Consider the following 229,848-nt stretch of genomic DNA (forward strand, 5'->3'; position numbering starts at 1 on the left):
CTGGACCGCGGCTACGTCGACTTCAGCATCGACTCGACCCAGGTGGCCATCAGCCCCGACAAGCGCGACATGTTCATCACCGCCGGGGTCACCGAGGGCGAGCAGTACACCATCTCGGACGTGAAGGTCAGCGGCGACACCGTGCTGCCGAAAGAGGAAATCGAGAAGCTGGTCATCGTCAAGCCCGAGCAGACCTTCTCGCGGGTGCTGCTGGAACTGACCGCCGACACCATCACCGCCACCCTGGGCAACATCGGCCATGCCTTCGCCCAGGTCAATCCGATTCCGACCGTAGACCGCGAAAAGCGCACCGTGGGCATCAACTTCCAGGTCGTGCCCGGCCCGCGCGTGAACGTGCGCCGCATCGTGTTCAAGGGCAATGCGCGCACTTCCGACGAGGTGCTGCGCCGGGAGATGCGCCAGTTCGAAGGCGCCTGGTACTCGCAGGCGGCCATCGACCGTTCCAAGATTCGCCTGCAGCGGCTGGGCTATTTCGAAACCGTCGATGTCGAAACCCCTGCCGTCCCCGGCACCAACGACCAGGTCGACGTGGTCTACAACGTCAAGGAAACCACCTCCGGCAGCTTCGTGTTCGGCCTGGGCTACTCGCAGCTCTCCGGCCTGACCACTTCGATCCAACTGTCGCAGAACAACTTCCTGGGCGGCGGCAACCGGGTGTCGGTGGAAGCGCAGCGCAGCGACTACCTGCAGCGCTATTCGTTTTCGTTCATGAACCCGTTCTTCACCGACGAGGGCATGTCGCTGGGCTACAACCTGTGGTGGCGCGAGTTCGATTATTCGGACTTCAACACCGCCCAGTATTCCAGCACCAGCGCCGCTGCGCAGGGCGTGCTGGGCCTGCCGATCACCGAAACCGACACGGTGTCGCTGCTGTTCGGCCTCGACAGCAACGAGATCCTGACTTTCCGCGGTTCGACCCCGCAATCGATCATCGACTACATCGACGCCGTCGGCCAGCGCACCTTCCACACCTGGCGTACCGAAGTGGGCTGGGCGCGCGATACCCGCAACCATTTCTTCATGCCCACCGGTGGCCTGTACCAGCGCATCTCGGCCGAAATTGCGCTGCCCGGTTCCACCGTGGAGTACTACAAGCTCAACTACGAGTTTTCCAAGTACTGGAGCCTCAGCCCGGCGCTGGTGCTCAACACCCGTGCCGAACTGGGTTATGGCGACAGCTATGGTTCGGAACAGGTGCGCAATATCTGCCAGGTCAATGGTTCGGATCCGCAGATCCCGATGGCGCTGGCCGCCGCCGAGGGCACGCCATGCGCGCCGGGCTCGAGCCTGGTCAGGACCCTGACCGCTGACGGCCTGCCGTTCTTCGAGAATTTCTATGCCGGCGGCACGCGCTCGGTGCGCGGCTTCCGCGACAACACGCTGGGCCCGCGCTCGGAAGTCATCTCCGGCTTCCGCGGCCAGCCGCTGGGCGGTTCGCTGAAGACCACCGGTTCGGTCGAAATGATCTTCCCGAAGCTGTTCGACAGCCCGGCCGCGCGCGTATCGGCGTTCGTCGATTTCGGCAACGTGTTCGACGGTATCGACAACTTCGAGACCAGCGAACTGCGCGCCTCCGCCGGCGTGGCGCTGTTGTGGCGCGCACCGGTCGGTCCGATCTCGATCAGCTACGCGTTCCCGATCCGCAAGCAGGACCAGGACGAGATCGAGCGCCTGCAGTTCACCTTCGGCGGCGGTTTCTAGGAACCAGTCCACAGCCCCGCTCTGCCCGCTCTCTCGCGGCGGCAACGCTTGCGACAGGCCACTCCGGTGGCCTGTCGCGTTTCCGGCCCACCATGCTGGAGCGAATGGAATCGTCCAGGCGGTACACTAGGGCCTGTCGACCGCACTGCAATAGGCTCCGCCGCCACATGACGGCTACCTCGTTTACCGCCGCCGAACTTGCCGAACGTTTTTCGCTGGCCCTGCACGGGGACGGCGGGGTGCGTATCGGCGGCGTCGCCACGCTGGCGCGCGCAGAAGACGGCCAGCTCGCGTTCCTGGCCAATTCCCGTTACCGCCCGCAACTGGCCGCCAGCCGGGCCAGCGTGGTGGTACTGCGCGAAGCCGACGCAGACGCCGCGCCAGGTACCGTGCTGATCGCCAAGGATCCCTATGCCGCGTTCGCGAAGATCGCGTCGCTGTTCGATGCGCGCCCGGTCCGCGCCGCCGGCGTGCATGCCAGCGCAGCGATCGATCCCAGCGCGCGGGTTGCAGCAGGCGCCCATGTCGGGCCGTTCGTGTCGATCGGCGCCAACAGCGTTGTCGAGGATGGCTGCGTCATCGGCCCTGGCTGCGTCATCGGCGAAGACTGCGTGGTCGGCGCCGGCAGCGAGCTGATCGCGCGCGTCACCCTGGTCAAGCGCGTGCGGCTGGGGCAGCGCGTGCTGATCCATCCCGGTGCGGTGCTGGGCGCGGACGGATTCGGACTGGCGATGGACGGCGGGCGCTGGCTGAAGGTGCCGCAGCTTGGCGGAGTCAGCATCGGCGACGATTGCGAAATCGGCGCCAACACCACCATCGACCGCGGCGCGCTGGAAGACACCGTTCTCGAGGAGGACGTGCGCCTGGACAACCAGATCCAGATCGGCCACAACGTGCATATCGGCGCGCATTCGGCGATGGCCGGCTGCAGCGCCGCGGCCGGCAGCGCAAGAATCGGGCGCTACTGCCTGATTGGCGGCGGCGCCGGCGTGCTGGGACATCTGGAAGTCTGCGACAAGGTGGTCGTCACCGCGATGTCGCTGGTGACCGGCTCGATCACCGAACCCGGCGAGTATTCCTCCGGAACGCCATTGACCGACAACCGTACCTGGCGCAAGAACGCCGCCCGTTTCAAGCAACTCGATACGCTCGCCCGCCGTGTGCTGGCGGCGGACAAGGAATAAACATGACCGAAACCGCAAACCCGACCATCGACTTCGCCGCCATCCAGAAGGTGCTGCCGCACCGCTATCCGTTTCTGCTGGTGGACAAGGTGGTCGAGTTCGAGGCGCACAAGCGCATCGTCGCGCACAAGAACGTCACCATCAACGAGCCGTTCTTCCAGGGCCACTTTCCCGGCCATCCGGTGATGCCGGGCGTGCTGGTGATCGAGGCGCTGGCGCAGGCCGGCGGCGTGCTGACCCAGATTTCGCGCGGGCTGTGCAGCAGCGATCGCCTGTTCTACCTGGTCAAGGTCGACAACGTGCGCTTTTCCCGGATGGTCGTGCCGGGCGACGTGCTGGAACTGCATGTAGGCATCAAGCGCGTGATCCGCAACATGACCCTGTACACCTGCGTGGCCAAGGTGGATGGCAACGAGGTCGCCAGCGCCGAAGTGCTGTGCGCGGAAACGCCGAAGCCGGACGCATGAGCATGGGCCCGGCCATCCACCCCAGCGCGGTCGTCGACCCGGGAGCGAAACTGGGCGCGAATGTGCGTATCGGCGCCCTCAGCTACATCGGGCCGGAAGTCGAGATCGGCGACGGCACGATCATCGGCCCGCATTGCAGCGTTACCGGGCCGACCCGCATCGGCAGCGACAATCGCATCGTCGGCCATGCGGCCATCGGCGGCGACCCGCAGGACAAGAAGTTCAAGGGCGAGCGGGTCGAGCTGGTCATCGGCGATCGCAACCAGATCCGCGAGTTCGTCACCGTCAATCGCGGCACCGGCGGCGGCGGCGGCATCACCCGCGTCGGCAGCGACAACATGCTGCTGGCCTATACGCATGTGGCGCACGACTGCATCGTCGGCAACCACTGCGTGTTCTCCAACAACACCACGCTGGCCGGGCACGTCACGGTCGAGGACTGGGTGATCACCAGCGGCTTCTCCGGCGCGCACCAGTTTTGCCGGATCGGCGCCCATGCCTTCATCGGCATGGGCGTGCTGCTGTCCGGCGATGTGCCGCCATTCACGATGATGGCCGGCGACCCTACGGGGCGTCCGCGCGGCATCAACAGCGAAGGCCTGAAGCGGCGCGGCTTCGATGCCGCGCGCATCAGCGCCATCAAACGCGCCTACCGCACGCTGTACATGGCCGGACTGCCGCTGGCCGAAGCCAAGCAGCAGTTGTCCGAACAGGCGCAGTCCAGCGACGACGTGCGTGCGCTGCTGCAGTTCATCGAAACCGGCGAACGGCCGCTGCAGCGATGAATGCAGGAATCCGGGAAGCGGGAAGCGGCAATGGCCAGGGCGGTTCGCCACAGCCTGCGCCTTTCGCTTCCTCCATTCCCCATGCCCCATTTTCCGCTCCCCTCTCGCGCACGCCACGCATCGCGCTGGCCGCCGGCGAGGCATCCGGCGACGGTCTCGGCGCCGGCCTGATCGCCGAGCTGCGCAAGCGCTACCCCAACGCGGAATTCGCCGGCATCGGCGGCGATGCGATGCGCGCCGCCGGCTGCGATACCTGGTTCGATGCCGGCGAGCTGGCGGTGATGGGGCTGGTCGAAGTGCTGCAGCATCTGCCGCGGCTGCTGAAGCTGCGCAAGGAATTCCGCCAACGGGTGCTGGCGTGGCAACCGGATGTCTTCATCGGCATCGACGCGCCGGATTTCAATCTGGGCGTGGAGCGCTGGCTGAAACAGCGCGGCGTGCGCACCGCGCATTACGTCAGTCCGTCGGTATGGGCATGGCGGGAAAAGCGCGCTCAGAAAATCGGCGCCAGCGCCGACATCGTGCTGTGCCTGTTCCCGATGGAGCCGCCGATCTATATCCGCCACGGCATCGACGCCCGTTTCGTCGGCCATCCGATGGCCGACGAAATCGCGCTGCAGCCGGATCGGCGCGCGGCCCGGCAATCGCTCGGCCTGCCCGAGGACGCCCCGGTGCTGGCGGTATTGCCGGGCAGCCGCCAGGGCGAAATCCAGCGGCTGGCGCCGGCGTTCTTCGAAGCCGCCCGCCAGGTGGCCGGACAGGTACCGCGCCTGCGCCTGGTCATTCCCGCAGCAGACGCCCGCTGCCGCCAGGCGCTGGAAGCGCTGCTTGCCGCCTCCGGACTGCCGGAGGATGGCTACCGGCTTCTGGATGGCCAGGCGCGTGCAGCCATGATCGCCAGCGATGTGGTGATGCTGGCTTCCGGGACCGCCACCCTGGAAGCGATGCTGGCCAAGCGGCCGATGGTGGTCGGCTACCGTATTTCGCCGCTGACCTACCGCATCGTCACCACGCTTGGCTTGCTGAAGACCCGGCGCTATGCGCTGCCGAACGTGCTGGCCGACGCGGATCTAGTGCCGGAGCTGATGCAGGACGATTGCACCGCCGAGCACCTCGCCGGCGAGGTGCTGCGCTGGTTCCAGCACCCGCAGGCGGTGGCCGCGCTGCAGCCGCGCTATCAGGAACTGCACCAGCGTCTGCGCCAGGACGCCTCGGCGCGGGCTGCCGACGCGGTTGCGGACCTGCTGCCGGCGCATCCGCAAATCAAACCGCAATGAAAGCCGATGCGCTGTTCCCGTTTCCGCAGTACCGCCTGATCGCGGGCGTCGACGAGGCCGGCCGCGGGCCTTTGGCCGGGCCGGTGTCGGTGGCGGCGGTGATCCTTGACCCGGAGCGGCCCATCGACGGACTGGACGATTCCAAGAAGCTCAGCGAAGCCAAGCGGGAAGCGCTGTATCCGCTGATAGTCGAGCGCGCACTGGCGTGGCGCATCGAGTTTGTGGATGTGGAGGAAATCGACCGCATCAACATCCTGCAGGCCACGATGGAAGGCATGCGCCGCGCCCTGTGCGCGCTGCGGCCCAGCCCTGAGCTGGCGCGCATCGACGGCAACCGCGCGCCCAAGCGGCTGCCCTGCGCCTTCGAAACGCTGATCGGCGGCGATGCGCTGGACCAGGCCATCATGGCCGCCTCGATACTGGCCAAGGTGGCGCGCGACCGGCACATGCGCCAGTTGCACGCCCGCTGGCCGCAATACGGGTTCGACCACCACAAGGGGTATTCCACGCCGGCGCATCTGGCCGCGCTGACGCAGCACGGCCCCTGCCCGCAGCACCGGCGCAGCTTTGCGCCAGTGCGCTTGGCGCTGACGCCGGCGTAAACCCGGGCAGCGACGGGGCGGCCGCCGCAGCGCGACGGTTCCGCCTGCGCGCCTGCCGCAACCATGCCCATGGTCACGGCGACTTCCCGCAGATGCCCTGCAGCGTTGCGGCGGGCATGCTGTGGAACGTCGCGCTGGCGACGATGTCCATCCCCCGATGCTGTGAGGTGCACGATGTCCGCTTCCCTGTCCCCCAAGAGCGCCGCGCCGCCGGCATTCGGCGCTTCCGCAACGCCGGCCGGCGGCGCCGACGAGCGCTGCCAGTTGCTGCGCAGCCTGCTGGCCGATGCCCAATGGAACTGCGAACCGCCTGTCCGCGAGCGCCTGCATGCGCTGATGGGCCACCTGTCCGTCGCCGCCAGCAGTACGGAAACCGGCCCGTGCGAAAGCGACTGGGCGCTGCTGGCGCATGAACTGGAGCGCTATCTCGACTTCCGCCGGCTACGCCATCTGGAAGCCCGCCTGCGCGGCTGCGGCGATACCGATTTCCGCTTCACCCGCGCCGACTGGCACGCGTCCCGCGTCGCCGAAGCCGCACTGGAAGCCCACCATCGCCGCGTCCGCGACGGCAGCTACGTACCCGAAGCAGTACCGATGTTCCGCATCCATTAGACCCTGTTCGACGTCTGTCGCCTGCAGCCAGGCGGGAGGTGGCGGCGCCCAGCGCGCGCGCCGGTCTGTTCTACCCCCTCCCTTTCGCGCAGCAAAGGGGGAGGGTCGGGGAGGGGTGCTCTTCGCTGTAGAGCGCACCGACGGCGAAAGTCAAAAGCCCCCTTCCCCCGCCCTCCCCTGCGGCGCAAGGGAAAGGGCATAACACGGTAGTACCAGCCGCCGCCGGAGGCGTGGCGATGTCAAGCCTTGCCCCGCCCCACCCCGGCCGTTAACCTGCCGGAACAGCTATCCGAGTCGGCATGTCTCCCCGTTTCGTTCACCTTCACCTGCACACCGAGTTCTCGTTGGCGGATTCGATCATCCGCGTCCCCGAGAAGCCGGATCAGGCCGACCCGAAGAAAGCCAAGCAGCCCAACCTGCTCAGCCGCGCGGTGGAACTGCGGCAGCCGGCGCTGGCGGTGACCGACCGCAACAACCTGTTCGCGCTGGTCAAGTTCTACAAGGCCGCCGAAACCGTCGGCGTCAAACCGATCGCCGGCGCCGATGTCAGCGTCGCCGAAGGCGGAGATGCGCCATGGCCGCTGACCCTGCTGTGCCGCGACAATACCGGCTATCTGTCGCTGTCGCGGCTGCTGACCCGCGCCTGGATGGAAGGCCACCGCACCGATGGCGTCGCCATCGATCCGGAATGGCTGCGCGCCGATCATGAAGGCCTGTTCGCCATCGTCGGCCGCAACAGCTACGCCGGCCGGCTGGCGCTGGGCGGACGCCACGAGCTGGCCGAACAGCACCTGGCCGACTGGCAGCGCATCTTCGGCGAAAACCTGCATCTGGAGTTGACCCGCACCCAGCGCGACGGCGAGGAAGCATTCAACGCCTTCGCGCTGCACGCGTCGGCATCGCGCGGACTGCCGGTCATCGCCAGCAACGACGTGCGCTTCCTGGATCCGTCCGGCTTCGATGCGCACGAAGCGCGCGTGTGCATCTCCTCCGGCCGCGTGCTGGACGACCCCAAGCGCCCGCGCGACTACAGCGCCGAGCAGTACATGAAATCGGCCGAACAGATGGCCGAACTGTTCGCCGACGTGCCCGATGCCATCGACAACACGCTGGCGCTGGCGCAACGCTGCAACATCGAACTGAAGCTGGGCGAATACGCGCTGCCCGCCTACCCGGTACCCAGCAACGAAACGCTGGACAGCTGGATACGCAGCCAGTCGCATGCCGGCCTGGAAGCGCGGCTGGACAAGAACCCGCTGGCGCCTGGGCACACGCGCGAGGACTACCAGAAGCGGCTGGACTTCGAGCTGGACACCATCTGCAAGATGGGGTTTCCCGGCTACTTCCTGATCGTGGCCGACTTCATCCAGTGGGGCAAGAACCATGGCATTCCGATCGGTCCGGGCCGCGGCTCCGGTGCCGGCTCGCTGGTGGCGTGGGCGCTGCAGATCACCGACCTGGACCCGCTGCCTTACGGCCTGCTGTTCGAGCGCTTCCTGAATCCCGAACGCGTGTCGATGCCCGACTTCGACATCGACTTCTGCATGGACCGGCGCGATGAAGTCATCGAGTACGTCGCCGCCAAGTACGGCCGCGACCGCGTCAGCCAGATCATCACCTACGGCACCATGGCGGCCAAGGCGGTGGTGCGCGATACCGGACGCGTGCTGGGCTATCCGTACGGACTGGTCGACGGCGTCGCCAAGCTGATTCCCAACATCCTGGGCGTGTCGCTGAAGGACGCGATGGGCGAAGGCAACAGCGAGGCCGCATCGCAGGAACTGATCGAACGCTACAACAGCGAAGACGATGTCCGCGACCTGATCGATCTGGCGCGGCAGTTGGAAGACCTGACCCGCAACGCCGGCAAGCACGCAGGCGGCGTGGTGATCGCGCCATCGCCGCTGTCGGACTTCTGCCCGCTATACGCCGAACACGACGAAGGCGGCCGCGGCAAATCGCCGGTCACCCAGTTCGACAAGGACGACGTGGAAGCGGTAGGCCTGGTCAAGTTCGACTTCCTGGGCCTGCGCACGCTGACCATCATCGACTGGGCGGTGAAGGCGATCAACCAGCGCCACGCGCGCGCCGGGTTGCCGCCGGTGGACATCGCCGCCATCCCGCTGGACGATGCCAGCGTCTACCGCGACGTGTTCGCCAACGGCAACACCGGATCGGTGTTCCAGTTCGAATCCTCGGGCATGCGCCGCGCGCTGAAGGAAGCCAAGCCTGATCGCTTCGAGGACCTGATCGCGCTGAACGCGTTGTACCGCCCGGGACCGATGGACATGATTCCCTCGTTCGTCGAGCGCAAGCACGGGCGCGAGGAATTCGAGTATCCCGACCCGCGCACCAGGACCATGCTGGAGGAGACCTACGGCATCATGGTCTACCAGGAGCAGGTCATGCAGATGGCGCAGATCGTCGGCGGCTACTCGCTGGGCGGCGCCGACCTGCTGCGCCGCGCGATGGGCAAGAAAGTGCCGGCCGAGATGGCCAAGCACCGCGAGATCTTCCGCGAGGGCGCGGCCAAGGGCGGCGTGGACCAGCGCAAGGCCGACGAAATCTTCGACCTGATGGAGAAGTTCGCCGGCTATGGCTTCAACAAGTCGCACGCCGCCGCCTACTCGCTGGTCGCCTACCAGACCGCCTGGCTGAAGAAGCACTACCCGGCCGAATTCATGGCCGCCACGCTGTCCTCGGACATGGACAAGACCGACAAGGTGGTCGGCTTCCTGGACGAAGCGCGCGGGCTGGGGCTGGACGTGTTGCCGCCGGATGTGAACCATTCGGACTTCATGTTCGTCGCCACCGACGCGCGCACCGTGCGCTACGGCCTGGGCGCGGTGAAAGGCGTAGGCCAGGGCGTGTGCGAGGCCATCGTCGAAGCGCGCCGCAGCGGCGGGGCGGGCCCGGGGCAAGCTGCGTTCGCCGACCTGCTGGACTTCTGCAAGCGCGTGGATTCGTCCAAGCTCAACAAGCGCGCACTCGAGGCATTGATCAACGCTGGCGCGCTCGATGCGCTGGGCAGGAACCGCGCCTCGCTGGCGCTGCAGTTGCCTGAAGTGCTGAAGGCCATCGACCAGCTCAGCAGGAACCGCAACGCCGGTATTGTCGACATGTTCGGTTCCAGCGGCGGCAACGACGACATCCACGTCGAGCTGCAGGAGACGGACGAATGGCCGCTGAGCCAGAAGCTGCATGGCGAGCGCGAAACGCTGGGCCACTACCTCAGCGGCCATCCGATGGATCCGTACCGCGACGACCTGCGCAGCCTGGTCGGCAGCGATCTGGGCGAGCTGGACAGGATCTGGGCCGCGCAACCGGCCGGCGAAAAGAAGGGCTGGCGCCCGGAAGTCACCACGCTGCTGGCCGGCCAGGTCATCGGCGTGCGCCGCAAGGGCGACAGCCAGATGTTCGTGCAACTGGAGGACGGCCGCGGCCGCATCGAGTGCAGCGTGTTCTCCGATGCGCTGGCCGAGTTCGGCGCGCTGCTGACCCGCGACCGCATCCTGATCGTCAAGGGCGGCCTGCGCGAGGACGAATTCAACGGCGGCTTCAGCCTGCGCATCCGCCAGTGCTGGGACTATGCCGCGCTGTGCGCGCAGCACGCGCAGCGGTTGTCGCTGCGGCTGGATCTGCGCGAGCCCGGACTGTGGCAGCGCGTGGACAGCCTGCTGGCCAGCCACCGCCCTGGCGGCACGCCACTGCGGCTGGATCTGGTGCTGCCATCCGGCGGCCGCGCCACCGCCGGCATGCTGGATCTCAATGGCCCGCAGTCGGTACGCGTGGACGCCGAGCTGGTCGACGCGCTGCGCGCGCTGCCCGGCGTGAAAGCGGTCAAGCTCAATCTGGCCAGGCCCTGGGCGCAGTAGCTTTCCGGAGGCCAGGGCCTCAGATCGGGGGCCAGCGGCCGTTGATACTGAAGGTTAGCGCCGCTGAGCAGGAAAGCGCCAGGCTTTTCCCTTCTCCGTTTGGGGTGAAGGCATGCGCGCTGCGCAGGGCCAGGGCCTTCGCATCCAGGCGTTCTCAGCCTTAGCTTCTGACCCCTGGCCTCTGGCCCTGCCGTCCATACCCCACAACACCGCTCGGTATGGTGGCACCGGGTGGGCTAAACTTCCCGCTTTCCGGCCAACGGCCCGCTGATGAATCCGAACTACCTCGATTTCGAACAACCCATCGCCGATCTGGAAGCCAAGATCCAGGAACTGCGCAATGCCAGCACCGGCCCGGCGGTCAATGTCGATGCCGAAGTGCATGCGCTGCAGGACAAGCTGCGGGTGCGCACCGCGCAGATCTTCCGCGATCTGAGCCCTTGGCAGGTTTCCCAGCTCGCCCGGCACCCGGCGCGGCCGTACACGCTGGACTATATCCGCGTGTTCTGCGACGAATTCCAGGAACTGGCCGGCGACCGCGCGTTCTCCGACGACAAGGCCATCGTCGGCGGCCTGGGCCGCATCGACGGCCGCAGCGTGATGATCATCGGCCACCAGAAGGGCCGCGACACCAAGAGCAAGATCGCCCGCAACTTCGGCATGCCGCGCCCTGAGGGTTACCGCAAGGCGCTGCGGCTGATGAAGATGGCCGAGCGCTTCAAGCTGCCGCTGCTGACCTTCATCGACACGCCGGGCGCCTATCCCGGCGTTGGCGCAGAAGAACGCGGCCAGTCCGAAGCCATCGCCCGCAACCTGCTGGAAATGGCCGAACTGAAGATCCCGGTGATCTGCACCGTGATCGGCGAAGGCGGTTCCGGCGGCGCGCTGGCCATTGGCGTCGGCGACCGCACCCTGATGCTGGAATACGGCACGTACTCGGTGATTTCGCCCGAGGGCTGCGCTTCGATCCTGTGGAAGTCGGCCGACAAGGCCAAGGACGCGGCCGAGCAGCTGGGCCTGACCGCCAAGCGCCTGCATGGGCTGGGCCTGGTCGACAAGGTGGTGCGCGAACCGATCGGCGGCGCCCATCGCAATCCGAGGCAGATGGCCACCCGCCTGAAGGCGGTGCTGCTCAACGAACTGGATGCGCTGGAACAGCAGCCGATCGAACAGTTGCTGCAGAAACGCTACCAGCGCCTGCGCGGTTACGGGGCGTACGAGGCGGCCTGAGGCAACAGGATCGCGGGGCGAAGCCGGATGGCTTGGCCCGCATGGAAATGCGCAACGGACTGCGTGAGGGGCAGCGGCTGCGCGTGCGGCCATCCATCAGCGCGCGCTATTGCAAGCGCGCTATCACCTTGCCGGTAATATCCTCGCGCCGGGTCGGATCGAGCAGCCGGCTGTCTTCGCTATTGTCGCGATTGTCCCCCAGCAGGAAATAGTGATCGGCGGGAATCCTGACCGCGTCCATCGCCTGCGAATAGGCCGTGCGAACATTCTCCGCGGCCACATAGGGTTCCTCCAGCGGATGGCCGTCGATATGCACGGTACCGTCGACGATGGCGATGGTTTCGCCGGGCAGGCCGATGATCCGCTGCAACCAGAGCTGGCCTTCGTACTTGGGCACCAGCAGCGTCACAACGTCGCCGCGCTGCGGCTGCCGCTTGACGTAATACCCTGCGCGCGTCACCAGGACCTGTCCCGGGCTGGCGCCCGGCGACATGTTGGAGGCAGGCACACGGTACAGGCCCAGCCCGACGATGCGCTGACGCGGATCGACCGAACGGGCGCCGAAGGGATTGACGATGTAGATCGCCACCATCGTCACCGGTATGACGATCAGCATCGCCACCAGAAATCTGACTATCCATCGCCTCATCCCGCCCATGCGCCCCTTGCCCGCGGTTGTCTAACGACGCGCAAGCATGCACGAACCGAGCCGGTCATGCGACCATGTCGCTGCAGCCAGCATCCGCCCACGAAGAGATAATCGCCGCTCCATGAGTCCCATCGTCCTGCTTTCCATCGTCCTGCAAATCGCCTGCTGCGTGCATGTGGTCCGCACGGGCCGGCCGCTGTACTGGGTGTTCATCCTGCTGCTGTTTTCGTATATCGCGGTGCTGATCTATTTCATTGCCGAGATCCTGCCGGAACTGCGCCACAACCCGGATGCGCGCAAGGCGGTGCGCAGGTTCAAGGACCGTATCGATCCCGAACGCGAAAAGCGCGACGCCAGCCGGCTCCTCAATCTTTCCGACACGCCGGAGAACCGGCGGCGGCTGGCCGCCGAAAGCCTGCGCAGCGGCGACCATGCGCAGGCGGCCGAGCTGTACGGCCAGGCGCTGAAGGGCCTGTACGCCACCGACCCCGATCTGATGCTGGGACTGGCCAAGGCGCAGTTCGGCCTGGGCCAGCCGCGGCAGGCGCGCGAGACGCTGGACGCGCTGATCGCCGCCAATCCCGACTTCCGCTCCAGCGATGGCCACCTGCTGTACGCGCGCGCGGTGGAAGGCGTCGGCGACATCCCGGCGGCGCTGCACGAGTACGAAACCGTGGCCCAGGGCTATCCGGGCGAGGAGGCCCGCGCCCGCTACGCGCTGTTGCTCAAACGCAGTGGAGACGAGTCTCGCGCCGCCGCCATCTTCCGCGAAATCCTGACCCGCTCCGACGCGGCGCCCAAGTACTACCGGCGCGATCAGCGCCAGTGGATCGAACTGGCGCGCCGGGAATTGGCCTCGCTGGGCTGAAACCTACGCGCAACGGCGCAGCTTTCCGTGCCGAAGTTGATCGTGGTCAATGCCGCAGCGCAAGGTCCGCGGCAGGCTGATGCCATCGAATGATGCGTTCCGGCGCAGCGGCGGCGATATCCGCCTTCGCAGGCACCGGATCTTGAGGAGATGGCCATGAATCTGTTGTCGCCGCCGTGGTGGGTATTGCCGCTGATCCTGTTTGCGGTGCCGGTGGGGATATCGCTGGTCTACAACCGCTTCTATCGCCACAGGAACGGCACCAGCCAGCATCTGGTATTGGGCCTTCTGGTCAGCGTCTGCTGGCTGGCCGCAATGATCCTCATCCTGCAGCGCGTCCAGTAGATCGCCCGCGTCGCCGCACGGGTGCCGCTACCCGGATCGCGCGGCAGGCCCTGGCAGCCTGTCGGTTTTTGGGGGTCGAGGCGAAGTCGGTTGCGCGAGGACAGCGAGTGGACTGCCCTGGTCAAGAATCGACGGAGAACAGGACGCGCAAGCGGAGTTGCAGGCCAGCCAGCCAAGTCCGGCAGGCTGCTAGCATGAACGGATGAGCGCGCCCGATCCGACCACCGCCCTGCGCCTGGCATTGCACCGCGAACAGCCGGCGCCGCTGCTGGTCGCCTTCAGCGGCGGCCTGGATTCGTGCACGCTGCTGCATGCGCTGGCGCAGGACGCGCACCAGCGCCGGCATGGCTTGCGCGCGATTCATGTGCACCATGGACTGCACCCGGCTGCGGACGAATGGACCGACCGTTGCCAGGCCTTCTGCCAGGCGTGGGATGTCCCACTGGCCATCGTCCGCGTCCATGTCCAGCGCGAAGGCGAAGGGCTCGAAGCGGCCGCACGCCGGGCCCGTTACCTGGCCTTCGCCCAGGCCCTGGACGAGCGTGAAGTGCTGGTCACCGCGCACCACCTGGACGATCAGGCCGAGACCTTCCTGCTGCGCGCGCTGCGCGCCTCGGGGCCCGAAGGCCTGGCCGCCATCCGGCCGTGGCGGCGCTTTGCCCACGGCTGGCACTGGCGGCCGCTGCTGGAGGTATCGCGGCGGACCCTGGCGGCCTACGCGCAGCAGCAGGCGCTGTCGTGGATCGACGACCCCAGCAACGAGGACATCCGCCACGACCGCAATTTCCTCCGCCACCGCGTCCTGCCGCTGCTGCGGCAACGCTGGCCGCAGGCCGACGCCGCGTTCGCGCGCTGCGCCAGCCTGATGGCCGAAACCGTCGAACTGCTGGAGGATGCGGATGCGCAGGCGCTGGCAACGGTGCGCACCGCCGATCCGCAGGCGCTGTCGGTAGCGGGGCTGGGCGGATTGAGCCGCGTCTGTCGCGCGCGGGTGCTGCGCCGCTGGGTCGGCGAACTGGCGCTGCCTCCCCTGCCGGGCGAAGGCGTCGCGCGAATCGAATCGGACCTGCTGGCCGCAGCTGCCGACAGCGCGGCCGGGTTCGCCTGGAGCGGCGCCGTCGTGCAGCGCTGGCGCGGCCTTCTGCATGCCGGCCGGCAACAGGCCGCGCTGCCCTCGGACTGGCGGACGGATTGGCGCGGCGATGCGCCATTGCCGTTGCCCGGCGGCGGCGCGCTGGAACTGGAAGGAGGCGCCGCCTTCGCGGCGCCGGTGCGGGTCTCGGCCCGGCACGGCGGCGAGCGCATCATGCTGCCCGGCCGCAATCATTCGCATGCGCTGAAGAACGTGCTGCAGGAATTGGGCGTACCGCCGTGGGAACGGCGCCAGCTGCCGCTGCTGTGGGATTCCCAGGGCCGCCTGCTGGCGGCCGGCGACCTGGCCTATTCGGCCGATTTCGACGCCTGGCTGCGCCAGTCCGGCGCGATGCTGCGCTGGCGGCGCGATGGGTGATGCGGGCGTTGCGAAGCCGGCGCGTTGACCTTCTCCGGCCGGGTCCGCACACTTCGCATATGGCCAAGAAAAACGCACCCGACACCTCGACCGTCGCCCATTTCGAACAGTCGCTGGACGAACTGGAAAAACTGGTCGAGAAGATGGAACACGGCGACATGAGCCTGGAAGCGTCGCTGGCCGCCTACGAACGCGGCGTTGGCCTGTACCGCCAGTGCCAGAGCGCGCTGGAGCAGGCCGAGCTGCGGGTCAAGCTGCTGAGCGATCCCGAACATCCCGAGAACGCCGAACCGTTCGCACCGTTGCCCGATGGCAACTGACGACGGTTTCGCCGCCCGTTCCAGCGCCTGGACCGCGCGGGTGGAAGCCGCGCTGCAGCGTGCGCTGCCGGCAGCGCAGTCCGAACCGCAGCGGTTGCATGCGGCCATGCGCCACGCGGTGCTGGCCGGCGGCAAGCGCATGCGTCCGTTGCTGGTGTACGCGACCGGCGCGTTGTTCGACGCCGATGACGCGCTTCTGGATGCGCCGGCGGCCGCGGTCGAGTTGATCCATGCCTACTCGCTGGTGCATGACGATCTGCCGGCGATGGACGATGACGATCTACGCCGCGGCCAGCCCACCGTGCATATCGCTTTCGATGAAGCCACCGCCATCCTGGCCGGCGACGCGCTGCAGACGCGCGCCTTCGAAGTGCTGGCGCAGGCCGGCGCCCCGGCGGCGTTGCGGGTGGAGTGGCTGGCGGCGCTGGCCGCGGCCTCCGGCGCGTCCGGCATGTGCGGTGGACAGGCGCTGGATATCGACGCCACCGGCGCATCGCAGGCACTGGAAGCGTTGCAACGCATGCATGCGCTGAAGACCGGCGCGCTGATCCGCGCGGCGGTGCGCATGGGCGCCATGGCCGGCAATGCGGATACCGATACGCTGTCGCGGCTGGACGGATTCGCCAGCGCGCTGGGCCTGGCCTTCCAGGTCCGCGACGACATCCTCGATGTCGAAGCCAGCTCCGAGCAATTGGGCAAGACCGCCGGCAAGGACGCGGCGCAAGCAAAATCCACCTACCCGGCGCTGCTGGGCATGGCCGGCGCCAAGGCCAAGCTGGATGAGCTGGCCCGGGCCATGCAGGCGGCGCTGGTCCCGTTCGGCCCGCGCGCCGACGCGCTGAAAGCGCTGGGCGAGCTGGCGATCAACCGCTCCCATTGAGAATCCCCTTGCCTGTTGTAGGAGCGACGTCAGTCGCGATGGGGCTTTACCGGTAGAGCCCCATCGCGACTGACGTCGCTCCTACAAGGAAAAGGCTGTCCAAGTTTCCACAGCGGTATCCACTGACGGATGAAACGAAGAAGGCCCGGACTGGGCCGGGCCTTCGATGACGCATGGGACGAGCGGTTACTTGATCAGGCGCAGCGTCAGCGGATAGCGGTAGGCCTCGCCGTTGCTCGCCTTGATGGTGGCGATGATCGTCAGCACCAGCCAGGCGATGCCGACCACGCCGGCCAGCAGGAAGAACAGGAAACCGATCAGCACGATCATCAGGATGGTGCCGACGATGCAGAGAGCCACGATGGCGATCAGCACCGTGATGTTGAAGTTCAACGCTTCCTTGCCCTGATCGTTGACGAAGGGCAGCGTGTCCTTCTTGATGAGCCAGATGATCAAAGGCCCCACCACGCCGCCCAGTCCGCCAGTGAACAATGCCGCCAGCGCGGACAGATGCGCGAACATCGCCCATTGCTTCTCTTCGGCGGTCGGCTCGCCGGATGGCGGCGGCGGCGTGGCGGTCAGATTCTCGAATTCGCTCATCGGTAGTCCCCTTGCAGTGATTGACAATGCCTGGTCCCGGCCCATTACCGGGAGGCGACGCCTAGGATAACGTCAATCGGTCCCGGCAACGGTCATCCCGCCGCGCCCCGCTGGTCCAACTGCCCTGCCGATGACGAGCGCGCCTACGCGGCAAACGACAAGCCTCTACTCCTCGCCCGCCACGATCATCTTCCCGACAAGAATCGAACCGACGCCGATATGCGAACGGGTATCCACGTCGTTGCCGACCGCTTCGATGCGCTGGAACACCTCCTTGAGGTTGCCGGCGATGGTGATGCCATCCACCGGCCAGGCGATGCTGCCGTTCTCGACCCAGAAGCCCGCCGCTCCGCGCGAATAGTCGCCGGTAACCGCATTGACGCCCTGCCCCATCAGTTCGGTGACCAGCAGACCGCGCGACATGCCGCCCAGCAGTTCCGCAAAGCCGCCGGCATTGGCCCTGACCATCAGGTTGTGCACGCCGCCGGCATTGGCGGTGGTCTGCAGGCCCAGCTTGCGCGCCGAATAGCTGCCCAGCAGGTAGCGCTGCAATACGCCGTCGCTGACCAGCGGCGCCGTGCGCGTGGCCACGCCCTCGGCATCGAAAGCGGCCGAGCGCAGGCCCCTGCGCAGCAGCGGCAGTTCGTCGATAGCGAACCAGTCCGGGAACAGCTGCTGGCCGGCCTGATCCAGCAGGAAGCTGGCGCGCCGGTACAGCGCGCCGCCCGACACGGCGCCGAGCAGGTGGCCAATCAGCGAGCGCGCCACTTCGGCGGCGAACAGCACCGGATATTCGCCGGTGGCGGCCGAACGCGGCTGCAGGCGCGCCAGCGTGCGCTCGGCGGCGCGGCGGCCGATCGATTCGGGCGATTCCAGATCCGCGTAGGCCAGGCCGGTGCTGTACCAGCCGTCGCGCTGCATGCCCTCGCCTTGTCCTGCGATCAACGCACAGCCGATCGAATGCTGGGTGCCGCGTTCGCGGCCGATAAAGCCATGCGAGTTGGCGTACACCGACAGGCTTTCGCTGCTGCCCACCGAAGCGCCGTCGGAATTGGCCACGCGCGGATCGGCGCGGCCGGCGGCTTCGCAGGCCAACGCCAGGTCGACTGCCCGGTCGGCGTCCAGCGCCCAGGGATGCCAGAGATCCAGTTCGGGGAACTCGCGCGCCATCAGTTCCGGTTCGGCCAGGCCGGAAGCCTCGTCGTCCTCGGTATAGCGGGCGATCGCGCAAGCCTGTTCGACAGTGGCATCCAGGCTTTCCTCGCGCAGATCGGCGGTGCTGGCGCTGCCCTTGCGCTTGCCGAAGTAGACGGTGACGCCGATGCCGCGGTCGCGGTTGGACTCCACCGTTTCCACCGCACCCATGCGCACGTTGACGTTCAGCCCGGTCTCTTCGCTGCAGCTGACTTCGGCCTGGCTGGCGCCGCATTCCCTGGCGCGTTCCAGCAGGCGCTGCGAAAGCGCGGACAGGCGTTCCAGCCGGGCCTGGCTGTCGTCGTGGGTTTGGACGGTAATGGCGTTCAATGCTTTATCCTTGTTGCTTGCGCGATTCCCTTCGCGATCAGCCGGCCGTCCCCTGGCCGGACTTTCCAATGAGAAGCAGATTCCAAGATGCGCGGACGCGACCCTGAAACCGGAGAATTCCTAGGACCCAGCCGTACCCGGCAACGGCAGGAAGCGCTGGAAGTGCGCAGCCTGGCCGAGCAACTGGTAGCGCTGCCGCCGGCGCAACTGGCGCGGCTGCCGGTCCCGGACGAACTGATGCAGCATATCCGCGATACGCAGAAGGTCACCTCGCATATCGCGCACAAGCGCCAGCTGCAGTTCCTGGCCAAGCAGATGCGCCGGGAAGACGAGCAGACGCTGGAAGCCATTCGCGATGCGCTGGACGAAGGCGGCGAAGCCGCCAAGCGCGAGGCGGCGACCCTGCACCGTACCGAGCAATGGCGCGAGCGCCTGCTGGCCGGCGGCGATGCCGCGCTGGGCGAACTGCTGGACGAATACCCGCAGGCCGACCGCCAGCACCTGCGCCAGCTGATCCGCAATGCCGGCGAAGAACGGCTGAAGAACAAACCCCCGCATGCGTTTCGCGAGCTGTTCCGCGAGCTGCGCGAGCTGCTCCTTGCGGAGCCGCCGGGAATGGAGAATGGAGAATAGGGAATCGTCAGGCCCCCATTTCCGGCCTTTGCCATTCTCCATTCCCGATTCCCTATTCCCGGCCGTCAAGCCTTGGTCCCGCCCACCGTCAGCCCCTCGATCAGCAGCGACGGCTGGCCGACGCCCACCGGCACGCTCTGACCGTCCTTGCCGCAGACGCCGACGCCCTGGTCCAGCGCCAGGTCGTGGCCGATCATCTTCACCTTCTGCATGGTCTCCGGCCCGTTGCCGATCAGCGTCGCGCCCTTGACCGGGGCGGTGACTTTGCCGTCTTCGATCAGATAGGCCTCGGTGGCCGAGAACACGTACTTGCCGCTGGTGATGTCGACCTGGCCGCCGCCGAAATTGACCGCATACAAGCCCTTCTTGACCGAACGGATCATCTCTTCCGGATCGTGCTGGCCGGCCAGCATGTAGGTATTGGTCATGCGCGGCATCGGCAGGTGCGCGAACGACTCGCGGCGGCCGTTGCCGGTGGGCGCCATGCCCATCAGCCGCGCATTGAGCGTGTCCTGCATGTAGCCGACCAGCATGCCGTCTTCGATCAGCGTGGTGCAGTTGCTCGGCGTGCCTTCGTCGTCGATGTTGAGCGAGCCGCGCCGGCCCGGCAGGGTGCCGTCGTCGACGATGGTGACGCCGGGCGAAGCCACCCGCTGGCCCATGCGGCCGGCGTAGGTGCTGGTGCCCTTGCGGTTGAAATCGCCTTCCAGGCCGTGGCCGACCGCTTCGTGCAGCAGCACGCCCGGCCAGCCGGAACCCAGCACCACCGGCATCACCCCGGCCGGCGCATCCACCGCGTCCAGGTTGACCAGCGCCTGGCGCAGCGCTTCGCGCGCCAGCTCCTCGGGTTTGCCGTCGGCGAACAGATGGGTGTACGAATAACGCCCGCCCATGCCGGCGTAGCCGGATTCGCGGCGGCCATTCTGTTCGACGATGACCTGCACGTTGAGCCGCACCAATGGACGCACGTCGGCCGCCAGCACGCCGTCGCTGCGCGCAATCAGCACCGTATCCAGGCCGCCGGACAGGCTGACCGTCACCTGCTGCACGCGCGGGTCGGCCGCGCGCAGGAACCGGTCGACGGCGCGCAGCGCCGCCACCTTGGCATCGTTGCCCATCGCGTCGATGGGATCATCGCCGCTGTACAGCTCACGGCCGCCGCCGCGCACCAGCGCATGCGGCTTGTGCGTGGAGCCATCGCGGGCAATCGCGCGCGCGGACTGCGCCGCCCCCAGCAAGGCCTGCGCGTTGATGTCGTCCGAGTACGCGAAACCGGTCTTCTCGCCCGAAATCGCACGCACGCCAACCCCTTGCTCGATCGAATGCGCGCCATCCTTGACGATACCGTCCTCGACCGTCCAGCTCTCGCGGCGCGTGTGCTGGAAATAGAGATCGCCAAAATCGATGCCCGGCCCAAGCAGGGCGCCAAACGTGCGGTCCAGGCCGCTCTGATCCAGACCGGCGGGCAACAGCAGACGGGTTTCGGCAAGGGCCAGGGATGAAGAAGTCATGAGTTCCTTGATTGGGTCGTACAACGGCAAAGACAAGCCGACGGCGCGGCGGCACAGCAGGGTCGAATCTCGGCGCAGGCGGTCGCTCAGGGCGCGCCGGCATGGTCGGTGCGGCTTGCCTGCGCCGCCCGCGACTGCTCGCGTCCCACCACTTCCACCTTCGGGTCCTTCCAGGGGCCGGTGACACGGTAGGTCTTGGCACCCATCTCGCCCAACGGCTTCCTGAGGACAGCATTGGCCACCGCGCCGACCGCCGCCCCCAGCGGACCGCCGGCGACCGCACCGACGGCAGTCAGCACGTTGGCCGATTTGGGCACGACCTCGATGGTCTGATCGAAGCGTTCGGCACGCAGGTCGGTATCGCCGCGGATGCGGATCTCGGCGGACGGGCCATCAATCACCAGATCCTGGCTGCTGGCCAGGCCGCCATTCAGATTTATCTTGCCTTCGACCCGGTTGAACGCAAAGCCCTTGGCGAAGAAATCGCTGAAATCCAGCATCAACCGTCGCCGTACCTCGGCCACGCTGAGCAGGCCCAGCACCCGGCCGGCGCCCGGTTCGACTTCCAGCAGGTGGCCATCGCGCGCGGCAATCCCGACGCTGCCCTCCAGCGCGCTCAACCGGAATGCGCCCGGGCCGCCGGCCCAGGCCAGCTCGAACGTCGCCTGGCCATGCCCGCCGCCGACGCGGTCGCGATAGCCCAGGTCATTCATCAGCGCGCCGAAATCCTGGCTGTCGATGGTGGCCGCCAGCTGCGTCCTGGCCACCGCGCCGCGACCGGTCCAACTGCCGGAGACGTCGATCCGCTGTTTGGGCGAACGCAACTGCAACTGCTCGATCTGCATGCCGGTGGCCAGCGCGCGCGTGCGCAGGCGCGCATTGCCCAAACGCGCGTCGCCGACCCGCAGGTCTTCCACCTCCAGCGACAACGCGGGAATGCTGGCCGGATCCAGTTCGTCGACCGGCGCCAATGCGGATGCCTCAGGCTCCGCGGTTGCCGCGCCGTTGCTGGCGTTGCGCCAATGCAGCCGCGACAGCTTGCCGGCGATAGGCTGCTGCGCAGCGTCCGGCACCAGCAGCGAACCGGCCAACGCAGGGCCGTCCAGGCTGACCGCCAGCGCGTTGCCGGCAGGCGCGAGTTGCAACCGGGTATCGGCAAACTCCGAACCGATCAGCAGCAGGCGGCTGGCGCTGACATCGACCCGGCGCAAGGCGGGCCCGCCGTCGCCGCTGCCGCCCTTGGCCAATGCGATCCACTCGGCCGCATCCAGCGTGTCGGTGTGTCCGGTGGCGATCAACCCCGACGCCGGCGGCGGCTCGCCTACGCTGGCGCTGCCCAGTACGACGCGAACCCCGGTCTGGTCGCCGTGGCTGCGCGCGCGCAACGCCAGCCGCTCGCCGAAAGCGACATCGATCTGGCCGCTGCCGACCGGCAACGGCGCGGTGACCGTGGTATTGAGCGGGACGGCGACTGGCTTGTTCAACGGCGCCGGCAGCGTCAACGCGGTTCCGACCAGCCCCGAGCGCAATCGCAAGCGGCTGGGAAGCGCGCTTGCAGCGCCCTGTTCGCGCGGAATCGCCACGCCGACGGTCCACTCCGACTGGCCGTGGACATACGGCTTGAGCCAGGCCAGTTCCGCTGCCCGGTCCAGCAACTCGTCGGCGTCCAGCATTGCGGCCAGATCCGCTTCGAATGCCTGTGCCGGATCCTGCACGCCGTTGCCGGCCCGCAACGACAGCACACCGGGCCGCCCCTGGTGGATCACGGCCAAATCGTCGGCGACAAAACCGTCATCGTCATAGCGGGTCTTGCCGTGCATCTGGGTAAAGGCCACATCCCAGCGTTTCTCGGTCAGTTCGGCACCGGCCAGCTCCACCGTGCCGCCAAGTTGACGTTGGCTGCGGCTGTCGCGGTCCAGCGGTTGCAGCAGGTTGAACGTGGCCCGCGCCGGCCCCTTGGCCTGCAGGTTGTCCAGGGTTTCGCCGTAGCGCGCGCGCAGGGGACTCTGTTTCAGCAGGCCCAGGAAAGCGGACGCATCGGCGGCGGCGCTGGCGCTGATCTTCAGCTCGGCGCGCTTGAATTCGGCGATGCCAGCGTCGAAGCGGGCGATATCGACGCCGGCCAGCCGCCCCTGCCCGCCCAGGGTGAAGCCATTGCCGATGAAGGCGACATCGGCATCGACCTGCTCCAGCGCCGGCCAGTCGGGCTGGAACTTGAACTGGCCGTCATGGATCCGCGCCACCGCTTCGAAACGGCCGTTGTTGTCGACGAAAGGCCACTCGTCCAGATCCCCGGACACGATGGCGCGGCCGCCGCGCACCTGCCCGCCCTGCAGCGCTGCATCAAGCCAGTCGACCGCGGCCTTGGGCATGCTGTGGTGAATCCAGAATCCCTTTGCCGCCGGTACCGGCGCGTCTTCCAGTTCTGCGGCCAGGTCGATCCAGGGCCGCGTGCCGTCGCCCTGGAACCACAGGCCACCGCGTACATGCGCACCGTAGTCCTTGCCGCGGATGTCCAGCGACGATGTGGCGATACGCCAACCGGCACCCTCGCGCCAGCCGACCAGCCTGCCGCGCAGATCGACGTCGTGCACCACCCCGAACCCGCTGGGCCAGTCGAAACGCAGTGGCGCCGCCGGATCCAGCTGCAGTTCGAAACCCTGGCCGTCGCCGTGGAACTCGCCGGCCAGCCCGCTCAATCCGGGGGCGTGGCCCACCGGCAGAAAACCCAGTCCGCTCAAACGGCCATGGCCCTGCATGGCGCCGCCGCGGGTACCGGCCAGCACCAGGTCCGATACCTGCGCAGTCGGCCGGGCCTGCGCCAGCCATTGCCGCAGATCCGGGTCGATACGGTCGCTGAGGCCCAACACCGAGAACAATGGTGCCGCGTCGATGCGGTCGGCCAGCAATGCGTACTGGCGGCCGCCGGCCAGCACCAGCCCGTCCAGCACCTGCACTGAAGGCGATCCGCCGATGCGCAGCGTGGGCGCATCGAAACGCCAGCCGCCGGACACCAGCCGCCAGCGCATGCGGCCTTCGATCCGGTCCAGTTGCAACCGCGGCGCCGGCGCGCCGGACAACGCGGCGGTACCCTCCAGTTCCACGTTGCGCAGGTGCGCCTCAATGGTCGCCAGCACCACCCGGTGCCGGCGCAGCTCCGCCCAGCCCTGCAGTTTCCCCTGCCCGCCTTCCAGGCTGACGCCGGCATGGCGCAACAGCGAAGACCATACACCGGCATCGGCCGGCTCCAGCGCCAGGTAGGCGCGGCCGTCGCCGCTGCCGCGCTGGAAATCCAGCGCCGCCAGCAACGGCGCCTCGCCTTCGCGTATCCACGCGCGGGTGCCCGCACGGACGCGGTCGCCATCCACGCGCAGCCGCAGATCGATACGCGGCAATTCGATCTCTTCCGCCAGCGAAGACGCCACCACGCGCAACCGGCCGTCGATGACCTGCAGCTCGCCCAGGCCTTCCAGACTCTTCAGCGGATCGCCGCCAGCCTGCTGTCCAGGCAGCCCGCGCACCGACCAGCCGCCGCTGCCATCGCGCTGCAGCGTCAGCGACAGTCCGCGCAGGCGCAGCTCGGTGAATGAGCGCCCCGGCAGCAACCCGGCATACATCGACACCAGCACTTCCGCCTGGCCGATCCGCACGCCGGCATCGCCCTCGCCAATCCGCAGACCATCCAGCTGCAGCAACGGACCGCGCCGCGTCCACTGGGTCTTGACGTGATCGAACGCCACCGGCCGCCCGGCGCGTTCGCTCAGCCACGCGGCCACGCGGTCCGGGTGGCGTTCGGCCAGCGGCAATACCTGGCTGGCCACGCCCAGCACCAAGGCCATGCACACCAGCGCGATGGCGATGCCATAGGCAATGCCTCGGCGGGCAAGACGCAGACGGCGGTGCATGGGGGTGGGCATCAGCATCGCGCTCCGCGTGCTGCCGGGAATGGGGAAGACCAGCCGTTCGGCTGTTGAAAACGGGGAATCGGGAATCGGGAAAACAAAGGCAACAGCCGGGGCATCGATGTTTCGCTTCTACGATTCCCGATTCCCCACTCCCGATTCCCGGCGTTAGAGCAGCACGACATCGAACTGCTCCTGCAGGTACTGGTCGTCGGCCTGGAACCGGATCGACTTGCCCAGGAATTCCTCCAGCTCGGCCACCGCCGCCGATTCCTCATCGGTGATCCGGCCCACGACCTTGGACGAGGCGATCACCAGCAGGCGCGCGGCCTCGAACTGGCGCACCGCGCGGGTGATTTCGCGGAAGATTTCGTAGGTCACCGTCTCGGCGGTCTTGATGCTGCCGCGCCCGCCGCATTCCGGACACGGCTCGGACAACTGCCGCTCCAGGCTCTCGACCGTACGCTTGCGGGTCATCTCCACCAGGCCCAGCGGCGAGAATTCGTACACCGTGGTCTTGGCGTGATCCTTGGCCAGCGCCTTTTCCAGCGTACGCAGCACCTGGCGGCGGTGCTCGGCATCGTCCATGTCGATGAAGTCGATGATGATGATGCCGCCCAGGTTGCGCAGGCGCAGCTGGCGCGCCACCGACTGCGCCGCTTCCAGGTTGGTGCGGTAGACGGTTTCCTCCAGATTGCGCTGGCCCAGGAACGAACCGGTGTTGACGTCGATGGTCGTCATCGCCTCGGTCTGGTCGATCACCAGGTAGCCGCCGGATTTCAGCGGCACCTGCTTGTCCAGCGCACGGCCGATTTCGTCTTCGACGCCGTACAGATCGAAGATGGGCCGGTCGCCGGTGTACAGCTCGATGCGTTCGGCCAGCACCGGCATGTACTTGGCCACGAACGCCTGCAGCCGCTCGTAGGTCTCGCGCGAATCGACCTTGACCTTTTCCACGTCCTTGCGGATCAGATCGCGCACCGCGCGCAGCGGCAGGCTCAGGTCTTCGTACAGGACGCTGCAGGTGGCCGATTCGCGGCCGCGCTTCTCGACGATGTTCCAGACCCGCGACAGGTAGGCCAGGTCCTCGGCCAGCGCCTCGGCCGGCTGGCCCTCGGCATTGGTACGGATGATGTAGCCGTGGCCGCCATGCTGGGCCGACAGCTCGGTCACCAGCGACTTGAGCCGCAGGCGTTCGGCTTCGTCCTCGATCCGCGCCGACACCCCGACCACCCGGGACTGCGGCAGCAGCACCAGGTAGCGCGAGGGAATGCTGATCTGGGTGGTCAGGCGCGCGCCCTTGCTGCCGATGGGATCCTTGACCACCTGCACCACGATGTCCTGGCCATCGCGCAGCAGATCCATGATCGGCACCGCGGGCGGCACCGGCAGCGGCGGGTCTTCGGTGTCGCCGTTGGCCACCGGCGCAGGACGCACGATGTCGTTGGCATGCAGGAATGCCGCGCGCTCCAGCCCGACTTCGACAAAGGCGGCCTGCATGCCAGGCATCACCCGCTGCACCTTGCCCTTGTAGATGTTGCCGACCACGCCGCGGCGCCAGCCGCGTTCGATGTGCAGCTCCTGCAGCATGCCGTTTTCGATGACCGCCACACGGGTTTCGCGCGGGGTGACGTTGACCAGGATTTCTTCCGACATAAGCGCGTCAAACGTCCGAGGGGGCCGAACTGGAAACCGCACGCGGGCCGGGCCCGCCTGCGCTGGCTGCGGCACTGGCCGCAAACGCCGGGGGCGGCGCGCTGACATCGATGCCGAATTCGCGCAGCAGGCGCGATGTCTCGTACAGCGGCAGCCCCATCACCCCGGAAAAACTGCCGTTCAAGCGGCTGACGAAACGCTCCGCATGGCCCTGGATGCCGTAGGCGCCGGCCTTGCCCATCGCCTCACCGGTGGCCAGGTAGGCCGCGATATCGGTTTCGGACAGCTCGGCGAAGGTGACCTCCGATTCGGACACCGCCTGCGCCTCGCGGCCCGCGCTGACCAGCGACACCGCCGAAACGACCCGGTGGCTGCGCCCGGACAGGCTGCGCAACATGGCCGCGGCGCCGGCCTCGTCGGCCGGCTTGCCATAGACGCGATCATCCAGGATGACTTCGGTATCGGCGCCCAGCACCACCGCGCCGGGCGTGGCCAGCACGGTCAGCAGGCCGGCGCCGGCCTTTTCGCGGGCGACCCGGCGCACGTATTCTTCGGCCGGCTCCCCCGGCTGGCGCTGTTCCGGAATATCGAGATCGAGCAGGCCGAAACGCAGCCCCAGACGGGTCAGCAGTTCGGCGCGGCGGGGGGATTTGGAGGCCAGATAAAGCATCCGCGCAAGAATAACCCGTGACACCTGACTGAACGGCTGTTGTTTCCGATGACGATGCGATAACCCCGGACAGGGTCACAGCGCGTTCATCCTGTCCTGACCAACCTGCTTCCACCTTCAAGGAGAACCCGAATGCGTACCCATTCCATCCGCCCGCTGTTGCTTGCCCTGTCCCTTGCCCTAGGAGCCGTGACCATGACCGCCCATGCCCAGGCCATTCCCGGCTATGCCGTCGCCACCGATGGCACCTTGCTGAACGTTTCGGCGCAGGCGGAAGCCTCGCGGATGCCGGATGTAGCGACCATTTCCGCCGGCGTGGTGACCCAGGCGGTGGACGGCAATGCCGCCATGCGCCAGAACGCCGAGCAGATGGCCAAGGTGGTCGCCGCCATCAAGGCCGCCGGCATCGCCGACAAGGATGTGCAGACCAGCGGCATCAATCTGAATCCGCAGTACCGCTACGCCGAGAACGAGGCGCCGAAGATCACCGGCTACCAGGCCAGCAACACGGTCAGCCTGAAGGTGCGCGACATCGCCAACCTGGGCAAGGTGCTGGATGCGCTGGCGGCGGTGGGCGCCAATCAGATCAACGGCCCCAGCTTCCAGATCGACCAGCCCGATCCGGTCTATGACGAAGCCCGCCTGGCCGCACTGAAAAAGGCCCAGGCTCGCGCCGAGACCTACGCCAAGGCGCTGGGCCTGCGCGTGCGCCGCATCGTCAGCATTTCCGAAGGCGGCGGCGGTGGCTTCCCGCCGGTGCCGATGGTGCAGATGCGCGCCGTGGCAATGGACAAGGCGGAGTCCACCTCGGTCTCGCCGGGCGAAACCACGCTGACCGTCAATCTGGATGTGGTGTTCGAACTGGGCAAGTAAGCGCCGGGAGTCGGGGACCGGGGACCGGGGACCGGGGACCGGGGACCGGGGACCGGGGACCGGGGAAAGGCTCGGTCTCCGGCTCCCTCTTGTCAAACTGACTGGCGTCGAATCTCGACTGCCTTCTCCTTCTTGGAGAAGGTGCCCGAAGAGCCTGTCCGCTACTCCCCCGCCCCCCCTTGCCAACCCCCTCCGGCCGGGTGCAATCTCGGGCTGCGGCGCAATGGAGTTGCAACCCCGCACTCCGCGGCCGTGCGTTGTTCCTTTCACAGTCCTGCTGGAGGTGGATCATGGTTCGCGCACTACCCTTCCGTTCGTCTTCCCGTCCCGACTTCGCCCGCATCCTGGCCATCGCCACCGCCATTGCGGTGCATGTGCTGGCGATGATGCTGTTGCTGATGCCGCTGGCCGGCCCGCAACCGGAAAGAATCACCGCCCCGAGCAAGATTCCGCCGTGGGTGATCCCGGTCGAACCCGTAAAGCCGCCCGATCCCCCCGAACTCGTCCAGCCGAAAAAACCGCTGCCGCCGCAACCAGTGGTCATCCAACGCGTCCAGCCGAAGGAAACACCGCAACCGCCCGTCATCGTCGATCAGGGGCACGTGCGCGCCATCGACATCCCCGCGGTGCAGAGCGAGGGTCCGGTGGGCGATGACGCGGTACCTGATGTCTCACCGATGTTGATGGGCGCACAGTTGCGCTACGCCAAGGCGCCATCGCCGCCCTACCCCATCGATGCCCTGCGCGTCGGCGCCCAGGGCACGGTGATGCTGAAGATCCTGGTCGATACCGACGGCACTCCTGTGGAGGTCAGCATTGAAACCAGCAGCGGCAACAAATCGCTGGATCGCCAGGCCCGCCAGCATGTGTTGAAGCACTGGCGCTTCGAGCCGGCAGTGCGCGATGGCCGGCCGGTGCAGGCCTACGGTCTGGTGCCGATTGCCTTCACGCTGCAATAAGCGCCGTTTCCTGCAAGACCACGGAAGCCCGCCATTGGCGGGCTTCCGCTTTTTGCCGTAGGGCGGGCCTCGGTCCGCCATTGCCATCTTTCGGACCGCCGCATCCACTATCGAAACCGCGCCACAGCGACCGGGATGGCGGCAGGACGCGGCGGCGGGCCCAAGACCCGCCCTGCGCGGCGGTTCGCTCAGGCGCGGTGGTAGGGGTGATTGGCCAGCATTGCCGCGGCCCGGTAGACCTGTTCGGCCACCAGCAACCGCGCCAGCATATGCGGCAAGGTCAGCGGCCCCAGCGACCAGGTTTCGTTGGCCATCGCCAGCACTTCGGCGGCGTGGCCTTCCGGGCCGCCGATCAGGAACGCCAGATCGCGGCCCTGGCCGCGCCAGTGCTCCAACCGCTGCGCCAGCTGTTCGGACGTGTAAGCCCTGCCGGTCACTTCCAGCGCCACTACATGGGCGTTCTTCGGCAACGCGGCCAGCACCCGTCGACCTTCGTCGTCGATGGCGCGCTGCGCATCGCGGCCCTTGCCGCGCAGGCCGGGCTCGATTTCGACCAGTTCCAGCGGCAGCCAGTGCGACAGCCGCTTCTGGTATTCGGCGAACCCCTGCGCCACCCAGCCGGGCGCGCGTTCGCCGGTGGCGATCAGCTTGGCTTTCATCCAGTTCTTCTCTCAAGTGCGGGGGGAACGCCTTTGTGGAATCCGGTGGCCAAGGCAGTGCGGGACACGCCGTAAACACCCGCTGCGCGGGTCCGGCCCGCCATCGCAGATGGCGGGCGTTCGGCTGCGCGCGAAGCCGTGCTTCGCAAACGCTTGCCTCTCCCCTGTGGGCTCTCCCGCGGCATCCATGCCGCGGACGGTCCCGCACCACCCTGGCCACCGGCTTCTGGACACTTGTTCGGCACTCGAAGAACGGCCGTCCGAAGTCGCGACCTGTCATCTGCCCAAAGGCGACGGCCGGCGGGCTGGGGGTGCGGAGAGCAGGCCAGGGGTGAGCCAAGGCGGCTTGCGCGGCACTGCCGCGCGCCTTGGCGAACGCCCGGCGCGCTGCGCCGGGCCGGTTCGGGCCGCGAAGCGGAACGAGCCTGCGGCCCGACCGAGAGCGGGTTATGGCCTTTGGGATGAGATGCGTTGCGCGCCAGCGCCGTTGCAGCAAGGCGGCCGGCGCCGTCCTTGGGTGGTGCCCAAGGCAAGCCGGGCAACGCGGCTGCGGCGGCGCTGGCACGCAACCCGTCGGGAAGGCTGCTGTCGCGGCGCCATGCCGCGTTGCACACCTTGCCCAGGCAACCAGCCTGACCGGCGGCGTGCGCCTTGCCTGCCACCGCGACAGCAGCCTTCGCACTCACCCCAAAGGCCATAACACGCTCTTAAGACACGACGTCGTCAGGAGGGCGGAGCACCCCCAGCCTGACGACCGGCGACTCCCGCCGAAGCCGACATGCCCATAAACGGGAGAAGAACCTTTCATCCGCGCATGATAGCCGCGTCGCAGTTCCGGCCATCGACAGGCAAGAGACATGCCTTTGTCATCTGCCTGTTACACGCGCTTTCTAGCGTCGCAGGCTCCCCCAGCCAGCAGGAGCCGCATGATGCCCGTCTTCGATCCCGCCCGCCGACACCTCCTCAAAGGCAGCGCCGCTGCGATGGCCGCCGGTGCCCTCGGCAGCCTGGGCGCGCTGCAGGCGCGCCAGGCGATGGCCACCCAAAACCCCGACCCGGTCCGGTTGGCGCCGGTGCCCAGCCGCTACGGTCCGTTGGCGCCAGTGGCCGACCGCAGCACCGGGCTGCCGTTGTTGCTGCTGCCGAAAGGTTTCAGCTACCGCTCCTTCGGCTGGAGCGGCGATCGCATGGACGATGGCCAGCCCTGCCCGGATCGCCACGACGGCATGGCGGTGGTCGGCATGCGCCACCCACGCAACCGTCCCGGCCGCGGCCGCGGCGGCAAGCACGGCCCGGAATATGTGCTGATCCGCAACCACGAACGCGGCGCCGGCACGCCTATCCAGGCGCCCGGCATGTACGACAGCGGCGTCGTCAGCAACGGCCTGCAGGCCGCTGGCGGCACCACCACGCTGACCTACCGCGATGGCAGTTGGGGAGCTCTCGAACCCAGCCTGGGCGGCACCCTGGTCAATTGCGCCGGCGGACCGACGCCGTGGGGCACCTGGTTGAGTTGCGAAGAGATCAAGACCGATGCCCGCTCCAGCACCGGCCAACGGCATGGCTATGTGTTCGAGGTGGACCCGGACAGCGAACGCACCAGCGGGCGGCCGCTGATCGGACTGGGCCGTTTCAGCCATGAGGCGGTGGCGGTGGATCCGCGCACCGGCATCGTCTACCTGACCGAGGACGACCGCAACAAGTCCGGCCTGTACCGCTTCATTCCCAACGACCGACGCGGCCGCAACGGCTCGCTGGAGAACGGCGGACGCCTGCAGGCCGCACGCGTGCGCGGCCGCCGCAACGCCGATCTGACCGTGGCCGGCATCGGCGACGAGTACGCGCTGGAATGGGTCGATGTTCCGGACCCGGACCTGGACACCATCGCTGCACCGGCCGGCTTTCCCGACGTTTCCGCCGGCGATACGCTGAGCGGCCCATTCGCGCAGGCCTGGGCCGAGGGCGCGTTGCGGATGAGCCGCGGCGAGGGTATCTGGTACAGCTACGGCAAGATGTTCATCGTCGATACCAGCACCGGCGTGGACAGCCAGGGCCGCAAGGGTCGCGGCAACGGCGCGGTATGGGTGCTGGACCTGTTCACCCAGCGCCTGAAGGCGCTGTTCGTCAGCGGCAACCAGCTGGCCGCGCACAACCCGGACAACCTGACCGTCAGCGCGCGCGGCGGCGTGCTGCTGTGCGAAGACGGCGGCGAGAGCCCGGACGACTACGGCCCCGGTTCGCGCCTGATCGGGCTGACCCGCGCCGGCGAGTCGTTCTACTTCTGCAAGAACAACGTGGCGCTGACCTCGACCCAGATCGGCAACGCCGGCAAGACGGTGGCCGAGGGCGACTACCGCGGCAGCGAGTTCTGCGGCGCCTGCTGGGACCCGCTTTCGCGCACGTTGTTCGTCAACGTGCAGTCGCCGGGCATCACCTTGGCCATCACCGGCCCGTGGGAGCGCGGGCCGCTGTAGCCGCCGCTGCGGGCCGCGGCTCGCCGCAGACGGAAGAACGGCGCCCCTGGGCGCCGTTCTGCTGCGTCAGTCGCCGTCCCGCGACGCTTGGCCGTCGTCCGGCGGCTGGTCGCCGACCGTCCACAGGCGTTCCAGCGCATAGAACTCGCGCACCCGTGGCAGCATGACGTGGACGATCACATCGCCCAGGTCCACCAGCACCCATTCGGCCTCGCGCTCGCCTTCCACGCCCAGCGGCATCACGTCCAGCTTCTTGGCGTATTTGACCACTTCATCGGCGATCGACTTGACGTGGCGGGTGGAAGTGCCCGACGCGATGACCAGGTAGTCGGCAACGCTGGATTTGCCGCGCACATCGATTTCGACGACATCCTTGGCTTTGAGTTCTTCCACCGCCGAATGCACGTTGGCAAGCAGGTCCGGCAAGGCCGGGGGCGGGCTGGGAAGACGGGTCTTGATGACTTGTGCTTGGCTGGACAAAGGTTTGCTGGCTCCGGGAATGCAGCCGAATTATACCGAAACCGGCGCTGGCCCTACCGTGAAGTACAGCCTTCTATCGGCAATGTAGTCCGCCACCGCGGCAGGCACCAGTTCGCGCCAGGCCAGTCCGGCGGCGATGCGGTGACGGATATCGCTGGCCGATTCGGGCTGCAACGGCTGGCGCAGAAGGAAGATGCGGCCTGCCGGCTCGGCTTCCAGCGCCTGCGGCCGCTCGACCCAGCGCGATGCCGTCCATTCGGCCAACGGCGCAGGCAGGCTGCCTTCAATCCGGATGCCCGGGCGGTCGGCGACGACGAAATGCGCCAGTTCGAACAGTTCGCGCCATTCGCGCCAACTTGGCAGGCCGACGAAGCTGTCGGCGCCGACCAGCAACGCCACCGGTACGGCCGCCCCGCGTTCGGCGCGCAGCGCGCGCAAGGTGTCGACGCTGTAGGAACGGCTTTCCGGGTCGCGCGCCGCGCGCTGCAGCTCGCGCCGGTCCACCTGCAGCCCCGCTTCTCCGGCCAGCGCCAGCTCCAGCATCTGCGCGCGCTGCATGGCGTCCGCACCCGGCGGCGGCCGGTGCGGCGGATCCGCGGCCGGCATCAGATTGACCGGGCACCCCAGTTCGTCGCGGGCGGCACGGGCAATGGCCAGGTGGCCGTTGTGAACCGGGTCGAAGGTGCCGCCATAGAAAAGCTGGAGCCGGGAGCGGCCCACGGCGGAGGGCGGAGGGGAAAAGGCAGGAGGAGGTTCAGGCACTTCGGCGTTCCGCCCTGCCGGTTCCGTTGCCGCCATCAGGCGACAAGCAGCCTGACGGCTTTCGCTTCGGCGATCGCCAGCAGCAGGCGCTCCAGCGCCACCCAGCCGTCGCCGTCGGCGCGGCCCTTGGCGATGCGGTCGATGCGCGAGGCCTCGGCGGCGAAGCGTTCCCACTGCTGCGGATCCGGATGCCGCTGCAGCGCACGCTTGAACGGCGCCTGCTTGCTCTCCCAGATGCCCTGGGCCTTCATTTCGCCAGCGAGATTGCCGCCGCGCGCCTGCACCTGGGCCAGCACCGCGGTGCGCAGCAGCTCCTTGGTCACCATCGGCATCAACCCGGCCACCACGTCGCCCTCGGCGCGCAGGCCGGCCAGCATCCGCGACACCAGTTGCCCCTGGCCGGCAAGCATCGCATCGGTCAGGCGGAACACGTCGTAACGCGCCGCGTCGGCCACCAGCGATTCCATCGCCGGCCCATCCAGGCTCTGGCCATCGCTGAGCAGCGCAAGCTTGTCGATTTCCTGCGCGGCCGCCAGCAGGTTGCCTTCGACCCGCTCGGCCAGCCGCTGCACCGCATCGCGTCCGGCGCGCACGCCCCTGGCGCGCAGCCGGCTTTCGATCCACCCGGGCAATTCGTGCGGCTTGATCGCCCAGGCCACCGCAATCGCGCCGATGCGGCCGATAGCGTCGGCCCACTTGCCGTGATGGGCCTTGCTCCACTCGCCGGCGGTAATCAGCAGGATCACGTCCGGTGGCGGATTGGCGCAGAAACTGGCGATGACCTCCGCGCCCTCCTTGCCGGGCTTGCCGGTGGGCAGACGCAGTTCCACCAGGCGCCGGGCGCTGAACAGGCTGGGCGCGTTGAACGCTGCATCCAGTGCGTTCCAGTCGAAATCACGGCCATCGGCATCGAACACTTCCCGTTCGCCGATGCCCTGGGCGCGCGCCTGCGCGCGCACCGCGTCGGCCGCTTCCAGCACGCGCAGGGTTTCCGGGCCGGCAATCAGGTAAACCGGCAGCAGCTCATCCTGCGGTCCGCGCGCGAGCAGCTGTTCCGGCTTGAGTTCCATTACGGCGTTTCGGGTTCGGGCGAATCGGTATCGGACGCTGGTTGCACCGGCGGGCCGGCCCGCACCACCCCATCGACCCGGCGCAGGATCGATTCGGCCATCTCGCGGCGCAGTTCGTCGGCAAGAATCTCGCGCTCGGTGCTGGTACCGGTCACGTTGGAGGGCTGGGACACATAATCGCGCGACAGTTCGACCACCTGCTGCGGCACCAGTTCGGAACCGTCCGCCCGCTGCAGGACGAAGATCGCGGCAAAACGCAACGAGTACTCCTGGGAACGGCCGAACTGATCGATGCTGATCGGGCGATCGCCCCAGCGCTCGGAAACGATGCGCAGCGTGGCCACCTGCTTCTGGCTCTCGTCCGCGATGACCGCGCCGGAGGCCCGCAAACCGGTTGCCACCATATCGGCCAGCGGACTGTAGCGGGTCGAAGAAGTCACCCGCACCGGCCCCAGATCGTCCGGCAACGAGATCTTGCTGCGCAGATGGAAACCGCAGCCCGAAAGGATCAGGGCGGCGGCAGCGAAGGCGAGCAGGCGGGCAGGCGGATGGAATAGGGTCATGGGCGAAGTCTGGACGAGCCCGGCAGGGGCAGCAAGGGGGAAACAGGCCCTAGCCTGCCCGATGCCGCGTGAATGGCGGTTGAGACGCTGCGCCTTTACCCCGCCACGATGTTGACGATCTTGCCCGGCACGATGATGACCTTGCGGATCGTCGCATCCTGCAGGAACTTGGCGGTATTGGGCTCGGCCCTGGCCAGCGATTCGACCAGATCGCGCGGGGCGTCGGCGGCGACCTCGATGGTGCCGCGCAGCTTGCCGTTGACCTGCACCGCCAGGGTCACCGAATCGCGCACCAGCGCCGCCGGATCGGCCTGCGGGAACGGCACATCCTCCAGCAACGTCTCCGGGTGACCCAGCGCCTGCCACAGGGCATGGCTGGTATGCGGCGTGATCGGATTCAGCAACAGCACCATCGCTTCCAGCGCCTGCTGCCGCAGCGCGCGGCCGTTGCCGCTGGCGTCGTCGAACTTGCCCAGCGCGTTGGACAGTTCCATCACCGCGGCGATGGCGGTATTGAAGCTGTGCCGCTTGCCGTAATCGTTGCCGACCTTGTCGATGGTTTCGTGGATCTTGCGGCGCAGCGCCTTCTGCTCCGGCGTCAGCGCGCCCAGGTCGGCAGCCGGCGCGGCGCCATCGGCGGCATGCTTGTGCGCCTGCGTCCACAGCCGGCGCAGGAACCGCGCCATGCCTTCCACGCCGGCCTCGTTCCACTCCAGCGACTGTTCCGGCGGCGCGGCGAACATCGAGAACAGCCGCACCGTGTCGGCGCCGTACTTGTCCACCATGGCCTGCGGGTCGACGCCGTTGTTCTTGGACTTGGCCATCTTCTCGCTGCCGCCAATCTGCACCGGCTGGCCGTCGGCGATCAGGGTCGCGCCGATCGCGCGCCCGCGTTCGTCGCGCTGTACCTCGACATCGGCCGGATTGAACCATTCCCGGCCCCCGGTTGCCGATTCCCGGTAGTACGTGTCGGCAATGACCATGCCCTGGCACAGCAGGTTGACGGCCGGTTCGTTGCTGTCGACCAGGCGCGCGTCGCGCAGCAGCTTGTGATAGAAGCGGAAGTACATCAGGTGCAGGATGGCGTGCTCGATGCCGCCGATGTACTGGTCCACCGGCAGCCAGTGGTTGCCGCGCTTGTCCACCATGTCCCTGGCGCCCGGCGAGGTGTAGCGGGCGTAGTACCAGCTGGATTCCATGAAGGTATCGAAGGTGTCGGTCTCGCGCTCGGCCGCGCCGCCGCATTGTGGGCAGGTGGTCTTGCGCCATTCCGGATCGGCCTTGATCGGCGACTTCACGCCGTCCAGCGTCACGTCCTCCGGCAGCACCACCGGCAGATCCGATTCCGGCACCGGCACCGCGCCGCATTGGCCGCAGTAGATCACCGGGATCGGGCAGCCCCAATAGCGCTGGCGCGAGACGCCCCAGTCGCGCAGGCGGTAGTTGATGCGGCGCTGGCCGCGGCCCTGGCGCTCGAAACGTTCGGCCAGCGCTTCGAAGGCGCCGCGATAGTCCAGGCCGTCGAACTCGCCGGAGTTGACCAGTTCCAGATCCTCGCGGGTCTTGTCGGCGTACCAGTCGCGCCAGGTGCCGGCGTCGTAGCTCCTTTCGTCGTCGTTCTTCGGCGACTTCAACGCGATGACCTGCCGGATCGGCAGCCCGTACTTGTGCGCGAACTCGAAATCGCGCTGGTCGTGCCCGGGCACCGCCATCACCGCGCCGGTTCCGTAGCCCATCAGCACGAAGTTGGCGATCCACACCGGTACGGTTTCGCCGGTGACCGGGTGCACGGCGCGCAGGCCGGTATCGATGCCGCGCTTTTCCTGGGTTTCCAGTTCAGCCTCGGACACCCCGCCATGCCTGAGTTCTTCCAGGAACGCGGCCACCTCCGGACTGGCGGCCGCCGCCTTGTGCGCCAGCGGGTGTTCGCCGGCGATGGACAGGAAGGTTACCCCCATCAACGTGTCCGGACGGGTGGTGAACACGGTCAGCACGTCGCTGGCGCCCTCCACCGCGAACGAGATCTCAAGCCCTTCGGAGCGGCCGATCCAGTTGCGCTGCATGGTCTTGACCGCATCCGGCCAGCCCGGCAGATCGTCCAGCCCGTCCAGCAGTTCCTGCGCGTAGTCGGTGATGCGCAGGAACCATTGCGGAATCTCGCGCTTCTCGACGATGGCGCCCGAGCGCCAGCCGCGGCCATCGATGACCTGTTCGTTGGCCAGCACGGTCTGGTCCACCGGGTCCCAGTTCACCACCGAGTTCTTGCGGTAGGCCAGGCCCTTGCGCAGCAGCCGCACGAACATGCGCTGCTCGTGCACGTAGTAATCCGGATTGCAGGTGGCGAATTCGCGCGACCAGTCGATGGCGTAGCCCAGCGACTTCAGCTGGCTGCGCATGTGTTCGATGTTGGCGTAGGTCCACTTGGCCGGGGCGGTCCGGTTCTTGATCGCCGCGTTCTCGGCCGGCAGGCCGAACGCGTCCCAGCCCATCGGCTGCAGCACGTTCTTGCCGGTCATGCGCTGGTAGCGGCTGATCACATCGCCGATGGTGTAGTTGCGCACGTGGCCCATGTGCAGCGCGCCGGACGGATACGGCAGCATCGACAGGCAGAAGAACTTGGGCTTGTCGGAGCGCTCGTCGACCTCGAACGCGCGCTTGTCGTCCCAGTAGCTCTGGGCGGCGGCTTCAACGGACTTCGGGTCGTAGGAAACGGGTTCGGCGGCAACGGACATGGCGGAGGCTGGCGGGACTGCGGCGGCAAAGCATGCAAGGGTACCGCAGCGCACAAATCCCCGCCATTGCAACGGCTAAGATGGGCCATTCCCGCTGGAGTCCGCCATGTCCCGAGCCACCCTTGCCGCCCTGCTGTCCGTTCTTGCCCTGCCGGCCGCCGCCGCCGAACCGGTGGCGCTGCACTGCGGCAAGCTGTTCGATGCGCGCAGCGGCCGGGTGCTGGGACCGCATACGGTCGTGGTCCGCGATGGCCGCATCGACCAATTGATCAGCGGCGGCCACGCCGATGTCGTCGGATTGGCCGCGGTGGATCTGCGCAACCGCACTTGTCTGCCGGGCTGGACCGATCTGCATGTGCACCTGGGCGGCGAATCCAGCCCGCAGAGCTATTCGGAAGGTTTCCGGCTGGATCCGATCGACTTTGCCTATCGCTCGGTCGGCTATGCCGAAAGGACCCTGCTGGCCGGCTTCACCAGCGTGCGCGATCTGGGCGGCGAGGTCAGTCCGCACCTGCGCGATGCGGTCAACCAGGGCCTGGTGAAGGGACCGCGCATCTTTGCCGCCGGCAAATCCATCGCCACCACCGGCGGCCACGCCGACCCCACCAACGGCTGGAACGACCAGCTTTCGCACCTGATCGGCCCGCCCGGCCCCACCGAGGGCGTGGTCAATTCCGTCGATGAAGCGCGCCAGGCCGTGCGCCAGCGCTACAAGGACGGCAGCGACGTCATCAAGATCACCGCTACCGGCGGCGTGCTGAGCTACGCCAAGTCAGGCGATGCGCCGCAGTTCACCGTCGACGAGGTCAAGGCGATCGTCGATACCGCCAACGATTACGGTTACAAGGTCGCCGCCCACGCGCACGGCACCGAGGGCATGAAGCGCGCCATCCTGGGAGGGGTGACCAGCATCGAACACGGCACCTACATGACCGACGAGGTCATGCGGCTGATGAAGCAGCACGGCACCTGGTACGTGCCGACGATTTCGGCCGGGCGCTTCGTCGCCGAAAAGGCGAAGATCGACGGCTATTTCCCGGAAGTCGTGCGCCCCAAGGCCGCCCGCATCGGCGCGCAGATCCAGGACACCGCCGCCAAGGCCTACCGCAACGGGGTGAAGATCGCCTTCGGCACCGACATGGGCGTGGGCCCGCACGGCGACAACGCGCGCGAGTTCATCTACATGGTCGAGGCCGGCATCCCGGCGGCCACCGCACTGCAATCGGCGACGGTTCTTGCCGCCGAGGTGCTGGGCGTGGACGACCAGGGCGCGATCGAAACCGGCAAGCGCGCCGACATCATCGCCATGCCTGGCGATCCGGTGGCGGACATCAATGCTGTCTTGAATGTCGATTTCGTGATGAAGGACGGCGAAATATTCAGGCAACCCTAGGGGCTGTTGCCGTTTCCCGAGCAGGCCGGGTCAATCAGGCCGCAGCCGCCAGCCCGCCCAGCACAGCCAGGCCAGCCAAAGGCCGAACGCCAACCGCTGGGCCACGCCGGCGGGCAGCAGTTCCACTGCAAACAGCACCACCGCCAGCATTGCCAGCGCCGCCGCCAGGCTGAAACCGGCAAAGGGTCGCCAGTCCGGCCGGCGCCAACCGCTGATGGCCAGCAGCAGCGCACCCGGGATAAACGCCACCCACCACAGCATCCACGCGGTGGCGTGATAGCGGCTGGCCGCGCTGTTGAGATCATCGGCCTCCAGCGGCAGCAGGCCCAACGCGATGAAGCCCAGCGCGGACAGGAAGGCCAGTTGCGTCCCGACCCGGACCGACCAGCCGGCATCGGCAGGCAGACGATGGCGCAGCCCGATTGCAACGGTGCCGGCCAACATGCCCGGCAACACGAACGCCAGCAGGTTGAACGCCAGCGCATGCGGGAATCCCTTCGCACCCAGCAGCGCCACCGGGTGCAGCGACTGCGAATATCCGGCCAGCGCGGCGCCGAAGCCGGCCACCGCAGCCGCACACAGCGCGGTGGCCGCTATCCCCGCATAGGGCAATGCCCGCATCAACCGGTTTTCCATCCAAGCGCATCCGTATTTGGCGACGCGCACGATACCAGAGCGCGCCGTTGGGCCTGTTGGGACGTAACCGCATGCATGAACGTACCTGCTTGAACGGGCTCGCTTGAACCGGACCACCTGAGGCACCATTAAGAGCAGCAACCTTTGAAGAGCAGCCCCATGAGCGATTTGCCCCACGTTTTCGATGCCACCACCGAAACCTTCGAAGCCGAAGTGCTGCAGAAATCGCTGCAGGTGCCGGTGCTGGTGGATTTCTGGGCGACCTGGTGCGGTCCCTGCAAGACGCTGGGCCCGATCCTGGAAAAGCTGGCCGGCGAATACAACGGTGCCTTCCTGCTGGCCAAGGTCGATGTGGACAAGGAACAGCAGATTGCCGCCGCCTTCCAGATCCGTTCGGTGCCGACCGTCTTCCTGGTCAAGGGCGGCCAGTTGGTGGATGGCTTCCCCGGCGCGCTGCCGGAAGGGCAGTTGCGCGAGTTCCTGAAGCAGCACGGCATCGAGCCGGCGCAAGCGGCGGAGCCGGAAGCCATCGAGGCCGCTCCGCTCGACCCGCATGCCGAGGTGCTGGCGCTGCGCAATGCGATCGATGCCGAACCCGACAAGCCGGAACTGAAGCTGGACCTGGCGTTGGCGCTGCTGAAGATCGGCGCCAACGGCGAAGCCGAACAGCTGATCGACGCGTTGCCGGCCAATCTTGCCACCGACGAGCGCAGCCTGCGTGCGCGTGCGCGGCTGGATTTCGCTTCATCGCTGAAGGACGCGCCTGCGGCCGAAGTCCTGCAATCGGCCGTGGACGCGAACCCGGACGATCTGCAGGCACGCCATCTGCTGGGCGTGCACCGGCTGGTGGCCGGGGATTCGCAAGCCGCGCTCGAGCAGTTCCTGGAAATGCTGCGCCGCGACCGCGACTATGGGGACGGACTGCCGAAGAAGACCCTGATCGATGCGTTCCGGGTGATCGAGGACGAGGCCCTGGTCGGCCAGTACCGCCGCAAGATGGCGGCGCTGCTGTTCTGATAGCCTGCCTGGCCCGCGTGCGGGCATCGCCCACCTTTTGTCGTCCTGCATGAAACCTTCCACGCTGCGTCATCTGTTCAATTTCTGGCCGCCATTCCTGTTCAGCGGCGTTCATGTCACCGAAATCGCCGACGACTGGCGCTTTGCGCGGGTCGAGCTGCGCATGCGCCCGTGGAACCGCAACTATGTCGGCACCCATTTCGGCGGCAGCCTGTTCGCGATGACCGATCCGTTCTGGATGATCATGGCCAAGGAGCGCTTGGGCCGCGACTACTACGTCTGGGACAAGACCGGCGAAATCGAATTCGTCAAACCCGCCATGGGCACGGTGCATGCCGAATTCCGCCTGGACGATGTGGTCCTGGACGAAATCCGCGCCGCCGCCGCCAATGGCCAAAAGCACCTGCGCTGGATGCCAGTGGACGTGTTCAATGCGCAGAACGAAGTGGTCGCCAGGGTACGCAAGCAGATCTACGTTCGGCTGAAGCCGGAAGCGCGCGGCAAAGCCCAAGGCTGACCGACTACGGCAGCCGCGACCCCGGCAGCGGCAGCGGCAGACGCAGGCTGGCGCCCGCCGGCCCGTCCGCGATTGGTTTGGCGTAGGCCGCACTCGTCAACTCCGGGCTCCCGGCGTCCATCAGCAACTCGCGGCCTGCGCTGCGCAACGACTGCGGCAAGCCCGAGAGAGCCGTCCGCTCCATGCGTTCGCCAGCATCCTGCCGCCTTAGCCATAGCAACGCGGTAGCCATCCGGAGGCGCGCATTGGCATCCTGCAGACGGCGAGCGTACTCCTGCAAATCCGGTCCACCGATATCGGCCAGAATGCAGCCGGCGAGGTTGCTGACGCAGGCCAGCGACCAGCGCGAAGGCGGCGGCGTGGAATCGTGCAACGGCAGATCGGCGGCCAACTGCGACCGCGCCGCTTCCCCGCAGTACCAGGCAAATCGCGGCGCCATCCGCGCCGCGGTCTTGCCGCTATCGTAGAACATGCGTGCGGCCTTGCTGGTCTCAAGACTTCCATCGGGCTCGATGGCTTCATATGCGCTCAATCCCGCCAGCACATAGCGGCCCTCGCCCAGCATCATCCGGCAGATGTCATCCTGCAGCGCAGTCATCGGCGCGAACGCCTCCCCGCATACGGCCGGCAGAGGATGCTGGCGCGGGAGTTCGGCCAGCATGTCGGCGAACAGGCTTACGTTTCCTTCCAGCATGGCCGAACCGATCATGCTGCCGATCAGGGAGTGGCTGCCGGAAATCAACCGGCGCGCGGTGCCGGTGTCGGCACATACGCCGGCAAGCGCGGCTTCGCGATCGCCGCTGACGAACGTATACGCATGACCGGTCAGCGAGCGCGACAGCGACTGATAGGGCGGAAACGGCATGTCCGGGCGCGGCGGGAACGGATTGCGAAAATGCGCATACGCGGAAAGCTCCGCCGCATTGGCCAGCAGCGCGGCGTGACGCTGCAGCAACGCTGCATACGCCGGCATCGCGTCGCGCACCTGCGCCAGGCAGCCGGTCGCGCGCCAGCGGCACCACTCCGGATCCCCCGCTGCCGCGTTCTCCAGTGCCGGATAGCGCTGCGCTGCGATGCCCGCAAAGTAGACGTTCGATTCCTTGGCGGCGGCACCGGGCAGCGGAATCCGGGAAAAGCGCTCGATATCCTGGCGCAGAATCTGATTGCGCTCGGCCGCCGGTACCCGGTACGGCAGCGACCACAACGCGGCGAATCCATCCGCGCCTTCGGCCGGCGGAGGCGGATTCTGCAGCAGCGCCAACGCTTGGCGCTCTTGGGCGCTGGGACCTCGCAGCCAGGAAACCGCGTACAGCGCCACGGCCGCCACCAGCACGGCGGCCAGCCCGGCGCCGATACCCTTCAGCACTTTTACCATTGCGTCCGTCTCCGCAACACCGTATTCCCCGCGCAGGATCATAACCGGAAGGCTCGCCGCCGCTACAATGCGCGCCATGCCTCCCGACTCCCCGACCTCCCGCGCTTCGCTGCAGAAGCTGTTCCTGACCGGTCTGCTGACCCTGCTGCCGATCTGGCTGACCTGGGTGGTGGTGAAGTTCGTGTTCGTGCTGCTGTCGGACATCAGCAAGCCGTGGGTGGAACCCATTTCGCAGCAGATCGCCGCTTCGTTTCCGCAATCGCTGGGCTGGTTCAACGGCCTGTGGGTGCAGAACACCATCGCGCTGGCGGCAACGCTGGTGTTCATCCTGGCCGTGGGCGCGCTGACCCGGCGCGTGATCGGACAGCGGCTGCTGGGCTGGTTCGAAGCGCTGATGATGCGCATCCCGCTGGCCAGCACCATCTACACCAGCGCGCGCAAGCTGCTGGATATCCTGCAGACCAAGCCCGGCAGCACCCAGCGGGTGGTGCTGGTGGATTTCCCGCACCGGGAAATGAAATCGGTAGGCCTGGTGACCCGGGTCATCCGCGAGGAAGGCAGCGGCCGCGAACTGGCCGCCGTCTACGTGCCGACCACGCCCAACCCGACCTCCGGTTACCTGGAAATCGTGCCGGTGGAACTGCTGACGCCCACCGACTGGACCGTCGACCAGGCGATGAGCTTCATCATTTCCGGCGGCGCGGTGGCGCCGGAGTCGATGCCGTTCACCCGCGCCGGAGACCGCTGAGCGATGGCGCCGGTCCGCACGCTGGACGATCGCGCGGTCAAACTGTTCATCGCCCTGGCGGCGTTCTTCTGCGTCAACACGGTGCTGGCCGAATTCATCGGGGTCAAGATCTTCGCGCTGGAAGACACCCTGGGCATCGCACCGTTGCAGTGGAACCTGTTCGGCCAGACCGGTTCGCTCAGCTTTACCGTCGGCACGCTGCTGTGGCCGTTCGTGTTCATCCTGACCGACACGGTCAACGAGTTCTTCGGCAAGCGCGGCGTGCGCTACATCTCCTGGATCGCGGTGGCGCTGATCGTCTACGGCTTCGTGTTCGCGTTCCTGGCCATCGCCGCCGCACCGGCCGGCTGGTGGGTGACGGCGGCCGCTGACCAGGGCGTGCCGGATTACCAGGCCGCGTTTGCGGCCATCTTCGGCCAGGGCATGTGGTCGATTGCCGGTTCCATCGTCGCCTTCCTGGTCGGCCAGCTGATCGACGTGGTGGTGTTCCACCGCATCCGCGCGGCCACCGGCGAGCGCTGGGTATGGCTGCGCGCCACCGGCTCCACTGCGGTTTCGCAACTGGTGGACAGCTTCATCGTCATCTACATCGCCTTCGTGCTGGGGCCGCAGCAGTGGCCGACCTCGTTGTTCCTGGCCGTCAGCAGCGTCAACTACGCCTACAAGATGCTGGCGGCGGTGGCGATGATTCCGCTGCTGTACCTGATGCGGCACGGCATCCGCCGCTATCTGGGCGAGGCGCGCGAGCGCCAGCTGCGCGCCGAAGCCGCTGCGGATTGATCTCCGCCTGGAGCGGCCCGGCCTTCCGCGGGCTCTTGCTGGCGGATCGCGGTGGAAGCAAAAAAGCCCGCGCCGGGCGGCGCTCCTGCCTGGCACGCCGAGATCTACCGGGGCGTGACGGGATCATGACTTTCGTCGCTGGCCGCTGGCGCCCGGATGGGCCACGCTCGCGGTTTGCCCTTGCCCGGAGTCCGCCCATGAGCCGTCCCCTGCCCGTCCTGCTGACCCTGGCCATTGCCCTGGCGTTGCCCGTGGCCTCGGCCAGCCTGCCTGCCCGCGCCGCCGATGCCGCCTCCACCCAGGCTCCTGCTTCGACCAAGGCGGCGCAGCTCAACCAGCTGTACGCGCAGTACTGGGAGGAATCGCTGGAGCTCAATCCGTTGCGCGCCACCTTCCAGGGCGATCCCCGCTACAACGATCGGTTGCCGAACTTCCTGTCGGCCGACTACCGCCAACAGTCGCACGAGTTCACCGCCGGCTGGCTGGAGAAGATCGAAGCGGTCGGCGCGGACGGACTGGGCGGGCAGGATCTGCTCAGCTACGAGATTTTCGTCGAAAAGGCCAAACGCGAACTGGAAGGCGAGCGGTTCCCCGGCTGGATGCAGCCGGTCAACCAGTTCTACAACATCGCCAGCACGGTGGTGCAGCTGGGCTCGGGCACCGGCGCGCAGCCGTTCAAGACCGTGCAGGACTACGACAACTGGCGCAAGCGCGCCGCGCGGGTGCCGGTGCTGTTCGACCAGGCCATCGCCAACATGCGCGAAGGCATGCAGGCCGGCGTGGTGCAGCCGCGCGCGCTGATGGAAAAGGTGGTGCCGCAGCTGGATGCGCTGATCAAGCCCAAGGCCGACCAGACGCTGTTCTGGGGCCCGGTGAAGAATCTGCCCGACAGCTTCAGCGACGCCGACAAGCAGCGCATCGACAGCGAATACCGCAGCCTGATCGAAAACGAACTGATGCCGGCCTACCGCCGGCTGCGCCAGTTCATCGTCGACGAATACATGCCCAAGACGCGTGCCACGCCGGGCATGGAAGGGCTGCCCGACGGGGCGGCCTGGTATGCCTACAACGCGCGCCAGAGCACGTCCACCGATCTGAGCCCGGCCGAAATCCACCAGCTTGGCCTGGATGAAGTGGCGCGCATCCATGGCTTGATCCATGGGGTGATGAAGGAAGTCGGCTTCACAGGCTCGCTGCAGGAATTCTTCCAGTTCATGCAGAACGACCCGCGCTTCAGTTTCGAAAGCGAGGAGGCGCTGCTGGCCTACTACCGCGGCCTGGAAGACAGGATCAACCAGCGCGTGCCGGAGCTGTTCTCGCTGATTCCGAAAGCGTCTTTCGAAATCCGCCCGGTCGAAGCGTTCCGCGCGCAATCGGCCGCCGGCGGCTCGTACATGCGCCCCAGCGAGGACGGCAGCCGTCCCGGCATCTTCTACGTCAACACCTATGACCTGCCGACCCGCAAGACCTGGGATGCCGAAGATCTGTACCTGCACGAAGCCATTCCAGGCCATCACTTCCAACTGGCGTTGCAGCAGGAACTGACCGGACTACCGATGTTCCGCCGCTTCGGCAGCGAGATCGCGTTCTCGGAGGGCTGGGGCCTGTACGCCGAATCGCTGGGCAAGGACCTGGGCGTCTACACCGATCCGTACAACTACTTCGGCTATCTGCAGAACGAGCTGTGGCGCGCCATCCGGTTGGTGGTCGATACCGGCCTGCACAGCAAGGGCTGGAGCCGCGAGCAGGTGATCGCCTACATGCTGGAAAACTCGGCCGAAAGCCAGACCCAGGCCACCGCCGAAGCCGAACGCTACATGGCCATCCCCGGCCAGGCGCTGGCCTACAAGATCGGCGAATTGAAGATCAAGCAGGTGCGCGCCCGGGCCGAGCGCGAACTGGGACCGAAGTTCGACATCCGCCAGTTCCATGCCGAAGTGCTGAAGGACGGCTCGGTGCCGCTGGATGTGCTGGAAGCCAAGATCGACCGCTGGATTGCCGAGATGCGCGGCGACTGAGGCGGCAGACCCGTTCCTACAGTTTTCCCACAGAACGGGCCGCAGGATGGGCGCCGCCGCCGGGGGCTACTGGCCCCTGGCGGCGTTCCTCCCCCATCCGAGATAAACAGCGATGAAGAGAATCCTGTCCGGCGCACTGGCTGCGCTGTTCGCTTCCGGCGCGATCGCCGCCGAACCGCATCCCCATTGGGGCTACCAGGGCGAAGACGCTCCGGCGCATTGGGCCGAGCTGGATCCGGGTTTCGAAACCTGCGCCCTGGGCCGCACGCAATCGCCCATCGACATCCGCAACGCGCAACGCGCCGATCTGCCCGAGATCGATTTCGACTACCGCGCAGGTCCGGCCGAGGCGGTGAACAACGGCCACACCGTCCAGGTGAACCTGCCGGACGCTGGCGGCATCGACATCGGCGGCGCGCATTACGCGCTGGTGCAGTTCCATTTCCATACGCCCAGCGAAGAGAAGATCGACGGCGAGAGCTTTCCGATGGAAGCGCATTTCGTGCACAAGGATGCCGAAGGGCATCTGGCGGTGGTCGCGGTGATGCTGAAGCAAGGCAGAAAGAACGCGGCTTTGGAAGAAATCTTCGATGCGTTGCCGGCGGCCGAAGGCGGCAGCCTCGCGCTGGAAAACCTGGACCCGTCCACCCTGTTGCCGAACAGGCAGGGCTACTACGCCTACACGGGTTCGCTGACGACGCCGCCTTGCAGCGAAGGCGTGCGCTGGCAGGTGCTCAAGCAGCCGGTCGAAGTGTCGGAAAGCCAGATCGAGGCCTTCCGCAAGCTGTATCCGATGAACGCGCGCCCGGTGCAGCCGTTGAACGGGCGTGAGGTTCGGCAGAGCCGTTCCTGAGTTCCCGATCGCCGGGATTCGAACGATGGTGGCGACCGGAACCGCTTCTGCGGCAAAGGCCGCCCGGTGTCGGGGTATCGCTGTTCAAGGTATCCCGGCGCAAAGCGCCTTCCCTCTGAGCCAGCCGAACGGCCGGTCAGCCGCTCCCCCAGAATAGCGACCCGTTGCGTGCCGAATCGATGATGTCCCGATGCCGGGACTCTATCGGTTGCCTGCAGCCGTTACCCCAGGTCGGCAATGATCCGGCGCGCGGCATTGTGCCCCGGCGCGCCGGTCACGCCGCCGCCGGGATGGGTGCCGGCGCCGCACAGGTACAGTCCGGGAATCGCGCCGCGGTAATCGGCCTGGCCCAGCATCGGACGCGCGCTGAACAGCTGGTTGAGCGACAGCGCGCCATGGAAGATGTCGCCACCGATCAGGCCGAACGTGCGTTCCAGATCCAGCGGACTCAGCGCCTGCCGCGCAATGACCGAATCGGCGAATCCTGGCGCGAAGCGATCCACCGTGGCGATCATCAGCTCGGCGACTTCGTCGCGGTGATCGTCCCAGGATTTCCCGTCCGCCAGCACCGGCGCCACCTGCTGGCAGAACAGGCTGGCCACATGCTTCCCGGCCGGCGCCAGCGAATCGTCCAGCGTCGACGGGATCAGCATCTCGACGATCGGCTGGCGCGACCAGCCGTGTTCGACCGCGTCGCGGTAGGCGCGATCCATGTAGGCCAGGCTGGGCGCCAGGACGATGCCGGCGGTCAGGTGATCGCCCTCGCCCGGCAACGCGCTGAAGCTGGGCAACCGCTCCAGCGCCACATTCATCCGGAACGTGCCCGAACCGCAGCGCCAGTGCGCCATGCGCTCGCGGGTCGGTGCCGGCACGTCGCGCGCGGCCATCAGTTGCTGGTACAGCAGCCTGGGATTGACGTTGGCCACCACCGCGCGCGCGCGCAAGGTTTCGCCGCTCCCGGTCACCACGCCGACCGCGCGTCCCTGCTCCACCAGTACCTCGCGCACGGCCGCGCCGGTACGGATCTCGGCACCGGCCGCGGCCGCCGACCTGGCCATCGCCTGGGTGATGGCGCCCATGCCGCCGATGGCGTGGCCCCATGCGCCCTTGACGCCGTTGACCTCGCCGAACACATGGTGCAGCAGCACGTAGGCCGAGCCCGGGGTATACGGACTGGCATAGTTGCCGACCACCCCGTCGAAGCCGAACAAGGCCTTGATTGGCGCGCTTTCGAACCAGCGGTCCAGGTATTCGGCCGCCGATACCGTGAACAGATCCAGCAATTCCTGGCGCAGCGTTTCGTCCAGCGCATGCAATCGCCGGCCCAGCCGGCCGGCGCGCAGCAGTTCCGGCAGCGCTTTCCACCAGCCGCCATCGGTCAGGTTGGGCGGCGGCTCCAGGGCCAATGCGCGCAGCACATCGGCAATGGCTTCCAGCCGCGCCTCGTAGGCCGGCAGGCGCTCGGCATCGCGCGCGGAGAACTTCGCCACCTGTGCCTGGGTCTGCCCACCGCCGGTCAGCAGGTACCCGCCGTCGGGCAGCGGCAGGAAGTTGTTGCGCCTGCGCTGGACGATACGCAGGCCATGCGCGGGCAGGTCAAGGTCGGCGATGACCCGCGGCTGCAGCAGCGAGACCGTGTAGGAGGCCACCGAGTTGCGGAACCCCGGGTGGAATTCCTCGGTCACGGCGGCGCCGCCGACGATGTGACGGCGTTCAAGCACGGTAACCTTCAGCCCGGCCCGCGCCAGATAGGCCGCGCAGACCAGCCCGTTGTGCCCTCCGCCAATCAGCAGCGCATCGCAAGTTGGGGATTTCGGGGGCATGGCAGCGGCCTGTGGCAAGGGTTTCCAACTGCCCAGTAAAGGCAAATCGCGGAAAAACGCAATCCCCGACAGTAACCGGCCACCCTGGCCCGGCGCTCACCTATAATTGTGACTTACGCAACATTTACGCTGGGGATGGGGGAAACTTGACCAGAAGGACGGCACATTGGCGCAACCGGCACGCGTGGCTGCTGTTGCTGATCCTGCTGCTTTCCTGCGCCCCTGCAACCGCGCAGGATTGGACCTATCGGGTCCGCCCCGGCGACACCCTGTGGGATCTGAGCGGCGAGTACCTGAAACCGGGCATTCCGTGGCAGCGCCTGCAGGCCTACAACAGCGTCGGCAACCCCTACCAGCTGCCGCCCGGATCCACGCTGCGCTTCCCGCTGGCCTGGCTGCAGATGCAGCCGCTGGAAGCGCGCGTGATTGCGGTCCGCGGCGCCGTTGAACTCTACCCGGGCGGAACCGGCGCTGCGGTGGCGGCCAGCCAGGGCATGCGGCTGGGTATCGGCACCCGGCTGGTGACCGCGGCCGATGCATCGTTGACGCTGGAACTGGCCGATGGCTCGCGCCTGCTGCTGCGCGGCGACAGCGAACTGGTGCTGGACCGGATGAGCCGCTACGGCCGCCGCGGCATGGTCGATACCCGCCTGCGCCTGCAACGCGGGCGAATCACCAACGAAGTGAACCCGCGCAAGGGCGCCGCCAGCTTCATCGTCGACACGCCGACGGCTTCTTCGGCGGTGCGCGGTACCGAATTCCGCATGGATGCCGGTAGCGGGCGCACCAGTACCGAAGTGCTGGATGGCCAGGTGGCGGTCAGCGGCGGGCGGCGCAGCGCCCTGCTCCGGCAGGGCTACGGCGCGGTGCTGACCGCCGGCGACGACGGCGCCATCCGGCCGGTCGCGCTGCTGCCGGCGCCGGCACTGCCGGCATTGCCGGCGCTACAGACCCGTACCCGCCCCGAACTGGACTGGCCGGCGGTTGCCGGTGCGGCGCTGTACCGGGTCCAGGTCACCGATCAGCCGGATTTCGAAACCCTGGTCGCCGACTTCAGCACCCCGCAGCCGCGGGCCGTCCTGCCGGTGCTGGCCGATGGCGACTACCGGCTGCGGGTGCGCGCAGTCGATGCGCATGGCCTGGAGGGACGCGACGCCGTCGCCAGCTTCCGGGTCGACGCGCAACCGGAACCTCCTTTCGCGATGGCGCCGGCAGCCGACGCAGTGGTGCGCGAAACGACGCCGACGCTGCGCTGGACGCGCTCGCGCAATGCGCAGTCCTACCGCTACCAGGTGGCCGCCAGCGACGATTTCGCCCATCCCCTGCTCAGCGGCAGCGATATCGCCGAAACCGCAGCCGTATTGCGCGGGCTGGCTCCCGGACGCTACTACTGGCGCGTGGGCAGCACCGATGCGGCCGGCAAACACGGCCCCTACGGCGATCCGATCGGGTTCGTCCTGCAACCGCTGGCCGGCATCGACGACATCGACCGCGACAGCGGGCAGAACGGCCGCGAGACGACGTTCCGCTGGCAGGCGGGCGAGCCCGGCCAGCGCTATCGTTTCCAGCTTTCGCGCTCGCCGGACTTCAAACGCATGCGCATCGACGAGGTGGTGGAACAGGCGCAGATCACCGTGCCCAGGCTGCGCGCGGGCAACTGGTACCTGCGCGTGCAACCCATTGCCGAAGACGGTTACGAAGGTCCTTTCTCGGCCACCCAGGCGGTGGAAGTACCGTGCCGGGTCTGCCAGGCCATCGTCGGCTCCGGCGCGCTTATGCTGTTGCTGACCCTATGAGCACGCCTTCACCAGCCCCCAAACCCCTGGCCCGCGCGCTGATTGGCGTCGGCGCGGCCGCGCTGGTCACGCTGATTACCTTGTTGGGGCTGACCTACCGCCTGGATGCCTGGCTGTACGACACGATGATTGCCGGCGTGGCCCAGCCGGTGGACGAGCGCGTGCTGAATATCGTCATCGACGAGAAGAGCCTGTCCGAAATCGGCCGCTGGCCATGGTCGCGGCGTACCCATGCGCAGATGATCGACCGGCTGCGCGAAACCGGTGTGCGCGGTGTCGCGCTGAACGTGCTGTTGTCAGAACCGGCCCTGTTCGATCCCGAAGGCGACGCCCTGCTGGCGCGCGCACTGACCCGCAGCGGCAACGTCGTGCTGCCGGTGCTGGCCGAGGCCGCCGAATTCAACGGCACCAGCGTGGAACTGATGCCGATTCCCGAATTCGCCGCGTCCGCCGCGGCTTTGGGGCATGTGGACATGGCGCTGGACGCCGACGGCGTGGCGCGCAGCCATTTCCTGCGCGCCGGGCTGGGTTCGCCGCATTGGCCGTCGCTGGCGCTGGCGCTGTACCAGCTGGAACGGGAACGCAGCACGATGGAGCTGCCGGGCCTGCGCAACCCGCGTCTGGAAGCCGTCTCGCCGCAGCAGTGGGTGCGGGATCATCAGGTGCTGGTGCCGTACGCTTCGCCGCCCAACGGTTTTCGCCATGCCTCCTACAGCGACGTGCTGAACGGACGCATTCCCGATGCGTTGTTGCGCGGCCGCTGGGTGCTCATCGGCGTCACCGCCACCGGCATGAGCAACGAGCTGGCGGTGCCCGGCTACTCGCCGCAGTCCGGACTGAGCGGGCTGGACTATCAGGCCAACGCCTTCAACATGCTGTTGCGCAATACCGCCATCGCGCCGATGACGATGGCCGCGCAGGTGTTGCTGTCGATCGCGCTTGTCGTGCTGCCGCTGCTGCTGTGCAGCCTGCCCGGCCTGCGCCGGCTCTGGCGGCCTACGCTGTTGATGATCGGCATCGTGCCGTTGATCTCGTTCCTGCTGCTGGCGTTGGCGCGCTCCTGGTATCCGCCGACGGCGGCGATGCTGGTGCTGGCGCTGGGCGCTTCGGTCTGGATCTACCGCAGGCTGCGCCGCACGCACCGGCAGGCGCAGTCGGATCCGCTGACGGGCCTGGCCAACCGCAGCAAGTTCGACAGCGCGCTGGAACAGGAACTGCGCACCGCGCGCCGCACCGGCCAGCCGCTGTCGCTGCTGGTGCTGGACATCGACCATTTCAAGCAGTTCAACGACAACAGCGGGCACGCCACCGGCGACGCCATCCTGCGCGCGCTGGCGCGGATATTGCGCAGCCGCGCGCGGCGGCCGCGCGATCTGGTCGCACGCCTGGGCGGCGATGAATTCGCGGTATTGCTGCCGGAAACCTCGGCCCAGGCAGCCGCCACCATCGCCACCACCATCCATGTGGATCTGGCCAACCTTTCCGCCCATGCCCCGGACGCCGATGCGCTGCCGCCATTCAGCGCCAGCATCGGCATCCACACCCGCACCGCCGACGACGAACTGGATGCCGAGGAATTGTTCGGACTGGCGGATACGGCGTTGTACCGGGCCAAGCAGGCCGGCCGCAATCGCAGCGTCAGTCACGCCTGAAATCGCAGCTTCTTAGGTCTTCTCCCACTTCCGGGGATCTCGGCTTCGGCGGGAGTCGCCGGCCGTCAGGCTGGGGGCGCTCCGCCCTCCTGACGACGTCGTGTCTTTACGTCGGGCCGCAGGCTCGTTCCGCTTCGCGGCCCGAACCGGCCCGGCGCAGCGCGCCGGCCGTCGCCTTTGGGCAGATGGCAGATCGGGACTTCGGAAGGCCTTTCTTCGAGCGCCGACCAGGTGTCCAGAAGCCGGTGACCAGGGCGGTGCGGGACCGTACGCGGCATGGATGCCGCGGAAGAGCTTACATGGATGTATTTACGGCGTGTCCCGCACTGCCCTGGTCGCCGGATTCCACATAGACGTTCCCCGCACTTGGGAGAAGAACCTTTTTTTTTCAGAAGCCGGCGGCCAAGATGGCCCGCCACCAAAACAACCGGTTCAGACCGTCAACCGCATGCCCGGCCGCGACAGTTGCACCTCGATACCGTCGCGCTCGCCGATCTCGCCGGCCAGCGCTTCGCGCGCCTTGTCTTCGCCATGCACCAGCACCAGCGGCGGGCGCGCCCGGAAACCGCCATACCAGTCCATCAAACCGCGCTGGTCGGTATGCGCCGACAGTCCGCCAACGGTATGCATCTGCGCGTTGACGCGGTAATCGCGGCCGTGGATGCGCACCCAGCGCGCGCCGTCCACCAGCCGCCGTCCCAATGTGCCCTGCGCCTGGTAGCCGACGAACACCACATGCGTGCTGCGCCGCTGCAGGTTGTGCGCCAGGTGATGCAGGATGCGGCCGCCGCTGGCCATGCCGGAACCGGCAATGACGATAGCGCCGTTCTCGATACGGTTGATCGCCATCGACTCGTCGGTGCTTTCGGTGATGTGCAGGTTGGGAAGGTGGAACGGATCCGGCTTCTGCTCCCACACCTTGCGCGCTTCATCGTCGAACAGATCGTGATGGCGCCCGTACACCTGCACCACCTTGGCCGCCATCGGACTGTCCAGGAAAATGCGCCAGCGATCCAGTTGCCATTGATCCCAGTACCTGGTGAACCAGTACAGCAGTTCCTGGCTGCGCCCGACCGCGAACGCGGGAATCAACACATTGCCGCGGTCGCGCCATGCCTGCTCGAAGATATCGCCCAGTTCATGCACGGTGCCTTCGCGATCGCGATGATTGCGATCCCCGTAGGTGGATTCCATCAGCACCAGATCCGCCTCGCTCACGCGCGCCGCATCGCGCAGGATCGGCGTGCCGGGCGGCCCCAGATCGCCGGAGAACACCAGCTTGCGGCCATCGGCCCATAGTTCGACGATGCACGAGCCAAGGATGTGGCCGGCATCGCGCAGGCACAGTTCCACGCCCGGCAGGATCGGCTGGCGCCGGTCGTAGTCCAGCGTCTGGACCAGACGCATGGCAGGCGCCACATCTTCGACGGCGTACAGCGGCACCGCCACCGGTTCGCCGGCGCGGCGCCGGCGGTTGGCGCGGTCGGCATCGGACTCGGCCAGCGACGCGGAGTCCTCCAGCATCACCGGCATCAGATCGGCACCGGCACGATGGATGAAGATGGGGCCGCGGAAACCGCGCTTGACCAGCAGCGGTACCCGGCCGATGTGATCGATATGGGCGTGGCTGAGAACCAGCGCGTCCAGCGATTCTGGTGCGAACGGGAAATCGTCGAAATTGCGCCGCTCCTGTTCGCGGCTGCCCTGGATCATTCCGCAATCCAGCAGGATGCGCCGTCCGGCCGCAATCACCAGATGCATCGACCCGGTAACCTCGCCGGCAGCGCCGTGGAACTCGACTTCCATCTTCCTCTCCTCAGGGCTGACCGCCGCAGTATGCCTGCGCCGATGCGGGCCGGCCATGATATGGATCAGGGCTTTAGAGCGTGTTATGGCCTTTGGGGTGAGTGCGAAGGCTGCTGTCGCGGAGTCAGGCAAGGCGCGCGCCGCCGGTCAGGCTGGTGGCCTGGCCAAGGCGTGCAACGCGGCATGGCGCCGCGACAGCAGCCTTCCCGAAGGGTTGCGCACCAGCGCCGCCGCAGCCGCGTTGCCCGGCTTGCCTTGGGCACCACCCAAGGACCGCGCCGGCCGCCTTGCTGCAACGGCGCTGGCGCGCAACGCATCTCATCCCAAAGGTCATAACACGCTCTAGCCCGGCAGCATGACCTTCGACACCCCTATTCCCACGGCCCGAAGCGTAAAGTCCGCCCACGCCTTTGAAGCCCGCACGGGCCGGAGTTGAACGTGATCTTCCGCACCCCCCCTAGATTCCAGCAAGAAATTCTCCTGCTGACGCTTGCCGTTTCCGCCGCGCTTGCCGGCTGCTCCAAATCCGACCAGGCCGCACAGCCCGGCGCCGGCGATACCGCCGCACCGGCACTGACCCTGGACGAGAGCAAGCTGCCCGGCGTCAACCGCTTTGCGCTGGACGACCTGGATGCCAGCAAGAACGCCTGTACCGACTTTGCCGGTTATGCCAACAGCAAGTGGCTGGCCGCCAACAGCATTCCCAGCGACCGCACCAGTTGGGGCGCTTTCGAAATGCTGGCCGAACGCTCCACCGCCATCCAGCGCCAACTGGTCGAGCAGGCGGCCGCGCACCCCGGCGCCACCGGGGTGGAAAAGATCGTCGGCGATCTCTGGGCCACCGGCATGGATGAAACCAAGATCAACAGCCAGGGCATTGAACCGATCCGGCCGATGCTGACCGCCATCGACGGCCTGCAGGACAAGGACGCCATCGCCGACTATCTGCGCGACACCGCCGCCAGGGGCCAGAACTTCCTGTTCGGATTCGGCTCGATGCCGGACTTCTCCAACCCGGACGTCAACACCGCCATCGCCGCCCAGGGCGGACTGGGCCTGCCGGACACCAAGTTCTATTTCGACGAAGGCAAGAAGGACATCCGCGACGCTTACGTGGCGCATATCGCCAAGGTGCTGGAGCTGTCCGGCGTCGCCGCCGAAGACGCCGCCAAGCAGGCCGCCGGCGTGATGGCCTTCGAAACCCGCCTGGCCGGCGCCTCCAAGTCGCGCGAGGAGTTCTCGCGCGATGTCGGCCTGTACAACAACATGCTGACCCTGGCCGAAGCCGATGCGCTGACGCCCAACTTCGCCTGGACGCGGTTCTTCGAATCGCAGGGCGTGACCGCGCCGGAGAAGTTCTCGCTGTCGGTGCCTAGCTTCCACCAGGAAGTCAGCAAGATGCTGGCCGATACCGACGCCGCCGTCTGGCGCAGCTATTTGCGTTTCCACACCATCGACGGCGCCTCGCCGTACCTGAGCGACGACTTCGCCAACGAGAACTTCAACTTCTACGCCAAGACCCTGCGCGGGCAGAAGGAAATCAAGCCGCGCTGGAAGCGCGTGCTGGAAACCGTGGAAGGCCAGGCCGGCGAAGCGCTGGGGCAGATGTACGTCAAGGTCGCGTTCTCGCCCGAATCCAAGGCCAAGATGGAAACCCTGGTCGACAACCTGGGCACCGCGCTGAAGGCGCGCATCGAAAACCTGGAATGGATGAGCGATGAGACCAAGCAGAAGGCGCTGGTCAAGCAGGCCGCCTTCACCACCAAGATCGGCTACCCGGACAAGTGGCGCGAATGGACCGGGCTCTCGACCGGCCGCGACAGCTACATCGGCAATGTGCTGGCCGCGCAGGAATTCAACTACAAGTGGGACCTGGGCAAGATCGGCCAGCCGGTCGACAAGACCGAATGGGGCATGCCGCCGCAGATGGTCAACGCCTACTACAACCCGCTGCAGAACGAGATCGTGTTCCCGGCCGCCATCCTGCAGCCGCCGTTCTTCGATCCTGAAGCCACCGACGAGATGAACTACGGCGGCATCGGCGCGGTGATCGGCCACGAGATGACCCACGGTTACGACGATCAGGGCAGCCGCTTCGGGCCTACCGGCAAATTTGAAAACTGGTGGAGCGATGCCGACGCGGCAGGCTTCAAGTCGCGCACCGGCAAGCTGGTGGCGCAGTTCGACGGCTACCGCACCGACGACGGCCAGCAGATCAACGGCAACCACACCCTGGGCGAGAACATCGCCGACCTGGGCGGCCTGGCCACCGCCTACGACGCGATGAAGAAGGCCACCGAAGGCACGCCGGATCCGATGACCGACGGGCTGACCCGCGACCAGCGCTTTTTCCTCAACTGGGCCACCGTGTGGCGCCGCAACTTCACCCCGGAAGAACTGAAGAACCGCATCGCCACCGACGAGCACGCGCCGGCGCAGTTCCGTGCCATCGGTGCCCCGTCCAACCTGCCCGCCTTCGCCGCCGCGTTCAGCTGCAAGGCCGGCGAACCGATGGTGCGCGCCGGCGACAATCAGGTCGTGATCTGGTAACCCGTTGTTGTTCCCGTCGCAGCAAAGGCCCGGCATGTCCGGGCCTTTGCTGTTTTGGCTGCCGGAAGTTCAGGTCTAGCGCGCACCGGAGGCAGCGCATAGGCGTGGGGTAAAGACCAGCCGCGCCGTTCTGGCCGACGCAGGCGGTCAATCAGGAACCGGCCGGATCGCAGGGTGTCCGTTCCCTGCCGCTTTGCGCGTGAAGATCCGATGCCAGTGCAGTGCGCAGGGGGCCACACCAAGGCCTGTCGATGCCGTGGACAGATTGCCCGTCCCCAACGTGCCGGCAGGCTCTGGCCAGGTTGCAACCCTTCCTTTCCAAGGAGTCCTGCCATGAAACCGCCGCTCGTCGCCGTCCTGGCGACCGCACTATGCCTGTCGCTGACCGCCTGCCCATCGCAGCAGCCTGCCGCCAGCACGGCCGACATTCCACAACCACGCCAGGACGCGCCTGCCGCCATCGCCGAGCCGCTGGTGGATCTGGAGCAACTGGCGCAGCGGCTGGTCGCCAATGCCGCGGTCAAGGAAGGCGATACGGTGATGATCAGCGGTCGCGGCCAGGATGCCGTGCTGATGGAAAACATCGCGGTGCAGGTCCGCCGCAAGGGCGCCTTCCCGCTGGTCGCCTACAGCAGCGACCGCCTGAGCAAGCGGTTGTTCTTCGACGTGCCGGAACAGTACGACACGCAGCCGGACGCCTTGGGGCTGGCGTTGGCCAAGGTATTCGATGTCGGCATCACGCTCAACAACGGCACCAGCGAAAATCTGTTCGAGGATGCCGATCCGGGCCGGGTCGCCGCACGCAGCCAGGCCGGCGAAGCGGTCAGCCAGGCCTTCTTCAACAACAACGTACGGATGCTGGAAGTCGGCAACGGGCTCTACCCCACCGCCTGGCGCGCCCAGCGCATGGGCATGCCGGAAGCCGAACTGGCAAGGATGTTCTGGGACGGCGTGAATCTGGACTACAGCGAACTGCAGGCGCGCGGCGCGCAGGTAAAGGCGGCGCTGGCGGCCGGCAACGAGCTGCACATCACCCATCCCAACGGCACCGACTTCAAGGTCAAAGTGAAAGGGCGGCCGGTGATGGTCAGCGACGGCATCCTCTCGGAGGACGACATCAAGCAGGGCGGCGCGGCCGTTGCGGTCTATCTGCCGGCCGGCGAGGTATACACCACCCCGGTGCCGGGCAGCGGCAACGGCCGCATCGTCAGCACCCGCGACTACTTCCGCGGTCAGGCCATCGACAATCTCACCGTGGGCGTGGCCGACGGCAAGGTGACTTCGCTGACCGGTTCCGGCCCTGGATTTGCCGGTATGAAGGCCGAGTACGACGCCGTTGCCGACGAACGCAAGAACCTGTTCGGATTCGTCGACCTGGGCATCAATCCCAACATCAGACTGCCGGCCGGCAGCCTGGTCGGCAACTGGGTGCCCGCCGGTGCCGTCACCGTCGGCGCCGGCAGCAATGTCTGGGCCGGCGGCGACAATTCGGTTGCCTACGGCCTGACGCTGTTCCTGCCCGGCAGCACGGTCACGCTGGACGGCAAGACCATCGTCGAAAATGGCGTCCTCAAGCTATAGCCAGCAAGCTGTCGACCACGGCCCGGACCGGAAAAATCAGGCCGCAAGTCACACTCTGCGCCTGTTCGGTCCGCAGCGTAAAAACAGCCTGGGCCGGCCCCTGGCTGTTTTTGCGCAGGCCGTTCATTGCGGCGCGCGTGCGCTTGCTAGAATCCGGGCTCTTCAACGCTCCGGAACCCGCTGATGCCGTCTCTGCGTAATGCGCTTGGCAAACCCGCCCTTCTTTCCCTGGCCCTGGCCGTCGTCCTGATCGCTCCGGACGCCGTCGCGCAGAAGAAGCGCGCCGCGCGCGCGCCGGCGGTGACGCCGGAATGCAGCGACTTCTACAGCGCCACCAACGCCGACTGGCTGAAGGCGCATCCGGCCATCGCCAGCGGCGCCTCGGTCTCGGTGCTGGGCGAGTTGCGCGAGCGTACGCTGCAACAACAGCGGGATCTGCTGGACGCGGCGATGCGCGCGCCGCAGGGCAATGTGCAGAAGCTGCTGGGCGACTTCTGGGCCAGCGGCCTGGATGAAGCGGCGGTGGAAGCCGACGGCGCCAACCCGATCGCCCCGCTACTGGGCCGCATCAATGCCATCAAGCGCGCCAAGGACGTCGCCCCGGCGATCGCCGCGCTGCACCAGGTCGGCATCCCGGTGGTCTTCAACTTCAGCCCCGATGTCGATCTGCAGCACCTGGACCGCCACATCGGCTATTTCATGCAGGGCGGACTGGGACTGTCCGACCCGGCCTACTACACCAGCGCCGACGCCGAAGCGCGCGACCTGCTTGGCCGCTACCGCGGCTACGTCAAGCAGATCCTCGCCCTGACCGGCACCGCGCAGGACAAGCTGGATGCCGAGTCGCAGCTGGTCATCGATCTGGAAACCCGGCTGGCGCAGGTGTCCAAGCCGCTGGCCGATCTGCGCAGCCCGTTCGCCAACTACGCCCCGGTCGCGACCAAGGACCTGGGCAAGCAATACCGCAACCTGCAGCTGGATGCGTTCCTGAAAGCGCAGGGCGTCAGCGACGACACCGTGTCGATGGCCGACCCGGCGCTGTTCAAGCAGGCCGACAGCCTGATTGCCGGACTCAAGCCGGAACAATGGAAGGCCTATCTGCGCTGGCGCGTCGGCGACGCGATGGCGCCCTACCTGGCGCGCCCCTTCCGCGATGCCGAGTTCGAATTCCGCGGCCGGGTGCTGCGCGGCCAGACCGCGCCGGCGCCGCGCTGGCAGCAGGTGCTGGATGCGATCAACCTGGCGGCCGGGCCCATGCTGGGCCGCGAATACGCGGCGCGTTTCGTGCCTGAGGAGCACAAGCGCCGCGCCGAGCAGATCGCCCAGCAAACCCGCGACGCGCTGGGCCGCGGCATCGAGCGCAACGCCTGGATGAGCGCCACGGCCAAGGCCGAAGCCAAGGCCAAGCTGGAAAAGCTGAAGATCGAAGTCAGCACCCCGCGCCGCGACCTGGATTACAGCGTGCAGCCGATGGGCCGCGGCAGTTTCGGCGGCAACATGCTGATCGCCTCGACCTGGCGCCATCGCGAGGAAATGAAGCGCATCGGCAAGGGCAACGCCGACCGCCGCTGGGATGTGCTGCCGCAGCAGCCTGCGCTGGCCTACGACATCGCCCAGAACCGCCTGATCGTCACCGCCGCCGTGTTGCAGAACGAAGTCTTCGACGCCCGCCAACCGGCGGCGGTCCAGTACGGTTCGTTCGGCGCCCTGGTCGGCCACGAACTCAGCCGCGGTTTCGACAACAAGGGCCGCATGGTCGATGCCAAGGGCGAGCTGCGCGACTGGTGGACCGGCGAAGACATGCGCGCCTGGGAAACGCTGGGCGCCCGCGTGGCGGCCCAATACGACGCTTACGCCTACCCCGAACTGGGCCCGGTCAAGGTCAACGGCAAGCTGACCCAGGACCAGAACATGGCCGACCTGTCCGGCGTGGAACTGGCCTGGGAAGCGTTTGCCACCGCCGACCCGCAGGCCGCAGCCACCGGCAGGCAGGATTTCTACAAGGCCTGGGCGCGCCTGTGGGCGCAACGCCTGTCCAAGACCGATGCCGCGCAGCGGGTCAGCACCGATTCGCATGCGCCTGGGCAATGGCGCGCCAACGGTCCGCTGGTCAACCTGCCCGCGTTTGCCGAGGCATTCAGCTGCAAACCGGGCCAGCCGATGCAGCTCAAGGAAACCGATCAGGTCAAACTCTGGCGCTGAGTTTGGGCCTGGCAAGAAAAAACGGCGCGGTTGTCCGCGCCGTTTTTTTTGGTTCTTCTCTCAAGTGAGGGAGGGTGGCGACCCAGGCAGACGGCTTGTGTGCGTGCTTCGGAAGCAGGCGTCGTCCCGACCGGGGCATGCTCCCCGGCTCGGTCAGCCATCCCTGGCTGACTCGCCGCCGCAAGCCATCCCTGGCCTGCTGTCCGCATACCCCGGTCGGGACGCCACATTGGCGATTCATTGTTGCCGCTTCCATTGCCCGTCACCGAAGCGCCGACGGCCACGTCAGGCGGAGCCGTGTCCTGGTGGCCGGAGGCTGCGCAGAGCGCGCCATGGATGGCGCGCGCCCGAGTCAGGGCAGGAGCCCTGACCGAGGGAAAAGCGGCTCCCGGCCGCCGGGATACGGCGCCCCTCCGAAGCACGCACGAGCGACCCGGTAATGCCTCCCCTCACATTTTTACTTGACCACCCGCATCCGCGGCGGCCCGCGCCGCTTGCCGCCGAACGGCGGCTGGCCGCGCCAGTAGCGGATCAGCAACCAGCCGAACAGCATGCCGCCCAGGTGGGCGAAATGCCCCACGCCCGGCTGCCAGCCGGTCACGCCGAACAGCAACGCCATCGCACCGTAGATGATGACCAGCGTACGCGCGCGAATTTCCACCGGAATCGGGAAGATGATCATGCGCTGATTGGGAAACAGCATGCCGTAGCCCAGCAGCAGTCCGAACACGCCGCCGGAAGCGCCCAGCGACGAATACACCATGCCGCCGCCGGAAAGGATCCACGACGTCACCAGCAACTGGCACAGATTGGCGCCGACCAGGCAGACCAGGTAATAGGTCAGAAAGCGCTTCTCGCCCCAGGTCGCCTCCAGCGGCGAGCCGAAGATCCACAGCGCCAGCATGTTGAACAGCAGATGGCTGAAGTTGCCATGCATGAAGCCGCTGGTCAGCAACTGCCACGGCATGAACGAATATCCTGCCGCGTCATAGCCGGAGAAATTCAGCGGCCACAACGCGAACGGTTCGGTCACCGCCGGCGCCAGGAACATCTGCAGCAGGAACACCGCGACATTGGCGATCAGCAGCGCCTGGGTCACCGGGAGGAGTCTTGGAAACATGGGGTCAGTCCGCTTCGGTAGACCGATAGGATAACCAGAGCGAATGAATAGGGGCAGGAACGAGGAGTGAGGAGTGAGGCGCGGGGCTGCCTTACCCGGCGCCCGGCCCCCACAGCGCTTCGTCCAGGTCCGGTGCGGGTTTGACCCGGCGCACGCGGCCGTTCTCTACCCGCACGCCCTCGGCGCGCAGGCGCTGGGACTGTTCGCGGAAACCGCGCGACCCTTCCGGGAATGCGATGCGGCCGTCGGAACGGAGCACCCGATACCAGGGCAGGTCGGGTTCGTCGTGGTTGCCCAGAACGCGCGCCACCAGCCGCGCCCGGCCAGGCAATCCTGCTCGCTGGGCCACCTCGCCGTAACCGGCCACCTGCCCGCGCGGGATGGCGCGTATCGCGGCCAGGATGCGTTGTTCGGAAGACTTGGCGGTCATTGGGGATTAGCATAGCGGTCCCGATGTACCGGAGCACGTCCATGCAGAACTTCGAGCAAATCCGCGGCCATCTGCATACCGCAGGTTACAAGGTAACCATGCAGGAGCCTTACGTGGCCTGCGTGGAGCTGTCGCTGGGCAACGGCCGCCGCCACCAGCAGATTTTTCTTTCCGAACTGGGCAATGACGACGAACGCAGCTACCTGCGCGCCAGCACGGTCATCGCGCCGATTACCGGCATCGATGCGCGCCGTGCGCTGACGTTCAACTGGCAAAGCAGCGTCGGCTACCTGGCCATCGGCGACCTGGACGGCGTGCCCTACCTGCAGCTATGCGAAAACCGCCCCTATGACGGCCTGACCCCGGCCGAGATAGACCGTCTGGTGCTTGAAATCGGCGGCCTGGGCGACAGCATGGAACGCGCGCTGTCGGCCGAGGGCGATTTGCTGTGAGGCTGGAAATAGGGAACCGGGAATAGAAAATCGTCAAAACGCGCAAGCGGATGTCTTCTGCGCTTTTACGATTCCCGATTTTCCATTCCCTATTCTCGCGTTACGCCCAACCAAGCGCCTCCAGCAGGCGCAACAGGCCATAGGCGATGCCGCCGGCCGCGGGAATGGTCAGGATCCAGGCCCAGATGATGCGTTCCACCACGCTGAATTTCAGCGCGCGCGGATTCTTGGCAAAGCCCACGCCCATGATGGCGGTGGAGATGCTGTGCGTGGTCGAGACCGGCATGCCGAAATGCGCCGCCACGGTCAGGATGGTGGCAGAACTGGTTTCTGCCGCAAAACCGTTGATCGGATGCAGTTTGACCATCTTGTGGCCGAGGGTCTTGATGATCTTCCAACCGCCCGAAGCGGTGCCCAGCGCCATCACGATTGCGCAGGTGATGATGATCCACAGCGCGATGTCCTGCTCGCTGTTGCCCGGATGCAGGAACGCCAGCCAGCCGGGCAGATCGTCCAGCGCTCCGCTGGCTTCTGCGCCGAACAGGGTCAGCGCAATGATGCCCATGGTCTTCTGCGCATCGTTGTGGCCATGCGCGTAACCCATGTAGGCCGCCGACAGAATCTGCGCCTTGCCGAAGAACGTATTGACCCAGCGCGGACGCGCCATCCGCGCCAGTACGCCGCCGGCCCGGCTCATCACGCTGATCAGCGCCCACAGCAGCAGCATCACCGCAATGCCAAGCAGGAAGCCGGCAATCGGCGAGCTGATCATCGGCAGCACCACCTTCCACAGGACACCCTTGTTCTTGGTCCAGTCGCCTACCGTTTCCGACCAGATCAACGCGCCCCAGTCGTTGTGCGCCGCCGCCAGCGCAGCCCCGCAGAGCCCGCCGATCAGCGCATGCGAGGAAGACGACGGCAGTCCCTTCCACCAGGTGATCAGATTCCAGGCGATGCCGCCCAGCAAGGCGCACAGGATCACCTGCGAAGTCACTTCGACCACGTTGGTGTCGACCAGGCCGGAGGCAATGGTCTTGGCCACCGCGGTGCCGGTCAGCGCGCCGATCAGGTTCATGCCCGCGGCCAGCATCACCGCCTGTCCGGGCGACAGCACCTTGGTCGCGACCACGGTGGCGATGGAGTTGGCGGTGTCGTGAAAGCCGTTGATGAACTCGAAGACGAGCGCGGCGAAGATGACGACCAGGACCAGGGTCAGCATGCAGCCGTCCTCAACTGTTCTTGAGCACGATCTGGTAGGCCACCACGCCCGCTTCGCGGCAGCGGTCGATGGCCTTTTCCAGGATCTCGAAGAACTCCTTGAGCAGGAACATCTGCAGGTTGTCCAGGCGCCCGGAATAGATGTCGCGGTAAAGCTCCAGCATCAGCCGGTCGGCCTCGTTCTCCAGCGCGCGCAGCTTCTCGTTCAACGCGGTCATCCGGTCGATGTTCATCTTCTTCAGCTCGTGGACCATGTCCACGACCACCGCCGCCGCCTGCTCCAACATCGCCGCGCGCGGGGCGAAATCGATGCCGTGCAGATGCTGCAGGGCCAGCGAATAGCGGTCGGCGAACTTCTCGACCTGCTTGGGAATCTTGTACAGCGCCGAACCCAGCGACTCGATGTCCTCGCGCTCGATCGGGGTGATGAAGCTGTCCACCAGCGCCTGTCCGATCTTCTCCGAGGCGGTGCGCTCCCGCAGCCGCGCCAGCTTGAAGGCATCCAGCGCCGGCTGGCGGTCGCTTTCCTTCATCATGGCGTGCAGCGCCTGGGTACTGTCGTAGGCGGCCTTGGCGGCCTCATCCAGCAAGGTGTAGAACTGCTGGCCGGAACCGAAAATCGTCTGCAGCGAAAACATCGGGGGCATCCCACCGTCTCGGGGCGGACGGCTTCAGGGTGCGAATTATGACGGTTTTGTGACCGCTGGCGACAGTTCCTTTCCCCTCCGGGCGCCCCCGGGTACGCGGCCGGCCCGGCAAACAGCCCGCTGCTGCACGCCGGCGGGGCGGTTTGCTACACTGCGCCGGCGCCTCCCGGGGCGCACCCTATGGATGACGACTCTCCCGCCCCCGCGCACTGTCGCCTGAGACACGTCCGCACGCCTGCCCTGCCCCCACCTTGCCGGGGTATTTGGCGTGCTTGAACTGTTGCTGGTCCTGGCCCTGATTCTGCTCAACGGCTTCTTCGCCATGTCGGAGATGTCGGTGATGACCGCGCGCAAGAGCCGGCTGCGGCAGATGGCGCAAACCAGTCTGCGCGCCCGCCGCGCGCTGGAACTGGCGGAAAAGCCCGAGAACTTCCTGTCCACCGTACAGATAGGCATCACCCTGATCGGCGTGCTGACCGGCCTGCTGGGCGGCGAGGCGATTGGCCTGCGAATTGCCAATTGGCTGCAGGGAGTGTTTCCTGCGCTGTCGGCAACCTTCGAGTTGATCGGCGAGCCACAACCCTACTCGGTCGCCATCGGTAAAACGCTGGCAGTTGCGCTGATCACATACCTGACGCTGATTTTCGGTGAGCTGGTACCCAAGCGCTTCGCTATCACCCGCTCTGAAGGCATCGCCGGCTATGTCGCCTTGCCGATGGGCGTGCTGGCCAAGGTAGCCGCTCCGGCCGTCACACTGCTATCGGCCAGCACGCGGCTGGTACTGCGTCTGCTGGGCATAGGCAAGGACGAAGGCGGCGCCATCACCGAAGAGGAAATCCGCATGCTGGTGGCAGAAGGCCACGAGCAGGGGGTCATCGACGTCGACGAGCGCAACATGATGAACCGCGTGCTGCGGCTGGGCGATCGCACCGCCGACAGCATGATGACCCCGCGCAAACGCGTGGTCTGGCTGGACGCGGCAGCCAGCTACGAGGAGAACATCGCGATCATGCGCGAATCGCAGTTCTCGCGCTTTCCGGTCTACCGCGGCAGCGATGCCGACGTGATCGGCGTGCTGGAGGTCAAATCGCTGCTGGACCGGTTTGCCGACCCCAACCCGGAAATCTTCCGCTACCTGCGCGAACCGCTGTTCGTTTCCGAATCCACCCACGCGATGAAACTGCTGGAAATCTTCCGCGAGGAACAGCAATCGCTGGCGCTGGTGGTGGACGAATACGGCGAGATTCAGGGACTGGTGACGCTCAGCGATCTGATGGGTGCGGTCATCGGGCGCCTGCAGGCCGCCGAAAACAGCGAGGACACGCCGCTGGTGGTGACCCGCGAGGACGGCTCGCTGCTGGTCGATGGTTCGCTGCCCAACGACGACCTGCGCGAGCTGCTGGGCGGCGCGCAGCTACCCGACGATGAGGAATACAACACCGTCGCCGGGCTGATGATCGAGCGCTTCGGCCGCATTCCGCATGTGGGCGAACACTTCGAATGGGCCGGCTGGCGCTTCGAGGTGGTCGACCTGGATGGCGCCCGTATCGACAAGCTGCTGCTGCAGCGGCTGGCGGAAAAAGAAGGCGATGACGCCGCCGCCTGACTGCGCGCATGACGCTTCGCAGCGGGTTACCAGCATCCGCCAGCTGCTGGACGATTTTGCCCTTGGCGATCCCGATGATGTGCTGCGCCTGGGCGATCTGCTGTCCGGTTTCGGTCCCAGCGCGTTCGGCATGCTGCTGTTGCTCGGGGTGCTGCCGGCGTTCATTCCGATCCCCGGCGTCGGCGGCGCCATCGGCGGGCCGCTGATCATCCTGGTCGGGGTGCAGCTGCTGCTGGGTCTGGGCAGGGTGTGGCTGCCAGGCTTCGTGGCCCGCCGCGGCCCGCATCGCAGCGCATTGATGACCTTCCGCCGGCGCCTGTCGCCGTGGCTTGCGCGGCTAGAGAAGCTGGTGCGTCCGCGCCTGCACACCGTGCTGGATCATCGCCTGGCGCTGTCGTTCACCGGCCTGCTGCTGGTGCTGCTGGGCTTGCTGCTGGCATTGCCGATTCCGCTGACCAACTATCTCTTTGGCGCGCTGCTGCTGATGTTCGCGCTGGCGCTGCTGGAGCGCGACGGCGCGCTGATGCTGGTGGCCTGGGTTTGCGGCGGCAGCGCGGTGGTCGTGTTCGGCTTCCTGTCCGGGCACCTGATCGCCGCGGCAACCCATCTGGCGGCCCGCTGGTTCTAGGTGACCAGTTGGGCGAACTCGGCGGCGGTGACCGGGTAGCCCAGCCAGTAGCCCTGGGCCAGATCGCAGCCGCGCTCGCGCAGGATGTTGAACTGGCCTTCCTTCTCCACCCCCTCGGCCACCACGGTAATGCCCAGCGAATGCGCCATCGCGATGATGGCGGTGGTCAGCGCCAGATCGTCCGGGTCGCGCAGCATGTCGGCGATGAAGCTGCGATCGATCTTGACCCCGTCCACCGGCACCCGGCGCAGATGGCTCAGGCCGGAAAAACCGGTGCCGAAATCATCCAGCCAGACCTTCACGCCGCTGCGGTGCAGGGTGGCCAGCAAAGCGCTGGCGTGGGCCTCGTCGCTGATCACGGCGGTCTCGGTCAGTTCCAGGTGCAGGCGCGAAGCGGCCAGCCCGGTTTCGCGCAGGCACTCGGCCACCATTTCCGGCAGATCCCCGCTGCGCAGCTGGCGCGGCGACACGTTGACCGATACGAACAGCTGATCCAGCGGGTCGCTCCCGATGCTCCAGCGCGCCGCCGCCGCGCACGCAGCGCGCAGTACGCGCGGACCGATCGCCTCGATCAGCCCGCTCTGTTCGGCCACGTCGATGAACACCGAAGGCGCCACCATGCCCATTTCCGGGTGCTGCCAGCGCAGCAGCGCCTCGGCGCCGACGATGCGGCTGTCGGACAGCCGGAACACCGGCTGGTAGACCAGGCTCAACTCGCCGCGTTCCCAGGCGCCGCGCAGTTCCTGTTCCAGCCGCACCCGCCGCTCGACTGCCTGATCCATGGCCCGGCTGTAGAAGCGGTAGCAGTTCTTGCCCGCCACCTTGGCCTGGTACATGGCGATGTCGCCGTTCTTCATCAGCGCGGTGGCGCCGGAAGCGTCTTCGGGAAACAACGTGATACCGATCGAGGTGCCCAGGAATACCTGCCGGTCCTGCACGGCGATCGGCCGCCCCAGTTCGGCCACCAGCCGTTCCGACAGGCGGGTGGCGGCCGCGCGCACGTCGCCGTCCTGGATCAGGATGACGAACTCGTCGCCGCCGAAGCGCGCCAGCAGCGCGTCGTCGCCGCCCATCGCCTCGACCGCATCGCGGATGCGGTTGGCGAACTGCTGCAGCACTTCGTCGCCGGCCTCATGGCCCAGGGTGTCGTTGACGCGCTTGAAATCGTCGATGTCGGCGAACAGCAAGGCCAGCTGCCTGCCCGCCCCGCGCAGCATCATCAGGCGGTGGTCCAGGCTCTCGCGGAACGCCAGCCGGTTGGTCAGGCCGGTCAGCGAGTCGGTGTAGGCCATGCGGCGCACGTCGCGATCATGGCGGGCGATGCTGTCGCTCATGCTGCTGAACGCGCGCACCAGTTCGCCCACCTCGTCCTGCCGTTCGCTGACCATGCGCTCGCTGTTGTAGTCGCCCACTTCGATGGCGTGCGCGGCATTGGCCAGTTGCCGGATCGGCCGCACCAGCGTGCGCTGCACATAGCCGATGATCGCCACGCAGGTCCCCACCAGCGCCAGCAGCAGCAACAGCACCCAGAACAGGTGCCTGGCGTTCAACTCATCCAGGCGCTTTCGCGCGGCGCTCACCGCCTGGTTCTCGTAGCTGCGGACCGAGGCAATCGAGTAACCCACGCGCACGCCGCCAAGGCGCTGGTTGCCGACCAGGATCGGCCCGGAAACATCGACGATCTGCGGCGACCACTGGATGTGCTGCTCGCGTGCCGCAATCGCCTCGTAGGCAAGCGGGTCGGTCATCGCCTGCCCATAGACGGCAATCTCGTCGCTGCCGTCGTGGATGATCCGGCCTTCCGGGTCGTACACCAGCACGTAGCTGACGTCCGGCTCCTTCTGCGCGCTGCGGACGATCCTGCCCACCATGTCCAGATCGAAGTAGTACAGCGGATTGGTGAGCGCATCGGACAGCTGCGCCACCGTGGCCTGGCCATGCCGGCGCAGGCTCTGCTCGACCATTCCGTGCATCGCATCGCGGCCGAGTTCGGCCACCTCCTGCTGCATGACCTTCTGCCGGTGCAGCAACAGCAGCAGCAACGCCAGCACCACCGCCAGCATGACCGCCACCGCCAGCACGAAACGGGCCTGCAGTCCGAAGCGCAGCTTCTTCATTCCAGTTGCTCGCGCACGCGCGCGACTCCTTGCCGCAGGCGATCCAGCGCCCGCTGCGATTCGCGGTCGATGGGAACGAAGCCGGTGGTGCGGAAAAACAGCTGCAGCGCCTCGCGCGCATCGGGATCCGCGGCCGCCTCCAGCAGCACCTCGCGCAGGCGCGCCTCGATCTTCGGGTCCAGGTCGCGGCGCACCATCTCCAGCGCACGCGGGTAGTCCTGGGTCTGGTGGATGACCCGGAAATCGTTGCGAAAGGCCGGCGGCAGCCGGCGCACGTCATCCCAGTCCTGGCTGCTGACCACGCCGGCATCGACCAGCCGCTTGTGCACCCAGACGGCGATGTTCAGCTCGGTGCGCGCAAACACGTAGCCGACCGAGTCCAGCGCGGGGCGGTCCATCGGCGAAAGCAGGATTTCCAGCCGCTGGCCGGCCTCGAGCAGTTCCGCCGCCGGCGCGAAATAGGCGCTGGTGGAAGCGGTGTTCTGGAACGCGACGGTGCGCCCTTCCAGGTCCGCCAGCGTTTCCAGCCCGCTGTCGCGGCGGACGAAAAACACGCCCCGGTAACGGCTGACGCCGCCGCGTTCGGTCAGCAGCAGCGGCCTGGCGCCGGCGCGCTCCTGCAGGCGCATCGCGGTACCTGCGGTTTCCGTGACCCAGTCGACGCGGCCGCGGCGCAGGTAGCTGGTCATCTGCTGGGCGTCGCTGGCCATCAGGATGCGGCCCTCGGTGATGCCGACCTCGCGCATCCGCGGCACCACATAGTCCAGCAGCGGCTTGAGCTGTTCGTAATGGGCCTTGGGATCGTCGCTGATACGGCCCAGCACCAGCACCTGGCCATCATCGCCGGCCCGTGCGGGGGCGATGCTTGCGGGTGTTGTGGCTGCGCCGATCAAAACCAGGGCCAGACCGAACCAGGTTGTACGCAACGATGGGAACCCGCGTAGAGACTGCGGGGAGACTAGCCGAAAACGCGACCTCGGGACAGTGATTCAGTTTTCCCCGGCGCGCGCCAGCCGGGCCATGCGCTGGGCATCGGACAGGATGCCGCGCAACAGCCGCACCTCCTGTTCGTTCAGGTCCGCGCGCAGGAACAACCGCCGCAGCTTGCGCATCGCCGAATCCGGCGCCCGGCCCTTGTGGAAATCCACATCGTCCAGCGTATCGCCCAGCTGCGCGAAGAATCCCTCCAGCTGCGCGTGGCTGGCCGGCCCTTCGCGGCCGGGTCCGGCGGCGGCAGTGGCAGTGGCGGCGGCCGGTGCCAGCGCCAGCAACGCCAGCCGCAGCTCATAGGCCAGCACCTGCACCGCCGCGGCCAGATTCAGCGAGCTGTAGTCCGGGTTGGCCGGGATATGCACCGAGGCATGGCATAGCTGCAGTTCCTCGTTGCTCAGGCCAGTGCGTTCGCGGCCGAACACCAGCGCCACCCCGCCCTCGCCGGCCCTGGCCACGGCCCGCTCCGCGGCCTGGCGCGGCATCAGTTCCTCCAGCGCGACCCGGCGGCTGCGGGCGGTGCAGCCCAGTACGAAGCGGCAATCGGCTACCGCCTCGGCCAGGGTGGCGACCACGGCCGCGTCGGCCAACAGGTCGTCGGCGCCGGCGGCGCGGCGGAAAGCTTCGTCGGACGGATAGTTTTCCGGCGCCACCAGCACCAGCCGGGACAGTCCCATGGTCTTCAGCGCGCGCGCCGCGGCGCCGATGTTGCCGGGGTGCTGGGTGCCCACCAGAACGATGCGGATCCGCCCGGCATGGGCGTCGAAAGGATTTTCGGAGGTCTTCATGGGTGCAAATGGTAAACTGCGCAGGCCGGCCATCGCGCCGCGCTGCTCTTTCCCACCCGTTAGCCCCTTAATCGCCTGTCCGAGGTCCGTAAGCCATGCTCAATCCCGTCGTCACCGTCATGGTCAAGGCCGCTCGGGTGGGTGGCAACGTACTGCTGAGGAACATCAACAAGCTCGACAGCCTCAACGTGGTCCAGAAGGAGCGCATGGACTACGCCAGCGAAGTGGATGCCGATGCCGAGAAGGCCATCGTCAAGGAACTGCGCCGGGCCTACCCGGACTACAGCGTGATTGGCGAAGAAGGCGGCAGCCAGGTGGGCAAGAACGGCCGCTACAGCTGGGTCATCGATCCGCTGGACGGCACCAGCAACTACCTGCGCGGCTTTCCGCACTACTGCGTGTCGCTGGCGCTGGTCGACAACGGCGAGCCGACCGATGCGGTCATCTTCGACCCGTTGCGCAACGAGCTGTTCACCGCCAGCCGCGGCGCCGGGGCCCAGCTCAACGAGCGCCGCATCCGCGTGACCGATCGCAAGGAACTGGCCGGCGCGGTGATCAGCACCGGCTTTCCGCCGCGCGAACGCGCCCGCGCCGGGGCGCAACTCGAATGCGTGCGCGAGCTGCTGGTCCATGCCGAGGATGTGCGCCGGACCGGTTCGGCCGCGCTGGACCTGGCCTATGTGGCCTGCGGCCGTGCGGACGCCTACTTCGAAGCCGGGGTAAAACCCTGGGACATCGCTGCCGGCGTGCTGCTGGTGCGCGAAGCCGGCGGCCGCGTCTGCGACTACCGCGGCGCCAGCATCGCCCGCATGGACGACAAGCTGGCGGTGACCCGCCAGATCGTCGCCGGCAACATCCGCGTCTGCGACGCGGTGCAGAAGACCATCGTCTCCTCCGGCTACGCCGCTACGTTCAACTGAGTCCCCAGTCTGTACGTTCCGAATGCTGTGGGAGCGATGTCAGTCGCGACCGCGCCCCGATAGCCATTCGGTGCCAACAATGAAGAACGCGCCGCAGCGCGCCAGGATGGCGAAGAGGCAGTTTCACCCGCTCTTTCAGCGCGCGTTCGCGACTGACGTCGCTCCTACGTGGAGCTGACATCCAACAAAAAGGCCGCGCGATGCGCGGCCTTTTTGATCGACGTTGACGGCGGGAACCGCTTTACCGATTCCCGGCCTTTGCGGCCTTACGGCCGCCGTGCCAGCGCCTCTTCGTCGCGGGCCTTGGGCATCAGGTCCTGCTTGGTGACGCTCAGGAAGCCTATCGTCAGCAGCGGACAGGCGATGAAGATCGAGGACAGCGTGCCGAATACCGCGCCGACCATCTGGGTCACCGCCAGGCCTTCCAGCGAGCCGCCGCCGTACAGGTACAGCGCCAGCACCGACAGGAAGAACACCAGCGAAGTGATGATGGTGCGCGACAGGGTCTGGTTGATCGAGCGGTTCATCACTTCCAGCGGCGGCACGCGCAGGCTGCGGAAGTTTTCGCGCACGCGGTCGAACACCACGATGGTGTCGTTGATCGAGAAGCCCATCACCGCCAGCAGGCCGGCCAGTACGGTCAGGTCGAACTCGCGCCCGGTCATCGCAATCCAGCCGGCGGCCATCAGCACGTCGAACAGCGTGGTCAGGCTGGCCACCACCGCAAACTTCCACTCGAAGCGGAAGCCGATGTAGATCAGGAAGCCGACCACCACGAAGATGGCCGCATACAGGCCGTTGAGCGCCAGTTCCTCGCCCACCTGCGGACCGACGAACTCGCTGCGCATCACCTGCGCCGGATTGTCGGCGGTGGATGCGGCCGCCCGCACTTCCTGCGCGGTGCGATCGTTGGCCTCGGTCGTCTCCGCGCCTTCTTCGCGCGGCTGCAGCCGCACCAGCAGGTCGCTGCCGCTGCCGAAGCTCTGCACCTGCGCGCTGCCGTAGCCGGCGGCATTGAGCCGCTCGCGCACGCCATCGACCTGGGCCGGCTGGGCGAAGCGCAGTTCCACCACGGTGCCGCCGGTGAAATCCAGCGCGTAATTGAAGCCCTTGACCGCAATCAGGCCGACCACGGCCAGGAACAACGCAGCCGAGATCGTCAGCGTGACCCAGCGCAGACGCATGAAGTCGAAACGGGTGTCGTTGGGGATCAGATGGATCGGGAAAAGTTTCATGGGATGTCAGGCTTCCGTCAGATCGCCAGGGTCTTGAGTTTCTTGCGGCGGCCGTAGATCAGCACGGCGATGGCGCGCGAAACGGTGATCGCGGTGAACATCGAGGCCAGAATGCCGACCATCATCGTGATCGCGAAGCCCTTCAGCGGTCCGGTGCCGAACGCGTACAGCGACAGCCCGGCCAGGATACCGGTCAGGTTGGAGTCGAAGATGGTGCCGGAGGCTTTTTCGTAGCCCTCCACGATCGCCGCCTTGACCGGCATGCCGGCGCGCAGCTCTTCGCGTATGCGTTCGTTGATCAGCACGTTGGCGTCCACCGACAGGCCGATCGACAGGGCCAGCCCGGCGAAGCCCGGCAGCGTCATCGTCGCACCGAACAGAGACAGCACCGCCGCCACGATCACCAGGTTCAACAGCAGCGCGATGCTGGTGATGACCCCGAACATCCGGTAGTACAGCAGGAAGAACACCAGCGTGAACAGGAACGCATAGACGACCGCGGTCACGCCGCGCTCGACGTTTTCCTTGCCCAGGCTGGGGCCGACCACACGCTCTTCGATGAAGTCCATCGGCGCGGCCAGCGAACCGGCGCGCAGCAGCTTGGCCAGGTTGTCGGCTTCGGTCTTCTCCAGGCCGGTGGTCTGGAAGTTCTTGCCGAACACGCCGGCGATGCGGGTCGGCGCCAGCGCTTCCTCGCGCACCTTGACCGTGCGCACTTCCTTGCCGTCCACCATCGTGACCTGCGGAATGCGTTCGATGTACACGACCGACATCAGCTTGCCGACATTGGCGCTGGTGTGCTCGAACATGCGCTGGCCGGCGATGTTGTTCAAGGTCACGTCCACCGCCGGCAAACCGTTCTGATCGGTGCCGACGCGGGCATTGACCATCTCGTCGCCGGAGGCCAGCACGCGCTTGTTCAGCAGCACCGGGCTGCGCCGGCCATTGACCTCGGAGTCGCGCAGGTAATAGACCCTGGCTTCCGGCGGGATGTTGCCGCTGGCGACCGCATCCTCGGCGTTGCCTTCGACGACCGCGCGGAACTCCAGCGTGGCGGTGGCGCCGATCAGGCGCTTGGCCTCGGCGGTGTCCTGCACGCCGGGCAGCTGCACGACCACGCGGTCGTCGCCCTGGCGCTGGATGATGGGTTCGGCCACGCCCAGTTCGTTGACGCGGTTGCGCAGGGTGGCGATGTTCTGCTCGATGGCATCGCCGGAAATCTGCGCCAGTTCGCTGTCGGGCAGACGGATGGTCAGCTGGCTGCCGACCACTTCATAGGTCAGCGTCGATGCGCCGATCATCTGCGCGCTGGCCGAGCCGGACGCGGACAGCGCAGCCGCCAGCGCCTGGCGGGCTTTTTCGCCATCGGCCGCATCGGCCAGGGTCACCTGGATGCTGTTGTCCGCGCGCCGCTCGACCGACTGGTAGCGGATGCGCTGGGTGCGCAGCGTGACCCGGGTATCTTCCACATAGGCATCCACGCGCTTGTCCAGCGCCGCCTTCTGGTCCACCTGCAGCACGAAGTGCACGCCGCCCTGCAGGTCCAGGCCCCTGACCATCGGGCGCGCGCCCAGGTCGGTCAGCCAGGCCGGCACCGTGGACGCCAGGTTCAGCGCGACCACATAGTCCTCGCCCAGCGCCTGGCGCAGGCTGTCGTTGGCGCGGGTCTGCGCATCCAGGTCCGGCAGCCGGACCAGCAGGTTGCCGTTGTCCTGCTCGACCGCCTTGGCGCTCACACCGGCAGTCTGCAACGCGGATTCCACCCGCTGCCGCAACGCGTCATCGACGGCAAAGCCGCGATTGGGCGTGATCTGGACCGAAGGATCCTGCGGATAGATGTTCGGCAACGCGTACAGCGATGCGACCGCTATTACAACCAGGATAAGAAAGTACTTCCAGCGCGGGAATTCGAGCATTGCGGCAACCCGCGCAGATCCGGGACGGATCCGCGCTCAGCAGTGTTTGGAAAGGGAAATCAGGCCGACTTCAGCGTGCCTTTCGGCAGCACGTTGCCTATGGCGGCCTTCTGCACGCGCAGACGCACGCCATCGGCCACTTCCACGGTGATGAAGCTGTCGCCGATATCGGTGACCGTGCCGGCAATGCCGCCGGAGGTGATGACTTCATCGCCCTTGGACAGCTTGTCCAGCATGGCCTTGTGTTCCTTGGCGCGCTTCATCTGCGGACGGATCATCAGGAAATACATGATGGCGATCAGGGCGACCGGCATCACCAGCATGCCCAGGCCGCCACCGGCGGGGGCGGCGCCGGCCGCTTGCGCGTGCGCCGGGGCAATCAGAAAATCGAGCAGATTCATGGATTTATCCATCTCTAGCGGAAAACAGCCGGGAATTATGCCATGCGGACCCGGTCCCCGTCCGGGCAGGATCGCCGGACCGGGACCGGATCGGCAAGCTGGCCGGTGAAAGACCGCCCGATGCCCGAATGGTTCCCGCGACGGTTTGCCGCAGGGCGGGCCGGGGCCCCGCCCTACTCAGACGCTGTTGCGGGCGGCGTAGAAGGCGGTGCGGAATTGGCCAAAGCGTCTCTGTTCGATGGCCGCGCGCATATCCGCCATCAGCTTCTGGTAATACCAGAGGTTGTGCAGCGTACCCAGCATCGGCGCCAGCATCTCGTTGCAGCGGTCCAGATGGCGCAGATACGCACGGCTGTAGCCATTGCGACAGGCGTAGCAACCGCAGCCCGGTTCGATCGGATCCAGATCCAGCTCGTACTTGGCGTTGCGGATGCGCACGGTGCCGGTGGAAGTGAAGTAATGGCCGTTGCGGGCGTTGCGGGTCGGCATCACGCAGTCGAACATGTCGACCCCGCGCGCGACCGCTTCCACCAGGTCCTCCGGCCGCCCCACCCCCATCAGATAGCGCGGCTGGTCGTGCGGCAGCAGCGGATGCACATGCTCCAGCATACGGTTGCGTTCCGCCTCGGGCTCGCCCACGGCCAGGCCGCCGATGGCATAGCCGTCGAAGCCGATTTCGCGCAAACGCGCCGCCGAACGCTCGCGCAGCGATTCGTGCACCCCGCCCTGGACGATGCCGAACAGGGCCGCGTCATTGCCCTCGTGGGCGCGTTTGCTGCGCTCGGCCCAGCGCAGGCTCAGCTCCATCGACTTGCGTGCCACCTCTTCGGTCGCAGGGTACGGCGTGCATTCGTCGAAGATCATGACGATGTCCGAATCCAGCACCCGCTGGATATGCATGCTTTCCTCGGGGCCAAGGAACACCTTGCTGCCGTCGACCGGCGAGGCGAAGGTCACGCCCTGCTCGCCGATCTTGCGCCGGTGCGCCAGCGAGAACACCTGGAAACCGCCCGAATCGGTCAGGATGGGCTTGTCCCAGCGGGCGAAGCCATGCAGACCGCCGTGCTTCTCGATGACCTCCAGGCCGGGCCGCAGGTACAGATGGAAGGTATTGCCCAGGATGATCTCCGCGCCCAGTTCCTTGATGTGCTCGGGCAGGATGCCCTTGACCGAACCGTAGGTGCCGACCGGCATGAACGCGGGCGTCTCGATCGTGCCGCGCGGAAAGGTCAGGCGGCCGCGGCGGGCGACGCCATCGGTGCCGTGCAACTGGAACTGGAGTCGGGACATGGGAACAAATCGGGCGGGCAAGCCGCTATTGTCGCGGATCTCGGCCGCGGGAGCGATGTGGACCGGCCACGCGAACGATGCGGTGCGCCTGCGGCTTACCGCATCCTACCGGATGCGCCGGTTCCAGCATCCGACGAAATGCGCCGGTTCCGGCCAACGTAGGATGCGGTGAGCAAAGCGAACCGCATCGATCGAACCTCCAGGCAGGAGCTAAAGAGTCATCCTGCATTCACCACGCGAACGATGCGGTGCGCCTGCGGCTTACCGCATCCTATTGGCGCGGGAAACGCACCGGCGCAGGGTCGGTCCAGCGCAGCCGCAGTTCCTCACCCGGTGGCGGCATTGCTTCCTCGCCCAGGTCGACTTCGATGATTTCCCCGCCCGCCAAGCGCACCTGCCCGCAGAAACCTGGCCCGCGGAACGCGCCGCTCAGCAGCTGTCCCCGTACCTGCCCCGCAGGATCCAGGCGCAGGTGCTCCGGGCGCAGCAGCACCAGCGCGTCATCGCCCTGGCCCAGCGCGGCAGCGGGCACCAGCATGCCGCGGCCGACGAATCCGGCCACAACGGGATCGATCGGATGCCGGTACAACCGCTCGGCCGTATCCCATTGCAGGATGCGGCCGCGGTCCATCACCCCGATGCGGTCGGCCATCGCGAACGCCTCGGCCTGGTCGTGGGTGACCAGCAACGCGGTGGTGCCGGTGGCCTTGAGCAGTTCGCGCAGTTCCTGCGCCAGCCGTTCGCGGGTGTGGATGTCCAGGTTGGAGAACGGTTCGTCCAACAGCAGCAATCCCGGCCGCGGCGCCAGCGCGCGCGCCAGCGCCACCCGCTGCTGCTGGCCGCCGGAGAGTTCATGCGGATAAGCCTCCGCCGCGCTTTTCAGGCCCACCAGCGCCAGCATTTCGGCAACCCGTACCGCACGCTGGCTGCGGTGCCGGCCGCGCAGGCCGAACGCCACATTGGCGGCCACGCTCAGGTGCGGGAACAACGCATAGTCCTGGAACATCATGCCCACGTTGCGGCGTTCCGGCGGCAGCTGCCGCGCGCTGTCGGCCAACACGGCGCCATCCAGCACCATGCGGCCAGCGCTCACCGGCTCGAAACCGGCGATGGCGCGCAGCACCGTGGTCTTGCCGCAGCCGGACGCGCCCAGCAGGCAGCCAATCTGGCCGGCCGATAACTGCAGCGACAGATCCTCCACCACCATTTTCAGGCCCTGCGCGCCCGGATAGCCGACATGGATACCGTCGAGCCTCAGCGTCCACTCCGTCATCGCATCTCTCCCGCGCGGCCGAACCGCAAGCCGGTACGCGCCAGCAATATCACCGGCAACAGTCCGGCCAGCACGATCAGCAAGGCCGCCACCGCGCCCTCTTCATAGGCGCCGCGGGCGGCATCGGCATACAGCCAGGTCGCCAGCGTCTCGAAACTGATCGGCCGCAGCATCAGGGTCGCCGGCAGTTCCTTCATCGCATCGACGAAAACCAGCAACGCGGCCGCGGCCAGCGACGGCCGCAGCAGCGGCAGGTGGATGCTGCGCAGCATTCCGGCCGACGTGCGCCCCAGGCTGCGCGCCGCCTGATCCAGCGACAGCGGTATCCGCGCCAGCCCGGCATCGGCGCTGCCGGCGGCAATGGCGAGAAAACGCAGCGCATAGGCGATCACCAGCGCCGCCAGCGTCCCCATCAACCACATCTGCGGCGGCGCCCCAAACCCGCGCGCCAGCAGCGACATCCCGCTGTCGAACCAGGCCAGCGGCGTCAGCAGGCCGATCGCCAGCACCGTACCCGGCACCGCATAGCCCATGCTGGCCACGCGCAGGCTGGCCGCTTCCAACCGCTCGCGGCGGCGCGCCTGCGCCAACCGCAACGCCCACGCCACCGCCAGCCCCGCCGCCAGCGTCAGCGCGGTGGCCAATGCCGCCACCAGCAGCGTGTTCCAGAGGCTGGCCAGCAGCTGCCCGGAAACGCCGCCAACGCTGCGCAGCCGGGTCAGGGTTTGCGACAGCAGGTAGACGGTGGGAACCGCGAAACCGATAACGACCGGCACCGCCGCCAGTGCCAGCGCCGCCGCCGCCGGCACGCCGCGCAGGCGCAGCGGCTGCATCGGCCGTGGACGCTGCTGCGCGGCATACCGCTGGCGGCGGCGGCCGCGGCGCTCGATCGCGATCAGCGCAACGACGATGGCCAGCATGCTCAATGCGATCTGCGCCGCGCCCGGCAGATCGCTGCGGGTGATCCAGGTCGTGTAGACCGCAACGGTCAGCGTCTGCACACCCAGGAATTCGGAAGCGCCGATGTCGTTGAGCGTCTCCAGCAACGCCAGCACCACCCCCACCGCGATCGCCGGGCGCGCCAGCGGCAGGGCGACGCGGTGGAACAGCGCAGCCCGGCTGACGCCCAGCGTACGCGCCGCCTCCAGCAGGCTGGCGGCCTGGGTCAGGAACATCGCGCGCGTACTCAGGTAGACGTACGGGTACAGCACAAAGCCCAGCAGCAGAATGCAACCGGTCAGCGAACGCACATCCGGCAGGCGCAGTCCGCGCGGATCGTCGATGCCCAGCACGGCGCGCAGCGCCGACTGCAGCGGTCCCAGCGGATGCAGCAGGTCAAGGTAGGCGTAGGCGACGATATAGGTCGGCACCGCCAGCGGCAGCAGCAGCGCCCAGGCCATCGCGCGGCGCCCGGGGAAATCGTAGGCGGTGACCAGCCAGGCGCTTCCGGTGCCCAGCGCCACCGTCAGCACGCCAACACCGGACAGCAGCAACAACGTATTGCGCGCCGCCGGCGGCAGTACGTGCACGGCGATATGCGACCACAGGCCGGCGCTGCCCTGCGCCGCTTGCCAGGCCAGCGCCAGCAGCGGCAGCGCGGCGGCGGCGGCGGCAAACAACGCCGCCGCCTGCCAGGCGCGGTCGGCACCGATACGCGCGGCGGTCATCGGATAGCGGTCAGAGATCGAAACCGACCCGGTCGACCATCTCGCTTGCCTGGCGGCGATGCCTGGCGACCTCGGTCAACGGCAGCGGGTCGACCTTCATCTCGCCGAAACCGGCCACAATCGGATCCAGCGCCACGCCGGCCTTGACCGGGTACTCGTAGTTGGCCTTGGCGTACAGGCTCTGCGCCTCGTCGGACACCAGGAACTCCAGCAGCTTGACGGCGTTGTCGCGATTCGGCGAGAACTTCGCCACCGCGGCGCCGCTGATGTTGACATGGGTGCCGCCATCGGCCGCCGATGCGAACACCGGCCGGATCACCTTGATCGCATCGCCCCACTGGCGCTGTTCGGAACCTTCCTCGCTGCTCTTCATCCGCCCGACGTAGTAGGCGTTGGCGATGCCGATATCGCAGATGCCGCCCAGGATGTCGCGGGCGACTTCGCGGTCGCCGCCAGCGGCCTTGCGCGCCAGGTTGGCCTTGACCCCGCGCAGCCACTGTTCGGTGGCCCCGGCACCGTTATGGGCGATCATCGCTGCGAACAGGCTGGTGTTGTACGGGTGCTGGCCGGAACGGATGCAGACCCGGCCCTTCCACTCCGGCTTGGCCAGATCCTCATAGGCGAATGACTGCAGCGGCAGATCCTTGCGCGCGTACAGCACGCGGTCGCGCAGCGACAGTGCGAACCATTGCCCATCGGCGCCGCGCAGGTGCTGCGGGATGGCCGCGTCCAGTACCGCCGAATCCACCGGCTGGGTCTGTCCGGCCTCGACCAGTTCCAGCAGGTTGCCGCTGTCCACGGTCATCAGCACATCGGCCGGGGAGCGCTCGCCTTCGGCGCGCAGCCGCTCGGTCAGGCCGTCGCGGACGAACACCGTGTTGACCTTGATTCCGCTCTGGCCCGAGAACGTGTCCAGCAACGGCTGCACCAGGCCCGGCTCGCGGGTGGTGTACAGGGTCACTTCGCCGGCAGCGGCCGTCGCGCCATCAGCCGGCGCAGCGGCCTTGTCGGCCTGCGGTTGACAGGCGGCCAGCAGCAGCGCGCATGCCACCGCCGTGCCGCAGCGGCGGAGGGGATTGGATTTGGAGACGACGGGGAAGGAAAGCATCTGTAACTCCAGGCAAGAAGGGGTGGATCCGGCTCTGGCATGCCTGCAGCAGGTGGCGGGAGCGATGAACGCTCATGATAGGCGTTTGCAATAAAGCGGCCAACCGCGAACCCGGCCCTGGGGCCGCTCAGGCCGGCCGACGCATCGGAAAACGATCCCGGGTGGTGGCGTACAGGCTGCCGCCCATGCGCCCGATCAGGTCGAGCTTTTCCGCATCGACATGGCGCTCATCGGCCAGCACCGCGTCATCCACATGCGCCAGCAGCACTTCGGCAAACAACAGATGGTGGCGCGGCTGCTGCGCCGGGTAGGGCTTGACCTCGGCCAGCCGGCATTCGAATGCGACCGCTGCGGCGGCCACCCGCAGCGGCCGCACGAGCTCGCTGGCCACGCAGGCAATGCCGAAGCGTTCGAACTCGCTGATGCCCGGCGGCAACGAGGCCGAACTGGCGTTCATCGCCCCGGCCTGCGCATGGCTGACCAGTTGGACGACCAACTCGCCGGTTTCGCTGGCATTGACCAGCGTGTCCTTCAGGCCGCCGCCATCGCGCTGGCTGATGCTGATCATCAGGGTTGGCGGCTGATCGCAGACCACCTGGAAGAAGCTGAAAGGCGCCAGATTGTCGATGCCCGCCCGCGAACGCGTGGACACCCAGGCGATCGGGCGCGGGGTCACCGTGGCGGTAAGCCAGCGATAGCCTTCGGCGGGCCCCAGTTCCGCAAAATCCAGGCGCATGCTCAACCCTGCGTGCCGGCCTGCGGGAACAGCAGCATCGCGTCGCCATAGGAGAAGAACCGGTACTTCTGCCGCACCGCATGCGCGTAGGCGGCCAGCACCCGCTCCTTGCCGGCGAATGCCGACACCAGCATCAGCAGCGTGCTTTCCGGCAGATGGAAGTTGGTGACCAGCGCATCGACGCTGCGGATGCGGTAACCGGGGAAGATGAAGATGCGGGTTTCGCCGGCAAAGGGCTTCAGCTCGCCGTCGTGCATGGCCGACTCCAGCGCGCGGACCACGGTCGTGCCCACCGCGACCACGCGGCCGCCGCGCGCGCGCGCGGCGCGGACCTGCTCGATCAACTGCGCGCCCACGTTGAGCCACTCGCTGTGCATCTGGTGCTGGTGGATATCGTCCACCCGCACCGGCTGGAACGTGCCGGCGCCGACATGCAGCGTAACGTGGCCGAACTCGACGCCGCGTTCGCGCAACCGGGCCAGCAACCGATCGTCGAAATGCAGGCCGGCGGTCGGCGCGGCCACTGCGCCCAGTTCGCGTGCGAACACGGTCTGGTAGCGCTCATCGTCGTCGCGGCCCGGTTCTCGCTGGATGTACGGCGGCAGCGGCAGACGGCCGGCCTTCAGCAACCAGCTTTCCAGCGAACCGGGCACCTCGAAGCGAAGCTGGTAGAACTCGCCGTCGCGCCCCAGCACTTCCGCCTCGCCGCCGCCGTCCAGGCGGATGCGGCCGCCAGGCTTGGGAGATTTGCTGGCGCCGATCTGCGCGCGCGCCACGTTGCCGGGCAGCAGGCGCTCGATCAGGATTTCGACGCGGCCGCCGCTTTCCTTGTGCCCGAACACCCGCGCCGGGATGACCCGGGTGTCGTTGAAGATCAGCAGATCGCCCGGCGCCAGCCATTCCGGCAAATCGCGGACGTGGCCGTCGACCAGTGCGGCATCGCCCGGCGGCACCACCAGCAGGCGACTGGCCGAACGCTCGGCCAAGGGAGCCTGGGCGATCAGCGACGGCGGCAATTCGAAATGGAAGTCGGACTTCTTCACGGTGTAGGCCTGGGAACGGCGCGCATTGTACGTGAGCGTGGCCGCGCTAACGCTCGAACTTGGTCGACAACACGATGGACGAGGTGGTCCGCTCCACCCCCTCGATGGCGCCGATGCGGTCGGTCAGCAGATCCATGGCGTCCACCGAGGGCACCACGCCGACCGCGATCAGGTCATAGGCGCCGCTGACCGAATGCAGCAGCCGCAGCTCCGGCATCGCGCGCAGGGCCGCCACGACCGAAGTCATCTGCTTGGGATGGATGGCGATCATGATATGGGCGCGGATATGGCCGCGCTCGAAATCCTCGCGGACCCGCACCGTATAACCGCTGATGACGCCCTCGCGCTCCAGCCGCTCGATGCGGCTCTGCACGGTGGTGCGGGACAGATTGAGCCGGCGGGCGATCTGCGCAGTGGAGGCGCGCGCGTTCTCCCGCAGCAGGGACAGCAGCTGTTCGTCGGTGGCGGAGATCTTCATCGGGGCGGGTCATGTGCGTTGAGGTGGGGCGAAGCCGCCGCATAGCGCGCTCCAGGCCAGCGATTTCGTCGATTCGACGAAAATTAGGATGCTTTTGCGCAAATCATAACTGTCAAACGACGAATTTATCCAGATAATAGGATGATTACCGTTGCTGCCCCGGAGAAAGCGCCCATGGCCCCCATCGAACTGCTTGCCCCCCTGCGCGCCCACAAGGGCAAACGCCTGACCCACGGCCTGGATGACGCCAGCATCGTCCGTTTCGCCAAGTCGCATCCGGATCTGGCCGCGGCGGTGGAAGCGGCGGCCAATGCCCATGCCGAACTGCAGGGCGAGTTCGCCGAACTGTTCGACCTGGACGAAGACGCGCAACTGCGCGCCGTGCAGGGCGGTTTCGTCAATTTCTATGCCGATGACGCCATCAACCCGTATGTCGCCCTCGCCGCCCGCGGCCCCTGGCTGGTGACCGTCAACGGCGCGGTGCTGTACGACGCCGGCGGCTACGGCATGCTCGGGTTCGGCCACACGCCGGCAGCAGTGATGGCGGCGATGGCCAAACCGCAGGTGATGGCCAACATCATGACGCCCAGCCTGTCGCAGCTGCGGTTCGACCGCGCGCTGCGCAAGGAAATCGGCCACACCCGCGGCGGCTGCCCTTACGCCAAGTTCCTGTGCCTGAATTCGGGTTCCGAATCGGTCGGGCTGGGCGCGCGCATCGCCGACATCAACACCAAGCTGCAGACCGATCCGGGCGCGCGCCACGAAGGCCGCGCCATCAAGCGCGTCGTGGTCAAGGGCAGTTTCCACGGCCGTACCGAGCGCCCGGCGCTGTATTCGGATTCCTCGCGCAAGGGCTACCTGCAGCATCTGGCCAGCTACCGCAACGAGGATTCCCTGATCGCCATCGAGCCGTACGACACCGAGGCGCTCAAGCGCGTCTTTGCCGATGCCGAAAGCAAGGGCTGGTTCATCGAAGCGGTGTTCCTGGAGCCGGTGATGGGCGAAGGCGATCCCGGCCGTTCGCTGCCGCCGGCCTTCTATGCCGCCGCGCGCGAACTGACCCGCGCCCACGGCTGCCTGCTGCTGGTCGATTCCATCCAGGCCGGCCTGCGCGCGCATGGCGTTCTGTCCATCGTCGACTATCCCGGCTTCGAAGGCCTGGATGCGCCGGACATGGAAACCTATTCCAAGGCGCTCAACGCCGCGCAATACCCGCTATCGGTGCTGGCGGTCAGCGAACGCGCCGCCGGCCTGTACCGCAAGGGCGTCTATGGCAACACCATGACCAGCAATCCGCGCGCGCTGGACGTGGCCTGCGCCACGCTTGCCCAGTTGACCCCGCAGGTGCGCGAGAACATACGCAAGCGCGGCGCCGAAGCGGTGCAGAAGCTGCGCCGGCTGCAGGACGAGCTCGGCGGCCTGATCACCAATGTGCAGGGCACCGGCCTGTTGTTCTCCTGCGAACTGGCGCCGCAGTTCAAGTGCTACGGCGCCAACTCCACCGAGGAATGGTTGCGCGAACGCGGCCTCAACGTGATCCACGGCGGCGCCAATTCGCTGCGCTTCACGCCGCACTTCGCCATTGATGGCGAAGAGCTGGACCTGCTGGTAAGCATGGTCGGCAAGGCGCTGCGCGAAGGCCCGCGCCTGAGCCAGGCCGCCGCGGCCTGACATCCGTCGAAGCAGGAAAGAGGCGGGCCAAGGCTCGCCTTTTTCCTGCCGTAGGGTGGGGCCCCGGCCCAGCTGTGGGAAACCCATCGCTTGCCGCTGTGGGCCTGCGCCCGCCCTATGGCGTCTGCGATGCGAAGCGCTTCAGCGATTCCCGGATCAACGCCCGCGCTTCGTTCGCATCGCCAAAGCCATCGAGCTGCACCGGATTGCGCCCCTTCGGTAGATCCTTGTAAACACGGAAGAAGGCTTCGATGCGGTCGCGCTCGATTTGCGGCAGATCCGACAGATCGCGGATATCCGCATAGGTCGGGTCGACCTTGTCGGTCGGCACGCCGATGATCTTCTCGTCATGCTCGCCGTCGTCGAGCATGCGCAGCACGCCAATAGGACGGAAGCGGATCAGCACGCCAGGATGCAGCGACTCGCGCGTCAGTACCAACGCATCCAGTGGGTCGCCATCGCCGGCCAGCGTGCGCGGCATGGAGCCGTAGTTGGCCGGATAGGCCACCGGCATCGACTGGAAGCGGTCGACGAAGACCAGTCCGTCCTCGCCGATCTCGTACTTGGTGAAACTGCCGGCGGGGATCTCCACGGCCAGCAGCGCTTCTTCGGGCGCCGCCTTGGGCTGTGCCGCAAGGAACGGATGGCGGATGTGCGGTTCGCGTGCAAGGGCGATGCCCGCGACGGCGAGCAGTACCAGCACGGAGAGGATGGACAGGCGTTGGGACATGGCAGGTTTCCTGGTGGTGCGTTGTAGCGCGGGCGTACTCATTCCCGGCAGCGGTCGGTTCTTCCCTTCAACGTCGGCGCGCGCGCAGTTGCGTTGGTGGTCACTCCGCAGCGCACGAGGGCAACGCCAGCGCTTGGGCGATGTCGCGCCAGTCCAGCGCCACCACGCCTTGATCGTCATGTACGGCGTACAGCACGCCTTCCGGAAAGCTGGCGGACGCGGACTGGTCCAGCCAGATGCCGTCGGTGTTGGCCACCCTGGCGCCGGCCACGGCGCCGGCATGTTCCAGCGTCTTGCGATCGAACAGGTGGAACACCGTGCGGCCCTTGCCCTGCTCGGTGGTCAGCCACCAGCCGGCGCCGCCGGCGCAGGTCTTCAGCATGATGCCTTCGGACTGCGCCCTGAACACGTCGCGGCCAATGGTGCGGCCGGCGTACCTGCCGGCCAGATCGTATACCTTGAGTTCGTTGGCATAGGTTTCGTCCTCCTCGGCGATCAGCAGGCGGTCGTTGGCCGGATCGCCCCAGATCGATTCGACCACGCGCAATGCGCCGTCGGGCGTCGTGTCGCCGAAGCTGCCGGCGACCGTGGCGGAGAATCCTTCGCCGTCGCGCGCCACCGCGTAACGCCACACGCGCTTGTCCAACTGGTTCAACGGCGGCAGGATGTCCTCGCCCTGCGCGTCCTCTCCCGCCATGTAGGCATCGGTGACATAGACCTCGTAGCCATCCCCGGTCCGGTTCACCCACAAGCCGTACGGCTTGCGCAGCTGCTCGGCGCCGAAGGTCAGGACGTGGCCGAAGTCCGGCAGCCGCAACACCTGCACACGATGGTTGTCGCGCTCGACGACGAATACCAGGGCATCCGCCACCGCTATGCCGTTGGGACGCTCGAACTGCCCATCGCCCTTGCCGGTCGTACCGAAACTGCGCAGGGTCTGGCCGGTCTGGCCGTCGTAGACGACCAGCTTGTCGGTGGCCTTGGCGGTGGCGATCAACCAGGTCTTGCCGTCCGGTGCCGTCCACGACGCCGGCGAGTCGATGTTGTCTTCCGGCGTCATCGCCGTCAGGAACGCTTCCTGGACCACCGGAATCTCGCGGGTATCCGGCGGCGCCGGCGTTGCCGCTGGCGACGCCTTCTGGTCGGCGTCGCGCGCATCGGCGGCCGCTGCCGGCTTCTGGCCGGTGCAGCCGGCCGCTACGGCCGCAATCAACAGGACCGACAGGCCCAGGCCACGTGTCTTCATCGCATCGTCTCCTCAAATGAACATGCCGGGCGCAGCTTACATGCGGCTTCGGCGGCGCAACTGCACACCGCCGGCCGAGCCGGCGATGCGCAGGATGTCTTGTCAGAAGCGCAGTTTCACGCCGGCCGTGTAGGTCCGGCCGTACAGCTCGTTCTGCAGCGTGTGGGCGGAAGAACCCTGGTACAGCTCCAGCGGTTCGTCCAGCAGGTTGGAGGCCTCGAAGTAGAAGCCCCACTGATCGCTGACCTTGTAGTCCAGGCTGAAATCCAATTGCGTGTTGTCGGCCACCCAGATATCGAAGTCGCTGTCGGAACTGTCGACGCTGTCGATGTATTCGCTGCGATGCACTGCGGCGATGCGCGTGCTCAGGCCGCCCTTCTCGTAGCCGATGTGGGCGCTGTAGAGACGGTCGGAAGCGTTGGGCAGGGTGAACTTGCGGCCGTTGACCTCGTACTCGGTATCCAGCCAGGTGGCGCTGAAGCCCAGCAGCAGGCCGTTGTCGAAATGCTGCTGCCAGTTCAGTTCGGCCCCGTAGACCTTGGCCTTGTCGCCGTTGACCGGCATGGTGACGTCGAAGCCGTCGAACTCCTCGCTGCCGCGCGTGACGACCTCGACGATGTAGTCGTCGATGTTCTTGTAGAACAGGCCGGCGGAGACGATGCCCGTCTCGCCCAGGTAGCGCTCGATCGACAGATCGAAGTTGCGGGACTTGTACGGATCCAGGCCGGGATTGCCGAGTTCGACTTCTTCCTCGTCGCGGTTGATCCGGGTACGCGGCGAGATGTCGCCGAACGCCGGCCGCGCGATCGTGTGCGTGTAGGCGCCGCGCAGCACCCAGTCGCCCAGGTCATAGCGCAGATGCAGGCCGGGCAGCACGTTGGTGTAGCTGCTGGACACTTCACGGGTGGCGATCGAACCGATGGTTTCTTCATCCTCCAGGTCCACCACGTTGCCGGTGGCTTCGAACTCGGTGCGCTCGACGCGGGCGCCGGCGATGACGCGCAGCTTGTCGAAGTCCATCGTGGCCATCAGGTAGCCGGCCAGGACATCCTCGCTGGCCGTGTAGTCCTCGATCAGCGAGATTTCGGTGTTTGCCGCCACATCCTGCGGCCGCGCCGAGTAGTCGCCCAGGTTGCCGCGCAGGTAGTTCCTCATCGCATCCGAACTGATGCCGTCGCCCATGTTGCCGTGGGTATAGCGTGGCGACCCGGTGGTCCAGCTGCCCAGGTTGATGTCCGGGCCGCGCCGCAGCTCGGCCTCGTCGATGTTGACGTCGCGGTCGCGCCAGCGGCCCAGCAGGCCGGTCTTCCACGTCACCGTATCGCCGGCGAAGGTGAAATTGACGGCAGCACTGTGCTCTTCGTCATCCACCCATATCGGCGAAACGACGAAGCGGTTGAACTCGTAGTTGTCGTTGTCCAGCCAGCCGCCCAGCGGGGAGTCGGTGATGGTGTAGCGGGGGATGGCGTGCGAGGTATCCAGCAGCAGCGCGACATCATCGTCGCCGTCGTACTCGAAGCGCGCCTCCACTTCGTCCAGCACGCGTTCGCGCGTCTTGGTGTAGCCCAGCCTGTAGTCGACGATAGAGCCGGCGCCGAAGCGGTTCTCGCCGCCCGCGCTGACCGTGAAGGTGTCCTCTTCCTTGGTGCGCCAGCGCAGGCGGCGGCTGAAATCGCCCGGATCGATGCCTTCCACCGTGTAGGTGCCGTCGGCGTTGCGGGTGAAATCGCCCTCGCCCACCGGGATGATGCTTCTCTGCCGGCTTTCCGCGTCGGTGAAATCGGTGTACAGCGTGCGCAGGTAGTAGCTGTTGCCCTCGCTGGGGCGCCAGTCCAGATTGAGGTTCACGCCGGTGCGTTCGCGGTTGATGGCGTATTTGCGCTGCTGGATCTCGACCGGAATCAGGTCCTCGGAGATGTCCTCATCCTTGTCGTACTCGACCTCGATGTTGTCCGATTCGTAGTTGCGGTCCTGGTAGCTGAGGCCCAGGGCGACGCCGAAGGTGCCATCGGCAAAGATGTCGCTGTAGTTGAAAGAGGCCTTGGGGCTGGTCTGGCCGCTGAGATTCTGGTGGCTCAGCTCGGCCTTGGCGCGGATGTTGCGGCCATCGCGATCGAACGCCGAGGCCGATTCCACCAGGATGGCGCCGCCGATCGCGTCGCCCGGCATGTCCGGCGTCGGCGCCTTGACCACGGTCAGCCGCTCGGTGGAATCGGAAGGAATCACGTCCAGCGGCGCCGCGCGGCTGGAATCTTCCGGCGTACCGATGGCCACGCCGTCCACGCTGACGCTGTTGAACGCCGCATCCAGGCCGCGCACCACCACGAAACGGCCCTCGCCCTGGTCGCGGGTGACGCTGACGCCCGGCAGGCGCGACAGCGATTCGCCGACGTTCTTGTCCGGGTACTGCCCCATCGAGTCCGATGACACCGTGTCCTGGATGGCATCGGCGCTGCGCTTGAAGTCGATGGCGCGCATCTGCTGCTCCAGCTGCGGACGCACTTCGATGCGGTCGAGCGTGGTGGCGTCGGCGCTGCCGTCGGGCGACGCGGCAGCGGTCTGCGCCCGGATGTCCTGGGCATGACTGGCCACCGCCAGCGCGAGCGCGATGGCGATATGGAGCGGATGTTTGGACGACATGGGGGTTCCGAAATGTGAATACCGGGCGCAGACGATATGTCCGGGATCTTTCAGCACCGTGACAACGCTGGCCGGGACGACGGCGGCAGGCGACCGGCCGCGCATCGATGGCGCGCCGGCAAGCGCCGCTGTGGACGACCTTCATGACGCCTGCCGCCGCTTTCATATTTCGGTCACACTATTGCCTCCCGCATCGCCCAGCCGCGCTCATGAAAACCATCGAAGTCCTTCACCCCCTCGTCCAGCACAAGATCGGCCTGCTGCGCGATGCCGGGCTCAGCACCAAGGGCTTCCGCGAACTGGTGACCGAACTGGGCACGCTGCTGGCCTACGAGGCCACCGCGGATCTGGAAACCGAACCGGCAACGATGCCGGGCTGGGCCGGCGACGTGCAGGTGCGGCGCATCGCCGGCGCCAAGATCACGCTGGTGCCGATCCTGCGCGCGGGCCTGGGCATGCTGCCCGGCGTGCTGGCGCTGATTCCGGCGGCCAAGGTCAGCGTGGTCGGCCTGCAACGCGACGAGGAAACCCTGCAGCCGGTGCCCTATTTCGAAAAATTGACCGGTCGGCTGGACGAGCGCGATGCGCTGATCCTCGACCCGATGCTGGCCACCGGCGGCACCCTGATCGCCACCATCAACATGCTCAAGCGCGCCGGCTGCCGCCGCATCAAGGGCATCTTCCTGGTCGCCGCCCCGGAGGGCCTGGCGGCGCTGGAAGCCGCGCACCCGGATGTGGAGGTCTATACCGCCGCTGTGGACGAACGCCTCAACGAAAAGGGCTACATCCTGCCCGGCCTGGGCGATGCCGGCGACCGCATCTTCGGCACGCGGGTCGGTTGATTTCCGGGCTGTATACAAAGAAGCAGCGTAGTAGCGAACCGCGTTGTGGGAGCGACGTGAGTCGCGATGAAGCTTTGCCGGTTACCTGTCGCGACTCACGTCGCTCCCACAGATGAAATCGAGTGTCACCGGCGCCGGCGATGACATAGCCGTTCCTGAAAGGCGGCAGCCTCCCTGCGTGGCGCGGTCGAAGACCGCTTCATCTCATTGGATTCCGCCGGGTATCCTCACGCAGCCAGCGGTTGCCCCATCGCCCGCGCATGCAACTCCGGCACCTCATGCGCGGTGCCGAACTTTCCCTTCTCGTCGCGCACGACCTGCGCCAGCGCGCAACCGGGGTCGTGGGTGAAGAACAGGTGCACGTTGCGCGCAAGCTTGTCTTCCAGAAAGGCGCGCTTTTCGTCGATCAGCAGTTCGGCATTGCGGTCGTAGCCCATCGTGATGGGCACATGCACCCAGGAGCGGCCAGGGATCAGGTCGGCGCAGAACACCACGCCGCCGTGCGGCTGGCCATCGATGGTTTCCGGACCGACGATCTCGGCCAGCATCAATCCCGGCGTATGGCCGTCGCTGATACTGAAGCGCACGGTCTGGCCCAGCGCGTTGCAGTGTTCGCCTTCGACGATCTCCAACCGCCCGCTGGCCTGCAGCAAGCCCGGCAGTTCCGGGATGAAGGAAGCGCGGTCGCGCGGATGCGGCTTGAGCGCGCGCTGCCAGTGCGCAGCACCGACCACGAAGGTGGCATTGGGAAACAGCAGCTGCGGCGGCTTGCCTTCTGCCCACGGCGCCAACAGCCCGCCGGCGTGATCGAAATGCAGGTGGCTCAGCACCACCACGTCGATGTCCTCGTGGCCGAAACCGGCCGCGCGCAGCGAGTCCAGCAGCACATGACGCTCTTCCTGTACGCCGAAGCGCTCGCGCATCTTGGGATCGAAGAACGCGCCGATGCCGGTTTCGAACAGCACCGTCTTGCCGTTCAACGGACTGGCCAGCAACGCGCGGCAGGCCAGTTCGATACGGTTGTGCGCATCCGGCGGCGACCATTTTTCCCACATCGCGCGCGGCGCGTTGCCGAACATCGCGCCGCCATCGAGCTTCTGCGAGTTTCCGAGTATCGACCAGAGTTTCATGCGCCGATTCTACTCCCGCATGAAGCGTCGGGAAGTGAAGCAGCCCCCTTCATGCCTGCGATGTGGGAGCGCCGTCCCGGCGCTGGCGTCACCTTCCCGCCAGCAAAGCCCGCAGCGCTACCGTTGCCGCTGGTCACTGCTGGCTTTCTGCCGGTAGTTCGACCTTGCCCTGGCCAACCGGATTACGCGGGTCGGCGCCAGCCTCCAGAGTATTGTCCTTGCGGTTCCACAGCACCGTCTGCAGGTTGCCCCACTGGTGGCTGGAAGCGCGCCCGGAAACGCCGTCGGCCGGCAGGTTCAACGTGTGTCCCATCGCCTGCAGCGCCGTCACGGTCTCGTCCGAGAACATGCCGCTCTCGGCGGAAATCACGTCCGGCATCCATTGGTGGTGGAAGCGCGGCAATGCGGCAACCTGCTGCGCGCCCAGGCCGGCGTCGTAGCCCAGCATGCCCAGCAGCACCATCGTGATGATGCGGCTGCCGCCCGGGGTGCCGAGCACGGCAATGCGGTCGTCGGAAATCATGAAGCTGGGCGTCATAGAACTGAGCATGCGCTTGCCCGGCTCGGGCGCGTTGGCCTCGAAGCCCATCACCCCGAACGCATTGGGCGTACCGGGCTTGAGCGCGAAATCGTCCATCTCGTTGTTCAGCAGCACCCCGGTGCCCGGCGGAATCAGCCCCGAACCGAACAGCAGGTTGACCGTCTGCGTCGCGGCCACGCGGTTGCCGTCGGCATCGATAATGGAAAAATGGGTGGTTTCCTCGTCCTCCAGCGGAGTCGGTTCGCCCGAGAGCAGATCGCTGGGAGTGGCCTTGCGCGGATGGATGGTGGCGCGCAGGCCGGCGGCGTAGTCGCGGCTGGCCAGCGTTTTCATCGGGATGTCGACGAAATCCGGATCGCCCAGGTAGAAGGTGCGGTCGCGGAACGCGCGGCGCATCGCTTCCACGGTCAGGTGGGTGCGCTGCGCGTCGTCGAGCTTGGCCAGGTCCCAGGCATCGAGGATCTGCAGCATCTGCGCCAACGCCACGCCACCGGAGGACGGCGGCGGCGCGGTGACGATCCGCCAGTGGTTGTAGGCGAACGTCAGCGGTTCGCGCTCGCGCACGCGGTAGCCGGCCAGTTCGGCGGCGGTCCACTGCCCGCCTTCGGCCTTCACTCCGGCCAGGAGCTTGCGGGCGGTCTCGCCCTTGTAGAAGCCGTCGAAACCTTTCTCCGCCAGCCGCTCCAGCGTGCGCGCCAGATCCGGCTGCTTGAGGATTTCGCCTTCGACCGGCGGATTGCCGTCTGCCAGGAACACCGCGCGGGTGCCGGGGTAGCGTTCCATCACTTCGCGCTTGGCCGCATAGCCGCGCTGCAGCCGCGCATAGATCGGAAACCCTTCGCGGGCGGTGCGGATGGCCGGGCCCAGCGAGGTCTTCAGCGGCAACTTGCCGTAGTTCTGCGCGAGATGCACGAACGCCGCCGGCAGGCCGGGTATGCCCGCGGCCCAGGGGCCGTTTTCGGCGCGGTCGCGGTTGAATTCGCCGTCGGCGGTCAGGTACTTGTCCGGCGTGGCCGCCGCCGGCGCGGTTTCGCGCGCATCGACAAAGATATCCCTGCCGGTCCCGGCATCGTGCAGCAGGAAGAAACCGCCGCCGCCCAGCCCGGAGCTGATCGGCTCGACCACCGACAAGGTAGCCGACACCGCAATGGCGGCGTCGAAGGCGTTGCCACCGGCACGGAGGATCTCAAAACCCGCTTCGGTGGCCAGCGCATGCGCGCTGGCGATGGCGGCGCCGGGAGGTTGCGATGCCGGCTGCGCCCGGCTGCCGTCATCGGCGGCATAGGCGGGCCAGGCACTGGGAACGAAAGCAAAGGCGAGAACGACGGCAAACAGTCGGCGGAATTTCACGGCTTCTCCTGGCAAGACGGAAACGCTGCGGATCAGCCGCCCTGCAAACGCTGCAGCTTGGCCAGCAGATCCTGATGGCTTTCAGGATACGCCGGATCCGGGTCTATGCACTCCACCGGACAGACCACCACGCACTGCGGTTCGTCGAAGTGGCCGACGCATTCGGTGCAGCGCGCCGGATCGATCACGTAGATCGTCTCGCCCATCGAGATGGCCTGGTTGGGGCAGGCCGGCTCGCAGACATCGCAGTTGACGCAGAGTTCGTTGATTTTGAGGGACATCGTCTTTCCGGCGGTAAGGCATTGGATGACCGGCTTCGCTGTTGAGAGTCCTTCGGCAGCGAATCAAGTCAAAGCGCTTCCCGCCTGCGCGGGGATGACCTTTTTTCCGCGGAACGCCACTGGATGACCAGCCTGCGGCTGTTGTGGAGCGCTTCCGGCTTGCGCCGGGATGACCTTTCCGCAAAGGCGTGGCCGCCGGGCGGCCACGCGCGGAAAGGTCACTTGGCTTCGACGAAGACGTATTCGGCGCCGCTGGGCTGCACCGCCACCTGCACGCGGGCATTGTCGGCAACATCGCCGATAAACAGCACGCGCACGCCTTTCAGCGTATCCGGCTCGACGCCTTCGAACGAAGCCACCGCCAGATCGGCTGCCTTGGCGCTGGCCGGGGAGGCGAACGCGATCAGGTTGCCTGCGGTGATGCCGCGGGCCATCGCATTCTTGGACTGCTCCAGCTGGCGGCCGTATTTGGCCTCGAATTCCGGATCCGATTCGGCCGGCAGGTAGTACATGTAGGGCGTGTTGGTGATCGTGCCCATGTTGTTGATGACCACTTCCTGCAGGTAGGTCTTCCAGGCCACATCGTCATCGGTGGTCGGCGCGGTCAGCGGCGCCGCTTCGGCAACCGGTGCTTCCTCCTTCTTGCAGGCGGCGAACGGCAGTGTCAGGCAGGCTGCCAGCAGCAGGCGTGTAGCGATTTTCATGTTTGACTCCCCTCCGGTAAGACGTTGTAGGAATGATCGTGCCACAAAGCGTTCAGGGCGTGTCGTCGGTGGCTCGCCGCCGCGCCCTAGTCACGTTTGCGCTGCCATTGGGCCTGCAGCGCGGCGGCCACCGCCGGCGGCACGAACCCGGAGACATCCCCGCCCAGCCGGGCGATTTCGCGCACCAGCGACGAAGAGATGAAACCGTATTGCTCGGCCGGGGTCAGGAACAGCGTTTCCACTTCGGGAATCAGATGGCGGTTCATGCTGGCCAGCTGGAACTCGTACTCGAAATCCGACACTGCGCGCAGGCCGCGCAGCAGTACGCCGCCGCCGACTTCCTTGACGAAATGCGCCAGCAGGCAGTCGAAACCGCGGACTTCCACATGCTGGTGGTGGGCCACCGCCGCACGGGTCAGCTCCACCCGCTGCGCCAGCGGCAGCGTCGGGCCTTTGCCCGGGCTTTCGGCCACGCCGATGATCACCCGCTCGAACAGCGGCGCCGCGCGGTCGATGAGATCGATATGGCCGTTCGTAACCGGGTCGAACGTGCCGGGATAAACCGCTATACGGGTACGTGCCACGCTCATTCGGGAATAGCCGCAAGGTCGGAAACTTCGCCGTGAAGTGTAGCAGCGCCCTGCCCGGCGGGGGTGCGGTACAGCGCAAACCGCACCTCGCGGGTGCGCCCCTCGCGGTGCAGCGCCCATGCCGCAGGCACCGCAGGCCGCATATCGGCCGGGGATTCCACATAGACCCAGGCCCGCGCAGCCAGCTGCGGGGCCAGCGCGGCCAATGCGCGCTCCCACAGTCCATCGGCAAATGGCGGGTCCAGAAAGGCGATATCGAACGGTGCTGCGCGGTAGCCCGACAACCAGGCAATGCCATCGGCGGCCACCACCTCGGTGCAATCCTGCGCCGACAGGCGCGCGGCGGTTTCGCGCAGCGCCCGCACCAGCGCCGGATCGCGTTCGACCAGCACCGCGTGGGCCGCACCGCGCGACAGCGCTTCCCAGCCCAGCGCACCGGTGCCGGCGAACAGATCCAGCACGTTGGCGCCCGGCAATGCCTGCATCAGCCAGTTGAACAGCGTTTCGCGCACCCGGTCGCTGCTGGGGCGCAGCCCGGGGCTGGCCGGCACCGGCAGCCGGGTTCCGCGCCAGCGCCCGCCGATGATGCGGATCTGCCCGCCCGTGCGGCTCATCGGCACGCCTTCGCCGCGCCGGTATTGGCGCTGGCACGGGTCGGCAACGGGCGGCGGGCTGTCATCATCGGATGCGGCGGCAAAATCGAACGCGGATCATAGACCAGCGCCATGGCCCGGGCGCGATGGAGCCGCCCGTCCGGACGGCCGGGTCCGCAGCCGCTCGCGGTCCATCGCCGCAGCGATCAGCCTGCCGCGCTTGAATCCCGCGCAGCGGGCCTTATCTGGGAAGGCATCCGCCGCCATCCACGGCGCCCTTTGCACTGGAGCGAAATCGATGACCACGGAAACCCAAAAAGAGACGCTGGGCTTTCAGACCGAGGTGAAGCAGCTGCTGCACCTGATGATCCACTCGCTGTATTCGAACAAGGAAATCTTCCTGCGCGAGTTGGTCTCCAACGCCGCCGATGCGGCCGACAAGCTGCGCTTCGAGGCCATCACCCGGCCCGAGCTGCTGGAAGGCGGCGGCGACCTGCGCATCCGGGTCCAGTTCGACAAGGACGCGCGCACCATCACCATCGACGACAACGGCATCGGCATGAGCCGCGATGAGGCCGTCGCCCATCTGGGCACCATCGCCAAGTCCGGCACCGCCGATTTCCTCAAGCACCTGACCGGCGACCAGAAGAAGGACTCGCACCTCATCGGCCAGTTTGGCGTGGGTTTCTACAGCGCCTTCATCGTTGCCGACCAGGTCGACGTGTACAGCCGCCGCGCCGGCCTGCCTGCCGAAGAGGGCGTGCACTGGTCCAGCCGCGGCGAAGGCGAGTTCGAGGTCGCCACCATCGACAAGCCCGAGCGCGGCACCCGCATCGTGCTGCATCTGAAGGAAGGCGAGGAAGGTTTCGCCGATGGTTGGCGCCTGCGCGGCATCGTCAAGAAATACTCCGACCATATCGGCCTGCCGATCGAACTGCCCAAGGAACATTACGGCGAAGACAAGGGCAAGCCTGCGCAGCCGGAATGGGAAACCGTCAACCGCGCCAGCGCGCTGTGGACGCGCCCGCGCAACCAGATCAGCGACGAGGAATACCAGGAGTTCTACAAGCACGTCAGCCATGATGCCGACAATCCGCTGGCCTGGAGCCACAACAAGGTCGAAGGCAAGCTGGAATACACCTCGCTGCTGTTCGTGCCACCGCGCGCGCCGTTCGACCTGTACCACCGCGACGCCGCCAAGGGCCTGAAGCTGTACGTGCAGCGCGTTTTCATCATGGACCAGGCCGACCAGTTCCTGCCGCTGTACCTGCGCTTCATCAAGGGCGTGGTGGATTCGTCGGATCTGTCGTTGAACGTTTCGCGTGAAATCCTGCAGTCCGGGCCCATCATCGACTCGATGAAATCGGCACTGACCAAGCGCTCGCTGGACATGCTGGAGAAACTGGCCAAGGACAAGCCCGAAGACTATGCCAAGTTCTGGAAGACCTTCGGCCAGGTACTGAAGGAAGGCCCGTCCGAGGACTACGGCAACCGCGAGAAGATCGCCGGCCTGCTGCGTTTCGCTTCCACCCATGGCGCCGACGGCGAACAGAACGTGGCGCTGGCCGACTACCTGGGCCGGCTCAAGGAAGGCCAGGACAAGATCTACTACCTGACCGGCGAAAGCCACGCGCAGGTCAAGGACAGCCCGCACCTGGAGGTGTTCCGCAAGAAGGGCATCGAAGTGCTGCTGCTGACCGACCGCATCGACGAGTGGCTGATGAGCTACCTGACCGAGTTCGACGGCAAATCCTTCGTCGACATCGCCCGCGGCGATCTGGATCTGGGCAAGCTAGACTCGGAAGAAGACAAGCAGGCGCAGGAACAGGCGGCCAAGGCCAAGGAGGGGCTGGTCGAGCGGATCAAGACCGCGCTGGGCCAGGACGTCTCCGAGGTGCGGGTGTCGCACCGGCTGACCGACTCGCCGGCGATCCTGGCCATCGGCGCACAGGACATGGGCCTGCAGATGCGGCAGATTCTGGAAGCCAGCGGCCAGAAGGTGCCCGAATCCAAGCCGGTGTTCGAATTCAACCCCACCCACCCGCTGATCGAGAAGCTGGACGCCGAGCAGGACGACAGCCGCTTCGGCGATCTGACCCGGGTGCTGTTCGACCAGGCCGCGCTGGCCGCAGGCGACAGCCTGAAGGATCCGGCCGGCTATGTGCGCCGGCTCAACAAGCTGCTGCTGGAGTTGTCGGCCTGAGGCGGGACTCGGGACTCGGGACTCGGGACTCGGGAAAGGCTCGGCGCCTGCTTCCCCTTTGTAAAGGGAGGATGACCCGCCATTCGGCGGTTGAAAAGCGTTTGAGGGGGATTTGCTGTTGCTCTTCAAAAAGCAACAGCAAAGGCAACTCGCCCGTCGTCTTGGCGCAGCTGCGTTGTACCCGCCATTTGGCTACAGGCATTCCCGCGGCGGGAGCGCCCCGTCAGGCAATCACATCCAGCAGGCGGCCTATGGTGTCGTGGTGACGCTGCAGCACCGCTGCGTTGGCCTGGAACATCTGCCGGGCCCCCAGCGCATCGACCAGGTCGGCCACCGGGGCGGCCGGGTCCTGCCCGGCTGCCACCACCCGCGCGCTGACACCGCCGGCCGCGCTGGCCGCCATCGCCACCCCCTGGCGTTGGTGGTCCGCGGTGGCCAGGTTGGCGACATTGTGCGCGGCGGCCTGCATGCCAACCGCGGCCGCGCGCATGCCTGAGGCGGCAATCGAAGAAGCCGGGGAAAGAACCGTCATCGGATGTCCTGGCTGCGGGCGGGCGGCGATGGCCGGCCGGGCTAGAGCGTGTTATGGCCTTTGGGGTGAGTGCGAAGGCTGCTGTCGCGGCGTCAGGCAAGGCGCACGCCGCCGGTCAGGCTGGCCGCCTGGCCAAGGCGTGCAACGCCGCATGGCGCCGCGACAGCGGCCTTCCCGACGGGTTGCGCGCCAGCGCCGCCGCAGCTGCGTTGCCCGGCTTGCCTTGGGCACCACCCAAGGACGGCGCCGGACGCCTTGCTGCAACGGCGCTGGCGCGCAACGCATCTCATCCCAAAGGCCATAACACGCTCTAGCGACCGGAATCCGCCATCAACGGTGCTATCGGCAGTCGCGGCGCCGACTTGAGCCGCTCACCGGGAAAAAACCGCCCGGTGTTAGCATGTCCCCTCAACTTTTCAGCACTTCCCCATGGTCAGTTTTTTCCGCCGCAAGAAGCCACAGGACAGTTCCAACGAGCCGGCCGCGCGCCGCTACAGCAGCGAGGAACTGGCTGCGGCCTTCCCGCAGCCGGTCGGCAAGCCGCTTCAGCCAGGCTCGCCCCCTCCCAGCGGTCCCGTTCAGCCATCGCCGGAGGCGCCCGCCGCCACGCAAGTCGAAGCCGTCGCCGGGCCTGCACCTGCGGAGCCTGCGCCCGCAACCCCGGTTTCGGCCCCCGCAGCGGCTGCGCCGCCGGTCGCTCCGCCTGCGCCCGCTGCCGCCGCCGGTACGCCCGGCAAAGCCGGCTGGCGCGAGCGCCTGCGCGGCAGCGTGTTCGCGCGCAGTTTCGGCGGCCTGTTCTCGCGCAACCCCAGGCTCGATGACGATCTGCTGGACGAAATCGAAACCGCGCTGCTGACCGCCGACGTCGGCGTGCCGGCCACCACCGCGCTGATCGAGGATCTGCGCAAGCGGATGAAGGCGCGCGAGTTCGCCGACGCCAACGGCTTGCTGGCGGCCCTGCGCGCGGATCTGATCGCTTTGCTGGTGCCGGTGGCGCAGCCGCTGGTCATCGATACCGGCAACCGGCCGTTCGTGCTGCTGACCGTCGGCGTCAACGGCGTCGGCAAGACCACCACCATCGGCAAGCTGGCCCGCCGCTACAAGGACGAAGGCCGCAGCCTGATGCTGGCCGCCGGCGACACCTTTCGCGCCGCCGCGGTGGCGCAGTTGCAGGCCTGGGGCGAACGCAACGGCGTGCCCGTGGTTGCCCAGGGCCAGGATGCCGATGCGGCCTCGGTCGCCTTCGACGCGCTGCAGGCCGCCAAGGCGCGCGGCATCGAACTGCTGATCGCCGACACCGCCGGACGTCTGCACACCCAGACCGGGCTGATGAACGAGCTGGGCAAGATCCGCCGCGTGCTGGGCAAGCTCGACGCCAGCGCACCGCACGAAGTGCTGATGGTCATCGACGGCACCACCGGCCAGAACGCCCTGAGCCAGCTGCGCCAGTTCCACGCCGCGGTCGGGGTGACCGGACTGGTCGTCACCAAGCTGGACGGCACCGCCAAGGGCGGCGTGGTGTTCGCGCTGGCGCGCGAGTTCGGCATTCCCATCCGGTTTGCCGGCATTGGCGAGCGCCCGGAAGACCTGCGCGTGTTCGACGCCGAAGCCTTCGTCGACGCACTGCTGCCCGAATCGCTTGGCGGCTGAGGGTGCGGTTTTGAAATCCCGCCCGTTCAACGGCTCGTTCGACGACCGGGACGCAGGCGGATGCCAATACCCCCTCCCCTGCGAAGGTAGGGGAGGTTTGGGGAGGGGTTGAGTGGCCACCGGCAATCCCACCGCAAGAACAAACACCAAACGCCGCAAGATCGCCCTGCTGGTGCTGCTGGCGCTGCTTCTGTTGGCCGCGTTGGCCACGCGCTGGCTGCTGCAGCCCGAACGGCTGGCGCCGGCCATGTTGAATCTTGTCGGCAACGCGCTGGGCCTGGAAGTCACCGCCAGCGGCGTCGGCGAATACCGGCTGCGCGGCACGCCGCAACTGATCGTTCGCGGCGTCAGCGCGCGCGAACCCGGCGCCGCCACGCCGGTGCTGACCGCCGAGCGCATACTGATCTCGGTACCGTGGTCGACGTTGCGCGCGCGTGGCCGCGAGCTCACCGCCACACGCCTGGAACTGGACGCGCCAGTGCTCGATGTCGCCGCGCTACAGGCCTGGCTGGAAAAGCGCCCGCCGGGCGAAACCCGCATCCCTACACTGACCGACGGGCTGCGCATCATCCGCGGCCGGGTCGATGGGCAAGGCTGGTCGCTGCGCGACCTGTACGTTGAATCGCCACAGCTGTCAGCCAACCAGCCCCTGCGCACGCAACTGCGCGGCGCCTATGCAGGCGGCAACGGATTGCAGGCACCGTTCGAGCTGGCGCTGACGCTGATGCGTCCAGCGCTGCCAACAGCCGTTGGCCTGACCGGGGAAATCGCCCCCGCAGGCGCGAACTGGCGGCTGCCGGCGCGGCTGACACTGTCCGGTCGGCTGCGCGACGACGCAGGCCTGCAACTGCAACATCTCCGGCTGGGCGGCAGCGCCCGCTATGTTTCCGGCGACCGCACGCTACCGTTCGCGCTGGGCGTGGGCGGCGCCCTGCATATGGCTGGCGGACAGCTGCAACTGCAACCGCTGGCGCTGGCCGTGCGCGGCAACGGCATCGTGCCAACACTGGACGCCAGCGGCGAGGTACAGGCCGGGCCGTCGTTGTCGGTCTTCCTGCGCGGGCAACTGGCGCACTGGCCCGATGCCTGGCCGGCACTGCCGCCGCCACTGGGGCGCTCACAATCGCCTTTGCCGTTCGCGCTGGATTATCGCGGCCCCGCCGATCTTTCCGATATCGCGCAACTGCAACTGCAACGCGACGACACGCGCTTCGAGGGCCGCTTCCGCCTGTTCGAAATGCAGTCCTGGATCGAACGTTTCGAACAAGGTTCGCCTTTGCCGCCATTGCGCGGCAGCCTGAGCGCGCCGCGTCTGGAAATCTCCGGCGCGGTGCTGGAAGGCGTGCAAGTGCGGTTCGAAGACCCGACGATTCCGCAACAGGCCGCCATCGAGTGAACGCTGCAGAACACGATCATTTCGCCGAAAAGCTGCTGGCCTGGTTCGATGCCGCCGGCCGCCACGATCTGCCGTGGCTGCACCCGCGCACGCCGTACCGGGTATGGCTGTCGGAAATCATGCTGCAGCAGACCCAGGTGAAAACGGTGATGCCGTATTTCGCCCGCTTTCTCGAACACTTCCCCACCCTGCCGGATCTGGCCGCCGCCTCCACCGACCAGGTGATGGCGCAATGGGCCGGCCTGGGCTACTACGCGCGTGCGCGCAACCTGCATGCGGCCGCGCGCCTGTGCGTGCAGCAGCATGGCGGCGATCTGCCGCGCGATTTCGACGCGCTGGTGGCGTTGCCGGGTATCGGCCGCAGCACCGCCGGCGCGATCCTGGCGCAGGCCTGGGGCGACCGTTTCGCCATCCTGGACGGCAACGTCAAGCGCGTGCTTGCGCGCTACCACGGTGTCGCCGGTTGGCCGGGCGCGCCGGCGGTGGAAAAGCAGCTGTGGCAGCTGGCTGCGCAGCATTTGCCGCAGGCGCGCATGGCCGACTACACCCAGGCGCAGATGGATTTCGGCGCCACCCTGTGCACCCGCCACGATCCGGCCTGCATGCTGTGCGCGCTGCAGGACGACTGCGTGGCGCTGCGCGAAGGCCGGGTCGACGAACTGCCCACCAGCAAACCGGGCAAACCGCTGCCCGAACGCATCGCGCTGATGCTGCTGGCCGAGAACGCGCACGGCGAAGTGCTGCTGCTACGGCGCCCGCCGGTGGGCATCTGGGCCTCGCTGTGGTCGCTACCGCAGGCCGACGATCACGAGCAGGCGCGCCAGTGGTTCGCCGCCCACCTGCAAGGCGACTACGACCAGGCCGAAGCGCTGGCGGAAATCCCGCATGTGTTCAGCCATTACCGGCTGCGCATGCATCCGCTGCGCTGGCGCGCGCTCGCCGCCCGCGATGCCGTGCGCGACAATGACGATCTGCGCTGGGTGGCGCGCGAGCAGTTGCCATCGCTGGGCCTGCCCGCCCCCATCCGCAAGCTCCTTTCCACCGTCATCCCGGCCAATGCCGGGACCCCATGACTTCCACCAGGCTCACACCATGCCCCGAACCGTCTACTGCCAGTACGAGAAGCGCGAAACCGAAGGCCTCGACTTCGTGCCCTACCCCGGCGAACTGGGCCAGCGCGTGTACGCCCATATCGGCAAACCCGCCTGGGCGGCGTGGCTGGCGCATCAGACCATGCTGATCAACGAGAACCGGTTGTCGCCGCGCGACCCCAAGCACCGTGCCTTCCTGGAGGCGGAACTGGAGAAGTTCCTGTTCGGTGGCGGCGCCGAAAAGCCCGCTGGCTACGTGCCGTCCGAGTGACAGAAAAGGGTCTTCTCCCAAGCGAAGAAACGCCTATGTGGAAGCCATTGGCGATAACGGTGCGTGACACGCCGCAAATGCCCGCGCCGCCAAAGCCAGCTGCTTCTGGCCAGGTTATCGGCGTTCGGAAAAACCATCCGAAGTCGCGGACACTCGCCCCCGCCCCTACGACGGCGACTGGTTCCGAATCCGCTACTCTCGAAAACCGGAGATGAGCCAAAAAAATCGACCGGCAAGCATGCCGGTCGAATCTATCCGCATCGCATCCATGCGCCAGGCCTGCCGCGATGGACTCCGTGGCCTTGATCCTGCCGGTTTCGGCGATGACCGGCTGTCAGTTGCCCGCGGCTTCGCGTTCGACCACCTGCGCCTGGCGCAGTTCCTGTTGTGCGGCCTTCACCGCCTTGACGTCCAACGGACGGATGGTCTGGATGCGGCAGGGGATGCGGATGCCAGGCTGGCCGCCGCCGAAGACACGAACGTCGTCGAAGCGTGCCGACACCCGGCCCATGTGGTTGGTCACGCCGATGGCGGTGGCGAAGTCCAGATCGTTGCACGGGCCGCTCAGTTCCAGCAGATAAGCCTGGTTGGGACGGGTCCAGACGACCAGCGCGCTGTCGCCTAGCGGGGTCCAGCCGTTGAGGCTGCCGAAATACTGGAAATCCCGGACCGGTTCGCCGGCATTGGCGCGGTACATGGCCAGGCGCTCGGCATCGGTCTGTCTGGGGTTGCTGGCGCAGGCCGCCAAAGCGGCCATGGCGCAGAGGATAAGCAGGCGTTTCATGATGAGCTCCCTGATTTTGCTGGGGATTTCTGTCCCGGCCACATGATGCACCTGCCGACCGGCCGCGGATGCGGCCAGCGCGCCGCGTGTTCAGCGCACGGCCGGCTTGCCAGCCCGCCGCGCAATCCCGTATCATTCGCGCCCTCGCACCGGCCGTTCTGCCGCACCGCGAAAAACCTGGCCGGGTAGCTCAGTTGGTAGAGCAAGGGATTGAAAATCCCTGTGTCGGGGGTTCGATTCCCTCCCCGGCCACCATTGGAATCAATGCTTTAGATGAAAAGCACCGAAAGGTGCTTTTTTGTTGTCCGGCAGCCTGCGTAGGATGCGGTGAGCAAAGCGAACCGCATCGTTCACGAGTCCCAGAACCAGCGCAGCGTGTCGTTTCCTTGCATCCAAGACGCGAACGATGCGGTGCGTCTACGGCTTACCGCATCCTACGGTTCTGCCACGCCGAGCCTGCCTGGGATGCGGTGAGCAAAGCGAACCGCATCGACCGCGAATCCCAGAGCCGGCGCAGCGTGTCGTTCCCTTGCATCCAAGACGCGAACGATGCGGTGCGCCTGCGGCTTACCGCATCCTACGGTTCTGCCACGCCGGGCCTGCGTAGATCGATGCGGTGAGCAAAGCGAACCGCATCGATCGCGAATCCCAGAGCCGGCGCAGCGTATCGTTTCCTTGCATCCAAGACGCGAACGATGCGGTGCGCCTGCGGCTTACCGCATCCTACGGTTCTCCTCGCCGAGCCTGCGTAGGATGCGGTGAGCAAAGCGAACCGCATCGATCGCGTATCCCAGAACCGGCGCAGCATGTCGTTCCTTGCATCCAAGACGCGAACGATGCGGTGCGCCTGCGGCTTACCGCATCCTACGGTTCTGCCACGCCGGGCCTGCGTAGGATGCGGTGAGCAAAGCGAACCGCATCGTTCACGAGTCCCAGAGCAGATGCGGAGTGTCGTTCCCGTGCATCCAAGACGCGAACGATGCGATGCGCCTGCGGCTTACCGTATCCTACGGTTCTGCCACGCCGGGCCTGCGTAGGATGCGGTGAGCAAAGCGAACCGCATCGATCGCGAATCCCGCAAGCGCAGCGTCGTTTCCTTACGTTTGCGCTGCCCTGCCCTCCGGAACGGCGGCGGTAGAACGCTGCCCCGAGGCGGAGAATGCAATCGGTGCATTCGGTACGGCTATCCGCAGCAATGTGCCGAAGGCGATGTCCGCCAGGGCCTGACCGGCGTTGCCACGGTTGGCGGAGGACTCCGTCGCCAACGTGTGCTGATAGCTATGCGCCCATTCGGCAAGCAGCGCGATGCCCTGGGCGCGCTTGGCGACGGTTTGCGTGCGTATCGAACTTGGCCCCACGTCGGCCAGGATGCTGACCTTCCATTCGGTGCCCATCGGCGAAACGATGGCAAGGCAGTTGCCGATGAAATCCAGTGCGATGGCGGTGGGTTCCCCTTGGCGTGCCGGTGCTATCTCCCGCCAATTGAAACCGTGCGGGAGAGGTTTGTTCTTGCGGGGCATCGGATGCTCCAGTGACTGCTTTCCGATGCGTATTTCAGCCTATCGACCATGAATCTAATGTTTTGCGCAGGCTTCATCTTTTTGACAGCTTGGTCGCGGTTGCATTCACGAACGCGAACATTCACGCGTTTACCTTGCCCATTCGCCATCGATGCGAGCCGCACCAATGATTGGCCCGAATCGGCACCCGGATCCGTCGCGCAACGAGAACCCGGCTTATGCACGGCAGATGAATGCCGCAATGATTATTCCTCTTGCGCCGCTTCCCTGCCCTGCTGGCGGATGATCGCTTCCTGCCGCGCGTCCTCGATGGCGTGGCGGACGCTTTCCACATCCACGCGCGAGGTGTCGGGTACGAACTTTCCGGTCAGTACGGTGTCCGGCTGCAAGGCGCCGGCTTCGTAAAGCGCCCACATTTCCTCGCCGTACCAGGTGTCCAGCAACTCCGGCGCAAAGCGGCCCAGACGCGCGGTCAGCGCGTTGACATCGCGCAACAGCAGGCGCCGGCTGGCATTGTTGCCCGCCGCGCTGACCACCTGCGGGAAGTCGATGATCACCGGCCCCTCGTCGGCCACCAGCACGTTGTACTCGGACAGATCGCCGTGGATCAGTCCGGCGCACAGCATCTTCACCACTTCGCGCACCAGGAAGCGGTGGAAGTCGCGCGCCTGCTGCGCCGACAGCTCCACTTCGCCCAGCCGCGGCGCGGAATGGCCGGCGGCATCGGTCACCAGTTCCATCACCAGCACGCCATGGAAATAACCGAACGGTTCCGGCACGCGCACGCCGGCGTCGCGCAACTGGTACAGCGCATCCACCTCGGCGTTCTTCCAGGCCACTTCCTGCTGCTTGCGGCCGTAGCGGGTGGCCTTGCCGATCGCGCGCGCTTCGCGGCTGCCGCGCACCTTGCGGCCTTCCTGGTACAGCGTGCGCTGCTGGAAGCTGCGCTGCGCCATGTCCTTGTACACCTTGGCGCAGCGCACTTCGCCGCCGCCATGCACCACATAGACCGAGGCTTCCTTGCCGCTTTTCAGCGGGCGCAGCACCCGGTCGATCACGCCGTCGTCGATCAGCGCCTGCAATCCGTTGGGGGTCTTCATGATGTCCTGAGCGGGGGGAATGGTTGCCAGAGGCGCGTTTTACGGCCGTCGCGCCCGGCTATCTTTACACTAGGCGCCCTTCGGCACCGAATTATTTCATGTCCCCGCCCGTCCGCCTTGCCAGAATCGTCGCCGAAATGACCGGCTGCTCCCGCGCCGAAGCCGAGCAGTACATCCAGGGCGGCTGGGTCCGCGTGGATGGACAGACCGAGGAACTGCCGCAGCGGCTGATCGATGGCGAGCGGGTCGACATCGACCCACAGGCGCAGCTGGAGGCCATCGAACCGGCCACGCTGCTGCTGCACAAGCCAGAGGGCACGGCCTGGCAGGACGCCGTGGCGCTGGCGGTGCCTGCCAATCACACCGCCGATGACGCCTCCGGCGTGCGCCCGCTGAAGCGGCATTTGCAGCGGCTGACCCCATTGATGCCGCTGGATGCCGAGGCCAGCGGGCTGATGGTGCTGAGCCAGGATGGCCGCGTGCTGCGCCGGCTGGGCGAGGACTATGCGCACATCGAACAGGAGTTCGTCGTCGAAGTCAGCGGCGCCACCGGGCCGTACACGCTGGGCAGGCTCAGCCACGGCGGCACCTACCAGGGCCGTGAGCTGGCGCCGTGCAAGGTCAGCTGGCAGAACGAGGTGCGGCTGAGGTTTGCGATAAAGAACGTCCAGCCGGGCGAGTTGCAGTACCGCTGCCAGCAGGCAGGGCTGGCCGTGGTGGCGATGCGCCGGTTGCGCATCGGCCGGGTGCCGCTGAGCAGGCTGCCGGTGGGCCAATGGCGCTACCTGCCGGTGGAAGCGCGGTTCTGAGCACGCAACCGGCTCTCTCTGCTGTAGAGCCGCATCAGCCGCGATGGAGCTTTACCGGTAGTTTGTCCCGACCCACGTCGCTTCTACCGCCCAGCCGCCGTTGGCTGCGATTGTCCACAACCGGTGTGGATGGTTGCCGCACAAAGATGTGGATAACCCTTCGCGACGCCCGTGGGACAAAGCTGTCAAGCGGTCTGGCCATAATTTCGCCACATTGATTTGCGCATTGCGATCATCGCCAACTCCTGGCGATATCGCTCGACGCCGCGGCATGCCGCGGCGCGGCTTGATATGGCGATGGTTCCGGCTTAGATTTTCTCTTCTGACAGCGCTGTCAGATTGATGAGTGGTCAGCATACCCCTGTGGGAGGGGGCAAGCAGCATGCGCGTACGCATAGAGGATGTGGCCAAGGCCGCCGGCGTGTCGATGAAGACGGTGTCGCGCGTGCTCAACAACGAGCCGACAGTCAAGGACGAGACCCGCGCCCGCGTGCAGGCCGTGGCCAAGTCGATGAACTACCGGCCCGATCCCTCGGCGCGCAGTCTGGCCGGCCGCAAGTCGTACCTGGTCGCCCTGCTCTATGACAATCCATCGGCCAACTACCTGATGGAAATCCTGATGGGCGTGGTGGAAGCCTGCCAGGAATACCACTATGGCCTGGTCGTGCAGCCGCTGAACTATCACAGCCCGGATTTCCTGCAGAGCGTGGAGTCGCTGGTCACTTTCTCCAAACTGGACGGACTGATCCTGACCCCGCCCATTACCGACAGCGTGGCCCTGCTGGATCGCCTGGATGCGCTGGGCATGCCCTATGCCTGCGTATCGCCGAAGAATCGCGAAGGCGGCATCGGCGTGACCCTGGACGAGCATGACGCGGTCTGCGACATGATCGAACACCTGGCATCGCTGGGACATACCCGCATCGCCCATATCAAGGGCCACCCCGCCCACGGCGCCAGCGAATGGCGGCTGGCCGGCTACCGCAGCGGTCTGCGGCGGGCCGGGCTGCGCTACGAGCCGGAGTTGGTCATCGACGGGGAATTCTCGTTCGATTCCGGTGTCAGCGCCGCCCGCCAGTTGCTGGATCTGGAACGGCCGCCCACCGCCATCTTTGCCGCCAACGACGACATGGCGGCCGGTGCGATGAGCGTGGCGCATTCGCGCGGGCTTTCGATTCCCGGCGATCTGTCGGTCTGCGGCTTCGACAACACGCCGATGTCGCGGCAGATCTTTCCCGCCCTGACCACCGTGCATCAACCCACCCAGGAAATGGGCAGGCTGGCGACGGGGGAACTGCTGAAGACCATCAAGGATCCCGCATCCGGACAGATGCTGCGCATGCCCTACGCGCTGCAGTTGCGGCAATCGACCGGCCCCGCGCCGCGCAGGTAGCGCTGCCGCGTTTTCGCGCGCGAAGCCATGCACTACGGTCGCGGCTTGCATCGTTCCTACAGGCAGCCGGATAGCGCGTAGGGCAGGCCCTGGCCTGAGGTCTCCCCACTTTTTTGAAAGCCAGTCTTACCCGTTGACCCCCATTGGGCTGTTGAAATCACCGAAAGAGGGTTCTTCCTTTCAAGTGTGGGGGGAACATCTATGTGGAATCCGGTGACCAGGGCAGTGCGGGACACGCCGTAAACACCCGCTGTGCGGGGCCGGCCCGCCATCGCAGATGGCGGGCGTTCGGCTACGCGCGAAGCGGTGCTTCGCAAGCGCTTGCCTCACCCCTGTGGGCTCTTCCGCGGCATCCCTGCCGCGGACGGTCCCGCACCGCCCTGACCACCGGATTCTCGGCACTTGGTCGGCGCTCAAAGAAGGGCATTCCGAAGTCGCGAATCTGCCAACTTGCGAAAGGCGACGGCCGGCGGGCTGGGGGTGCGCAGAGCAGGCCACGATGGCCTGCGGCCCGACGTAAAGACACGAGGTCGTCAGGAGGGCGGAGCACCCCCAGCCTGACGGCCGGCGGCTCTTTCCGGAGCCGAACTCGCCGAAACCGAGCGCTTCGGAGTGAGCGAAGAAACCTGAAAAAGGAAGATTCAGAGGGATTTTGCTTTGGGCTGTTATGACGCCAGGTGCCGTGCAAGTCCTCCCCTCACCTCTCTTTCAGATGTTTTAACCGCCCAATGGGGGGTCAAGGGGAGAAGCAAACGCAACGTCAACTGATTGAATCTCTCAAAGAATTTGTGGGGAGACCTCAGGCCCTGGCCCGCCATTGCCATCTTAGAGGCGACTCCACCAATTATCGAAACCACCCCACACCTTGCGGCGGCCAGGCCGGTTGAACGAGACGCACCGGCGGCGGGCAAGCCATGGAGCGGCGGGCCGGGGCCCGCCCTACGCCGTTGAGGCGTCCTTCTCTACCCACGACTCCTACCAGAACACCGTATACAGCGCGGTCAGCACCGCGATGACGGCCAATGCGCCGATGTTGAAGACGCCAGTGGTGCGGAAGCTGACATCGTCGGTGCGGATCAGATCGCTTTCGCGGCGGTTGCGCGACAGCAGCGACACCACGATGCCCAGCGCCAGCGCCGCCAGGAACACCAGGCCGACCCGGTTGATGAACGGCATCGCCGGCAACCCCAGCTTCATCACGATCGACAGCACGAACGAACCGATCGCCGCCGCCAGCGCACCGGCCTCGTTGGAGCGCTTCCAGAACAATCCCAGCAGGAAGATCGCCACGATGCCCGGCGTGAAGAAGCCGGAGAATTCCTGGATGAACTGGAACGCCTGGTCGAAGCTGCCCAGCAGCGGCCGCGCGGTCAGCACTGCCACCGCCATCGCCGCCACCGCGACGATGCGGCCGACGCGCACGATCCGCGCCTGGCTGGCCTGCGGCCGCGCACGGGCGTAGAAGTCCAGCGTGAAGATGGTCGAGATGGAGTTGCTCATCGAGGCCAGCGAAGAAACGATGGCCGCAATCAGCGCCGCGAATACCAGGCCCAGGATGCCGGTGGGCAGCAGGCCCATCATGGTCGGGTAGGCCGCGTCCGGACGCTGCAGATCCGGCGCCAGCATCACCGCGGCCAGGCCCGGCACCACCACGATGACCGGCATCAGCAGTTTGAGGAAGGCGGCGAACAGCACGCCCTTCTGCGCCTCGGCGATGTCCTTGGCCGCCAGCGCTCGCTGGATGATGTACTGGTTGAAGCCCCAGTAGCTGATGTTCATCACCCACATGCCGCCCAGCAGCACGCCCAGCCCCGGCAGATCCTTGTAGAACGGATTGTCCGGCGAAAGGATCATGTGGAAATGCTCCGGCTGTTCCTTCAGCAGGCGGGTGAAGCCGGCGATGATGCCACCGCCATCGGAGATCTGGTTGAGGGTGATGCCCACCAGCAGAAAACCGCCCAGCACCAACAGGCCGACCTGCACCACGTCGGTCAGCGCCACCGCCTTCAGGCCGCCGTAGATCTGGTAGGCCAACGCGAACGCCGCCAGCGCCACCATCGCCGTGATCTGGTCCATGCCGGTCAGCTGCGCGATGGCCAGCGAACCCAGCCACAGGATCGAAGTCAGGTTGACGAAGACGTACAACGCCAGCCAGAACACCGCCATCAGCAGGCGGATACGCGATCCGAAACGCTCCTGCAGGAACTGCGGCATCGTGTAGATGCGGTTGCGCAGGAACACCGGCAGGAAGTACTTGGCCACCAGCAGCAGCGTCAGCGCCGCCATCCACTCGTAGGACGCGATGGCCAGCCCCAGCGCATAGCCGGAGCCGGACATGCCGATGACCTGTTCGGCGGAGATATTGGCGGCGATCAGCGAAGCGCCGATGGCCCACCATGGCAGCGCCCTGCCGGCCAGGAAGTAGTCCCTGGCGTCCTTGCGGTGGCCGGCCTTCTCGCGCGAAACCCATTGCGCCAGGATGAAGATGCCGGCCAGGTAGACCAGCACGATGCCGGTATCGAGTGCGGACAGACCCATAGAACGAATCCTGTTGATGAAGAGGAACAGGCAGCCGGTTCAACGCCGCCAGGATGATGCGGTATTGCGGGTCAGAAGCCGATGGCGCTGCCGCGCCGGGCCAACCGCCGCTGCCGCACGACAGCGGCGGCGGCGGTCGCCGCGACGAAGCGCTTCGGCTTGTCCCCTTGCAGCGTTGGCACCGTTCCGAACGTCGGCAGCACCGGCGTCACTTCACCGGGCACTGCACGATGTGATCGGCTTCGTTCTGCGCGCCCAGTGCCAGCCGCGACAGCGAGATGTCGGCCGCGGCTGCGGTTTCCAGGCGCCACAACCGGTCCAGTTTGGCCACATCCGCACCGGCGGCCGCGAAGCATTTCAGCGGCACTCCCACACGGCTCCATTGGCCGCGCGGCAATGCCGCCAGCGCGTCGCGCAGCGGCACCCGCGCCGCGCAGTTTTCGCCGCAGCCCACGCCCAGCCAGATATCGCCCTCAGGCAGCGCATCGGCCTTCAGCGTCATCACCAGCATCACGTCGCCATTGCTTTCGCGCGACAGGTCGATCGCGGTATCGGTCGCAACCACGGCACTGGCGTTGCCCGCGCCGGACCAGACGAAGCGGCGCGCATCTTCCTGCGCCTGGTGGTCGACGCCGCGCACGGTCAACGTGCCGCCGTCCAGCGCCGCCGGCACCGAGGTCACCTTCTCCGGCTGCCCGTCGCCGGCCTGCAGCGACAGCGACAGCCCCGGAGCCGGTTCGCCGCGCTGGAAATACACGCCACTGGCGGCCTGCTCGCCGGAAACGCCGGATTCTTCCGGCAGCGGCGCCAGATCGCCGTTGTCGGCATAGGTCAGGCCATAGTCGAAGGCGAACAGCGGGTCATAACCCTCCTGACCCACGTTGTTGCGGTACTGGTTGGCCGTGCGCGGCCACGAGAAGCTGAGCTTGCCCTTGAAATCGTGCGCCACGCTGCCATCGGCCTTGCGCAGCAGCACGTCGGCGATGCCTGCGCCTTCCGATCCTGGCAGCCAGGCGGCGACGAAGGCATCGGACGCGTTGATTTCGCGGTTGACCCACAGCGGCCGGCCGCTGATGAACACCGCCACCACCGGAATGCCATCGGCCTTGAGCCGCTTGATCAGTTCCAGATCGCTGTCGTTGCCCGGCTTGTACAGCAGGTGGGCAATATCGCCCTGGAACTCGGCGTACGGATCTTCGCCGAATACCACCACCGCCACGTCGGGCTTCTGCGTGTATTTGCCGTCCACCGCCAGCACCGCCTTGCCGCCGGCGGCCTGCGCCTGCTGCTGGATGCCTTCGAAGATGGTGTCGGCATTGGGGTAGTCGCTGCGCTTGGTGCCGGTGCCCTGCCAGTTCAGCGTCCAGCCGCCGGACTGCTTGCCGACGTCGTTGGCGCCGTCGCCGGCCACCAGAATGGTCTTGCGCGGATCCAGCGGCAGCACGCCGCCCTGGTTCTTCAGCAGCACCAGCGATTCGCGCACCGCCTGCCGCGCCACCGCGCGGTGTTCGGGCGCGCCCAGCAGTTCGAACTTGCCGCCCAGCGCGCGCGCGGAAGGCTTGCCGGCCTCGAACAGGCCCAGCCGGAACTTGACCCGCAGGATGCGCGCCACCGCATCGTCCAGCCGCTCCATCGGAATGGTGCCGGCCTTCACCGCCGCCAGCGTGCTTTCGTAGAAGCCCTTCCAGCTGTCCGGCGCCATCGCCATGTCCAGGCCGGCATTGATCGTGGCCGGACAATCCTCGTTGCTGCAGCCGGTGATCTGTCCGTGGCCGTTCCAGTCGCCAACGATAAAGCCGCCGAACTGCATGCGTCCCTTCAGCACATCGGTCAGCAAGGCGCGGTTGCCGTGCATCTTTTCGCCGTTGAAGCTGTTGAACGAAGCCATCACGCTCTGCGCGCCGGCCGCGACCGCCGGCGGGTAGCCGGCGCCATGGATGCGCGCCAGCTCGGCTTCGCTGATCCGGGTATCGCCCTGGTCCTTGCCGTCGGTGGTGCCGCCGTCGCCCAGAAAATGCTTGACCGAAACGATGACCCGGCTGCTGTCGAGGAAATCCGGATCGCCGACCTTGCCCTGCAGCCCTTCCACCACGGCGCCGGCGAAACTGGCGACCACGTCGGGCGACTCCGAATAGCCTTCGTAGGTGCGGCCCCAGCGATCGTCCTGCGGCACCGCCACGGTGGGCGCGAACGCCCACTCCATGCCGGTGGTGCGGGTCTCGACCGCGGTGATCTGGCCGATGCGGCGCATCAACTCGGGATTGCGGGTCGCGCCCAGGCCGATGTTGTGCGGGAACAGGGTGGCGCCGACGATGTTGCTCTGCCCGTGCACGGCGTCGATGCCGAAGATGATCGGAATGGCCTTGCCGCCGCCGCTGGTGTCCATCGACGCCTCGTAGAACGCATCGGCCAGCGCCAGCCATTCGGCCGGCGAAGCGTCGTACCTGCCGTCGGGGTCGGAATTGCCGCCGGCCAGGATCGAACCGAGCCGGTACTTGCGCACGTCTTCCGGGGTGATGCTGGCGATATCGCCCTGCACCAACTGGCCGACCTTTTCTTCAACGCTCATCTGCGCCAGCAGGTCGGTCACGCGCTTCTCCAGCGCGGGGTCCTGGGCCAACGGCCAGCTCACTTCCGGCCAGGGCGATTGGGTCTTGTCCGCCGAAACGGCAGCGCTGTCATTCTTGCAGGCGGACAGACTCAGCAGCGCCAGCGCCCCAGCAGCGGCAAGCGGCAGCGAGGCGATACGGATGACATGCGCGGAGCGGGTACGGCCAGAGACAGCTTTCAATGCATTTCCTCCCGGGGTCGGGTAATGGGGCAATCGATGGAATTGTCCGCCGACGGCGCAGCGGAAAGGACGTGAAAGTTTCGCAAAATGGCAGCGCTGTCAAGCGAGCGCCCCAACGGTCCGGTCGGCAATGCCGGACCCCGGCCGCAGGGCATTCCGGCGCTTGCCCGGACAGGACATCGGCACGGCCGCAGAAACAAGCAGCCATCGGCCGTCGGCGGAATTGCTGTCCTGCAGCATGAAGCGCCGGCACCGCTGTCGCACCCTGGCCGCAGCGCGCGCTCATGCTGCAGCACACAATGGAAACCCGGCCCGACTGCGCGAGCACCCGCCAGCGCCTGCCTGACACATGCCGGCCGCCATACGCCGTAGTATCCTGCGCTTCCCTGTCGAACGAAGCGGAGAGTGAGCGCATGCGCCGTCATTGGTCTGTGGTGGTAGTGATGGCTGTCGCGGGATTGCTGACCGCCTGCGGCGGCGGCATGGTCAGGCGCGTCTCCGAGCCGGCCGCCAGCATCCAGCAGTTGACCGTCAACGCTGACGGTAGCTGGTCGGTGCTGTTGAGGCTGCAGAACTACAGCAGCATCCCGATGCGCTTCGACACGGTGCAGTTGGACATCGAAGTCGGCGGGCACAGCGCCGGAAAACTGCTGGCTTCGCCGCAGTTGTCGATCGGCCCGGAGTCGGCCGACGCAATCGCGGTGCCGTTCACGCCCACCTCCGAAGGCCGCATCGTCCTGGCCGATGCGCTGGCCGGACGCCGCTCGCTGGCGTACACGCTGGAGGGCAAGGTCGAAGCGGTGCCGGAAGAAGGCAAGACCCGCAGCTTCGATATCGATACCCGCAACACGCTCAGCCCGGTCCCGGGGCTGGATGGCGTACTGCGCTGAGCCTCCCCATCCCGTAAGAGCGCCGTCCCCGGCGCGGACTTTTCTTCTCCATCCAGTCAAGAAAAGCCCGCGCCGGGAACGGCGCTCCTGCCCATCTTGAGAATTGCAGCAATGAGCACCTACAAAGCCCCCCTGACCGACATCCGCTTCGCGCTGTACGACGTGCTGGGCGCCGAAGCCCTGTTCGCGCAGCTCGGTTACACCGACGCCACCCGCGACATTCTCGACGCCGTGCTGGACGAAGCCGCGCGCTTCGCCGAAACCGTACTGGCGCCGCTGAACGGTGTCGGCGATGAAGTCGGCTCCACCTTCGACAAATCCACCGGCGAGGTCACCACGCCGCCGGGTTTCAAGGCCGCCTACGGCCAGTTCGTCGAGGGCGGCTGGACCGGGTTGACCGCGTCGCCGGATTTCGGCGGCCAGGGTCTGCCGCACACGATCGGCGTGCCGCTCAACGAACTGGTCAACGCCGCCAACCTGGCCTGGGGCAATTTCCCGCTGCTCTCGCACGGCGCGGTCGAAGCGCTGAAGCAGCACGGCCAGGACTGGCAGCGCGAAGTGTTCCTGAAGCCGCTGGTCGACGGCCGCTGGACCGGCACCATGTGCCTGACCGAGCCGCACTGCGGCACCGACCTGGGCCTGCTGAAGACCCGCGCCGAACCCAACGAAGACGGCAGCTATGCCATCACCGGCACCAAGATCTTCATCACCGCCGGCGAGCACGACCTGACCGACAACATCGTGCACCTGGTGCTGGCCAGGCTGCCGGACGCACCGGCCGGCGCCAAGGGCATCTCGCTGTTCGTCACCCCCAAGTTCAAGGTGGCGCGCGATGGTTCGGTGGGCGAACGCAACACCCTGCGCTGCGGTTCGATCGAACACAAGATGGGCATCAAGGGTTCGGTCACCTGCGTGATGAACTTCGACGGCGCCCAGGGCTACCTGGTCGGCCAACCGCACAAGGGCCTGCAGGCGATGTTTACGATGATGAACACCGCCCGCCTGGGCGTGGGCCTGCAGGGCATCGGCCTGTCCGAACGCGCCTACCAGAACGCGCTGGCCTATGCCCGCGACCGCCTGCAGACGCGTTCGCTGGCCGGGGCCAAGTTCCCCGACAAACCGGCCGATCCGATCATCGTGCACCCGGATGTGCGGCGCATGCTGCTGACGGTCAAATCGCTGGTCGAAGGCAGTCGCCTGCTGGCGCTGCATGCCGGCACGCTGATCGACGTGGCCAATCATTCGGCCGATGCCGCCGAACGCGAACGGGCCGATACGCTGGTCAGCTTCCTGACCCCCATTTCCAAGGCCTGCCAGACCGAATGGGGCATCGAGAACACCTACCACGCGCTGCAATGCTTCGGCGGCCACGGCTACATCCACGAGCACGGCATGGAACAGCTGGCGCGCGATGCCCGCATCACCACGTTGTACGAAGGCACCACCGGCATCCAGGCGCTGGACCTGATGGGGCGCAAGACCGCCTCCACCCAGGGCGCCGGACTGAAGCTGTTCCTGGCCCAGGTCGAAGCGTTCATCGGGGCGAACGAAAACAATCCGGCAGTGGCCGAGTTCATCGCGCCATTGCGGGAAAAGGCCGCCGAATGGGCCGGGCTGACCCGCAGCATCCTGCAGCGTGCGGCGCAGGATCCCGAGGAAATCGGCGCCGCCAGCCACGACTACCTGTTCTATTCGGGTTACGTGGTGCTGGCCTACTGGTGGGCGCGCAGCGTCGCCGCGGCCGACGCCTCATCGCATGGCGAGGCGTTCAAGCAGGCCAAGCTGGAAACCGCGCGCTTCTACTTCGCCCGCATCCTGCCGCGCACGCTGGCCCACGCCGCCGCCATCGAATCCGGCGCCGCACCGCTGATGGCGATGGCCGCCGAACGCTTCGGCGATTGAAGTTTTACAAAGTCGAGTTCGCCGCTTTGGGGGGACGTATTTCCGAACAACGCTGGCAACTGTCCAGAAGCCTGCGGCCCTGGCGTTACCGGACCGTACGCGGCACGGACGCCGCGTAAGAGCCCTCATCATGGGTGAGGCAAGCGCTTGCGAAGCACGGCTTCGCGCGGCCGAACGCCCGCCATCTGTGATGGCGGGCCGGGCCCGCAAAGCGGGTGTTTACGGCGCGTCCCGCAACGCCGGGGCCGCAGGCTTCCACGCAGACATTCCCGCACTCGGAACAAAAATCTTTCGGGACCTAGGCCGAGGTTTCTACCGAACCTGATCGAAGAGCAGCGGCCAGGCTCTGCTCTGGCGAAGACCGCACCATCCGGACCTTTTCTCCCCCGATGCGGGGCCGCGCTGACATCTGCCTGTACACATTTCTTCAACATTTAGGTATAACCTGTCTCCCCGATGGAGGCAGACACAGCTCAGCTTCACCTGATCGGAACTGGCGTTCCCCGGAACCCGGCCCCAGACGTTTTGCACCCCTCTTCCCGCTCCGCCACGGTCCGGCTGCTTTCGCTGGATGCGCATGGCCGCGTACTGGACTGGATCAACTGGCAGGACGCGACCTGCCTGTATGCCCGCGACGCGGTGGCCTGGACCCTGGGCGAACCGTGCCTGCGCGTGCATGGCGGCACCAGCCGCATCAGCGGCGAGCAAAGCATCATCGAACTGCACCCCATCGTCGCCTCGCGCGGCCATGCGCGGGCGCAGGCGCTCTCGCCCACCCCGACCCTGACCAACACCGCCCTGTTCGCGCGCGATGCCCAACTGTGCCTGTACTGCGGCCGCGAATTCTCGCGCCCCTCACTGACCCGCGACCATGTGCTGCCGCTGTCCAAGGGCGGCCGCGATATCTGGGAAAACGTGGTCACCGCCTGCTTCCAGTGCAATTCGCGCAAGTCCAACCGCACCCCGCAGCAGGCCGGTATGCCGCTGCTGGCGGTGCCCTACCGGCCCAGCTGGATCGAGCACCTGATCCTGTCCAACCGCAACATTCTGGCCGACCAGATGGCCTTCCTGAAGGCACAGTTGCCCAAGCGCTCAAGAGCCGTAAGAGTTGAGGGGTAAAGGGTAAAAGGGGAAAAGCGGCGTCGCTGGGCGCTCGCGGGTTAACCGAACGTGACCCGATCCGGCTTGTCTTCACCCTTCCCCCTTGCCTCTTCACCTCCTTGGCTTGCCCCGCTTCACACAAGGGGGGGAAAATAGCCGGCCAGATGAAATCCAGCCCGATGATCGACGCCGAACGCTATCCCCGCCTGTCCCGCATCCAGATCCCCGCCGACCTGCGCGAGTTCGACGAGTCGGAGCTGCCGGCGATCGCCGAGGAACTGCGTGGCTACCTGATCGAATCGGTCGGCCGCAGCGGCGGCCACTTCGGCGCCGGCCTGGGCGTGATCGAGCTGACCGTGGCCTTGCACTATCTGTACCAGACGCCGGAAGACCGGCTGGTGTGGGACGTGGGCCATCAGTGTTACCCGCACAAGATCCTGACCGGCCGCCGCGAGCGCATCCATACGGTCAAGCAGAAGGACGGCGTGGCGCCTTTCCCCAAGCGCGAGGAAAGCGAGTACGACACCTTCGGCGTGGGCCATTCGTCCACGTCGATCTCCGCCGCGCTGGGCATGGCCATCTCACTGGCGCAGAAAGGCGACGAGCGCAAGGTGGTGGCGGTGATAGGCGACGGCGCCATGACCGCCGGCATGGCCTTCGAGGCGCTCAACCATGCCGGCGGCATGGAGCCTGAGCCCAACCTGCTGGTAATCCTCAACGACAACCAGATGTCGATTTCGGAGAACGTCGGCGGGCTGACCAAGATGCTGGGTCGGATGAGCAGCAGCCGCACGCTCAACGCGCTGCGCGAAGGCGGCAAGAAACTGCTGGGCGACAAGAAAAAGCCGCCGGCGCGCTTCATGCGCCGCTGGGAGGAGCACTGGAAAGGCATGTTCGTGCCGTCCACGCTGTTCGAGCAGATGGGCTTCCATTACACCGGCCCCATCGACGGCCATGACGTGGAAGCGCTGGTCGGCGCGCTGAAGGTGCTCAAGACCCTGAAAGGTCCGCAGCTGCTGCACATCATGACCACCAAGGGCAAAGGCTACGAACTGGCCGAAGGCGACCAGATCGGCTATCACGCCGTGGGGCCGTTCGATCCGGAAAAAGGCCTTGTCAGCAAGTCCGGCACGAAAAAACCCACCTACACCGATATCTTCAGCGACTGGCTGTGCGACATGGCCGCCGCCGATCCCAGCCTGCTGGGCATCACCCCGGCGATGCGCGAAGGCTCGGGCCTGGTGCGCTTCAGCAAGGAATACCCGGAGCGCTATTTCGACGTGGCCATCGCCGAACAGCACGCGGTGACCCTGGCCGCCGGCATGGCCTGCGAAGGCAGCAAGCCGGTGGTGGCGATCTATTCGACCTTCCTGCAGCGCGGCTACGACCAACTGGTTCACGATGTGGCCATCCAGCAACTGGACGTGCTGTTCGCCATCGACCGCGGCGGCGTGGTCGGGCCGGATGGCGCCACCCACGCCGGCAACCTGGACCTGAGCTACCTGCGCTGCGTGCCGCACATGCTGGTTATGGCGCCGGCCGACGAAGACGAATGCCGCAAGCTGCTGAGCACCGGCTTCCGCTACCAGGGGCCTGCCGCGGTGCGCTACCCGCGCGGCACCGGCCCCGGCGCGGCCATCCAGCCGGGCCTGGAAAGCTTGCCGATCGGCAAGGCGGAGCTGCGCCAGCGCGGTACCCGCGTTGCCCTGCTGGCATTCGGCTCCACCGTCGCCGCGGCCGAACAGGTCGGGCGCGAGCTGGGCCTGAGCGTGGTCAACATGCGTTTCGTCAAGCCGCTGGACCGTGAGTTGATCCTGGAGCTGGCGGCAAGCCACCAGGGCTTGGTCACCATCGAGGACAACGTGGTGATGGGCGGCGCCGGTTCCGGCGTGGCCGAACTGCTCAATGCCGAGAATGTGCTGCTGCCGGTGCTGCACCTGGGCCTGCCGGACGAATTCCAGCATCACGCCAGCCGCGAGGATCTACTGGCCGAAGCCGGCATCGATGCCGCCGGCATCCGCGCCTCCGTGTTGAAGCGGTGGCCGCAACTGGCGGCCGCTCCGCTGACCGCGGCAGGCTGAGCGCTGCTGCGGCGGGCCAAGGGCTGAGGTATCCCCGCTTTTTCCGAAGCCAGTCGCCCCCCTGACCAGCCATTGAGCTGTTGAAAGGCGCCGAAGAGGGTTCCTCGTTCAAGTGCGGGAAACGCCTACTTGGAACCCAGTGGCCAGGGCAGTGCAGGACACCCCGTAAACACCCGCTGCGCGGGGCCGGCCCGCCATCGCAGATGGCGGGCGTTCGGCTACGCGCGAAGCGGTGCTTCGCAAGCGCTTGCCTCACCCCTGTGGGCTCTTCCGCGGCATCCATGCCGCGGACGGTCCCGCACCGCCCTGGTCACCGACTTCTGGGTACTTGGCTGGCGCTCGTAGAAAGGCGTTCCGAAGCCGAGCTCCTCCGAAAGTGGGCGAAGAAGAATCTGCAGGGATACCTCAGGCCAAGGCCCGCCCTACGGCGCTTCGACCAGGTAGCCCTTGGCCTGCAGTTGGCCCAGGTAGCCATCGGGTTTCAGAAGTTCGGCAATCGGCAATGTGGCAAAGCTGACCGGGTTGTTCTCCAGCGCCGTTTCCGCCGCGCTCATCCACTGGCTTCGGACTTTCGCAGGCAGGTCGTCGAGGCCGCGCTTTCTGGCGAACTCGGCGCTGGAGAACGCCGCTATGCATGCCGTCTGCTGGTTTTCGTACGGCAGCGCGCGCAGCCCTTCCACGTCGCCAACCGACCACGCGTTGGCGCGCTCCACCATCAGCGGCAGATCGTTCTCGATGCGCTCCAGGGTTGCGCGGAAGCATTCCAGATCGTCGAGCGAAGTCCGCTGGAATTCCTTGATCGTCGCCTTCGGCTGTTCGACCTTGAATTTCACCGTCGGCGAAGCGGTCCTGATGCCATGCCGCTTGACCGCCTTGTCCACCACCGGGCCGACGACTCCTGATTCGCTCAGGCCCGACTTCTTCAATGCCGCTTCGTAAAGCTCGCGCGCGGCGAACATCGGGCGCCATTTTTCCACGCCGGCATCATGGCCCAGGTATCGCGCCTTCAACACGCTCCAGCGCGCGTACAGATCCGCGGGCAGCACGTCCTTGAGCGTCGCCCCGTCCGGGTTCTTGCGCGCTTTCAGCAGCGACGGGATCAGGAACGCGCCGCGCACGATGCCGATATCCGCATCGAACGACACGCCCGGCGGGCGCACCACTTCCTGCGCCTGCGCAAGGATGGCCTCGGTTTCCGAAGACAGCCAGGTCATCTTTCTCGGCAACGGCGACAGCGTGCCCATCACCCACAGTACGTGTTCGCCCTTGGACACTTTCCACAATCCCGGGCCCGGCTGCGAACCGCTGACCACCACCGTGTCCATGTCGACGACCGCTTGCCCGCCGGCTGGCGCAGGTGCCGTGGCGCCAGCCTGCTCCGCGCCGTCGGCGGACGATTGCGCCAATGCCGGAGCGGCAACCAGGCAGAACAAGACACTGAGGGCAAGCAGGCGCATCCGCGGCACTCCATCGAACAGGGCGGACGGATTTGAGCACATACGCAGGCCAACGCCGTGGCCCATCGGTCACGCCGTCAGGCCATCTTCAGCCAACGCGGGCGCCGGCGGCACGGATCTGGTCGGCCACTTCGCTGCGCTCTTCCAGCAGTTGGAAACCCATCCAGACGAATCCCGGCGAAACCGAGCAATCCATCAGCGAATACTCGCCCAGCGAACGCGCGCTCTGCCAGATGCCGGCCGGTACCACCTGGGCCTGCTGGCCTCCGCGCGCCGAGGTGTCCAGCTGGGTACGGCTGAGCGAGCGGGTTTCCGGGTCGAACATCGACAGTTCCAATGGGCTGCCTTCGTGCCAGTCCCAGATTTCGGTCGCATCGACGCGATGCCAGCGGGTGACGATGCCGGCAGGGATCAGGAACTTGATGGCGGTCAGCGTGGGACGCTCGATGCCATTGACTTCCGTGCGTTTGCTGGATTCGAAGATACGACGGAAATAGCCTCCCTCGGGATGCGGGGCCAGTTCGAGCGTACGGATGAGCTCTTCGACGCGAGGATGCATACCGCATCCTATACGCTGCAGCGGACGTTTGTCGCGCCTGCGCGGATTGGCGGTCCCTCGCGCTCCGGGCAGGGCCAGCCCGGCCCATCGGCGCCTTGCGCATGGCCGGAACAATCGGTCCCGTCCATGCCGGAGATATCGGTTACGATTCGCCACGGAGGGATGTCGGCCGCCATGCCGGCCAGGGCACCCTATGAACCGCAGCGATGACGATTTCATCAGTATCCGCGGCGCGCGCTTGCCGCTGCGGGCGCTGCTGGATCCGCGTATCCGCGATGCGGGATTTGTCGCCAGCCTGCGGCGGCGGCTGGAACGCGCAGCGCCATTCCCGCATCTGATACTGCACGGGTTGTTCCACCCGCTGCTGCTGGAGCAGGTATCGACGGAATTCGAACGCGTCCCCGCCGATGGCTGGCGCGCCTATCGAAACCGCCACGAACGGACGTTCCGCGCTTCGCCACTGGCGCTGCCGGGCCCAGCATCCCGTCTGTATTTCGGTCTGGTCAACTCTGCCGAATTCATCCGCTTCCTTTGCCGCGTAACCGGGTCCGACGCGCTGGTTGTCGACCCCGATCTGTTCGGTGGAGGCCTGCATGAAAGCCGCAATGGCGGGCACTTCGGCATCCATCGCGATTTCGACCGCCATCCGCAGACCGGCCTGCGCAACCGGATGGTGCTGCTGACCTATCTGAACAAGGATTGGAACGGCGACTGGGGCGGCGAACTGGAACTATGGGATTCGGAACAGCGCGCCTGCGTGACGCGGGTGGCGCCGGAATTCGGCGTCTCGCTGCTGATGCTGCATGGCCCCACCAGCTATCACGGCCATCCGGCTCCTTTGCGGATGCCTGCGGAGACGGCGCGGCGTTCGCTGGCCAGCTACTTCTACGCCGCGCCGGAGAACAGCGCCGCTGCCGGCGAAACCACCACCGAATTTCTGCAGCCAATGCTGCGCCATGCGTTTACCTGGGGAACCATCCGTCTGCTGCGCCGCTGGACGCCGCCGGCGATTTGGGATGCCGCAAGACGGCTGCGGCGGTCCTGGAACCGTTGAGCGTTTTTTTGTCCGGACTGTTTGCAATCCCGCCATGACCAGCGATTTCCGTTGCGGTCTTCACCCTGGACCCCTGCGCGGGAGCGACGAAACCAGGTCCTTTTCCGATCTCCGGAACAAGAAGAAACTACATCCGCCCCTGGGAACTGGACGCCCTACCCGTCCGCGCAGGCGGATGTCCATTGCCTGCGCGCAGGCATACCCAGAAGAAGACCAGCAGATCTATCGAGTACCGTTTGAGCAGCCGCCGCGGTTCGCGGGACAGGCGGTACAGCCATTCCATCCTCAGTCTGCGTACCCAGACGGGCGCCCGTTTGGCCGTTCCCGACAGGAAATCCAGCAGTGCGCCCACGCCCATCATCACCGGCGCGTCGATCGCATCGCTGTTGTCGAGTATCCACTGTTCCTGCAGTGGATTTCCGAACGCCACCAGCACCACCTCCGCACCACTGGCGTTGATGCGGGCCGCCAGGTCCGGGCCGGCGGCGGCGAACTCGCCATAGCCGTCGCAGGTTCCCACTACCTGATGCCCGAACCGCTCCGCCAGCGCACGCGCCGCCTGTTCGGCGATGCCCGGTTTGCTCCCGAACAGGAAGAACCGCAGTGGCCGCTGGCTGCCGCCGCAAAAGCGCGGAAACAGATCGCTGCCGTTGAGGTTTTCGGCAAACCCCTTGCGATGGATCAGCCGCGCCGCCAGTTCCAGGCCGATGCCGTCGTTGACGATGCATACCGGCGCCGACTGGATGCGCGGTATGAGCGGCCTGCAGCGGACGACGAAATTGGTGTTGGCGAAGAACAACCGCAGCTTTCCGCGCTGGTCGCATGCCTGGTACAGGGCCTGGCAAACCTCCGGTGCGGAAGCGGAAACGATGTCGAATCCGCCCAGGTTGATCGTGTTTGCGCCCGCTATCGCAGTCGGCATGATGCCACTCCCGGCGCCTGCAAAGTCGCGCCCATCACCATAGCTCATAAGGAAACGCAGCCATCAAACCCCGCTGCAGGCGATGCAGTTCGAAGTCGCCGTTGCCGCCCTTCTGCAGGCATTCCTCCACCGAACTGCCGGAATGCCATTGCATGCGGCCGGTGCCGTGGTAGTAATCGTCGTACTTGAACTGGTTCTCGCCGTTGCCGCTGTCTAGGTAGACCGCCGGCACCCCGTAGGCCTCGGCCAGGATGATGCCGTGCAGCGAGCTGGAGACCACCAGCCTGGCCGCCAGCAACCGGCGGACGAAATCCACCGGCTTGCAGGTCGGCAGCACCAGTTGTTCGCGATAACGGTCGAACTTGCCGGCGGGCTCGTTGAAATGCGGCACCACGACAAAATCGCGGACCGGCGCAGTGTCCAGCAGGGCCGCAGGAAAGAACAGCGGCATCAGCAAGGCCGGGTCGCCATAGACGGGCGGCGCCTCGATGCCTTTCCCGGCCAGAAACCGGCGCGTCAGCGGCCCGCGCACCGCGCGCACGTCCAGGTGCCGGAACGCATGCCGTTGCTCCGGAATCTTGCCGTTGATGCCGCTGCCCCACACCGTTTCTCCATCCCTGGCGTTGTGCAGCACCGACCCCACCGCGAACAGACGATGATTGCGATCGCGTTTTTCGCGCAGGGCAAGATCCCGCAGCGACAGCATCGACGATACGATCACTTTCGAAAGGTAATCGCCAACATTCACCGAACCGTCGGCAGGCTCCCACCAATAGAGGCAGCGGCGCTCGGTTCTTGCCAGCCATGCATCAAGCAACATCGGCACTCTCGTTCTCCTGTTGTGTGTGGGGCCGCCGCTCGTCCGCCGCAGCGGCGCACCGTCGCCGGCCATCCGGTTCACAGCCGCGTATCGGCATAGGCTTCGGGATGCAGCACGCGATCGACGGTGTCGGACCAGTCCAGGCACTGCCGAAAACGTATCCGCGGCGCGCGCAATGCCGCGTCGATGGCGGCGACAATCGACTGCGCGTCGCCGGGCGTATAGCCGAAACGGGAGCGGTATCCGCCGACGACCGCATTCGGGCATACCGCCGGCAACGCGAAGTAGTCGTATTGCAGCAGCTTCAGCGAACTGTCGGCCAGATACACCGGCACATCTTCCGAGGCATAGGGCGCAATGCCGAAGCTGGCGTGCTTGATGTAGGGGATGGTCTGACGGTGCGGCATTTCCCCGTAGACGATCACGTTGTCGCCATAGCCCGGCATTCGCCCCCTGCCCGAGCCGATCACATGGAAGGTGACCTGCGGAAACGCCCGGCTGGCGCAGACGAAGAAATCCGGGTCGAACAGCATCGAACCCACCGCCACCGCATGCACGCCTTCGCCATAGGGCGAAGGATCGCCCAGCGTGGCCAGCTCCGGATCCACGCCATGGCCAACCCGATAGACATTGCCGCGGCTGGGAATGCCGTCGGCCATCGCCGAAGACACCAGCACCACGGCATCCAGTTCGCCGGCCACCCGGGCGAAGGTGTCCTTGACGTGCTGGGCGACGTTGATCGTGTCCAGGCCATCGGAAGCGCGATAGATCAGCCGCGCGTGCGGATTCAATTGCCTGGCCAGGGCGATGAACTCGACCGCCAGTCCGCTTTCGAAGATCACCACATCCGCTTCCCGAATCCATTGGCGCAGGACCGCTGGCGGAAAGGCCGCATAGGCGCGGAACAGCAGCCCCTCCAGCGGCCGCAGCCAGCCACGCCGCGTATTGAACGGATGCAGCGGCGTCTTCCACAGAAAACATTCCACTCCGTTGATCGATTCGATGCGATTGGCCTTGCCGTCCAGCGACAGGCGTATGTCGCCGGTCCTGCGCGACAGCCAGCTGTAGCGCAACGAGAAGAACCGAGTGGGACCGCGCCTGGCCAGTTCGTCGGCGATGAAGTGGATATTGGCCCGCCGCGGCGTGCGGTAGTCGTGCGCCGAAAGCACCAGGTATTTTTTTGCCGGACCGGTTTGGCCGCCTTCAGTGGCGGCCGCGACAGACGCTTGCGCTGGCATGGACAGGCTCATCGGCACTTCTCCAAAGGGTGGATGCGAAAACGGCTGCGAACGCGCGGCTCAGTACGCCATTCGTGCCGCGGCCAGGTGGACCGGCGCGGCCTCATGCCGGCCTCAGCAGGTGCCGGCTTCCCAGGATGTCCGCCACATCGCGGCGGAATCCCGGCCATAGCAGGCAGACCAGCGCCAGCATCGCTGCGGCAGCGCCGCCCCCGGCAAGCAGCCGCAGCGCGGACGCGTGGCCGGCCGTCAGTTCGCACACCAGCCAGGCCGCCGCCGCGCACAGCGCATAGCCGGCAATCGCGCGCGCACCATTGCCGAACATGCGGCCCGCGGGCGCATCGGACAGCCTGCCGATCCACCACAGCACCGATGGCCACAGCAGCGCCGTGCCTACCGCATACCCGGTGGCCACACCCAACACGCCCCAGTAGGAACCGGCCACGATGCACGCAATCAGAAAACTGCGGCTGACGATGGCGTAGCGCAGCTGCGCGCCGGTCAGGCCTTTGGACAGGAACACCCAGTAGGCGGCATACGCGGCCATCTGGAACGTCGCACCGATGGCCAGAATCCTGAAAACAGGGATGGCCGGCTGCCACTGCTTTCCCAGCACCAGCAGAATCAACGGTTCGGCCAGCGCGCAACCGATTGCGAACAGCGCCACCATGAAGTGCACCATCACCGTCTGGCCGCGCAACAGGAACGCGTTGTAGCGCAACGGCTCCCCGCGCAACCGGGACAGCGTGGGCAACGCCACCGAGGTGGCCGGCGCGTTGAGCTGGTTCAGCGGCATCGTCACCAGCGCGAACGCGCGATTGAACTGGCCCAGCGCCACCGACCCTAGCCGCTGGCCGATGATCACCTGGCCAATGTTGTTGCTGGCATAGGCCAGCAACTGCGTGGCCATCAGCGCCCAGCCGAAGTTCAGCAGGCCTCCCATCTGCGCGCCGCGATGCGGCAATCCGGGCAGCCAGCGCGTGGCCACGGCCATCAGCAGCAGGATCACGATGCCCTGCACCAGTTGCTGGATCACCAACGCCCAGTAACCGGCCCCCGCCAGCGCAGCGGCCACCGCAACCGCCAGACCGGCCACCTGCCCGATCACGTCCGCAGAAGCCAGGCGCCCGAAACGCATGTCGCGATTCAGATGCGCGCGGAACTGGGTGGTGATGCCATTGAACACGAAGGTCAGCGCCAGCACCTGGGTGATGACGCGCAACTCCGGCTCCTTGTACAGCGCGGCAATGGCGCCTGCGCCCAGGTATACCGCCAGCCCCAGCGCGCTGCCGAACAGCGTGTTGAGCCAGAACAGATTGTCGCGCTGCTCGCGGCTGAGCAGCGGTGCCTGCACCGCGGCGGTGGAAAGACCGAAGTCGCGGACGATCTCGCCAACGCCGACGATCGCCATCACCATCGCCACCAGTCCGTAGTCGCGCGGCGACAGCAACCGTGCCAGCAACACGATGCCGCCGAACTGCACGGCGACCTTGGCCAGCTGTGCGCCCATGGTGACCGCGGCGCCGCTGGCCGCCCTGGCGGCCAGCGAGCGCTCGACCGGCGGCGGAAGCTTTTCTTCTCCCATCGCTCAGCCTTCCTTGGCCGCGCGCAGCGCCGCTGCGTAGGCTTCATGGTGCTGCCTGCCCAGCTTGTCCCAATCGCGTGCGGAAAGATCCGGCGGCGCGACGGCGCCGCGATGGCGGATGCTGGCCAGCGTTTCGGCCAGCACCCGCGCATCCAGTTCGTCGCGATACAGGAACACCCAGCCCGGACCGACTTCGTCGGCGATCGCCGCATTGGCCTGGTTCCACGGCGCCAGTACCGGCCTGGCCAGCGACAACGCCAACAGCAGCGTGCCCGAGTTGTGCATCTGCCGGTACGGCAGCACGATCAGTTCTGCCTGGCCGATTTCGCTGGCCAGTTCGGCATCTTCGACATAGCGCAGCGTGGCGCTGATGCGGTTGTCGCTGCGGCAGGCCTGGCGCACTTCCTCGGCGATGCCATCGGTAGCCGGATTGCCGACGATGTGCAGGCTCACTTCCGCATCGGCGACATTCGCCATGGTCGCCAGCAGCGTCTCCACGCCCTTGTAGGGCCGCAGCAACCCGAAATGCAGCAACCTGCCGCGCACCGGTTGCGACGCCGGCATCGACGCGAACCAGTCCCGGTAGTGGCCATGCAGGATGGTGACGGTCATCGGCGGGCGCGGCTCGGTGGTGGCGTTGATGCGTATCCACACCGTGGTCAGCCTGTCCAGCCATGCCAGCAACGCGCGCTCGCGCCGGCTGCTGCCTTCGTGCGGCTGCAGGTTGTGCAGCGTCCGTACCACCGGCGTCCTGGTCGCCCACAGCTTCAGCAACAACAGAAGGGCGCCAAGTTGCTTGAACGCGGTGCCCAGCCGGCTGCGGTGCCTGACCAGGTATTCGGGCCAATGCACATGGAAAACGTCGTAGCCGGAGAACAGCGCACGCAGCATCGAGAAATACTCCACCCGCAGTCCCGGAGGCAGCGAAGCCAGCAACTGGATCAGGTAGGGATTGGTGGTCCTGGAGGGCAGACCGGAAGACTGCAGCACCGTAATCCCTGCCGGGGGCGGCTGCGGAAGCGATGAAGCGCTCATGCGGCAACCGTCCCTGCCGGTGCCAGCGCTGCGCGATACTCGTCCTGATAGCAGCGCACCACCCGCTCCCAGTCGTAGCCTTCTGCATAGGCCATTGCCGCGCTGCGGCGCGCATGGAAGCCAGCCTGGTCGATATCCGCCAGCCGGCGCAGCGCCTGCGCCGCCGCTTCCGGCCGCCCTGGCTGGACCAGCGCGCCGATCCCGGATTCGTCGATCAGCTTGGCGAACGGCGGAATATCGCTGAGCAGCGGAACCAGTCCCGCGCTCATCGCCTCTATCGGCGCAATGCCGAAACCCTCGTGGCGGGACAGGCAGAGGAAGTACTGCGCGCCGCTCAGCAGGTTCGCCAGTTGCGTCTGCGACGGCGACTGTTCGACGCGCACCTGCGCCTGCAACCCGCGTGCGGCGATGGCGGCCCGCAGTGCCTCGCGATCCAGATCGTAGGGGCGCCCGGCAACGATCAGGCGCCACTCGGGGTCCATCGCCAACAGGTGCTGGAACAGGTCCAGCATCTCCGGGAGCCCCTTGTTGACCGACCAGCGGCCGAAATAGATGGCGGTCTTCCCCGGCGCCCTGCCGCCCAGATCGGCGAACTTGGTCGTGTCCACGCCGTTCTGGATCACCTTCAGCCGCTCGCCGGCGACGATGGCGGAAAACAGCTGGCCGTCATTCTCGCTGGTGGCGATGATGCGGCGATAGGCCAGCGACGATGCGCGGGTAATGCTTCTGAACCACAGTTGCTTCAGCCGCGATGCGTAGGCGGTATGGAAGAAGCCGCCATGGGTCGAGGCCACCATCGGCACGCCATGCAGCGCCCGCGTCGCGGCCAGGTAATCGAAGAAGAAGTCGATGCCATGCACATGCACCAGATCGGCGCCGCGGACGGCCGCAACCACCGACGGCGTCAGCGGATAGCGCGTTGAGCCCGAGTAGCGCAGGCGCCGGACCGGGATGCCGTAGTGGATTTCCGACTCCGGCAGTTCGCCCTCGCCGCCGTTGAACAGCCGGTTCAATGTCACCACCTCGACGCGATCGTCGCCGGCTTGCAGGTGGCGGCGGGCGATGTTCAACACCACTTCCTCCATGCCGCCGACGGAGGGATGGAACTGGCGCACGACATGCACGACCTTCATCGCCACCGCTCCGCTGCGCCAGACACGTTCACCGTTGCCCGCCTCATTTCCGTTTCCCGTATTGCGGGCGCCGGGCGCCAATGGCCCAGGGCGCCAGGTTCATGAAGATCCACCGCAACGGCAGGCTCAGGCACAGCGCCACTGCGGTCACCAGCAGCGCCCAGCCCAGGCCCGGCCGGGCTCCGTCGGCGAACCATCCGGCCAGCGATGCGACGCCGGAAAGCACGAAGAACACCAGGATGTGCGTGCACAGGATCAGCAGCGTATTGCGGCCTATCCACTGCACCGCAGGCCAGCGCTGGATCAGCCGCGCGCCACACAGCGTCGCGGCGATGCCCAACCCGCTGGCCACGAAGAACTTCCAGCGCGATGCGCCGAATTCGAGCTGATTGATGTCGACCCGCCCGTTGCCCAGGGCCAGCCAAAGCCAGGGCACGGCCAATGCCAGCGCGAGCAGCAGGTTGGCCCACGGCGATTGCGGCAACCGCAACGCGCCTGCCGCCGCGGCGCCGGCGGCAAAGAAGAACAGCGAGACCGGCAGGACATCCAGCGCGAACGGCAGCCGGATGCCGTTGCCCGGAAACAGGCCAATCCATACCCACGCCAGCGCCAGGCTGACCAGCGCGATCACGCCGGCACGCCAGTGGCGGCGCCAGCCGATATAGGCGGCCGTGGTGACAAACAGCGCCAGCAGGAACCAGATGGCAGGATGCACGTACAGCCTTGGCCCAATCCCGGTCAGCAATCCGTCCAGCGGCTCCCACCACGGCTGGCTGCCCCAGCGCAGCGCCTTCTCGCCGACGTTGCGGGTCAGCAGCCAGTAGCCGTAGCCCAGCAGGAAGAAGCACAGGTAAGGCAGCAGCAGCGTCCGCGCCAGCCGCAACAGCGACTGGCCATAGCTGCGCGCGCTGCCATGCGCCTCCAGCACCCAGCCCGACAGGAAGAAGAACAGCGGCACATGGAAGCTGTAGGCCAGCACGGTATAGGTTTGCGGCACGCCCTTGGCATGCCCCAGCACCACCATGACGATCGCCACCGCCTTGGCCGCGTCGATGCGCGCATCGCGGCTCGACGCCGCAGGCGCCGCTTCGTCGGCGCCAGCAGAGACCGCCGGCCAGCGCATCGCCGGCACGCCGCTCATGCCGTCCCAGGGCGCGACGGCCCCAATGGCAGCCGGCGCCGGTCGCCGGCGGCCACCACGGTGGCGTCCAGCGCCGCCCGGAACGCCGGTTGCTGCCACAGGTATCCGCATACGAACCACCACAGCGCCGCGGTCTTCACCGAAAAATAGCCGTTGGACACCAGCAGGCTCAGCGAGAACGCAAACATGAAAAGGTTCTTGAACGCCTGCCCGTCGCTGCTGCGCAACATCAACAGGAAGGAGTACGCCAGCAGGAACGCCAGCACCACCACGATCGACTGCGAGGCGATGAAATAGGCGATGCCGCTGTCGAAATAGCGGTAGGCAGACCCCGGCTCCAATCCGAACCACTCCGCCGGCGACAGGTTCCGCATCGAATCGACGGTGAAGAAGATGCGGCCGATCATCGTGTCCTCGTAATGATCCACGCGCATCGCTTCGACCAGCAGCCAGCCGGCCAGCAGCACAACGAAGAAAATGACGAACGAAAGCCGCTGATCGATACGCCGCAACAGCGGCGCCAACAGCAGCATCATCAGGCAGGTGCCGCTGGCGAGCCGGCTGTCGGAGGCGCCGAGCAGGAACACGATCAGCAGGAACGAGAACGCCAGCCTCTTCCAGGAAAAGCCTTGCCAGAACGCCAGCACTGCGGCGCAGAAGAAAATGATGAAGTTGCCCATGGTGATGGGCTCGACGAAGATCGAGGAAGCCCGCGCAAGGTCGGTCCCCGGCAGCCAGTTGCGTTCGCCCGGCCGGGTGGCGCTGATGTAGAGATTGCTGTCCTCGTTCCAGAACCCTTCCTCGGTGGCGCCGCGGGTATTGACGAAATAGCTCTTGGGATTGACCACGTCGCCATAGCTCTGCGGCGCGGCAATCTCGAAAACCGCCACGATGGCGACCACCGCCGCCAGCCTCAGCACCAGCGCAGGCAGCGAGCCGCGGTAGGCGGCGCCCAGGACCAGAAAGGCAAACGGGATGATGGCGTCGCGAGCGAACTTGGGATCGATCTGCCAGGTCACTATGAACCGCGCCAGGCTGACCAGCACTATCAGTCCGATCCCGGTCAGTACGATGGCCGTCTTCTGCCTGTCCAGCGACCAGATGCCAAGCCCGAAGCAGGCGGTATAGATCAGCAGTTCGGCCAGGTAGGCCATGCCGGGGCCAACCGCGAACACCTGCGCATTGAGCACGGCCAACAGGAAGTTGTAGCCAACGCCGACCAGCAGCACCAGCTCGATGAGCAGCTTGTGGCAGCGTCCGGCATTGGTCACAGGCGGATCCTCCCGGCGGCGCGACCGGTTCCGGTACGGCCGGCCGCGTCCGGAGCCGTCGCCTTGCGTTGGCAAGCCCGCTGCGGCATGCCGCCCATGGCTGCCATGGCCGTACGGATCGGAGGCATCGCCGGCATCAATAGGCCGTCTTCTGGCCGAGCACCTTCACCGAAGTGAGCGCGAGGATCTTCAGATCCAGCCATAGCGACCAGCGACGGATGTAATCCAGGTCGTACTGCACGCGCTTTTTCATGTCGCGCAGCTCCGGGGTTTCGCCGCGGAAACCGTTGACCTGCGCCCAGCCGGTGATGCCAGGCTTGACGTAGTGGCGCTGCATGTAGCGATTGATCAGATTCTGGTAGTGGCTGTTGTGCTGCACCGCATGCGGACGCGGGCCGACCACCGACATGCTGCCGCCAAGCACGTTGAACAGCTGCGGCAGCTCGTCCAGGCTGGTCCTGCGCAGGAAAGCGCCGAAGCGGGTGACCCGCGGGTCGCCGCGCGTGGCCTGACTCAGGTGAGGCCCCTGTTCCTGGTGCACCCGCATCGAGCGGAACTTGAGCATCTGGAATTCGCGCCCGCCCAGGCCATGGCGCTTCTGCCGGAACAGCACCGGTCCCGGCGAACTCAGCTTCACTCCGATGGCGATGGCGATCATCAGCGGCGCCAGCAGCGTCAGCGCCAGCAGCGCCACCAGTTTGTCCATCACCGCCTTGGCGACGACGTGATAATGATCCCGGTCCACTCCGCCCTGGCGAAGATTGATCATCGGTACGTTTCCGATCTGTTCGCCGGACTGGTTGAGCGTGCCGAAGTCGAACAGGTCCGGCACCAGCTTGACCTTGATGGGAACGGTATCCAGCGCCGCCAGCAGCGACTTGATGCGTTCCCGTTCGCCGAGCGGAAGCGAGATCCATACCTGCTCGATGGACTCGTCGTTGGACAGGAAATCGGCCATCTGCTCGGGTTCGCCCAGGCAGGGCAGGTTTTCCGAATAGTCGCCCAGCACCATGTCGTAGCGCGTGCGGAAATAGCCGACGATCTGCATGCCCACCCACGGATTCCGCCGCAGATAGTGATGCAGCTTCACCACCGGCGGCCGCAAGCCGACAACCACGACGCGCTGCACGTCCACGCCGCGGCTGCGCAACCGGTTGAGCAGGTTGCGCACCAGCGTGCGCGACAACGCCAACGCGGCGAATCCGCCCAGGTACCAGTAGCCAAGCCAGAGCCGGGAGATATCCTGCCCCAGTTGCACGATCAGCGCATGCGCCGAGAACAGGACGAAAACGCCGCTCCAGGCCAGTGCCAGAACGCCGAACTCGCGCCCCAGGGTTCTTCCGCGCCAGCTGCGGTACAGCGGGAAAAGGCTGAAACAGATGATCGCGTACAGCAACGCGGTGCCGATGGCGACGCGGTAACCCGATGCGGGCAACCAGGTTTCGAAGCGCAGCCGGTAGGCAATCAGGCCGGCGGCCACCACGATCGCCAGGTCGGAGATGCGTAGCAGCACGTCGGCGGCGGCGGAGTATTTCGACAACAACCGCGGCGACGAAGTCACGTTGGTGGTACTGCTCAAGTCGGCCAATAGCATGTTCTTGTTCCTATCCAAATCCGGAGGACAGGAGTGCGGGGGAACACCCATACCTGCCGGATCTCGATATCGTCTGCCGCGACCGCCGCAATGCCCTCCAGCATCGACCCCAGGTCAACAGCAGTTCGTTTACCGCAACTACTAGAAGAGAGTGAACCTACATGCTTGAAGTCTCTTTATCTGAAGTTCTGCTGCATTGCAACAATCGCATACAAAGCACAATCCGGCCAGAGAGCCAGGTCTAAGTTTCGAATCGTTTTCCGGACTGAACTGGCATTTTTCGGGATGAACTCCTCTTCTTTCACGAGATTTTCATCACATCGACTACCAACAAAATCGCAGGTGGCGCTGCGGCAATTCCAGAGAAACCGGTCACGCCGATGGACGCCGGGGTTCGCGCAGGAAATAGCGCACCAATGCGACCACGAGCCCAAAGAACACACCGAACACGGCCGCCAACGCCAGGTTCAGCGCGAGCCGCGGCGAGTGCGGCCGGCCAGACACATCGGCGGTATCGACAATGGTGACGTTGTTGCTGCCGACATCGCCGACCACGCCGATCTCCTTGAATCGCTGCAGCAGTCCGTCGTAGAGCTGGCGGTTGGTGTCGACTTCGCGCTTGAGCATGTTGTAGCGGATGCTGCGGTTCTGCAGGTCCAGCTCTTCGCTCTTGAGGCGATCGATGCTCGACACGATCAGTTCCTCCTGCAATCGCGCGGTCTCGTATTCCTTGCGGATCGCTTCGCGGATGTTCGCCACTTCAGCGGCTATCTGCCGTTGCCGCTCGAAGATCTGGCTGTTGAGCCGCTGCATCTCCGGATAGTCGGGTTTGAAGGTAGGCAGCTTCTGCTGGTATTCCGAGGCCAGCTTGGCCTGTTCCGTGCGCAGGTTCTGCACCAGCGGACTGGACAGCACCTGCGGCAATCCCAGGCCATCGCCGGTCCTGGCCAACCGCCATCCTGCTTCGGCCTGGATGCGCGCCTGCTGCGCCGAGGCCAGCAGCGCATTCAGTTCGCTTAGATTCTGCGCCGGCAGCGAAGGCAGCCCTTCGCCGAGCGAGACGATCCTTTCCTCGCCGGAAAATTCCACCAGCTGCTTTTCGGACTGTTCGACGCGTCCGCGGATTTCGGCCAGACGTTCGGACAGGTACTTGACCGCAAAACTGGAAGCATCCACCCGCCGTTCAAGATTGCTGGCGATGAACGCCTTGGCATAGGCGTTGGCCACCTTGGCCGAAAGTTCCGGATCGGCCGAGGCGTAGTGAACCCTGACCAGACGCGACGACCGCACCGGCTCGATTTCCAGTCCTGCCAGCACCGGCGCAGTCAGCGCAAGTTCCACCGCTTCCTGCACGGTCGGCGAGCCGTCCGGACCGTCCGCGTTCCGCTTCGCGCGGCTGGCGGCCTTGTCGGCGATGTCCTTGAAGGCCGGATGCCTGGCCAGCTCCGCCTCCCTGATCACGCGACGGGCGAGCGAACGGCTCTGCAGCAATTCGTACTGGGTCTGATAGAAATCGCGATCGTTCGGCGATTCGGTGGGCATCAGCCCTTCCAGATTGACGACCTTCATCGCGTCGCGTTCGATCTGCAAGGTTGTGGTTGCTCGGAACGTCGGGGTGATCAGCAAGGTCGCCAGCAGCGCCAATCCCACCGCCAGCAGGGTAATACCAATCACAATCCACCACTGGCCGCGGATCGCGTACCAGTAGTCGTACAGGCCGGGCTGTGCCGCATGGTCGCCATGCGGCGCGGTTCCAGGTTCGCGGGAGTAGGTCGTGCTCATCGATATGCCCGCCAGACCATCACAAATGGGGTGAGCTCGAGCATGGTCCGCAGCAGCACGCGGGCATCGGAACGATAGACCACCACGATGTCGCCGCCATAGATATCAGGGTCGGGCATTCTGCCGCGCTCGATTTCCACCAGATCGAACCGGGCCACCATGCGTTGGCCCTGCACGCTGCGGAAGACGACGACATTGCGCCGGCTGGCGACGCTGCTGACCCCGCGGCCCAGCGCCAGCGCCTGCTGCAGGGTCAGGTGCGAACCCGCCATCGGATAGATGCCGGGCTGGTCGACCGCGCCGCTGACGGTCACCTTCTGGCTGGTGAACTCCTGGATCAGGATCGAAACCTGCGGGTCCTGCAGATAGCGTTCCCCGTAACGCGCAGCGACCGCCTGCTGCAGTTCGTTGAGGCTCATTCCGGCCGCCTGCACCACGCCGATCAGCGGCAGCGATATCCGTCCCTCGTTGTCGACACGCACCTCCCGCTCCAGATCTTCGACCTGGAAGACCTTCACCAGCAGCAGATCGCCCGGTCCAATCCGGTATTCGGGGCGGCCGAGCGCTTCGCCCAACGGGTCGGCGGGGGGAAGCTCACGCGCGGGGGGAGCGCCGCTGCAACTGGCCAGCAACAACAGAGACAACGCAAACGTCACGCAAAGCGACGGGATCCTGCGGATAGGCATGTGGGGTGGTTACATCCGGGTCATTGGTGGGGGGACCGCTGCCGGTGAGGGGCAGGTCGAAACCATCGCGACCAGCTACGCACCATGGCGGCATTACAGTGACACGAAGTGCAATTCGAGAATGCGTCAGCGGGATGGTGTTTTTACTCAAATTTTCCCTAACCGCTCCTGAAATATCACAATCGAACGCATCCAAACGATGCAGTTGCAATCGGCAACAACTTTGAAAGGAGACATCAGTGCGAAGGACGCGTGAAGTCGCGGTTCGCACCACTTCGGTGAAAGCATCGGGCGCAATTGCGATTACCGTGCGCGAACAGGCATTCGCCGGCGCCATCCAGGCAACGCGTTGCGCTTTTGATTCGTCGTCATGATGTCAGCCCGTACGCGACAGGCCCGTGACGGCGCCATTGGGCGTACGCGTCGGAGGCATCGCCTTGGCCGTTGCCGACCGCAGGCCGTCGCTGCACGACGGCGAGACGGCGACGGTCATACGAACGGCCACGACAAGAAACGGACAAGACCCGCCGTACAGCGGACATCGCTGCCGCGGGCCACGAGTTGCTGCCAGGAAATATCGACTACCGGAATGCGATCGCGGTCCGACGCAAGTCCGCCAATGACCGCGGCGGTTATGCCCTGCAGGCAGAGGCCATGCGGGCTGCGATTCGCGATTGGTCGGGACGGCCGGATTTGAACCGACGACCCTCTGCCCCCCAGGCAGATGCGCTACCAGGCTGCGCTACGCCCCGAACGATGCGAATCCCCCGTCATTGCGACGGGGCGTGAATTATAGCCGCAATATCGCGGCTGTCCCAGCGCTTTGGCCGCCGGCCATGGATCTGCCGCGCTTACCGCCCTGTCCCGCCCCGGGGACGGCGCTCAGCGCCGCAGCAGGTGCAGGATTTCTTCCAGCTCCATCCGCACCTGCCTGACGATCTGGTTGCTCAGCGCCGACTCCTGCCGGGCGCCTTCGCCCTCCAGCCGCAGCCGGGCGCCGCCGATGGTGTAGCCCTGTTCGTACAGCAGGCTGCGGATCTGGCGCACCATCAGCACGTCATGGCGCTGGTAGTAGCGGCGGTTGCCGCGGCGCTTGACCGGTTCCAGGCTTGGAAACTCGGTCTCCCAGTAGCGCAGCACATGCGGCTTGACGTCGCACAGTTCGCTGACTTCACCGATGGTGAAGTAGCGCTTCGCCGGAATCGGCGGTAGTTCTCGGTTACTGCCCGGATCCAGCATAGGCTTCCACGCGCTCCTTGAGTTTCTGCCCCGGACGGAACGTCACCACGGTGCGCGCCGAAATCGGGATTTCCTCGCCGGTCTTGGGGTTACGGCCGGGACGCTGGTTCTTGCGGCGCAGGTCGAAGTTGCCGAAACCGGACAGCTTGACCTGCCGGCCCTGCTCCAGCGCATCGCGCAGCACGTCGAAATACGCGTCCACGAATTCCTTGGCTTCGCGCTTGTTCAATCCGACTTCGTCGAACAGGCGCTCGGCCATTTCCGCCTTCGTCAATGCCATCGGTCAATCGTCCCCGTGTCTCTTCCAGTCGATCACTGCCCAGCGCAGCCCGTGGAGCCGTTCATCCGCGAATCCTTGCGCCATGTTCCCGGCCGATGGCGGCAACCGCCTCGGACACCACCGTTTCCACGTCGCGGTCGGTCAGAGTGCGTGAGTTGTCCTGCAAAATCAAGCCTATAGCAAGACTCTTTTGACCCGATTCGACTCCCTGCCCCACATACCGGTCGAACAGCAGCAGATCCCGCAGCAGCGGGCCTGCGGCGGCGCGGACGGTCGCGGCAATCGCGGCCCAGGGCACGTCGTCGGCGACGACGAACGCGAGATCCCGGCGGACGGACGGGAAGCGGGACAGCTCGGCCGCGCGCGGGACGGCGCGCGCCAGCAGCGGCCCCAGGTCCGCTTCGAACGCAAAGACATCGCCGTCCAGATCCAGCGCGCGCGCCAGCCGCGGATGCAGCTGGCCGATCCAGCCGATGCGCTGCCCGCCGCGATAGATGTCGGCAGAGCGGCCCGGGTGCGCGAACGGCAGTTGCGATGGCCGGTACTCCAGCACCGCACCCGCAGCCGCGGCCAGGCTGTCCAGGTCGCCCTTCAGATCATGGAAGTCGACCTTGCGCGACGGCTCGCCCCATTGTTCTGCGTGGGCCTCGCCGCAGGCCGTGGCCGCCAGGCGCAGCGTCTCCTCCGGCGCATTTGCCCGGTCCCCGGCCCCCAGTCCCTGGTCCTTGCTCGCAAATACGTTGCCCAGCTCGAACAGCCGCACGCGCCCCGCCTGGCGCGCGACATTGCGCTGCAGTGCCGACACCAGCCCCGGCAGCAGCCGCGTGCGCATCACGCCCAGTTCGGCGCTGAGCGGGTTGGCCAGCGGCACCGCGCCTTCATCTGCGCCCCACAACTGCAGCAGCGCGCTTTCGACAAAGGCGTAGTTGACCGTTTCCAGATAGTCGCGCGCCGCCAGTTGCCGGCGCACGGTGGCGGCATCGATCTGGCCTTCGCTGGGCGCCGCGATGCGGGTGGCGCCGCCGGGCAGCGTGGTCGGGATGCGATCGTAGCCATGGATACGGGCCAGTTCCTCGATCAGATCCTCCTCGATGGCGATGTCGAAGCGACGGCTTGGCGCGGTCACGTTCCAGCCATCGGCAGTGGCGACCACCTGCATACCCAGGGCGCGCAGGATGCGTTCGATGTCGGCGTCGGCAATCTCGATGCCCAGCACCCGCGCGATGCGCGCGCGGCGCAGCTCGATGGCAACCGGCTTGGGCAGATGTTCCGGCAACACGGCTTCGATCACCGGCCCGGGCGAGCCGCCGGCCAGTTCGACGATCAGCCGGGTGGCCACTTCGATCGCCTGCACCGGCAATTGCGGGTCCACGCCGCGTTCGAAGCGGTGGCCGGCATCGGTATGCAGGCCCAGCTTGCGGCCGCGGCCGATGATCGCCGATGGAATCCAGTGCGCGGCTTCCAGGAATACATTGCGCGTCGCATCGGTCACCCGGGTGTCGAAGCCCCCCATGATGCCGCCCAGCGCGACCGCGCGACCGCCAGGACCGCCCTGGCTGCTGTCGGATACCACCAGGAAATCCTCGCTGAGCGACACCATGCGGCCATCGAGCAGCTTGGTTGTCTCACCGTCGCGCGCGTGCCGCACCACGATGGGACCTTCCAGCAGATCGCGATCGAAGGCATGCATCGGCTGGCCGAGTTCCAGCATCACGTACTGCGTCACATCGACCAGGAAGCTGATCGGGCGAACGCCGCTACGGCGCAGACGCTCGGCCATCCACACCGGCGTAGCCACGCTGGCGTTCACGCCTTCGATCACGCGCCCGGCGAAGCGCGGCACTTTGGCACCGGCGTCCAGCTCGACCGCCAGCGTGCTGTCGGTCAGCGCCGGCATCGGAGTGGCGTCGAAGGCCACCACCGCGCTGGCGCAGGCGGCAGCGACATCGTAGGCGATGCCGCGCACGCCGAAACAGTCGGCACGGTTGGGGGTCAACTTGATCTCGATGCTGGCGTCCGGCAGGCCAAGGTAGTCGGCGACGGGCGCACCGATCGGCGCATCGTCGGGCAGTTCCAGCAGGCCGGATGCATCGGCGTCGATGCCCAGCTCCTTGGCCGAGCACAGCATGCCGTTGGATTCCACGCCGCGCAGCTTGGCCGCCTTGATGGCGATACCGCCGACATTGGCGCCCACCAGGGCCAGCGGCGCCACCAGGCCCGCACGCGCATTGGGCGCGCCACAGACGATCTGCAGCGATTGGCCCTGCCCGGCATCGACCTGGCAGATCTGCAGGCGATCGGCTTCGGGATGCCTGACGCAATCGACGATACGCGCGACCACCACATTGGCCAGCTCATCGCCCAGCGCAACGACCTCTTCCACTTCCAGGCCGATGGCGGTCAGCATCGCCGCCAGTTCGTCGCGGGAGGCCTGGGTGGGAACGTGACTGCGCAGCCAGTTTTCGCTGAATTTCATTCTGAAATTCCGTGATTCGTGATTCGTGATTGGGGATTCGTCAACAATGCTCGTCTGTCGGGATCCGGGCCGTTTCGGTGCCGCTTCCGCGAATCACCAATCCCGAATCCCGTGGCTCAGGCAAACTGCCTGAGGAACCGCACATCGTTGTCGAAGAACGCGCGTAGATCGTTGACGCCGTAGCGCAGCATCGCAAAGCGCTCCACGCCCATGCCGAAGGCAAAGCCGGTATAGCGCTCGGGATCGATGCCGCAGTTGCGCAGCACGTTGGGATGGACCATGCCGCAACCCAGCACCTCCAGCCAGCGGGTGCTGCCATCCGGCTGCTGCCAGGCGATGTCGACCTCGGCGCCAGGTTCCACGAACGGGAAGTAGCTGGGACGGAAACGCATCTGGAAATCGCGCTCGAAGAAGGCGCGCACGAATTCGGCCAGCGTGCCCTTCAGGTCGGCCAGCGTGGAATGCTCATCCACCAGCAGGCCTTCGACCTGGTGGAACATCGGCGAGTGGGTCTGATCGCTGTCGCTGCGGTACACCTTGCCGGCGGCGATCATCCGCAGCGGCGGCTGATGCGAGTCCATGTAGCGCACCTGCACGCCGGAGGTATGCGTGCGCAGCAAACGGCCGTCGCCAAAGTAGAACGTATCGTGCATCGCACGCGCCGGGTGGTGCGGCGGGAAGTTCAGCGCTTCGAAGTTGTGCCAATCGTCCTCGATTTCCGGACCGTCGGCCAGCTCGTAGCCCAGACGGCCGAAGATGTCGGCGATGCGCTCAAGCGTGCGGCTGATCGGGTGCAGTCCGCCGCGGCCGCCATTGCGCCCCGGAAGGGTGACGTCGATGGTTTCGCCGGACAGGCGCGCGTCCAGCGCAGCGTCTTCCAGCAATGTCTTGCGCGCCGACAGCGCTTCGGCGATGGCATCGCGGGCGCGGTTGATCGCCTCGCCCGCGGCCTTGCGCTGGTCGCCCGACAATGTACCCAGCTGTTTCAGCTGCGCGGTGATGCTGCCGTGCTTGCCCAGCAGCGCCACGCGCAGGTGCTCCAGCGCATCGGGCGTCTGCGCCGAGGCGATATCGGCCAACGCTTGCGTGGAAAGAGATTCGATTTCGCTCATGGACGGTCAGACCTTGAAAGCAACTTCTGTGGGAGCGACGCAAGTCGCGATGGCGCCCCGATTGCCGGTCAGGGTACGCGATGAAGAACGCGCCGCAGCGCGCCCGTATGGTGAACGGCAGGCTGCAATCGCTATCCGGTTCGCAACCCCAAACCGTCGTTCCCACAGAAAAATATAGTCAAGCCACAAAAAACAATGGGGAAGGACTTGCGCCCTTCCCCACGTGTTCGGCGATGGACTGCCGGTACTGCTTTACGGTGGAGATCGCTGGCTTACGCCGCGAGTGCGCCCTTGGCCTTTTCCGCCAGGGCCGCAAAACCGGTCGCGTCATGCACGGCGATATCCGCCAGCACCTTGCGGTCCAGGGTGATGCCAGCCTTCAGCAGACCGTTCATGAAACGGCTGTAGCTCAGGCCATTGATGCGGGCCGCCGCATTGATGCGGGTGATCCACAGCGAACGGAAATTGCGCTTCTTCTGCTTGCGGCCGATGTAGGCGTACTGACCGGCCTTGATGACCGCCTGCTTGGCGACGCGGAACACCTTGCGGCGGGCGTTGTAATAGCCCTTGGCCAGGTGCAGGACTTTCTTGTGACGGCGGCGTGCGGTAACGCCACGTTTGACTCGTGCCATGACTCAGGTCCTCAGAGGTAAGGAAGCATACGGTTCAGACGGCCGCTGTCCTCGGCGCGAATGATATTCGTCGCACGCAGGCCGCGCTTCCGCTTGGTCGCTTTCTTGGTGAGGATATGGCTACGGTTGGCGTGGCCAGCCTTGAATTTGCCGGAAGCGGTCTTCCGGAAACGCTTGGCCGCCGCCCGGTGGGTCTTGATCTTGGGCATTGCGATGTCCTTGGGAGTTTTATGTCACTGACCTGGGCGGCAGCCTCACCCGATTAAAGGTGGCCACGCTTTCCATCCATGCCCATGCCGGCTTGTAAGTCGTTGAATCCAGAGAGGAAACCCCGACGGGTCCATCGGCTGCGAACAGCCTCCCGGCGTACCGGGCCGCACATTATGCCCGGGACTGGATTCCCTTGCAAATCAGGGGGTTTGGGGCCAGGGATACAGGATTCTTGGCTACGGCAGAAATGCCCCTTGTAGGAGCGACGTAAGTCGCGATGAGGCCTTACCGGTAGAGCCTCATCGCGACTTACGTCGCTCCTACAAGAAAGAGAATCCTTTGAACGGCAAGAGCGCCTTGCGGCGCCCCCTCACCCTTTGCCCTCTCCCGCAAACGGGAGAGGGGAACGGTTGGCGTCAGCGGCCTGCGGCCGCTGACATCATTTCTTTTTGGGGGCGATCATCATGACCATCTGGCGGCCTTCCAGGCGCGGGCGCGACTCGATGACGATCTCGTCGCCCAGCTCGGCCTCGATGCGCGCGGCCATTTCGCGACCCAGTTCCTGGTGGCTCATTTCGCGGCCGCGGAAACGGATGTTGACCTTGACCTTGTCGCCCTCTTCCAGGAAGCGGCGGATGTTGCGCATCTTGATCTGGTAGTCGCCTTCGTCGGTGACCGGCCGGAACTTGAGTTCCTTGATCTCGACCTGCTTCTGCTTCTTCTTGGCGGCGTTGGCCTTCTTCTGCGCCTCGAACTTGAACTTGCCGTAATCCATGATGCGGCAGACCGGCGGATCGGCCTGCGGCTGGATTTCGACCAGGTCCATGCCCGACTCTTCGGCCAATGCCAAAGCTTCGTCGCGCGAAAGCACGCCGACCATTTCGCCATCGGCGCCGATCACGCGTACGCGGGGCACGCGGATTTCCTGGTTCTTGCGATTTTGCTTGTTGTCAGGGGTACTGATGTTGCAGTCTCCTAGGGGAATCGTGCCGGCCCACCCGGGCCGGGACTTGCCTACGCGGCGTGCTCGTTCTGCAAACGTTCGACGAAGGCGGCGACGGACATTGTGCCCAAATCTTCGCCCGAGCGTGTGCGGACGGCAACGGCGCCGTTTTCCTTCTCGCGATCTCCGACCACCAGCAGGTACGGCACCCTCTGCAGCGTGTGCTGGCGGATCTTAAGGCCGATTTTCTCGTTCCGCAAATCGGCGGCGACCCGGAGGCCTTGATTTGCAAGGGATTTCCGGACCTCGGCCACATAATCGGCCTGGGCATCGGTGATGTTCATCACCACCGCCTGGACCGGGGCCAGCCAGGCCGGGAATGCACCAGCATGGTGCTCAATCAGGATGCCGATGAACCGCTCCATCGAGCCCACAATGGCACGGTGCAGCATGACCGGGTGCCGGCGCTGGCTGTGCTCGTCCACGTATTCGGCGCCCAACCGGCCCGGCATCATGAAATCGACCTGCATCGTGCCCAACTGCCAGGTCCGCCCGATGGCGTCCTTGAGGTGGTACTCGATCTTGGGGCCGTAGAAGGCACCCTCGCCCGGCAGCTCCTGCCACTCCACCCCGCAGCTGCGCAGGGCCGAGCGCAGCGCGGCCTCGGCCTTGTCCCAGGTGGCGTCATCGCCCAGGCGCTTGTCCGGGCGCAGTGCGATCTTGATCTGTATGTCGTCGAAGCCGAACGCCGCATAGACCGCCAGCGCCTGCCGGTGGAACGCGGTCACTTCGGCCTCCACCTGGTCCTCGGTGCAGAAGATGTGGCCATCGTCCTGGGTGAAGCCGCGCACGCGCAGGATGCCGTGCAACGCGCCGGAGGGCTCGTTGCGGTGGCAGGAGCCGAGTTCGCCGTAACGGATCGGCAGGTCGCGATAGCTGTGCAGGCCCTGGTTGAACACCTGCACATGGCCCGGGCAGTTCATCGGCTTGACCGCGTAGGTGCGCTTTTCCGATTCGGTAAAGAACATGTTTTCCTGGTAGTTGTCCCAGTGGCCGGACTTCTGCCACAGCGACACGTCCAGGATCTGCGGGCAGCGCACCTCGCCATAGCCGCTGTCGCGGTAGACCTTGCGCATGTACTGCTCGACCACCTGCCAGATGGCCCAGCCCTTGGGGTGCCAGAACACCAGGCCCGGCGCCTCCTCCTGCAGGTGGAACAGTTCCTGCTGCTTGCCGATGCGGCGGTGGTCGCGCTTTTCGGCTTCCTCGATGCGCTGGATATAGGCATCGAGCTGCTTCTTGTCGGCCCAGGCGGTGCCGTAGATGCGCTGCAGCTGCTCGTTCTTGGCGTCGCCGCGCCAGTACGCGCCGGAAATGCGGGTCAGCTTGAACGCCTTCAGGAAGCGCGTGTTGGGCACGTGCGGGCCGCGGCACATGTCCACGTATTCCTGGTGGTAGTACAGGCCCATCGCCTGGATGTCGCCGGCCATGTCTTCGATCAGGCGCAGCTTGTAGTCCTCGCCGCGGGCCTTGAACACCTCGACGACCTCGGCGCGCGGGGTCATCTTCTTGATCACGTCGTAGTCCTGCGCGATCAGCTGCTGCATCCGCGCCTCGATCGCGGCCAGGTCTTCCGGCGTGAACGGACGCTCGCTGTAGATGTCGTAATAGAAGCCTTCGGCGATGACCGGGCCGATCACCATCTTGGCTTCCGGATACAGCTGCTTGACCGCGTGGCCGACCAGATGCGCGCAGGAATGGCGGATGATTTCCAGCCCTTCCTCGTCCTTGGCGGTGATGATGCGCAGGCTGGCGTCTTGGTCGATGAGGTCGCTGGCATCGACCAGCACGCCGTCCACCGCACCGGCGATGGTCGCCTTGGCCAGGCCGGCGCCGATGGACTGGGCCACCTGCATGACGCTGACGGGGTTTTCGAATTCGCGGCGGCTGCCGTCGGGAAGCGTAATCGTGATCATGGGGATCTGTCGGGTCTTCAGTACCGCCAGCCGAAGCCGGCGCTCTACATTGGGAAGTCCGCACGTGAATATGCGGGCTCTTTGCCCGGGGACGGGCGAAAAAAAAGCACCACGAAGGCGCCTGCGGATGCGGGGGCTTCGGGCAGATCAGCGATGGGCGATGGTAGTGCTCATGTCGCACGCTCGGCCGGCGTTTCCGCGGGCCACCTGACTCGGGGCGTTGGAGAGCGGCATGGTAAATCAAAAACGCGCGCTGGTGTCGCCCGCCGTGTACGGAGAAGGGGGCCAGACCTCGGTTGCCTGGCCCGGCGTTCGAGCCAGCGGCAGATCGCGGCCGACCTGGCGCTTTTCACCATTCAGGGCACGCGTCCCCCCGACGGCCGGCGCCCAGGCGCCGCCATCTGGCCGGGATAAACGCCCGGCTCCCGCCCACCGGGACACAGGCCGCTTCAATCCCCGGCGTCCGGGTCCAGTTCGGCAGCCCAGGCCAATGCGGCATCGGCTTGCCCGGGGTCGAACGCCCGCACCTCGGTCTTGGGTAGGAACTTGCCGGAAAACTCGGAAACCTTGCCCAGCCAACCCTTGTCGGTCACGACCGCGGCGCGGGCGAAACGCGAGTATTCGCCGAATTTGTCCAGCGCATAGCGCAGGTCCTTTCCCACAGCCTCTGCCGACAACCCGGTCATGCCGGTCATATCGCTGAGGATGGCGATGCGCGGATATTCCGCCAGCCGGGCCTCGATCTCGGCGATGCAGCGGTCATAGTCTTCGCCGGTCAACTTGCCGGAGAAACGAAAAGCGGCCACGTAAGGCGGTGCGGCTATCAAATCGATCATGAACATGCTCCGCTGCGTTGGCATTTTGAGACTAATCCGGCCGATGTTGCATTCGCGTCAAACGTGGATGGGCACGCATATACGAGTCGACCTGGCATCGGCGCGCGCCGCGCCAGCACTCCGAGCAGGCGCGGATGCCCTGCCCCTCACGGTCGCTTGATGGCAGTAAGCTCATGCTGATGCTGACGGTTACGCGCCATCAGATCCCGTCTTCCCGGCGCATTGCGCATCCATCATCGCCATGGAGCGAACCATGCCAGCACAAAGCCAGATGCAGCATCCCCGCCCCGGCCAGATCCCGAACCCGGTGCACGACCCTGTTCCGGACAAGCCTGTCGACCCTGTCCCCGACCAGCCAGTCGATCCGACGCCGGATAAACCGGTAGATCCCCAGCCCGACCGGCCTGTCGACCCGACACCGGACAGGCCTATCGACCCGGTACCGGACCACCCTACCGATCCGGTGCGTTTCCCCGATGAGGATCCCGACGGCGAACGGAGCCAGTAGCCGGAACCATTCCCCATCCCCATGGTTCTGCCGCGGCCGGGTCAGCCGTCCGTGGTCCGGCCGCCGGATGCGGCTCAGTAGAACCGGATACCCGGCCTGAGCAGAAGCTGGAACACCGCCAGCAGCGCCAGCACCGCAATCAGCGGATAAACCAGGGATCCAACGCGCGAACCGGCCGCAACCGTGGTAGTCGTACGCCAGGCACCGGCCTGTATCCAGGCGATTCCGATGACGGTCACCAGCACCGGCAGCAGCACGACTTCTACCGGTTCGCGGGGAATGCGGAACGGGATGATCAGCGCGACCGCCATCAGGGCCGGCAGGGTTGCGGTCTGAAAGACGAAACGGTTGCGCGCACGCGGGCTGGCTATCTGCGCGGAATTTTCGGCCACGCCAAGCAAGCGCTGGCCCAGCCACAACGCAAACGGCGGGATAACGGCCAGCGCCAGCAGCGCTGCAGCGTTCTTGGCGCCCGCGCCCAGGCGCAGATACTCCATCGCCATACCGACATCGCTGCCGGTGCTGAGGGCGCCGATCACCACCTGCGGCAAGGCCATGAACAAGCCGCTGTACGCCATCCAGAACAGGAACAACCCGCCCGCCGTCGACCGCGTGCCGGTCCGGCGCGACAGCAACAGCGCGCAGCAGGCACCGGTCAGGGCGGTCGCCAATGCGCCCGTGCCCTGGAACAGGCTGGCCAGCGGATGCTCGCCTTGCCAGCCGTGATTGTTGTGGAACAGCGTCGGTTGCAGTCCCGGCGTCAACGCCTTGGGCAGCACCAGGAAAAGCTCCTGGATAAAGAACGTCAGGTTGAACGCCAGCGTGTACAGCAATGCGGACAGCAGGATCAGCTTCCCGTTCCACGGCAAGACGGGCGCGGATGCCGCGCCGGCCGGCGTCCGGCGAGCGTTGAACAACCCCGCGCTCCAGACCAGCAGCGGGGCCGCAACGAGAAGCAGTGCGGAGGCGATCAGTAGCAAGTGTCGGCCTTGGCGGCGTCAGATTTCCTGAGCGTCATTCTGCCAGCCCGCAAGGCCGGTGAAAACGGACCGGCCGGCCGTATACGACCGTTGCTGGGCGAATCACGAGCCGCTACAGCTGCATCAGAAACCGGCAATTCGTCCGCCACCTACCGGCAGCGCTGCCTCCGCTGGCGCCGAGCCACGATACGATCGCCTGCAAACCGTCGTAGAACGCCATGGACCTGGACCCGCGCCCCCTCATCCACCTGCTGCTGCATGCGCTGGTGCCGTTGGCCATCGCGCGCCTCTTCTTCGGCAAGCGCTGGAAGACGGCGTGGCTGTGGCTGTTGGCCGGCTGGCTGATCGACATCGATCACCTGTGGGCCGATCCCATCTACGTTGCGGACCGATGCAGCATCGGCTTTCACCCGCTGCACCGCGCACCGGCCATCGCGGTCTACGCACTGCTGTTGTTGCCGCGACGGACACGGGTACTGGCGATCGGGCTGCTGACCCACATCGGACTGGACGCGCTGGACTGCGTCTGGATGCGCAGTTGTTAGGTCGCACCCGCGCTGGCCGTCACTACCATCCAGGACACGCCAAACCGGTCGGCGACCATGCCGAAACTGGATGCGAAGAAAGTCGCACTCAGCGGCTGCTGCACCTCGCCCCCCTCCGCCAGCGCATCGAATGCCTGCCGGGCCTGCGTGTCGTCGGCAACGGTCAACGACAGCGAGACGCCCTTGAACTCGGGCTTTCCGCTGCAGAAACCATCCGACATCATCACCTGGGTCTGGCCGATCTGCAGGCAGGCGTGCATCACCTTGTCCGCCGGCGGCGTCACCCCGCCCGCACATTGCGCCTCGCCTTCCGGGCTTTCGCCGAAGCGCATCAGCATCACCACTTCGGCCCCCAGGGCCTGGCGGTAGAACTCGATGGCTTGGTCGCAGCGTCCGTCGAAAAACAGATAGGGTTGGATATGCATGCGATGTCCTCGTAATGATGGGCGGGCACCGGCGCCCATGCCGGTCCTCCCTCGCACGACGAAGCGGAGACACCCGGATCGACACTGCTCAGGCGATGATTTCCACCCCGTCGCCGACGCGCACCATGCCGCCTGAACGCGGGATCAGGTTCTGGCCGAAGGTCACGCCGTCGCCGCTGCGGCGGTAACCTATCAATGTCTTCAACGGTTCGCCATCGGGATCGCGTTCGCCGCGCTCGGGATCCACGGTGGTGAACACGCAGCGCGTGCAGGGCTTGGCTACGTCGAACGCGACGCCGCCGATGCGGATGCGCTTCCAGCCATCCTCGGCATGCGCAGGCACGCCGTCCACCACCAGATTGGGCCGGAACCGCAGCATCGACACCGGCCTGGCCAGACGGGCGTTCAGGCCATCCAGCGCGGCGCGGGAGATCAGCAGCAGGGGAAATCCGTCGGCGAAACTCACCTCATCGCCGGGTTGCGAGTGCGGGTCGGTCATCACGCGACTGACGCCGGCATCCATATGCACCAGCCGTGCCGGCCGTTGCAGGAACTCGCTCAGCCAGGCATCGGCCGCGGCAGCCGCCGGCCGCGCCGCCACCTGGCTCTTCCAGACGCTGACCGGCAGCGTCGCATCCGCATCCGGAAATGCCACCTGCAACGACGGCATACCAGGGGCGTCCAGTACCAGCCCCTCCGCACCGGGCTGCGCCCGCACCAGCGTCAATCGCGGCAATTGACGGCCGGTCAGGAAGCGGCCGTCGGCATCCACCACCATCCAGCGCCGGTCATCGCGCAGGCCGCGCGGCTCGACCTCGGCCGATGCCACCTCAAGCGGAGCGATGGATTTGATGGGATAGAGATAGAGGTTGGAGAGGTACATAGACAATCGCGCGCCGCATCGGGACACGCATGGTAGTGCATGCCGCCCGGCCTGCATCGCGGACTTCAGACCGCGTCATGGAAGATCACCCCCAACGCGTGGCGATGCCCGGAGCGCAGGCAGCTGACTCCGTGACGGAGGTTGACCCGGTATACCCCACGCGTGCCCTGCACCGGCCGGTGGCGCACCGCGAACACCACGGCATCGCCCTGCCGCAACGGCACCACTTCCGGGCGCGACTGCATGCGCGGGCGCTGTTCGGTCATTACGAACTCGCCACCGCTGAAATCGCTCCCCGGTTGCGACAACAGGACAGCCATCTGCAACGGGAATACGTGTTCGCCATACAGGTCCTGATGCAGGCAGTTGTAGTCGCCGGCGCCATAGCGAAGGAGCAGCGGCGTCGGCCGCAGCTGTCCCGCGCGATGGCAGCGGGCCAGGAAGTCGGCGTGCCGCTGCGGATAACGGATATCGATGCCCATGGCCGCGTTCCAGCCATCGGCTATGCCCGCCAGGTGCGGATACACGGCGGTGCGCAGCGCCTGTACCGGATCCGGTAACGGATAGCGGAAATAGCGGTACTCGCCGCGCCCGAAACCATGGCGCGCCATGACCACGCGGCTGCGGTACAGCGTGTCGTCGTCGTAGGCGGCTACCAGCGCCCGGCACTGGGCCGCAGACAGGAGCGCCGGAACCACGGCATTTCCGCGCGCATCCAGATCCTGCGCGATACCGGCCCAGTCCAGCGCATCGATACGCGCTGCCCCAGGGGTCTGCATGTTCATGATTCGCTCCTGTCCTTTCATCGCCGCGCCGCACAGCGTGCCCGCAGGGCGCGGCGGCGGATATCCGCTTCTTGCGATGGTCCGCTGCGCGGGACGGAGATGCGGTGCCTGGGCTGGCGGCAGGAATCCGCACCATTTTCTTCCGGCTTGTCGATTCCGGCCCCGCCCGTTCGTCGTAAAGGAACGAGCGCCCGTTTCGGGCACCGTCAACCCCAACCCCTTCAATGGGATATCAGGAGATATCAGATGGCCTACCTCGATGGATGCGTGATTGCCGTACCCACCGCCAACAAGCAGAAATTCATGGAACACGCCAAGGCAGTCGACGCGCTGTTCCTGGAATTCGGCGCCAACCGCGTGGTCGAATGCTGGGGCGACGACGTGCAGCCCGGCAAGCAGACCGACTTCCTGCGTGCCGTGCAGGCGACAGACCAGGAAACCGTGGTGTTCTCATGGATCGAATGGCCGGACAAGGCCACCCGCGACGCCGGCATGGAAAAGATGATGAACGACCCGCGCATGAGTCCCGAGGTCAACCCGATGCCGTTCGACGGCAAGCGCATGATCTTCGGCGGCTTCGTGCCGGTGCTGGAACTCGGATCCTGAGAACGGATTCCGCCGGGGCGGGTTGCCGGAGCCCGCCCCGGTTCTGATGGCGACTCAATCCGGATTTGAGTGCAGAATCATGGGCCCTGCCTTCTGGAGTCCGCCCCGATGTTCACCGGTGGATGCCGTTGCGGAGCGGTCCGTTACCGCATCAGTGCCGACCCGGTCGCCACGCGTATGTGCTGGTGCCGCGATTGCCAGTACTGGGCAGCCGGCAACGCCACGATCAATCTCATCGTTCGCCGCGATGCGCTGCAGGTGGACGGTTTGCCTTCGTCCTACGACAGCCTGGCCGACAGCGGCCACCATATGCGGCGTTCGTTCTGTGGCCGGTGCGGCAGCGCGCTGTTCAGCCAGGCGCAGGAAAACGCCGACTTCCTGGTCGTCCGCGCCGGCAGTCTGGATCAGCCCGACCAGTTCGCGCCCCAGTCGGTGATTTGGACCGACTCGGCGCCGGCATGGGCGGTTATAGATGCTTCGCTACCCGCGTTTCCGAGACAGCCTGGCTGAGGTTGCACCGCACGGGCCTGGCCTGCATGAAGCGCGAGCGCGCTTTCGCCTGCGACCTGTCGATTTCCGCCCTTCCCGGCCGTCGTAGATACCGAGACTGTCCTCAGCCAACGAGATCCGAACATGCCTACCGGTAATACCGTCCGACTCCACCGCGTCCTCCGCGCCACGCCCGAGCGCATCTACCGTGCCTTCCTCGATGGTGACGCCATGGCCAAGTGGCTGCCGCCGCATGGCTTCACCTGCAAGGTCCACCATCTGGATGCCACCATCGGCGGCACCTACAAGATGTCGTTCACCAATTTCTCCACCGGCCAGACCCACGCCTTCGGCGGCAAGTACGTGGAGCTGACGCCGCATGAACGCATCCGCTACACCGATGCCTTCGATGATCCCAACCTGCCCGGCGAAATGCAGACCACCGTGACGCTGAAACAGGTCTCCTGCGGCACCGAGTTGCACATCGTGCAGGAAGGCCTGCCGGAGGTCATTCCGGTCGAGCAGTGCTATCTCGGCTGGCAGGAATCGCTGAGCTTGCTGGCGCTGCTGGTGGAAGCCGACATTCCGGATGAAGGCTGACAGGCATCTTCGACTCCCGACGTAGGATGCGGTGAGCAAAGCGAACCGCATCGCTCGCGAAACCCCATCAGACCAGGGAGCCACTTTCCCCGGCGACGCGAAGCTCCAAGAGACCAGGGAACCCCGTTCCTCCGTTGACGCGAACGATGCGGTGCGCCTGCGGCTTGCCGCATCCTACGAACTGACAGGTATCGTCGACTCCCGACGTAGGATGCGGTGAGCAAAGCGAACCGCATCGCTCGTGAAACCACAACAGACCAGGGGCCACTTTCCCCGGCGACGCGAAGCCCCAAGAGACCAGGGAACCTCGTTCCTCCGTCGACGCGAACGATGCGGTGCGCCTGCGGCTTACCGCATCCTACGAACTGACAGGTATCGTCGACTCCCGACGTAGGATGCGGTGAGCAAAGCGAACCGCATCGTTCGTGAAACCACAACAGACCAGGGGGCCACTTTCCCCGGCGACGCGAAGCCGCAAGAGACCAGGGAACCTCGTTCCTCCGTTGACGCGAACGATGCGGTGCGCCTGCGGCTTACCGCATCCTACGAGGCTTACGGCGGCGTCAACCACCGCTTGCGGCCTCCGAACAGGCGCGTAAAATCGGCCGAAGCGAACCGAATCGTTCGCGCAATGGAGGTCAAGGAATGACCGAATACCGCCGCCCCCGCACACCCGGCGCTACCTGGTTCTTCACCGTCAATCTCGCCGAACGCCGCGGCAATACCCGGTTGGTCGCGCATGTGGACGCACTCAGGCGCTCATTCGCCCTCGTGCGCAGCCGCCATCCGTTCCACATTGAAGCCATCGTCATCCTTCCCGACCATCTGCACTGTCTCTGGCGCCTGCCCGACGGCGACGCCGACAACGCGACACGCTGGGGCCTGATCAAAGCAGGCTTTTCCCGGGCAATACCGCGGAACGAACGCATCAACGCCAGCCGGCTATCAAGAGGCGAGCGCGGAATCTGGCAACGGAGATTCTGGGAACATCAGATTCGCGATGAAACCGATTACGCCGCGCATGTGGACTACATCCACTACAACCCTGTCAAACACGGCCACGCCGACACCGCAGCCGAGTGGCCGTACTCCTCGTTCCATGCCTTCGTGGCGAAAGGGTTGTACCCGCTCGACTGGGCCAGCCGGCCCGGAACTCCATTCGTACGCGAATAACCGTAGGATGCGGTGAGCAACGCGAACCGCATCGCTCGCGAAACCCCATCAGACCACGGAACCACTTTCCTCGGCGACGCGAAGCCCCAAACGACCAGGGAACCATCTTCCCTCGGGCGGCGCGAACGATGCGGTGCGCCTGCGGCTTACCGCATCCTACGAACTCGATTGGGCCAGCCGGCCCGGAACTCCGTTCGCACGCGAATAACCGTAGGATGCGGTGAGCAACGCGAACCGCATCGCTCGCGAAACCCCAACAGACCACGGACCACCCGGGCGACGCAAAGCCCCAAGAGACCAGGGGAACCCCCTCCCCCCCGGCGACGCGAACGATGCGGTGCGTCTGCGGCTTATCGCATCCCACGGATGACCGTCGCGAGGGGCGATGCGGCACACCTGGGGGCGTACCGCATCCTTGGTCGCCTACACCTGCGCGGTCTTCCACCTGCCGCGCGAGAACAGCCACAAGGTGAACAGTCCCACCGAGGTTTCGGAAACGAATACCCCCCAGAACACACCCGAGTGCTGCCAACCCGCGGTAATGGCCAGCGCATACGACAACGGGATCTGCAGCAACCAGAAGAACACCACATTGATCTTGGTTGGCGTGACCGTGTCGCCAGCGCCATTGAAGGCCTGCACCGCCACCATCCACCAGCCGTAGACAAAGTAGGAATACGACAGGATCCGCAACCAGCTGCCGCCAATGTCTATCACCGTGGGGTCGTCGGTGAAGATGGCGATCAGGCGGTCGTGCAACAGGAAGAACACGACCGATATCGCCACCGTGAACACCATGTTGTACCAGCCTATCCGCCATACCGACGCCTCGGCGCGGCCGGGCTCCTTGGCGCCCAGGTTCTGCCCGACCAGCGTGGCCGCGGCGTTGGACATGCCCCAGGCCGGCATCAGCGTGAACATCATGATGCGGATGGCGATCGTCGCACCGGCCACCGCCTCGCTGCCGATGCTGGCCAGGATGCGCATCAGGAAGATCCACGAAGTCATCGCCACGATCATCTGGCCGATGCCGCCCAGCGACGTGCGCACGATGTTCCACAGGATCGCTCCGTGCCATCCCAGTTGCGAAGCCGCCACGCGGATGTGCTTGCCGCCGCGGAACAGGATCCACAGCTGCATCAGCACGCCGGCGCCGCGGCCGATGTTGGTGGCGATAGCGGCGCCTTCGATGCCCATTGCCGGAATCGGTCCGAAACCGAAAATCAGGATCGGATCCAGCACGATATTCAGTCCATTGGCCACCCACAGCACGCGCATGGCGATGGCCGCATCGCCGGCGCCACGATAGATCGCATTGATCACGAACAGCAGCATGATCACTGCATTGCCGCCCAGCATCCATTGCATGTAGCGGTAGCCGTGCTCCAGGCTCCACGCGTCCGCGCCCATCAGCCGCAACAAGTCCTGGGCGAAGACGATGCCCGCGACCGCGAACGGCAGCGACGTCAGCAACGCCAGGTAGATGGCCTGCACCGCCGTGATCGCAGCCTCCTCGCGCTTGTGCTCGCCGACGCGCCTGGCGACCACCGCGGTCACCGCCATCGCCAGCCCCATCGCAATCGAGTACAGCAGGAACAGATAGCTCTCGGTCAGGCCCACCGTCGCCACCGCCGACGAGCCCAGCTTGCCGACGAAATAGATATCCACCACCGCGAAGGTGGATTCCAGCACCAGCTCCAGCACCATCGGCACCGCAAGCAGGAACACTGCCTTGCGCAGCGGGATCTTCGTGTAGTCGGCACCGGTACCGCGGATTGCGTCGCGCAGTTCGCTCCAGACGGAGCGGGTCGGAGCGTTCTCGGCGAGCACCGCGGCATCCTGCTCGGCTACGGCATCGGGTTGCGGTTCGGTACTCATGCGCGCATGCCTCCCTGGTTCGCAAAAACGGCGATGGTAGCCGCCCCATGCGGCTCGACCAACGGCCAAAAGTCATCGGTGCAAAGCGTGCTGATCCGGATGTACCCGATAGACGCGCCACCATCGATGTCGAACATGGCTCCTCCTTCCGTATGGGCGGTTGCAGGGCCGCTGCCTGCTTCATTCTTAACGACGAACCGAGCGGCCGGGAATCGACATGCCTCAAACGCCACGGGGCCACCCGACCCACCAATACCATCATTCCGTTGCAGCGCCAATGACCGCAACCGGCAACATCGCACCCGCCCCTGCCTCGGCCCGATGCGCTTGACGGCCGTGCGAAACCTGCCCCAATCGCTGGCAGCGTCCGCACCATGTCGATTCCGGCGCCTTTGCTTCGTCGTCAAGACAAACACCACGTTCCCCAACCCAGGAGTTGCCACCATGCGCTTGTCCCGTCTGCCCGCCCTGCTCGCTCTTGCCCTCGCTGCCACCGCCGTTTCGGCGGCCGAAACGGTCTATGTGCTCGACCCGGGGCATACCTTCCCCAGTTTCGAGGCCGACCATATGGGCATGTCCACCTGGCGCGGCAAGTTCAACCGCAGTCGCGGCGAGGTGCGGCTGGATCGTGAGCGCGGCACCGGTCAGGTGGAGGTCGCCATCGACGCGCGCAGCATCAACTTCGGCCTGGACGCGCTGAATGAATGGGCGGTCGGCGATCAGTTCCTCGATACCGCCAGATACCCGGAGGCCACCTATCGCGGCAAGCTCACCGATTTTCGCGACGGCGCGCCGACCCGGGCGGAAGGCGAGCTCACGCTGCATGGCGTAACCCGGCCGCTGACGCTGACCATCGACCGCTTCAAGTGCCAGCCGCATCCGCTGCACAAGCGTGACTGGTGCGGCGCCGACGCCCACGCCACGTTCGACCGCAGCCAGTTCGGCCTGGACGCCGGCAGGGACTATGGCTTCGATATGAACATCACCCTGCGTATCCAGGTGGAAGCCGACATCAAGACCGATGAGGCCGCGCCCTAGGTTTGCGCAAGCCCGGTAGGACGGGACCGCCGAAGGCGATTCCGCCGGACGGCTTCCCGGCCCAGATACGCGTTCGGCAAAATCCGTTATGCGGGTTCCGGCTTACCCAAACTCAATCCAGTCACAAGAAGGCCGCAATGACAAAACAATCGGTAAGGAAGATCGAAATCGAGAATGCGAAGAGCCCGGGGCGCACCCAGCGGGTCGATGCTGACAAATACGAAGCCATGAAAGCGGTGGTGCTGGCCGTATTGCCGCAGGCAACTCCCGGCCTTACGGTTGCCGAAACCAAGGCAAGCCTGTTGCCGCACCTGTCGGAAACCTTGTTTCCCGGAGGCGCCAAGGCCGGATGGTGGCTGAAGGCCGTTCAACTCGACCTCGAAGCCAAAGGCATCATCGCCAGGGAACAGACCAAGCCGCTGCGATTGATCCGGCTCGGATAGCGCATGCGGCAGTTGCCGCGGCAACGGCTGGCACGCTAGGCCGGCCGCGTCGGCGAAGCTGTGGCGCCGTTTCCCTGCCGGCGCCACCAGCACGTTGTCGATTACGCTTGCGCTGATTCGTCGTATTGATGAAAGCCGCCGATGGCGCCACGCCATTCATCCACAACCCACGAGGAACCCGATGAAAATCACCGTCCAAACCCAAGTACGCTCCAATATCGATGCCGTCTGGTCCGCCTACAGCAATCCGGACGACATAACCCAGTGGAACAGCGCCTCCGACGACTGGCATACGCCGCACTGCCGCGTCGATCTGCGCGAGGGCGGAACTTTCAGCACGCGCATGGAGGCAAAGGACGGCAGCATGGGCTTCGACTTCGAAGGCACTTATACCCGCGTGGTGCCGCAGCAACTGATCGAATACCGCATGAGCGATGGCCGCGAGGTCGCTGTGCATTTCGAGGATGGGGCCGACGGCGTTTTGGTCCGCGTGGTTTTCGATGCCGAAACCGAAAACTCTCCCGAGATACAGCAGCAGGGCTGGCAATCCATCCTCGACAGCTTCGGACGCTACGTCGGAACCAGCCACGGCGCGGGCTAAGCTGCTCCATTGCGCATCCGGTGCAACGGGCGAGCTTAGACGGCGCTCGTTGCCTGCAGCGTTTGCGCGCGGCCCGTTGCACCGCCAGCCATGACGCGTGGGATCAGGCAACCAGCCGCCGGTGCGTTCACCCGTCCGTTGCCCGGGCCGGGTTAGCGGGTACTATCGGATTCCACTATCACCGCAGTGCCATAGCAGAGGACTTCGGTCAGTCCGGACATCAACTCGGTGGCGTCGTAGCGCACGCCGATGATGGCATTGGCGCCCAGCGCGCGCGCATGGGCCAGCATGTCGCGGTAGGTTTCCATGCGTGCCTGTTCGCACAGTTCGGTGTAGATGGTGATATTTCCGCCGAACAGCGTCTGCAGGCCGCCCAGCAGGTTGCCGAAGATCGAGCGCGAACGCACGGTGATGCCGCGCACGATGCCCAGGCTGCGCACCACCCGGCAAGCCGGCAGTTCCATGGCGGTGGTGACCATGCTGTCGCCAAGCAATAGCGCGCGCGCAAGGCCCGCTGGCGAGGAATTGTAGGGATCGGCCATCGATCTTGCTGTCCTGCGGGAAAATGCCCGGACCATCTTACGGTTTCCTTGCGACGGGTATCGCCCCGCCTGCCGGTGGTTGCGCGAGTCGGTACGGCTTGGGACCGGCTCTGCCGTCAGTCCGGGGCCGCCAGGTGGACCCGCTGGCGACATCGAGGGAAGCGATAAACGGCCCCGCCACTACCGGCTGGATCGGCGAGCCGTAGGATCCAGGCATGCAGGCCAGGGATGGCGCCCCTTCATGGCGAACGGCATGGCCACAGCCGGGCGGCGCCAGCTGTGGCAGACTTCGGCCATGAACCGACCGAACTCGCCGATATCCGCCGCCCGCCTGCTGGGTGCCCTGCTCTGTCTGATGGCGCCAGGCGCTGCACAAGCTGCTGAACCTGCACGCGTGCTGATTTTCAGCAAGACCGCCGAATTCCGCCACGATTCGATACCGGTCGCGGTTGCTGCACTGCAGCGGCTGGCCGCGCAGGAATCATTGGCGGTCGATCGCGGCGAAGACGCATCGGCATTCACCGCAGCCAACCTTTCGCGCTACCGCGCGGTGGTATTCGCCAATACCACCGGCGATGTGCTGGACGAGCCGCAACAGAAGGCGCTGGAGGAATTCGTCGGCAACGGCGGCGGCTTCATGGGCGTGCATTCGGCCGCCGACACCGAGAAGGAATGGCCCTGGTATGGCGGCCTGGTCGGAGCATGGTTCCACAGTCATCCGCCGGGCTTGCAGACTACCCGGGTCGTCTTCGAATCCGGGGCTGCAGATGCCCCCTCCGACTGGACCGTCACCGACGAGATCTACAACTACCGCAGCAATCCGCGCGAGCAGGTGACGGTGCTGGCTACCGTCGACGAAGACGATTACGAAGGCGGCACGATGGGCGAGGATCATCCGATCGCCTGGTGCCACGCCTATTCCGGCGGCCGCGCGTGGTACACGGGCCTGGGCCACGATGCGGCAATGTACGAGGACACCGTATTTCAGGCCCAGTTGCGCCGTGGGCTGCGCTATGCGGCCGGATTGGCGCCGGAATGCTGAAACTCCCGCGAATTCGGCACGCGATGTCCTGACAGCAGAACGCCCGGCATGGCCGGGCGTTCTGACTGGATCCCCCCGGGCTGAACGATTACTGGATGCTCGGGTCCAACGTGCGCAGGGCATCGGCCAGATTGGTATGGCCGGTGCCGTCGATATCTTCCTTGCTGTAGGAACGGCCGGGCAAGGCGTTGCAACGGCCCTTGTCGCCGCGGCGGGTAATGCGGCTACCGGTTTCGCGCACGCAATGCGTATCGCTGATGCGCTTGGCCTTGTCTTCGGCGATGGCGTCTTCGGTGGCGACCGGCTCGGCGGCGGTGGCCGGCGCCGGCTGCGCGATTGCGGCCGGCTCGGCAGCAGGCGTCTGTGCGCTGACGGCAAAAACCGCGGCGCACAACACGGAAAGCAGGGACAGCGGAACAAGGCGTTTCATGGCGATTCCTCGGCATCGGTGAGGGATGGCCAAGATATACGCCGATTCGCGACAGCCGGCAGCCCCGGGCGGTTCCGGCGTTTAAAGCGTGTTATGGCTCAGAACGCGCGTGCGGCCCCCAACGGGCCCTACGGCCGTCAGGCCGGCGGGCAATCGGCGCGCCGGCCCTGGCGGAAGGCCTGCACCGCCGCCGCATCGGCCGGCTCGGGGCGGATGCCGTCGTCGAAGATGACATACCAGCTGCCGTCGCCGCCGCGCTGCCAGACCGAGCCGAAGCGACCCAGCCGGGCAGCCCCGGTCTTGGGATCCTGGTACAGCGCCGGTCCGCTGGAATAGGCGGTTTCGCCATCTCCGCCGATGGTCACCACCGATGGATACCAGTCCAGGCTCAGCGCGCTGCCGTCGATGATGCCGGCCCATTCTTCGGCAATGGCGGCGCGTCCGAGCGTCGGCTTGCCGCTGACGCCGAAGGCCGCCTGCGGATGCAGGTGTGCCGCAAAAGCGGCGGCATCGTGGTCCAGCACCGATTGCGCAAAGCTGAGTTCGCGCGCCCAGACCTGGCAACGGGCGTCGGGGGACGGCGTTTGCGCCCGCTCCGCCGCCAGCGATGGAACCGGGGCCGCAGCCACCGCCAACAGTAAGGCCATGCACCAAAGTCGCAACGGCGATGTCATGCGGATTTCTCCGAATTCTGCCAAGCTTTCATGATTCCATTCCTTTTTCATCGCCTATGCACCTGCCAATGGTCAGGGGCGCCTGGCTGGCCGTACTGCTGCTGTTGAGCGCCTGCGCCAGCGCCCCGCCCCGCCCTGCCGACGACGCCACACCCTTGCTGCTGATCTCGCTGGATGGCGTGCGCGCCGAATATCTGCAACGCGGCCTGACTCCCCATCTGGACCGCATCGCCCGCGAAGGCGTCCACGCCGAATGGATGGCGCCGTCCTACCCGTCGCTGACCTTTCCCAACCATTACACACTGGTAACCGGATTGCGCCCGGACCGCCACGGCATCATCAACAACACGATGTGGGACAAGGACCTGGGCGATTTCACGCTCAGCAACCGCGAGGCGGTCGGCGATGGGCGCTGGTGGAGCGGCGAACCGATCTGGGTGGCGGCGGAAAAGGCCGGCATGCGCACTGCGACGATGTTCTGGCCCGGTTCGGAAGCGGCCGTGCAAGGCGTGCGGCCGTGGCAATGGCGTCCGTTCGACAAGGATCTGCCGATGCAGCGGCGCGTGGATCAGGTGCTGGACTGGCTGGCATTGCCGCCGTCCGAGCGCCCGCGTCTGGTGACGCTGTACTTCGAACATGTCGATACCGCCGGCCACGACGACGGCCCGGATTCGGCTCGCGTCAATCAGACGCTGCGCGACGTGGACGCGGCACTTGGCCGGCTGCTGTCGGGCCTGCAGGCACGCGGGCAACTGGACCGCGTCAATCTGATCGTGGTGTCCGATCACGGCATGGCGGCGACTTCGCCGCAGCGCGCCATCGCGGTGGAAGACATGGTGTCGCCGGACGACGCCGTCGTCGTCACTACCGGACAGGTGGCCGGTTTTGCGCCCAAGCCGGGACGCGAAACCAGCGCGGAGCGGCAATTGCTGCGCGACCACGGCCATGCGCAATGCTGGCGCAAACGGGAACTGCCGGCGCGCTGGCGCTACGGCAGTCATCCGCGCATTCCCGCCATCGTCTGCCAGGCCGATGAAGGCTGGCTGCTGGTCAAGCGCGCTTCGCTGCGTCGCTGGATCGACATGGGCTGGCAAGGCGGCGGCTCGCACGGCTACGACCCGGCGTTGCCATCGATGCGGGCGATCTTCCTTGCGCGCGGCCCGGCCTTCCGCAGCGGCATCAGCGTGCCGGGTTTCGACAATGTCGATGTCTACCCGTTGCTGACGCGATTGCTGGGAATCGAAGCGGCGCCCAACGACGGCAATCCGCAGACCCTGCTACCGGTCCTGAACGACGCTTCCGCACGCGATCATTGATGTCCGAAAACGGTGAGTCGGGCCCGCGCTGCGGTGTTAGCCTGCTCCCATGCTGCCTGCTCCCGCCCTTGACCCGCTGGATCTCCGCGTCTGCGAGCAGGCGCGGCTGAGCCGCGATGCGCGCTTCGACGGACTGTTCTTCATCGCCGTCACCAGCACCCGCATCTATTGCCGGCCGGTATGCCCGGCACCGTCGCCCAAGCCGTCCAACATCGTCTACTACCGCAATGCCGCCGCGGCCGAAGCCGCCGGTTTCCGGCCATGCCTGCGCTGCCGTCCCGAACTCTCGCCCGCCGACGGCAGTTGGCGGCGCGGCGATGCGGCGGTGGCGCGCGCATTGAAATTGATCGAAGCCGGCGCACTGGCCGAATCATCGCTGGCCGAACTGGCCGGAAAAGTCGGTCTGGGCGAACGCCAGTTGCGGCGTTTGTTCAGCGACAAACTGGGTGCCACCCCTATCGGCGTGCATGGCACGCGCCGGCTATTGTTCGCCAAGCAATTGCTGACCGAGACCGATCTGCCGATCACCCAGGTGGCATTGGCCGCGGGTTTCGGCAGCCTGACCCGCTTCAACACCACCTTCCGCGACGAATACCGGATGGCGCCGCGCGATTTGCGCAAGCGCGAAGGCGCGGGCGCGACGGCGAGCGGAACGCTGACGCTGCGCCTGGGCTACCGGCCGCCCTATGATTTTGCGGCGATGCTGGATTTCTTGCGCGGACGCGCGTTGCCCGGCGTGGAAGCGGTGGACGAAAACGGCTACGCACGCGTCATCGGTACGGCCTCCGCACCGGGCTGGCTGCGGGTCAACGCATCGCCGTCCAGCGCAAAAACCGGCGAACATGCGCTGAAGCTGCAATTGCATGGCGCATTGCCGGCCGATTTGCTGGCCATCGTGCACCGGCTGCGGCGGATGTTCGATCTGGATGCCGATCCGCAGGCCATAGCGAAGGCGTTGTCGGTCGACCCGCGGCTGCGGCCGCTGCTGAAGAAGCGGCCCGGATTGCGCCTTCCCAGCGGCTGGGATGGCTTTGAGATCGCGGTGCGCGCGATTATCGGCCAGCAGGTCAGCGTAGCCGCTGCGCGCACATTGACCGCGCGGCTGGCGCAACGCTTCGGCACGGCATTGCCGACGCCGTTTTCAGCGGATCTGGTGCATCTGTTTCCAACGCCGGAAGCGTTGGCCGATGCGGATCTGACCGCGATAGGACTGACCCGCGCGCGCGCGGCAACGGTGAACACGGTGGCGCGTGCGCTGCTGGACGGCCGCGTGGATTTTCGCGCCGAGCGCACGCTGGAAGATCTGGTCTCGCGCTGGGTCGCCCTGCCCGGTATCGGCCCATGGACCGCCAACTACATCGCACTGCGCGCCACCGGGCATCCGGATGCGTTTCCGGCCGACGATCTGGTGCTGCAGAAAGCGGTACCGACAGACGGGGGCCGGATGACCGCCAAAGCGCTGACTGCGCGCGCCGAAAGCTGGCGGCCCTGGCGCGCCTACGCAGTCATCCAGTTGTGGCGCGACAGCATGCCGGCGGCAAAAGCCCCAGCGAAAACCCCCGTGGGAGCGACGTGAGTCGCTCCCACAAAGAATGAAATGCCTGGACCGAGCCCCGGAGACCTCGCCATGATCTTCCACCAACGCATCGACAGCCCAGTCGGCCCGCTGCTGCTGGCCGCCGACGACGAAGGCCTGCGCCTGATCGAATTCCATTCGCCGCGCCATCCGATGGCGCAACTCGACCAATGGCAGCAAGGCGATCATCCGCTGCTGCAGGCCGCGCATGCGCAACTGCAAGAATACTTCGCCGGCGAGCGCCAGGATTTCGATCTGCCGCTGGCGCCGCAGGGCACCGATTTCCAGCGGAAGGTCTGGCATATGCTGGCGTCGATTCCGTACGGCCAGACCATCAGCTACGCGCAGTTGGCGCAGTGGGTCGGCAAGCCGACCGCAACCCGCGCGGTCGGCGCCGCCAACGGCCGCAATCCGTTGCCCATCGTGCTGCCCTGCCATCGCGTCATCGGCGCCGACGGCAGCCTGACCGGCTTCGGCGGCGGCCTGCCGACCAAGCACTACCTGCTGAAGCTGGAAGGCGCCTTGCCGGCCGACGATCTGTTCGGCTGATGCGGATTCTTCCTTGCGGGAGCAACGTAAGTCGCGATGAGCCTTCATGGGGAAGCTCCATCGCGACTTGCATCGCTCCTGCAGGCGATATCAGGTGCCGTCCAACAACGCCTGCAATGTCTGCCGATAGCGCGCGGCAATCGCATCGCGGTCGCGATGGCGCCCCTCGGCCACGACCTGCCGGCCGGCGACGAACGCATCGCGCACCAGCGGCCGGTTGCCGCTGAAGATCCAGCGGTCGATGCGGTCGCCGTCGCCGGCACCGGCGAATGCCGGTGCCTCGTCGTCCAGCCGCAGATAGTCGTCGTCACAGGCGACGAATCCGGTCGCCTGCGCAGGACTGGCGTACACGCCCTGCAACAGGGTTTCGCCAACGCTGCTGGAAGTTGCACCGACGGCGATGTTGCGATGGTGGCTGACCAGTCGCTGGCCGTATTCCAGCCAGCGCAGTTCTTCCACCGGCGACACCGAAATATGCGAATCCGAGCCGATACCCCAGCCGCCACCGGCGGCCAGATAATCTCGCAGCGGAAACAGGCCATCGCCCAGGTTGGCTTCGGTGGTCGGGCAGATCGCCACGGTGGCGCCGCTGGCGGCAATCCCGCGGGTTTCCTCTGCTGTCAGATGTGTCGCATGCACCAATGTCCAGCGGCGGTCGACGTCGAAATGATCCAGCAGCCATTGCACCGGCCGTGCGCCGCGGAGCGCCAGGCTGTCCTGGATCTCGCCGATCTGTTCGGCAATATGGATATGCAACGGAAATTCCGCCGGCAATGCGGCCAGCACTTCGCGCATGGCCGCTTCCGGCACCGCGCGCAGGCTGTGGAAGGCGCAACCCAGCCGCAGGCCATCGTCCTGTTCGGATTTCAGTCCATCCAGCAGGCGCAGGAAGCCTTCCACATCATGGCCGAAGCGGCGCTGGCGTTCGGACAGTGCGCGGCCGTCGAAACCGCCGGTCATGTACAGCACCGGCAACAGGGTCAGGCGGATGCCGGTGTCGCGTGCGGCGGCAATCAGCGCGCGCGACATCGCCGCCGGGTCGGCATAGGGCCTGCCGTCGGGCTGGTGGTGGACATAATGGAATTCGCACACCGTCGTGTAACCAGCCTCCAGCATCTCGGCATACAGCTGGCGGGCGATGTCGTAGGTGCTTTCCGGGGTCATCCGCGCGGCAAACCGGTACATGGTTTCGCGCCAGGTCCAGAAGCTGTCTTCCGGATGGGTCTGGCGTTCGGCCAGGCCGGCCATTGCCCGCTGGAAGGCGTGCGAATGCAGGTTGGCGATGCCCGGCACGATATGGCCGTGCGGAAAACGGGAATCGGCCAGCCAGCCCTGGGCGGTCCACAAGCGTGCGGTGTCTGTCGTCATGCCGCCATTCTCGCCCGGCCGCGCGCCGAACGCGACCGTCTACAATCCGGCCATGAACGAATCGCGCGATCTTCCCTGGGATGGCCTGCTCACCCACGTCCAACTGGTCACGCTGGCCGGCGATGATGGCTACGGCGTCATCGAGGACGGCGCGCTGGGCTGGCGCGACGGGGTGCTGCGCTTCGCCGGCCCCAGTTCCCGATTGCCGGGCGAACCGGCGCGGCTGGCCCACGAAACGCTTTCCGGCGGCGGCCGCTGGGTTACGCCCGGCCTGATCGACTGCCATACCCATACCGTGTTCGCTGGCGACCGCGCCGGCGAATTCGAGCAACGGCTGCAGGGCGCCAGCTATGAGGACATCGCGCGCGCCGGCGGCGGCATCGTCTCCACCGTGCGCGCCACCCGCGCCGCCAGCGAAGACGAGCTGTTGGCGCAATCGTTGCCGCGCGCGCGCGCGTTGCTGGCCGATGGCGTGACCACGCTGGAGATCAAATCAGGCTACGGCCTGGATTTCGACAACGAACGCAAGATGCTGCGGGTGGCCAGGCGCATCGGGCAGATGCTGGGCATCACGGTGCGTACCACCTTCCTCGGTGCGCATGCGCTGCCGCCGGAGTTCAGCGGACGCCCCGACGATTACATCGACGCCGTCTGCCAATGGTTGCCGCAATTGCATGCCGAAGGCCTGGTCGATGCGGTGGATGCGTTCTGCGAGCGGATCGGTTTCGATGCCGCGCAGACCCGGCGCGTCTTCGAGGCCGCACGCGCGCTGGGATTGCCGGTCAAGCTGCATGCCGACCAACTCAGCGACGGCGATGGCGCCGCGCTGGTGGCCGAGTTCGGCGGACTGTCGGCCGACCATGTCGAATACACCTCCGAGGCCGGCGTGCGGGCGATGGCCCGGGCCGGCAGCGTCGCGGTGCTGCTGCCCGGCGCATTTCATGTGTTGCGCGAAACCCGGCTGCCGCCGCTGGATGCATTCCGCACGCACAACGTGCCGATGGCGGTGGCAACCGACTGCAATCCCGGCACGGCGCCGCTGCAGTCGCTGCGGTTGGCGATGTCGCTGGCGTGCACGCACTTCCGGCTGACCCCGCAGGAAGCCTTGCGCGGGACCACCGCGCATGCGGCGCGTGCGCTGGGCCTGAACGACCGCGGCCGCCTGTGCGAAGGCATGCGTGCCGATTTCGCGCTGTGGGACATCACCCAGCCGGCGCAGTTGGCCTACTGGTTGGGCGGCAACCTGATGGCCGGGGTCTACGTAGGCGGGCAGCGCGTCGGCTGACCGTTGGGCAACAAAAAACCCCGGCATCGGCCGGGGTTTTTCATTCATTCCGGCGATGCCGGAATGGCGGCGCTTACGCCTTGGCGACCGTCTTTTTGGCCACTGCCTTCTTGGCCGGCGCCTTCACCACAGCCTTCTTGGCGGTGGAAGCGGTAGCGCCGACAGCGGCCTTGGCCACGACGTGCTTGCGCACGTTGCCGTAGCTGGCGTTGTAGCGCTTGCCCTTGGCGGTCTTGCGATCACCTTTGCCCATGATGCTCTCCTAATTTCTGATGATGTCCGTACAGGGAAGTCCGGGCCCCTGCGAAGGGATTCGCCTGCCACAGCGCCCTGCGCTAGACCGGAAAGCCTATCACAGCGCGGCCGGAAAGCATTGTGGGAAGCGCATCAGTGGGCGCAGCTGGCGTCGTGCACATGCCAGTGGTTCAGCCGCAGATTGAGCAGGTGCGCCAGCCCGACCAGCGTGCCGCCCAACGTCATGACCACCGCGTGCGGTACCGCCGATTCGTGCAACGGCGCGTACAGCACGCCAGCCCACAAGGCCGCCAGCCCGGTCAGCAACATGCCCAGCGCGCGAAACACGCGGTGGCGGCGATAACCCCAGACCAGACTGAACAGGCCAAGCACGGTGACGAACACGACAAAGCCGCGTTCGAAACCGTCTCCCAGCCACAGCGACAGGCCCAGCGAAGGAATGACCGCCAGCAGCAACGGCGTCAACGCGCAATGCAGCGCGCAGATCATCGACCCGGTCGCGGCGAAACCGTCGACAAGCGAGCGGAACCTGGATTTCATCTGCTTGGCCATGACTTTCGGGGCAGGTGCGTCTTCACGGTTGGTATATTATAACATTAGTCAACTTACTTCCACCGAGTCCCCCGCCCCCATGAAATCGATGCGTCATCGCGTTCCGTCCCCCCACCTGCTCGCCTCCGCCCTGGCATTGGCCCTGGCCGCTCCGACCGTTCTTGCCCAGAATGCCGCCAGCCAGGCCACCGACCTGAAGGCGGTGGTGGTCACCGCCTCGCCGCTGAAGGGCAGCGCCGAATCGGTCGCCACCCCGGTCGAGGTGCTGTATGGCGACGAACTGGACCGGAACAAGGCCGCCACCCTGGGCGATACCGTGGCCAAGCTGCCCGGCGTGCAGACGACCTATTTCGGCACCGGCGTCGGCCGGCCGATCATCCGCGGCCAGGAAGGCCCGCGCGTGCAGGTGCTGTCCGGCGGCCTGGGCTCGATGGACGCCTCCACGGTCAGCGCCGATCACGCGGTCAGCATCGAACCGTTCCTGGCCGACCAGATCGAAGTATTGAAGGGGCCAGCGACATTGCTGTTCGGCAGCGGCGCAATCGGCGGCGCGGTCAACGTGGTCGACGGCCGCCTGCCCGATCAGTTGCCCGACACTCCGCTCAGCGGACGCGCCGAAGTCAGCGGCAACAGCGTCAACAACGAACGCACCGGCATGTTCCGCCTGGACGGCGTCAACGGCAACTGGGTGCTGCATGTCGATGGCATGATCCGAAACACCGACGATTACGACATCCCCGGCTATGCCATCGTCGAGCACGACGATCATGATGAGGAAGAAGAAGATCACGAAGAAGAAGAGCAGGTAAAGGGCAAGCTGCCCAACAGTTCCATCCGCACCCGCGCCGGCGCCATCGGCGCGACCTGGCTGGGCGAAGCTGGTTACTTCGGCATCGCCGCCAGCACCTACCGCAACAACTACGGCATTCCCGGCGGCGCCCACGAGCATGCCGAAGACGACCATGACCACGATGACGACGACGGCGATGAAGCGCACGAGGAAGAAGGCGACGTGCGCATCGACCTGGTGCAGAACCGCATCGACATGAAGGCCGGCATCTACGAGCCGCTGTCGTTCCTGCAAAGCATCAACCTGCGCGCCGCGCACAACGATTACGAACACGTCGAACTGGAAGGCGGCACGCCGTCCACCCGCTTCACCAACAAGGGCTACGAGGCACGGTTGGAAGCGGTGCAGAAGGAATGGAACGGCTGGCGCGGCGCGTTCGGCGTGCAGCTCGGCAGCACCGATTTCGGCGCGGTCGGCGAGGAAGCGTTCGTGCCGTCGACCACCACCGACACGCTGGGCGTATTCGTGCTGCAGGAGAAGGATTTCGGCGCACTGAAACTGGAACTGGGCGGGCGCTACGACCGCGTCGAACTGGATCCGGCCGATCGCGGCTCCAGGGATTTCAGCGCCAGCAACCTGTCGGCGGCGGCCATCTGGCGCATCAGCGACGGTTTCGATCTGCGTTTTGGCGTGGACCGCTCCGAGCGCGCGCCGACCAACGAGGAACTGTTCGCCGGCGGCGTGCATGTGGCCACGCAATCGATCGAGATCGGCGATCAGGATCTGAGCACCGAAAAGGGCCTGCGCGGCGAAATCGGCCTGCACTGGCATACCGACCGCGTCGACATGAAGTTCGCCGTCTACCAGACCAACTTCGACGATTTCATCTACCTGGCCGATACCGGCGTCGCCGAAGAAGGTTTCCCGGTGCGCCTGTGGACACAGGCCGATGCCACCTTCCGCGGTGCCGAGGCCGAAGCCCGCATCGCTCTGGCCGACTCCAGCGCCGGCGCCTGGGATCTGCGCGTGTTCGGCGATTACGTGCGCGCGGAACTGGACGGCAGCGGCACCCGCCAGGTGGCATTCGAAGTCCCGCATGGCGATCACACGCACGCTTACCAGGTCGACCTGGCCCAGGGCGGTTACCTGCCCCGTATCGCCCCGTCGCGTTTCGGCGCCGACCTGAACTGGTCGCTGGGCGGCTGGCGCGCCTCGCTGGGCGCGGTGCGTTACAACAAGCAGGACGATGTGGCCGACAACGAGGAACCCAGCCCGGGCTACACGCTGGTGGACGCGCATCTGGCCTACCGCTGGGATCGCCCGGCATCGAGCTGGGAAGTGTTCCTGGACGGCCGCAACCTGACCGACAAGGAAGCCCGCCCGCATACCTCACTGCTGCGCGACTATGCGCCGTTGCCGGGGCGCGGCGTCGGCTTCGGCATCCGCGCCTACTTCTGATCGGCAGCGAACGGTCTCTCCGGGGGCGGCTGGCCGGTATGGCAGCCGCCTTTCTGCGTACTGGCGCGTGGTTCGGGCGCCTGTCTATCGCTCCTGCATGAAGCGGCGCTTGCTGGGCCGAACTTTTCTGTCCGGCGCCCCCGAAGCCGCAGAGCGAGCTCGTTCTACGCCAGCGCGCAACCGGGGCGCCCGGCGCTCCGGTTGAATTGCGTGCATATGCACCTATAATCCGGCAATCGCTTCGCCGGATTTGCCGCGCATGGCCGTCACCAGCCCCTGCACCTGCTTTCATCTGCGCCGTGCCAGCCGTCTGGCCACCCAGGTCTACGACCACGAGCTGGCGGCGGTGAATCTGAGCCTGAACCAGTACTCGATCCTGCGCCGCGCCGAACGCCAGCCGCGCCGGCTCGGCGAACTGGCCGACGAACTGGGCATGGACCGCACCACGCTGACCCGCAATCTCAAGCCGCTGCTGTCGGCGGCGCTGCTGCAGCAAACCCGTGGGGAAGACGCCCGCCAGCGCCTGATCGGCGTCACCGAACAGGGACGGAGCCGCCTGCTTGCCGCGCGCCCGTATTGGCAGAAGGCGCAACGCCGCATCGAAGACGCGTTCGGGCAGGAGAACATCGCGCAGTTGCACACCGCCCTGATGGCGCTGGGCGACCGCCTGCAACCGCACGGCGGAGCCGGCGCATGAACACCGCCCGCGCATCCGCGCATTGGGGCCTGCTGCTGGCGGCGGCGGCAACGTTGATGATCACGATGGGCGCGCGCCAGACCACCGGCCTGTTCGTCACCCCCATCCACCAGAGCACCGGCATCGGCATCGCGGCGATCAGCTTTGCGCTGGCCATCGGCCAATTCACCTGGGGCGCCGTGCAGCCGTTGTTCGGCGCCATCGCCGACAAGCGCGGTTCCACCGGCGTGCTGATCTTCGGCGCCGTGCTGCTGTCGCTGGGCCTGGCGCTGACGCCGCTGATGCCATCGCAATGGGGACTGATGTTCACGCTGGGCCTGCTGACCGCCGCCGGTGCCGGCGCCGGCAGTTTCTCGATCCTGATCGGCGCCACCGCCGGCCAGATGGCAGCGGAAAAGCGCTCCTTCGCCGCCGGCTTCATCAACGCCGGCGGCTCGCTGGGGCAGTTCGTGTTCGCTCCGCTGGTGCAGGCGGTGATCGGCGCAGCCGGCTGGGCGGCGGCGATGTACACGCTGGCGGCGACCTCGTTGCTGGCGCTGCCGCTGGCCTGGCCGTTGCGGCGCAAGCCGGCTCCAACCGCGGGCGCAACCGGCGCAGCCGCGGCGCCTGCCGCCGACGCTGCGGAACTGACCCTGCTTGCGCAACTGCGCATCGCCATGCGCGACCGCAGCTACTGGATGCTGCACCTGGGCTTTTTCACCTGCGGCGTGCATATCGCCTTCCTGGTCACCCACCTGCCCGGCGAAATCGCATTATGCGGACTGCCGGCCAGCGTCTCGGCCGCCTCGATCGCGCTGATCGGCCTGTTCAACGTGGCCGGCAGCCTGAGCGCCGGCGCGCTGGGCCAGCGCTACCGGATGAAGTGGATCCTGGCGGCGATGTACGCCAGCCGCGCGGCGATGATTGCGATCTATCTGCTCTCGCCGCCAACACCGATCACGTTCTACGTCTTCGCCGCCGCGCTGGGCTTTACCTGGCTGGCAACGGTGCCGCCGACCGCCGGCCTGGTCGGCAAGCTGTTCGGCCCGCGCTACCTGGGCACCTTGTTCGGCCTGACCCTGCTGTCGCATCAATTGGGCGGCTTCTTCGGCGCCTGGCTGGGCGGCGTGGCGCTGGAACGCTTCGGCGACTATTCGCTGATGTGGTATGCCGACATGGCGCTGGCGCTGCTGGCCGCCGCGGCCAACCTGCCGATCCGCGAGAAGTCGCCGCGGGTGGCGATGGCGGCGGCGTAGCCGAATCTGTTCCTTGGGAACGACTGCGGAACAATTGTGGGAGCGAGGTAAGTCTCGACCGGAAGTCAAGATTCGACACAGTTCAAAGCGAATCGCGGATGATGCCTGACATAGGCGCTTGTTCACCTATCCGTGTGCAAGAGCTTTTCCGGCTTCCTTTGTCGCGACTCACGTCGCTCCCACGGTACGAACAAACAATACGAACAGTGCGTTATGCCGCCGCCGCGCAGCGCGCGCACAGGCCATGCACTTCCAGGGTCTGCGCCTGCGGCTGGAATCCCAGCGCCTTGGCGCGTTGCTCGAGCTGGGTGACCACATCGTGGTCCTCCAGTTCCACCGCGCTATGGCAGCGGTCGCAGATCAGGAACGGCACCGAATGCTGGGCGCTGTTGGGGTGATGGCAGGCGATGAACGCGTTGACCGATTCCAGCTTGTGCACGAACCCGTTGGCCATCAGGAAATCGAGCGCGCGATAGACCGTGGGCGGCGCATCGGCGCCCACGCCCTTGCTGGCGCGCACCCATTCCAGCAATTCGTATGCCTTGACCGGCTTGCCGGCGTCGGCAATCAGCTCCAGCACGCGCGCGCGGATCGGCGTCAGCCGCAGGCCGCGCTCCTGGCAGGCAGCCTGCACCGCGCGCACGAAGGCCTTGGCGTCGCTGACGTGATGCTTGGGGTCTGTGCAGGCGTGCTGGTTCGGCATGGTGGCAATGACCTTAACCGGGATTCCCCGTCTTGATAAGCGCTGCGTCGATGCGTTTCAAGGCCTGCTCGCGCCCGGCCAGGTACACGGTCTGGGAAATATCCGGGCTGACCTGGGTGCCGGTGATGGCCACGCGCAGTGGCTGCGCCACCTTGCCCATGCCGATTTCCAGCGCCGCGGCGGCATCGTGCAGCGCCGCCGATACCGTTTCCACGCTCCATTCGCCCACCGCCGCCAGCAGCTCGCGCGCCTTGCCCAGCGGTGCGGCGGCATTGGCGTTCAGGTGCTTGGCGACGGCGGCTTCATCGTAGCTTTCCAGCGGCCGGTACCAGACGGCCGCGCGCTCGGCCATTTCCTTCAGCGTCTGCACGCGGTCGCGCATCGCCACCACCACATCGGCGGGTGCCGGGCCCTGCGCCAGGTCCAGCCCCAACTGGCGCAGTTGATACTCCAGATGCGGAGCGATGCCGGCCGGTTCGTCGCTCTTCAGATAGTGCTGGTTGACCCAGCCCAGCTTGGCCATGTCCAGCCGCGCGGCCTTGGAATTGACGTCCTCGACCGAAAACAGATCGATCAGTTCCTGCCGGCTGAAGATTTCCTGGTCGCCATGCGACCAGCCCAGCCGTGCCAGGTAATTGATCAGCGCATGCGGCAGATAGCCGGCCTCCCGGTACTGCATGACATCGGCCGCGCCGGTGCGCTTGGACAGCTTGGCGCCCTGCTCGTCCAGGATCATCGGCATATGCGAGAACAGCGGCACCGGCGCGCCGAGTGCCTCGTAGATGTTGATCTGGCGCGGCGTGTTGTTGATGTGGTCGTCGCCGCGGATGACATCGGTGATGCCCATGTCCCAGTCGTCCACCACCACCGCGAAGTTGTAGGTGGGAAAGCCGTCCGGGCGGAAAATCACCATGTCGTCGAGTTCGCTGTTGCCGATCTCGATGCGGCCCTTGATGCGGTCCTCGAATACCACGCTGCCCTGCAGAGGGTTCTTGAAGCGGATCACCCGATTTGGGTCGTCGCGATAGGGAAGGTTCATGTCGCGGGCGCGGCCGTCATAGCGCGGCTTTTCCTGCCTGGCCATGGCGGCCTCGCGCATCGCGTCCAGTTCTTCGCGGGTTTCATAGGCGTAGTAGGCCTTGCCGGCGGCGACCAGTTGCTCGGCCACTTCGCGATAGCGCTCCACGCGCTGGGTCTGGTAGATCGGGCCTTCGTCGTAGTCCAGACCCAGCCAGTCCATCGCTTCCAGGATCGCGTCGATGGCGCCCTGGGTGCTGCGCTCGCGGTCGGTATCCTCGATGCGCAGGATGAAGTCGCCGCCGCGGTGGCGCGCCTCCAGCCAACAGTACAGCGCCGTGCGCGCGCCGCCGATGTGCAGGTAGCCGGTGGGACTGGGAGCGAAGCGGGTACGGCAGGTCATGAAGGGGTCCGGATGACTGAATGGCGCGATTTTACCGCGCCGCGACGACCTCGCCGCATTCGCTGGCATAGAACGCGCCGCAGCGCGGCGCCAGCCGGCGGGAGCGCCAGGCTTTTTCGGTGCTCCTGCACGGCTGCGGCCACGGCCTAAGCCCCTGCTGCGGGAGAGCGCCTACAATTCCCCCATGACTACCCTCTTCATCTCCGACCTGCATCTGGATGCCGAACGGCCGGCCATCACCGAATTGTTCGGAGCTTTCATGCACCGCGAAGCGCGGCAGGCCGAAGCGCTGTACATCCTGGGCGATCTGTTCGAGGCCTGGGTCGGCGACGACGACCCGTCGGAAACCGGCGCTTACGTGGCCGACCGGATTCGGGAAGTGGCGGATGCGGGCGTGCCGGTCTACTTCATCCGCGGCAATCGCGATTTCCTGGTCGGTGACGCGTTTGCGCGCCGCGCGGGAATGCGGATTCTGCCGGATCCGGCCGTGATCGTGCTCTACGGCTGCCCGCTGCTGCTGATGCACGGCGATCTGCTGTGCAGCGACGACACGGCCTACCAGGCGTTTCGCGCACAGACCCGCAACCCCCAGTGGCAGCAGCAGTTCCTGGCGCAGCCGTTGGCGGCGCGCCTGGCCTTTGCGGCGCAGGCGCGCGCGGCCAGCCTGGCGCGCCAACAGGGAATGATCCGGAGCGACCGCGCCCAGTTCGAAACGGTCACCGATGTCACGCCCGCCACCGTCGAGTCGACGCTGGCCCGTTACGGCATCGAAACGCTGATCCACGGCCATACCCATCGCCCCGCCCTGCACACCTTGCAGGCCGCAGGCCGCGAATGCCGGCGCATCGTGCTGGGCGACTGGTACGAGCAGGGTTCGGTGTTGCGGGCCGATGCGGACGGCTACCGATTGCAGGCGCTGGCGTAGTGCGCAGCTTCGGGCCGGCACCCGCCGCGCTGCTGGCGGCGGCGCTGGCCGGATGCGCGCATCCGGCCATGCGTGCCGACGTGGGCGATGCGCCGGCATCGCCCACGACTTCAGTTGCGGCTGCCGGGGATTTTGCAGCCGCGATTCTCAATGGACGCCTGATTGCGGACATCGAGGACGCCGCCGTGCTTGGCAGCGGACCGTACCGCTACCGTTTCGTGCTGCTGGATGTGCGCAGCGGCGAACCGGCTGCCCATCGCGCCTATGCCCTGTCCAATCCTGACCGCCGGCTGCCGTTCGTGGCCGAAGAAAAGCAGGTCTACCAGGGCATCACCGATGCCCACGGCCGTACCGATGCGTTCGCGTTCGAGGCACCGGTGGCGGCAAACAGCTGGCGCCTGCGCGAGCGGTTCGGCGCTGGCCCTTTCGGAGAACAGATGCGGCTGGTGGATGCCGAAGGCGAACCGGTCGCCGGAATGGAATATGCCCTGCTCATCTGCGATGCGTCTCCCCGCTACCATCGCGGCATGACCGACGCCGACGGCAATACCGGTTACGCCGCCACCGCGCAGGCGGCCACGATCATCCTGGGCGTGCGGGGCGCCGATGCCGGCGACGACCAGGACATCGACGCCGAGAAGGACGCCGCCAGCGCCCGCGAAGAGTGCCGGCGCAGCGCGGCGGCAGAAAACGCGCAGTAGCGCTATGGCGGCGTTGCCTGCTGACTGAGCGCCGCCAGTTCGTCCTCATCGAAGCCGGCCAGCAAACGGGCTTCGATGTTGAACGGCCCGTGCAGATAGCCGCCGGCGTATTCCTTCAGCAGTTCGCGGAAGCGCGCGCGCGGATCCGCCCCGGCGCGCTCGCAGTACCAGCGGAACCAGCGCGAACCGGCAGCGACGTGGGCGATTTCCTCGCGCAGGATGATTTCCAGGATGTCGGCGGTGGCATCGTCGCCCAGCGCACGCAGTTTGGCGATCATGCCCGGGGTGACATCCAGACCGCGCGCTTCCAGCACCCGCGGCACCAGTGCCATCCGCGCCAGACCGTCATGCGCGGTTTTTTCGGTCATTTCCCACAGGCCGTTGTGGGCGTCGAAATCGCCGTAGTCGTAGCCGAGCTGGCGCAGGCGGTCGCGCAGCAGTACGAAATGGCGCGATTCGTCGTTGGCCACCGCCACCCAGTCGGCATAGAACGCCGCCGGCAAACCGCGGAACCGATAAGCCGCATCCCAGGCCAGATCGATGGCGTTGAGTTCGATATGGGCAATGGCGTGGATAAAGGCCGCCCTGCCCTCCTGGCTGCCCAGTCCCCGGCGCGGAAGCTCGCGCGGGTGCACCAGTGCCGGCCGCATGGGACGACCGGGCATGCCGATGGGCTGCGGCGGCGGTGCGTTGTCCGGCACCGGCAATTCGCCACGCGCGAATGCGGCGGCATGGCGCTGGGTCAACGCAACCTTGGCGTCCAGGTCCACCGCATCCAGGCAGGCGCGCGCGGCTTGGTGGACATCCATGCTCACTGCCGCTGGGAGCCCGTGGAGGCCTCGTCTGCGGCCGCCGGCATCGGTGCCGGCGCGTCTTGCCGCCGCACCCGCTCGCACGGGTTGTCGCGCAGCTGCAGTTCGCACTGCGTGCGATAGCGGCAGGCAAGATCGAGCAGGCGGCGCCGCTCCCCTGCCGGCGGCTCGGCCAGCGGAACCGGGTCTAACCGGCCCGGCAGCCCGGCGCCAGGACCGGTGCCGGCGCCGAGCAGGCGCGCCTGGCCGCTGCGGCAGTCGCGGGCATAGGTCCATTCGCGCGCCTGCGCAGGCGAAACGCCCGCCGGCAGATGATCGCGCAGCCTCACCAGCACGATGTCGTCGCCGACCCGGCTGGCGCCGGCCAGCGACAGCGGCATCGCATCGCCGGCCGCGGCTGCGTCCAGCGCCCGCTGCTGCGCGGGCGTAAGGTCCATGTCCAGGGTGACCACCCATGCGTGCGGCAGGCCGCCGTCGCGCAGCCGCGGATCGTCCAGCGAATGCAGCGGCTCGGGTGCATCGGCACGGCCGCAGCTACCCAGCGACAGCGCCATCCCTGCGGCCAGCGCGGCCGCAGTCCTGCGGCGCGCCGGGCTAGGCACGCCGCTTGCGCTTGGCTTCGTCCGAACGCATCTGCTCGATGCGCTCGAAATAGCCCGGCTCTATTCCGGTGACGTACCTGCCGTCGAAACAGGACGAGTCGAACTCGGTCAGGGCCGGATTGCCTTCGCGCACCGCCGCCTGCAGATCTTCCAGATCCTGGTAGATCAACCAGTCGCAGCCCAGGAATTTCTCGATTTCTTCGATGCTGCGGCCGTTGGCGACCAGTTCGTCGACCGCCGGCATGTCGATGCCGTAGATGTTGGGGTGGCGCACCGGCGGCGCCGCCGAGGCCAGGTAGACCTTGCGCGCGCCGGCATCGCGCGCCATCTGCACGATCTGCTGGCTGGTGGTGCCGCGCACGATGGAATCGTCCACCAGCAGCACCACCCGGTTGCGGAATTCCAGGTTGATCGGATTGAGCTTGCGGCGCACCGATTTAACCCGCTCGCCCTGGCCCGGCATGATGAAGGTGCGGCCGACGTAGCGGTTCTTGATGAAACCCTCGCGGTACTTCACGTTCAGCACGTTGGAGATTTCCAGCGCCGCGTCGCGCGAGGTATCGGGAATCGGGATGATGGTGTCGATGTCGTGATCCGGACGCAGGCGCAGGATCTTCTCACCCAGCTTCACGCCCATGCGCATGCGCGCCTTGTGCACCGAGACGTTGTCGATCATCGAGTCCGGACGGGCGAAATAGACGTATTCGAAGATGCACGGCGCATGCTGCTGCGGTTCGGCGCAGATCTCGGAAAACAGTTCGCCGCGGGCGGTGATGACGATGGCCTCGCCCGGCAGCACGTCGCGCACCCGGCTGAATCCCAGGATGTCCAGCGCGGCCGACTCGGAAGCGACAATGTATTCGTCGCTGCCGTCATTGTGTACGCGCTTGCCCAGCACCAGCGGACGGATGCCGTTGGGGTCGCGGAACGCCACCAGCCCCAGGCCGAGCACCACGCTGACCACCGCATAGCCGCCCTTCACGCGGCGGTGCACGCCGGCGACCGCGCGAATCGCCGCCTCCGGACTCAGCGTGCGCTGCAGGTCCAGCTCGTGCGCGAACACGTTCAGCAGCACTTCGCTGTCCGAATCGGTGTTGATGTTGCGGCGATCCTGCGCAAACACGTCCTGGCGCAGCGCGTCGGTATTGATCAGGTTGCCGTTGTGCGCCAGCGCGATGCCGTACGGCGAATTGACGTAGAACGGCTGCGCCTCGTCCATGCCTTCGGAACCGGCGGTCGGATAACGGCAGTGGGCGATGCCGACCTTGCCTTCCAGGATGCTCATCGCCTTGGGATTGAACACGTCGCGGACCAGGCCGTTGTCCTTGTGCACGCGCAGGCGGGTGCCATCGGCGGTGGCGATGCCGGCGGCGTCCTGGCCGCGGTGCTGGAGGACGGTCAGCCCGTCATAGAGCTGCCCGGCAACATTCTGGTTGCCGACGATGCCGACGATACCGCACATGAATACGCTCTCCGCTAAGGCTTCGAACCGGGCCGTGCCTGGCCGCTGGATTCGATGTTGGCCGGGTCGGGTTCGCCCGGCCGGATGGCTGCCGGATCCTGTCCGACGGGTTCGATATTGGCCGGATCGCCGGCGTTGGCCTCGCGTCGCGGGTCCGCCAGCGGATTGCGCGACGGGTCCAGCGCCTGCGACATCACCTGCTTCAACAGCGGCTGCTCCAGCAGCGGCACCGACTCCGCCGATGTCCTACCGGCGCCATTATCGCCCGTCAGCGGGTTGTTGGGTAATTCCAGTTGCGGCGGCGACCAGTCCGGCAGATGCCCGCGCATCCACTCGACCCCGGGCGTCAGCAGCGGCAGGATCTGCGACTGCTGCCATGCCGGCTCCCGCCGCAGCGGGGTAAAACTCATCAGCAGCGCCAGCACGCAGGCGATGGCGCCGCCGCGCAGCAGGCCCAGGCCGAAGCCTGCCAAGCGGTCGACGCCGCTCAGATGTGCGGACCGGACCAGGGTTTTCAAGACCATGCCGACCACGCCCACCACCACCAGCACGCCGATAAAGGTCAGCGCGTAGCCGCCCAGCAGCTCCGAGCCCGACGGCGCTGCCCCTTCGGCCAGCCAGCGCGCGGTGTCTTCGCCGAACTGGAACGAGGCCCACGCCGCCAGCAGCCAGGCCGCCGTGGATACGACGATGCCGACAAATCCCTTGATCAGACCCAGCAGCGCCGATACGCCGATGATCGCCAGCAGCACCAGATCGATCATGTGAACTGAAGCCGTTTTTCCGGACCCAACATCCTGCCTTCCCTGCGGCCCATATTGCCTCCCTGCGCTGGGGCCGGTTTCAGCCCGTTACCGCGCATCGTGAACTCACGGGTGCGGACGCACCATGCCATCGATGCCGAACTTCACCGCCACCTGCGCCTTGAGCCGTTCGGCGTCGGCGCGGCTGGCGACCGGCCCTACCCGGACCCGGTTCAAGGTGCCTTTGTCGGTGCTGACCTGTTCGACGAAAGCGCTGAAGCCGCCGCCGCGAACCCGGTCGCGCAGCGCATTGGCATCGGCGGCGTTGGTAAATGCGCCCAGTTGCACCGCAAAACCGACGCTGGCCGCGGCCGGCGCAGTCTTGGCAGGTGGCGCTTCGGCAGGCTTGGGCGTGGCGGCGACGGGCGTGGCCGCCGCGGGTTTGGGCGCAGCCGGCGTGCTCTCGGCGGGCTTGGGCGCCGGTACGGCAGGTTTGGCCGGTTCCGGCTCGCTCGCCGCCGCGGTCGGTGCGGCGGACGGGGACGCCGCCGGCGCGGCCGTGGATGCGGCATCCAGCGCAATCACCTGGGCATTGACGTCGCTGCGCACCTTGACCGCCTGCAGGCGCGCCGATTCGGCGGCGGCGCGGTCCAGGTACGGCCCGACGCGCACGCGGTAGGCGGGGCGCCCATTGATGGTGGCTTCTTCGTGGTATCCGGTCAGTTGCGACTGCCGCAGGCGTGCGATGACCGCTTCCGCATCGGCGATGCTGGCGTAGGCGCCAAAACTGACCGCGTAATTGCCGGCAGCACTGGCGGGGGGCAGCGCCTCGTCGGCGGCCGGAGCCGAAGTTGGCTGCGCCGCCGGTGCGGTCGCTGCAGGCATGCCGAGCGCGCCGTTGTCCGGCGCCTGGCCTGGGGCGACCAACGGCAGTTCGCGGGTTTCGTACTGGCCGGCCGGTGCAGGCGGTACGTCCAGCGGCACATCGGAAACGCCACTGTCCGGCGCAGGCCCCTTGATCAACATCGGCAGGAAGATGACAGCCAGGGCGACCAGGACGATCGCGCCGATCAATCGCTGTTTCAGAGCAGTATCCATCTGGATCCGGGAGCCACGCGGCGAAGTGCCGCGGGAATTATACGGCCGCTGGCGCCGGCTTCCCCGTCATTCGCCTGAATGCAGCCGCTTCAGTGCCTCGGCCACGGTGTGGAACGAGCCGAAGACCAGCACGCGTTCGCCTGCTTGCGACATGGCGAGCGCCGCATCCAGCGCTGCTTCCACGCTGGCATGCCGGCTTGCCGTCGATGCCGCCGTTCCGGCCAGGCGTTGCGCCAGGGCTTCGGCGGATTGTCCGCGCGGGTTTTGCGGTTCCAGGCCGGCCAGGAACCAGCCGGTGACGCCATCGCCCAGCGCATCGACGATGCCGCTCACGTCCTTGTCCGCCAGCGCCGCGAACACCGCGCGGGTGACGGCGGGCCGGGACTGCAGCCAGGCCGCCAGTTCGCGCGCCGCCTGCGGGTTATGGCCGACATCGACCACCACTTCAACCCCGTCGACCTGATGGCTTTGCAGGCGCCCGGGCAGCCGTGCCGCGGCAACCCCGGCCGCAAACGCGGCATCGTCGATGGGCCGGTCCAGCGCGCGCAACGCGGCGATCGCAGTGGCGGCGTTGGCGCGCTGCACCGGCGCGGCCAGCGCCGGATGCGGCAACAGCAGTCCGCCACCGACATCGCGCCAGCGCCAATGCTGTTCATCGACCGGTTCATGGAAGAAGTCGCTGCCCATGCGCAGCGCGTTGGCGCCGATGGCGTAGGCGTGACGCAGCACGCTGGACGGCGAATCGATTTCGCCCAGCACCAGCGGTTTCCACGCGCGCGCGATGCCGGCCTTTTCGCGGCCGATGCTTTCGCGGTCCTCGCCCAGCCAGTCGATGTGATCGATATCGACCGTGGTGATGACCGCGACGTCCGGCTCGACCAGGTTGACCGCGTCCAGCCGCCCGCCCAGGCCCACCTCCAGCACCACCAGATCCAGCGAGGCGCGCTGCAACAGCCACAACGCGGCCAGGGTGCCGAACTCGAAGTAGGTCAGCGGGATGGCCTGTTCTTCTTCCTGCCGGAGCACCCTCTGGCCTGTGCCCGATGTCGGGCCTACGGCAGAAGAACCAGAGCCACTTGCAGCCGTCATCCCGGCAACGATTGGCTCCCTTCCCTCACCCGACGCTGCGTGCCGACCTCTCCCGGCAGGAGAGGTGTGCAGGCGGGCCGCCTCCACCGCTTCGAAGGCCTGAACCAGTTCGGCGTCGCTCGCCTCGCTGCCATCGATGCGCACGCGCTCGTTGTAGCGCAGCAGGTGCGGCGAAGTGTAGGTGCCGACCTTCCATCCCGCCGCGCGCGCAATGGCCTCAATGAAGGCGACCGTCGAACCCTTGCCGTTGGTACCGCCTACGGTGATGACGTAGCTGGCTGGTTTGCCAAGCTGCATCCGTGACGCGACTTCGCGCACGCGGTCCAGGCCCATTTCGATGGACTTGGGATGCTGTTGTTCGATGTAGGCCAGCCAATCGGTGAGGTTCATATCGTTGTCGCCTACAGATAACCCGCGTTGCCGTTGACGTTGATTTTGACCTGCCTGCGCCGTAAAGCGAGCCAGGCACCGTAGACGGAGGCGGCCGTAGAGGCTCCCTTGTCTTAGCGCAGCGAGTTTGGGCGCCGTGCCGGCTGCGGCGCAGCCGCATCGGTGAGCGTCGGGCGCCGGCGGTTTTACCTGCGCTAAAGCGCTCACCCTCCGGGCCGGCCCCGCCGTTCGCGCCGCAAAGCGGCGCAGGGCTACTTTGCCAAGACGGAAGCGATTCGTGCTTCAGCGCGGCTTTTTTACGGCGAAGCCGGTCAAGCCGTTGCCGTTGCCGTTGCCGCAAGACAAAAACAAACCTCGCAGACTCACAACGCCCGATGCACCGCCTCGCCAAAGAACGGGGTGTGGTGAGCGCAGTCGTTCAGCCGCACGACTTCCAGCCGGTCGACATCCGGGCCTTCCAGCAGGTTGATCGTGGTCGGCGCCTGCCGGAACGTCCACAGCTTGGACAGCGGCAAACCCAGTACCCGGCACAGGATGACCCGGTTGACCGCATCGTGGGCCACCACCAGCAAGGTGTCGCTATCGCCCAGCCCTTCGGCGGCGCGGGTCAGACCCTGCCAGGAGCGGTCCAGCACCTGCCGCAGCGATTCGCCGCCGGGCATCAGCACGGTGTCCGGTTCTTCGCGCCAGGCGCGCAGGCGGGCCGGATCCTTGTCGTGGATTTCGCTGGCCAGCAGGCCTTCCCACTCGCCGTGGGCGATTTCCTGCAGATCGATATCGGTGGTCAGCAACCCGCCGCGTGCCGGGCCCAGGGCGAGTTCGGCGGTGCGCTGGGCACGCGACAACGGCGAGGCCACCGCACGCGCGATATCCAGATCCCGCAAACGCGCACCCAGCGCTGCGGCTTGCGACTCGCCTGTCGGCGATAGCGGGATGTCGATCTGGCCCTGGTAGCGGCCTTCGGCGTTCCACGGCGTTTCGCCATGGCGGGCAAGCAGGATGCGCATGCGTGGGGTTGTTCCTGTCGGGGGGAGAGCGGTGCCGGGCGCGGTGGCGCGACCGGAGCGGCATGATACCGCCCCGGCTTCGTTTCAGCCGCAACCAGTGGCTGGTTGCCGGAAACCGGCCTACTTGCCCAGGTTCATTTCCTTCAGCAACTGCGGCGCCGGGTAGACCTCCTGCATGATCCAACGCAGGTAGCGGCCGTCCACCGCGATCATCCGGGTCATCTTGGGATCGAACACCCAGTTGGAGCTGACCGATTCCCAGTTGCCATCGAACGCCAGGCCGACCAGCCTGCCGCGCGCATCCAGCACCGGCGAGCCGGAGTTGCCGCCGGTGATGTCCAGATCGGACAGGAAATTGACCGGCACCGTGCCCAGCCGCTTGTCTTCCAGGCCGCCATAGCGCTTGGCCTTGACCGCATCCAGCAGCGCCTGCGGCGAGTCGAACGGGTCGTCGCCGGTTTCCTTGGCCACCACGCCTTCCAGCGTGGTGAACGGGGTGTAGGCCATGCCGTCCTTCGGCTCGTAGCCGGTGACGTTGCCGAAGGTGATGCGCAGCGACAGGTTGGCGTCCGGGTAGACGAATTCGCCCTTGCTCTTCTTGTAGTCGGCCAGCGCCTGCAGATAGACCGGGCGTGCGGCCAGATTCTCGCCGGCGCGGGTCTTGCGCTCCTGCTCCAGTTGCAGCAGCGTCGGCATCACCGCCACCGCGTACTGGATGGCCGGATCCTTGCTGCTTTCAAACGCGGCGCGGTCGGCGGTGAGCCACTTCAGCCGCTCCTCGGTGCTGCCGAGCTTGGTCGCGGCCAGCCGGTCCAGTGCGCGCTTGATGGCGCGCGCGTCGTTGCCGCCCAGCCACTTGTCGACCGCAGCCACGCGCTGGCCGGCCGGCAGCTTGAGATATTCCTTCAACCAGTATTCCTGCAGTTGCCGATCCATCGCCGGCACATAGCGGCGTTCCAGTTGCTTCAGGCCGCCCTCGATGGCAGGCAGATCGCGCTCCTGGTAACCGGACTCGCGCTCGGCGTTGGGTTTCTCGCGTTCGATCGACAACCGGTACAGCTGCGCAGCCGATCCGACGGTGGCGGTGTTGTGGAACTGGGCCAACACGATGTCGCGATCGCGGGTCGCCTTGCTCTGTTCCAACAGGCTGATCAGTTGCGCATGTGCCGACAGCGCCGCCGCGCCCTTGTCGCCCTGCCCGCGCAGCCAGGCCAGCACCGCGGCTTCCTCGGCGCGTTTCTGGCCGGCGGCATCGATGCGTTTGAAGCCTTCCAACTGGCCATCGTAATTCTTGCTGGTGTTGTTCCAGCCGGCCATCGTGCTGGCGTACTTGACCTGGATATCCGGGTTTTTCCTGCCCGCTTCGCCGACCAGCGCGATCAGGTTCTTGTAGTGCTGGCCGATGGTCGGATAGGTCCAGCCGGCGGTATTGTCGAATTCGGCGGCCAGCGCATAGCGGTTGGTCGAGCCGGGGTAGCCGGCGACCATGACGAAGTCGCCCGCGCCCAGCGGCTGGTCGGCGAACTTCAGCCAGTGCTTGGGCCGGTACGGCACGTTGTCTTCCGAATAGGCGGCCGGCTTGCCGTCCTTGCCGACGTAGGCGCGATAGAACGCGAAATCGCCGGTGTGGCGCGGCCACATCCAGTTGTCGATGTCGCCGCCGAACTTGCCGACGCTGCCCGGGGGCGCATAGGCCAGGCGCACGTCCTTGATTTCCAGGTTGCGGAACAGCCGGTAGGCGTTGCCACCGGAGAAACTGAACAAGCGGCAGCGGTAGCCGGCTTCGGCCTCGCATTCGGCAATCAGTCGTTTCTCGAACGCTTCCAGCGCCCGGGTGCGGGCCAGCGCATCGTCGCCGGCCGCGGCGATGGCCGCCCTGGCCTCGGCGGTAACCTCGCGAATGTCATCGAGCACGAACACCCGCGCATTGGGGCCGGCGCTGACCTCGTCGGCCAGGGCCGGGGCATTGAAGCCTTGCTTGATCAGGTTCTTGTCGGCGGTCGAGTTGAGCTGGATCGCACCATAGGCGCAGTGGTGGTTGGTGACCACCAGGCCATTGGGCGAGACGAAACTGGCGGTGCAGCCGCCCAGCGCGACCACCGCGCCCATCGGGTCGCCGGTCAGGTTGGCCAGCTGCTTGGCCGGCAGCTTCAGGCCCGCCTTCTTCAACGGCCCGGAAATCTCCGGCAATTGCTGCGGCACCCACATGCCCTCGCCGGCATGGGCCAGCCCAAGCGGGGCAAGACAGGCGGCGGCAAGCGAAACAGCAAGCAGGTTCAGGCGCATGGACGACCCCAGGGAAAAAGTGAGCCCGGATTGTAACCAAGCCCCTCCGGCCACCCGTCCATGACTAATGGCATAGCCGCCGGCAGGGACCGACCGGAGCGCTGCAACATGGCCGGATGCCGCACGGGCTTATAATTCGCGCCTTCGAATCTTCTGACAGGTCTGCACCGACATGGCGCAAACGATGAAAGCGCTGGTCAAGCGCGAGGCGGGCAAGGGCATCTGGATGGAACAGGTGCCGGTGCCGCAGCCCGGTCCCAACGAGGTGCTGATCAAGCTGGAGAAGACCGCGATCTGCGGCACCGACCTGCACATCTACCTGTGGGACGAGTGGAGCCAGCGCACGATCCAGCCCGGCCTGACCATCGGCCACGAGTTCGTCGGCCGCATCGCCGGGCTCGGCACCGGCGTGACCGGCTACGAAATCGGCCAGCGCGTCTCCGCCGAGGGCCACATCGTCTGCGGTCACTGCCGCAACTGCCGCGGCGGCCGCCCGCACCTGTGTCCGCATACGGTCGGCATCGGCGTGAACCGCAATGGCGCATTCGCCGAATACATGGTGATGCCGGCCAGCAACCTGTGGCCGATCCCCGATCAGATTCCCAGCGAGCTGGCCGCCTTCTTCGATCCCTACGGCAACGCCGCGCACTGCGCGCTTGAGTTCGACGTGGTGGGCGAGGACGTGCTGATCACCGGTGCCGGTCCCATCGGCATCATCGCCGCGGGCATCTGCAAGCACATCGGCGCGCGCAACGTGGTGGTCACCGACGTCAACGACTTCCGCCTGAAGCTGGCCGCCGACATGGGCGCCACCCGCGTGGTCAACGTGGCCAACCAGTCGCTGAAGGACGTGATGGCCGACCTGCACATGGAAGGCTTCGACGTGGGCCTGGAGATGAGCGGCAATCCGCGCGCATTCAACGACATGCTGGACTGCATGTACCACGGCGGCAAGATCGCCCTGCTCGGCATCCTGCCCAAGGGCGCCGGCGTGGACTGGGACCGCATCATCTTCAAGGGACTGACCGTGCAGGGCATCTACGGCCGCAAGATGTACGAGACCTGGTACAAGATGACCCAACTGGTGCTGTCGGGCTTCCCGCTCGGCAAGGTGCTGACCCACCAGTTGCACATCGACGACTTCCAGAAGGGCTTCGACCTGATGGAAGCGGGCAAGGCCGGCAAGGTGGTGCTGAGCTGGAATTGAGCCCCGGCCGGAAGCTCTGGCCGGGAAGGCTCTTAAAAAAGGACGGGCAAAAAAGGTTCTTCTTCCAGGTGCGGGGAACATCCATGTGGAAGCCAGTGGCCTGGGCAGTGCGGGACACGCCGTAAATGCCCGCGATGCGGGGCCGGCCCACCATCGCAGATGGCAGGCGTTCGGCTGCGCGCGAAGCCGTGCTTCGCAAGCGCTTGCCTCACCCATGCAGGCTCTTCCGCGGCATCCATGCCGCGAACGGTCCCACACTACCCTGACCACCGACCTCTGGACACCTGGTCGGCGCTCGAAGAAAGGCCTTCCGAAGTCGCGAGCTGTCCTCTCACCAAAGGCGACGGCCGGCGGGCTGGGGGTACGGAGAGCAGGCCAGGGGTGAGTCAAGGCGGTTGGCGCGGCACTGCCGCGCGCCTTGGCGAACGCCCGGCGCGCTGCGCCGGGCCGGTTCGGGCCGCGAAGCGGAACGAGCCTGCGGCCCGACGTAAAGACACGATGTCGTCAGGAGGGCGGAGCGCCCCCAGCCTGACGGTCGGCGACTCCCGCCGAAGTCGACATCCCCGGAAACGGGAGAAGACCCCCCAAAAAAGAGGGCGCCTTGCGGCGCCCTTTTTGTGTTTCGAACCGAAGCTATCAGGGAATATCGACCGAAACGGTCAGCACGAAGCCCGGCTTGTAGATGTCCGAGCCGCGACGCAGATCTTCCGCGTCCGAGCCGAAGGTGTCGTAGTAGCCAAGCGTGGCCGTCGCCGGGCCGAAGCCCTTCGACACGCTGATCGAGCCGTCGAAATAATCCGCACGGCCGCCATTGTTGTCGGCTTCGATGGAGGTGTAGCCGGTGGAGGCGCCCAGCGAGAAGCCGGAATCGCCCAGATCGTAGCTGGCCGACAGGCCGGCATAGATCTGCTCGGCGCCCGAGTTGCCGTAGTCGTCGGCATAGCCCAGGATGCCGCCGACGGTCACCGGACCGCTCCAGGTCAGCTGGGCGATGTATTCGTTGTAGTCGATGTCGCCATAACCGCTGGACGCGCTTTCGTAGGTATAGCGGGTCACGCCCAGGTCGAGGTTCCAGGAATCGCTGAGGTCCTTGTTCCAGCCGACGAAGTAGTCGACCTCGAAGTTCGGTCCGCCCTGGCCAAAGTCGATGTTCGACCCCCAGACGCCGGCATACAGGCCGAACGGAGCGGTGTAGGTCAGCCCGGCCTGGAACGCCGGCTCATTGTCGGTCTGCGACACGCCACGGAAAACGTAATCGGTGGTCACGGCCAGGGACACGCTCAACGGCGACGATGCTTCTTCCTCGGCTTCCTGCGCAAATGCAGCGATCGGCAGCGCCACCAACAACGCGGCTGAAATGGCGGTAAACAACTTGACTGGCTTCATCAGGGTTCTCCTGGCTGGACATCGGGGGGCAAGCCGCCGCACGCGCAGGACGTGCTATCGGCAATCACGGGTTTTACGGTTTTTTAACCATGTCGATATTGCGACGCAACAAAGTGCCGCGTCAAGCCCCTGTCACACAATTGCGCTAGGGGACTGTTCCTGTCCGGTGTTTGTCCTGGGCCGCCAGGTCAGGCTGCCGGCGCGGCCGCGAATACGCCAAACCGCACCGGCGCCAGCCGGACGGCCGTCCCGGCTTCGTGCTGGGGGCCGCCCTGCCCGGCCGGCAGCTCCAGTTCGACCTCACCGCCTCCGCCGTCCAGGCGCGCCCTGAGCCGGACCCGTGGCCCGCTGCGCTGGGTGGCCAGCACGGTGGCCTGCCAGCCAGGCCCTTCCCGCACCAGTTGCAGATCTTCGGGACGCACATACAGCTCGACCTGGCCTGCAGCATCCAGTGACGACGGGGCCGCAGCCGGCAATTCCAGCTCCGCCACCTGCACCCGTCCCTCGCGCCACTGGCCCGGCAAGCGGTTGACCGCACCGACGAACGAATAGACGAACGGGCTGGCCGGGCGGTCGTAGGCCTCGGCCGGACTGGCGAGCTGCTCGATACGGCCGCGGTTGAGGATGGCGACCCGGTCGGCCAGTTCCAGCGCCTCTTCCTGGTCATGGGTAACGAAGACCGTGGTCAGTCCGGTCTGGTCATGCAGTTCGCGCAACCAGCGCCGCAGGTCCCGGCGCACCTGCGCATCGAGCGCGCCGAACGGCTCGTCCAGCAGCAGCACCCGCGGCTCGATCGCCAGCGCGCGCGCCAGCGCCACGCGCTGCCGTTGGCCGCCCGAAAGCTGCGCCGGGTAGCGCGACTGCAGCCCTTCCAGTTGCACCAGCGCCAGCAGCTCGCGTACCCGCGCCTGGATGCGGGAGTCCGGCCAGCGATCCTGGCGGCGTCGTACGCGCAAGCCGAAAGCGATGTTTTCGCCGACGCTGAGATGGCGGAACAGCGCGTAGTGCTGGAACACGAAACCCACCCGCCGTGCCTGCACGCTCAGCCGCGCAGCGTCTTCGTCGCCGAACCACAACGCGCCACTGTCGGCATGCTCCAGCCCGGCGATGACGCGCAGCAGCGTGGTCTTGCCGGAACCCGACGGCCCCAGCAGCGCCAGCAGTTCGCCCTGCCGCACATTCAGGCTGACATCGTCCAGCGCGGCGAATTCGCCAAAGCGCTTGCTTGCGTGTTCGATCCTGATGCCCATTGGCGATACCTCTCAGTGGCGATGATTGGCGGCCAGCGCTTCGCCGTGCCGCCATTCCAGGTAGGACTTGAGCGCCAGCGTGACCAGTGCGGTCAACGCCAGCAGCGAAGCGGCCGCGAAGGCGGCGCTGTAGGCGTATTCGTTGTAGAGGATTTCCACATGCAGCGGCAGCGTATTGGTGCGTCCGCGGATATGCCCGGACACTACCGACACCGCGCCGAACTCGCCCAGCGCGCGTGCGCTGCACAGCAGCACCCCGTACAGCAACGCCCAGCGGATATTGGGCAGGGTGACCCGCCAGAACGTCTGCCAGCCGCTGGCGCCCAGACTCAGCGCAGCCAGTTCCTCGTCCACGCCCTGCTGTTCCATCAGCGGCATCAGCTCGCGTGCGATGAACGGAAAGGTGACGAAGATCGTCGCCAGCACGATGCCCGGCAGCGCAAAGATGATTTTCGGCAACTGCACATGCACCTGGCCCAGCAGCGGCAACGTCGCCCGCCAGCCTTCGTCGATCAGCGGCCAGGCCCAGCCCTGCGCGCCGAAGATCAGCACGAAGATCAGTCCGGCCACCACCGGCGACACCGCGAACGGCAGATCGATCAGGGTGACCAGCCAGCGCTTCCCAGGGAAGGAGTGCTTGCTGACCGCCCAGGCCGCTGCCACCCCGAACATCAGATTGAGCGGCACGACGATCGCAGTGACCAGCAGGGTCAGCCGGATCGCAGCCAACGCATCAGCCTCGGAAACGGCACCGACGAACGCGGCCCAGCCGCCGCGCAGCGCTTCGGCGAAGACCAGCAGCAGCGGCAACAGCAAGAACGCCAGCAGGAAACCCAGCGCGCCGACGATCAGCAGCGCCTGCACCCACCCTGGTTCGGCAATCGCGGACCCGGCGCGATGGCGCACGGAAGCGGGCGGCGCGGTGGCCAGTCTTTCCATTGGCAGGACGGTCTCGTTCATCCTGGAGCGCGCCTGCCGACCCGCTGCAGGCGCGCCTGCAACGTGTTGATGACCAGCAGCAGCGCGAACGACAGCAGCAGCATCACCGCGGCGATGGCGGTGGCGCCGGCGTAGTCGAATTCCTCCAGCTTGATGGTGATCAGCAGCGGTGCGATTTCGGAAACTCCCGGCAGGTTGCCGGCGATGAAGATGACCGACCCGTATTCGCCGACGCCACGCGCAAACGCCAGCGCAAAACCGGCCAGCACTGCAGGCCACAGCGCCGGCAGGATCACGCGGCGCACCGTCAGCCAGCGGCCTGCGCCGAGCGTGGCGGCCGCTTCCTCCAGTTCCCGTTCCGCCTCGGCAAGCACCGGCTGCACCACCCGCACCACGAACGGCAGGCCGATGAACACCAGCGCCACGGCGATGCCCAGCGGCGTGTAGGCGACCTTGATGCCTGCCAGGTCCAGCCAGCGCCCGATCCAGCCATTGGGACCATACAACGCGGCCAGGGCGATACCGGCCACCGCGGTCGGCAGCGCGAACGGCAGATCGATCATCGCGTCGAACACCCGCTTGCCCGGAAAGCGGTAACGCACGAACACCCACGCCACCAGCGTGCCCATCGCCGCGTTGAACGCAGCCGCCGCCAGCGCGGTGCCGAAACTGATGCGCAGCGCTGCCAGCACGCGCGGCTCGGTCCAGATATGCCACAAACCGGAGAATCCCAGCCCGCTGGCCTTGACGAAAACGCCCACCAGCGGAATCAGCACAATCAAGCCCAGCCAGGCCAGCGTATAGCCCAGGCTCAACCCGAATCCCGGCAGGATCCGCCGGCGCGCCGGCGATGCAGATGCTGGCAGAACTGCGCTCATCGGCGTTGCGACTGGATCTGGTCGAACACGCCACCGTCGGCGAAGTGCGTGGCCTGCGCCTTGGCCCAGGAACCGAACACCTGATCGATGGTGACCAGTTCCACCTTGGGGAAACGCGCGATATCGGCCGGATCGGCATACTGCCGATGGCGTGGACGATAGTAGTGCCGGGCGGCCAGTTTCTGACCGGCCGGCGAATACAGGAACCGCAGGTAACCCTGTGCGGCTTCGCGCGTGCCGTGCTTGTCGACATTGCCGTCCACCAGCGCCACCGGCGGTTCGGCCAGGATGGAAAGCCGGGGCACCACGATATCGAACCGGTCCGGGCCCAGTTCCTCGAGGGACAGGAACGCCTCGTTTTCCCAGGCCAGCAGCACGTCGCCGATGCCGCGCTGGACGAAGGTGGTGGTCGCACCGCGCGCCCCGGTGTCCAGCACCGGCACGTTGCGGAACAGCGCGCGCATGAAGTTGCGGGTCTTGGCCTCGTCGCCCTTGAAGATCTTCACCCCGTAGGCCCACGCGGCCAGGTAGTTCCAGCGCGCGCCGCCGGACGTCTTCGGGTTGGGAGTGATGACTGCGATGCCCGGCCGCAGCAGATCCGGCCAGTCCTTGATGCCCTTGGGGTTGCCCTTGCGCACCAGGAAAACGATCGTCGAGGTGTACGGCGAGCTGTTGTCGGGCAATCGCGACTGCCAGTTGGGCGGCAGCAATTTTCCGCGCTGGGCGATCGAATCGATGTCGTAGGCCAGCGCCAGCGTCACCACATCCGCTTCCAGCCCGTCGATGACCGCACGCGCCTGTTTGCCCGAACCGCCGTGCGAGGTTTCGATGCTGACCTTGTCGCCGGTCTTGCGCTCCCATTCCCGGGCAAAGGCGGCATTGAGCTCGCGGTAGAACTCGCGGGTAGGGTCGTAGGAGACATTGAGCAGCCGGACATCGCGGGCAATGGCGGACGCCGCCGCCGACAGGCACAGGATGGCCAGCAACGCACGCGCACCAGTTCGCAGGGACAAGGGGGGCATCGGTACTTCCTGGTGGGGTTGGATTCAGGCGTTCTGGCCCGATGCGCGTCGGATGAGCCGCGGGCTTGGCCGGACAGCCGCCGTGCTGTCGGACGCCATGCTGCGCAACGGCAATCGCCGACAGAAATGACTTTCCGGCCGGTGCTTATGCCGTATTCGCATGAACAAGCGGCCATGAGCCGCAGGCGCGGGGCCGGGGCCGGCCGTCTGCGCGTCGGACCGACCGGACCGACCGGGCCTGCCGGGCCGGCGCGACTTGGCGCAAATCGCCGCCGGTTAGAATGCCCCTCTTTTCCCAAGGCACGCCGCCATGCCCGCCACTCTGACCGCTCATTACGCCACCGAACTGGACAGCATCCGCGCCCAGGGCCTGTTCAAGTCCGAACGCATCATCACCAGCCCGCAATCGGCCGAAATCGAACTGGCGGACGGCCGCACGGTGCTGAACTTCTGCGCCAACAACTACCTGGGCCTGGCCGACCACCCGGACATCATCCAGTCGGCCAAGGACGCGCTGGACAGCCACGGATTCGGCATGGCCTCGGTGCGCTTCATCTGCGGCACCCAGGACCTGCACAAGCAGTTGGAAGCCAGGATCGCGGAGTTCTTCGGCACCGAGGACACCATCCTCTATGCCGCCTGCTTCGACGCCAACGGCGGCCTGTTCGAACCCTTGCTGGGCGAGAACGACGCGGTCATCTCCGATGCGCTCAACCATGCTTCGATCATCGACGGCGTGCGCCTGTGCAAGGCCAGGCGCTTCCGCTACGCCAACTGCGACATGGCCGATCTGGAAGCGCAGCTGCAGGCCGCCGATGCGGCCGGCTGCCGGACCAAGCTCATCACCACCGACGGCGTGTTCTCGATGGACGGTTTTATCGCGCCGCTGGACGAAATCGCTGCACTGGCCAGCAAGTACGACGCGTTGGTCCACATCGACGAATGCCATGCCACCGGCTTTCTCGGCGCCAGCGGTCGCGGTTCGGCGGAAGTCAAAGGCGTGCTGGACAAGATAGATATCTTCACCGGCACCCTGGGCAAGGCCATGGGCGGCGCGCTGGGCGGCTTCACCACGGCGCGCAAGGAAGTCATCGAGCTGCTGCGCCAGCGCTCGCGCCCCTATCTGTTCTCCAACTCGCTGCCGCCGCATGTGGTGGCCGCCGGCATCACCGCCTTCGACATGCTGTCCAGCGCCGGCGAACTGCGCCAGCGGCTGCAGGAAAACACCGCCTATTTCCGCGAACGGATGACTGCGGTCGGCTTCGACATCAAGCCCGGCGTGCATCCCATCTGCCCGGTGATGCTGTACGACGCGCCGCTGGCGCAGCGCTTTGCCGAACGCCTGCTGGAAGAAGGCATCTATGCCATCGGCTTCTTCTTCCCGGTGGTGCCGCAGGGCAAGGCCCGCATCCGCACCCAGATAAGCGCCGCGCATACGCGCGAACAACTGGACCGTGCGATTGCCGCGTTCGTCAAGATAGGCCGCGAACTGGGCGTGCTGAAAAGCTGAGCCGCTTCCCATCCCCTCTTGCAGGAGGGACGTGAGTCGCGGCCGGAAAGCGGATATTCCTTTCGACGCGGACTAGCGCGAAAACGACGGATAAGGCATTCCAATATCGGGGTCGGCTTTATCGGTTGTTTTGGCGCTTGTCCGGGTCGGAAAAAGCTGTTCGTTTCTCCGGGTTTCCACCACCGGGATCAGGATGGGAGGGGCGCAAGCGACGCGGCTTCAGCGGCCGTCAGCCGGCGCCACTGCCCTTTCGCCAGACCGCCAAGTTCGAGATCGCCGATGGCCACCCGCACCAGCCGCAGCACCTGGATATCGAACGCCGCCAGCAGGCGACGAATCTGCCGGTTGCGGCCTTCGTCCAGCACGATTTCCAGCCACGCGTTCTTTTCGCCCTGGCGCAGCACCTTTACCGATTTCGCCGACAGTGTCGTGCCCCCGGATACGACACCCGCCACCAGCCGGGCGAGCAAAGCGGCGTCCGCGAGACGGTCGATCTGCACATGGTAGGTCTTGTCCGGCCCGGTGGCCGGGTCGGTGATGCCTGCGGCCCAGACCGGGTCGTTGCTGAAAAGCAGCAAACCTTCGCTGGCCTTGTCCAGCCGGCCGACCGGCGCCAGCCACGGCAGGCCTGCATCGTCCAGGCAGCGGTAAACGGTATCGCGTCCCCGCTCGTCGCTGGCCGTGGTGAGCAGTCCGCGCGGCTTGTTGAGCATCAGCCAGATCCGCTCAGCCGCAACGACGGCATCGTCATCGACACCGATGCGCTGGCGTCCCTGGACGATAGGAAACTCCGGATCCCGCACCACTCGGCCATCGACGCGGACCCGGCCGGCCAGGATCCAGCGCGCCGCTTCGCTGCGCGAACACACTCCCTGCTTGGACAGCACCCGCGCCAGACCGTGCCGGGGCGCCGCCGCGTCGCTACCGGGTACGACTGGCCTGCGCCTGTCGCTCACGGTCCGCTGCGCCCGCACCCCTGGCAGCCGTCATCCTGCCTGCCGCCAACCGGCCCCGGGCCGTCGACGCAACGGGATTCGCTCAATCCTTGGCGCCGGCCGATTCCACCGGCGCGGCAACAGGCACGGCAACCGGCGCCGCGCCCTTGGCCACGCGCACGCCGCGCGACTTCATCCAGGCATCGAATTCTTCGGCCGTCATCCGCTTGCCGTTCTGGTTCATGTCAAAACGCCAGGGCGTATTGTCGAACTCGGTTTTGGGCTTGTAGGCGGCGGCGGAATCGACCGCGGCACTGCTAGCGGCCGGCGCAGGCAACGCCTTGGCCACGTTCTGGCAGCCTTCGATGCGCAGCCGCAGCAACACCCGATCCAGCGACTGCGCTTCGTCGAAGGTGTGCGACAATACGCCGCTGGGCGCGCCCAGCTTGGTCGCCGTAGGGGTGAATTCGGGGGAAACCGGCGCGATTACCGTGGGGCGGGCCGGCAACGGTTGCGGCAACAGATTGCCGGCGCAATTGGGCGCAGCCTGGACGGCAGGAATCGCGGCGATGCAAAGCAGGCCGGTGGTAATCAGATGGCGCATCGTCGTAGCCCCTCAGGTGATCGAGGTGAGTGTATGAAGCGGACGTAGCGATATCAAGGAAATCATCACCTACTTCCGCCAAGCGGTTGTCGATACTGGGACTGGCGACCCGATTCTTGGCATCCGCAGGGCCGGAGCGGCAAAAAAAGGTTCTTCTCCCAAGCGCGGGAACGTCTATGTGGAATCTGGTGGCCAGGCCAATGCGGGACACGCCGCAAATGCCCGCGATGCGGGGCCGGCCCGCCATCGCAGATGGCGGGCGTTCGGCTGCGCGCGAAGCCGTGCTTCGCAAGCGCTTGCCTCACCCATGCAGGCTCTTCCGCGGCATCCCTGCCGCGTACGGTCCCGCACTGCCCTGGCCACCGGTTTCTGGACACCTGGTCGGCACTTGAAGAAGGGCCTTTCGAAGTCGCGCTCTGTCAACTGCTCAAAGGCGCCGGCCGGCGGGCTGGGGGGGGGGCGGAGAGCAGGCCAGGGGTGAGCCAAGGCGGTTGGCGCGGCACTGCCGCGCGCCTTGGCGAACGCCCGGCGCGCTGCGCCGGGCCGGTTCGGGCCGCGAAGCGGAACGAGCCTGCGGCCCGACCGAGAGCGGGTTATGGCCTTTGGGATGAGATGCGTTGCGCGCCAGCGCCGTTGCAGCAAGGCGGCCGGCGCCGTCCTTGGGTGGTGCCCAAGGCAAGCCGGGCAACGCGGCTGCGGCGGCGCTGGCACGCAACCCTTCGGGAAGGCCGCTGTCGCGGCGCCATGCCGCGTTGCACGCCTTGGCCAGGCCACCAGCCTGACCGGCGGCGTGCGCCTTGCCTGTCACCGCGACAGCAGCCTTCGCACTCACCCCAAAGGCCATAACACGCTCTTAAGACACGACGTCGTCAGGAGGGCGGAGCCCCCCAGCCCGACGGCTGGCGACTCCCGCCGAAGCGACATCCCCGGAGGCGGGAGAAGAACCAAAAAGAAGCCCGGCGCTAGGCCGGGCTTCCAGGTGTTGCGGCGAAACGTCCGATCAGTTCTGGACGTTCAGCTCCGTGCGACGGTTGCGGGCACGGCCTTCAGCGGTTTCGTTGGTGTCGATCGGGCGGCTTTCGCCGTAGCCGTTCGGGCCAACCAGACGCGAAGCGTCCACGCCGTTGCTGGTCAGGTAGTCGTACACGGCCTTGGCGCGACGCTCGGACAGGCCCTGGTTGTAGGCGTCGGTACCGACCGAGTCGGTGTGGCCGGCGACTTCAACGCGCAGATCCGGGTAACGCTTCAGGATTTCGGTGGCTTCGCTCAGGATGGCGACCGCATCAGGACGCAGGGTCGACTTGTCGAAGTCGAAGTTGACGCCCTTCAGGTCGATCGACACCGGCACCGGGCAGCCGTCCGGACCGATGGTCTGGCCAGCCTGCGAACCGGGGCAACGATCGTCGCAGTTGTTGACGCCGTCGCCGTCGTCATCCAGGTCCGCGCAGCTCGGGCCAGCCGGAGCCGGAGCCGGCGGCGGAGCAACAGTCGCCTTCGGGCCCAGCGGGATGATCACGCCGACCGAAGCCAGCACGTCGCCGAACCAGCTTTCGTCCGGGGCGGCTACGCTGGAGTCGTCGAAATCGGCGCGGTAGGCGATTTCGGCACGCACGCCGACGCGCTTGTCCAGGGTGGTCTGCAGACCGACGCCGACCTTGGCAGCCAGGTTGCCGTCTTCGCGCTCACCCGGGGAGTCCGGGCTCGGGAAGTTGTCGAATTCTTCTTCCGAACGCTGGTAGCCCAGGCCGGCCAGGATGTACGGGTTCCAGCCGCGGCCTTCCTGGATGAAGTGGCGACGCAAATCCAGCGAGATGCCGTACTGGCTCCAGTTCAGATCCTTGTTGGCGTCGAAGTTCGGGTTCTGATAGTTCAGCTCGCCGTCCAGCGACCAGTTAGGGCTGATGAACTTGCCCAGGCCCAGGCCCAGGAACGGGGCGTCGTTGGTGGTGCGATCGCTATCCTGCAGGTTGAAACCGGTGGAACCGGTCAGGTACCAGCGGTCATCGAACTCCTGAGCGGAAGCGGCCTGCGCCACACCCAGACCGCACAGCATGGCGGCACAGAGAAGTTTCTTGTTCATTTGCAGCTCCTTTGAAAATCAGGTGGTAAGAAAAACCGAAGTACGTTGTTGTAGTTGTTCCAGCTTTCTTATTGGTTCGCCCAGACGGCTTTATAACTGCCGGCCATCCTGAACAGATTATGCTTGAGCAGGTGAAGACAGTGTTAACGGTACTATAACAAGTCCGGCGGACCGACAACTGTCGCAGCATCAACCCGCCCGATACAGATCCATGAACGTCTGCACCGGCACCGCGTCCAGCCTGGCCGGTTCGGCCGCCAGGGCCAGCAGCCGGTCGACCTGCGCCGGCGGCAGATGGGCCCGCAGCGCGGCCTGGTACTTGGCCATCAGCAGCGGGATGCCTTCGGCCCGGCGCCTGCGGTGACCGATGGGGTAGTCCACCGAAATCTTGCCGGTCGAGCTGCCATCCTGGAAGAACACCTGCACCGCGTTGCCGATATAACGCTTGTCCGGGTCGCCATAGTCGCGGGTGAACTGCGGGTTTTCCCTTACCTCCATCAGGTCGCGCAAGGCATCGATTCGCGGGTCGGCCGCCACCGCGTCAGTGTAATCGTCCGCGGTCAGGCGGCCGAAGATCAGTGGCACCGCCACCATGTATTGGAGGCAGTGATCGCGGTCGGCATGGTTGGCCAGCGGGCCGGTCTTGTCGATGATGCGGATGCCGGCTTCCTGGGTTTCGATGACGATCCTTTCGATCTGGTCCAGCCGCTGCCTGACCTGCGGGTGCAGGGCCATCGCGCATTCCACCGCGGTCTGGGCGTGGAATTCGGCCGGGAAACTGATCTTGAACAGCACGTTCTCCATTACGTAGCTGCTAAAGGGGCGCTCGAACCGGAAGGGCTTGCCGCCGAAGGCCACGTCATAGAAACCCCAGGTCGGCACGCTCAACGCACTGGGGTAGCCGGCCTCGCCATTGACCGCGTTCAGCGCATGGATGACCGCGCGCCGGCAGGCGTCGCCGGCCGCCCAGCTCTTGCGCGGCCCGGTGTTCGGCGCGTGGCGGTAGGTACGCAGTACGCCGTTGTCGATCCAGCTGTGCGACACCGCGTTGGCGATCTGCGCCTTGCTGCCGCCTAGCAGGCGGGTGGTTACTGCGGTCGAGGCAAGCCGGACCAGGATCACATGATCCAGGCCGACCCGGTTGAACGAGTTCTGCAGCGCATAGCCGCCCTGGATTTCATGCGCCTTGATGGCGGCGGTGAGTACGTCGCGCACGGTCAGCGGGACCCCGCCTTCGCGTTGGGCCTTGCGGCTCAGATAGTCGGCGACCGCCAGGATCGCCCCCAGATTGTCCGACGGATGGCCCCACTCGGCGGCCAGCCAGGTGTCGTTGAAATCCAGCCAGCGGATCTGGGCGCCAATGGCGAACGCCGCCTGCACCGGATCCAGCTCATGCGAGGTGCCGGGAACCGGCACGCCTCCGGCCATGCCGGCGCCGGGGACCACTGGTCCCAGATGCCTGACGCAGTCGGGGAACTTCATCGCCAGCATCGCGCAGGCCAGCGAGTCCAGCAGCATGTAGCGGGCGGTGTCGTAGGCCTCCTGCGAATCGATCCGGTAGTCGCTCACGTAGTCTGCAATCTCGACCATTGGCGGGTCGAAACGGGGACGGGCGGCGGAACGGAGATCGAAGTGGCTCATGTTCGGCTCCCCGGAAGGTTCCCTGGGCGCATTCTGCCAGACGGAAACGCGCAGTCATCCGTGTTGCGACGAGCGGCTCCGTCCATGCGATCGTTTCACCCCAGCAACACATCGATATGCCGGCAGGGCTTGGTATGGCGCATCGGCGGACCGATGCTGTCGCCATGAACGCATCTTCCCTGCCTTCGCTGTTCGTTTCCCATGGTTCGCCGATGCTGGCCATCGAGGATTCGGCCACCGGCCGTTTCCTGGACCGGCTGGGCGCATCAATGCCGCGTCCGCGCGCGGTCGTCGTGGCTTCGGCGCATTTCAATGCGGCTTCGCCGACCGTCGCCGCAGCGCTTTCGCCGGCGACCATCCACGACTTCGGCGGATTTCCCAGGGCGCTGTACGACATCCGCTATCCGGCCGCGGGAGCGCCGGAACTGGCATCGGACGTGGCGCAGCGACTGGTTTCCGCCGGTTTCGATGCCCGCATCGACCACCACCACGGACTTGACCATGGCGTCTGGGTGCCGCTGCGGCGGATCTATCCGCAGGCCGACATCCCGGTGCTGGCGTTGTCGGTCGACCCGGCGCAGACCGCCGCCTGGCACTACCGGTTGGGCCTTGCGCTGGCGCCGCTACGCAGGGATGGCGTGCTGGTGATGGGCTCCGGCGGTTTTTCCCACAATCTGCACGCTCTGGACTGGCAACATGCCGATGCGCCGGCTTTTGCGTGGATGAGCGCCTTCACCGACGCCTTGCGCGACAGATTGATCGATGGCGATATCGCCGGTGCGTTGGACTGGCAGGCGCTGCCGCAGGCCCTGCGCAACCATCCGACTCCCGAGCACCTGTACCCGTTGTACGTCGCCCTCGGCGCAGGCGGCGAAGGCGCACGCGGCCGGCTGTTGCATCGCGATGTCGAACTCGGCGGGCTGGCGCTGGATGCGTTCGCTTTCGAGTAGACGGGCCGTTGGCATCGCTCCGTGGAGCGGAGCCTGCTGCGCTGCCTGCCTTCGATTGCATTGCATCCGGCGCCTTCTGGAAAGCCGTCGATCACGCGGCTCTACGAAGTGCGGTCGGCATTTCGGCGCCGGCTCAAAACGGCAGTCCGCGCTCCCACGGCGGATCGTCGCCGAACTCGTCGGCAAGCAGATCGATGAAGGCGCGCACGCGCGGCGGCACCAGCCGCCTCTGCGGCATCACTGCGCTGATGGCGGTGGTCGCCAGTGAATGGTCCGGCAGTACGACTTCCAGCCGTCCGGCGCGCAGGTCGTCGGCGATGTGCCACAACGAGTGGATGACGATGCCTTCCCCGGCCAGCGAAGCGTCGCGCAGCACTTCGCCGAAATTGCTTTCGAAACGGCCGTGCACGCGTACGGCGATCTCCTGGCCATCGGGCGCGGTCATCCGCCAGACGTCCTGGCGGCCGCTGCTGCCGAACAGCAGCAGGCAATCGTGTCCGGCAAGATCTTCGGCCGTGCGCGGGCGCCCGCGCCGGCGCAGGTAATCGGGCGAAGCGCACAGCAGCCGCCGGTTGGCCGCGATGCGGCTGGCGACCAGTCCGGAGTCTTCCAGCGCGCCGATGCGGATAGCCAAGTCGAAACCTTCGCTGACCAGATCAACCACGTTGTCGCTCAGGTGCACGCTCAGCCGCAGCTTGGGGTGGCGCGCCAGGAACCCCGGCAGTAACGGCGAGACGTACTGGCGGCCGAACGAAGCCGACATCGTGACCCGCAACGTGCCGGCCACTTCGCTGGCCGTTTCGCGCAGGCCGGCCCCCAACGATTCCAGGTCCTCCACCAGTGCCCGGCCCTGCTGGGCCAGGGCCGCCCCCTCCGGCGTGGGATGCAGCCGGCGTGTGGTCCGGTGCAGCAGGCGTACGCCCAATTCCTTTTCCAACCGCTTCAGCCGCTGGCTGGCCACCGCCACCGACAGGTCCAGGCTGCGGGCGGCGGCGGTAAGCGAGCCCAGGTCGAGTACGCGCAGGAACAGGGTCAAATCGCCGACGCGATCCATGACTATCAATATTTGGTTGAAAGTGATTAGCCATATTCGCTGTTTTTCATCGCCTGCGAAAGTCTCAAGCTGCCCGCCTTCCCTGGAACCCCGGCCCGCCCCGTGAACCCCACCTCCCCCATCGCGCCACGCCTGCCGCTCGCGTTGTACGCGCTGACCGCCGGCGCCTTCGGCATCGGCACCACCGAATTCGTCATCATGGGCCTGCTGATGCAGGTCGCGGCCGACCTGCAAGTCACCATCGCCGCCGCCGGCCTGCTGATCTCCGGCTATGCGCTGGGAGTTTTCGTTGGCGCGCCGCTATTGACCGCAGCCACCAGCCGCATGCCGCGCAAGGCGGTGCTGGTGGCGCTGATGGTGATCTTCACCATCGGCAACCTGGCCTGCGCGCTGGCGCCCAACTACACCGTGCTGATGATCGCGCGGGTGATCACCTCGCTGGCGCATGGCACGTTCTTCGGCGTCGGCGCGGTGGTGGCGACCACGCTGGTGCCCGCCGACCGCAAAGCTTCGGCGATCTCGATCATGTTCACCGGCCTGACCGTGGCCACGCTGCTGGGGGTGCCTGGGGGTGCCTGGTTGGGCTTGCAGTTCGGTTGGCGCGCGACGTTCTGGGCGGTCACCGGCATCGGCATCATCGCCACCGTGGTCATCGCCACCCTGGTGCCAACCGATCGCAGCGGCACGGCGCCGATCGCCTTCGGCGAGGAACTCAGGGCCATTGCGCGTCCGCAGGTGCTGCTGGGACTGCTGATGACGGTGCTGGGCTTCGGCGGCATGTTCACCGTCTATACCTACATCCAGCCGCTGCTCACCCAGATCACCGGTTTCTCCGACAACGCGGTATCGCCCATCCTGCTGGTGTTCGGCGTAGGCATGATCGCCGGCAACCTGCTGGGCGGGCGCTTGGCCGACCGGCGACTGGCGCCGGCGCTGCTCGGCACGCTGCTCGCGCTGGCCGCAGTGATGGGCCTGATGACCTTCGTCCTGCATAGCCCATGGGCGATGGTGCTGTTCGTCGGCCTGCTGGGTGCGGCCGCATTCGCAACCGTCTCGCCGCTGCAATTGTGGGTGCTGCAGAAAGCCGGTGGCGCGCAAAGCCTGGCGTCCAGTCTGAACATCGGCGCCTTCAACCTGGGCAACGCGGCGGGCGCCTGGCTGGGCGGCGTGGTGATCGCGCACGGCGCCGGACTGACCGCGTTGACCTGGGTCGCAGCACTGGTCCCCGCATCCGCGTTCCTGGTTGCGCTGTGGAGCATCGCGCTGGAACGCCGGCAAACACGGGACGTGTTGGCCGAACAGGCCGAATGTGCCTGACGCATCGCTTCTCCCCTCCACTGCAAGGACCCCCCCTCATGGAATACCGCTTCCTCGGCAACTCCGGATTCAAAGTCTCCGCTCTCGGCTTCGGCGCCGGCACCTTCGGCGGCAAAGGGCCATTGTTCAGCGCCTGGGGCAATACCGATGCGGCGCAGGCCCGCCGCATGATCGATCTGAGCCTGGATGCCGGCCTCAACTTCTTCGATACCGCCGACGTCTATTCCGATGGCGCTTCGGAGTCGATCCTGGGCACCGCGATACAGGGCCGGCGCGATCGGGTGATCCTGTCCAGCAAGACCGGTTTGCGCCTGGGCGATGGCCCGAATGATGCAGGCACTTCGCGTTTCCGTCTGCTGAAGGCGGTGGATGCGTCGTTGCAGCGGCTGGGCACCGACTACCTGGACCTGCTGCAACTACATGCCTTCGACGCGCTGACGCCGATCGAGGAAACACTGTCGACGCTGGATGATCTGGTGCGTGCCGGCAAGGTGCGCTACCTGGGCGCTTCGAACTTCTCCGGATGGCAGCTGATGAAATCGCTGGGCGTCGCCGACCGCCGCGGCTATGCGCGCTATGTGGCGAACCAGACCTATTACTCGCTGATCGGCCGCGACTACGAATGGGAGCTGATGCCGCTGGGTATCGATCAGGGCGTCGGCGCAGTGGTATGGAGTCCGCTGGGCTGGGGCCGGCTGACCGGCAAGCTCCGCCGCGGCCAGCCGCTGCCGGCCACCAGCCGCCTGCACGACACCGCCGATATCGGGCCCCCCGTCGAGCAGGAACGGCTGTTCCGCATCATCGACGCGATGGACGGCATCGCCGAGGAAACCGGCAAATCGGTCCCGCAGATCGCCATCAACTGGTTGCTGCAACGGCCCACGGTGTCCACGGTCCTGCTGGGTGCGCGCAACGAGGAACAGCTGAAGCAGAATCTCGGCGCCATCGGCTGGAACCTGAGCGCCGAGCAGATGCAGCGGCTGGACGCCGCCAGCCTGATCGAGGCGCCCTACCCCTACTATCCTTACTGGCGCGGCCAGTTTTCCGAGCGCAGCCCGCTTCCCGTCTGAACGTATCGTCCGTCCTGGAGTCCCCCATGAAAGCCATCGGCCTTACCCGCTACCTCCCCATCGATGACCCGCAATCCCTGCTTGATGTCGAACTGGCCAGGCCCGAACCCACCGGCCACGATGTGCTGGTGCGTGTGGAAGCGGTGTCGGTCAATCCTGTCGACACCAAGGTCCGTGCGCCCAAGCCGCAGGTGGAAGCGCAGCCGAAAGTGCTGGGCTATGACGCTGCAGGCGTGGTCGAGGCGGTGGGCGTTCAGGTGACCCTGTTCCAGCCCGGCGACGAGGTCTACTACGCCGGCGACATCACCCGTCCCGGCAGCAACGCGCAGTTCCAGTTGGTCGATGAACGCATCGTCGGCCGCAAACCGGGAACGCTGGATTTCGCCCAGGCGGCCGCAATGCCCTTGACCACCATCACCGCCTGGGAACTGTTGTTCGACCGCATGCCGTTCTCCATCGATGCCAGGCATGACGGGCGAAGCCTGCTGATCATCGCCGGCGCCGGCGGCGTGGGCTCGATCGCCATCCAGTTGGCCCGCCACGCGGGCTTCACCGTCATCGCCACCGCCTCGCGGCCGCAGACGATCGAATGGTGCAAAACGATGGGCGCCCGGCACGTCATCGATCACCGGCAGCCGCTGGCGCCGCAACTGGCGGCGCTGGGTTTCGAACAAGTGGATGCGGTGCTCAACCTGGCCGATACCGACCGCTACTGGAATGCCATCGGCGATCTCATCGCGCCGCTGGGCCATGTCGGCCTGATCGTCGAGCCCAGCGGACTGCTGAAAATCGGCGACCCGTACAAGGCCAAGAGCGTCGGCATCCATTGGGAGATGATGTTCGCCCGTCCCCGCTTCCGGACGCCGGACATGATCGAACAGCACCGCCTGCTCAATCGCGCTGCCGATTTGATCGACGCCGGCGAACTGCGCTCCACGCATACCGAAACGCTGGGGCCGATCAACGCGGCCAACCTGCGCGAAGCGCATCGGCGGCTGGAATCGGGGACCACCATCGGCAAGCTGGTGTTGGCGGGCTGGTAGGCGCGCTTGCCCGGACGCGGTACAGCATCGACATCGCGCCTCACGTCGCTCCCACGGGCATTTCGTTCGTCATTCTTTTGTGGAACCGCAAGCATGATGGACTTCACTGCGTGGCTGCTGTTCTGCACGCTGTCACTGGCCACCGCTTTCAGCCCCGGACCGGCCGTGCTGCTGGCGGTGTCCAATGCCGCAACGCTGGGCGCGCGGCGCGCGCTGGTCAGTTCGGCCGGCAATGCGGCGGGCGTATTCCTGGTATCGGCAACGGCGATGCTCGGGCTGGGCGCGTTGCTGAAAACGTCGGCGCTGTGGTTCGGCGTATTGAAAGCAGCGGGGGCGACGTATTTGATCTATCTGGGCATCCGCCAATGGCGGAGCGGTTCGATATCCTTTGCAAGCCCGGAGGGCGCCTTGCGTGCGCCACCGCAAGCTTGTATCCGGCTTTTCCTGCAGGGCTTACTGGTCGCGGCGACCAATCCGAAGAGCATCCTGTTCTTCACCGCACTGCTGCCGCAGTTCATGCGCCAGGACGCGCCGATGCTGCGCCAGTTCCTGGCACTGACGCTGACCTTCGCGGCCTGCACCGCACTGTCCCATCTCTGCTATGTCGCCATGGCGCGCGGTTTGGAACGATGGTTCGCCGGCCGCCGCGCGCTGTGGTTCAATCGGCTTTCCGGAATGGCGTTCGTACTGCTGGGAATCGGGTTGCTGCGCCTGCGGCGCGTAACCGCCTGACCGCAGACCGGCAACCTTTACCGGCGTGCCTGCTACGCCCGGACGCGCAGATCCATGCCTTCCTGTTCCCCCTTGAAGCCATGCTGGAGCAGCGCATCGGCCAGGGCGGCCAGCGCAGGAGGCAGGGGCAATTCCCGCAGCCGCATCAACTCGGCGTGATCGTATGCGCCCAAGGGCTTGCGTGCCCGCAACGCCAACAGGTCGGTCGCGTTCATCCGCCACGGTTGCCATTCCAGCCCCTGTGTTTCCCAGATCTGCGCGACCGATAGCGCGATGCGAATACCGGCCGGATCCGGGTCGCAGGCTACCAGCAATTGTGCCGGCGCTGCACGCAGCAATTGCGTCACTGCCCTTTGCCACCAGCGGGGCGCAAAGCCCGGCACCCACAACACGCCGTCCTCGGCGCCATGAGCGGCAGCCGCCTGCTCGAAACTGGTGCGATTCTCGACCACACGCCAGCACTGCAGTCGACCGCTGGCACCAGCGACCGCCTGTAGCGTTGCCGGCGACAACGCCATCAGGTCCGGCACCGCGGCAACATCCAGAACGCCGCCGGGCAAACGCAACTGCAATGGCGCACGCAGCCACAGTCCGGGGGTATGGCCGCCGACGCCCAGCGCCTCCAACCCCAATGCCTCGTCTAGCCATTGCCATTCGCCGACGCTGACGTCCTTGGTGTCGTCGCGGGCGAACAACGCGAATTCGCGGCGCGTACCGTGGCGCCCTTCGCGTAGCCAGCGATCCAGCGCATGCAGCAACCGCATCCGCTTGAGTACCAGTGCAGGCGGCCGTCCTTCCAGACTGTCCGCAAGCGCTGGCAGTCGGTTGTCGTCAAAGCCGCACTCCTGCAACTGCACGGTCTGCGCCCGCAACGCCTGCACGTCGGGCAGGCCCAGCAACGCGGCGAGTCTTTCCTGATCGGTCCATTGCAACAGGAGTGGCTGCCAGTCCATTCGTGGCTTCCGCTGCTCATCCAGCACCACCCAGCCGCCGATCAGCAAGGCTTCCAGCAAGGCCCGGGCGATCCCCATGCGCGCGTTCCCCGCACGGACGCACAACGTATCCCAACGCCGGCTCAGGCCTGGACCACGGACCCAATCGATGGCCAGCTCTCGCCAATCGGCAGGCCAGGCCTGCAGCGCGGCTTCATCCGTTCCATCTGCGAGCCGGCGTCGGCGGCGGACGCCCCGGGAAGGCTTCTGGACAAGCGTACGGACGCCGTGTTTATCGGCAACCGACCAGGCTTCCCCGGCTTGCCTCACGCCGCCTCCGCCTCCGCGTCCGCGCTCCGGTCGCGTTTGAGCACCGCAACCGGTTCGGCCCAGGCGTTGCCGCCGCGGCGCTTGCTGGTGGCCAGCACCAGATCCGAAGGCTCGAACACGTTGAGGTTGTGGGTGATCGGCGTGGTCAGGATGTACTGCGCATCGGTGGAACGCAGGAAACGGCCGACTTTCTCGATGTTGAACACGTCCAGGTGCGCGAACGGTTCGTCGATGAAGACGAAGCCGCCCGGCTGGTCCTCGTCGCGCAGCAGCGCCACCAGCAGCAGCAGCGACTTCATCACCTGCTGGCCGCCGGAAGCCTCGCCGTCGTCCAGGCCGATCCAGCCCTTGCGGTCGAAGTCGAAGCGCACGGTCAGTCCCGCCTGGGCCAGCGCGATGTCCTCGTTGGCCAGCTCCGGCATTTCCACATCCACGCCGATGCCGGCCAGCTCGCCCAGTGCGGTGAGGTTCTTCTTGTAGCGGCGCACGGTGGCGCGCAGCACGTTGATGTAGGCCCCGCGCGCTTCCTCGGTGATGCGCTTGGCGCGGTGCAGGTGCGCCTGCCGCTTGCCGATGGTGGCTTCCAGTTCGGCATGATCGGCGGCGATCTTGTCGCGCAGCGGCACGCACGACTCGTCCTCGATGAAGCCGCCGCGCGCCAGCCGCTCATCGATGCGTTCCATCTCGCGGCGCACCGCCGCTGCGCTTTCGTATTCCTCGCGTGCCGCCTGCAGGACTTCGCGCGAACGCCACGCCGCCGGCATCTGCGCACGGCGGCGGCGGAACTGCACGATGTTCTGCACCAGTTGCTGGCGCTCCTTGTCGATCTGCTGGCTGCGTTCGCGCAGATCGCGTTCGGCATTGGCGATGTCGCTGCGCCGGGTGGCGGCAGCGATGCCTTCGGCCTTGTCGCGTTCGCGCAGCACATCCACGTCCGCCTTGGCCGCGGCCAGCGCCTGCGCCGCCTGCGCCGCGGCTTCGGCCAGCAACGGCAGTCGCTGTTCGGCCTCGGCGAATTCGGCCGCGCGCGTCACCAGCTCCTGGCCGGCACCGATGCCGAGCAGGCGCGTCTGGTCGGCGTCCACGCGCGTGCCCAGTTCGGCCAGTTCCTGCTCGCGCGCATGCGCGCGCTGCTGCAGGGCGGTCTGCTCGGCACGCAGGCTGGCCAGGGTTGCCTGGCGCGCGCCGGCGCCATAGTGCTGGGTATTGCCGCCGATATGGCGGCCGCCGCGGTGCTCGCGCAGGTAGCCGCGCGCAGTGATCCAGTCCTGGCCCTTGGGCAGGCGGCTGCCTTCCTCGGTATCGGCCACGCGCTGGATGCGGTCGAGCTGGCGCGGCAGCCAGGCTGGCGGATGCGCGGAAAACTTCACCACTTCCAGCAGCGAGCCCTTGCTCGGCCGGTCCACCGGCGCGCGGTCGGCGACGACGAAATGGCGATACTGCAGGCGTTCGCCCAGTTGCCAGGCGCGCGCGGCATCGCGCGGCGATTCCAACAGCAGCAGGTGCCGGTACGGCGCCAGCACCGCTTCCACCGCCACGCGCCAGGCCGGGTCGGCGATCTCGACCAGTTCGGTCAGCACGCAATGGTCGATTCCTTGTTCCTGCAGCGCGGCACGGAAGTCGCGCTCGAACGGTTCGACCACGCGGCCGCCGCCGCTCAACGCCGCCAAGCGGTTGGCAATCTCACCGGCGCGGACCTGATCGCGCTCGCCTTCCAGGCGCAGTTCGGCCATGCGCCGGCGGCCGCTTTCCACCTGCCGGCTCAGCGCTTCGACATCGAGCACGCCGCGCTGGGCATCGAGTTCGGCCAAGCGGTTGCGCCGCTGCACCAGTTTCTCGGCATCGCGGGCATCGTCGCGCGCGGCGGTGAATGCGCCCTCGGCGTCGCGCAACTGCGCCAGCGCTGCATCCAGCGCCTGTTGCAGTTGCGTGCGCGCGGCCACTGCGGCGCCATCCTGCTGCAGCAACAATGCATGGGCCTGGCGGCGCTCGTTGAGCGCGCGGCGCAGCCCGACCAGGCGCGGGCGCGCGCCTTCCCGGCTGGCGCGCAGTTCGGCCAGTTCCACTTTCGGCGCGATTTCGACCTGCAGACGCTGGCGCTGCTGACGCAGGGCCATGCCTTCCTCGAACGAGCGCACATCGGCCTTGGCCGCTTCCATGCGCAAATGCAGTCCGGCCAGATCCTGACCCAATTGGCCGAGTTCCTTTTCCACGTCGAACTGTTCTGCACGGGCGCGCTGGTAGTCGTCCAGCACGGCCTTGTCCTCGAACACATCAAAGATCAGCTGCAGCAATTCGCGCGCCGACAGCTGGCACAGCTTGTCGGTGGCCCCCTGCTCCAGGGTCAGCACACGGCAGATGGCGCGGGTCAGGCCGGCACCGGCCAGGCGTACGCGGTAATCGCGCACGCCCAGCCATTCGCCGCCCTGTTCCAGCGTTTCCACCGGCACGTCGCCGGCGACGATCTGGTAGTCGCGCGACCAGTCGCCGCCGCGCTTGCGGATGCGGCAGGCCAGGGTGACCTGTTCGTCCTTGATCGGGAAGAAAGGCCGCCCGCCGCGTCGATCCGGGCGATTGCTGACCACCGCGCGCAGCCAGGCGTAGCCCTTGCCGTTGTGGCGCAGATAGGTCTTGTAATCGCGGGCGGTGTCGCGGTCCTCGATGGCCAGCAGCGTGCGCAGCGCATCCAGCAAGGTGGTCTTGCCCGAACCATTGGGTCCCACCACGGTGATGACCGAAGCATCCAGCGGCAACTGGAAACGCTGCCAATAGTCCCAGTGCACCACTTCCAGACTGCGGAACTCAAACATCGGCCTGCGCCTCCTGCTGCTCGCTTGCGTGTTCTGCGCCGTCTTCGTCGTTGGCGCCGGCCTGGCTGCGCACCTCGTTGACCACGAACGACAGCGCGCCATCCATCACCCGGCTGGCGATGCGCTCGTAGTCGAAAGCCAGGTCCAGCAGCGGGCCTTCCTGGATGCGCTCCTTGCGGCGGACGATGAAGCCCTGCCGCGCCAGCGCACCCAGGTTGAGGTTGATGCGGGTCTTGCCGCCCAGCTTGTCGCCGAAGTCGGCCAGCAACGTGCGTTCGTTGATGGGCTCCACCATCTCCGCGCCCATCGGCACCGGCTTGAGTTCGGCGAACATCTGTTCCTGTTCCTGCTGTTTCTCGCTTTCCTGGCGGGCGATCTGGCGCTGCCGCTTGGGCAGCACCAGCAGCGCCCACAGCACTACCAGCAGAGCGACGGCGTCGCGGTCCAGTTGCAGATTGCTGGCCGCCCAGGCGCGGGCGCTGCCGAACACCTCGTTTTCCTGCGCGCGCGCCACGCCCACCGCCACATGCGCGGCGTAAGGGTGTTCGAGCAGGCGCAAGCCGGCAGCGGCCAGACGGCGGTCCAGGTCGTCGCGCAGTTCGGCGTCGACCAGCACCCGGCGGACGCTGGCGTCCTCGCGCGGCAGCCAGCGTTCGGCCAGCAGCCGCACGATCAAGGTAGCGATGGGATCGGTCATGGAATCTCTACGGGTTCGGTGGCGGCCGGCAGGGCGTCGGCCGGTACCGGCTTGCCCTCCCGCGTCCTGCCTCTGGATTTGGCTGTGCTTCGCGGCGTTGCCGCCTTGCCGGACGTCGAGCGGCCCGACCCGGGGTCCTGCGCGGGAGCGGGCGCAACGCCGGTGGCCGGCTCCGCGGCATCGGCGGCGGACCCGGCATCGCCGTGGCCGCCGGCATGCGGCTGCAGCCTGCCCCGGCTCAGGTATGCCACTTCGCAACGCCCCACCGGTTCCAATGCCGTCTCCACCCGCCACTGCAGCGGCAGCTGCGCGATCGAGGCACTGACGCCGCTGCGGTTCTCCGCGCCGGGGTCGCCCAGCAATCCCAGCAACGACAACCGGTACGCGCTGATGGCGAAGTTGTCCTGCGGCACCCAGTCCGCCAACGGCACGTCGTCCCGCAGGCCCGCCAACTGCGCCAGCCATTGCTCGGCATGGCGGTAGTCCTGCTCCGAGACCGGGGCCTGCCGGCTCTCCGGCGCCGCCTGCGCCGGCGGCAAGGTGGCATCCTCCTGCGCCTGGCGTTCGCGCTCGACCAGTTCGTACTCGGCCACGTCCAGCGCGATTGGCGCCAACGCGAACGCCGGCGCAACGGTCCGGCCCAGCGTGTCCACGGCCAAGGCCGACAGGCCATCAATGTCCAGGCTGCGCAGATAGCGGTTCACGTCCGAGGACGACAACCCGCTGGCGCCCAGGTGCACACGATGGCGGTCCAGCTGGTTCAACGCGCGCTGGAACAGCGAGGCCTGCCGCAGCATCGCGCTCTGGGCACGGCCGATCTGCTGCGCGACCCGGTGCGTGGCCGCATCCAGATCGGCATCGGCGGCGATGGCCTGGACGATTTCGGTGCCTTTCTCCACCCAGCGCCAGACCGACTGCAGAGTGCTGGCGGCCTGCTGGATGCGGTGCTCGGAGCCGCTCAGCACCGCCTGGTCGAAGTCCTCGCGCAGTTCGTTCAGGCGCGACAACAGGTGCTGCAGCTCGTCGGCGCGGATGCGGCCCACCGCCTGGCCGGCCGCCAGTTGGGCGGTGACATAGGCCAGTTCGTCGCCTTGGCGATTGAATTGCAGCAGCATGCCGATGGCCGCCAGCGCCTGCCGGCCGACCGGACTGATGCGGTAGCGCTGGCTCTGCCCGTCCCACAGCAAAAGATCGTTCTCGCGCAGGCGGCCCAGCACGGTGTCGAACTTGATGCTGTCCAGATAGGCGAAGTGCTCGCGCAGTTCCTGCGGCGACCAGTCGGGGGCATCGCCGCGTTCGCCGATGGCGCGCAGCACCAGCAGGCGCACCATGACGACCTCTTCGCCGCCATGGAACAGGGTCGAGAAGGCGCGCAACAGCTCGCGCGCGGCCAGCAAGGGGTGCAGATCCGGCAGATCCGCCGCGGCCATGCCGGGGCGCAGAAAATCGTGCAATGCGGGGGTGGCGGCGTCCATGACGTCCCGGAAACTTTGGGCCCGTATGGTCGGGCAGCGGGTGGGCGCAAGACAAGCCCGGCGTCGCCTTGGGTTTTCCGCCGCCGCCAAGTCCGGGCTGTCAGCGGTTGCAAGCGGCGGGATTTCGCGGCATCGTGCGCGCTCCATACGCAAGCGTATCCAAGCCCGCATGACCGCCATCGCGCCAGCCGCCGACGCTCCGCCGCACTACCCCCACCTGTTCGCACCGCTGGATCTGGGTTTCACCCGGATTCGCAACCGCATATTGATGGGTTCGATGCATACCGGACTGGAAGACCGCGCACGCGACTTCCCGCGGCTGGCCGCCTATTTCGCCGAACGCGCCGCCGGCGGCGTCGGGCTGATCGTCACCGGCGGCTTCTCGCCCAACCTGGTTGGCTGGCTCAAGCCGTTCGGCGGCAAGCTGTCCTGGCCGTGGGAAGCACGGCCGCACCGGTTCGTCACCAAGGCCGTGCATGAGCACGGCGCCAAGATCTGCGCGCAGCTGCTGCATGCCGGCCGCTATGGCTATCACCCGCTCACCGTTGCCCCTTCCAAGCTGAAGGCGCCGATCAACCCGTTCACTCCGCGTGCGTTGTCGGCCCGCGGCATCGAGCGGCAGATTTCCGCCTATGCCAATGCCGCAAGACTGGCCCGCGACGCCGGCTACGACGGCGTCGAGATCATGGGTTCGGAAGGCTATTTCATCAACGAATTCACTGCCCCGCGCACCAACCGGCGCAACGACGCCTGGGGCGGCACGCCGGAAAAGCGCATGCGCTTTGCGGTGGAGATCGTCCGCCGCGTGCGCGAGGCCTGCGGGCCTGACTTCATCCTCATCTACCGGCTGTCGCTGCTGGATCTGGTGGAGGATGGCAACCAGTGGGAAGAGATCGTGATGCAGGCCAAGGCAGTGGAAGCCGCAGGCGCGACCCTGATCAATTCCGGCATCGGCTGGCACGAGGCGCGCATCCCCACCATCGTCACCTCGGTGCCGCGTGCCGCCTTCGTCGATGTGACCGCCAAGCTCAAGCCGCACGTCGGTGTGCCGCTGGTGGCCACCAACCGCATCAACATGCCGGAGGTGGCCGAAGGCATCCTGGCCGGCGGCAAGGCCGACATGGTGTCGCTGGCGCGGCCGCTGCTGGCCGATCCGGATTGGGCCAACAAATCGCGCGCCGGCAGAAGCCATGCCATCAACACCTGCATTGCCTGCAACCAGGCCTGCCTGGACCACGTATTCGAGAACAAGACCGCCAGTTGCCTGGTCAATCCGCGCGCCTGCGCGGAAACCGAACTGAACTACCCCAGGACCCTCGCAGACAAGCGCGTGGCGGTGGTCGGCGCCGGGCCGGCCGGGCTGGCCTGCGCCACCGTGGCGGCCGAGCGTGGACACCGGGTCACCCTGTTCGATGCCGCAGACGAGATCGGCGGACAGTTCAATTACGCCAAGCGCATCCCGGGCAAGGAAGAGTTTCACGAAACGCTGCGCTACTTCCGCCACAAGCTGGAGGAAGCCGGCGTCGAGGTGAAACTGGCGACCCAGGCCACGGTGGAGACGCTCAGCGATTTCGATGAAGTGGTGCTGGCCACGGGCATCGTCCCGCGCAAGGTCGATTTCCCGGGGGCCGACCACACCAAGGTCGTCAGCTATACGGATGTGTTGAGCGGCAAAGTTCGCATCGGCGCGCGGGCCGCACTGATTGGCGCGGGCGGCATCGGCTTCGATGTCGCGGAATACCTGGTGCACGCCGGTGCGGATTCCCACGAATCGCCCCACCCGCAGGAAAAGGCGGAGTGGATGGCCGAATGGGGCGTGGACCCGGCCTTCGAAGCCCGCGGCAGCCTGGTGCCACCGCGGCCGGAACCGCCCGCGCGCGAGGTCTGGCTGCTGCAGCGTTCGCCCGGCAAGCCGGGCGCGCGCCTGGGCAAGACCAGCGGCTGGGTGCACCGCGCCACCCTCAAGGCCAAGCAGGTGAAGATGCTGGGCGGGGTGGAATACCTTGGCGTCGACGATTCCGGCCTGCGCATCCGCGTGGATGGCGCGGAGCAGACGCTGGCGGTGGACCACGTGGTGATCTGCGCCGGCCAGGAACCACGCCGGGACCTGCACGCCGCACTGTCAGCCGCCGGCAAGACCGCGCACCTGATTGGCGGTGCCGACGTCGCCGCCGAACTCGACGCCAAGCGCGCCATCGCCCAGGGCAGCCACCTGGCGGCCCGTCTGTAGGTCGGGGGCCGCTCTACGACAATTTCATTCCAATCAAATACTTAGTTGAGTTGTCAACCTTCCCTGTTCAGGCAGGGTTCCGACTTTGGCGCTTACCTTGCGCCAACTTTTTCGGTCCGCCACCCAGTTCAGGCGGGCTACTCCGGCATCCGGTTCAAGCCGAACCGACCCTGCCGCCCCCGGGCAGCCCGTGTGAAGGCTGCCTCCCCATAACGCCCTGCTGCGTCCCATTGTTGTCGACTCCCGCGTTCACGGGAGAGGCAGGGGCGCGGGAAAGACGGAGCAAGGAGTTCCCATGAAACTGGCCTGGATTCTCTGGTTGTCGCAGATGTTGCCGCAGCCGGCCGCCGATTCGTTGTGCCTGAGCACCACCGTATACCTGGAAGCCCGCGACCAGACCCTGCGCGGCCAGCAGGCCGTGGCCGAGGTGGCCCTGCGCCGCCGCGACAGCGGCCTGTGGGGCGATTCGGTCTGCGAGGTGGTCACCGCCCGCAAGCAGTTCGCCCCGACCATCGTGGCGCCCACTACCCGGCTGAAGAATCCCGACGCCTGGGCCAGATCGATCAACGTGGCGCTCAGTGCCGAACGCAACTGGGCGCTGCCGCCCGGCCAGCGCAAGGAAATCGTGCCCGGCGCCAGCCATTTCATGGCCCACCAGATCGCAAGCCCCAGTTGGCGCAACGCCTACCATGTGGCCACCATCGGCGATCACACCTTCCTGCGCGTGCAGAAGCTCAAACCGCGCTCGTCCTGACGCGCCCTTGCCGGCATGTTCGCCCGCCGCATCCTGTCTGCGGGCGGCTCGGGAACGTCAGTGGCGCGCTGTTGAACCGGCGCGGAAAGTGAGTTGCGCGGGAACGGTTGCGTGCGCGCCGGGTCAATCGGTGCGCTGGGCGCCGGGTTCCGGGACCAGCAGCACATCGCAATCCAGTCCGGTGAGCGCAAACAACGCCGTGCTGCCGAGCAGGTTCGCCTCCCAGCGCGCGCGCGGACGCGTCCCCAGCGCCACCAGATCGATCCCGGCTTCCAGCACGAAGGATGCCAGCACTTGCGCCGCCGGCCCTTCCCGCGGCGCCCGCACGGCAGCGGCGGCGGCCGGCCCCAGGCTGGCGGCGAAATCGGCCATGGCCTTCGCGGCTTCGGCCATGGCCTGGCTGCGGTAGGCCTCCAGGGCTTCGGCCGAGCGATGGGCGAACGCCAGGCTGCGATCCAGCATCAACTGGTTGGCGTGCAGCAGATAGTGGCTGGCATCCGGCGCCAGGGCCAGACCCAATTGCGCCGCATGCCGGGAAGCCGCGGAAAAGTCGGTTGCCAATGCAACGCGTAGATAGCCGCCATCGCCCTTCCCACGCACCAGCAGCACCGGCACCATGCCCGCGCGCAGCACGCGATCGGCAGTGGCGCCAAGCACGGCGCGCCGCACGCGGCCTTCGCCATGGGCACCCATCACCAGCAGGCCGGCGTCCAGTTCCTGAGCGATACGGCCCAGGCATCGATACAACGGTTCGGTGACCACCTGGGTTTCCACCGCCTGCAAACCATCGGCTTGCAGGCGCTGCCGCAACCGCGCCAACGCCGAATCGGCAGCTTTCTGCCAGAGTTCCCGGCTGGCGCTGCTGCGGCCGTGATCGATCAATCGCGCCAGCCAATCGCCCTCGTCGGTGGAATGCAACAGGTGCAGGCGCGCGCCATGCTGGCGGGCCAGCGCCGCAGCGCGTTCGACGGCCTGCTCGGCCGCCTCGGAAAAATCCGTCGTTGCCAGGATCGTCGCAAGCGACCAGCTCATCGCCGCTCTCCTTCGCCCAAGGCTGCCGCAATGCGTCGGGCAGCATGATCGGCTGCATCGGTGAACGGCATCAGAATCTGGTCCGCGCCGGCAGCCTGCAATCGTTCGCCGTCCCGTGCCGAGTGCACGGTTGCCGCTACAGTGCCGGTAAACCCCTGCCGGCGCAACGCGGCCATCAGGCCGAGATCGGTTTCCATGTCGCGCAGCGTGCTCACCACGACACGCACACCGCCCAGCGGCAAATGGGTGACGAACTCTGCATCCGCCGCGTCGCCGAACAGCACCGGAACCGCGCTGCCGGCAAAACGCGCCTGCAGTTCCGGATCGAAGTCCACGCCCAGCACCCGCACCCCCTCCCCGTTCAAGCGCTCCGCCAGGCGGCGGCCGTACCGGCCCATGCCGAAGACGATGACATCGGAAGGTTCCGGCGGCGATTCCAACGCGCGTTCGCGAAACGGATCCTTTCGCTCCGCCCATCCCAGCCAAGGTTCGCACCAGGCGAAGAGCTTCTGCGAATAGAGGATCATGTAGGTGCTGGAGGTGATGGTGACCAGGCCCACCAGCGTCACCAGGCCCAGCGCCGCGGCATCGACCTGGCCCAGCGCCACGCCCATCGCCACGAAGATGATCGAGAATTCGCTGATCTGCGCAACCGTCAGTCCCGCCAGGAAGCCGGTGCGCTTGCGATAGCCCATAAAGCCCATGATGGCCAGCACGATCAGCGGATTGCCCACCAGCACGAACAGCGACAACACCGTTGCCGACAGCATCTCCGCGCCCAGGCTGCCCAGATCCATCTGGGTGCCGAGTTGCACGAAGAAGAACAGCAGCAGGAAATCGCGCAGGCTTGCCAGTCTGGCATTGATCGCCTCCCGGAACGGCAACGACGCCAGCGAGAAACCCGCGAGAAAAGCGCCGACTTCCTTGCTGAAACCCAGCCATTCGCCGCCGGCGGCCAGCGATGCGCCCCACCCCACGGCAAAGACCAGCAGCAGTTCCTGCGAGCCTGCCATCGCACGCAACAGCCCGGGCAGCACGTAGCGCATCAACAGGAACACGACCACGCCCAGACCCGCCACCTTGGCGAAAACCTGGACCAGCTGAAGCCAGACCCCGGCTGCTGCAGCGTCCACCCCGACCGCGCCCTGCGAACCGATCACCATCATCGCCAGCACCACCGCAACGTCCTGCACAATCAGGAAACCCATTGCGATCCTGCCGTGCAGGGAGTCGATCTCGCGCTTGTCCGACAACAGCTTGACGATGATGATGGTGCTGGAGAACGTCAGCGCAACGGCGATGTAGAGCGCACGCACCCAGTCCATTCCCAGCGCGGCGCAGATGAGGAAACCGAACACGATGGTGAAAAGCAGCTGGCCCAGACCGGTAGCCAGCGCCACCGGCCCCAGTTGGCGTACCAGCTTGATATCCAGCTTCAGACCGACCACGAACAGCAGGATGGTCACGCCGATTTCCGCCAGCAACTCCATCGGCTCGTGCGCGCTGACCCAGTTCAGCACCGAAGGTCCCGCCAGGATGCCGACCAGGATGTAGGCCACGATGATCGGCTGCCGCAGACGCAGCGCAAACAGGCCGATCAACGCGGTCGCGAACAACAACAGAGTGATCTGGTTGTAGGAAGAGTCCACGCTTTGCCACGCTGCCGGTCAATCCCGGGCCAACGATAGCACCAGCGCGACGGCGACCGGAGCGAAGCGCCGCGAGTGACGCAACAGGCCGCGCACGGCCGCGCAACCCTGCACGTTGCTTCGTGCAGACCTCCTGACGCCCGTGCGGGCGCGCCGGCTTACGTCAGAACGAATCGCCCGGCACGCGCACCACGCCTTCCATCAGCACACGGGCGCTGCGGCTCATGATGGCCTTGGTCGCCGACCACTGGCCATCCGCCAACTTCAGTTCCGCGCCGACACGCAAGGTGCCGGACGGGTGACCAAACACCACCACCTCACGCGTGCCGCCCCCGGCCGCGGCATTGACCACCGTGCCGGGCACGGCGGCGGCGGCGGCGATGGCGACCGAGGCGGTTCCCATCATCGCGTGGTGCAGCTTGCCCATCGACATGGCCCGCGCCAGCAGATCGATGTCGGCCGCGCGGACCGGCTTGCCGCTTGATGACAGGTAGTCCTTCGGCGGCGCGACGAAGGCGATCTTCGGCGTCAGCGGGCGTGCCGCCGCCTGTGCGGCATCCGCCACCAGGCCCATCCGCACTGCACCGTGGGCGCGGATCGCTTCCAGCTTCGCCAGTGCGGCCTTGTCCTCGTTGATGGCACCCTGCAGCTCGGTGCCGTCGTAACCCAGTGCGGCGGCATCGACAAAAACCACCGGCACCCCGGCATTGATCATCGTGGCCCTGAAGATGCCTACGCCGGGCACGTCGAGATCGTCGACGAGGTTGCCGGTCGGGAACATGGCCCCCCCTCCTTCGCCTTCACCCTCGTCGGCGGGATCGATGAACTCCAGTTGCACTTCCGCCGCCGGGAATGTCACCCCGTCCAGTTCGAAATCGCCGGTTTCCTGGACTGCACCATCGGTCACCGGCACATGCGCAACGATGGTCTTGCCGATGTTGGCCTGCCAGATGCGCACCGTGCACAGGCCGTTCTCGGGAACGCGCGCCGGATCGATCATGCCATTGGCAATGGCGAACGGACCGACCGCCGACGACAGATTGCCGCAGTTGCCGCTCCAGTCGATGAAGGCATCGTTGATCGGCACCTGGCCGTACAGGTAATCCACGTCATGCCCGGGCTGCGCGGATTTGGCGATGATCACCACCTTGCTGGTGCTGGACGTCGCCCCACCCATGCCATCGGTGTGCTTGCCGTAGGGATCGGGCGAACCGATCACCCGCAGCAGCAGCGCATCGCGCGCCGGCCCAGGCGCCTGTGCGCGCGCGGGCAGGTCCTCCAGGCGGAAGAACACGCCCTTGCTGGTGCCGCCGCGCATGTAGGTGGCGGGGATGCGGAGTTGGGGGGGATGGCTCATGGCGGGGTATCGAACTTGAAGAGAATGGTTGAAGCACACAATGAAGCCGCTGGACAACCGGATCCGGAGCCCGCGTCGTGGCAGGGCCGAAGCCGGTCAGGCGGCCTTGGCGGCATCCAGGAAATCCTGCGCGAAGCGCTGCAGCACGCCGCCAGCCTCGTAGATCGAGACGTCCTCGTCCGAATCCAGCCGGCAGATCACCGGCGCCTGCGCAGTCGTGCCGTCCTTGCGGCGGATGACCAGGGTCAGTTCGGCGCGCGGCGTACGTTCGCCAATCACGTCAAAGGTTTCGCTGCCGTCGATGCCCAGCGTCTTGCGGGTGGTGCCGGGCAGGAATTCCAGCGGCAGTACGCCCATGCCGATCAGGTTGGTGCGATGGATACGCTCGAAGCCCTCGGCGACGATCGCTTCCACGCCCGCCAGGCGCACGCCCTTGGCCGCCCAGTCGCGCGAGGACCCCTGGCCGTAGTCGGCGCCGGCGACGATGATCAGCGGCTGCTTGCGCGCCATATAGGTTTCGATCGCCTCCCACATGCGCATGACCTTGCCTTCCGGCTCCACCCGCGCCAGCGAACCCTGCTTCACGCTGCCGTCCTGGTTGCGCACCATCTCGTTGAACAGCTTGGGATTGGCGAACGTGGCGCGCTGCGCGGTCAGGTGATCGCCGCGATGGGTGGCGTAGGAATTGAAGTCTTCTTCCGGCAGGCCCATCCTGGCCAGGTATTGGCCTGCGGCGCTGTCCAGCAGAATCGCATTGGACGGCGACAGGTGATCGGTGGTGATGTTGTCCGGCAGTACCGCCAGCGGACGCATGCCGCGCAGCGCGCGTTCGCCGGCCAGCGCGCCTTCCCAGTACGGCGGGCGGCGGATGTAGGTGCTCTGCGGCCGCCAGGCGTACAGCGGTTCCACCTTGCCACCGTGCTCCACGCGCACATTGAACATCGGCTCGTAGACCTTGCGGAACTGCTCGGGCTTGACGCTCTGCCTGACGATGGCATCGATCTCTTCGTCGGCGGGCCAGATATCCTTCAGCGTGATGGCGTTGCCCTGCCCGTCGTAACCCAGCGCATCCTTTTCGATGTCGAAGCGCACCGTGCCGGCGATGGCGTAGGCGATCACCAGCGGAGGCGAGGCCAGGAAGGCCTGCTTGGCGTAGGGATGGATGCGGCCGTCGAAGTTGCGGTTGCCCGACAGCACGGCAGTGGCATACAGATCGCGCTCGATGATTTCCTGCTGGATCTGCGGGTCCAGCGCGCCGCTCATGCCATTGCAGGTGGTGCAGGCGAAACCGACGATGCCAAAGCCCAACCGCTCCAGCTCCGGCAGCAGGCCGGCATCCTCCAGGTACAGCTGCACCGCCTTCGAACCGGGCGCCAGCGAGGTCTTCACCCATGGCTTGCGCACCAGACCCCTGGCGTTGGCATTGCGCGCCAGCAGGGCGGCGGCGATGACGTTGCGCGGGTTGCTGGTGTTGGTGCAACTGGTGATGGCGGCGATGATCACCGCGCCATCCGGCATCAGGCCCTGCGCTTCCTCGCCCCTGCCCGCCTCCAGCTTCGCTTCGTCGGCGATGCCGCGTTCGGCCAGCGCGCTGGTCGGCAGCCGCTTGTGCGGATTCGACGGCCCGGCCATGTTGCGCACGACCGTGGACAGATCGAACTGCAGCGTGCGCTCGTACTGCGCGGTCTTAAGCGCATCGGCCCACAGGCCGGCGGTCCTGGCATAGGTCTCCACCAGTGCCACCTGCTCGTCGCTGCGGCCGGTCAGGCGCAGGTAGTCCAGCGTGTTGCCGTCGATGAAGAACATCGCTGCGGTGGCGCCGTACTCGGGCGCCATGTTGGAGATCGTGGCGCGGTCGCCGATGGTCAGCGCCGCGGCGCCTTCGCCGCGGAATTCCAGCCAGGCGCCGACGACCTTCTGCGCACGCAGGAACTCGGTCAGCGCCAGCACCACGTCGGTGGCGGTGATGCCCGGCTGCGGCCGTCCGGAAAGTTCGACGCCGATGATGTCCGGCAAGCGCATCCACGACGCGCGGCCCAGCATGACGTTCTCCGCCTCCAGCCCGCCCACGCCAATGGCGATCACGCCCAGCGCATCGACATGCGGCGTGTGGCTGTCGGTGCCGACGCAGGTGTCGGGAAACGCGACGCCTTCCTGCACGTAGATCACCGGCGACATCTTCTCCAGGTTGATCTGGTGCATGATGCCGTTGCCGGGCGGGATGACATCCACGTTCTGGAAGGCGCGCCGGGTCCACTCGATGAAGTGGAAGCGGTCCTCGTTGCGGCGGTCCTCGATGGCACGGTTCCTGGCGAAGGCCTCCGGGTCGTAACCGCCGCATTCCACCGCCAGCGAGTGGTCGACGATCAACTGCACCGGCACCACCGGATTGACCTTGGCCGGATCCCCGCCCTGCTCCGCAATCGCATCGCGCAGCCCGGCCAGATCCACCAGCGCCGTCTGCCCCAGGATGTCATGGCAGACCACGCGCGCCGGGAACCAGGGAAAGTCCAGATCGCGCCTGCGCTCGATCAGCTGCTTCAGCGACTCGGTCAATGCCGCCGGGTCGCAACGGCGCACCAGGTTTTCGGCCAGCACGCGCGAGCTGTAAGGCAGGGAGGCATAGGCGCCGGGCTGGATGGCATCGACCGCAGCCTCCGCGTCGAAATAGTCCAGCGAGGTGCCCGGCAGGGGTTTGCGATATGAGCGGTTCATGGCTTGGCTACGTGGCAGGTGCGAGCGTGGCTTGGCGGGTGGCGGCGGGCCCGCCGCTGTTGCCCGAAGGGATGGATGGGGGCCGCATGGCCCCGCACCCGGGAGCGGCTTTCAGCCGCGCTGTTCGATCGGCACGAAGGCCAGGTCTTCCGGCCCGGTGTAGTTGGCGCTGGGGCGGATGATCTTGCCGTCGATGCGCTGCTCGATGACGTGCGCGCTCCAGCCGCTGGTGCGGGCGATCACGAACAGCGGCGTGAACATCGCCGTCGGCACGCCCATCATGTGGTAGCTGACCGCGCTGAACCAGTCCAGGTTGGGGAACATCTTCTTGATGTCCCACATCACCGATTCCAGCCGTTCGGCGATGGCGTACATCCTGGTGTTCTGCTGCTCCTCGGACAGGTCCCTGGCCACCTGCTTGATCACCTGGTTGCGCGGGTCGCCAACCGTATAGACCGGATGGCCGAAACCGATGACCACCTCCTTGCGTTCCACCCGCGCCTTGATGTCGGCCTCGGCCTCGTCCGGCGTTTCGTAGCGCTTCTGCACTTCGAACGCGACCTCGTTGGCGCCGCCATGCTTGGGGCCGCGCAACGCGCCGATGGCGCCGGCGATGCACGAATGCATGTCGCTGCCGGTGCCGGCGATCACGCGCGCGGTGAAGGTCGATGCATTGAACTCATGTTCGGCATAGAGAATCAGCGAGGTGTGCATGGCGCGCACCCACGAATCGCGCGGCTTCTCGCCGTGCAGCAGATGCAGGAAGTGGCCGCCGATGGAATCGTCATCGGTTTCCACATCGATGCGCTTGCCGTTGTGGCTGAAGTGGTACCAGTACAGCAGCATCGAGCCCAGCGAGGCCATCAGCTTGTCGGCGATATCGCGCGCGCCGGGATGGTTGTGGTCGTCCTTCTCCGGCGATACGCAGCCCAGCATCGACACCCCGGTGCGCATTACGTCCATCGGGTGCGCTGACGGCGGCAACTGTTCCAGCGCGGCCTTCACCGCGGCCGGCACGCCGCGCAGCGCCTTCAGCTTGGCCTTGTAGCCGGCCAGTTCGGCGCGGCTGGGCAGCTTGCCGTGCACCAGCAGGTAGGCGATCTCCTCGAACTCGCTGCTGGTGGCCAGGTCCAGGATGTCGTAGCCGCGGTAGTGCAGGTCGTTGCCGGTGCGGCCCACGGTGCACAGCGCGGTATTGCCGGCGGCGGTGCCGGACAGGGCGACGGATTTTTTGGGTTTGAAAGCGGGTGCGGACGGTTCTGTCATCTCTGGTCTCCCATCAAAAGCGTTTTCGACACGGATAAGCACGGACAGGGACACCGGAAAGAACGCTTCGAGCGATTGTCTCGAACGACCGTCCCGGGCGATCGCTCTATCCGCGTCGGTGCCTGTCTAGATCATTTCTTCGCTGCGAACAGCGCGTCGAGCTTCCGCTCGAAGTCGTGATAGCCGATGCGCTCGTACAGCTCCTCGCGCGTCTGCATGCTGTCGACCACATTCTGCTGATGGCCGTCGCGGCGGATGGCGGCGTAGACGGCTTCGGCCGCCTTGTTCATGGCGCGGAATGCCGACAGCGGGTAAAGCTGTATCGCCACACCGACCGAAGCCAGTTCCTCGCGGGTGAACAGCGGCGTCTTGCCGAACTCGGTGATGTTGGCCAGCACTGGCACTTTCACCGCATCGACGAACCGCCGGTAGGTGGGCAGGTCGTAGGCGGCCTCGGCAAAGATGCCGTCGGCTCCGGCTTCGACGCAGGCGATGGCGCGCTCGATGGCCGCGTCCACGCCTTCCACCTGGATGGCATCGGTACGCGCTATCAGGAAGAACGCCGGATCGGTTTTCGCATCGGCAGCCGCTTTCACCCGGTCCACCATCTCATCGGCCGGCACGATTTCCTTGCCCGGGCGGTGGCCGCAGCGCTTGGCGCCCACCTGGTCCTCGATATGGCAGGCGGCAGCGCCGGCCTTGATCAGCGACTTGACCGTGCGCTCGATGTTGAACGCACTGGGCCCGAAGCCGGTGTCGATGTCGACCAGCAGCGGCAGATCGCAGACATCGGTGATGCGGCGCACGTCGATCAGAACGTCTTCCAGCGTATTGATGCCCAGGTCCGGCAGGCCCAGCGATCCGGCGGCCACGCCGCCGCCGGACAGGTAGATCGCGCGGTAACCGGCGCGTTTGGCCAGCAGCGCGTGATTGGCGTTGATCGCGCCGATCACCTGCAGCGGCGATTCGGCAGCGAGCGCGGCGCGGAACTTCGCTCCCGGGGAAGCGGCGACGCCAGCGGATGCGTTATTCATGCAACAGGACTCCTCTTGAGCGGCGTGTGCGCCCCGGCCTGACCCGCCGGGGCAGTAGAGGTGCGCGAATGGTACGCCCCTCGGCGGGCGCCAATCTGGCAGCATCCCATCCATTGATCAATCTTGATCCAATCAATCAATATATCCGGCATGGACACCGACCTGCTTTCCGCCCGCGAGACCTGCCGGCTGCTCGGCATCAGCCAGGCCACGCTGTACGCCTATGTCAGCCGTGGCCTGCTGGAATCGCGGCCCGGCCCCGATCACCGTAGCCGGCTGTACCCGCGGCAGGACGTGGAACGGCTGGCACAGCGCAAACGCGCCGGCCGCGGCGCGGCACGCGGCGCAGCCCAAAGCCTGGACCGCGGATTGCCGGTGCTGGAGACGCAGATCTCGCTGATCCGGCCGGATGGGCCCTATTACCGCGGCCGCTCCGCGGTGGAAGCGGTGCGGACCGGCGCCACGCTGGAAGACATTGCCCGGCTGCTGTGGGACTGCGGCGAGCACGATCCCTTCGCCGTCGAGGTCGATGGCAACTGGCCGGCCACGGTCGCCACGATAGCCGGCAACGAACGCCTACCGCCGCTGGCCCGTGCCATGGCCGCCATCCCGCTGCTGGCGCTGGATGTGCAGCACTCGTTCAACTCGGCCCCACGCGTACGCCATGAAATCGCCGCCGCGCTGCTGCGCCACAACGCCGCCCTGCTGGTCGCGCAGCCGCCGTTCGCCGGCCCGGTGCATCGGCTGCTGGCGCAATGCTGGAAGCCGGACGACGAAGGTTTCGCCGAACTGGTGCGCGCCGCGCTGGTCGTCTGCGCCGATCACGAATTGAACGTGTCGGCGTTCGCGGCGCGCGTGGTGGCCTCCACCGGCGCGCACCTGCACGCCACCGTGTGCAGCGGCCTGGCTGCATTGTCCGGCCCGCGCCATGGCGGCGCGACCGCGCGCGCCTATGCTCTGATTGCCGATGCGCGCGAGGCCGGCTCGGCACGCGACTTCATCGCCATGCGCTGGCAGCGCGGCGACGACCTGCCCGGTTTCGGCCACGCGATGTATCCGCATGGCGACCCGCGCGCCGCGGAACTGCTGCCGCGGCTGCGTGAACTGCATGCGGGATCGCCGATGCTGGAATCGCTGGAAACGATCATTGCCGCCACCGAGGACATCAGCGGCCAGCGGCCCAATATCGATTTCATGCTGGCTGCGATCTGCCACGCCAACGGATTGGCCGCCACGCCGGCGCTGGTCATGTTCGCGGCGGGACGACTGGCCGGCTGGCTGGCGCATGCGCTGGAACAGCAGGCGCAGGGCCGGCTGATCCGGCCGCGCGCCCGCTATGCCGGCGTGGCGCCAGCGGAGCCCGCATAACGCGCGTCAGCTGCCGACTTCGGGCCCGCGCAGCAGCGCCTTTTTCACTTCTTCCAGCGAGTTGGGGTCATCCAGCGTCGACAGGTCGCCCGGATCGGTGCCCTGCGCCAGCGCCTGCAGCGAACGGCGCAACAGCTTGCCCGAGCGCGTCTTCGGCAGCGCATTGACGATGTACACCCGCGCCGGCCGCGCCACCGCGCCCAGGCTCTGCTCCACCACCTGGCGCATGCCGTTGGCAGCGGCGACCCGCTCGTGCGGTTCGTCGGTGTTCTGGCGCAAGGTGGCGAACACCACCGGCACCTGGCCCTTCAGTTCGTCGTACACGCCGATCACGGCGGCTTCGGCCACGCCGCCATAACCGGACACCGACTCCTCGATTTCGCGCGTGCCCAGGCGGTGGCCGGCGACATTGATGACATCGTCGGTACGCCCCAGGATGAAGGTGTAGCCGTCTTCGTCGCGGATCGCCCAGTCCAGCGAACTGTACAGCAGTTCCTTGAAATGGCTGAAGTAGCTGCTGATGAAGCGTTCGTCGTCGTTCCAGATGGTGGTCATGCAACCCGGCGGCAGCGGCGGCTGGATCACCAATACGCCCTTGGTATTGGCGGGGACTTCTTCGCCGGTGGCCTCGTCGATGATCTTCATCCGGTAGCCGAGGTTGGGGAATCCCGGCGAACCGAACTTCACCGGCTTCATGTCCAGCCCCGGCAGCAGCGAGAGCGCCGGCCAGCCGGTTTCGGTCTGCCAGTAGTTGTCGATGATGGGCTTGCCCAGGGCGTCGTGGATCCAGTTGGCGGTCGGCTCGTCCAGCGGTTCGCCAGCCAGGAACAGGTACTGCAGCTTCGACAGATCGTGATTGCGGATGAAGCCGACATCGTGTTTCTTCAGCACACGGATGGCCGTTGGCGAGGAGAACATCGTGCGCACGCCGTACTTCTCGCACAGCGACCACCAGATGCCGGCATCGGGATTGATCGGCAGGCCTTCGTACAGCAGCGACGTGCAGCCGCCGATCAGCGGTCCGTAGACGTTGTACGAATGGCCTACCGCCCAGCCGACGTCCGAGGTGGAAAACATCGCCTGTCCAGGCGCGCAATCGAAGATCGTGCGCATGGACAGCGCCAGCGCCACCGCATAGCCGCCGACATCGCGCTGCACGCCCTTGGGCTTGCCGGTGGTGCCGGAGGTGTACAGCAGGTAGCTGGGCTCGTTGGATTCCAGCCATTCCACCGCGACTTCCGCATCGCCCACTTCGGCGCGCAACGCGGCATAGTCCTCGTCGCGTCCCGGCACCTTGGGTTGGGCTGCGTCGAGACCGCGCGAAACGATCAACACCTTCGGCGGCGGCGATACCGATTCCGCGCAGGCCTGATCGACCAGCGGCTTGTACGCGATCACTTTGCCGCCGCGCATGCCGGCATCGGCGGCGATCAGCAGCTTCGGCTGCGCATCGTCGATGCGCAGCGCCAGGTTGTGCGCGGCGAATCCGCCAAACACCACCGAGTGCACCGCACCGATGCGCGCGCAGGCAAGCATCGCGAATACCGCCTCGGCCATGTTGGGCATGTAGATGACCACCCGGTCGCCACGTCCGACGTCGAGCCGCTTCAGGATCGCAGCGAAAGCATTCACTTCGCGGTACAGCTCGGCATAGCTGATTTCGCGGGTGACACCGGTTTCGGTGGAGATGGCGACCAGCGCCAGCTGATCCGAACGCGCGGCCAGATGGCGGTCCACCGCGTTGTAGCAGAGGTTGGTTTGCCCGCCGACGAACCAGCGCCGGAACGGCGGGTTGGAATAATCCAGGATCCGCTGCGGCGGCTTGTGCCAATGGATGGCCTTGGCCTCCTCGCCCCAGAACGCCTCCGGTTGCTCCACCGAACGGCGATAGACGTCTTCGTAAGCCATGGCAACCTCCCAGGTTCAACCGGTGCCACCAGCATAGCCCTACGCGAGGGCACCGGCCTTCCTACCTTGGTCGCAGGGCGGCTGCGACCTTACGGATTGCACTCCCTCCCCAGGTCGGCGCTACACTGCCGCCGCCCCAAGGAGCCTCACTGTGACGGATCGCCATTCCATATTCGCCTCGCTGCAAGTGCTACGCGCGGTTGCAGCCCTGTTGGTCGTGCTGTTTCACCTGCGCATCGTCGAAGCGAAGCTGGGGGCGGAAGCGCTCGTGCTGCCGAGCGCATTGCGGTTCGCCGACGGCGGCGTGGATTTGTTCTTCGTCATCTCCGGCTTCGTGATGGCAATCATCACATCGGGGCAGTTCCGTTCGCCGTTCAACGCAGCCCGTTTTCTGGGCCGTCGCCTCTGGCGCGTCGTGCCGCTGTATTGGTTCTACACCACAGCAGTTCTCGCTCTGATGGCTTTGCTGCCGGCGGCAGTGAATACGTCCTATGCGGATCAGTCGGTCTGGGCGTCCTACCTGCTGTGGCCCCAACCTCAGTTGCCTCTGCTGACGGTGGGATGGACCCTGATCCACGAGGTCTATTTCTATCTGGTGATCGCCGCTGCAGTCGCCGTACTTGGCGAGCGGAGCTTTCTATGGTTCCTGCTTGCGTGGGGGCTTCTGGTGGCAGGCGCACAGCCAAGTTGGGAAAGTATCCATGCGCCCTGGGCGCAGGTCGCATTGAATCCGATGACGCTGGAATTCATTGCGGGCGCGCTGGTGGGGCGCTACTGGCGAAGTATCCCTTGGTTCCTGACCAGACTCTCCCTGCCCCTGGGTATCATCGGGCTCATCGGCGCGATGATGTTGCTGGATCGGCTGGCCGGTCCAACTGGCTCACTTCCATCGCCCTACCCAATCTTGCGCACACTCCTGTTCGGTCCTGCCAGCGTGCTGTTGGTGCTTGGTATGGTGGCATGGGAACGCGATCATCCACATGCAATGCCTCGCTTCCTGGTCCTTCTGGGCGACAGCAGCTATTCGTTGTATCTGTCCCACGTTTTTGCGCTGTCGGCGATAGGCAGGCTGTGGCAGATGCTGGGGCCGACTTACTCGCCTTGGCACCACGCGCTGTTCGCCGGTACCGCGGTGGCCGCCAGCATTGCGATAGGCCTAGTGTCCTACTTCATGCTGGAGCGCCCTCTGCTGTATCAGGCCAGGACATGGTTGCCGCGCTTGGCACCATCCTCGCCGATTGCATGAAAAGGGGCGGCCATGGCCGCCCCTTCTTTTACAGATTGCGTGATGCGGTCAACCCAACAGATGCGCCACGCCGGCGCGCTCTTCTTCCAGCTCGGCCAGGGTCTTGTCCATCGCGGTGCGGCTGAACTCGTCCACTTCCAGGCCTTCGACGCGGGTGTATTCGCCGTTGGCAGTGATCACCGGCACACCGTAGATCACGCCTTCGGGAATGCCGTAGCTGCCATCCGACGGCACGCCCATCGTCACCCACTTGCCGTTGCTGCCCAGCACCCAGTCGCGGATGTGGTCGATGGCGGCGTTGGCGGCCGACGCGGCCGAGGACAGGCCGCGGGCTTCGATGATCGCCGCGCCGCGCTTGCCGACCTGCGGGATGAAGGTGTTGGCATTCCAGTCTGCGTCGTCGATCTTGTCCTTCAGCGAGGCGCCGCCGGCGGTGGCGAAACGGTAATCCGGGTACATGGTCGGGCTGTGGTTGCCCCACACGATCAGCTTTTCGATATCGCCGACGGCCACCCCGGCCTTGTTGGCCAGCTGGCTCAGCGCGCGGTTGTGATCCAGGCGCAGCATGGCGGTGAAGTTCTTCGCCGGCAGGTCCGGGGCGGATTTCATGGCGATGTAGGCGTTGGTGTTGGCCGGATTGCCGACCACCAGCACCTTGACGTTGCGCGAAGCGACCTTGTTCAGCGCGGCACCCTGCGCGGTGAAGATCTTGGCGTTCTCCAGCAGCAGGTCCTTGCGCTCCATGCCCGGACCGCGCGGACGCGCACCGACCAGCAGCGCCACATCGGCATCCTTGAACGCCACTTCCGGGTCGTCAGTGCCAACCATGCCGGCCAGCAGCGGGAACGCGCAGTCTTCCAGCTCCATCATCACGCCCTTCAGCGCGGCCTGGGCCTTGTCGATCGGCAGCTCCAGCAACTGCAGGATGACGGGCTGGTCCTTGCCGAGCATCTCGCCGGAGGCGATACGGAACAGCAGGGCGTAACCGATCTGGCCGGCGGCGCCGGTGACTGCGACACGAACGGGGGATTTCATTACGGGATATCTCCGATTGGGGAAGATGCCGGCGCGGGAGAAGCCCGGCCAAGTAAGGCCCCCGGTTCCGTCTCAAGCCACGGAGCCAGGGCCGCTACAGCAGGAAATTTTAACATGCCGGCCCCGGCCGGCCGGCTCGCCAATAGTCGCAGGAGTCGTCCGGCTGGCAGGCGGGTGGCGCTGCACGGCCCGGCGCAATCCCGGCCGGACCGGCCCCGCCGCCTCAGGCGCTGAGCTGGCGGTTCCACTCCGCCACACGATCGGCCTGCGCCGCCAGCACGGCCTCGGCATCGCCTTCGATGGTCAGCTTGTTGATCACGTCGCCCTGGACCACCGCATCGACCACATCCAGGCCTTCCAGCACCTTGCCGAACACGGTGTGCTTGCCGTCCAGCCAGTCGGTCTTGATGTGGGTGATGAAGAACTGGCTGCCATTGGTATTGGGGCCGGCATTGGCCATCGACAGCACGCCGCGCTCGTGGCGTACGCCGTTGTTGGTCTCGTCCTCGAAACGGTAGCCCGGGCCACCGCGGCCGGAGCCTTCCGGGCAGCCGCCCTGGATCATGAAATCGGGGATGACACGGTGGAAATTCAACCCGTCATAGAAGCCGCGCTTGGCCAGGTTGACGAAGTTGGCCACCGTCAGCGGGGCCTTGTCGGGGTACAGCTCGACCTTGATCGGGCCGCGGGAGGTATCGAAAGTGGCGGTCAGGGACATTTTTTAACTCCGTATTCACATCCGGGCCCGGGAGCGGGCGTTAACCCGCTATAATACGCCCCATTCCTCCCCAAGCCTCGCGTGCTTTCCGGCGCGCCTTTTCCGCATGTCCATCCAGAACCTCCGCAATATCGCCATCGTCGCCCACGTCGACCACGGCAAGACCACCCTCGTCGACTGCCTGCTCAAGCAGTCGGGCACCCTGTCCGAACGCACGGTGCTTGCCGAGCGCGTGATGGACAGCAACGACCAGGAAAAGGAACGCGGCATCACCATCCTGGCCAAGAACACCGCCATCACCTGGCAGGGCAACCGCATCAACATCGTCGACACCCCCGGACACGCCGACTTCGGCGGCGAGGTCGAGCGCGTGCTGTCGATGGTGGACTCGGTACTGATCCTGGTCGATGCGATGGACGGGCCGATGCCGCAGACCCGCTTCGTCACCCAGAAGGCGTTCGCGATGGGCTTCAAGCCGATCGTCGTGGTCAACAAGATCGACCGCCCCGGCGCGCGTCCGGACTGGGTGATCGACCAGGTGTTCGACCTGTTCGACAAGCTGGGCGCGACCAACGAGCAGTTGGACTTCCCGATCGTCTACGCCTCGGCGCTGCACGGCTATGCCAGCCTGGACGATGCCGCCCGCGAGGGCGACATGACTCCGCTGTACGAAGCGATCATGAAGCATGTGCCGCCGCCGGAAGTGAACCCGGACGGTCCGTTCCAGATGCGCATCAGCCAGTTGGACTACAACAACTTCGTCGGCCTGATCGGCATCGGCCGCATCCAGCGCGGCAAGGTCAAGAAGAACCAACCGGTCAGCATCGTCGACCGCGAAGGCAAGAAGCGCCAGGGCAAGGTCCTGCAGGTCCTGGGCTTCATGGGGCTGGAACGCATCGAAGTCGAGGAAGCCGAGGCCGGCGACATCGTCGCCATCTCCGGCGTTGCCGATCTGAGCATCTCCGATACCGTCTGCGCGCTGGACGCGCCGGAAGCGCTGCCGGCGCTGACCGTCGATGAGCCGACCATCAGCATGACCTTCCAGGTCAACAACTCGCCGTTCGCAGGCAACAAGGACCTGTCCGGCGGCAAGTTCCTGACCAGCCGCCAGATCCGCGAGCGGCTGGAACGCGAAACGCTGCACAACGTCGCGCTGAAGGTCGAGGAAGGCTCGGACCCGGACAAGTTCCTGGTCTCCGGCCGCGGCGAACTGCACCTGTCGGTGCTGATCGAGACCATGCGCCGCGAAGGCTTCGAACTGGCGGTGTCGCGTCCGGAAGTCATCATCAAGGAAATCGACGGCAAGCTGATGGAGCCGGTCGAACAGTTGGTCGTCGACGTGGAGGAAGTCCACCAGGGCGGGGTGATGGAGAAGCTGGGCATCCGCAAGGGCCAGCTGAAGAACATGGAGTCCGACGGCAAGGGGCGGGTACGCCTGGATTACATGATTCCGGCCCGCGGTCTGATCGGTTTCCAGAACGAATTCCGTACCCTGACCCAGGGGTCGGGCCTGCTGTTCCATGTGTTCGACCACTACGGTCCGAAGGAACAGGGCGCCATCGCCAAGCGCCAGAACGGCGTGATGATCGCCAATGCCGCCGGCACCACCCCCGCCTATTCGCTGGGGCCGCTGGAAGAGCGCGGCAAGCTGTTCGCCGCCGAAGGCGACAACGTCTACGAAGGCCAGCTGATCGGCATCCATTCCAAGGACAACGATCTGACCGTCAACGCGATCAAGCCCAAGCCGCTGACCAATATGCGCGCCTCGGGCAAGGACGACGCCATCAAGCTGACCCCTGCCATCAAGTACACGCTGGAACAGGCGCTGGATTTCATCGAGGACGACGAGCTGGTCGAGGTCACTCCGAAGGAAATCCGCCTGCGCAAGAAGTTCCTCAGCGAAAGCGACCGCAAGCGCGCCAGCCGCGCCGCCTGATCGTTGCTTCCGCGAATGGGCGAGGCAGCCTACAACCCGGATCCGCAGGCGCATCCGGGACTGCACCTGATCGCCGTGTTCGAAGGCGCCAAGGGCCTGCTTGCCCTGGCCACTGCGGCGGGCCTGGCGCTGCTGGGCCCGCAACCGCTGCGGCGCTGGGTGGAGGACCTGATTACCCGCCTGCACCTGGACCCGCAAAACGGCGTCCTGCCGCGCTTGCTGAATGCCATCAACCCCGAAGCGGTCCACTGGGCGGTCATCATCGCGCTGGTCTATGCGCTGATGCGGCTGGTGGAGGCCTGGGGGCTGTGGCGGACCCGTGTCTGGGCCTCGTGGCTGGGTTGCATCGGCTCGGCCGCCTACCTGCCGCTGGACCTGTACGCGCTCTATCATCACCACGGCTGGCACACCTGGACGCTGCTGTTCGTCAACCTGTTGGTGGTGGCCGTGCTGTGGCGCGACATCGTCAAGCGCAGAAGTAATTGACGGCGCCCGGCGCGGCTGCGTAGCCTGCCAAGCTACTCACCGGGGATCGAAAATGCGGCCACTCGCGCTATTGCTTGCCCTGACGTTTGCGCTGACCGCCTGCGACCGCGAGCCCGCGCCAGCCGCAGAACCCGCGCCCCCCGCAGCCGCGACCGCACTGGTGCCGCCCACCGATTTCCTGTTCGCCGAAATGGATATCGCGGATCTGCAGGCACGCATGCGCGCCGGCGAACTGGACAGCCGCACCCTGACCCAGGCCTACCTGGACCGCATCGCCGCCATCGACAAGGCCGGTCCGCAGCTCAATGCGATCATCGAAATCAATCCCGACGCGCTGAAGGAAGCGGCGCTGCGCGACATCGAACGCAAGGGCAATGCGGTACGCGGTCCGCTGCATGGCATCCCGATCCTGCTGAAGGACAATATCGACGCCACGCCTATGGTGACCTCCGCCGGCTCGCTGGCGCTGCAGGATTTCCGGCCCAAGACCGACGCCTTCCTGGTGCGCCGCCTGCGCGAGGCCGGTGCGGTGGTCCTGGGCAAGACCAATCTCAGCGAATGGGCCAATTTCCGCTCTACCCGTTCCACCTCCGGCTGGAGCGCGCGCGGCGGCCAGACCCGCAACCCCTACGTGCTGGACCGCAATCCCTGCGGGTCCAGTTCCGGCAGCGCGGTCGCGGTGTCGGCCAATCTTGCCGCCGCCGCCATCGGCACCGAGACCGACGGCAGCATCCTG

General features: G+C 66.5%; 197 protein-coding genes and 2 tRNA genes (1 of these 199 only partly in view). 81 read left to right on the forward strand and 118 right to left on the reverse strand.

What is annotated here, in order from left to right; genetic code table 11:
- The 9 genes from bamA to CRO39_RS09395 all read left to right on the forward strand — a co-directional run.
- Window positions 1–1,722 (forward strand): outer membrane protein assembly factor BamA (bamA, locus tag CRO39_RS09355; protein ID WP_102047693.1); only part of this gene is annotated, 1,722 nt, incomplete at its 5' end.
- Window positions 1,723–1,889: 167 nt separating this feature from the next.
- Complete coding sequence (gene lpxD / locus CRO39_RS09360) at window positions 1,890–2,906, forward strand: UDP-3-O-(3-hydroxymyristoyl)glucosamine N-acyltransferase (protein WP_097121653.1); 1,017 nt, start codon at window positions 1,890–1,892, stop codon at window positions 2,904–2,906.
- A 2-nt stretch (window positions 2,907–2,908) separates the two neighbouring features.
- Window positions 2,909–3,373: a 3-hydroxyacyl-ACP dehydratase FabZ gene (gene fabZ / locus CRO39_RS09365; protein WP_097121654.1), complete on the forward strand. Its 465-nt coding sequence runs from the start codon at window positions 2,909–2,911 to the stop codon at window positions 3,371–3,373.
- The gene (gene lpxA, locus CRO39_RS09370; protein ID WP_097121655.1) at window positions 3,370–4,158 is read left to right on the forward strand and encodes an acyl-ACP--UDP-N-acetylglucosamine O-acyltransferase; all 789 of its coding nucleotides are present in this window, start codon (window positions 3,370–3,372) and stop codon (window positions 4,156–4,158) included. Before fabZ ends, lpxA begins: the two co-directional genes overlap by 4 nt.
- Window positions 4,155–5,435 (forward strand): lipid-A-disaccharide synthase, encoded by a 1,281-nt coding sequence (lpxB, locus tag CRO39_RS09375; RefSeq protein WP_097121656.1) that lies wholly within the window; start codon window positions 4,155–4,157, stop codon window positions 5,433–5,435. Before lpxA ends, lpxB begins: the two co-directional genes overlap by 4 nt.
- Window positions 5,432–6,037, forward strand: coding sequence for a ribonuclease HII (rnhB, locus tag CRO39_RS09380; RefSeq protein ID WP_097121657.1), 606 nt, complete (start codon window positions 5,432–5,434; stop codon window positions 6,035–6,037). Before lpxB ends, rnhB begins: the two co-directional genes overlap by 4 nt.
- A gap of 174 nt (window positions 6,038–6,211) precedes the next feature.
- On the forward strand, window positions 6,212–6,649 hold the full coding sequence (locus CRO39_RS09385; protein WP_097121658.1) for a hypothetical protein: 438 nt from the start codon (window positions 6,212–6,214) through the stop codon (window positions 6,647–6,649).
- 299 nt (window positions 6,650–6,948) lie between these two features.
- Window positions 6,949–10,524: a DNA polymerase III subunit alpha gene (gene dnaE, locus CRO39_RS09390; RefSeq protein WP_097121659.1), complete on the forward strand. Its 3,576-nt coding sequence runs from the start codon at window positions 6,949–6,951 to the stop codon at window positions 10,522–10,524.
- 270 nt (window positions 10,525–10,794) lie between these two features.
- Window positions 10,795–11,754: an acetyl-CoA carboxylase carboxyltransferase subunit alpha gene (locus CRO39_RS09395; protein ID WP_097121660.1), complete on the forward strand. Its 960-nt coding sequence runs from the start codon at window positions 10,795–10,797 to the stop codon at window positions 11,752–11,754.
- Window positions 11,755–11,860: 106 nt separating this feature from the next.
- Here CRO39_RS09395 and lepB read toward each other — a convergent pair whose 3' ends face one another.
- A complete protein-coding gene (gene lepB / locus CRO39_RS09400; RefSeq protein ID WP_162125966.1) occupies window positions 11,861–12,403 on the reverse strand; it encodes a signal peptidase I in 543 nt (180 codons plus the stop codon).
- A 121-nt stretch (window positions 12,404–12,524) separates the two neighbouring features.
- Here lepB and CRO39_RS09405 point away from each other — a divergent pair, with 121 nt between their 5' ends.
- The 5 genes from CRO39_RS09405 to CRO39_RS09425 all read left to right on the forward strand — a co-directional run bounded on the left by CRO39_RS09405 (window position 12,525) and on the right by CRO39_RS09425 (window position 16,326).
- A complete protein-coding gene (locus CRO39_RS09405; RefSeq protein ID WP_097121662.1) occupies window positions 12,525–13,271 on the forward strand; it encodes a tetratricopeptide repeat protein in 747 nt (248 codons plus the stop codon).
- A gap of 156 nt (window positions 13,272–13,427) precedes the next feature.
- Entirely contained in the window at window positions 13,428–13,616 is a 189-nt protein-coding gene (locus tag CRO39_RS09410; RefSeq protein WP_141400761.1) for a hypothetical protein, read from the forward strand.
- A 202-nt stretch (window positions 13,617–13,818) separates the two neighbouring features.
- Window positions 13,819–15,126, forward strand: a complete 1,308-nt coding sequence (tilS, locus tag CRO39_RS09415) for a tRNA lysidine(34) synthetase TilS (protein WP_097121664.1) — start codon at window positions 13,819–13,821, stop codon at window positions 15,124–15,126.
- A gap of 59 nt (window positions 15,127–15,185) precedes the next feature.
- Window positions 15,186–15,446, forward strand: coding sequence for an exodeoxyribonuclease VII small subunit (locus tag CRO39_RS09420; protein WP_097121665.1), 261 nt, complete (start codon window positions 15,186–15,188; stop codon window positions 15,444–15,446).
- Entirely contained in the window at window positions 15,436–16,326 is an 891-nt protein-coding gene (locus CRO39_RS09425; protein ID WP_097121666.1) for a polyprenyl synthetase family protein, read from the forward strand. The genes CRO39_RS09420 and CRO39_RS09425 overlap by 11 nt, the downstream gene beginning before the upstream one ends.
- A 186-nt stretch (window positions 16,327–16,512) precedes the next feature.
- Here the strand turns inward: CRO39_RS09425 and CRO39_RS09430 are convergent, their stop codons facing one another.
- Together CRO39_RS09430 and pmbA are read right to left on the reverse strand one after the other, a co-directional pair.
- A complete protein-coding gene (locus tag CRO39_RS09430) occupies window positions 16,513–16,926 on the reverse strand; it encodes a DUF4870 domain-containing protein (protein ID WP_274382279.1) in 414 nt (137 codons plus the stop codon).
- A 165-nt stretch (window positions 16,927–17,091) separates the two neighbouring features.
- On the reverse strand, window positions 17,092–18,450 hold the full coding sequence (gene pmbA / locus CRO39_RS09435) for a metalloprotease PmbA (protein ID WP_097121667.1): 1,359 nt from the start codon (window positions 18,448–18,450) through the stop codon (window positions 17,092–17,094).
- Between the two features lie 87 nt (window positions 18,451–18,537).
- Between pmbA and yjgA the strand changes: the two genes are divergently transcribed.
- Window positions 18,538–19,083 carry a ribosome biogenesis factor YjgA gene (gene yjgA, locus CRO39_RS09440; protein ID WP_097121668.1) on the forward strand — a complete coding sequence of 182 codons (546 nt, stop codon included), beginning with the start codon at window positions 18,538–18,540 and terminating at the stop codon, window positions 19,081–19,083.
- A gap of 65 nt (window positions 19,084–19,148) precedes the next feature.
- Here yjgA and tldD read toward each other — a convergent pair whose 3' ends face one another.
- The 4 genes from tldD to CRO39_RS09460 form a co-directional block, all read right to left on the reverse strand.
- Window positions 19,149–20,594, reverse strand: coding sequence for a metalloprotease TldD (gene tldD / locus CRO39_RS09445; RefSeq protein ID WP_097121998.1), 1,446 nt, complete (start codon window positions 20,592–20,594; stop codon window positions 19,149–19,151).
- 86 nt (window positions 20,595–20,680) lie between these two features.
- Window positions 20,681–24,511 (reverse strand): YhdP family protein, encoded by a 3,831-nt coding sequence (locus CRO39_RS09450; protein ID WP_097121999.1) that lies wholly within the window; start codon window positions 24,509–24,511, stop codon window positions 20,681–20,683.
- Window positions 24,512–24,664: 153 nt separating this feature from the next.
- The gene (rng, locus tag CRO39_RS09455) at window positions 24,665–26,152 is read right to left on the reverse strand and encodes a ribonuclease G (protein ID WP_097121669.1); all 1,488 of its coding nucleotides are present in this window, start codon (window positions 26,150–26,152) and stop codon (window positions 24,665–24,667) included.
- Window positions 26,153–26,159: 7 nt separating this feature from the next.
- On the reverse strand, window positions 26,160–26,822 hold the full coding sequence (locus tag CRO39_RS09460; protein WP_097121670.1) for a Maf family protein: 663 nt from the start codon (window positions 26,820–26,822) through the stop codon (window positions 26,160–26,162).
- A gap of 132 nt (window positions 26,823–26,954) precedes the next feature.
- On the opposite strand from CRO39_RS09460, the gene CRO39_RS09465 reads away from it, so the two are divergent.
- A complete protein-coding gene (locus CRO39_RS09465) occupies window positions 26,955–27,695 on the forward strand; it encodes an SIMPL domain-containing protein (protein ID WP_097121671.1) in 741 nt (246 codons plus the stop codon).
- 290 nt (window positions 27,696–27,985) lie between these two features.
- A complete protein-coding gene (locus CRO39_RS09470) occupies window positions 27,986–28,654 on the forward strand; it encodes an energy transducer TonB (protein WP_097121672.1) in 669 nt (222 codons plus the stop codon).
- A 188-nt stretch (window positions 28,655–28,842) separates the two neighbouring features.
- Here the strand turns inward: CRO39_RS09470 and rlmH are convergent, their stop codons facing one another.
- On the reverse strand, window positions 28,843–29,313 hold the full coding sequence (gene rlmH / locus CRO39_RS09475; RefSeq protein ID WP_097121673.1) for a 23S rRNA (pseudouridine(1915)-N(3))-methyltransferase RlmH: 471 nt from the start codon (window positions 29,311–29,313) through the stop codon (window positions 28,843–28,845).
- A gap of 929 nt (window positions 29,314–30,242) precedes the next feature.
- On the opposite strand from rlmH, the gene CRO39_RS09480 reads away from it, so the two are divergent.
- Window positions 30,243–31,787: an alkaline phosphatase PhoX gene (locus tag CRO39_RS09480; protein WP_097122000.1), complete on the forward strand. Its 1,545-nt coding sequence runs from the start codon at window positions 30,243–30,245 to the stop codon at window positions 31,785–31,787.
- A gap of 66 nt (window positions 31,788–31,853) precedes the next feature.
- Here the strand turns inward: CRO39_RS09480 and rsfS are convergent, their stop codons facing one another.
- The 5 genes from rsfS to leuS all read right to left on the reverse strand — a co-directional run bounded on the left by rsfS (window position 31,854) and on the right by leuS (window position 37,394).
- Window positions 31,854–32,267: a ribosome silencing factor gene (rsfS, locus tag CRO39_RS09485; RefSeq protein ID WP_097121674.1), complete on the reverse strand. Its 414-nt coding sequence runs from the start codon at window positions 32,265–32,267 to the stop codon at window positions 31,854–31,856.
- Window positions 32,268–32,297: 30 nt separating this feature from the next.
- Complete coding sequence (gene nadD / locus CRO39_RS09490) at window positions 32,298–33,065, reverse strand: nicotinate-nucleotide adenylyltransferase (RefSeq protein WP_097121675.1); 768 nt, start codon at window positions 33,063–33,065, stop codon at window positions 32,298–32,300.
- Window positions 33,065–34,099 carry a DNA polymerase III subunit delta gene (gene holA, locus CRO39_RS09495; RefSeq protein WP_097121676.1) on the reverse strand — a complete coding sequence of 345 codons (1,035 nt, stop codon included), beginning with the start codon at window positions 34,097–34,099 and terminating at the stop codon, window positions 33,065–33,067. The genes nadD and holA overlap by 1 nt, the downstream gene beginning before the upstream one ends.
- Complete coding sequence (locus CRO39_RS09500) at window positions 34,099–34,662, reverse strand: LPS-assembly lipoprotein LptE (RefSeq protein ID WP_097121677.1); 564 nt, start codon at window positions 34,660–34,662, stop codon at window positions 34,099–34,101. Before CRO39_RS09500 ends, holA begins: the two co-directional genes overlap by 1 nt.
- Before the next feature lie 95 nt (window positions 34,663–34,757).
- Window positions 34,758–37,394: a leucine--tRNA ligase gene (gene leuS, locus CRO39_RS09505; RefSeq protein ID WP_097121678.1), complete on the reverse strand. Its 2,637-nt coding sequence runs from the start codon at window positions 37,392–37,394 to the stop codon at window positions 34,758–34,760.
- Window positions 37,395–37,500: 106 nt separating this feature from the next.
- Between leuS and CRO39_RS09510 the strand changes: the two genes are divergently transcribed.
- A complete protein-coding gene (locus CRO39_RS09510; RefSeq protein WP_176520186.1) occupies window positions 37,501–38,787 on the forward strand; it encodes a metal-dependent hydrolase family protein in 1,287 nt (428 codons plus the stop codon).
- Between the two features lie 30 nt (window positions 38,788–38,817).
- Here CRO39_RS09510 and CRO39_RS09515 read toward each other — a convergent pair whose 3' ends face one another.
- The gene (locus CRO39_RS09515) at window positions 38,818–39,423 is read right to left on the reverse strand and encodes a DUF998 domain-containing protein (protein WP_238394596.1); all 606 of its coding nucleotides are present in this window, start codon (window positions 39,421–39,423) and stop codon (window positions 38,818–38,820) included.
- A 159-nt stretch (window positions 39,424–39,582) separates the two neighbouring features.
- Between CRO39_RS09515 and trxA the strand changes: the two genes are divergently transcribed.
- Together trxA and CRO39_RS09525 are read left to right on the forward strand one after the other, a co-directional pair.
- On the forward strand, window positions 39,583–40,440 hold the full coding sequence (gene trxA, locus CRO39_RS09520) for a thioredoxin (RefSeq protein ID WP_097121680.1): 858 nt from the start codon (window positions 39,583–39,585) through the stop codon (window positions 40,438–40,440).
- Window positions 40,441–40,489: 49 nt separating this feature from the next.
- Window positions 40,490–40,957, forward strand: coding sequence for a DUF4442 domain-containing protein (locus CRO39_RS09525; RefSeq protein ID WP_097121681.1), 468 nt, complete (start codon window positions 40,490–40,492; stop codon window positions 40,955–40,957).
- 4 nt (window positions 40,958–40,961) lie between these two features.
- On the opposite strand, the gene CRO39_RS09530 is transcribed toward CRO39_RS09525, so the two are convergent.
- Window positions 40,962–42,332, reverse strand: coding sequence for a hypothetical protein (locus CRO39_RS09530; protein WP_141400762.1), 1,371 nt, complete (start codon window positions 42,330–42,332; stop codon window positions 40,962–40,964).
- Window positions 42,333–42,408: 76 nt separating this feature from the next.
- Between CRO39_RS09530 and CRO39_RS09535 the strand changes: the two genes are divergently transcribed.
- The 4 genes from CRO39_RS09535 to CRO39_RS09550 all read left to right on the forward strand — a co-directional run bounded on the left by CRO39_RS09535 (window position 42,409) and on the right by CRO39_RS09550 (window position 46,731).
- Window positions 42,409–43,080 (forward strand): DUF502 domain-containing protein, encoded by a 672-nt coding sequence (locus CRO39_RS09535; protein ID WP_097121683.1) that lies wholly within the window; start codon window positions 42,409–42,411, stop codon window positions 43,078–43,080.
- Between the two features lie 3 nt (window positions 43,081–43,083).
- A complete protein-coding gene (locus CRO39_RS09540; protein WP_097121684.1) occupies window positions 43,084–43,860 on the forward strand; it encodes a queuosine precursor transporter in 777 nt (258 codons plus the stop codon).
- A 197-nt stretch (window positions 43,861–44,057) separates the two neighbouring features.
- Complete coding sequence (locus CRO39_RS09545) at window positions 44,058–45,878, forward strand: DUF885 domain-containing protein (protein WP_097121685.1); 1,821 nt, start codon at window positions 44,058–44,060, stop codon at window positions 45,876–45,878.
- A 112-nt stretch (window positions 45,879–45,990) separates the two neighbouring features.
- A complete protein-coding gene (locus CRO39_RS09550) occupies window positions 45,991–46,731 on the forward strand; it encodes a carbonic anhydrase (RefSeq protein ID WP_097121686.1) in 741 nt (246 codons plus the stop codon).
- Window positions 46,732–46,952: 221 nt separating this feature from the next.
- On the opposite strand, the gene CRO39_RS09555 is transcribed toward CRO39_RS09550, so the two are convergent.
- The gene (locus CRO39_RS09555; RefSeq protein ID WP_097121687.1) at window positions 46,953–48,554 is read right to left on the reverse strand and encodes a phytoene desaturase family protein; all 1,602 of its coding nucleotides are present in this window, start codon (window positions 48,552–48,554) and stop codon (window positions 46,953–46,955) included.
- Window positions 48,555–48,700: 146 nt separating this feature from the next.
- Here CRO39_RS09555 and CRO39_RS09560 point away from each other — a divergent pair, with 146 nt between their 5' ends.
- Window positions 48,701–50,350 (forward strand): FecR domain-containing protein, encoded by a 1,650-nt coding sequence (locus tag CRO39_RS09560; RefSeq protein ID WP_176520188.1) that lies wholly within the window; start codon window positions 48,701–48,703, stop codon window positions 50,348–50,350.
- Window positions 50,347–52,002 (forward strand): CHASE2 domain-containing protein, encoded by a 1,656-nt coding sequence (locus CRO39_RS09565; RefSeq protein ID WP_097121689.1) that lies wholly within the window; start codon window positions 50,347–50,349, stop codon window positions 52,000–52,002. Before CRO39_RS09560 ends, CRO39_RS09565 begins: the two co-directional genes overlap by 4 nt.
- A 432-nt stretch (window positions 52,003–52,434) precedes the next feature.
- On the opposite strand, the gene CRO39_RS09570 is transcribed toward CRO39_RS09565, so the two are convergent.
- On the reverse strand, window positions 52,435–53,808 hold the full coding sequence (locus CRO39_RS09570) for an MBL fold metallo-hydrolase RNA specificity domain-containing protein (RefSeq protein ID WP_097121690.1): 1,374 nt from the start codon (window positions 53,806–53,808) through the stop codon (window positions 52,435–52,437).
- 441 nt (window positions 53,809–54,249) lie between these two features.
- On the opposite strand from CRO39_RS09570, the gene CRO39_RS09575 reads away from it, so the two are divergent.
- The 3 genes from CRO39_RS09575 (at window position 54,250) to CRO39_RS09585 (ending at window position 60,141) form a co-directional block, all read left to right on the forward strand.
- Window positions 54,250–56,358, forward strand: coding sequence for a M13 family metallopeptidase (locus CRO39_RS09575; protein WP_425479686.1), 2,109 nt, complete (start codon window positions 54,250–54,252; stop codon window positions 56,356–56,358).
- A 333-nt stretch (window positions 56,359–56,691) separates the two neighbouring features.
- A complete protein-coding gene (locus CRO39_RS09580) occupies window positions 56,692–57,939 on the forward strand; it encodes an aminopeptidase (protein WP_162125777.1) in 1,248 nt (415 codons plus the stop codon).
- Window positions 57,940–58,122: 183 nt separating this feature from the next.
- The gene (locus CRO39_RS09585; protein WP_097121692.1) at window positions 58,123–60,141 is read left to right on the forward strand and encodes a M13 family metallopeptidase; all 2,019 of its coding nucleotides are present in this window, start codon (window positions 58,123–58,125) and stop codon (window positions 60,139–60,141) included.
- A 457-nt stretch (window positions 60,142–60,598) separates the two neighbouring features.
- On the opposite strand, the gene CRO39_RS09590 is transcribed toward CRO39_RS09585, so the two are convergent.
- Entirely contained in the window at window positions 60,599–61,261 is a 663-nt protein-coding gene (locus CRO39_RS09590) for a rhomboid family intramembrane serine protease (protein WP_097121693.1), read from the reverse strand.
- Window positions 61,262–61,352: 91 nt separating this feature from the next.
- Complete coding sequence (locus tag CRO39_RS09595) at window positions 61,353–61,691, reverse strand: MGMT family protein (protein WP_097121694.1); 339 nt, start codon at window positions 61,689–61,691, stop codon at window positions 61,353–61,355.
- A 41-nt stretch (window positions 61,692–61,732) separates the two neighbouring features.
- Between CRO39_RS09595 and CRO39_RS09600 the strand changes: the two genes are divergently transcribed.
- Window positions 61,733–62,143 (forward strand): type III secretion system chaperone family protein, encoded by a 411-nt coding sequence (locus CRO39_RS09600; RefSeq protein ID WP_097122003.1) that lies wholly within the window; start codon window positions 61,733–61,735, stop codon window positions 62,141–62,143.
- A gap of 100 nt (window positions 62,144–62,243) precedes the next feature.
- On the opposite strand, the gene CRO39_RS09605 is transcribed toward CRO39_RS09600, so the two are convergent.
- Both CRO39_RS09605 and CRO39_RS09610 read right to left on the reverse strand, forming a co-directional pair.
- Complete coding sequence (locus CRO39_RS09605; protein ID WP_097121695.1) at window positions 62,244–63,362, reverse strand: inorganic phosphate transporter; 1,119 nt, start codon at window positions 63,360–63,362, stop codon at window positions 62,244–62,246.
- 10 nt (window positions 63,363–63,372) lie between these two features.
- Window positions 63,373–63,999, reverse strand: coding sequence for a DUF47 domain-containing protein (locus CRO39_RS09610; protein WP_097121696.1), 627 nt, complete (start codon window positions 63,997–63,999; stop codon window positions 63,373–63,375).
- Between the two features lie 277 nt (window positions 64,000–64,276).
- Here CRO39_RS09610 and CRO39_RS09615 point away from each other — a divergent pair, with 277 nt between their 5' ends.
- Together CRO39_RS09615 and CRO39_RS09620 are read left to right on the forward strand one after the other, a co-directional pair.
- Window positions 64,277–65,614, forward strand: coding sequence for a hemolysin family protein (locus CRO39_RS09615; protein WP_097121697.1), 1,338 nt, complete (start codon window positions 64,277–64,279; stop codon window positions 65,612–65,614).
- The gene (locus tag CRO39_RS09620) at window positions 65,598–66,242 is read left to right on the forward strand and encodes an exopolysaccharide biosynthesis protein (RefSeq protein WP_097121698.1); all 645 of its coding nucleotides are present in this window, start codon (window positions 65,598–65,600) and stop codon (window positions 66,240–66,242) included. Before CRO39_RS09615 ends, CRO39_RS09620 begins: the two co-directional genes overlap by 17 nt.
- Here the strand turns inward: CRO39_RS09620 and CRO39_RS09625 are convergent.
- The 3 genes from CRO39_RS09625 to CRO39_RS09635 all read right to left on the reverse strand — a co-directional run bounded on the left by CRO39_RS09625 (window position 66,239) and on the right by CRO39_RS09635 (window position 70,137).
- Window positions 66,239–68,359 (reverse strand): putative bifunctional diguanylate cyclase/phosphodiesterase, encoded by a 2,121-nt coding sequence (locus CRO39_RS09625; RefSeq protein ID WP_097121699.1) that lies wholly within the window; start codon window positions 68,357–68,359, stop codon window positions 66,239–66,241. The genes CRO39_RS09620 and CRO39_RS09625 overlap by 4 nt on opposite strands.
- Window positions 68,356–69,285 (reverse strand): phosphate/phosphite/phosphonate ABC transporter substrate-binding protein, encoded by a 930-nt coding sequence (locus CRO39_RS09630; protein ID WP_425479677.1) that lies wholly within the window; start codon window positions 69,283–69,285, stop codon window positions 68,356–68,358. The genes CRO39_RS09625 and CRO39_RS09630 overlap by 4 nt, the downstream gene beginning before the upstream one ends.
- 63 nt (window positions 69,286–69,348) lie before the next feature.
- Window positions 69,349–70,137, reverse strand: a complete 789-nt coding sequence (locus CRO39_RS09635; protein WP_097121700.1) for an RNA methyltransferase — start codon at window positions 70,135–70,137, stop codon at window positions 69,349–69,351.
- Window positions 70,138–70,232: 95 nt separating this feature from the next.
- On the opposite strand from CRO39_RS09635, the gene CRO39_RS09640 reads away from it, so the two are divergent.
- Window positions 70,233–71,057 carry an inositol monophosphatase family protein gene (locus CRO39_RS09640; RefSeq protein WP_097121701.1) on the forward strand — a complete coding sequence of 275 codons (825 nt, stop codon included), beginning with the start codon at window positions 70,233–70,235 and terminating at the stop codon, window positions 71,055–71,057.
- A gap of 266 nt (window positions 71,058–71,323) precedes the next feature.
- On the opposite strand, the gene secF is transcribed toward CRO39_RS09640, so the two are convergent.
- From secF to CRO39_RS09690, 10 genes are all read right to left on the reverse strand, one after another.
- Window positions 71,324–72,292: a protein translocase subunit SecF gene (secF, locus tag CRO39_RS09645; protein WP_097121702.1), complete on the reverse strand. Its 969-nt coding sequence runs from the start codon at window positions 72,290–72,292 to the stop codon at window positions 71,324–71,326.
- A 17-nt stretch (window positions 72,293–72,309) separates the two neighbouring features.
- Window positions 72,310–74,208, reverse strand: a complete 1,899-nt coding sequence (secD, locus tag CRO39_RS09650; protein ID WP_097121703.1) for a protein translocase subunit SecD — start codon at window positions 74,206–74,208, stop codon at window positions 72,310–72,312.
- Between the two features lie 59 nt (window positions 74,209–74,267).
- Entirely contained in the window at window positions 74,268–74,609 is a 342-nt protein-coding gene (yajC, locus tag CRO39_RS09655; RefSeq protein ID WP_097121704.1) for a preprotein translocase subunit YajC, read from the reverse strand.
- Window positions 74,610–74,786: 177 nt separating this feature from the next.
- On the reverse strand, window positions 74,787–75,899 hold the full coding sequence (tgt, locus tag CRO39_RS09660) for a tRNA guanosine(34) transglycosylase Tgt (protein ID WP_097121705.1): 1,113 nt from the start codon (window positions 75,897–75,899) through the stop codon (window positions 74,787–74,789).
- Between the two features lie 271 nt (window positions 75,900–76,170).
- The gene (locus CRO39_RS09665; RefSeq protein ID WP_097121706.1) at window positions 76,171–77,172 is read right to left on the reverse strand and encodes an ABC transporter ATP-binding protein; all 1,002 of its coding nucleotides are present in this window, start codon (window positions 77,170–77,172) and stop codon (window positions 76,171–76,173) included.
- Window positions 77,169–78,839 (reverse strand): ABC transporter permease, encoded by a 1,671-nt coding sequence (locus tag CRO39_RS09670; RefSeq protein WP_097121707.1) that lies wholly within the window; start codon window positions 78,837–78,839, stop codon window positions 77,169–77,171. Before CRO39_RS09670 ends, CRO39_RS09665 begins: the two co-directional genes overlap by 4 nt.
- A 10-nt stretch (window positions 78,840–78,849) precedes the next feature.
- Window positions 78,850–79,947, reverse strand: a complete 1,098-nt coding sequence (locus CRO39_RS09675) for a Fe(3+) ABC transporter substrate-binding protein (RefSeq protein WP_097121708.1) — start codon at window positions 79,945–79,947, stop codon at window positions 78,850–78,852.
- A 127-nt stretch (window positions 79,948–80,074) separates the two neighbouring features.
- Window positions 80,075–80,683: a flavin reductase family protein gene (locus tag CRO39_RS09680; RefSeq protein ID WP_097121709.1), complete on the reverse strand. Its 609-nt coding sequence runs from the start codon at window positions 80,681–80,683 to the stop codon at window positions 80,075–80,077.
- A 2-nt stretch (window positions 80,684–80,685) separates the two neighbouring features.
- Window positions 80,686–81,726: a tRNA preQ1(34) S-adenosylmethionine ribosyltransferase-isomerase QueA gene (queA, locus tag CRO39_RS09685; RefSeq protein ID WP_097121710.1), complete on the reverse strand. Its 1,041-nt coding sequence runs from the start codon at window positions 81,724–81,726 to the stop codon at window positions 80,686–80,688.
- A 46-nt stretch (window positions 81,727–81,772) separates the two neighbouring features.
- The gene (locus CRO39_RS09690) at window positions 81,773–82,204 is read right to left on the reverse strand and encodes an Lrp/AsnC family transcriptional regulator (protein WP_097121711.1); all 432 of its coding nucleotides are present in this window, start codon (window positions 82,202–82,204) and stop codon (window positions 81,773–81,775) included.
- Window positions 82,205–82,378: 174 nt separating this feature from the next.
- On the opposite strand from CRO39_RS09690, the gene CRO39_RS09695 reads away from it, so the two are divergent.
- Complete coding sequence (locus tag CRO39_RS09695) at window positions 82,379–83,875, forward strand: aminotransferase class III-fold pyridoxal phosphate-dependent enzyme (protein WP_097121712.1); 1,497 nt, start codon at window positions 82,379–82,381, stop codon at window positions 83,873–83,875.
- A gap of 115 nt (window positions 83,876–83,990) precedes the next feature.
- On the opposite strand, the gene CRO39_RS09700 is transcribed toward CRO39_RS09695, so the two are convergent.
- From CRO39_RS09700 to CRO39_RS09710, 3 genes are all read right to left on the reverse strand, one after another.
- Window positions 83,991–84,605, reverse strand: a complete 615-nt coding sequence (locus tag CRO39_RS09700; protein WP_097121713.1) for an inorganic diphosphatase — start codon at window positions 84,603–84,605, stop codon at window positions 83,991–83,993.
- A gap of 100 nt (window positions 84,606–84,705) precedes the next feature.
- Window positions 84,706–85,851, reverse strand: a complete 1,146-nt coding sequence (locus CRO39_RS09705) for an NHL repeat-containing protein (protein WP_097121714.1) — start codon at window positions 85,849–85,851, stop codon at window positions 84,706–84,708.
- A gap of 102 nt (window positions 85,852–85,953) precedes the next feature.
- Window positions 85,954–88,491, reverse strand: a complete 2,538-nt coding sequence (locus CRO39_RS09710; RefSeq protein ID WP_097121715.1) for a TonB-dependent receptor — start codon at window positions 88,489–88,491, stop codon at window positions 85,954–85,956.
- A 209-nt stretch (window positions 88,492–88,700) separates the two neighbouring features.
- On the opposite strand from CRO39_RS09710, the gene upp reads away from it, so the two are divergent.
- A complete protein-coding gene (upp, locus tag CRO39_RS09715; RefSeq protein WP_097121716.1) occupies window positions 88,701–89,333 on the forward strand; it encodes a uracil phosphoribosyltransferase in 633 nt (210 codons plus the stop codon).
- A gap of 227 nt (window positions 89,334–89,560) precedes the next feature.
- On the opposite strand, the gene CRO39_RS09720 is transcribed toward upp, so the two are convergent.
- The 6 genes from CRO39_RS09720 to rsmD form a co-directional block, all read right to left on the reverse strand.
- Window positions 89,561–90,463 carry an MBL fold metallo-hydrolase gene (locus tag CRO39_RS09720; RefSeq protein WP_097121717.1) on the reverse strand — a complete coding sequence of 301 codons (903 nt, stop codon included), beginning with the start codon at window positions 90,461–90,463 and terminating at the stop codon, window positions 89,561–89,563.
- 133 nt (window positions 90,464–90,596) lie between these two features.
- On the reverse strand, window positions 90,597–92,354 hold the full coding sequence (gene ggt / locus CRO39_RS09725; protein ID WP_238394594.1) for a gamma-glutamyltransferase: 1,758 nt from the start codon (window positions 92,352–92,354) through the stop codon (window positions 90,597–90,599).
- Window positions 92,355–92,386: 32 nt separating this feature from the next.
- On the reverse strand, window positions 92,387–92,635 hold the full coding sequence (locus CRO39_RS09730; RefSeq protein ID WP_097121719.1) for a YfhL family 4Fe-4S dicluster ferredoxin: 249 nt from the start codon (window positions 92,633–92,635) through the stop codon (window positions 92,387–92,389).
- A gap of 218 nt (window positions 92,636–92,853) precedes the next feature.
- A complete protein-coding gene (locus tag CRO39_RS09735) occupies window positions 92,854–93,339 on the reverse strand; it encodes a hypothetical protein (protein ID WP_097121720.1) in 486 nt (161 codons plus the stop codon).
- A gap of 86 nt (window positions 93,340–93,425) precedes the next feature.
- Entirely contained in the window at window positions 93,426–93,929 is a 504-nt protein-coding gene (gene coaD, locus CRO39_RS09740; RefSeq protein ID WP_097121721.1) for a pantetheine-phosphate adenylyltransferase, read from the reverse strand.
- A complete protein-coding gene (gene rsmD / locus CRO39_RS09745) occupies window positions 93,926–94,543 on the reverse strand; it encodes a 16S rRNA (guanine(966)-N(2))-methyltransferase RsmD (protein ID WP_097121722.1) in 618 nt (205 codons plus the stop codon). The genes coaD and rsmD overlap by 4 nt, the downstream gene beginning before the upstream one ends.
- 277 nt (window positions 94,544–94,820) lie before the next feature.
- Here rsmD and htpG point away from each other — a divergent pair, with 277 nt between their 5' ends.
- The gene (gene htpG, locus CRO39_RS09750; protein ID WP_097121723.1) at window positions 94,821–96,725 is read left to right on the forward strand and encodes a molecular chaperone HtpG; all 1,905 of its coding nucleotides are present in this window, start codon (window positions 94,821–94,823) and stop codon (window positions 96,723–96,725) included.
- 223 nt (window positions 96,726–96,948) lie between these two features.
- Here the strand turns inward: htpG and CRO39_RS09755 are convergent, their stop codons facing one another.
- The gene (locus CRO39_RS09755; protein WP_097121724.1) at window positions 96,949–97,257 is read right to left on the reverse strand and encodes a flagellar basal body rod protein FlgC; all 309 of its coding nucleotides are present in this window, start codon (window positions 97,255–97,257) and stop codon (window positions 96,949–96,951) included.
- 429 nt (window positions 97,258–97,686) lie between these two features.
- On the opposite strand from CRO39_RS09755, the gene ftsY reads away from it, so the two are divergent.
- The 4 genes from ftsY (at window position 97,687) to CRO39_RS09775 (ending at window position 101,665) form a co-directional block, all read left to right on the forward strand.
- Window positions 97,687–98,907 carry a signal recognition particle-docking protein FtsY gene (gene ftsY / locus CRO39_RS09760; protein ID WP_097121725.1) on the forward strand — a complete coding sequence of 407 codons (1,221 nt, stop codon included), beginning with the start codon at window positions 97,687–97,689 and terminating at the stop codon, window positions 98,905–98,907.
- A 112-nt stretch (window positions 98,908–99,019) separates the two neighbouring features.
- Window positions 99,020–100,303 (forward strand): AsmA family protein, encoded by a 1,284-nt coding sequence (locus tag CRO39_RS09765; RefSeq protein ID WP_097121726.1) that lies wholly within the window; start codon window positions 99,020–99,022, stop codon window positions 100,301–100,303.
- The gene (mutY, locus tag CRO39_RS09770) at window positions 100,300–101,376 is read left to right on the forward strand and encodes an A/G-specific adenine glycosylase (protein ID WP_238394593.1); all 1,077 of its coding nucleotides are present in this window, start codon (window positions 100,300–100,302) and stop codon (window positions 101,374–101,376) included. The genes CRO39_RS09765 and mutY overlap by 4 nt, the downstream gene beginning before the upstream one ends.
- A gap of 19 nt (window positions 101,377–101,395) precedes the next feature.
- A complete protein-coding gene (locus CRO39_RS09775; protein WP_097121727.1) occupies window positions 101,396–101,665 on the forward strand; it encodes an oxidative damage protection protein in 270 nt (89 codons plus the stop codon).
- Window positions 101,666–101,999: 334 nt separating this feature from the next.
- On the opposite strand, the gene CRO39_RS09780 is transcribed toward CRO39_RS09775, so the two are convergent.
- Window positions 102,000–102,449 (reverse strand): DUF6491 family protein, encoded by a 450-nt coding sequence (locus CRO39_RS09780; protein ID WP_097121728.1) that lies wholly within the window; start codon window positions 102,447–102,449, stop codon window positions 102,000–102,002.
- 179 nt (window positions 102,450–102,628) lie between these two features.
- Between CRO39_RS09780 and CRO39_RS09785 the strand changes: the two genes are divergently transcribed.
- Window positions 102,629–102,704, forward strand: a tRNA-Phe gene (locus CRO39_RS09785).
- 842 nt (window positions 102,705–103,546) lie between these two features.
- Here the strand turns inward: CRO39_RS09785 and CRO39_RS09790 are convergent.
- Window positions 103,547–103,969 carry a hypothetical protein gene (locus tag CRO39_RS09790; RefSeq protein ID WP_097121729.1) on the reverse strand — a complete coding sequence of 141 codons (423 nt, stop codon included), beginning with the start codon at window positions 103,967–103,969 and terminating at the stop codon, window positions 103,547–103,549.
- Window positions 103,970–104,214: 245 nt separating this feature from the next.
- A complete protein-coding gene (locus CRO39_RS09795) occupies window positions 104,215–105,069 on the reverse strand; it encodes a PA4780 family RIO1-like protein kinase (RefSeq protein WP_097121730.1) in 855 nt (284 codons plus the stop codon).
- Window positions 105,070–105,167: 98 nt separating this feature from the next.
- Here CRO39_RS09795 and CRO39_RS09800 point away from each other — a divergent pair, with 98 nt between their 5' ends.
- Together CRO39_RS09800 and CRO39_RS09805 are read left to right on the forward strand one after the other, a co-directional pair.
- A complete protein-coding gene (locus CRO39_RS09800) occupies window positions 105,168–105,878 on the forward strand; it encodes an rRNA pseudouridine synthase (RefSeq protein WP_097121731.1) in 711 nt (236 codons plus the stop codon).
- Between the two features lie 382 nt (window positions 105,879–106,260).
- A complete protein-coding gene (locus tag CRO39_RS09805; protein WP_097121732.1) occupies window positions 106,261–107,271 on the forward strand; it encodes a LacI family DNA-binding transcriptional regulator in 1,011 nt (336 codons plus the stop codon).
- A 975-nt stretch (window positions 107,272–108,246) separates the two neighbouring features.
- Here the strand turns inward: CRO39_RS09805 and CRO39_RS09810 are convergent.
- The 3 genes from CRO39_RS09810 to CRO39_RS09815 all read right to left on the reverse strand — a co-directional run bounded on the left by CRO39_RS09810 (window position 108,247) and on the right by CRO39_RS09815 (window position 112,561).
- Window positions 108,247–109,809 (reverse strand): sodium/sugar symporter, encoded by a 1,563-nt coding sequence (locus CRO39_RS09810; protein ID WP_097121733.1) that lies wholly within the window; start codon window positions 109,807–109,809, stop codon window positions 108,247–108,249.
- A gap of 71 nt (window positions 109,810–109,880) precedes the next feature.
- Window positions 109,881–110,033, reverse strand: a complete 153-nt coding sequence (locus tag CRO39_RS20900) for a hypothetical protein (RefSeq protein ID WP_176520189.1) — start codon at window positions 110,031–110,033, stop codon at window positions 109,881–109,883.
- Complete coding sequence (locus CRO39_RS09815; protein WP_097122006.1) at window positions 110,018–112,561, reverse strand: glycoside hydrolase family 3 protein; 2,544 nt, start codon at window positions 112,559–112,561, stop codon at window positions 110,018–110,020. The genes CRO39_RS20900 and CRO39_RS09815 overlap by 16 nt, the downstream gene beginning before the upstream one ends.
- A gap of 452 nt (window positions 112,562–113,013) precedes the next feature.
- Here CRO39_RS09815 and CRO39_RS09820 point away from each other — a divergent pair, with 452 nt between their 5' ends.
- The 4 genes from CRO39_RS09820 to dxs all read left to right on the forward strand — a co-directional run bounded on the left by CRO39_RS09820 (window position 113,014) and on the right by dxs (window position 118,574).
- Window positions 113,014–113,490: an LEA/WHy family protein gene (locus tag CRO39_RS09820; protein WP_097121734.1), complete on the forward strand. Its 477-nt coding sequence runs from the start codon at window positions 113,014–113,016 to the stop codon at window positions 113,488–113,490.
- A 111-nt stretch (window positions 113,491–113,601) separates the two neighbouring features.
- Window positions 113,602–115,392, forward strand: a complete 1,791-nt coding sequence (locus tag CRO39_RS09825; protein ID WP_097121735.1) for an acyl-CoA dehydrogenase C-terminal domain-containing protein — start codon at window positions 113,602–113,604, stop codon at window positions 115,390–115,392.
- Window positions 115,393–115,848: 456 nt separating this feature from the next.
- Window positions 115,849–116,511: an HNH endonuclease gene (locus CRO39_RS09830; RefSeq protein ID WP_097121736.1), complete on the forward strand. Its 663-nt coding sequence runs from the start codon at window positions 115,849–115,851 to the stop codon at window positions 116,509–116,511.
- A 161-nt stretch (window positions 116,512–116,672) separates the two neighbouring features.
- A complete protein-coding gene (gene dxs / locus CRO39_RS09835) occupies window positions 116,673–118,574 on the forward strand; it encodes a 1-deoxy-D-xylulose-5-phosphate synthase (RefSeq protein ID WP_097121737.1) in 1,902 nt (633 codons plus the stop codon).
- A gap of 422 nt (window positions 118,575–118,996) precedes the next feature.
- Here dxs and CRO39_RS09840 read toward each other — a convergent pair whose 3' ends face one another.
- The gene (locus CRO39_RS09840; RefSeq protein ID WP_097121738.1) at window positions 118,997–120,031 is read right to left on the reverse strand and encodes a TraB/GumN family protein; all 1,035 of its coding nucleotides are present in this window, start codon (window positions 120,029–120,031) and stop codon (window positions 118,997–118,999) included.
- An 88-nt stretch (window positions 120,032–120,119) separates the two neighbouring features.
- Window positions 120,120–120,590 (reverse strand): cupin domain-containing protein, encoded by a 471-nt coding sequence (locus tag CRO39_RS09845; RefSeq protein WP_097121739.1) that lies wholly within the window; start codon window positions 120,588–120,590, stop codon window positions 120,120–120,122.
- Between the two features lie 193 nt (window positions 120,591–120,783).
- Here CRO39_RS09845 and CRO39_RS09850 point away from each other — a divergent pair, with 193 nt between their 5' ends.
- Window positions 120,784–121,644, forward strand: coding sequence for a 2OG-Fe(II) oxygenase (locus CRO39_RS09850; RefSeq protein WP_162125774.1), 861 nt, complete (start codon window positions 120,784–120,786; stop codon window positions 121,642–121,644).
- Between the two features lie 127 nt (window positions 121,645–121,771).
- On the opposite strand, the gene CRO39_RS09855 is transcribed toward CRO39_RS09850, so the two are convergent.
- The 22 genes from CRO39_RS09855 to CRO39_RS09965 form a co-directional block, all read right to left on the reverse strand.
- On the reverse strand, window positions 121,772–122,614 hold the full coding sequence (locus CRO39_RS09855; RefSeq protein ID WP_425479679.1) for a WecB/TagA/CpsF family glycosyltransferase: 843 nt from the start codon (window positions 122,612–122,614) through the stop codon (window positions 121,772–121,774).
- Window positions 122,601–123,386: a polysaccharide pyruvyl transferase family protein gene (locus CRO39_RS09860; protein ID WP_097121741.1), complete on the reverse strand. Its 786-nt coding sequence runs from the start codon at window positions 123,384–123,386 to the stop codon at window positions 122,601–122,603. Before CRO39_RS09860 ends, CRO39_RS09855 begins: the two co-directional genes overlap by 14 nt.
- 77 nt (window positions 123,387–123,463) lie before the next feature.
- A complete protein-coding gene (locus CRO39_RS09865; RefSeq protein WP_162125773.1) occupies window positions 123,464–124,636 on the reverse strand; it encodes a GumK N-terminal domain-containing glycosyltransferase in 1,173 nt (390 codons plus the stop codon).
- Window positions 124,637–124,727: 91 nt separating this feature from the next.
- Complete coding sequence (locus CRO39_RS09870) at window positions 124,728–126,209, reverse strand: lipopolysaccharide biosynthesis protein (RefSeq protein ID WP_097121742.1); 1,482 nt, start codon at window positions 126,207–126,209, stop codon at window positions 124,728–124,730.
- A 3-nt stretch (window positions 126,210–126,212) separates the two neighbouring features.
- Complete coding sequence (locus CRO39_RS09875) at window positions 126,213–127,244, reverse strand: glycosyltransferase (RefSeq protein ID WP_097121743.1); 1,032 nt, start codon at window positions 127,242–127,244, stop codon at window positions 126,213–126,215.
- The gene (locus CRO39_RS09880) at window positions 127,241–128,377 is read right to left on the reverse strand and encodes a glycosyltransferase family 4 protein (protein WP_097121744.1); all 1,137 of its coding nucleotides are present in this window, start codon (window positions 128,375–128,377) and stop codon (window positions 127,241–127,243) included. Before CRO39_RS09880 ends, CRO39_RS09875 begins: the two co-directional genes overlap by 4 nt.
- A 43-nt stretch (window positions 128,378–128,420) precedes the next feature.
- Window positions 128,421–129,518 carry an acyltransferase family protein gene (locus tag CRO39_RS09885; protein WP_097121745.1) on the reverse strand — a complete coding sequence of 366 codons (1,098 nt, stop codon included), beginning with the start codon at window positions 129,516–129,518 and terminating at the stop codon, window positions 128,421–128,423.
- Window positions 129,515–130,789 carry a polysaccharide biosynthesis protein GumE gene (locus CRO39_RS09890; protein WP_097121746.1) on the reverse strand — a complete coding sequence of 425 codons (1,275 nt, stop codon included), beginning with the start codon at window positions 130,787–130,789 and terminating at the stop codon, window positions 129,515–129,517. Before CRO39_RS09890 ends, CRO39_RS09885 begins: the two co-directional genes overlap by 4 nt.
- Before the next feature lie 136 nt (window positions 130,790–130,925).
- Window positions 130,926–132,383: an undecaprenyl-phosphate glucose phosphotransferase gene (locus CRO39_RS09895; protein WP_097121747.1), complete on the reverse strand. Its 1,458-nt coding sequence runs from the start codon at window positions 132,381–132,383 to the stop codon at window positions 130,926–130,928.
- 372 nt (window positions 132,384–132,755) lie between these two features.
- Entirely contained in the window at window positions 132,756–134,165 is a 1,410-nt protein-coding gene (locus tag CRO39_RS09900) for a GumC family protein (protein ID WP_097121748.1), read from the reverse strand.
- Window positions 134,162–134,851, reverse strand: a complete 690-nt coding sequence (locus tag CRO39_RS09905) for a polysaccharide biosynthesis/export family protein (protein ID WP_097121749.1) — start codon at window positions 134,849–134,851, stop codon at window positions 134,162–134,164. Before CRO39_RS09905 ends, CRO39_RS09900 begins: the two co-directional genes overlap by 4 nt.
- Before the next feature lie 675 nt (window positions 134,852–135,526).
- Window positions 135,527–135,603: transfer RNA gene (locus CRO39_RS09910), tRNA-Pro, on the reverse strand.
- Window positions 135,604–135,733: 130 nt separating this feature from the next.
- Window positions 135,734–136,090: a MerR family transcriptional regulator gene (locus CRO39_RS09915; protein ID WP_097121750.1), complete on the reverse strand. Its 357-nt coding sequence runs from the start codon at window positions 136,088–136,090 to the stop codon at window positions 135,734–135,736.
- A complete protein-coding gene (locus CRO39_RS09920) occupies window positions 136,071–136,370 on the reverse strand; it encodes an integration host factor subunit alpha (RefSeq protein WP_097121753.1) in 300 nt (99 codons plus the stop codon). The genes CRO39_RS09915 and CRO39_RS09920 overlap by 20 nt, the downstream gene beginning before the upstream one ends.
- Window positions 136,371–136,431: 61 nt before the next feature.
- On the reverse strand, window positions 136,432–138,846 hold the full coding sequence (gene pheT / locus CRO39_RS09925) for a phenylalanine--tRNA ligase subunit beta (RefSeq protein ID WP_097121754.1): 2,415 nt from the start codon (window positions 138,844–138,846) through the stop codon (window positions 136,432–136,434).
- 116 nt (window positions 138,847–138,962) lie between these two features.
- A complete protein-coding gene (locus CRO39_RS09930) occupies window positions 138,963–139,958 on the reverse strand; it encodes a phenylalanine--tRNA ligase subunit alpha (RefSeq protein ID WP_097121755.1) in 996 nt (331 codons plus the stop codon).
- Window positions 139,959–140,230: 272 nt separating this feature from the next.
- Entirely contained in the window at window positions 140,231–140,590 is a 360-nt protein-coding gene (gene rplT, locus CRO39_RS09935) for a 50S ribosomal protein L20 (RefSeq protein WP_055936072.1), read from the reverse strand.
- A gap of 11 nt (window positions 140,591–140,601) precedes the next feature.
- On the reverse strand, window positions 140,602–140,799 hold the full coding sequence (rpmI, locus tag CRO39_RS09940; RefSeq protein WP_014160066.1) for a 50S ribosomal protein L35: 198 nt from the start codon (window positions 140,797–140,799) through the stop codon (window positions 140,602–140,604).
- Between the two features lie 440 nt (window positions 140,800–141,239).
- The gene (gene infC, locus CRO39_RS09945; RefSeq protein WP_202926297.1) at window positions 141,240–141,764 is read right to left on the reverse strand and encodes a translation initiation factor IF-3; all 525 of its coding nucleotides are present in this window, start codon (window positions 141,762–141,764) and stop codon (window positions 141,240–141,242) included.
- Window positions 141,765–141,814: 50 nt separating this feature from the next.
- A complete protein-coding gene (gene thrS / locus CRO39_RS09950; RefSeq protein ID WP_097121759.1) occupies window positions 141,815–143,719 on the reverse strand; it encodes a threonine--tRNA ligase in 1,905 nt (634 codons plus the stop codon).
- 449 nt (window positions 143,720–144,168) lie between these two features.
- Complete coding sequence (locus CRO39_RS09955) at window positions 144,169–144,555, reverse strand: SpoIIAA family protein (RefSeq protein ID WP_162125772.1); 387 nt, start codon at window positions 144,553–144,555, stop codon at window positions 144,169–144,171.
- Window positions 144,556–145,137: 582 nt separating this feature from the next.
- Window positions 145,138–145,980 (reverse strand): hypothetical protein, encoded by an 843-nt coding sequence (locus CRO39_RS09965; RefSeq protein ID WP_238394592.1) that lies wholly within the window; start codon window positions 145,978–145,980, stop codon window positions 145,138–145,140.
- A 287-nt stretch (window positions 145,981–146,267) separates the two neighbouring features.
- Between CRO39_RS09965 and CRO39_RS09970 the strand changes: the two genes are divergently transcribed.
- On the forward strand, window positions 146,268–146,588 hold the full coding sequence (locus CRO39_RS09970; protein WP_097122009.1) for a DUF6122 family protein: 321 nt from the start codon (window positions 146,268–146,270) through the stop codon (window positions 146,586–146,588).
- Here CRO39_RS09970 and CRO39_RS09975 read toward each other — a convergent pair.
- From CRO39_RS09975 to CRO39_RS09985, 3 genes are all read right to left on the reverse strand, one after another.
- Window positions 146,585–147,013, reverse strand: a complete 429-nt coding sequence (locus CRO39_RS09975; protein ID WP_097121764.1) for a VOC family protein — start codon at window positions 147,011–147,013, stop codon at window positions 146,585–146,587. The genes CRO39_RS09970 and CRO39_RS09975 overlap by 4 nt on opposite strands.
- A gap of 88 nt (window positions 147,014–147,101) precedes the next feature.
- The gene (locus CRO39_RS09980) at window positions 147,102–147,896 is read right to left on the reverse strand and encodes an MOSC domain-containing protein (protein ID WP_176520190.1); all 795 of its coding nucleotides are present in this window, start codon (window positions 147,894–147,896) and stop codon (window positions 147,102–147,104) included.
- Between the two features lie 65 nt (window positions 147,897–147,961).
- The gene (locus tag CRO39_RS09985) at window positions 147,962–148,681 is read right to left on the reverse strand and encodes a 2OG-Fe(II) oxygenase (RefSeq protein WP_097121767.1); all 720 of its coding nucleotides are present in this window, start codon (window positions 148,679–148,681) and stop codon (window positions 147,962–147,964) included.
- Between the two features lie 246 nt (window positions 148,682–148,927).
- Here CRO39_RS09985 and CRO39_RS09990 point away from each other — a divergent pair, with 246 nt between their 5' ends.
- The 4 genes from CRO39_RS09990 (at window position 148,928) to CRO39_RS10005 (ending at window position 151,549) form a co-directional block, all read left to right on the forward strand.
- The gene (locus tag CRO39_RS09990) at window positions 148,928–149,287 is read left to right on the forward strand and encodes a DUF1428 domain-containing protein (RefSeq protein ID WP_097121768.1); all 360 of its coding nucleotides are present in this window, start codon (window positions 148,928–148,930) and stop codon (window positions 149,285–149,287) included.
- A gap of 108 nt (window positions 149,288–149,395) precedes the next feature.
- Window positions 149,396–149,797, forward strand: a complete 402-nt coding sequence (locus CRO39_RS09995; RefSeq protein ID WP_097121770.1) for a GFA family protein — start codon at window positions 149,396–149,398, stop codon at window positions 149,795–149,797.
- A 123-nt stretch (window positions 149,798–149,920) separates the two neighbouring features.
- Window positions 149,921–150,376, forward strand: a complete 456-nt coding sequence (locus CRO39_RS10000) for an SRPBCC family protein (RefSeq protein WP_097121771.1) — start codon at window positions 149,921–149,923, stop codon at window positions 150,374–150,376.
- A gap of 645 nt (window positions 150,377–151,021) precedes the next feature.
- A complete protein-coding gene (locus CRO39_RS10005) occupies window positions 151,022–151,549 on the forward strand; it encodes an REP-associated tyrosine transposase (RefSeq protein WP_097121774.1) in 528 nt (175 codons plus the stop codon).
- Window positions 151,550–151,972: 423 nt separating this feature from the next.
- On the opposite strand, the gene CRO39_RS10010 is transcribed toward CRO39_RS10005, so the two are convergent.
- Together CRO39_RS10010 and CRO39_RS20905 are read right to left on the reverse strand one after the other, a co-directional pair.
- A complete protein-coding gene (locus tag CRO39_RS10010) occupies window positions 151,973–153,427 on the reverse strand; it encodes an MATE family efflux transporter (RefSeq protein WP_097121775.1) in 1,455 nt (484 codons plus the stop codon).
- Window positions 153,424–153,564 carry a hypothetical protein gene (locus tag CRO39_RS20905; RefSeq protein WP_162125771.1) on the reverse strand — a complete coding sequence of 47 codons (141 nt, stop codon included), beginning with the start codon at window positions 153,562–153,564 and terminating at the stop codon, window positions 153,424–153,426. Before CRO39_RS20905 ends, CRO39_RS10010 begins: the two co-directional genes overlap by 4 nt.
- Window positions 153,565–153,871: 307 nt before the next feature.
- Here CRO39_RS20905 and CRO39_RS10015 point away from each other — a divergent pair, with 307 nt between their 5' ends.
- From CRO39_RS10015 to CRO39_RS10025, 3 genes are all read left to right on the forward strand, one after another.
- Window positions 153,872–154,465, forward strand: a complete 594-nt coding sequence (locus CRO39_RS10015) for a YceI family protein (RefSeq protein ID WP_097121777.1) — start codon at window positions 153,872–153,874, stop codon at window positions 154,463–154,465.
- 137 nt (window positions 154,466–154,602) lie between these two features.
- The gene (locus CRO39_RS10020) at window positions 154,603–154,908 is read left to right on the forward strand and encodes a DUF6958 family protein (protein ID WP_097121778.1); all 306 of its coding nucleotides are present in this window, start codon (window positions 154,603–154,605) and stop codon (window positions 154,906–154,908) included.
- 94 nt (window positions 154,909–155,002) lie between these two features.
- A complete protein-coding gene (locus tag CRO39_RS10025; protein WP_238394590.1) occupies window positions 155,003–155,509 on the forward strand; it encodes an SRPBCC family protein in 507 nt (168 codons plus the stop codon).
- A gap of 152 nt (window positions 155,510–155,661) precedes the next feature.
- Here CRO39_RS10025 and CRO39_RS10030 read toward each other — a convergent pair whose 3' ends face one another.
- Window positions 155,662–156,051 (reverse strand): YbjQ family protein, encoded by a 390-nt coding sequence (locus CRO39_RS10030; RefSeq protein ID WP_097121783.1) that lies wholly within the window; start codon window positions 156,049–156,051, stop codon window positions 155,662–155,664.
- A 295-nt stretch (window positions 156,052–156,346) separates the two neighbouring features.
- Here CRO39_RS10030 and CRO39_RS10035 point away from each other — a divergent pair, with 295 nt between their 5' ends.
- The gene (locus tag CRO39_RS10035) at window positions 156,347–157,093 is read left to right on the forward strand and encodes a ThuA domain-containing protein (RefSeq protein ID WP_097122010.1); all 747 of its coding nucleotides are present in this window, start codon (window positions 156,347–156,349) and stop codon (window positions 157,091–157,093) included.
- An 88-nt stretch (window positions 157,094–157,181) separates the two neighbouring features.
- Here the strand turns inward: CRO39_RS10035 and CRO39_RS10040 are convergent, their stop codons facing one another.
- The gene (locus CRO39_RS10040) at window positions 157,182–157,523 is read right to left on the reverse strand and encodes a hypothetical protein (protein WP_097121784.1); all 342 of its coding nucleotides are present in this window, start codon (window positions 157,521–157,523) and stop codon (window positions 157,182–157,184) included.
- A 137-nt stretch (window positions 157,524–157,660) separates the two neighbouring features.
- A complete protein-coding gene (locus CRO39_RS10045) occupies window positions 157,661–158,170 on the reverse strand; it encodes a DUF4440 domain-containing protein (RefSeq protein WP_097121786.1) in 510 nt (169 codons plus the stop codon).
- A gap of 83 nt (window positions 158,171–158,253) precedes the next feature.
- Here CRO39_RS10045 and CRO39_RS10050 point away from each other — a divergent pair, with 83 nt between their 5' ends.
- The 3 genes from CRO39_RS10050 to CRO39_RS10060 are packed head-to-tail and all read left to right on the forward strand — an operon-like array spanning window position 158,254 to window position 161,638.
- Window positions 158,254–159,513 (forward strand): alkaline phosphatase family protein, encoded by a 1,260-nt coding sequence (locus CRO39_RS10050; RefSeq protein WP_097121788.1) that lies wholly within the window; start codon window positions 158,254–158,256, stop codon window positions 159,511–159,513.
- A 49-nt stretch (window positions 159,514–159,562) separates the two neighbouring features.
- Complete coding sequence (locus tag CRO39_RS10055) at window positions 159,563–161,089, forward strand: DNA-3-methyladenine glycosylase 2 family protein (RefSeq protein WP_097121790.1); 1,527 nt, start codon at window positions 159,563–159,565, stop codon at window positions 161,087–161,089.
- A 51-nt stretch (window positions 161,090–161,140) separates the two neighbouring features.
- A complete protein-coding gene (locus CRO39_RS10060; protein ID WP_097121791.1) occupies window positions 161,141–161,638 on the forward strand; it encodes a methylated-DNA--[protein]-cysteine S-methyltransferase in 498 nt (165 codons plus the stop codon).
- A 90-nt stretch (window positions 161,639–161,728) separates the two neighbouring features.
- On the opposite strand, the gene CRO39_RS10065 is transcribed toward CRO39_RS10060, so the two are convergent.
- Window positions 161,729–163,006 (reverse strand): formimidoylglutamate deiminase, encoded by a 1,278-nt coding sequence (locus CRO39_RS10065; RefSeq protein WP_097121792.1) that lies wholly within the window; start codon window positions 163,004–163,006, stop codon window positions 161,729–161,731.
- A 52-nt stretch (window positions 163,007–163,058) separates the two neighbouring features.
- On the opposite strand from CRO39_RS10065, the gene hutI reads away from it, so the two are divergent.
- Window positions 163,059–164,291 carry an imidazolonepropionase gene (gene hutI / locus CRO39_RS10070; RefSeq protein WP_097122011.1) on the forward strand — a complete coding sequence of 411 codons (1,233 nt, stop codon included), beginning with the start codon at window positions 163,059–163,061 and terminating at the stop codon, window positions 164,289–164,291.
- A 73-nt stretch (window positions 164,292–164,364) separates the two neighbouring features.
- Here the strand turns inward: hutI and CRO39_RS10075 are convergent, their stop codons facing one another.
- Window positions 164,365–164,544: a 30S ribosomal protein THX gene (locus CRO39_RS10075; protein ID WP_097121794.1), complete on the reverse strand. Its 180-nt coding sequence runs from the start codon at window positions 164,542–164,544 to the stop codon at window positions 164,365–164,367.
- A 134-nt stretch (window positions 164,545–164,678) separates the two neighbouring features.
- Window positions 164,679–165,086, reverse strand: a complete 408-nt coding sequence (locus tag CRO39_RS10080; RefSeq protein WP_097122012.1) for a MerC domain-containing protein — start codon at window positions 165,084–165,086, stop codon at window positions 164,679–164,681.
- A gap of 100 nt (window positions 165,087–165,186) precedes the next feature.
- Here CRO39_RS10080 and CRO39_RS10085 point away from each other — a divergent pair, with 100 nt between their 5' ends.
- The 3 genes from CRO39_RS10085 to CRO39_RS10095 all read left to right on the forward strand — a co-directional run bounded on the left by CRO39_RS10085 (window position 165,187) and on the right by CRO39_RS10095 (window position 169,278).
- On the forward strand, window positions 165,187–167,346 hold the full coding sequence (locus CRO39_RS10085; RefSeq protein WP_425479687.1) for a TonB-dependent receptor: 2,160 nt from the start codon (window positions 165,187–165,189) through the stop codon (window positions 167,344–167,346).
- A 259-nt stretch (window positions 167,347–167,605) separates the two neighbouring features.
- On the forward strand, window positions 167,606–168,043 hold the full coding sequence (locus tag CRO39_RS10090) for a MarR family winged helix-turn-helix transcriptional regulator (RefSeq protein ID WP_097121796.1): 438 nt from the start codon (window positions 167,606–167,608) through the stop codon (window positions 168,041–168,043).
- A complete protein-coding gene (locus tag CRO39_RS10095) occupies window positions 168,040–169,278 on the forward strand; it encodes an MFS transporter (RefSeq protein ID WP_097121798.1) in 1,239 nt (412 codons plus the stop codon). The genes CRO39_RS10090 and CRO39_RS10095 overlap by 4 nt, the downstream gene beginning before the upstream one ends.
- 211 nt (window positions 169,279–169,489) lie before the next feature.
- Here CRO39_RS10095 and CRO39_RS10100 read toward each other — a convergent pair whose 3' ends face one another.
- Both CRO39_RS10100 and gltX read right to left on the reverse strand, forming a co-directional pair.
- On the reverse strand, window positions 169,490–169,981 hold the full coding sequence (locus CRO39_RS10100) for a Fur family transcriptional regulator (RefSeq protein WP_097121799.1): 492 nt from the start codon (window positions 169,979–169,981) through the stop codon (window positions 169,490–169,492).
- A gap of 13 nt (window positions 169,982–169,994) precedes the next feature.
- Window positions 169,995–171,401, reverse strand: a complete 1,407-nt coding sequence (gene gltX, locus CRO39_RS10105; RefSeq protein ID WP_097121802.1) for a glutamate--tRNA ligase — start codon at window positions 171,399–171,401, stop codon at window positions 169,995–169,997.
- A gap of 184 nt (window positions 171,402–171,585) precedes the next feature.
- Here gltX and lpxH point away from each other — a divergent pair, with 184 nt between their 5' ends.
- Both lpxH and CRO39_RS10115 read left to right on the forward strand, forming a co-directional pair.
- The gene (gene lpxH, locus CRO39_RS10110; RefSeq protein ID WP_097121803.1) at window positions 171,586–172,326 is read left to right on the forward strand and encodes a UDP-2,3-diacylglucosamine diphosphatase; all 741 of its coding nucleotides are present in this window, start codon (window positions 171,586–171,588) and stop codon (window positions 172,324–172,326) included.
- The gene (locus CRO39_RS10115; protein ID WP_097121805.1) at window positions 172,326–173,027 is read left to right on the forward strand and encodes a hypothetical protein; all 702 of its coding nucleotides are present in this window, start codon (window positions 172,326–172,328) and stop codon (window positions 173,025–173,027) included. Before lpxH ends, CRO39_RS10115 begins: the two co-directional genes overlap by 1 nt.
- A 2-nt stretch (window positions 173,028–173,029) precedes the next feature.
- Here CRO39_RS10115 and CRO39_RS10120 read toward each other — a convergent pair whose 3' ends face one another.
- From CRO39_RS10120 to CRO39_RS10155, 8 genes are all read right to left on the reverse strand, one after another.
- Window positions 173,030–173,836, reverse strand: a complete 807-nt coding sequence (locus CRO39_RS10120) for a ferritin-like domain-containing protein (protein ID WP_097121806.1) — start codon at window positions 173,834–173,836, stop codon at window positions 173,030–173,032.
- A gap of 2 nt (window positions 173,837–173,838) precedes the next feature.
- Window positions 173,839–174,441: a hypothetical protein gene (locus CRO39_RS10125; protein ID WP_141400766.1), complete on the reverse strand. Its 603-nt coding sequence runs from the start codon at window positions 174,439–174,441 to the stop codon at window positions 173,839–173,841.
- Complete coding sequence (purF, locus tag CRO39_RS10130; protein ID WP_097121810.1) at window positions 174,434–175,903, reverse strand: amidophosphoribosyltransferase; 1,470 nt, start codon at window positions 175,901–175,903, stop codon at window positions 174,434–174,436. The genes CRO39_RS10125 and purF overlap by 8 nt, the downstream gene beginning before the upstream one ends.
- Before the next feature lie 14 nt (window positions 175,904–175,917).
- The gene (locus CRO39_RS10135; protein WP_097121813.1) at window positions 175,918–176,667 is read right to left on the reverse strand and encodes a CvpA family protein; all 750 of its coding nucleotides are present in this window, start codon (window positions 176,665–176,667) and stop codon (window positions 175,918–175,920) included.
- 105 nt (window positions 176,668–176,772) lie between these two features.
- Complete coding sequence (locus CRO39_RS10140) at window positions 176,773–177,744, reverse strand: SPOR domain-containing protein (protein WP_097121815.1); 972 nt, start codon at window positions 177,742–177,744, stop codon at window positions 176,773–176,775.
- A gap of 66 nt (window positions 177,745–177,810) precedes the next feature.
- On the reverse strand, window positions 177,811–179,223 hold the full coding sequence (locus CRO39_RS10145) for a bifunctional folylpolyglutamate synthase/dihydrofolate synthase (RefSeq protein WP_097121818.1): 1,413 nt from the start codon (window positions 179,221–179,223) through the stop codon (window positions 177,811–177,813).
- A gap of 362 nt (window positions 179,224–179,585) precedes the next feature.
- Window positions 179,586–180,230, reverse strand: coding sequence for a histidine phosphatase family protein (locus tag CRO39_RS10150; RefSeq protein WP_097121821.1), 645 nt, complete (start codon window positions 180,228–180,230; stop codon window positions 179,586–179,588).
- A gap of 120 nt (window positions 180,231–180,350) precedes the next feature.
- Entirely contained in the window at window positions 180,351–182,516 is a 2,166-nt protein-coding gene (locus CRO39_RS10155; RefSeq protein ID WP_097121823.1) for a S46 family peptidase, read from the reverse strand.
- Window positions 182,517–182,688: 172 nt separating this feature from the next.
- Between CRO39_RS10155 and tdh the strand changes: the two genes are divergently transcribed.
- Window positions 182,689–183,723 carry an L-threonine 3-dehydrogenase gene (tdh, locus tag CRO39_RS10160; RefSeq protein ID WP_176520191.1) on the forward strand — a complete coding sequence of 345 codons (1,035 nt, stop codon included), beginning with the start codon at window positions 182,689–182,691 and terminating at the stop codon, window positions 183,721–183,723.
- A gap of 636 nt (window positions 183,724–184,359) precedes the next feature.
- On the opposite strand, the gene CRO39_RS10165 is transcribed toward tdh, so the two are convergent.
- From CRO39_RS10165 to CRO39_RS10185, 5 genes are all read right to left on the reverse strand, one after another.
- Complete coding sequence (locus CRO39_RS10165) at window positions 184,360–185,109, reverse strand: TorF family putative porin (RefSeq protein ID WP_097121826.1); 750 nt, start codon at window positions 185,107–185,109, stop codon at window positions 184,360–184,362.
- A 188-nt stretch (window positions 185,110–185,297) separates the two neighbouring features.
- A complete protein-coding gene (locus CRO39_RS10170) occupies window positions 185,298–186,359 on the reverse strand; it encodes a sulfate/molybdate ABC transporter ATP-binding protein (protein ID WP_097121827.1) in 1,062 nt (353 codons plus the stop codon).
- A 12-nt stretch (window positions 186,360–186,371) separates the two neighbouring features.
- Window positions 186,372–187,298 (reverse strand): sulfate ABC transporter permease subunit CysW, encoded by a 927-nt coding sequence (gene cysW, locus CRO39_RS10175; protein ID WP_238394598.1) that lies wholly within the window; start codon window positions 187,296–187,298, stop codon window positions 186,372–186,374.
- A gap of 17 nt (window positions 187,299–187,315) precedes the next feature.
- The gene (cysT, locus tag CRO39_RS10180) at window positions 187,316–188,176 is read right to left on the reverse strand and encodes a sulfate ABC transporter permease subunit CysT (protein ID WP_097121831.1); all 861 of its coding nucleotides are present in this window, start codon (window positions 188,174–188,176) and stop codon (window positions 187,316–187,318) included.
- Window positions 188,173–189,198 (reverse strand): sulfate ABC transporter substrate-binding protein, encoded by a 1,026-nt coding sequence (locus CRO39_RS10185; protein ID WP_097121833.1) that lies wholly within the window; start codon window positions 189,196–189,198, stop codon window positions 188,173–188,175. The genes cysT and CRO39_RS10185 overlap by 4 nt, the downstream gene beginning before the upstream one ends.
- A 310-nt stretch (window positions 189,199–189,508) precedes the next feature.
- Between CRO39_RS10185 and kbl the strand changes: the two genes are divergently transcribed.
- The gene (kbl, locus tag CRO39_RS10190) at window positions 189,509–190,708 is read left to right on the forward strand and encodes a glycine C-acetyltransferase (RefSeq protein ID WP_097121835.1); all 1,200 of its coding nucleotides are present in this window, start codon (window positions 189,509–189,511) and stop codon (window positions 190,706–190,708) included.
- A 188-nt stretch (window positions 190,709–190,896) separates the two neighbouring features.
- Here the strand turns inward: kbl and CRO39_RS10195 are convergent, their stop codons facing one another.
- From CRO39_RS10195 to CRO39_RS10210, 4 genes are all read right to left on the reverse strand, one after another.
- Window positions 190,897–191,664 (reverse strand): pseudouridine synthase, encoded by a 768-nt coding sequence (locus CRO39_RS10195; protein WP_097122014.1) that lies wholly within the window; start codon window positions 191,662–191,664, stop codon window positions 190,897–190,899.
- A gap of 82 nt (window positions 191,665–191,746) precedes the next feature.
- Window positions 191,747–192,247 carry a hypothetical protein gene (locus CRO39_RS10200; RefSeq protein ID WP_097121837.1) on the reverse strand — a complete coding sequence of 167 codons (501 nt, stop codon included), beginning with the start codon at window positions 192,245–192,247 and terminating at the stop codon, window positions 191,747–191,749.
- Window positions 192,248–193,247: 1,000 nt separating this feature from the next.
- Window positions 193,248–194,327, reverse strand: a complete 1,080-nt coding sequence (locus CRO39_RS10205; protein WP_097121839.1) for an OmpA family protein — start codon at window positions 194,325–194,327, stop codon at window positions 193,248–193,250.
- Between the two features lie 189 nt (window positions 194,328–194,516).
- Window positions 194,517–195,968 (reverse strand): bifunctional 2-methylcitrate dehydratase/aconitate hydratase, encoded by a 1,452-nt coding sequence (locus CRO39_RS10210; protein WP_097121841.1) that lies wholly within the window; start codon window positions 195,966–195,968, stop codon window positions 194,517–194,519.
- 164 nt (window positions 195,969–196,132) lie between these two features.
- Between CRO39_RS10210 and CRO39_RS10215 the strand changes: the two genes are divergently transcribed.
- On the forward strand, window positions 196,133–196,918 hold the full coding sequence (locus CRO39_RS10215; RefSeq protein WP_097122015.1) for a dioxygenase family protein: 786 nt from the start codon (window positions 196,133–196,135) through the stop codon (window positions 196,916–196,918).
- 133 nt (window positions 196,919–197,051) lie between these two features.
- Here the strand turns inward: CRO39_RS10215 and CRO39_RS10220 are convergent, their stop codons facing one another.
- The gene (locus CRO39_RS10220; RefSeq protein ID WP_097121843.1) at window positions 197,052–197,972 is read right to left on the reverse strand and encodes a LysR family transcriptional regulator; all 921 of its coding nucleotides are present in this window, start codon (window positions 197,970–197,972) and stop codon (window positions 197,052–197,054) included.
- Window positions 197,973–198,116: 144 nt separating this feature from the next.
- Between CRO39_RS10220 and CRO39_RS10225 the strand changes: the two genes are divergently transcribed.
- From CRO39_RS10225 to CRO39_RS10240, 4 genes are all read left to right on the forward strand, one after another.
- Window positions 198,117–199,289: an MFS transporter gene (locus CRO39_RS10225; RefSeq protein ID WP_217991844.1), complete on the forward strand. Its 1,173-nt coding sequence runs from the start codon at window positions 198,117–198,119 to the stop codon at window positions 199,287–199,289.
- 38 nt (window positions 199,290–199,327) lie between these two features.
- Entirely contained in the window at window positions 199,328–200,359 is a 1,032-nt protein-coding gene (locus tag CRO39_RS10230; RefSeq protein ID WP_097121845.1) for an aldo/keto reductase, read from the forward strand.
- A 26-nt stretch (window positions 200,360–200,385) separates the two neighbouring features.
- On the forward strand, window positions 200,386–201,402 hold the full coding sequence (locus CRO39_RS10235) for a zinc-binding alcohol dehydrogenase family protein (RefSeq protein WP_097121848.1): 1,017 nt from the start codon (window positions 200,386–200,388) through the stop codon (window positions 201,400–201,402).
- 93 nt (window positions 201,403–201,495) lie between these two features.
- Window positions 201,496–202,134, forward strand: coding sequence for a LysE family translocator (locus CRO39_RS10240; protein WP_202926347.1), 639 nt, complete (start codon window positions 201,496–201,498; stop codon window positions 202,132–202,134).
- A gap of 32 nt (window positions 202,135–202,166) precedes the next feature.
- On the opposite strand, the gene CRO39_RS10245 is transcribed toward CRO39_RS10240, so the two are convergent.
- From CRO39_RS10245 to CRO39_RS10260, 4 genes are all read right to left on the reverse strand, one after another.
- Complete coding sequence (locus tag CRO39_RS10245; protein WP_097121849.1) at window positions 202,167–203,165, reverse strand: DUF2399 domain-containing protein; 999 nt, start codon at window positions 203,163–203,165, stop codon at window positions 202,167–202,169.
- 227 nt (window positions 203,166–203,392) lie between these two features.
- Entirely contained in the window at window positions 203,393–206,206 is a 2,814-nt protein-coding gene (locus CRO39_RS10250; RefSeq protein WP_097121850.1) for an AAA family ATPase, read from the reverse strand.
- Window positions 206,199–206,903, reverse strand: coding sequence for a hypothetical protein (locus tag CRO39_RS10255; protein WP_097121851.1), 705 nt, complete (start codon window positions 206,901–206,903; stop codon window positions 206,199–206,201). The genes CRO39_RS10250 and CRO39_RS10255 overlap by 8 nt, the downstream gene beginning before the upstream one ends.
- Window positions 206,900–208,378, reverse strand: coding sequence for a hypothetical protein (locus tag CRO39_RS10260; protein ID WP_097121852.1), 1,479 nt, complete (start codon window positions 208,376–208,378; stop codon window positions 206,900–206,902). The genes CRO39_RS10255 and CRO39_RS10260 overlap by 4 nt, the downstream gene beginning before the upstream one ends.
- A 169-nt stretch (window positions 208,379–208,547) precedes the next feature.
- Here CRO39_RS10260 and CRO39_RS10265 point away from each other — a divergent pair, with 169 nt between their 5' ends.
- On the forward strand, window positions 208,548–210,608 hold the full coding sequence (locus CRO39_RS10265) for an NADPH-dependent 2,4-dienoyl-CoA reductase (RefSeq protein WP_097121853.1): 2,061 nt from the start codon (window positions 208,548–208,550) through the stop codon (window positions 210,606–210,608).
- A gap of 295 nt (window positions 210,609–210,903) precedes the next feature.
- Window positions 210,904–211,362 (forward strand): cell wall hydrolase, encoded by a 459-nt coding sequence (locus CRO39_RS10270; protein ID WP_097121854.1) that lies wholly within the window; start codon window positions 210,904–210,906, stop codon window positions 211,360–211,362.
- Window positions 211,363–211,485: 123 nt separating this feature from the next.
- On the opposite strand, the gene CRO39_RS10275 is transcribed toward CRO39_RS10270, so the two are convergent.
- The 6 genes from CRO39_RS10275 to prpB all read right to left on the reverse strand — a co-directional run bounded on the left by CRO39_RS10275 (window position 211,486) and on the right by prpB (window position 220,415).
- On the reverse strand, window positions 211,486–212,394 hold the full coding sequence (locus CRO39_RS10275) for a universal stress protein (protein ID WP_097121855.1): 909 nt from the start codon (window positions 212,392–212,394) through the stop codon (window positions 211,486–211,488).
- Window positions 212,391–214,043, reverse strand: coding sequence for a cation:proton antiporter (locus tag CRO39_RS10280; protein WP_097121856.1), 1,653 nt, complete (start codon window positions 214,041–214,043; stop codon window positions 212,391–212,393). The genes CRO39_RS10275 and CRO39_RS10280 overlap by 4 nt, the downstream gene beginning before the upstream one ends.
- Window positions 214,044–214,206: 163 nt before the next feature.
- Complete coding sequence (gene prpF / locus CRO39_RS10285) at window positions 214,207–215,400, reverse strand: 2-methylaconitate cis-trans isomerase PrpF (RefSeq protein WP_097121857.1); 1,194 nt, start codon at window positions 215,398–215,400, stop codon at window positions 214,207–214,209.
- A 96-nt stretch (window positions 215,401–215,496) separates the two neighbouring features.
- Window positions 215,497–218,115 (reverse strand): Fe/S-dependent 2-methylisocitrate dehydratase AcnD, encoded by a 2,619-nt coding sequence (acnD, locus tag CRO39_RS10290; RefSeq protein WP_097121858.1) that lies wholly within the window; start codon window positions 218,113–218,115, stop codon window positions 215,497–215,499.
- A gap of 111 nt (window positions 218,116–218,226) precedes the next feature.
- Complete coding sequence (gene prpC, locus CRO39_RS10295; RefSeq protein ID WP_097121859.1) at window positions 218,227–219,381, reverse strand: bifunctional 2-methylcitrate synthase/citrate synthase; 1,155 nt, start codon at window positions 219,379–219,381, stop codon at window positions 218,227–218,229.
- A gap of 131 nt (window positions 219,382–219,512) precedes the next feature.
- Entirely contained in the window at window positions 219,513–220,415 is a 903-nt protein-coding gene (gene prpB, locus CRO39_RS10300; RefSeq protein ID WP_097121860.1) for a methylisocitrate lyase, read from the reverse strand.
- 150 nt (window positions 220,416–220,565) lie between these two features.
- On the opposite strand from prpB, the gene CRO39_RS10305 reads away from it, so the two are divergent.
- On the forward strand, window positions 220,566–221,783 hold the full coding sequence (locus CRO39_RS10305) for a citrate synthase family protein (RefSeq protein WP_097121861.1): 1,218 nt from the start codon (window positions 220,566–220,568) through the stop codon (window positions 221,781–221,783).
- Between the two features lie 6 nt (window positions 221,784–221,789).
- On the opposite strand, the gene prpE is transcribed toward CRO39_RS10305, so the two are convergent.
- Window positions 221,790–223,691, reverse strand: coding sequence for a propionate--CoA ligase (gene prpE / locus CRO39_RS10310; protein WP_097121862.1), 1,902 nt, complete (start codon window positions 223,689–223,691; stop codon window positions 221,790–221,792).
- Between the two features lie 151 nt (window positions 223,692–223,842).
- Between prpE and CRO39_RS10315 the strand changes: the two genes are divergently transcribed.
- Window positions 223,843–224,937: an acyltransferase family protein gene (locus CRO39_RS10315; protein ID WP_097121863.1), complete on the forward strand. Its 1,095-nt coding sequence runs from the start codon at window positions 223,843–223,845 to the stop codon at window positions 224,935–224,937.
- Between the two features lie 48 nt (window positions 224,938–224,985).
- On the opposite strand, the gene CRO39_RS10320 is transcribed toward CRO39_RS10315, so the two are convergent.
- Window positions 224,986–225,972, reverse strand: a complete 987-nt coding sequence (locus tag CRO39_RS10320; RefSeq protein ID WP_097121864.1) for a malate dehydrogenase — start codon at window positions 225,970–225,972, stop codon at window positions 224,986–224,988.
- Between the two features lie 223 nt (window positions 225,973–226,195).
- A complete protein-coding gene (locus tag CRO39_RS10325) occupies window positions 226,196–226,690 on the reverse strand; it encodes a peptidylprolyl isomerase (RefSeq protein ID WP_097121865.1) in 495 nt (164 codons plus the stop codon).
- 106 nt (window positions 226,691–226,796) lie between these two features.
- On the opposite strand from CRO39_RS10325, the gene typA reads away from it, so the two are divergent.
- The 3 genes in view from typA to CRO39_RS10340 are tightly spaced (at most 52 nt apart) and all read left to right on the forward strand, a layout consistent with a single transcriptional unit that may run on beyond the window.
- Window positions 226,797–228,626 carry a translational GTPase TypA gene (gene typA, locus CRO39_RS10330; protein ID WP_097121866.1) on the forward strand — a complete coding sequence of 610 codons (1,830 nt, stop codon included), beginning with the start codon at window positions 226,797–226,799 and terminating at the stop codon, window positions 228,624–228,626.
- A gap of 15 nt (window positions 228,627–228,641) precedes the next feature.
- Window positions 228,642–229,112: a DUF2127 domain-containing protein gene (locus tag CRO39_RS10335; RefSeq protein ID WP_097121867.1), complete on the forward strand. Its 471-nt coding sequence runs from the start codon at window positions 228,642–228,644 to the stop codon at window positions 229,110–229,112.
- Window positions 229,113–229,164: 52 nt separating this feature from the next.
- Window positions 229,165–229,848 carry the 5' end (the start) of an amidase gene (locus tag CRO39_RS10340; RefSeq protein ID WP_097121868.1) on the forward strand. The gene runs 948 nt beyond the window's last position, so 684 of the gene's 1,632 nt are visible here — the first part of the coding sequence; its start codon is at window positions 229,165–229,167; the stop codon falls past the right edge of the window.

This window comes from Pseudoxanthomonas wuyuanensis (assembly GCF_900215535.1).
GTDB classification, from domain to species: Bacteria; Pseudomonadota; Gammaproteobacteria; order Xanthomonadales; family Xanthomonadaceae; genus Pseudoxanthomonas_A; species Pseudoxanthomonas_A wuyuanensis.

Excerpts from the sequence above, each read along its gene's own strand:
- CRO39_RS10165 (WP_097121826.1), bottom strand. The coding sequence starts at position 185,109 with ATGAAGCCAGTCAAGTTGTTTACCGCCATTTCAGCCGCGTTGTTGGTG.
- lpxH (WP_097121803.1), top strand. The coding sequence starts at position 171,586 with ATGACTACCCTCTTCATCTCCGACCTGCATCTGGATGCCGAACGGCCG.
- tldD (WP_097121998.1), bottom strand. The coding sequence starts at position 20,594 with ATGACTTCTTCATCCCTGGCCCTTGCCGAAACCCGTCTGCTGTTGCCC.
- prpE (WP_097121862.1), bottom strand. The coding sequence starts at position 223,691 with ATGGCTTACGAAGACGTCTATCGCCGTTCGGTGGAGCAACCGGAGGCG.
- CRO39_RS09570 (WP_097121690.1), bottom strand. The coding sequence starts at position 53,808 with ATGGAAGTCGAGTTCCACGGCGCTGCCGGCGAGGTTACCGGGTCGATG.
- yajC (WP_097121704.1), bottom strand. The coding sequence starts at position 74,609 with ATGAATCTGCTCGATTTTCTGATTGCCCCGGCGCACGCGCAAGCGGCC.
- CRO39_RS10120 (WP_097121806.1), bottom strand. The coding sequence starts at position 173,836 with ATGGATGTCCACCAAGCCGCGCGCGCCTGCCTGGATGCGGTGGACCTG.
- CRO39_RS09895 (WP_097121747.1), bottom strand. The coding sequence starts at position 132,383 with ATGCTATTGGCCGACTTGAGCAGTACCACCAACGTGACTTCGTCGCCG.
- CRO39_RS09590 (WP_097121693.1), bottom strand. The coding sequence starts at position 61,261 with ATGTTTCCAAGACTCCTCCCGGTGACCCAGGCGCTGCTGATCGCCAAT.
- CRO39_RS09755 (WP_097121724.1), bottom strand. The coding sequence starts at position 97,257 with ATGACGGTTCTTTCCCCGGCTTCTTCGATTGCCGCCTCAGGCATGCGC.
- CRO39_RS10035 (WP_097122010.1), top strand. The coding sequence starts at position 156,347 with ATGAACCGACCGAACTCGCCGATATCCGCCGCCCGCCTGCTGGGTGCC.
- CRO39_RS09860 (WP_097121741.1), bottom strand. The coding sequence starts at position 123,386 with ATGTTGCTTGATGCATGGCTGGCAAGAACCGAGCGCCGCTGCCTCTAT.
- CRO39_RS10075 (WP_097121794.1), bottom strand. The coding sequence starts at position 164,544 with ATGGGCAAAGGTGATCGCAAGACCGCCAAGGGCAAGCGCTACAACGCC.
- CRO39_RS09420 (WP_097121665.1), top strand. The coding sequence starts at position 15,186 with ATGGCCAAGAAAAACGCACCCGACACCTCGACCGTCGCCCATTTCGAA.
- CRO39_RS09450 (WP_097121999.1), bottom strand. The coding sequence starts at position 24,511 with ATGCCCACCCCCATGCACCGCCGTCTGCGTCTTGCCCGCCGAGGCATT.
- acnD (WP_097121858.1), bottom strand. The coding sequence starts at position 218,115 with ATGAACCGCTCATATCGCAAACCCCTGCCGGGCACCTCGCTGGACTAT.
- rnhB (WP_097121657.1), top strand. The coding sequence starts at position 5,432 with ATGAAAGCCGATGCGCTGTTCCCGTTTCCGCAGTACCGCCTGATCGCG.
- typA (WP_097121866.1), top strand. The coding sequence starts at position 226,797 with ATGTCCATCCAGAACCTCCGCAATATCGCCATCGTCGCCCACGTCGAC.
- nadD (WP_097121675.1), bottom strand. The coding sequence starts at position 33,065 with ATGGCGGCAACGGAACCGGCAGGGCGGAACGCCGAAGTGCCTGAACCT.
- CRO39_RS09500 (WP_097121677.1), bottom strand. The coding sequence starts at position 34,662 with ATGACCCTATTCCATCCGCCTGCCCGCCTGCTCGCCTTCGCTGCCGCC.
- gltX (WP_097121802.1), bottom strand. The coding sequence starts at position 171,401 with ATGACCTGCCGTACCCGCTTCGCTCCCAGTCCCACCGGCTACCTGCAC.
- CRO39_RS10240 (WP_202926347.1), top strand. The coding sequence starts at position 201,496 with ATGATGGACTTCACTGCGTGGCTGCTGTTCTGCACGCTGTCACTGGCC.
- CRO39_RS10255 (WP_097121851.1), bottom strand. The coding sequence starts at position 206,903 with ATGACCGATCCCATCGCTACCTTGATCGTGCGGCTGCTGGCCGAACGC.
- CRO39_RS09855 (WP_425479679.1), bottom strand. The coding sequence starts at position 122,614 with ATGAGCTATGGTGATGGGCGCGACTTTGCAGGCGCCGGGAGTGGCATC.
- lepB (WP_162125966.1), bottom strand. The coding sequence starts at position 12,403 with ATGAGGCGATGGATAGTCAGATTTCTGGTGGCGATGCTGATCGTCATA.
- CRO39_RS09905 (WP_097121749.1), bottom strand. The coding sequence starts at position 134,851 with ATGCCTATCCGCAGGATCCCGTCGCTTTGCGTGACGTTTGCGTTGTCT.
- CRO39_RS09845 (WP_097121739.1), bottom strand. The coding sequence starts at position 120,590 with ATGCATCCTCGCGTCGAAGAGCTCATCCGTACGCTCGAACTGGCCCCG.
- CRO39_RS10085 (WP_425479687.1), top strand. The coding sequence starts at position 165,187 with ATGCGTCATCGCGTTCCGTCCCCCCACCTGCTCGCCTCCGCCCTGGCA.
- CRO39_RS10275 (WP_097121855.1), bottom strand. The coding sequence starts at position 212,394 with ATGAGCTGGTCGCTTGCGACGATCCTGGCAACGACGGATTTTTCCGAG.
- CRO39_RS09535 (WP_097121683.1), top strand. The coding sequence starts at position 42,409 with ATGCCTCCCGACTCCCCGACCTCCCGCGCTTCGCTGCAGAAGCTGTTC.
- rlmH (WP_097121673.1), bottom strand. The coding sequence starts at position 29,313 with ATGAAAGCCAAGCTGATCGCCACCGGCGAACGCGCGCCCGGCTGGGTG.
- CRO39_RS09830 (WP_097121736.1), top strand. The coding sequence starts at position 115,849 with ATGGAGGCAGACACAGCTCAGCTTCACCTGATCGGAACTGGCGTTCCC.
- holA (WP_097121676.1), bottom strand. The coding sequence starts at position 34,099 with ATGGAACTCAAGCCGGAACAGCTGCTCGCGCGCGGACCGCAGGATGAG.
- CRO39_RS10215 (WP_097122015.1), top strand. The coding sequence starts at position 196,133 with ATGAACGCATCTTCCCTGCCTTCGCTGTTCGTTTCCCATGGTTCGCCG.
- pheT (WP_097121754.1), bottom strand. The coding sequence starts at position 138,846 with ATGAAATTCAGCGAAAACTGGCTGCGCAGTCACGTTCCCACCCAGGCC.
- CRO39_RS09795 (WP_097121730.1), bottom strand. The coding sequence starts at position 105,069 with ATGAAGACCCCCAACGGATTGCAGGCGCTGATCGACGACGGCGTGATC.
- ftsY (WP_097121725.1), top strand. The coding sequence starts at position 97,687 with ATGGTCAGTTTTTTCCGCCGCAAGAAGCCACAGGACAGTTCCAACGAG.
- CRO39_RS09920 (WP_097121753.1), bottom strand. The coding sequence starts at position 136,370 with ATGGCATTGACGAAGGCGGAAATGGCCGAGCGCCTGTTCGACGAAGTC.
- upp (WP_097121716.1), top strand. The coding sequence starts at position 88,701 with ATGAAAACCATCGAAGTCCTTCACCCCCTCGTCCAGCACAAGATCGGC.
- CRO39_RS09580 (WP_162125777.1), top strand. The coding sequence starts at position 56,692 with ATGAAACCGCCGCTCGTCGCCGTCCTGGCGACCGCACTATGCCTGTCG.
- CRO39_RS09985 (WP_097121767.1), bottom strand. The coding sequence starts at position 148,681 with ATGAACATGCAGACCCCTGGGGCAGCGCGTATCGATGCGCTGGACTGG.
- CRO39_RS09670 (WP_097121707.1), bottom strand. The coding sequence starts at position 78,839 with ATGACCGCCGCGCGTATCGGTGCCGACCGCGCCTGGCAGGCGGCGGCG.
- CRO39_RS09975 (WP_097121764.1), bottom strand. The coding sequence starts at position 147,013 with ATGCATATCCAACCCTATCTGTTTTTCGACGGACGCTGCGACCAAGCC.
- CRO39_RS09640 (WP_097121701.1), top strand. The coding sequence starts at position 70,233 with ATGCTCAATCCCGTCGTCACCGTCATGGTCAAGGCCGCTCGGGTGGGT.
- CRO39_RS09885 (WP_097121745.1), bottom strand. The coding sequence starts at position 129,518 with ATGAGCGGCGTGCCGGCGATGCGCTGGCCGGCGGTCTCTGCTGGCGCC.
- kbl (WP_097121835.1), top strand. The coding sequence starts at position 189,509 with ATGCCCGCCACTCTGACCGCTCATTACGCCACCGAACTGGACAGCATC.
- CRO39_RS09385 (WP_097121658.1), top strand. The coding sequence starts at position 6,212 with ATGTCCGCTTCCCTGTCCCCCAAGAGCGCCGCGCCGCCGGCATTCGGC.
- CRO39_RS10135 (WP_097121813.1), bottom strand. The coding sequence starts at position 176,667 with ATGATCGATCTGGTGCTGCTGGCGATCATCGGCGTATCGGCGCTGCTG.
- CRO39_RS09595 (WP_097121694.1), bottom strand. The coding sequence starts at position 61,691 with ATGACCGCCAAGTCTTCCGAACAACGCATCCTGGCCGCGATACGCGCC.
- CRO39_RS10010 (WP_097121775.1), bottom strand. The coding sequence starts at position 153,427 with ATGAGTACCGAACCGCAACCCGATGCCGTAGCCGAGCAGGATGCCGCG.
- CRO39_RS09610 (WP_097121696.1), bottom strand. The coding sequence starts at position 63,999 with ATGTTTTCGCTGCAGACGATTTTCGGTTCCGGCCAGCAGTTCTACACC.
- CRO39_RS09720 (WP_097121717.1), bottom strand. The coding sequence starts at position 90,463 with ATGAAACTCTGGTCGATACTCGGAAACTCGCAGAAGCTCGATGGCGGC.
- CRO39_RS10015 (WP_097121777.1), top strand. The coding sequence starts at position 153,872 with ATGCGCTTGTCCCGTCTGCCCGCCCTGCTCGCTCTTGCCCTCGCTGCC.
- CRO39_RS09870 (WP_097121742.1), bottom strand. The coding sequence starts at position 126,209 with ATGGGAGAAGAAAAGCTTCCGCCGCCGGTCGAGCGCTCGCTGGCCGCC.
- CRO39_RS10080 (WP_097122012.1), bottom strand. The coding sequence starts at position 165,086 with ATGAAATCCAGGTTCCGCTCGCTTGTCGACGGTTTCGCCGCGACCGGG.
- CRO39_RS09875 (WP_097121743.1), bottom strand. The coding sequence starts at position 127,244 with ATGAGCGCTTCATCGCTTCCGCAGCCGCCCCCGGCAGGGATTACGGTG.
- CRO39_RS10020 (WP_097121778.1), top strand. The coding sequence starts at position 154,603 with ATGACAAAACAATCGGTAAGGAAGATCGAAATCGAGAATGCGAAGAGC.
- CRO39_RS09730 (WP_097121719.1), bottom strand. The coding sequence starts at position 92,635 with ATGTCCCTCAAAATCAACGAACTCTGCGTCAACTGCGATGTCTGCGAG.
- CRO39_RS10200 (WP_097121837.1), bottom strand. The coding sequence starts at position 192,247 with ATGCGCCATCTGATTACCACCGGCCTGCTTTGCATCGCCGCGATTCCT.
- CRO39_RS10230 (WP_097121845.1), top strand. The coding sequence starts at position 199,328 with ATGGAATACCGCTTCCTCGGCAACTCCGGATTCAAAGTCTCCGCTCTC.
- trxA (WP_097121680.1), top strand. The coding sequence starts at position 39,583 with ATGAGCGATTTGCCCCACGTTTTCGATGCCACCACCGAAACCTTCGAA.
- hutI (WP_097122011.1), top strand. The coding sequence starts at position 163,059 with ATGAACGAATCGCGCGATCTTCCCTGGGATGGCCTGCTCACCCACGTC.
- CRO39_RS10055 (WP_097121790.1), top strand. The coding sequence starts at position 159,563 with ATGCTGCCTGCTCCCGCCCTTGACCCGCTGGATCTCCGCGTCTGCGAG.
- CRO39_RS09880 (WP_097121744.1), bottom strand. The coding sequence starts at position 128,377 with ATGAAGGTCGTGCATGTCGTGCGCCAGTTCCATCCCTCCGTCGGCGGC.
- CRO39_RS10090 (WP_097121796.1), top strand. The coding sequence starts at position 167,606 with ATGGCCGTCACCAGCCCCTGCACCTGCTTTCATCTGCGCCGTGCCAGC.
- thrS (WP_097121759.1), bottom strand. The coding sequence starts at position 143,719 with ATGATCACGATTACGCTTCCCGACGGCAGCCGCCGCGAATTCGAAAAC.
- CRO39_RS10030 (WP_097121783.1), bottom strand. The coding sequence starts at position 156,051 with ATGGCCGATCCCTACAATTCCTCGCCAGCGGGCCTTGCGCGCGCGCTA.
- cysW (WP_238394598.1), bottom strand. The coding sequence starts at position 187,298 with ATGGAAAGACTGGCCACCGCGCCGCCCGCTTCCGTGCGCCATCGCGCC.
- CRO39_RS10170 (WP_097121827.1), bottom strand. The coding sequence starts at position 186,359 with ATGGGCATCAGGATCGAACACGCAAGCAAGCGCTTTGGCGAATTCGCC.
- rplT (WP_055936072.1), bottom strand. The coding sequence starts at position 140,590 with ATGGCACGAGTCAAACGTGGCGTTACCGCACGCCGCCGTCACAAGAAA.
- CRO39_RS09600 (WP_097122003.1), top strand. The coding sequence starts at position 61,733 with ATGCAGAACTTCGAGCAAATCCGCGGCCATCTGCATACCGCAGGTTAC.
- CRO39_RS10210 (WP_097121841.1), bottom strand. The coding sequence starts at position 195,968 with ATGAGCCACTTCGATCTCCGTTCCGCCGCCCGTCCCCGTTTCGACCCG.
- CRO39_RS10220 (WP_097121843.1), bottom strand. The coding sequence starts at position 197,972 with ATGGATCGCGTCGGCGATTTGACCCTGTTCCTGCGCGTACTCGACCTG.
- prpC (WP_097121859.1), bottom strand. The coding sequence starts at position 219,381 with ATGACAGAACCGTCCGCACCCGCTTTCAAACCCAAAAAATCCGTCGCC.
- CRO39_RS10005 (WP_097121774.1), top strand. The coding sequence starts at position 151,022 with ATGACCGAATACCGCCGCCCCCGCACACCCGGCGCTACCTGGTTCTTC.
- CRO39_RS09805 (WP_097121732.1), top strand. The coding sequence starts at position 106,261 with ATGCGCGTACGCATAGAGGATGTGGCCAAGGCCGCCGGCGTGTCGATG.
- CRO39_RS10145 (WP_097121818.1), bottom strand. The coding sequence starts at position 179,223 with ATGAACCTCACCGATTGGCTGGCCTACATCGAACAACAGCATCCCAAG.
- prpF (WP_097121857.1), bottom strand. The coding sequence starts at position 215,400 with ATGAGCCATCCCCCCCAACTCCGCATCCCCGCCACCTACATGCGCGGC.
- CRO39_RS10045 (WP_097121786.1), bottom strand. The coding sequence starts at position 158,170 with ATGGCCTTACTGTTGGCGGTGGCTGCGGCCCCGGTTCCATCGCTGGCG.
- rsmD (WP_097121722.1), bottom strand. The coding sequence starts at position 94,543 with ATGAGCCGCACGGGCGGGCAGATCCGCATCATCGGCGGGCGCTGGCGC.
- CRO39_RS09430 (WP_274382279.1), bottom strand. The coding sequence starts at position 16,926 with ATGAGCGAATTCGAGAATCTGACCGCCACGCCGCCGCCGCCATCCGGC.
- CRO39_RS09995 (WP_097121770.1), top strand. The coding sequence starts at position 149,396 with ATGTTCACCGGTGGATGCCGTTGCGGAGCGGTCCGTTACCGCATCAGT.
- CRO39_RS09480 (WP_097122000.1), top strand. The coding sequence starts at position 30,243 with ATGCCCGTCTTCGATCCCGCCCGCCGACACCTCCTCAAAGGCAGCGCC.
- CRO39_RS10265 (WP_097121853.1), top strand. The coding sequence starts at position 208,548 with ATGACCGCCATCGCGCCAGCCGCCGACGCTCCGCCGCACTACCCCCAC.
- CRO39_RS09665 (WP_097121706.1), bottom strand. The coding sequence starts at position 77,172 with ATGACGGAGTGGACGCTGAGGCTCGACGGTATCCATGTCGGCTATCCG.
- CRO39_RS09470 (WP_097121672.1), top strand. The coding sequence starts at position 27,986 with ATGGTTCGCGCACTACCCTTCCGTTCGTCTTCCCGTCCCGACTTCGCC.
- fabZ (WP_097121654.1), top strand. The coding sequence starts at position 2,909 with ATGACCGAAACCGCAAACCCGACCATCGACTTCGCCGCCATCCAGAAG.
- CRO39_RS10260 (WP_097121852.1), bottom strand. The coding sequence starts at position 208,378 with ATGGACGCCGCCACCCCCGCATTGCACGATTTTCTGCGCCCCGGCATG.
- CRO39_RS10335 (WP_097121867.1), top strand. The coding sequence starts at position 228,642 with ATGGGCGAGGCAGCCTACAACCCGGATCCGCAGGCGCATCCGGGACTG.
- CRO39_RS09810 (WP_097121733.1), bottom strand. The coding sequence starts at position 109,809 with ATGGGTCTGTCCGCACTCGATACCGGCATCGTGCTGGTCTACCTGGCC.
- CRO39_RS10205 (WP_097121839.1), bottom strand. The coding sequence starts at position 194,327 with ATGAACAAGAAACTTCTCTGTGCCGCCATGCTGTGCGGTCTGGGTGTG.
- CRO39_RS09990 (WP_097121768.1), top strand. The coding sequence starts at position 148,928 with ATGGCCTACCTCGATGGATGCGTGATTGCCGTACCCACCGCCAACAAG.
- lpxB (WP_097121656.1), top strand. The coding sequence starts at position 4,155 with ATGAATGCAGGAATCCGGGAAGCGGGAAGCGGCAATGGCCAGGGCGGT.
- CRO39_RS10140 (WP_097121815.1), bottom strand. The coding sequence starts at position 177,744 with ATGGATACTGCTCTGAAACAGCGATTGATCGGCGCGATCGTCCTGGTC.
- secF (WP_097121702.1), bottom strand. The coding sequence starts at position 72,292 with ATGAAACTTTTCCCGATCCATCTGATCCCCAACGACACCCGTTTCGAC.
- CRO39_RS09710 (WP_097121715.1), bottom strand. The coding sequence starts at position 88,491 with ATGTCGTCCAAACATCCGCTCCATATCGCCATCGCGCTCGCGCTGGCG.
- CRO39_RS10305 (WP_097121861.1), top strand. The coding sequence starts at position 220,566 with ATGGACACCGACCTGCTTTCCGCCCGCGAGACCTGCCGGCTGCTCGGC.
- CRO39_RS09605 (WP_097121695.1), bottom strand. The coding sequence starts at position 63,362 with ATGCTGACCCTGGTCCTGGTCGTCATCTTCGCCGCGCTCGTCTTCGAG.
- CRO39_RS09850 (WP_162125774.1), top strand. The coding sequence starts at position 120,784 with ATGAACCGCAGCGATGACGATTTCATCAGTATCCGCGGCGCGCGCTTG.
- CRO39_RS09620 (WP_097121698.1), top strand. The coding sequence starts at position 65,598 with ATGACGCCGCCGCCTGACTGCGCGCATGACGCTTCGCAGCGGGTTACC.
- CRO39_RS09460 (WP_097121670.1), bottom strand. The coding sequence starts at position 26,822 with ATGCTTTATCTGGCCTCCAAATCCCCCCGCCGCGCCGAACTGCTGACC.
- CRO39_RS10150 (WP_097121821.1), bottom strand. The coding sequence starts at position 180,230 with ATGCGCATCCTGCTTGCCCGCCATGGCGAAACGCCGTGGAACGCCGAA.
- CRO39_RS10095 (WP_097121798.1), top strand. The coding sequence starts at position 168,040 with ATGAACACCGCCCGCGCATCCGCGCATTGGGGCCTGCTGCTGGCGGCG.
- CRO39_RS09825 (WP_097121735.1), top strand. The coding sequence starts at position 113,602 with ATGAGCACCTACAAAGCCCCCCTGACCGACATCCGCTTCGCGCTGTAC.
- CRO39_RS10000 (WP_097121771.1), top strand. The coding sequence starts at position 149,921 with ATGCCTACCGGTAATACCGTCCGACTCCACCGCGTCCTCCGCGCCACG.
- dxs (WP_097121737.1), top strand. The coding sequence starts at position 116,673 with ATGATCGACGCCGAACGCTATCCCCGCCTGTCCCGCATCCAGATCCCC.
- CRO39_RS09840 (WP_097121738.1), bottom strand. The coding sequence starts at position 120,031 with ATGCGCCTGCTTGCCCTCAGTGTCTTGTTCTGCCTGGTTGCCGCTCCG.
- CRO39_RS10185 (WP_097121833.1), bottom strand. The coding sequence starts at position 189,198 with ATGCCCCCCTTGTCCCTGCGAACTGGTGCGCGTGCGTTGCTGGCCATC.
- purF (WP_097121810.1), bottom strand. The coding sequence starts at position 175,903 with ATGTGCGGTATCGTCGGCATCGTCGGCAACCAGAATGTTGCCGGGCAG.
- CRO39_RS09790 (WP_097121729.1), bottom strand. The coding sequence starts at position 103,969 with ATGCCCCGCAAGAACAAACCTCTCCCGCACGGTTTCAATTGGCGGGAG.
- CRO39_RS10155 (WP_097121823.1), bottom strand. The coding sequence starts at position 182,516 with ATGCGCCTGAACCTGCTTGCTGTTTCGCTTGCCGCCGCCTGTCTTGCC.
- CRO39_RS09625 (WP_097121699.1), bottom strand. The coding sequence starts at position 68,359 with ATGAAGAAGCTGCGCTTCGGACTGCAGGCCCGTTTCGTGCTGGCGGTG.
- htpG (WP_097121723.1), top strand. The coding sequence starts at position 94,821 with ATGACCACGGAAACCCAAAAAGAGACGCTGGGCTTTCAGACCGAGGTG.
- CRO39_RS09900 (WP_097121748.1), bottom strand. The coding sequence starts at position 134,165 with ATGAGCACGACCTACTCCCGCGAACCTGGAACCGCGCCGCATGGCGAC.
- CRO39_RS09930 (WP_097121755.1), bottom strand. The coding sequence starts at position 139,958 with ATGAGCGAAATCGAATCTCTTTCCACGCAAGCGTTGGCCGATATCGCC.
- CRO39_RS09695 (WP_097121712.1), top strand. The coding sequence starts at position 82,379 with ATGGCCCCCATCGAACTGCTTGCCCCCCTGCGCGCCCACAAGGGCAAA.
- coaD (WP_097121721.1), bottom strand. The coding sequence starts at position 93,929 with ATGAGCGTGGCACGTACCCGTATAGCGGTTTATCCCGGCACGTTCGAC.
- dnaE (WP_097121659.1), top strand. The coding sequence starts at position 6,949 with ATGTCTCCCCGTTTCGTTCACCTTCACCTGCACACCGAGTTCTCGTTG.
- lpxD (WP_097121653.1), top strand. The coding sequence starts at position 1,890 with ATGACGGCTACCTCGTTTACCGCCGCCGAACTTGCCGAACGTTTTTCG.
- CRO39_RS09980 (WP_176520190.1), bottom strand. The coding sequence starts at position 147,896 with ATGTACCTCTCCAACCTCTATCTCTATCCCATCAAATCCATCGCTCCG.
- CRO39_RS10100 (WP_097121799.1), bottom strand. The coding sequence starts at position 169,981 with ATGCCGAACCAGCACGCCTGCACAGACCCCAAGCATCACGTCAGCGAC.
- cysT (WP_097121831.1), bottom strand. The coding sequence starts at position 188,176 with ATGAGCGCAGTTCTGCCAGCATCTGCATCGCCGGCGCGCCGGCGGATC.
- CRO39_RS10245 (WP_097121849.1), bottom strand. The coding sequence starts at position 203,165 with ATGGGGATCGCCCGGGCCTTGCTGGAAGCCTTGCTGATCGGCGGCTGG.
- CRO39_RS20905 (WP_162125771.1), bottom strand. The coding sequence starts at position 153,564 with ATGTTCGACATCGATGGTGGCGCGTCTATCGGGTACATCCGGATCAGC.
- yjgA (WP_097121668.1), top strand. The coding sequence starts at position 18,538 with ATGCGCGGACGCGACCCTGAAACCGGAGAATTCCTAGGACCCAGCCGT.
- CRO39_RS09775 (WP_097121727.1), top strand. The coding sequence starts at position 101,396 with ATGCCCCGAACCGTCTACTGCCAGTACGAGAAGCGCGAAACCGAAGGC.
- CRO39_RS10040 (WP_097121784.1), bottom strand. The coding sequence starts at position 157,523 with ATGAAACGCCTTGTTCCGCTGTCCCTGCTTTCCGTGTTGTGCGCCGCG.
- CRO39_RS09915 (WP_097121750.1), bottom strand. The coding sequence starts at position 136,090 with ATGCTGGATCCGGGCAGTAACCGAGAACTACCGCCGATTCCGGCGAAG.
- CRO39_RS09540 (WP_097121684.1), top strand. The coding sequence starts at position 43,084 with ATGGCGCCGGTCCGCACGCTGGACGATCGCGCGGTCAAACTGTTCATC.
- CRO39_RS09865 (WP_162125773.1), bottom strand. The coding sequence starts at position 124,636 with ATGAGCCTGTCCATGCCAGCGCAAGCGTCTGTCGCGGCCGCCACTGAA.
- CRO39_RS09550 (WP_097121686.1), top strand. The coding sequence starts at position 45,991 with ATGAAGAGAATCCTGTCCGGCGCACTGGCTGCGCTGTTCGCTTCCGGC.
- CRO39_RS09565 (WP_097121689.1), top strand. The coding sequence starts at position 50,347 with ATGAGCACGCCTTCACCAGCCCCCAAACCCCTGGCCCGCGCGCTGATT.
- CRO39_RS09585 (WP_097121692.1), top strand. The coding sequence starts at position 58,123 with ATGCCGTCTCTGCGTAATGCGCTTGGCAAACCCGCCCTTCTTTCCCTG.
- CRO39_RS09700 (WP_097121713.1), bottom strand. The coding sequence starts at position 84,605 with ATGTCCCAACGCCTGTCCATCCTCTCCGTGCTGGTACTGCTCGCCGTC.
- CRO39_RS09675 (WP_097121708.1), bottom strand. The coding sequence starts at position 79,947 with ATGCTTTCCTTCCCCGTCGTCTCCAAATCCAATCCCCTCCGCCGCTGC.
- CRO39_RS10250 (WP_097121850.1), bottom strand. The coding sequence starts at position 206,206 with ATGTTTGAGTTCCGCAGTCTGGAAGTGGTGCACTGGGACTATTGGCAG.
- CRO39_RS10065 (WP_097121792.1), bottom strand. The coding sequence starts at position 163,006 with ATGACGACAGACACCGCACGCTTGTGGACCGCCCAGGGCTGGCTGGCC.
- CRO39_RS09515 (WP_238394596.1), bottom strand. The coding sequence starts at position 39,423 with ATGGAAAACCGGTTGATGCGGGCATTGCCCTATGCGGGGATAGCGGCC.
- secD (WP_097121703.1), bottom strand. The coding sequence starts at position 74,208 with ATGCTCGAATTCCCGCGCTGGAAGTACTTTCTTATCCTGGTTGTAATA.
- CRO39_RS09735 (WP_097121720.1), bottom strand. The coding sequence starts at position 93,339 with ATGAAAATCGCTACACGCCTGCTGCTGGCAGCCTGCCTGACACTGCCG.
- rpmI (WP_014160066.1), bottom strand. The coding sequence starts at position 140,799 with ATGCCCAAGATCAAGACCCACCGGGCGGCGGCCAAGCGTTTCCGGAAG.
- CRO39_RS10270 (WP_097121854.1), top strand. The coding sequence starts at position 210,904 with ATGAAACTGGCCTGGATTCTCTGGTTGTCGCAGATGTTGCCGCAGCCG.
- CRO39_RS10320 (WP_097121864.1), bottom strand. The coding sequence starts at position 225,972 with ATGAAATCCCCCGTTCGTGTCGCAGTCACCGGCGCCGCCGGCCAGATC.
- CRO39_RS09525 (WP_097121681.1), top strand. The coding sequence starts at position 40,490 with ATGAAACCTTCCACGCTGCGTCATCTGTTCAATTTCTGGCCGCCATTC.
- tilS (WP_097121664.1), top strand. The coding sequence starts at position 13,819 with ATGAGCGCGCCCGATCCGACCACCGCCCTGCGCCTGGCATTGCACCGC.
- CRO39_RS09465 (WP_097121671.1), top strand. The coding sequence starts at position 26,955 with ATGCGTACCCATTCCATCCGCCCGCTGTTGCTTGCCCTGTCCCTTGCC.
- CRO39_RS09545 (WP_097121685.1), top strand. The coding sequence starts at position 44,058 with ATGAGCCGTCCCCTGCCCGTCCTGCTGACCCTGGCCATTGCCCTGGCG.
- prpB (WP_097121860.1), bottom strand. The coding sequence starts at position 220,415 with ATGAATAACGCATCCGCTGGCGTCGCCGCTTCCCCGGGAGCGAAGTTC.
- CRO39_RS09800 (WP_097121731.1), top strand. The coding sequence starts at position 105,168 with ATGTCCCCGCCCGTCCGCCTTGCCAGAATCGTCGCCGAAATGACCGGC.
- CRO39_RS09690 (WP_097121711.1), bottom strand. The coding sequence starts at position 82,204 with ATGAAGATCTCCGCCACCGACGAACAGCTGCTGTCCCTGCTGCGGGAG.
- lpxA (WP_097121655.1), top strand. The coding sequence starts at position 3,370 with ATGAGCATGGGCCCGGCCATCCACCCCAGCGCGGTCGTCGACCCGGGA.
- CRO39_RS09405 (WP_097121662.1), top strand. The coding sequence starts at position 12,525 with ATGAGTCCCATCGTCCTGCTTTCCATCGTCCTGCAAATCGCCTGCTGC.
- CRO39_RS09510 (WP_176520186.1), top strand. The coding sequence starts at position 37,501 with ATGTCCCGAGCCACCCTTGCCGCCCTGCTGTCCGTTCTTGCCCTGCCG.
- tgt (WP_097121705.1), bottom strand. The coding sequence starts at position 75,899 with ATGTCCCGACTCCAGTTCCAGTTGCACGGCACCGATGGCGTCGCCCGC.
- CRO39_RS09555 (WP_097121687.1), bottom strand. The coding sequence starts at position 48,554 with ATGCCCCCGAAATCCCCAACTTGCGATGCGCTGCTGATTGGCGGAGGG.
- CRO39_RS09635 (WP_097121700.1), bottom strand. The coding sequence starts at position 70,137 with ATGAAGACCTCCGAAAATCCTTTCGACGCCCATGCCGGGCGGATCCGC.
- leuS (WP_097121678.1), bottom strand. The coding sequence starts at position 37,394 with ATGTCCGTTGCCGCCGAACCCGTTTCCTACGACCCGAAGTCCGTTGAA.
- tdh (WP_176520191.1), top strand. The coding sequence starts at position 182,689 with ATGGCGCAAACGATGAAAGCGCTGGTCAAGCGCGAGGCGGGCAAGGGC.
- CRO39_RS10235 (WP_097121848.1), top strand. The coding sequence starts at position 200,386 with ATGAAAGCCATCGGCCTTACCCGCTACCTCCCCATCGATGACCCGCAA.
- CRO39_RS10325 (WP_097121865.1), bottom strand. The coding sequence starts at position 226,690 with ATGTCCCTGACCGCCACTTTCGATACCTCCCGCGGCCCGATCAAGGTC.
- CRO39_RS09780 (WP_097121728.1), bottom strand. The coding sequence starts at position 102,449 with ATGAAACGCCTGCTTATCCTCTGCGCCATGGCCGCTTTGGCGGCCTGC.
- CRO39_RS10050 (WP_097121788.1), top strand. The coding sequence starts at position 158,254 with ATGCACCTGCCAATGGTCAGGGGCGCCTGGCTGGCCGTACTGCTGCTG.
- CRO39_RS09705 (WP_097121714.1), bottom strand. The coding sequence starts at position 85,851 with ATGAAGACACGTGGCCTGGGCCTGTCGGTCCTGTTGATTGCGGCCGTA.
- CRO39_RS09680 (WP_097121709.1), bottom strand. The coding sequence starts at position 80,683 with ATGCGCCTGGATTTTGCGGAACTGGGGCCCGCCGAAGGCTATCGCTGG.
- CRO39_RS09820 (WP_097121734.1), top strand. The coding sequence starts at position 113,014 with ATGCGCCGTCATTGGTCTGTGGTGGTAGTGATGGCTGTCGCGGGATTG.
- CRO39_RS09410 (WP_141400761.1), top strand. The coding sequence starts at position 13,428 with ATGAATCTGTTGTCGCCGCCGTGGTGGGTATTGCCGCTGATCCTGTTT.
- rng (WP_097121669.1), bottom strand. The coding sequence starts at position 26,152 with ATGTCGGAAGAAATCCTGGTCAACGTCACCCCGCGCGAAACCCGTGTG.
- CRO39_RS09395 (WP_097121660.1), top strand. The coding sequence starts at position 10,795 with ATGAATCCGAACTACCTCGATTTCGAACAACCCATCGCCGATCTGGAA.
- CRO39_RS09955 (WP_162125772.1), bottom strand. The coding sequence starts at position 144,555 with ATGATCGATTTGATAGCCGCACCGCCTTACGTGGCCGCTTTTCGTTTC.
- CRO39_RS09425 (WP_097121666.1), top strand. The coding sequence starts at position 15,436 with ATGGCAACTGACGACGGTTTCGCCGCCCGTTCCAGCGCCTGGACCGCG.
- CRO39_RS10060 (WP_097121791.1), top strand. The coding sequence starts at position 161,141 with ATGATCTTCCACCAACGCATCGACAGCCCAGTCGGCCCGCTGCTGCTG.
- CRO39_RS09530 (WP_141400762.1), bottom strand. The coding sequence starts at position 42,332 with ATGGTAAAAGTGCTGAAGGGTATCGGCGCCGGGCTGGCCGCCGTGCTG.